The 165,628-nt window shown below is 66.4% G+C and carries 151 protein-coding genes and 1 pseudogene; 85 read left to right on the top strand and 67 right to left on the bottom strand.

What is annotated here, in order from left to right; all coding sequences use genetic code 11:
• Positions 1-40: 40 nt before the first annotated feature.
• Both IE266_RS01875 and hrcA read right to left on the bottom strand, forming a co-directional pair.
• On the bottom strand, positions 41-613 hold the full coding sequence (locus IE266_RS01875) for a nucleotide exchange factor GrpE (protein WP_189678333.1): 573 nt from the start codon (positions 611-613) through the stop codon (positions 41-43).
• A gap of 3 nt (positions 614-616) precedes the next feature.
• Entirely contained in the window at positions 617-1,687 is a 1,071-nt protein-coding gene (gene hrcA / locus IE266_RS01870) for a heat-inducible transcriptional repressor HrcA (RefSeq protein WP_189678332.1), read from the bottom strand.
• 115 nt (positions 1,688-1,802) lie between these two features.
• Here hrcA and rph point away from each other — a divergent pair, with 115 nt between their 5' ends.
• From rph to hemW, 3 genes are read left to right on the top strand one after another with little or no spacing between them, the layout of a single operon-like run.
• Positions 1,803-2,516, top strand: a complete 714-nt coding sequence (gene rph, locus IE266_RS01865) for a ribonuclease PH (protein WP_189678331.1) — start codon at positions 1,803-1,805, stop codon at positions 2,514-2,516.
• Positions 2,513-3,124, top strand: coding sequence for an RdgB/HAM1 family non-canonical purine NTP pyrophosphatase (gene rdgB / locus IE266_RS01860; protein WP_189678330.1), 612 nt, complete (start codon positions 2,513-2,515; stop codon positions 3,122-3,124). Before rph ends, rdgB begins: the two co-directional genes overlap by 4 nt.
• Positions 3,087-4,274, top strand: coding sequence for a radical SAM family heme chaperone HemW (gene hemW / locus IE266_RS01855; RefSeq protein ID WP_189678329.1), 1,188 nt, complete (start codon positions 3,087-3,089; stop codon positions 4,272-4,274). The genes rdgB and hemW overlap by 38 nt, the downstream gene beginning before the upstream one ends.
• On the opposite strand, the gene IE266_RS01850 is transcribed toward hemW, so the two are convergent.
• The 8 genes from IE266_RS01850 to IE266_RS01815 all read right to left on the bottom strand — a co-directional run bounded on the left by IE266_RS01850 (position 4,271) and on the right by IE266_RS01815 (position 11,888).
• Complete coding sequence (locus tag IE266_RS01850; RefSeq protein WP_189678328.1) at positions 4,271-5,161, bottom strand: ParB/RepB/Spo0J family partition protein; 891 nt, start codon at positions 5,159-5,161, stop codon at positions 4,271-4,273. The two genes, hemW and IE266_RS01850, sit on opposite strands and share 4 nt — an antisense overlap.
• Positions 5,162-5,178: 17 nt before the next feature.
• Positions 5,179-5,988, bottom strand: coding sequence for a ParA family protein (locus IE266_RS01845; RefSeq protein WP_189678327.1), 810 nt, complete (start codon positions 5,986-5,988; stop codon positions 5,179-5,181).
• Entirely contained in the window at positions 5,981-6,592 is a 612-nt protein-coding gene (gene rsmG / locus IE266_RS01840; RefSeq protein WP_189678326.1) for a 16S rRNA (guanine(527)-N(7))-methyltransferase RsmG, read from the bottom strand. The genes IE266_RS01845 and rsmG overlap by 8 nt, the downstream gene beginning before the upstream one ends.
• Positions 6,592-8,460, bottom strand: coding sequence for a tRNA uridine-5-carboxymethylaminomethyl(34) synthesis enzyme MnmG (gene mnmG, locus IE266_RS01835; protein WP_189678325.1), 1,869 nt, complete (start codon positions 8,458-8,460; stop codon positions 6,592-6,594). Before mnmG ends, rsmG begins: the two co-directional genes overlap by 1 nt.
• 11 nt (positions 8,461-8,471) lie before the next feature.
• Positions 8,472-9,758 carry a tRNA uridine-5-carboxymethylaminomethyl(34) synthesis GTPase MnmE gene (mnmE, locus tag IE266_RS01830; RefSeq protein ID WP_189678324.1) on the bottom strand — a complete coding sequence of 429 codons (1,287 nt, stop codon included), beginning with the start codon at positions 9,756-9,758 and terminating at the stop codon, positions 8,472-8,474.
• Between the two features lie 28 nt (positions 9,759-9,786).
• Positions 9,787-11,058: a transcription termination factor Rho gene (rho, locus tag IE266_RS01825; RefSeq protein ID WP_189678323.1), complete on the bottom strand. Its 1,272-nt coding sequence runs from the start codon at positions 11,056-11,058 to the stop codon at positions 9,787-9,789.
• Positions 11,059-11,184: 126 nt separating this feature from the next.
• Positions 11,185-11,631, bottom strand: a complete 447-nt coding sequence (gene hemJ, locus IE266_RS01820) for a protoporphyrinogen oxidase HemJ (RefSeq protein WP_189678322.1) — start codon at positions 11,629-11,631, stop codon at positions 11,185-11,187.
• A 26-nt stretch (positions 11,632-11,657) separates the two neighbouring features.
• The gene (locus tag IE266_RS01815; RefSeq protein ID WP_189678321.1) at positions 11,658-11,888 is read right to left on the bottom strand and encodes a hypothetical protein; all 231 of its coding nucleotides are present in this window, start codon (positions 11,886-11,888) and stop codon (positions 11,658-11,660) included.
• Between the two features lie 145 nt (positions 11,889-12,033).
• Between IE266_RS01815 and IE266_RS01810 the strand changes: the two genes are divergently transcribed.
• From IE266_RS01810 to dnaQ, 4 genes are read left to right on the top strand one after another with little or no spacing between them, the layout of a single operon-like run.
• The gene (locus IE266_RS01810) at positions 12,034-12,633 is read left to right on the top strand and encodes a Maf family protein (protein WP_189678320.1); all 600 of its coding nucleotides are present in this window, start codon (positions 12,034-12,036) and stop codon (positions 12,631-12,633) included.
• A complete protein-coding gene (locus IE266_RS01805) occupies positions 12,630-13,463 on the top strand; it encodes a shikimate dehydrogenase (RefSeq protein WP_189678319.1) in 834 nt (277 codons plus the stop codon). The genes IE266_RS01810 and IE266_RS01805 overlap by 4 nt, the downstream gene beginning before the upstream one ends.
• Positions 13,460-14,053, top strand: a complete 594-nt coding sequence (gene coaE, locus IE266_RS01800; RefSeq protein WP_189678318.1) for a dephospho-CoA kinase — start codon at positions 13,460-13,462, stop codon at positions 14,051-14,053. Before IE266_RS01805 ends, coaE begins: the two co-directional genes overlap by 4 nt.
• Positions 14,046-14,729 carry a DNA polymerase III subunit epsilon gene (gene dnaQ, locus IE266_RS01795; protein ID WP_189678317.1) on the top strand — a complete coding sequence of 228 codons (684 nt, stop codon included), beginning with the start codon at positions 14,046-14,048 and terminating at the stop codon, positions 14,727-14,729. Before coaE ends, dnaQ begins: the two co-directional genes overlap by 8 nt.
• A gap of 1 nt (position 14,730) precedes the next feature.
• Here dnaQ and secB read toward each other — a convergent pair whose 3' ends face one another.
• Both secB and IE266_RS01785 read right to left on the bottom strand, forming a co-directional pair.
• Positions 14,731-15,222 carry a protein-export chaperone SecB gene (gene secB / locus IE266_RS01790; RefSeq protein WP_189678316.1) on the bottom strand — a complete coding sequence of 164 codons (492 nt, stop codon included), beginning with the start codon at positions 15,220-15,222 and terminating at the stop codon, positions 14,731-14,733.
• 57 nt (positions 15,223-15,279) lie between these two features.
• Positions 15,280-15,774, bottom strand: a complete 495-nt coding sequence (locus IE266_RS01785) for an FxsA family protein (protein WP_189678315.1) — start codon at positions 15,772-15,774, stop codon at positions 15,280-15,282.
• A 108-nt stretch (positions 15,775-15,882) separates the two neighbouring features.
• Between IE266_RS01785 and IE266_RS01780 the strand changes: the two genes are divergently transcribed.
• The 3 genes from IE266_RS01780 to IE266_RS01770 are packed head-to-tail and all read left to right on the top strand — an operon-like array spanning position 15,883 to position 18,124.
• Positions 15,883-16,539: a Tim44/TimA family putative adaptor protein gene (locus tag IE266_RS01780; RefSeq protein WP_189678314.1), complete on the top strand. Its 657-nt coding sequence runs from the start codon at positions 15,883-15,885 to the stop codon at positions 16,537-16,539.
• On the top strand, positions 16,536-17,579 hold the full coding sequence (mltA, locus tag IE266_RS01775; RefSeq protein WP_189678313.1) for a murein transglycosylase A: 1,044 nt from the start codon (positions 16,536-16,538) through the stop codon (positions 17,577-17,579). Before IE266_RS01780 ends, mltA begins: the two co-directional genes overlap by 4 nt.
• A complete protein-coding gene (locus IE266_RS01770; protein WP_189678312.1) occupies positions 17,576-18,124 on the top strand; it encodes a Smr/MutS family protein in 549 nt (182 codons plus the stop codon). Before mltA ends, IE266_RS01770 begins: the two co-directional genes overlap by 4 nt.
• 116 nt (positions 18,125-18,240) lie before the next feature.
• On the opposite strand, the gene hslU is transcribed toward IE266_RS01770, so the two are convergent.
• The 11 genes from hslU to regB form a co-directional block, all read right to left on the bottom strand.
• Complete coding sequence (gene hslU / locus IE266_RS01765) at positions 18,241-19,548, bottom strand: ATP-dependent protease ATPase subunit HslU (RefSeq protein WP_189678311.1); 1,308 nt, start codon at positions 19,546-19,548, stop codon at positions 18,241-18,243.
• A 9-nt stretch (positions 19,549-19,557) separates the two neighbouring features.
• The gene (locus IE266_RS01760) at positions 19,558-20,649 is read right to left on the bottom strand and encodes a hypothetical protein (protein ID WP_229863861.1); all 1,092 of its coding nucleotides are present in this window, start codon (positions 20,647-20,649) and stop codon (positions 19,558-19,560) included.
• Complete coding sequence (gene hslV / locus IE266_RS01755; RefSeq protein WP_189678310.1) at positions 20,642-21,199, bottom strand: ATP-dependent protease subunit HslV; 558 nt, start codon at positions 21,197-21,199, stop codon at positions 20,642-20,644. The genes IE266_RS01760 and hslV overlap by 8 nt, the downstream gene beginning before the upstream one ends.
• A gap of 138 nt (positions 21,200-21,337) precedes the next feature.
• Complete coding sequence (trxA, locus tag IE266_RS01750) at positions 21,338-21,658, bottom strand: thioredoxin (RefSeq protein ID WP_189678309.1); 321 nt, start codon at positions 21,656-21,658, stop codon at positions 21,338-21,340.
• Positions 21,659-21,695: 37 nt separating this feature from the next.
• Positions 21,696-25,064 (bottom strand): double-strand break repair helicase AddA, encoded by a 3,369-nt coding sequence (gene addA / locus IE266_RS01745; protein ID WP_189678308.1) that lies wholly within the window; start codon positions 25,062-25,064, stop codon positions 21,696-21,698.
• Positions 25,061-27,991, bottom strand: coding sequence for a double-strand break repair protein AddB (gene addB, locus IE266_RS01740; protein ID WP_189678307.1), 2,931 nt, complete (start codon positions 27,989-27,991; stop codon positions 25,061-25,063). The genes addA and addB overlap by 4 nt, the downstream gene beginning before the upstream one ends.
• Positions 27,984-28,667, bottom strand: coding sequence for a nucleotidyltransferase family protein (locus IE266_RS01735; RefSeq protein WP_189678306.1), 684 nt, complete (start codon positions 28,665-28,667; stop codon positions 27,984-27,986). Before IE266_RS01735 ends, addB begins: the two co-directional genes overlap by 8 nt.
• The gene (locus tag IE266_RS01730) at positions 28,664-29,662 is read right to left on the bottom strand and encodes an aminoglycoside phosphotransferase family protein (protein WP_189678305.1); all 999 of its coding nucleotides are present in this window, start codon (positions 29,660-29,662) and stop codon (positions 28,664-28,666) included. The genes IE266_RS01735 and IE266_RS01730 overlap by 4 nt, the downstream gene beginning before the upstream one ends.
• On the bottom strand, positions 29,655-30,134 hold the full coding sequence (tsaE, locus tag IE266_RS01725) for a tRNA (adenosine(37)-N6)-threonylcarbamoyltransferase complex ATPase subunit type 1 TsaE (RefSeq protein WP_189678304.1): 480 nt from the start codon (positions 30,132-30,134) through the stop codon (positions 29,655-29,657). The genes IE266_RS01730 and tsaE overlap by 8 nt, the downstream gene beginning before the upstream one ends.
• 41 nt (positions 30,135-30,175) lie before the next feature.
• Positions 30,176-31,711, bottom strand: coding sequence for a PAS-domain containing protein (locus IE266_RS01720; RefSeq protein ID WP_189678303.1), 1,536 nt, complete (start codon positions 31,709-31,711; stop codon positions 30,176-30,178).
• 84 nt (positions 31,712-31,795) lie between these two features.
• Positions 31,796-33,190, bottom strand: a complete 1,395-nt coding sequence (regB, locus tag IE266_RS01715; protein WP_189678302.1) for a sensor histidine kinase RegB — start codon at positions 33,188-33,190, stop codon at positions 31,796-31,798.
• Positions 33,191-33,281: 91 nt separating this feature from the next.
• On the opposite strand from regB, the gene IE266_RS01710 reads away from it, so the two are divergent.
• The 3 genes from IE266_RS01710 (at position 33,282) to IE266_RS01700 (ending at position 35,720) form a co-directional block, all read left to right on the top strand.
• A complete protein-coding gene (locus tag IE266_RS01710) occupies positions 33,282-33,902 on the top strand; it encodes an SCO family protein (protein ID WP_189678301.1) in 621 nt (206 codons plus the stop codon).
• Between the two features lie 72 nt (positions 33,903-33,974).
• Complete coding sequence (locus tag IE266_RS01705) at positions 33,975-34,529, top strand: ActR/PrrA/RegA family redox response regulator transcription factor (RefSeq protein ID WP_189678300.1); 555 nt, start codon at positions 33,975-33,977, stop codon at positions 34,527-34,529.
• A 3-nt stretch (positions 34,530-34,532) separates the two neighbouring features.
• Positions 34,533-35,720: a glycosyltransferase 61 family protein gene (locus IE266_RS01700; protein ID WP_189678299.1), complete on the top strand. Its 1,188-nt coding sequence runs from the start codon at positions 34,533-34,535 to the stop codon at positions 35,718-35,720.
• Between the two features lie 139 nt (positions 35,721-35,859).
• On the opposite strand, the gene IE266_RS01695 is transcribed toward IE266_RS01700, so the two are convergent.
• The 5 genes from IE266_RS01695 to IE266_RS01675 form a co-directional block, all read right to left on the bottom strand.
• Positions 35,860-36,264 carry a (R)-mandelonitrile lyase gene (locus tag IE266_RS01695; protein ID WP_189678298.1) on the bottom strand — a complete coding sequence of 135 codons (405 nt, stop codon included), beginning with the start codon at positions 36,262-36,264 and terminating at the stop codon, positions 35,860-35,862.
• A 26-nt stretch (positions 36,265-36,290) separates the two neighbouring features.
• The gene (locus IE266_RS01690) at positions 36,291-37,052 is read right to left on the bottom strand and encodes an SDR family NAD(P)-dependent oxidoreductase (RefSeq protein ID WP_189678297.1); all 762 of its coding nucleotides are present in this window, start codon (positions 37,050-37,052) and stop codon (positions 36,291-36,293) included.
• Positions 37,053-37,137: 85 nt separating this feature from the next.
• Entirely contained in the window at positions 37,138-37,692 is a 555-nt protein-coding gene (locus IE266_RS01685) for a carboxymuconolactone decarboxylase family protein (protein ID WP_189678296.1), read from the bottom strand.
• A gap of 73 nt (positions 37,693-37,765) precedes the next feature.
• Entirely contained in the window at positions 37,766-38,863 is a 1,098-nt protein-coding gene (gene ychF / locus IE266_RS01680; RefSeq protein ID WP_189678295.1) for a redox-regulated ATPase YchF, read from the bottom strand.
• Between the two features lie 92 nt (positions 38,864-38,955).
• On the bottom strand, positions 38,956-40,068 hold the full coding sequence (locus tag IE266_RS01675) for an S-(hydroxymethyl)glutathione dehydrogenase/class III alcohol dehydrogenase (RefSeq protein WP_189678294.1): 1,113 nt from the start codon (positions 40,066-40,068) through the stop codon (positions 38,956-38,958).
• 140 nt (positions 40,069-40,208) lie between these two features.
• Between IE266_RS01675 and IE266_RS01670 the strand changes: the two genes are divergently transcribed.
• On the top strand, positions 40,209-40,463 hold the full coding sequence (locus IE266_RS01670; protein ID WP_189678293.1) for a hypothetical protein: 255 nt from the start codon (positions 40,209-40,211) through the stop codon (positions 40,461-40,463).
• A 2-nt stretch (positions 40,464-40,465) separates the two neighbouring features.
• On the opposite strand, the gene argC is transcribed toward IE266_RS01670, so the two are convergent.
• A complete protein-coding gene (gene argC / locus IE266_RS01665) occupies positions 40,466-41,383 on the bottom strand; it encodes an N-acetyl-gamma-glutamyl-phosphate reductase (protein WP_189678292.1) in 918 nt (305 codons plus the stop codon).
• Between the two features lie 74 nt (positions 41,384-41,457).
• Positions 41,458-41,895, bottom strand: a complete 438-nt coding sequence (locus tag IE266_RS01660; protein ID WP_189678291.1) for a MaoC family dehydratase — start codon at positions 41,893-41,895, stop codon at positions 41,458-41,460.
• A gap of 132 nt (positions 41,896-42,027) precedes the next feature.
• Here IE266_RS01660 and IE266_RS01655 point away from each other — a divergent pair, with 132 nt between their 5' ends.
• The 5 genes from IE266_RS01655 (at position 42,028) to IE266_RS01635 (ending at position 46,437) form a co-directional block, all read left to right on the top strand.
• A complete protein-coding gene (locus IE266_RS01655) occupies positions 42,028-43,194 on the top strand; it encodes an alpha-hydroxy acid oxidase (RefSeq protein WP_189678290.1) in 1,167 nt (388 codons plus the stop codon).
• Positions 43,195-43,279: 85 nt separating this feature from the next.
• Entirely contained in the window at positions 43,280-43,900 is a 621-nt protein-coding gene (locus tag IE266_RS01650) for a hypothetical protein (RefSeq protein WP_189678289.1), read from the top strand.
• Between the two features lie 121 nt (positions 43,901-44,021).
• The gene (locus IE266_RS01645) at positions 44,022-44,636 is read left to right on the top strand and encodes a 50S ribosomal protein L25/general stress protein Ctc (protein WP_189678288.1); all 615 of its coding nucleotides are present in this window, start codon (positions 44,022-44,024) and stop codon (positions 44,634-44,636) included.
• A 113-nt stretch (positions 44,637-44,749) separates the two neighbouring features.
• Complete coding sequence (pth, locus tag IE266_RS01640) at positions 44,750-45,421, top strand: aminoacyl-tRNA hydrolase (protein ID WP_189678287.1); 672 nt, start codon at positions 44,750-44,752, stop codon at positions 45,419-45,421.
• Positions 45,418-46,437, top strand: a complete 1,020-nt coding sequence (locus IE266_RS01635) for a DUF2332 domain-containing protein (protein ID WP_189678286.1) — start codon at positions 45,418-45,420, stop codon at positions 46,435-46,437. Before pth ends, IE266_RS01635 begins: the two co-directional genes overlap by 4 nt.
• Before the next feature lie 27 nt (positions 46,438-46,464).
• Here IE266_RS01635 and IE266_RS01630 read toward each other — a convergent pair whose 3' ends face one another.
• Entirely contained in the window at positions 46,465-47,529 is a 1,065-nt protein-coding gene (locus IE266_RS01630) for an OmpA family protein (protein ID WP_189678285.1), read from the bottom strand.
• 226 nt (positions 47,530-47,755) lie between these two features.
• Between IE266_RS01630 and IE266_RS01625 the strand changes: the two genes are divergently transcribed.
• On the top strand, positions 47,756-49,216 hold the full coding sequence (locus IE266_RS01625) for a caspase family protein (protein WP_189678284.1): 1,461 nt from the start codon (positions 47,756-47,758) through the stop codon (positions 49,214-49,216).
• Here the strand turns inward: IE266_RS01625 and IE266_RS01620 are convergent, their stop codons facing one another.
• The 6 genes from IE266_RS01620 to IE266_RS01595 are packed head-to-tail and all read right to left on the bottom strand — an operon-like array spanning position 49,217 to position 54,278.
• Positions 49,217-50,764, bottom strand: a complete 1,548-nt coding sequence (locus IE266_RS01620) for a DUF4384 domain-containing protein (protein WP_189678283.1) — start codon at positions 50,762-50,764, stop codon at positions 49,217-49,219.
• The gene (locus tag IE266_RS01615; protein ID WP_189678282.1) at positions 50,761-51,168 is read right to left on the bottom strand and encodes an ExbD/TolR family protein; all 408 of its coding nucleotides are present in this window, start codon (positions 51,166-51,168) and stop codon (positions 50,761-50,763) included. The genes IE266_RS01620 and IE266_RS01615 overlap by 4 nt, the downstream gene beginning before the upstream one ends.
• Positions 51,165-51,590 carry an ExbD/TolR family protein gene (locus IE266_RS01610; RefSeq protein WP_229863859.1) on the bottom strand — a complete coding sequence of 142 codons (426 nt, stop codon included), beginning with the start codon at positions 51,588-51,590 and terminating at the stop codon, positions 51,165-51,167. The genes IE266_RS01615 and IE266_RS01610 overlap by 4 nt, the downstream gene beginning before the upstream one ends.
• Positions 51,591-51,599: 9 nt before the next feature.
• Complete coding sequence (locus tag IE266_RS01605) at positions 51,600-52,223, bottom strand: MotA/TolQ/ExbB proton channel family protein (protein ID WP_189678281.1); 624 nt, start codon at positions 52,221-52,223, stop codon at positions 51,600-51,602.
• A 3-nt stretch (positions 52,224-52,226) separates the two neighbouring features.
• Positions 52,227-52,652, bottom strand: coding sequence for a hypothetical protein (locus IE266_RS01600; RefSeq protein ID WP_189678280.1), 426 nt, complete (start codon positions 52,650-52,652; stop codon positions 52,227-52,229).
• Between the two features lie 36 nt (positions 52,653-52,688).
• Entirely contained in the window at positions 52,689-54,278 is a 1,590-nt protein-coding gene (locus tag IE266_RS01595; RefSeq protein WP_189678279.1) for a hypothetical protein, read from the bottom strand.
• Positions 54,279-54,471: 193 nt separating this feature from the next.
• Here IE266_RS01595 and tssA point away from each other — a divergent pair, with 193 nt between their 5' ends.
• The 21 genes and pseudogenes from tssA (at position 54,472) to IE266_RS01495 (ending at position 83,551) form a co-directional block, all read left to right on the top strand.
• A complete protein-coding gene (gene tssA / locus IE266_RS01590) occupies positions 54,472-55,530 on the top strand; it encodes a type VI secretion system protein TssA (RefSeq protein WP_189678278.1) in 1,059 nt (352 codons plus the stop codon).
• Between the two features lie 74 nt (positions 55,531-55,604).
• Positions 55,605-56,108, top strand: coding sequence for a type VI secretion system contractile sheath small subunit (tssB, locus tag IE266_RS01585; RefSeq protein WP_189678277.1), 504 nt, complete (start codon positions 55,605-55,607; stop codon positions 56,106-56,108).
• Between the two features lie 12 nt (positions 56,109-56,120).
• Positions 56,121-57,617, top strand: coding sequence for a type VI secretion system contractile sheath large subunit (gene tssC, locus IE266_RS01580; protein WP_189678276.1), 1,497 nt, complete (start codon positions 56,121-56,123; stop codon positions 57,615-57,617).
• A 68-nt stretch (positions 57,618-57,685) separates the two neighbouring features.
• Positions 57,686-58,180 (top strand): Hcp family type VI secretion system effector, encoded by a 495-nt coding sequence (locus tag IE266_RS01575; protein WP_189678275.1) that lies wholly within the window; start codon positions 57,686-57,688, stop codon positions 58,178-58,180.
• 80 nt (positions 58,181-58,260) lie between these two features.
• Complete coding sequence (locus IE266_RS01570; RefSeq protein ID WP_189678274.1) at positions 58,261-59,094, top strand: type VI secretion system accessory protein TagJ; 834 nt, start codon at positions 58,261-58,263, stop codon at positions 59,092-59,094.
• Positions 59,087-59,584, top strand: a complete 498-nt coding sequence (tssE, locus tag IE266_RS01565) for a type VI secretion system baseplate subunit TssE (RefSeq protein WP_189678273.1) — start codon at positions 59,087-59,089, stop codon at positions 59,582-59,584. The genes IE266_RS01570 and tssE overlap by 8 nt, the downstream gene beginning before the upstream one ends.
• 4 nt (positions 59,585-59,588) lie before the next feature.
• A complete protein-coding gene (gene tssF, locus IE266_RS01560; RefSeq protein ID WP_189678272.1) occupies positions 59,589-61,469 on the top strand; it encodes a type VI secretion system baseplate subunit TssF in 1,881 nt (626 codons plus the stop codon).
• On the top strand, positions 61,433-62,512 hold the full coding sequence (gene tssG, locus IE266_RS01555; protein ID WP_189678271.1) for a type VI secretion system baseplate subunit TssG: 1,080 nt from the start codon (positions 61,433-61,435) through the stop codon (positions 62,510-62,512). The genes tssF and tssG overlap by 37 nt, the downstream gene beginning before the upstream one ends.
• Positions 62,509-65,211 carry a type VI secretion system ATPase TssH gene (gene tssH, locus IE266_RS01550; protein ID WP_189678270.1) on the top strand — a complete coding sequence of 901 codons (2,703 nt, stop codon included), beginning with the start codon at positions 62,509-62,511 and terminating at the stop codon, positions 65,209-65,211. Before tssG ends, tssH begins: the two co-directional genes overlap by 4 nt.
• A gap of 81 nt (positions 65,212-65,292) precedes the next feature.
• Positions 65,293-66,141 (top strand): ion transporter, encoded by an 849-nt coding sequence (locus IE266_RS01545; RefSeq protein ID WP_189678269.1) that lies wholly within the window; start codon positions 65,293-65,295, stop codon positions 66,139-66,141.
• Positions 66,134-66,640, top strand: a pseudogene (gene tssB / locus IE266_RS26810) (type VI secretion system contractile sheath small subunit); the annotation flags it as partial. The gene IE266_RS01545 and the pseudogene tssB (IE266_RS26810), both read left to right, overlap by 8 nt.
• A 210-nt stretch (positions 66,641-66,850) precedes the next feature.
• On the top strand, positions 66,851-71,122 hold the full coding sequence (locus IE266_RS27240) for a type VI secretion system contractile sheath domain-containing protein (protein ID WP_308434561.1): 4,272 nt from the start codon (positions 66,851-66,853) through the stop codon (positions 71,120-71,122).
• 63 nt (positions 71,123-71,185) lie between these two features.
• Positions 71,186-73,348: a type VI secretion system Vgr family protein gene (locus tag IE266_RS01535; RefSeq protein ID WP_189678267.1), complete on the top strand. Its 2,163-nt coding sequence runs from the start codon at positions 71,186-71,188 to the stop codon at positions 73,346-73,348.
• An 8-nt stretch (positions 73,349-73,356) separates the two neighbouring features.
• On the top strand, positions 73,357-73,956 hold the full coding sequence (locus tag IE266_RS01530; RefSeq protein WP_189678266.1) for a DUF6931 family protein: 600 nt from the start codon (positions 73,357-73,359) through the stop codon (positions 73,954-73,956).
• A 2-nt stretch (positions 73,957-73,958) separates the two neighbouring features.
• A complete protein-coding gene (locus tag IE266_RS01525) occupies positions 73,959-74,258 on the top strand; it encodes a PAAR domain-containing protein (RefSeq protein WP_189678265.1) in 300 nt (99 codons plus the stop codon).
• 11 nt (positions 74,259-74,269) lie between these two features.
• Positions 74,270-75,775 carry a type VI secretion system-associated FHA domain protein TagH gene (gene tagH / locus IE266_RS01520; RefSeq protein ID WP_189678264.1) on the top strand — a complete coding sequence of 502 codons (1,506 nt, stop codon included), beginning with the start codon at positions 74,270-74,272 and terminating at the stop codon, positions 75,773-75,775.
• 25 nt (positions 75,776-75,800) lie between these two features.
• The gene (gene tssK / locus IE266_RS01515) at positions 75,801-77,141 is read left to right on the top strand and encodes a type VI secretion system baseplate subunit TssK (RefSeq protein ID WP_189678263.1); all 1,341 of its coding nucleotides are present in this window, start codon (positions 75,801-75,803) and stop codon (positions 77,139-77,141) included.
• Between the two features lie 17 nt (positions 77,142-77,158).
• Positions 77,159-78,583 carry a type IVB secretion system protein IcmH/DotU gene (icmH, locus tag IE266_RS01510; RefSeq protein ID WP_189678262.1) on the top strand — a complete coding sequence of 475 codons (1,425 nt, stop codon included), beginning with the start codon at positions 77,159-77,161 and terminating at the stop codon, positions 78,581-78,583.
• On the top strand, positions 78,580-82,149 hold the full coding sequence (gene tssM, locus IE266_RS01505) for a type VI secretion system membrane subunit TssM (protein ID WP_189678261.1): 3,570 nt from the start codon (positions 78,580-78,582) through the stop codon (positions 82,147-82,149). Before icmH ends, tssM begins: the two co-directional genes overlap by 4 nt.
• Positions 82,150-82,151: 2 nt before the next feature.
• Complete coding sequence (gene tagF / locus IE266_RS01500) at positions 82,152-82,832, top strand: type VI secretion system-associated protein TagF (protein ID WP_189678750.1); 681 nt, start codon at positions 82,152-82,154, stop codon at positions 82,830-82,832.
• Entirely contained in the window at positions 82,829-83,551 is a 723-nt protein-coding gene (locus IE266_RS01495) for a PP2C family protein-serine/threonine phosphatase (RefSeq protein WP_189678260.1), read from the top strand. Before tagF ends, IE266_RS01495 begins: the two co-directional genes overlap by 4 nt.
• A 129-nt stretch (positions 83,552-83,680) precedes the next feature.
• Here the strand turns inward: IE266_RS01495 and IE266_RS01490 are convergent, their stop codons facing one another.
• Positions 83,681-85,861: a serine/threonine protein kinase gene (locus IE266_RS01490; RefSeq protein ID WP_189678259.1), complete on the bottom strand. Its 2,181-nt coding sequence runs from the start codon at positions 85,859-85,861 to the stop codon at positions 83,681-83,683.
• Between the two features lie 45 nt (positions 85,862-85,906).
• Positions 85,907-86,386: an OmpA family protein gene (locus IE266_RS01485; protein WP_229863858.1), complete on the bottom strand. Its 480-nt coding sequence runs from the start codon at positions 86,384-86,386 to the stop codon at positions 85,907-85,909.
• A 243-nt stretch (positions 86,387-86,629) separates the two neighbouring features.
• On the opposite strand from IE266_RS01485, the gene IE266_RS01480 reads away from it, so the two are divergent.
• On the top strand, positions 86,630-87,502 hold the full coding sequence (locus IE266_RS01480; protein ID WP_229863857.1) for a M15 family metallopeptidase: 873 nt from the start codon (positions 86,630-86,632) through the stop codon (positions 87,500-87,502).
• A 3-nt stretch (positions 87,503-87,505) separates the two neighbouring features.
• Here the strand turns inward: IE266_RS01480 and IE266_RS01475 are convergent, their stop codons facing one another.
• On the bottom strand, positions 87,506-89,005 hold the full coding sequence (locus tag IE266_RS01475) for a caspase family protein (protein ID WP_189678257.1): 1,500 nt from the start codon (positions 89,003-89,005) through the stop codon (positions 87,506-87,508).
• Between the two features lie 203 nt (positions 89,006-89,208).
• Here IE266_RS01475 and IE266_RS01470 point away from each other — a divergent pair, with 203 nt between their 5' ends.
• Complete coding sequence (locus IE266_RS01470) at positions 89,209-89,880, top strand: hypothetical protein (RefSeq protein ID WP_189678256.1); 672 nt, start codon at positions 89,209-89,211, stop codon at positions 89,878-89,880.
• A gap of 6 nt (positions 89,881-89,886) precedes the next feature.
• Here the strand turns inward: IE266_RS01470 and IE266_RS01465 are convergent, their stop codons facing one another.
• The 3 genes from IE266_RS01465 to IE266_RS01455 form a co-directional block, all read right to left on the bottom strand.
• The gene (locus IE266_RS01465; protein WP_229863856.1) at positions 89,887-90,318 is read right to left on the bottom strand and encodes a MarR family winged helix-turn-helix transcriptional regulator; all 432 of its coding nucleotides are present in this window, start codon (positions 90,316-90,318) and stop codon (positions 89,887-89,889) included.
• Between the two features lie 65 nt (positions 90,319-90,383).
• Complete coding sequence (gene pobA, locus IE266_RS01460) at positions 90,384-91,553, bottom strand: 4-hydroxybenzoate 3-monooxygenase (protein ID WP_189678254.1); 1,170 nt, start codon at positions 91,551-91,553, stop codon at positions 90,384-90,386.
• Positions 91,554-91,624: 71 nt separating this feature from the next.
• Positions 91,625-92,020, bottom strand: coding sequence for a carboxymuconolactone decarboxylase family protein (locus tag IE266_RS01455; protein ID WP_189678253.1), 396 nt, complete (start codon positions 92,018-92,020; stop codon positions 91,625-91,627).
• A 76-nt stretch (positions 92,021-92,096) separates the two neighbouring features.
• Between IE266_RS01455 and IE266_RS01450 the strand changes: the two genes are divergently transcribed.
• Positions 92,097-92,693, top strand: coding sequence for a dimethylsulfonioproprionate lyase family protein (locus IE266_RS01450; RefSeq protein WP_189678252.1), 597 nt, complete (start codon positions 92,097-92,099; stop codon positions 92,691-92,693).
• A gap of 85 nt (positions 92,694-92,778) precedes the next feature.
• Here the strand turns inward: IE266_RS01450 and IE266_RS01445 are convergent, their stop codons facing one another.
• A complete protein-coding gene (locus IE266_RS01445; RefSeq protein WP_189678251.1) occupies positions 92,779-92,997 on the bottom strand; it encodes a DUF1127 domain-containing protein in 219 nt (72 codons plus the stop codon).
• A 218-nt stretch (positions 92,998-93,215) separates the two neighbouring features.
• Between IE266_RS01445 and IE266_RS01440 the strand changes: the two genes are divergently transcribed.
• The 15 genes from IE266_RS01440 (at position 93,216) to IE266_RS01370 (ending at position 109,528) form a co-directional block, all read left to right on the top strand.
• A complete protein-coding gene (locus tag IE266_RS01440) occupies positions 93,216-93,866 on the top strand; it encodes a GntR family transcriptional regulator (RefSeq protein WP_189678250.1) in 651 nt (216 codons plus the stop codon).
• 162 nt (positions 93,867-94,028) lie between these two features.
• Positions 94,029-96,125: a 3-hydroxyacyl-CoA dehydrogenase NAD-binding domain-containing protein gene (locus tag IE266_RS01435; protein WP_189678249.1), complete on the top strand. Its 2,097-nt coding sequence runs from the start codon at positions 94,029-94,031 to the stop codon at positions 96,123-96,125.
• Positions 96,122-97,294 carry an acetyl-CoA C-acyltransferase gene (locus tag IE266_RS01430; protein ID WP_189678248.1) on the top strand — a complete coding sequence of 391 codons (1,173 nt, stop codon included), beginning with the start codon at positions 96,122-96,124 and terminating at the stop codon, positions 97,292-97,294. The genes IE266_RS01435 and IE266_RS01430 overlap by 4 nt, the downstream gene beginning before the upstream one ends.
• 13 nt (positions 97,295-97,307) lie before the next feature.
• Positions 97,308-98,498: an acyl-CoA dehydrogenase family protein gene (locus IE266_RS01425; RefSeq protein WP_189678247.1), complete on the top strand. Its 1,191-nt coding sequence runs from the start codon at positions 97,308-97,310 to the stop codon at positions 98,496-98,498.
• Positions 98,499-98,502: 4 nt separating this feature from the next.
• Positions 98,503-99,636, top strand: a complete 1,134-nt coding sequence (locus IE266_RS01420; protein WP_189678246.1) for an acyl-CoA dehydrogenase family protein — start codon at positions 98,503-98,505, stop codon at positions 99,634-99,636.
• A gap of 4 nt (positions 99,637-99,640) precedes the next feature.
• Positions 99,641-100,054, top strand: coding sequence for a PaaI family thioesterase (locus tag IE266_RS01415; RefSeq protein ID WP_189678245.1), 414 nt, complete (start codon positions 99,641-99,643; stop codon positions 100,052-100,054).
• Positions 100,051-100,827: an oxepin-CoA hydrolase, alternative type gene (locus IE266_RS01410; RefSeq protein ID WP_189678244.1), complete on the top strand. Its 777-nt coding sequence runs from the start codon at positions 100,051-100,053 to the stop codon at positions 100,825-100,827. The genes IE266_RS01415 and IE266_RS01410 overlap by 4 nt, the downstream gene beginning before the upstream one ends.
• Complete coding sequence (locus IE266_RS01405; protein WP_189678243.1) at positions 100,824-102,323, top strand: class I adenylate-forming enzyme family protein; 1,500 nt, start codon at positions 100,824-100,826, stop codon at positions 102,321-102,323. Before IE266_RS01410 ends, IE266_RS01405 begins: the two co-directional genes overlap by 4 nt.
• 121 nt (positions 102,324-102,444) lie before the next feature.
• Positions 102,445-102,648: a hypothetical protein gene (locus tag IE266_RS01400; RefSeq protein ID WP_189678242.1), complete on the top strand. Its 204-nt coding sequence runs from the start codon at positions 102,445-102,447 to the stop codon at positions 102,646-102,648.
• Between the two features lie 76 nt (positions 102,649-102,724).
• Positions 102,725-103,240 carry a DUF2478 domain-containing protein gene (locus IE266_RS01395; protein WP_189678241.1) on the top strand — a complete coding sequence of 172 codons (516 nt, stop codon included), beginning with the start codon at positions 102,725-102,727 and terminating at the stop codon, positions 103,238-103,240.
• Between the two features lie 80 nt (positions 103,241-103,320).
• Entirely contained in the window at positions 103,321-105,720 is a 2,400-nt protein-coding gene (pheT, locus tag IE266_RS01390) for a phenylalanine--tRNA ligase subunit beta (protein ID WP_189678240.1), read from the top strand.
• 267 nt (positions 105,721-105,987) lie between these two features.
• Positions 105,988-107,181: a kynureninase gene (gene kynU / locus IE266_RS01385; protein WP_189678239.1), complete on the top strand. Its 1,194-nt coding sequence runs from the start codon at positions 105,988-105,990 to the stop codon at positions 107,179-107,181.
• Positions 107,182-107,206: 25 nt separating this feature from the next.
• Entirely contained in the window at positions 107,207-108,040 is an 834-nt protein-coding gene (gene kynA, locus IE266_RS01380; RefSeq protein ID WP_189678238.1) for a tryptophan 2,3-dioxygenase, read from the top strand.
• 120 nt (positions 108,041-108,160) lie between these two features.
• Entirely contained in the window at positions 108,161-108,595 is a 435-nt protein-coding gene (locus IE266_RS01375) for an ion channel (RefSeq protein ID WP_189678237.1), read from the top strand.
• 69 nt (positions 108,596-108,664) lie between these two features.
• On the top strand, positions 108,665-109,528 hold the full coding sequence (locus IE266_RS01370; protein WP_189678236.1) for a branched-chain amino acid aminotransferase: 864 nt from the start codon (positions 108,665-108,667) through the stop codon (positions 109,526-109,528).
• A gap of 9 nt (positions 109,529-109,537) precedes the next feature.
• Here the strand turns inward: IE266_RS01370 and IE266_RS01365 are convergent, their stop codons facing one another.
• The 4 genes from IE266_RS01365 to IE266_RS01350 all read right to left on the bottom strand — a co-directional run bounded on the left by IE266_RS01365 (position 109,538) and on the right by IE266_RS01350 (position 113,053).
• Positions 109,538-110,326, bottom strand: coding sequence for an exodeoxyribonuclease III (locus IE266_RS01365; protein ID WP_189678235.1), 789 nt, complete (start codon positions 110,324-110,326; stop codon positions 109,538-109,540).
• A 70-nt stretch (positions 110,327-110,396) separates the two neighbouring features.
• Positions 110,397-111,260, bottom strand: a complete 864-nt coding sequence (locus tag IE266_RS01360) for a DMT family transporter (protein ID WP_189678234.1) — start codon at positions 111,258-111,260, stop codon at positions 110,397-110,399.
• On the bottom strand, positions 111,257-112,219 hold the full coding sequence (locus tag IE266_RS01355) for an alpha/beta fold hydrolase (RefSeq protein WP_189678233.1): 963 nt from the start codon (positions 112,217-112,219) through the stop codon (positions 111,257-111,259). Before IE266_RS01355 ends, IE266_RS01360 begins: the two co-directional genes overlap by 4 nt.
• Before the next feature lie 147 nt (positions 112,220-112,366).
• On the bottom strand, positions 112,367-113,053 hold the full coding sequence (locus IE266_RS01350; RefSeq protein WP_189678232.1) for a response regulator transcription factor: 687 nt from the start codon (positions 113,051-113,053) through the stop codon (positions 112,367-112,369).
• A gap of 162 nt (positions 113,054-113,215) precedes the next feature.
• On the opposite strand from IE266_RS01350, the gene ribA reads away from it, so the two are divergent.
• From ribA to rpiB, 3 genes are all read left to right on the top strand, one after another.
• The gene (ribA, locus tag IE266_RS01345; protein WP_189678231.1) at positions 113,216-114,307 is read left to right on the top strand and encodes a GTP cyclohydrolase II; all 1,092 of its coding nucleotides are present in this window, start codon (positions 113,216-113,218) and stop codon (positions 114,305-114,307) included.
• Between the two features lie 122 nt (positions 114,308-114,429).
• Positions 114,430-114,924: a L,D-transpeptidase family protein gene (locus IE266_RS01340; protein WP_189678230.1), complete on the top strand. Its 495-nt coding sequence runs from the start codon at positions 114,430-114,432 to the stop codon at positions 114,922-114,924.
• Positions 114,925-115,022: 98 nt separating this feature from the next.
• Positions 115,023-115,472 carry a ribose 5-phosphate isomerase B gene (gene rpiB / locus IE266_RS01335; protein WP_189678229.1) on the top strand — a complete coding sequence of 150 codons (450 nt, stop codon included), beginning with the start codon at positions 115,023-115,025 and terminating at the stop codon, positions 115,470-115,472.
• 54 nt (positions 115,473-115,526) lie between these two features.
• Here the strand turns inward: rpiB and IE266_RS01330 are convergent, their stop codons facing one another.
• The 3 genes from IE266_RS01330 to IE266_RS01320 all read right to left on the bottom strand — a co-directional run bounded on the left by IE266_RS01330 (position 115,527) and on the right by IE266_RS01320 (position 118,469).
• Positions 115,527-116,174, bottom strand: a complete 648-nt coding sequence (locus IE266_RS01330) for a YggS family pyridoxal phosphate-dependent enzyme (RefSeq protein ID WP_189678228.1) — start codon at positions 116,172-116,174, stop codon at positions 115,527-115,529.
• Positions 116,175-116,274: 100 nt separating this feature from the next.
• Positions 116,275-117,360: a porin gene (locus IE266_RS01325; protein ID WP_189678227.1), complete on the bottom strand. Its 1,086-nt coding sequence runs from the start codon at positions 117,358-117,360 to the stop codon at positions 116,275-116,277.
• 101 nt (positions 117,361-117,461) lie between these two features.
• A complete protein-coding gene (locus tag IE266_RS01320) occupies positions 117,462-118,469 on the bottom strand; it encodes a porin (protein ID WP_189678226.1) in 1,008 nt (335 codons plus the stop codon).
• A 330-nt stretch (positions 118,470-118,799) separates the two neighbouring features.
• Here IE266_RS01320 and IE266_RS01315 point away from each other — a divergent pair, with 330 nt between their 5' ends.
• The 5 genes from IE266_RS01315 (at position 118,800) to IE266_RS01295 (ending at position 124,134) form a co-directional block, all read left to right on the top strand.
• Entirely contained in the window at positions 118,800-119,324 is a 525-nt protein-coding gene (locus IE266_RS01315) for a DUF3576 domain-containing protein (RefSeq protein ID WP_189678225.1), read from the top strand.
• A gap of 80 nt (positions 119,325-119,404) precedes the next feature.
• A complete protein-coding gene (gene leuS, locus IE266_RS01310) occupies positions 119,405-121,987 on the top strand; it encodes a leucine--tRNA ligase (RefSeq protein WP_189678224.1) in 2,583 nt (860 codons plus the stop codon).
• Positions 121,974-122,459 carry an LPS assembly lipoprotein LptE gene (lptE, locus tag IE266_RS01305; protein WP_189678223.1) on the top strand — a complete coding sequence of 162 codons (486 nt, stop codon included), beginning with the start codon at positions 121,974-121,976 and terminating at the stop codon, positions 122,457-122,459. Before leuS ends, lptE begins: the two co-directional genes overlap by 14 nt.
• Complete coding sequence (gene holA / locus IE266_RS01300) at positions 122,456-123,484, top strand: DNA polymerase III subunit delta (RefSeq protein ID WP_189678222.1); 1,029 nt, start codon at positions 122,456-122,458, stop codon at positions 123,482-123,484. Before lptE ends, holA begins: the two co-directional genes overlap by 4 nt.
• Positions 123,485-123,543: 59 nt before the next feature.
• A complete protein-coding gene (locus IE266_RS01295; RefSeq protein ID WP_189678221.1) occupies positions 123,544-124,134 on the top strand; it encodes a glutathione S-transferase family protein in 591 nt (196 codons plus the stop codon).
• Positions 124,135-124,211: 77 nt separating this feature from the next.
• Here IE266_RS01295 and IE266_RS01290 read toward each other — a convergent pair whose 3' ends face one another.
• Positions 124,212-125,543 carry an ammonium transporter gene (locus IE266_RS01290; RefSeq protein WP_189678220.1) on the bottom strand — a complete coding sequence of 444 codons (1,332 nt, stop codon included), beginning with the start codon at positions 125,541-125,543 and terminating at the stop codon, positions 124,212-124,214.
• Positions 125,544-125,571: 28 nt separating this feature from the next.
• Positions 125,572-125,910: a P-II family nitrogen regulator gene (locus tag IE266_RS01285; protein WP_189678219.1), complete on the bottom strand. Its 339-nt coding sequence runs from the start codon at positions 125,908-125,910 to the stop codon at positions 125,572-125,574.
• Between the two features lie 254 nt (positions 125,911-126,164).
• Here IE266_RS01285 and IE266_RS01280 point away from each other — a divergent pair, with 254 nt between their 5' ends.
• Positions 126,165-128,390, top strand: a complete 2,226-nt coding sequence (locus IE266_RS01280) for a transglycosylase domain-containing protein (RefSeq protein ID WP_189678218.1) — start codon at positions 126,165-126,167, stop codon at positions 128,388-128,390.
• A gap of 199 nt (positions 128,391-128,589) precedes the next feature.
• Here IE266_RS01280 and IE266_RS01275 read toward each other — a convergent pair whose 3' ends face one another.
• Positions 128,590-129,198: an MlaC/ttg2D family ABC transporter substrate-binding protein gene (locus tag IE266_RS01275; RefSeq protein ID WP_189678217.1), complete on the bottom strand. Its 609-nt coding sequence runs from the start codon at positions 129,196-129,198 to the stop codon at positions 128,590-128,592.
• Complete coding sequence (locus IE266_RS01270) at positions 129,188-129,973, bottom strand: MlaA family lipoprotein (RefSeq protein WP_189678216.1); 786 nt, start codon at positions 129,971-129,973, stop codon at positions 129,188-129,190. The genes IE266_RS01275 and IE266_RS01270 overlap by 11 nt, the downstream gene beginning before the upstream one ends.
• 231 nt (positions 129,974-130,204) lie before the next feature.
• Between IE266_RS01270 and IE266_RS01265 the strand changes: the two genes are divergently transcribed.
• From IE266_RS01265 to IE266_RS01240, 6 genes are all read left to right on the top strand, one after another.
• Positions 130,205-131,902: a type I secretion system permease/ATPase gene (locus IE266_RS01265; RefSeq protein ID WP_373310474.1), complete on the top strand. Its 1,698-nt coding sequence runs from the start codon at positions 130,205-130,207 to the stop codon at positions 131,900-131,902.
• On the top strand, positions 131,899-133,197 hold the full coding sequence (locus tag IE266_RS01260) for an HlyD family type I secretion periplasmic adaptor subunit (protein WP_189678214.1): 1,299 nt from the start codon (positions 131,899-131,901) through the stop codon (positions 133,195-133,197). Before IE266_RS01265 ends, IE266_RS01260 begins: the two co-directional genes overlap by 4 nt.
• 72 nt (positions 133,198-133,269) lie before the next feature.
• A complete protein-coding gene (locus tag IE266_RS01255) occupies positions 133,270-133,728 on the top strand; it encodes a RidA family protein (protein WP_189678213.1) in 459 nt (152 codons plus the stop codon).
• Positions 133,725-134,492: a glycerophosphodiester phosphodiesterase family protein gene (locus IE266_RS01250; protein WP_189678212.1), complete on the top strand. Its 768-nt coding sequence runs from the start codon at positions 133,725-133,727 to the stop codon at positions 134,490-134,492. The genes IE266_RS01255 and IE266_RS01250 overlap by 4 nt, the downstream gene beginning before the upstream one ends.
• A 47-nt stretch (positions 134,493-134,539) precedes the next feature.
• Complete coding sequence (locus IE266_RS01245) at positions 134,540-135,727, top strand: GNAT family N-acetyltransferase (RefSeq protein ID WP_189678211.1); 1,188 nt, start codon at positions 134,540-134,542, stop codon at positions 135,725-135,727.
• Positions 135,727-136,044 (top strand): 4a-hydroxytetrahydrobiopterin dehydratase, encoded by a 318-nt coding sequence (locus tag IE266_RS01240; protein WP_189678210.1) that lies wholly within the window; start codon positions 135,727-135,729, stop codon positions 136,042-136,044. The genes IE266_RS01245 and IE266_RS01240 overlap by 1 nt, the downstream gene beginning before the upstream one ends.
• 180 nt (positions 136,045-136,224) lie before the next feature.
• On the opposite strand, the gene IE266_RS01235 is transcribed toward IE266_RS01240, so the two are convergent.
• Positions 136,225-136,713, bottom strand: a complete 489-nt coding sequence (locus IE266_RS01235) for a peroxiredoxin (RefSeq protein WP_189678209.1) — start codon at positions 136,711-136,713, stop codon at positions 136,225-136,227.
• A gap of 85 nt (positions 136,714-136,798) precedes the next feature.
• Between IE266_RS01235 and IE266_RS01230 the strand changes: the two genes are divergently transcribed.
• Positions 136,799-138,004 (top strand): NAD(P)/FAD-dependent oxidoreductase, encoded by a 1,206-nt coding sequence (locus tag IE266_RS01230; protein ID WP_189678208.1) that lies wholly within the window; start codon positions 136,799-136,801, stop codon positions 138,002-138,004.
• Positions 138,001-138,558, top strand: a complete 558-nt coding sequence (gene rsmD / locus IE266_RS01225) for a 16S rRNA (guanine(966)-N(2))-methyltransferase RsmD (RefSeq protein WP_189678207.1) — start codon at positions 138,001-138,003, stop codon at positions 138,556-138,558. Before IE266_RS01230 ends, rsmD begins: the two co-directional genes overlap by 4 nt.
• A gap of 91 nt (positions 138,559-138,649) precedes the next feature.
• Here rsmD and IE266_RS01220 read toward each other — a convergent pair whose 3' ends face one another.
• From IE266_RS01220 to IE266_RS01205, 4 genes are all read right to left on the bottom strand, one after another.
• Positions 138,650-139,849: a cytochrome P450 gene (locus IE266_RS01220; protein ID WP_189678206.1), complete on the bottom strand. Its 1,200-nt coding sequence runs from the start codon at positions 139,847-139,849 to the stop codon at positions 138,650-138,652.
• A 135-nt stretch (positions 139,850-139,984) separates the two neighbouring features.
• A complete protein-coding gene (locus IE266_RS01215) occupies positions 139,985-141,958 on the bottom strand; it encodes a vWA domain-containing protein (protein ID WP_189678205.1) in 1,974 nt (657 codons plus the stop codon).
• On the bottom strand, positions 141,955-142,491 hold the full coding sequence (locus tag IE266_RS01210; RefSeq protein WP_189678204.1) for an RNA polymerase sigma factor: 537 nt from the start codon (positions 142,489-142,491) through the stop codon (positions 141,955-141,957). The genes IE266_RS01215 and IE266_RS01210 overlap by 4 nt, the downstream gene beginning before the upstream one ends.
• A 135-nt stretch (positions 142,492-142,626) precedes the next feature.
• Positions 142,627-145,584 carry an ABC transporter transmembrane domain-containing protein gene (locus tag IE266_RS01205; RefSeq protein WP_189678748.1) on the bottom strand — a complete coding sequence of 986 codons (2,958 nt, stop codon included), beginning with the start codon at positions 145,582-145,584 and terminating at the stop codon, positions 142,627-142,629.
• 228 nt (positions 145,585-145,812) lie between these two features.
• On the opposite strand from IE266_RS01205, the gene IE266_RS01200 reads away from it, so the two are divergent.
• A complete protein-coding gene (locus tag IE266_RS01200; RefSeq protein WP_229863854.1) occupies positions 145,813-146,199 on the top strand; it encodes a DUF3307 domain-containing protein in 387 nt (128 codons plus the stop codon).
• Positions 146,200-146,260: 61 nt separating this feature from the next.
• On the opposite strand, the gene IE266_RS01195 is transcribed toward IE266_RS01200, so the two are convergent.
• Positions 146,261-147,481, bottom strand: a complete 1,221-nt coding sequence (locus IE266_RS01195) for a phenylacetate--CoA ligase family protein (RefSeq protein WP_189678202.1) — start codon at positions 147,479-147,481, stop codon at positions 146,261-146,263.
• 116 nt (positions 147,482-147,597) lie between these two features.
• Here IE266_RS01195 and IE266_RS01190 point away from each other — a divergent pair, with 116 nt between their 5' ends.
• The gene (locus IE266_RS01190) at positions 147,598-148,428 is read left to right on the top strand and encodes a hypothetical protein (protein WP_189678201.1); all 831 of its coding nucleotides are present in this window, start codon (positions 147,598-147,600) and stop codon (positions 148,426-148,428) included.
• On the opposite strand, the gene IE266_RS01185 is transcribed toward IE266_RS01190, so the two are convergent.
• The 6 genes from IE266_RS01185 to IE266_RS01160 form a co-directional block, all read right to left on the bottom strand.
• On the bottom strand, positions 148,425-149,255 hold the full coding sequence (locus IE266_RS01185) for an ABC transporter ATP-binding protein (RefSeq protein ID WP_189678200.1): 831 nt from the start codon (positions 149,253-149,255) through the stop codon (positions 148,425-148,427). The genes IE266_RS01190 and IE266_RS01185 overlap by 4 nt on opposite strands.
• A gap of 65 nt (positions 149,256-149,320) precedes the next feature.
• Positions 149,321-150,613 carry an ABC transporter substrate-binding protein gene (locus IE266_RS01180; protein ID WP_189678199.1) on the bottom strand — a complete coding sequence of 431 codons (1,293 nt, stop codon included), beginning with the start codon at positions 150,611-150,613 and terminating at the stop codon, positions 149,321-149,323.
• Positions 150,614-150,663: 50 nt separating this feature from the next.
• On the bottom strand, positions 150,664-151,740 hold the full coding sequence (locus IE266_RS01175) for a branched-chain amino acid ABC transporter permease (RefSeq protein WP_189678198.1): 1,077 nt from the start codon (positions 151,738-151,740) through the stop codon (positions 150,664-150,666).
• Positions 151,741-151,835: 95 nt separating this feature from the next.
• A complete protein-coding gene (locus IE266_RS01170) occupies positions 151,836-152,789 on the bottom strand; it encodes a branched-chain amino acid ABC transporter permease (protein WP_189678197.1) in 954 nt (317 codons plus the stop codon).
• Positions 152,790-152,799: 10 nt separating this feature from the next.
• Positions 152,800-153,615 (bottom strand): ABC transporter ATP-binding protein, encoded by an 816-nt coding sequence (locus IE266_RS01165; RefSeq protein WP_189678196.1) that lies wholly within the window; start codon positions 153,613-153,615, stop codon positions 152,800-152,802.
• Between the two features lie 142 nt (positions 153,616-153,757).
• Positions 153,758-155,728, bottom strand: coding sequence for an AMP-binding protein (locus tag IE266_RS01160; protein ID WP_189678195.1), 1,971 nt, complete (start codon positions 155,726-155,728; stop codon positions 153,758-153,760).
• Between the two features lie 248 nt (positions 155,729-155,976).
• On the opposite strand from IE266_RS01160, the gene IE266_RS01155 reads away from it, so the two are divergent.
• The 7 genes from IE266_RS01155 (at position 155,977) to IE266_RS01125 (ending at position 165,489) form a co-directional block, all read left to right on the top strand.
• Positions 155,977-157,848 (top strand): PAS-domain containing protein, encoded by a 1,872-nt coding sequence (locus tag IE266_RS01155; RefSeq protein WP_373310489.1) that lies wholly within the window; start codon positions 155,977-155,979, stop codon positions 157,846-157,848.
• The gene (locus IE266_RS01150; RefSeq protein WP_189678193.1) at positions 157,845-158,546 is read left to right on the top strand and encodes a response regulator transcription factor; all 702 of its coding nucleotides are present in this window, start codon (positions 157,845-157,847) and stop codon (positions 158,544-158,546) included. Before IE266_RS01155 ends, IE266_RS01150 begins: the two co-directional genes overlap by 4 nt.
• A gap of 89 nt (positions 158,547-158,635) precedes the next feature.
• Entirely contained in the window at positions 158,636-159,427 is a 792-nt protein-coding gene (gene trpA / locus IE266_RS01145) for a tryptophan synthase subunit alpha (RefSeq protein ID WP_189678192.1), read from the top strand.
• Positions 159,428-159,587: 160 nt separating this feature from the next.
• The gene (locus tag IE266_RS01140; protein WP_189678191.1) at positions 159,588-161,243 is read left to right on the top strand and encodes a Y-family DNA polymerase; all 1,656 of its coding nucleotides are present in this window, start codon (positions 159,588-159,590) and stop codon (positions 161,241-161,243) included.
• Between the two features lie 245 nt (positions 161,244-161,488).
• Complete coding sequence (gene gpmI, locus IE266_RS01135) at positions 161,489-163,003, top strand: 2,3-bisphosphoglycerate-independent phosphoglycerate mutase (RefSeq protein WP_189678190.1); 1,515 nt, start codon at positions 161,489-161,491, stop codon at positions 163,001-163,003.
• Entirely contained in the window at positions 163,000-164,139 is a 1,140-nt protein-coding gene (locus IE266_RS01130) for a murein hydrolase activator EnvC family protein (RefSeq protein ID WP_189678189.1), read from the top strand. Before gpmI ends, IE266_RS01130 begins: the two co-directional genes overlap by 4 nt.
• Positions 164,140-164,145: 6 nt before the next feature.
• Positions 164,146-165,489 carry a S41 family peptidase gene (locus IE266_RS01125; protein ID WP_189678188.1) on the top strand — a complete coding sequence of 448 codons (1,344 nt, stop codon included), beginning with the start codon at positions 164,146-164,148 and terminating at the stop codon, positions 165,487-165,489.
• Positions 165,490-165,628: the final 139 nt, after the last annotated feature.

Below are 165,628 nucleotides of genomic sequence, written 5' to 3'. Positions count from 1 at the left end.
CCGGACAACCGGCGGGCGTTTTCATTCAATGCGGGTAAACTCAGGACGCCGGGGTCGACGAAACGCCAACCTGCGCCGGGCGCAGCAGGCGGTCGTGCAGCAGGAAGCCCTCGGCCGCCACCTGGATGATGTCGCCGGCACGGGTGCCCGGCAGCGGCGCTTCGAACATCGCCTGATGCAGCTTGGGGTCGAAGCGGTCACCGACAGCCGGCGAAATGATCTCGATCCCGTGCTTCGAGAACACGTTGAGCAGCTCGCGCATGGTCAGCTCGATCCCCTCGAACAGCGCGGCATTCGCCGCCCGCTGCTCTTCGTTCGCCGCTTCGATCGCACGCTTCATGTTGTCGAACACCGGCAGCATGTCGCGCGCCAGCTTCGACCCGCCATATTGTTCGGCCTCGCGCCGATCCTTTTCCCAGCGTTTGCGGGCATTCTCGGTCTCGGCCAGCGAACGGATGAACCGGTCGCGGTAATCGTCGCGTTCGGCGCGCACCTGGTCGAGTTCCGAAACCTCGGGTTCGTCGGTTGCCAGGCCCGCGAGTTCCTGGGCCAGCTGCTGCGCCTCGGCCTCGGTCATCGGTTCATCCGGCTCTGTCTTCTTTGGCTCTGCCATTCTTCACCTCTCGCTGCGGTCGGCCACCATGCGTCCCAGCAACTGCGCCGTGTAATCGACGATGGGCACGATCCGCCCATAGTTCAGTCGCGTGGGGCCGATGACACCGACGGCACCAATGATCTTACGGTCCGCGTTCATATAGGGAGACACCACCAAAGAGGAACCCGAAAGTGAGAAAAGTTTGTTCTCCGAGCCGATAAATATGCGTACCCCATCACCCTGTTCCGTCAGGTCCAGAAAGGCGGCAATATCTCGCTTGCGCTCGAGATCGTCGAACAGCGTCCGGATGCGTTCCAGCTCGTCCGCATGGTCCCCGCCCGAGAGCAGATTCGCCCTGCCCCGCACGATCAGACGGCTGGTATCGTCGCCCTGCGTTTCCCAGGCGGCCAGCCCGCTTTCCACCATGACCGCGGCCAGCGAATCAAGCTCCTGCCGCCGCGCCGCAATCTCGCGCTGGATCAGCCCGCGCGCTTCGGACAACGTCCGGCCGTCGATCAGCGCGTTGAGGAAATTCGCCGCCTCGCGCATCGAACTCGGCGTCTGCCCCGGCGGCGGCGTGAACAGCCGGTTCTCGACATGCCCGTCCGAGAACACCAGCACCACCAGCGCCCGCGTCGGGTTGAGCGCCACGAACTCGATATGCTTCAACGCCGCCTCGTGTTTCGGCGTCAGCACCAGCGAGGCGCTGTGCGTCACCCCCGACAGCGCCGCGCCGACCCGGTCCAGCACGCTCTGCACATCAGGCGCGCCTTCGGACACGGTGGATTCGATCTTCTGCCGGTCGTCCTCGGCCAGATCGCCGATCTCCAGCAGCCCGTCAACGAACATCCGCAGCCCCAGCTGCGTCGGCACCCGCCCGGCGCTGACATGCGGACTGTCGAGCAGCCCGAGGTATTCCAGGTCCTGCATCACGTTACGGATCGTCGCCGCGCTCACCTTCTCGTTCAGCGAACGGGTCAGCGTGCGGCTCCCCACCGGGTCGCCGCTGGCAAGATAGGACTCGACGACAAGGCGGAACACCTCGCGCGAGCGGTCGTTCATCTGCTGCAGAAGTTTCGAGGCATCGGGCATCGTCAATTTTCCTTGGCCGGCGGGTAATAGACCGGCTTGGCGGGCAAAGGTCAATCGGGCTTGCATCCCGGGCCGTGCCGGGGATATCCCGGCGCAGACAAGCGAGGACCGACCGATGCGACCTTCCGGAAGAGATTTAAGCGAAATGCGCAAGATTTCCATCGAGACGGGTGTCACCCGTCACGCGGAAGGCTCTTGCCTCATCAAGGTCGGCGACACGCATGTGCTCTGCACCGCGACGCTGGAAGAGCGCGTGCCGCCCTTCATCAAGGGCACCGGCCTCGGCTGGGTCACCGCCGAATACGGGATGCTGCCCCGCGCCACCAACACCCGGATGCGCCGTGAAGCAGCCGCCGGCAAGCAGGGCGGCCGCACCGTCGAGATCCAGCGCCTGATCGGCCGCGCCCTGCGCGCCGGCGTCGACCGTGTCGCCCTGGGCGAACGCCAGATCACCATCGACTGCGACGTGCTCCAGGCCGACGGCGGCACCCGCTGCGCCTCGATCACCGGCGGCTGGGTTGCGCTCCGCCTCGCGGTCGACAAGCTGATGAAGGCCGGCAGCGTGATCAGCGACCCGCTCACCGACCACGTCGCCGCCGTCAGCTGCGGCATCTACGCGGGCCAGCCGGTGCTCGACCTCGACTACCCCGAGGACAGCGAAGCCGGCGTCGACGGCAACTTCATCCTGACCGGCGCGGGCCACCTCGTCGAAGTGCAGATGTCCGCCGAAGGCTCGGTCTTCTCGCGCACGCAGATGAACACGCTGCTGGATCTGGCGGAAAAAGGCGTCGGCGAACTGGTCGCGGCACAGAAGGCGGCCACGAGGTGAGCAGACGTTTCACGGGGGACCGGCTTCTGGTCGCCACGCATAACGCGGGCAAGCTGGAAGAAATGCGGGCCCTCTTCGCCCCCTACGGTGTCTCCGTGGTCGGCGCCGCCGAAATGGGCCTCGCCGAACCGGCCGAGACCGAGTCGACCTTTATCGGCAACGCCCGGATCAAGGCCCATGCCGCGGTCAAGGCCACCGGCCTGCCAGCCCTGGCCGATGACTCGGGCATCGAGATCGACGCCCTCGGCGGCGCGCCCGGTGTCTATACCGCCGATTGGGCCGAAACGCCCAACGGGCGCGACTTCGTGATGGCGATGGAGCGCACCCACCGCGAACTCGAAGCGATCAACGCGCCCCACCCGCGCCATGCCCGCTTCTGCTGCACGCTGGTGCTGGCCTGGCCCGATGGCCACGACGAGGTTTTCCCCGGCGTGATGCCCGGCCGCGTGGTCTGGCCGATGCGCGGGACCAACGGCCACGGATACGACCCGATCTTCATCCCGGCCGGTCACGACATCACCTTTGCCGAGATGGAAACCGCCCAGAAAAACCGCATCAGCCACCGCGCCGATGCCGTGGCGAAACTGGTCAAGGGCTGCTTTGGCTGAGGATTGGCGCAACGGGGGCTTTGGCCTCTACGTGCATTGGCCGTTTTGCGAGGCCAAATGCCCCTATTGCGACTTCAATTCCCATGTCTCGCGTTCGATCGACCAAGGGCATTGGCGCACCGCCTATCTCTCCGAACTCGACCGCGTTGCCACCGAAACCCCGGATCGGGTTCTGAACTCCATCTTCTTCGGCGGCGGCACACCCAGCCTGATGGACCCGGCGACCACCGCCGCGGTAATAGATGCCGCCGCGAAACACTGGCGCATCGCCAATGACATCGAGATCACGCTCGAAGCCAACCCGGGTTCGGTCGAAGCCACCCGTTTCGCCGGCTACCGCGATGCCGGCGTCAATCGGATTTCCATGGGCATACAGGCCCTGAACGACACCGATCTGCGCCGCCTGGGGCGGATTCACACGCTGGCCGAAGCCCGGGCCGCCTTCGACACCGCCCGCAGCCTCTTCGACCGGGTCAGTTTCGACCTGATCTATGCCCGCCAGGACCAATCCCTCGCCGATTGGGAGCGCGAATTGACCGAGGCGCTGAACATGGCGGTCGATCACCTCTCGCTCTACCAGCTGACCATCGAACCCGGCACCGCCTTTGGCGACCGTTTCGACAGGGGCGGGCTTCGCGGCCTCCCCGACGAAGACCTCGGCGCGGCGATGTATGACCTGACGCAGGAGATCTGCGAAGCCGCCGGAATGCCGCGCTACGAGGTCTCGAACCACGCCCGCGAGGGCGCGCAGTCGCGGCACAACCTGATTTACTGGCGCTACGGCGATTACGCCGGAATCGGCCCCGGGGCGCATGGCCGGATGACCGTTGGCGGCCAGCGTTTCGCAACCGAAGCGCACCGGATGCCGCAGGCCTGGCTCGACGCCGTGTCGAAAGGCACCGGCGAAAGCGCCCGCGACAGGCTCAGCGGCATCGATCAGGCCGAAGAATACCTGCTCATGGGCCTGCGTATCTCGGAAGGGATCGACCGCGACCGCTATGCCGCGCTGGCAAGCACCGCCATCCCCGAAGCGGCCGTGCAAGAGCTTGTGGAACTGGGCATGATCCGCACCAGAGGATCACGTATTTCCGTTACATATCAAGGGTTTAACCTGCTAAACCGGGTGATTGCCCGACTTGCGGGCGCCTAGTTTCCACCCAGCATCTGGCACAAGCGGTCAAGCTGCTCCAGGTTCTCGTACTGGATCATCATCTGGCCCCGCTCTCCGCCCGGCTCATGCTTGAGCAAAACGCGCATGCTGAGTGCGGCCGACAGATCGCCCTCCAGCGCCCGGGTGTCGGCATCCTTTTCGGCATCGGGCCGCGCCTTCTTGGTGGCCTCTTTCAACGCCCCCTGCTGCGCCCTGCGCACCAGTTCCTCGGTCGCACGAACCGAAAGCCCTTTGGCGATGATCTCGCGCGCCAATTCCAGCGGGTTCGGCGCCGTGACCAGCGCCCGGGCGTGACCGGCCGACAGCTTGCCCTGACGCAGCATGTCCTGCACCTCATCCGGCAGGTTCAGCAGGCGCAGCAGGTTCGCAATATGGCTGCGGCTCTTGCCAAGCGCCTCGGCCATCCGCTCCTGCGTATGGCCGAACTTGTCCATCAGCTGCCGATAACCCGCCGCCTCTTCGACCGCATTCAGGTCGGCGCGCTGGATATTCTCGATGATCGCAACCTCGAGAACCTCGGTATCGTCGAAATCACGCACCAGCACCGGCACTTCATGCAACTGCGCAAGCTGCGCGGCACGCCAGCGGCGCTCGCCCGCGACGATCTCGAACTTGTCGCCGGCAACCGGGCGCACGATCAGCGGCTGCAGAATCCCCTTCTCGCGGATCGAGTTCGACAGGTCATTCAGCGCCTCGGGCTCGAAATCCCGGCGCGGCTGGTTCGGGTTGGCAACAACACGCTCGATGGGAACTAGCCGATCCGGCCGTGCCGGCGCACCGGGGGTCGACGAATCGACCGGTGCGTTGATATCGCCCATAAGCGCCGAAAGACCACGGCCCAGGCCGCGCGGTTTCTTGTCCACCATCGTGGTTCCTCCTCTGCTCAGGCCGCCGCGGCGCTGCGTTTGCTCATCAGCTCTGACGCCAGTTCGCGATAGGCCATCGCCCCTTGTGACCGGGGATCGTAAGTCAGCACCGGCATCGCAAAGGACGGCGCCTCGCTGACCCGGACATTGCGCGGGATCACCGTCTGGAACACCAGATCGCCCAGGTTGGTGCGGGCATCCATCTCGACCTGCTGCGACAGATTGTTGCGGCGGTCATACATGGTCAGCACGATCCCCTCGATCCGCAGGTTGGGGTTCGCGGTCTGCCGCACCTCGCGCACCGTCAGCATCAGCTGCGACAGGCCTTCGAGCGCAAAGAACTCGCTTTGCAGCGGCACCAGCACCGAATGCGCCGCCACCATCGCGTTCACCGTCAGGATGTTCAGCGAGGGCGGACAGTCGATCAGGATGTAATCAAGCGCAAAGTCGTCCATCGCCACCTGGCGCAGCGCGTCATGCAACAGGAAACTGCGTTTCTCGTTTGAAATCAGCTCGATATCAGCAGAGCTCAGGTCCACCGTCGCCGGCACGATGCTCAGGCCGGGGATATTCGTCTCGCGGATCACCTCGTTCAGCGGAGCATCATCCAGCAGGAGGTCATAGGTCGTATGCGCCCGGTCGCCCTGCTCCACCCCCAACCCGGTCGAGGCATTGCCCTGCGGGTCGAGGTCGATCACCAGCACGCGCCGCCCAAGCTCCACCAGCGCCGCCGACAGGTTGATCGCCGTCGTGGTCTTCCCGACCCCGCCCTTCTGGTTGGCAACAGCGATGATTCGCGGCCCGGAAGGGCGTGAGGGGTCAGACACGTGACACTCCCTTGATGGACAGGATCGCGGCGGCGGGTTCGGTTTCACTTGTAATCGGCTGGCAATCGAAAGACCATTCCCGCCGCGCGTTATCCACTTCTTTTTTCCAGCTGGCCCCCTTCGGGAACAGCGCCAGCCCTTCTGGCGCCAAGTGCCGCTCGGCAAATCCCAGCAGAACGCTCAGTTCGGCCAGCGCACGGGCCGACAGGACCTGCGCATTCTGCGGCTCGGCCAGTTCGATCCGTTCCGAAAGCACCTTGCAGGCAACGCCCATCTCGCGGGCGGCGGTGCGAAGGAAAGCCGCCTTGCGCTGGTCGCTCTCGATCAGCGTGACCGGGCGCGGGTTCGGCGCTTCAGCGGCCCGGATCGCCACGATCAAACCAGGGAACCCCCCACCGCTGCCAAGATCACACCAATGACCCTCCGGCGGCGCAAGGTCGTATATCTGCAGGGAATCCGCGAAATGACGGCTGCGCAGCTCGGCCAGGCTATTGCGCGACACCAGGTTGATCTTCGGATTCCACTTGATCAGCAGCGATTCGTAGATATCCAGCCGCTCGGACGTTTCACGTGAAACATTCCTCGGCGCGCCATCCCCCACCATCAGGCCGACCGCTGCGCCGCACCGCGCCGCAGATGCGCCAGCAGCAAGGCCAGCGCCGCCGGCGTCATCCCGTCGATCTTCGCCGCCTGCGCCAGGTTCGCCGGCCGCTGCGCCGTGAGCTTGGTCTTCAGCTCGTTCGACAGGCCGGGAATGGCCGCAAAGCTGAAATCCCCAGGAATCTCATGCGCTTCGTCACGCTTGATCGCTTCGCTGTCCTTCTTCTGCCGCTCGATATAGCTGGCATAGATCGCATCCCGCTCCACCTGCTGCCGGATGTCGGCATCGACCTCGGCCAGCCCCGGAACCAAGGGCTCCAAGTCCGCGCAGGTCAGATCCGGGAAGGCCAGAACCTCAAGCCCTGTCCGCCGGTTGCCATCGTTGTTGACGCTGATCCCGGCCGCAAGGATTTGCTTCGGCGTATAGGCCTCGGCCGTCAGCAGCCCCCGCGCATGGGTCAGCCGGCGCGCCTTGTCCTCAAAGTGCTCGCGCCGATCGGAACTCACGCAGCCCAGGTCAATCGCCAGCGGCGTCAACCTTTGGTCAGCATTGTCCGCCCGGAGCGAAAGCCGGAATTCCGCTCGTGAGGTGAACATGCGATAGGGTTCCGCAACACCACGGGTAGTAAGATCGTCGATCATAACCCCAATATAGCTGCTCGACCGGCTGAACGTCACCACCGGCCGCCCCTGCGCCAACAACGCCGCATTCAGCCCCGCGACCATGCCCTGGGCCGCGGCTTCCTCGTATCCCGTCGTGCCGTTGATCTGGCCGGCAAGATACAGCCCCGGCACCGTTTTGACCGCCAGTTCCGCCGTCAGCGCCCGCGGGTCTACGTAATCATACTCGATCGCATACCCCGGCTGCAGGATCTCGACCTGCTCCAGCCCCCGGATCGACCGCACATAGTCGTGTTGCACGTCCTCCGGAAGCGAGGTCGAAATCCCGTTCGGATAGATCGTGTGATCGTCCAGCCCCTCGGGCTCGAGGAAAACCTGGTGCGAGTTCTTGTCCGCGAACCGCACCACCTTATCCTCGATGGAAGGGCAATACCGCGGGCCAATCCCATCGATATGCCCACCATACATCGCCGACCGGCCGAGGTTCTCGCTGATGATCCGATGGGTTTTCTCGTTGGTATGGGTAATCCCGCAAGAGATCTGCCGTGCCTCCACCCTGCTCGAGAGGAAGGAGAACAGCACGGGATCCTCGTCACCCGGCTGCATCTCCAGTCCCGTCCAGTCGATGGTTCGGCCATCCAGCCTCGGCGGGGTGCCGGTTTTCAACCGCCCAAGAGGCAGGCCAAAGCTCGACATCCGTTCCGCCAGCTTGACCGAAGGTTTGTCGCCCATCCGCCCGCCCGGCCGTTTGACATCACCGATGTGGATGATCCCGCGCAGGAACGTTCCCGTGGTCAGGATAACAGCCGCCGAACTGATCTCGCGCCCGTCGTCCAGAACCACACCGCCCACCCGGCCATCCTCGACCAGCAGATCGGTGACCTCGCCCTCGGTAATCGTCAGGTTTTCCTGGGCCGACAGCTCCGCCAGCATCGATTCGCGATAGATCTTGCGGTCGGCCTGCGCCCGCGGGCCCTGCACCGCCGGGCCTTTGCGACGGTTCAGCAGGCGGAACTGGATGCCGGCCTTGTCGGCGATCCGCCCCATGACTCCATCCATGGCATCGACTTCGCGCACGAGGTGGCCCTTGCCCAACCCGCCGATGGCCGGGTTGCAGGACATCACGCCAATTCCGTCGCGCCGCAGCGTGACAAGCAACGTGGCCGAGCCCATCCGGGCCGCCGCACTGGCAGCCTCGGCCCCGGCATGGCCGCCGCCAATCACCACAACGTCGAAGTCACGATGTTTCACGTGGAACACTCCTACTTTCCCAGACAGAAGCTGGCAAAAATTTCGTCCAGAAGATCTTCCACATCGACGCGGCCCACAAGCGATTCCAGCGCTCGCACGCCGGTGCGGATTTCCTCTGCCACGATATCATAGCGCTCCGGCCCCTCGGACAAAAGCGTCAGGGCACGGGCCAGCGCATCCTGCGCGCGGACCATCGCGATACGATGGCGTTCCCGCGTCGCCAAACCGGCCGAGGCCGACCGTTTACCCAGTTCCTCGCCGATCCGCGCCACCAGGGCATCCAGCCCCTGTCCGGTCTTGCCGGACACCGCATCCTGTTGATCCGTCAGCAGATCGGCCTTCGGGCGCAGCAGGATATCGCCCGGACAAACCGCAACCGGCAACTCCTCACTGGGTTCCGCCAGGAACACCCGAAGATCCGCCGCCTCGGCCCGTTCCCGCGCCAGCGCTATCCCCATGCGCTCCACCTGATCCTCTGCCTCGCGCAGCCCGGCGGTGTCGAGCAGCGTGACGGCAAGGCCGCCGATATCCATCCGGACCTCGATCACATCGCGCGTCGTCCCCGCAATATCCGAGGTCAAGGCCGCCTTCCGCCCCGCCAGTGCGTTCAGCAAAGTCGACTTCCCGACATTCGGGGCCCCGATGATCGCCACCTCGAACCCGACCCGGATGCGCTCCGCCGCCGAAACCCCTTCGGCCGAGCGCGTCAGATCAACGAGAACGCCTTCCAGCAGCCCCGAAACCTCCGGCGAAACGTCCTCGGGCACATCCTCATCGGCAAAATCGATCACCGCCTCGACCAGCGCTGCCGCTCGGATCAGCCTGCCCCGCCAGCCTTCGGCCACGCGCCCCAGGTCGCCCGCCAGAACCCGCAGCGCCTGCCGCCGCTGCGCCTCGGTTTCTGCGTCGATCAGGTCCGCCAGCCCTTCGACCTGCGCCAGGTCCAGACGCCCGTTCTCCAGCGCCCGCCGGGTGAACTCGCCCGGCTCCGCCATCCGCAGCCCTTCGGCCGCCCCCAGCTCGGCCAGCACCGCCGCGATCACCGCCGGGCTGCCATGCAGGTGCAGTTCGACCACCTCCTCGCCGGTGAAACTCGCCGGACCGGCAAAGGTCAGCACCAGGGCCTGGTCCAACCGAACCCCGTCCCGCCCCCGCAGGATACACAGCTTGCGGCCGGCCTCCGGCAGCGGATGTCCCGCCATCTCCGTGGCAGCCGAAATCGCCCGTGGCCCGGAAATGCGGACCACGGCGACACCGGCTTTCCCCGGCGCGCTCGCCAGCGCAAAGATCGTATCCATGCCCGCTCCGGTGGCCCCGAACCGGGGCTCAGGTGTTCATCGAGTCGAAGAATTCGCCGTTGGTCTTCGTCTGCTTCAGCTTCGAGATCAGGAACTCGATGGCATCCGTCGTCCCCATCGGGTTCAGGATGCGGCGCAGCACGAAGGTTTTCTGCAGGTCGTTCTTGTCGACCAGCAGGTCTTCCTTCCGGGTGCCCGACTTGAGGATGTCGATGGCCGGGAACACCCGCTTGTCGGCGATCTTCCGGTCAAGCACCAGTTCCGAGTTACCGGTGCCCTTGAACTCTTCGAAGATCACCTCGTCCATCCGGCTGCCGGTATCGATCAGCGCGGTCGCGATGATCGTCAGCGAACCGCCCTCCTCGATATTCCGCGCCGCACCGAAGAACCGCTTCGGCCGCTGCAGCGCGTTCGCATCCACACCGCCGGTCAGAACCTTACCCGAAGACGGCACCACGGTGTTGAAGGCCCTACCAAGTCTTGTGATCGAATCCAGAAGGATCACAACATCTCGCTTATGCTCGACCAGCCGCTTGGCCTTCTCGATCACCATCTCGGCCACCGCAACGTGCCGCGTCGCCGGTTCGTCAAAGGTCGAGGACACCACCTCGCCCTTCACCGACCGCTGCATGTCCGTGACTTCCTCCGGCCGTTCGTCGATCAGCAGGACGATCAGGTAGCACTCCGGATGGTTCTTCTCGATCGAATGCGCGATGTTCTGCAGGATCACCGTCTTACCGGTCCGCGGTGGCGCCACGATGAGCGAACGCTGCCCCTTCCCGATCGGCGCCACCAGGTCGATGATACGCGCCGTGCGGTCCTTGATCGTCGGATCGGCGATCTCCATCGTCAGCCGCTCGTCCGGGTAGAGCGGCGTCAGGTTGTCGAAGGCGATCTTGTGCCGTGCCCGCTCCGGATCCTCGAAGTTGATCCGGGTCACGTCGACCAGCGCGAAATAGCGCTCGTTGTCGTCCGGCGCGCGGATCACGCCCTCGATGGTGTCACCGGTGCGCAGCGAATACTGCCGGATCATGTCGGGCGAGACATAGATGTCGTCCGGCCCCGGCAGATAGTTCGCCTCGGGCGAGCGCAGAAAGCCGAAACCGTCCTGCAGCACTTCCAGCACGCCGTCGCCCGAGACTTCCCAGCCCTCGTCCGCCCGCTCCCGCAGGATCTGGAACATCATCTCGCCCTTGCGCATGGTCGAGGCGTTCTCGATCTCCAGCTCCTCCGCCATGGCCAGCAGGTCGGCGGGGGTCTTGGCCTTCAGATCGGACAGGTTGAGCTTTTCGACGGTCATCTCGGTAAATACCTTTCGGCGCTCCGGGGGATTCCGGGGCAGGGTCGCAAACATGGGAAGATCGGCCACCCGGACGGGCGCGTCGGCGACTAGATAGTGATTTCCGGCCCTCGAGTCAAACCCGGGCTAGAACTTCACCACGACCGAGATCACGATCACCACCAGCAGCAGCGTCGGCACCTCGTTCATCATCCGGAAACTGCGCCCCGTCGTGCGGTTCTGCCCGGCCGCGAAATCCTTGCGCCGACGTGCCAGCCAGTGATGAAACCATGTCATCCCCAGCACGGACGCGGCCTTGGTCCAGGGCCAGACCTCCGACCAGTCGACAATCCCCGGCGTGAACACCAGCATCAGGCCAAAGATCCAGGTGGCGATCATCGCGGGGTTCATGATCGCGCGCAGCAGGCGGCGCTCCATGGTCTCGAACACCGGGCCCAGCCCGGCCACCCCGTCCTGCTCCACATGGTAGACGAAAAGCCTGGGCAGATAGAAAAGCCCGGCCATCCAGGCGACGACCGAGATGATGTGCAGCGCCTTGGTCCAGGGGTAAAGCGAGGCAAGAATATCGGTCATGTCGGTCCTCCGGGCATGGGGTTCTCCTAATAAAGAAAAAAAGAAGAAGAAAGGATGATGATTTTGAAGGCACGTCCAGAGTCGTGGATCCTGCCACTTGTCCCTTCTTCTCCCCAGGTGGACAGTTTTTGCCCGCGAGTCACGTATAACCCGGGCGATTCAATAAAACTCAATGAAAACAATAAATTGATTTGAGAACGAATCGAGAGAGGCTGGGGATAAAACAGGGAGTTTTGGCGGGTATCCTGCTTCTTCACAGTGCAGTCTTATCCTTTTCCAGCCCGGGCAGTGTGTGCCTTTCATCCACAGGACGACCCTGAATTCGGGGCAAGGTTGCCAAGTCGGGCCAAAATGCCCAAAACCATCCCGTCAGATTCACGCTGTTGCCCCCGAGTTTTCCACATGGCTGTCCCGATCATCCTCGCCTCAGGCTCCGAGACCCGCGCAGACATGCTGCGCCGGGCCAGGGTCCCGTTCGAGATCGCGATACCGCGCATCGACGAAGAGGCAGTGCGCCGCGCGCTCGAGGCCGAAGGCGCCAAGCCGCGCGATGTCGCCGATGCCCTGGCCGAGCTGAAGGCCCGCCGTATCGCCGAAAAGCGCCCCGAGGCCGTGGTGATCGGCAGCGACCAGGTGCTCGACCTGAACGGCGAGGTGCTCTCCAAGCCCGAAACACCGGAAGAGGCGGTAATCCAGCTCGCCCGGATGCAGGGCAAGCGGCACATGCTGCTCTCGGCTGCGGTGGTCATCGAGAATGGGCAGGTGGTATGGCGTCACGTCGGCCAGGTTCGTATCCGGATGCGCGATCTTACGCCCGCCTTCATCGAATCCTACGTGAACCGCAACTGGGAGAGCATCCGCTACTCGGTCGGAGGCTACAAGATCGAGGAAGAAGGCGTGCGGCTCTTCAGCTCGATCGAAGGAGACCTCTTTACAATCCTCGGAATGCCGCTGATCGAACTTCTTAACTACTTCGTCCTGAGAGGACTGACGGAAACATGACCGACCAGCGCATCCCACTGGCCGGCGTGATCGGGTCGCCGGTCGCGCAATCACGCTTGCCCCGCATCTTCGGACATTGGCTGAAGGCGATGCACCTTCCGGGCGTCTACGTCCCGATGGACATCGTCCAGGCCGACCTGGCGCAAGTGATCCGCACCCTGCCCAAGATGGGCTTTGTCGGCGTCAATATCGCCGCGCCCTACAAGGAGACGGTGATGTCCATCGCCGATCTCATCACCGACCGCGCCACGCTGATCGGTGCCGCCAATACGCTGATCTTCCGCAAGGACGGCAAGATCCACGCCGACAATACAGAAGGCTACGGGTTCATCGAAAGCATCCGCCGCGCCGCGCCGGATTGGTCCGCCCGCAACGGCACCGCCGTCGTGCTCGGCGCCGGGGCGGCGGCGCGTTCGGTGATCGCATCGCTTTCCGACGCCGGCGTGCCCGAGATCCTGCTGACCAACCGCACCCGCGTGCGCGCCGAAAAGCTCAAGGAAGACTTCGGCCAGCGTGTTCGCGTGGTCGACTGGGTCCAGGCCGGCAATGCCATCGACGGCGCGGCCCTGGTGGTCAACGCGACCGTGCTCGGCGGTGTCGGCAAACCCGAGCTGCGCGTGCCGCTCGACGGGCTGCGTCCGGGCACCGTGGTGGTCGATCTCGTCTATACGCCCCTGCGCACGCATATGCTGCAGGAAGCCGAGCAATTCGGCTGCATCACAGTTGACGGCCTCGGCATGACCATCTGCCAGGCGGTTCCGGCCTTCGAACGCTGGTTCGGCGAGCGTCCCACGATGGACGAACCCACCCGCGCGGCGGTGCTGGCATGAGCTTTCTCCTCGGCCTCACCGGCTCCATTGGCATGGGCAAGAGCACCACGGCGAAACTCTTCACCGAGATGGGCTGCGCGCTCTGGGATGCCGATGCCGCCGTCCATCGCCTCTATGCCCCCGGCGGGGCAGCCGTTGCGCCCCTGGCCGCGGTCTTTCCCACCGCGATCGTCCACGGGGCGGTGGACCGGAACGTGCTGAAACAGATCATCGCCGCCGATCCCGGTGCACTTAAGCAGATCGAAGCCATCGTCCACCCGCTGGTCGGCGCCGACCGCGAGGCGTTCAAGCAGGCGGCGACGGCCGATATCATCGTGCTCGACATCCCGCTGCTGCTCGAAACCGGCGGCGAAGCCCGTGTCGACGCGGTTGCCGTGGTCTCGGTCGATGCCGAAACCCAGGAACGCCGGGTGCTGGAGCGCGGCACCATGACCCGCGAGCAGTTTCTGCTCATCAAGTCCAAGCAGATGCCCGACGCCGACAAACGCGCCCGCGCCGATTACGTGATCGTCACCGACACCCTCGACCATGCGCGCCAGCAGGTGCAGGATGTGGTGGCCGACATCAGGAGGAAGATCGCCCATGCGTGAGATCGTGCTCGACACCGAAACCACCGGTTTCGACCCCGAAAGCGGCGACCGCATCGTCGAGATCGGCGCCGTCGAGCTCTGGAACCACGTCGCCACCGGCCAGACATACCACCAGTACATCAACCCCGAACGCGACATGCCGCAGGAGGCTTTCGAGGTGCACGGTCTCTCGGCCGAGTTCCTGTCGGACAAGCCCAGGTTCGCCGAGATCGCCCAGGCCTTCCTCGATTTCGTCGGCGACGCCAAACTGGTGATCCATAACGCCAGCTTCGACATGAAGTTCATCAACGCCGAGCTGAAGTGGCTGAACCGCCCCGCGATCCCCTTCGACCGCGCCGTCGATACCCTGCTGATCGCCCGCAAGCGCTTCCCCGGCGCGCCCGCTTCGCTCGACGCGCTCTGCCGCCGCTTCGGCATCGACAACTCGGCCCGCACCCTGCACGGAGCCCTGCTCGACTCCGAGATCCTGGCCGAGGTCTATCTGGAACTGACCGGCGGCCGTCAGCCCGACTTCGCGCTTTCGACCGAACCCTCGGGCACGGCGCGGGGCGAGAGCGAACTCTGGCGGCCGCAGCCCCGCCCCAAAAAGCTTCCGCCCCGGATCACCGAGGCGGAGCGTGAAGCGCATGAGGCCTTTGTCGCCAAGCTGGGCGAAGAGGCCCTCTGGCGGGCCTGACTCAGGCCTGCGCCGGCTGGGCGGCCGCCTGGCGGCGGGCCACTTCGGCACGGTAGATCTGCACGAAGTCGATGTTCTCCAGGTTCAGCGGCGGGAAGCCACCGTCGCGGGTCACGTCGCTCACGATGCGGCGCAGGAAGGGGAACAGCATCCGCGGGCATTCGATCAGCAGGAACGGATGCAGCTGCTCTTCCGGCACGCCGGCGATGGCGAAGACGCCGACATAGTCCACTTCCATCAGGAACAGCTTGTCGCCGGTCGGCTTCGACTTCGACTCGATCTTCAGCTTGATGTTGACCTCGAACTGCCCTTCCGCCGGGCGCTTCTTGGCGTCGAGGTTCACCTGCACGCTGATATCGGGCTGGACCTCGCCGGTCGCACCCTTCTGCGCCATGATGTTTTCAAACGACAGGTCGCGGACGAACTGTCCCAGGATATTCATCTGCACCTGGGGCGGCTGGGCCCCGTTCGTGGCAGCGCCGTTCTCGGACATCGCAATTCTCCTCATGAAACCGAATTTGGCGCTGCTTATCAGCTTGCGGGCGTCATCTCAATGACGGTCCGGCCCCTTGACCCAGCCCGAAGGGCCCTTGTCCGCACCCTGACGCCGGGTCACTTCCTCGTATTCGCCCTCGACCACATCGCCGCCCCGATCCTGGAACCCGGGGCGCGGCCCCGGACCCATCTGGAAGCGCTGCACCTTGATGCGGGTCGAGAGGTACCGCATCACCGCCAGTCGCACCGGCGGGATCAGCAGCGCGAAGCCCACCGCATCGGTGAAGAACCCGGGCGTAAGCAGCAGAACGCCCGCCAGCAGGATCATCGCCCCATGCGCCAGCGGCTCGGTCGGATCGCGCAATTCCGAGAACGACTGGCTCAGCTGCGCCAGCGCCAGCTTCCCCTGAACGCGCATCAGCCAGCTGCCCAGAACCGCCGTCGCCACGACGATGGCAAGCGTCGGCCAAAGCCCGATCAGACCACCAACCTGGATGAACAGGGCAATCTCGATGATCGGAACCAGCAGAAAAGCCAGAAACAGATGCATAAACAGGTCCTTTTCAGCATGGCAGGGCGGTGGACTTGGCCCGGCACAGCACCTACATAAGGTGTCTAAGCCGCGCTTACAAAGATTGCCGCGTGACATGAGGTGCATATGAACTCGCCCCTGATCCAGCTCCTGGTACTGGCTGGCATCGCCATCTTCCTGATCCTGCGCCTTAAAAGCGTTCTGGGAACCCGGGATGGTTTCGAAAAACCACCGTTGCCGAACCCGGCGCCGACACCGGCCCGCCGTGGCTTCGAGGTGATCGAGGGTGGCCCGGATCACGATATTGCCGACCACGTCGAGAAGGACAGCGACAACGCGCGCGCCCTCGCGGCGATGAAGCGGATCGAGCCGGAATTCTCCGTGACCGAATTCATCCAGGGCGCCCGCAGTGCCTATGAAATGATCCTGATGGGCTTCGAACGTGGTCATCTCGACGACATCAAGCCCTTCCTGTCGGAAGACGTCTTCCAGGCCTTCGTAGACGGCGTCGCCGCGCGCGAGGACAAGGGCCTGACGGTCGAGGCCGAATTCATCGGCGTGCGCGAGGTCAAGGTGCAGGAAGTGACCTTCGACAAGGACACCAACCGCGCCGAGATCACCATGCGCTTTGTCGCCGAGATGACTTCGGTTGTCCGCGACAAGGGCGGCGACGTGATCGAAGGCAGCCCGACCGCGATCAAGCGGCAAAAGGACAGCTGGACCTTCTCCCGCGTGATGGGGTCGACCGATCCGAACTGGCTGCTGGTTGCAACCGACGCATGATCGGGGCGCTCCGGGCGGTCTGTCTTGTTGGGGCGCTGATGACCGCCACGGGCGCAAATGCCGAAACGACCTACACGGTCCTTTCCTTTGCCGATCTTGAAGGCTGGCCCCGCGACGATCACGCCGCGGCGCTGGCCGTTTTCCGCAATACCTGCGCCGACATGCCGGGCCAGGAATGGGAGGCGCTCTGCGCCGTCGCCTATTCCCAGAAACCCGAGGGCGCCCGCGCCTTCTTCGAGCTGTTCTTCCGCCCGGTCCTGATCCGCGACGGCTCCCCCGCCCTCTTCACCGGCTATTTCGAGCCTGAACTCGAAGGTTCGCGCTTTCCCAGCGAACGCTACCGCTACCCGATCTACCGGATGCCGGACGAAGCCAAGGCCACCACCCCCTGGCTGACCCGGCGCGAGATCCTCGGCGGCGATATCATGAAGAACCGCGGGCTCGAAATCGCCTGGGTCGACGATCCGGTCGAGCTCTTCTTCCTTCAGATCCAGGGCTCGGGCCGGATCCGCCTGCCCGACGGCAAGATGCTGCGCGTGGGCTACGGCGGCGCCAATGGTCAGCCCTACCGCTCGATCGGGGTGGAACTCGTCCGTCGCGGGATCTATGCCGCGCATCAGGTCAGCGCCGAGGTCATCAAGAACTGGGTGCGGCGCAACCCGGCCGAGGGCGAAGAACTGCTGAACCACAACGATTCATATGTCTTCTTCCGCGAAGTCAGCAAGGTTCCGGCCAAGGATGGCCCGCTTGGCGCGATGAACCGTTCGGTGACCGCGCTGCGCTCGATCGCCGTCGACCCGGCCTATGTGCCGCTCGGCGCGCCGGTCTGGATCGAAAAGGCCGGCGAAGGACCGATGCACCGGCTGATGATCGCGCAAGATACCGGCGCGGCGATCAAGGGCGCGCAGCGCGCTGATATCTTCTTCGGCACCGGCGATGCGGCCGGTTCGGCGGCAGGCACGCTCAAGGATCCGGGCCGCATGGTGGTGTTGATGCCGATCCAGACCGCCTACGCCCTCGCCCCGGACGCCGAGGGATGACGCGCCGCCGTCTCACCGCCGAAGAGATCGAGCTTTGGCACAAGGTCGTCGAGCGGGCCGAGCGGATGCACCCCGAACGCTCCACTGCGCCGGTCGCGCGTCCCAAGCCCAAGCCGACCAAGACCCCCCAGCCGCGCGCCGCGCAATCGCCGGTGGCCAAGCCCGAACCGCCGCCCCGCCCCACGCCGGCCCCGGCGCTGCGCATGGATCACGGCAACTTCGGGCGGATGAAACGCGGCCGTCTCGTCCCCGAGGCGCGGATCGACCTGCACGGCATGACGCTCGACGCCGCGCACCCGGCGCTGATCCGCTTCATCCTGCGCGCCCAGGCGGACGGCAAGCGGCTGGTGCTGGTCATCACCGGCAAGGGCCGCGCCGAGGATCATGGCATCCTCTACCCCACCCCGCGCGGCATCCTGCGCCGCCAGGTGCCGCACTGGCTCGAGATCCCGCCGCTGGCCCAGGCCGTCCTGCAAGTCACCTCGGCCCATATCCGCCACGGCGGCGAAGGTGCCTTCTACGTCTACCTCAAACGCGGTCGCTAGGCTCCGCCAGGTCGGATTTCAGCCCGTCCTGGCAATGTCCTGGATTCACTCCCGAGGTATATATAGGGAAATCAATGGCTTGACCCCCCGTCCTAGCTGGGACACCTGAAAACGCCCTACAGGACGTAGCGGCTGAGGTCCGATTTCGCGACCAGCTCGCCCAGGTTCTTGTCCACGAAAGCCGCATCCACGACCACCGTCTCGCCCGACCGATCCGGCGCCGAGAAGGACAGCTCCTCGAAGACCCGCTCCATCACCGTGTAAAGCCGCCGAGCCCCGATATTCTCCACCGACCGGTTCACCTCCGCCGCAATCCGCGCCAGCGCCGCGATCCCGTCCTCGGTAAAGCTGACCGTGACCTCCTCGGTCCCCATCAGCGCCGTATACTGCCGGGTCAGCGCGTTATCCGTCTCGGTCAGGATCCGCACGAAATCCTCCTCCGTCAGCGCCCGCAGCTCCACCCGGATCGGCAGCCGCCCCTGAAGTTCCGGCAAAAGGTCCGACGGCTTGGCGATATGAAACGCGCCGCTTGCGATGAACAGGATATGATCCGTCTTCACCGGCCCATGCTTGGTTGAAACGGTCGTGCCCTCGATCAGCGGAAGCAGGTCGCGCTGCACCCCCTCGCGGCTCACATCCGCCCCCCGCGTCTCGGCCCGCGCGCAGACCTTGTCGATCTCGTCCAGGAAGACGATCCCGTTCTGCTCCACCGCCTCCAGTGCACTCTTCGTCACCGTCTCGTCGTCGAGCAGCTTGTCCGCCTCTTCCCCCATCAGCAAGTCATAGCTCTCGGCCACCGTCATCCGCCGCCGCATCTTGCGCCCGCCCATCGCCTTGCCCAGCAGGTCGCCGAGGTTCATCATCCCCATGTTGCCGCCCGGCTGGCCCGGGATGTCGAACATCGCCATCGGGTTCGACGTATCGGCCAGGTCCAGCTCGATCACCGTATCGTCCAGCTCGCCCGCCATCAGCTTCTTGCGGAACATCTCGCGCGTGCCCTCGCGCGCGTCCTCGCCCGCAATCGCGGTGATCACCCGCTCTTCCGCCGCCTTGCGCGCCGCCGCCTTCACGTCCTCGCGCATGTGCTCGCGGGTCTGGACGATGGCGCTGTCGACGAGGTCGCGCACGATCTGCTCGACGTCCCGCCCGACATAGCCCACCTCGGTGAACTTGGTCGCCTCGACCTTGATGAAGGGCGCCCGCGCCAGCTTGGCCAGGCGGCGGCTGATCTCGGTCTTGCCGACGCCGGTGGGCCCGATCATCAGGATGTTCTTCGGGTAGACCTCGTCGCGCAGGTCATCCGCCAGCTGCTTGCGCCGCCAGCGGTTGCGCAGCGCCACGGCCACGGCGCGCTTGGCGTCCTTCTGGCCGATGATGTAGCGGTCGAGTTCGCTCACGATTTCACGGGGGGTCAGATCGGTCATGGGAAACCTCTAGTGAATGGGGGGAAGGCGGCGGCGCAGCCCGCCCAGCGGCAGGACGGCGACCAGCGCGCCACGAATGCGGGCCCAGAAGGCACCGAGAAGGACAAGGAACAGCCCGAGCGCCAGGATCAGCGCGGCAAAGGCGATATCCTCGGTCAGCGGGTTCAGCGCCACGATGACCGAAACGACATAGCTGATCGCCGCCAGCAGGAACGAGCGGCGGTCGATCACCACCGCGACCACGGCGAACAGCACCATCATTGCCAGGATCTGCCATTGAGCCGCCACCGTGCCGCGATCGAGCAGCGAGAGCGCCACCGTGTTGATGATCATCGGCGCCGCGACGAGGTGCAGCCAGAACCCCTGCGCCGCCCGCCGCGTCACCCGATGCGGATCGCTGCCGTCAAACAGCATTGCCACCACGAAGGTTGCAAGACCAAGCGCCAGCGTCACCCAGGCGAAGCCGCCTTGGCCGGACAGCACGAAGAGTTCGGTGACCGATTGCGGTTTGCCCGCACTGGTCGCGGCAATCAGCAAAGCGGTTGCGAACAGCCCCAGCGCGATCAGCGCCATCGCAAAGGGCACCTTGAAGCGCAGCCAGAAAACACCTGTCGCCGCCACGGCAAGGAATCCTGGCAGGATCAGGCTGGAATAATCCTCCTGCGCCAGCATGAAGACCTGAGCGTGCCACTGCGCCAGCCCGAAGACGGCATTGGCGGCAAAGAAGATGGTCAGCAGGATCGCCGGCCCGACCATCCGCCGGATGCGGATGAAATACTCGGATAGCAGCCAGATCAACGCGGCGGTGATCGAACAGATCGTTACCAGCGAGGACTTCCACACGGTCAGGTCGTCGTAGACCCACCAGGCCGCGATCCCGATCCAGCCGGCCGCCAGGATCGACAGGCCCACCATGATGAAGATCTCGTTGAACCCGCGAAACAGCTCGAAGGGTTCGTCGCCCGCCGCCAGATCCTCGCGCGCGCCGCGGCGGCTGTGCGCCAGCGCGGTCAGCGCCGCCGCCTGCCGTTCGCTCAGCAGCCCGCTGGCCACCGCGGCGCGGATATCGTCGGTGCCGATCTCCGCCGGTGGCTCAGCCACGGATCGTTTCCACCGTCAGTTTGCCGTTGGTATAGACGCAGATATCGGCCGCGATCGCCATTGCCTTGCGGGCGATCTCCTCGGCGCTCTTGTCGCTGTCCATCAGTGCCCGGGCTGCCGCCAGGGCGTAATTTCCTCCCGAGCCGATGGCGGTGACGTCATGTTCCGGCTCCAGCACGTCGCCGGCACCGGTGATCACCAGCAGGTCGCGCCCGTCCGACACGATCAGCATCGCCTCGAGCTTTTGCAGGTATTTGTCCGTGCGCCAGTCCTTCGCCAGCTCGACGCAGGCACGCTGCAGCTGGCCCGGTGTCGCCTCGAGCTTCTTCTCCAGCCGTTCCAGCAGCGTGAAGGCGTCGGCGGTCGACCCGGCAAAGCCGCAAACAACATCCTGCCCGCCCGGCGTCAGCCGGCGAACCTTGCGGGCGGTGCCCTTGATCACGGTCTGGCCCAGCGAGACCTGGCCATCGCCGGCAATCACCACCTCGCCGCCCTTGCGGACTCCGATGATCGTGGTGCCGTGCCAGCCGGGAAAGTCCTGCGTGCTCATGCATCCTCCGCGTTTTGCTTCAAGGGTATATGGCCAACCGCCGTGCGCGGCACAAGGGCGGGCTCTTACGCGGTGGCATGGAGGGCAAATGGAAACGGCGCCCCGTAGGAGCGCCGTAACCCAGGGTTGCCGTCCGGATCAGATCGACGAGTCGATCCAGTTCTGCAGGGCCGCTTTCGGCGCGGCGCCGGCGCGGTTGCTCACAACCTGCCCGTCCTTGAAGATGAAAAGCGCCGGAATGCCGCGCACGCCCATGGCGGCGGCCGAGTTCGGGTTGCTGTCGACGTCGACCTTGGCAACCTTGATCTTGCCTTCGTATTCCTTGGCAAGCTCCTCCAGCGCGGGGCCGATCTGCTTGCAGGGGCCGCACCATTCGGCCCAGAAATCCACCACGACGGGGATATCGGAATTCTTCACTTCGGCATCGAAGGTGGCGTCGGTCACGGCAACGGTCGACATGCGGGGTCTCCTGGAGGGATGTGTCAGGTTCGGAAACCTAGGTAGCAGAAGCCCCGAGGTCAAGATCTTGGGTGCGCCCCAGGGTTTCTGTCACAAGATCGTGCGGAAGGGGCATCAAGGAAGCGGCGCGGGTCCAGAGCACCGCCGTCTCGATCCTGCGCCGCGGCCAGATCTGCGCCAGCGCCGCCGCATAGGCGCCCATCTGCCGCAGGATCGCTTCCGGGCAGTCCTCGGCGCGAGCCGGGACGGTTCCGTTGGTCTTGATGTCGACCGCCAGGATCGAATCCTCGCCGATCAGCAGCCTGTCGATCACGCCGTGGATGCGCCGGTTGCCTATGCTCGCGGTCACCGGCACCTCGACCAGCACCTCCGCGCCCCAGAGATGGGAGAGTTCGGGATGATCGAGCGCCGCCGTGGCCTCGGCCAGAGCAAAGGCGCGTTCGTCATCCGTCGCGCAGGCGAGCAGCACTTCGGCCAGGGCCCCGCGTTCCGCCGCATCGACCGTCGGAAGATGCTCCAGCAGCCGGTGAATGCGCGTGCCGCGCAGCTTTGCCGCCTCGGTCTCGTCACCATCCGCCCCGGGCAGCGCCTTGGCCCCGCCCAGGTCAGAGGGGCTCAGCGTTTCGGGCAGCGCCGCCGGGACTGCTGCCGGGCGCTCGAACACCTCCGGTAGGGCGACCTTCGCGCGTTCCACCCGCTCGGGTTCGCGCAGCGGCAGATCCCACCAGTCATCCTCGACGAGCGAGAGGCCCAGGCCGAAGGGTTGCTCCGCCTCGACCGCTCCCGAGGCGCGCATTCCGGCCTCGACCAGGTCGTACCAGCTTGCCCCGGTCTCGCCCGCCGCGCAGACGATCAGCCACTTTTCGGCCCGTGTCAGAGCCACATAGAGCAGCCGCAGCCGTTCTTCCGCCTCGCGCTCCACCAACGCGGCGCGGGCCTCGGCCATCGCCGGGGGCATCGCATCGGCGGGCACGCGCCAGAGCGGCATGCCATCGACCTCGACCAGGTCGCCGCGCGGATCGATCTTGCGGTTGGCGGTGTCCGGCAGGATCACGATGGGCGCCTCAAGCCCCTTCGAGCCATGCACCGTCATCACCCGGATCATGTCGCCCGCCGATCCCAGCTGGCGCTTGATCTCGAGATCGTCGGTTTCCATCCAGACCAGGAAGCCGGTCAGGCTGGGCACCGAGGAGGACTCATAGGCCAGCGCCTGCGCCAGCAACGCGTTGATCCCGTCCTCGGCCTCGCTGCCCAGTCGGCCCAGCAAAGCCTTGCGCCCGCCGTGCCGGGTCAGGATCCGTTCGATCAGGTCGAAGGGGCGCAAGAAGTCGGCATTGCCGCGCAGGTCGGTCAGAATGGCGACCGTCGTCTCGAACTCGGCCCTGCGGTCGTAAAGCGCGTTCCACAGGAACCGCCCCGGCCCGCGCCGGTGCGCGAGGTCGAAGAGCTGCTGTTCGCTCCAGCCGAACAGCGGCGAGCGCAGCGCAGCCGCCAGCGAGAGGTCGTCCTCGGGCGTGGCGAGGAAACGGAGCAGCGCGGCGAGATCCTTGACCGCCAGCTCGGCCCCCACCTTGAGCCGGTCGGCCCCGGCAATCGGCAGCCCCGCCGCCTTGCAGGCCCTTATGATCTCGGCAAACAGGGTCGAACGGCGCTGCACCAGCACCAGCACGTCGCCGGGGCGCACCGGACGTCGGAACAGCCCGCCCTTGTCGCGGTCGGGTATGGTGTCATTGCCGTCGATCATCCCGCGGATCGCTTGGGCCACCTGCCGCGCCAGCACCACCTCGTGATGCTGCGCACCGGGCCGATCGACGGGATCGGTCCAGTCGGGCCGTTCCTCCTCGTCTGTCTTGGCGATCACCGGCCAGAGGTCCACCCGCCCCGGCAGGTCGGAATGGAAGGCCCGGTGCCGCCCGCCCGCCGGGAAACCGGCCTGTTCCTTGCCGGCAAAAACGTTGTCCACCAGCCGCAGGATCGCCTCGGCAGACCGGAAGGAATATTCTAGCGTCAGGTCGAACAGGGTTTCGCCGGTCGCCTGCAGCCGCCGCCCGAACTCGGCCTGCATCCGGTCGAAGGCGCCGGGGTCGGCACCCTGGAAGGAATAGATCGACTGCTTCTTGTCGCCGACCACGAAGATCGTGCGCCTTACATCCGCCCTTGCCCCCTCGCCCGTGGTGAATTCCTGCGCCAGTTTCTCGACCACGTCCCATTGGTCGGGGCTGGTGTCCTGCGCCTCGTCCACCAGGATATGGTCGATGCCGCCGTCAAGCCGGTAGAGCACCCAGGCAGCCACCGAGCGGTCGTTGAGCAACTGCCGCGCCTTCAGGATCAGGTCGTCGAAGTCGAGCAGCCCGCGCAGCTGTTTCTGGCGTTCATATTCTGGCAGGAAGGCGGCGGCGAAGGCGTGCAGCGCCTGTGCCTTGCGCAGGGCGGCAAGCGCGGCGCGCAGCGGGCGCGCGGCCTCGACGCGCAGCATCAGCGGTTCGATATCGGCCACCAGCGCGGCATGGGCCTTGGCCGTCGCCTTGGTAGGAACAGAGCCTATCTTGGCCGAAAACGGCTCTTTTGCCTTCGCGCCGGTCAGGAAGACGCCTTCGAGCAGCTCCAGAGCGGCAAGGTCCGCCGTCTTGACCAGCGCGAGCTTTGCGGCATTCTTCTGGTCGGTCGATGACCCCGCCGCCATCGCCTGCGCCAGCGCTGCGATGCTGCGCAGATCGTCACGGTCGAAGACCTCGGCCAGCAGCGTTGCCTCGTCCATGCCAGGCTCCAACCCGAAGAGACGGCACAAAGCGGCCTCGTCGCGGGGGCGCGACAGTTCGAGCCGGTGCTTCAGCACCGCGCCCAGCAACTCCTCCAGCCGCGCGTCCGAGACATGCGCGGCAAGCGCGTCAAGCAGCGGGCGTTGCGGCCCATCGGCCATGGCCTCGACGATCTGCCCGACCAGCAGCTTTGCCGCGCGGTCTTCCATCTCGGCGAATTGCGGGCTGACCCCGGCCTCGAGCGGGAAGCGCCGCAGCAGCGAGGAGCAGAACGAGTGGATGGTCTGGATCTTCAGCCCACCCGGCGCCTCGATGGCGCGGGCAAACAGCGTGCGGGCATGGCGCATCCGGTCGGGTGTCAGCGCACCCTCCACGCCCAGGACGTCCAATTCTTGAGCCAGCCCGGCATCGTCGAGCATGGTCCACTGCCCCAGCCGCCGGAACAGTCGGTTCTGCATCTCGCTCGCAGCCGCCTTGGTATAGGTCAGGCAGAGGATGTTCTGCGGCTCGACCCCGTCAAGCAGCAGCCGCGCCACCCGGTCGGTCAGCACGCGGGTCTTCCCCGACCCCGCATTCGCCGCCAGCCAGGTCGAGGCATCGGGCCGCGCCGCGCGCACCTGCGCTTCGGTTGCCGCGTCACGCTTCATTTCAGCACCTCCGGCGCTGCCTCGTCGCTGGCGTCCCATTCCCCGAAGCGCGCGAGGTGGTCATAGTTCCCCCGGTCGCTGTCTTTGAACAGCATCCGCCGCGCGGTGAACCCCTGCTCGGCCCGGTGATACTGGCGGATCAGCAGCACCAGCTTGGCCAGCACCTCGGTCGCGCTCTCTTCGTCCAATGGCGCGGGTTGTTCCGACAGGCTGCTGCCGATGCCGAGGAACAGCGCCGCTGCCACCGGGGCAGCCGGGATCTCGGGGAACAGCCCGCGTTCGGCCAGCGCCGCCTCGATCAGCAATTGCTTGTCGAAATGCTTCTGTTCCTTCGCGGTGGGCACATGCCCCGTCTTGTAGTCGTAGATCAGCAGATTGCCCTCGGCGTCGACGTCGATCCGGTCGGCGCGCCCGGTAAGCATAAAATCCACCCCCGGCAGCGGCACGCGCACCTTGATCTCCAGATGTTCGGGTCGCGCCAGAGCTTGCCGCCCCTGTTCCGCCGCGACGAAATCACCGGCAATCCGCCGCAACCGGGCCAGCCACAGCCGCCGCGCGGCGGGCCAGGGCACATCGGACTCGAGCACCCGCGCGCAATGGTCGAGCAACCGCTCGGCCGTCAGCAGGCCAGCATCATCGCGCACTTCCTTGATGAAGGCCTCGAGGATGTCATGCACCACGTTCCCCCGCAGTGCCGCGTCGGGTTCCATTGCCAGCGGGTCGAGCGGGTTCAGCCGCAGGACGTGGCGGGCATAGATGGCATAGGGGTCGCGGATCAGCGTCTTGATCTCGGTGATCGACAACCGCCTCGGCCGCGCCTCGACCGGCGGGCGCGGCGACGGGCGCCGCGCGCCCTCGATCCGGGGCGCCTCTTCCGCCGCCTCGGCGAGGTCGAGCCAGTGCTTGCCGCGCTGCCGCATCCCGGCCAGCGCCTCTTTCCCGGTACCCGGCAGCCCGTCGAGCAGGTTGGTCAGCCGGTTCAGCCAGCGCGAGGGCACGGTTTCGGCGTCGTCCGACCGGATCGCCCGCGTCAGCCAGACCTCGGGCGCGGCGATGGCCTGCTGGAAGTCATGCGCCGAAAGCCCGATCCGCCGCTCCGGCAGCAACAGCCCGGCTTGCAGGCGCAGCGCCCGGTTCAGCCAGGGGTCGGGCCGTGCCACCTCGGGCCAGGAACCATCGTTCAGCCCACCGAGGATCAGCAGCTCGGCGCCCTGCACCCGGGCCTCCAGCGTGCCCCAAATCAGGATGCCGGGATGCGGCTTGTCGCGGTCGCGGACCTCTTCGCCCGCTTGCAGCAGCGCCCCCAGCAGGTCGGAGAAGTCGCGCGCCGCCATTGCGCCGCCGTGCGCCGCTTCGGTTTCCAAAGCAGTCAGCGTCTTCAGCACCTCGCGCCCGGCGGCCTGTTCCCAGAGCCCGCCCGAGCCGGGGCCGGAGCTGCCTGCCGCCAGCAGTTCGGCCAGTTGCCGCAGCCGCGCAACCCAGTCGGTCAGCGCCAGTTCGCCGGAAACCGGCTGTGTGAAGAAACCGGCCGCAAGCCAGTCGAGCCAGGCAGCGGGCGGTGTCTCCAGCGTGTGGGCATAGGCCGCCAGGCTCGGCCCATCGGGAAACGCCGGGCCATGACGGCGCAGGTGAAGTTCCAGATTCCGGCTGTTCACCAAGTGCTGGTTCCGTTCCGGCCCCGAATGGCATAGCGGATGCTTCAGCAGGGTGATCAGCGCCTCGGCCGTCAGGCGTTCGCAGAACAGTGCCGCGACATGGCGCAGGAAGCGGCCCGGCGGCGAGAGGTGCAGCGGCATCCCGGCGCTGTCGTCGGGCACGATCCCCCAGCGGTCGAGCGCGGCTGTGACCCGCCGCGTCAGCATCCGGTCCGGGGTTATCAGCGCCGCCGTCTGCCCGGTTTCCGCCGCTTCACGCAGTCGCAGGGCGATGGCCAACGCCTCGCTCCTCGGGTCCGGCGCCTCGACCAGCGTCATCGCCCCGGTCGCCGCGCCCAGATCGCCAAGCCGTGGGCCTTCGTCCAGCCAGGCATCGGTGAAGGGCGCGGGCCGCAGCGCAAGCGAGACCAGCCGGTTGCGCGCCGGCGCAGGCGGCGGTGTATCGGTCCAGCCGGCGATATCGCCGGGGGTCAGGTCCAGCCGGTCCATCAGGTGCGCGAAACGGTATTGCGGGTGATCCTCGGCCCCGCTGGTGCGCAACAGGTCGGCCCAGACGGTGCCCGGCTGGTCAATGTCAAAGCCCGGCAGGATCACCGCGCCCTGCGGCAGCCGCGCGACGGCCTCCATCAACATCAGCGTCGTGCCCCGCGACCCGGTCGAACCGGCAATCACCACCGGATGCCGCGGCGGATCAACCGCCCAGCGTTCGATCAGCGCCTCGACCGCCTGCCGCTGCACCCGCGCCGGATCGAGCGCGCCATCCGCTTCGGCATAGCCCTCGGCGATTCCGATGAAGGTCAGCGCCCGCGCCCAATGGCCCGACATGTCGGCCACGTCGAGCCCGTGCAACGTGCCCGGCGCGACGCCCTCCTCGGCCATCTCGTCCATCAGCCCGGCGAGGCTGTCGGCGAGGTCATAGATCGAGGCCCGCGCCGCCAGATCCGGCTGCCGGTCGAGCAGCAGCGAGACCAGTTGCGCCAGTTGCAGCCGGCGGCGCAGGCCGGAATTGGCTTCGGGCACCGGCATGGTCGGGGCCAGCGCCGAGAGGTCGGTGATGAGCGACAGCAGCGGCAACAGCCTCGGCGGACCGGCGTCCTGCAGCGCCCTTATCCGCCGCGCCATCCGCTGGGTGTTGACGATCAGGTGAACCCGGGCAGCCGCTTCGGGCGGCTGCCCGGCCAGCCGCGCGTCGAGCCCCGCCAACAGCTCTGCCGGAAAGTCGGCGCCCGAGGGCAGCGCGAAGACGCGCGGTTTGTCGGTCGGTTCAAACATCAGGCTCTGACAACAGGTTTTCGGCGATCCGGATGCCCTCGGGATGCCCAACGTCGCACCAACGCCCCGAGTAGACGGCACCGAACAACCGCCCACGCGCCGCGATCCTGTCCCAGACCTCGTTCATCGAGAATACCCGCCCCTCATGCCCCGCCACCTCGGCGGTCGCGATCACCTGCGCGCCGCCATAGACGTAGTCGCCACTGCGCGAGATCCGGCCTTCTGCATCGAGACAGAAGTCGCCCCCCTTCTCGCGCCCCACCGTCCGCGCCACCGGCACGCAGATCAGCAGCGCGTCCATCCGCGCCGGGTCCCATTGCGCCAGCAGCTGCGCCAGCGGGTTCGGCCCCTTCCAGATCGCGTCGGTGTTGAGCGTTATCACCGTGTCGTCACCCAGCAACGGCAGCGCCGCCTTCAACCCGCCGCCGGTTTCGAGGATATCGGGCACCTCCTGCGAGATCGCCACACCCCTTGGTTCCAGGTGAGCCGCCAGCATCCCGGCCTTGTAATGCGCGTTCGCCACGATCTGCGTGGCCCCGATACCCTGCACGAGGTCCAGCGCGTGGTCGATCAGCGGCCGCCCGGCGACCTCGATCAGCGGCTTGGGCCGTTCGCGGGTCAGCGCGCCCATGCGCGTCCCGAAGCCCGCGGCGAACATCAGCACCGGCAGGGTCATGCGCGCTTCAACTTTGCCAGCACCTCGGGCGTCGGCGCGGGCAGGCTGGCCCGCAGCAGATCGGCGACCGGCTCCAGCGCCGAATGGTCGAGGTCGCGCATCACATGGGCCCAGACCTTGGGGATCATGTCGACGTAATGCGGTTTGCCGTAATCGAGCCCCAGCCGCCCGAACACGCCCAGGATCCTCAGATTGCGCTGGGCACCCAGCACCATGTAGGCGGTGCGGAAGGCGGTTTCGTCCGCTCCGGTGCGGGCGATGTAATGCGCCAGCATCTCGGCCTCGACCTCCGGCGAAACATCGCGCCGCACGTCCTGCAAAAGCGAGACAAGGTCATAGGCCGGATGCCCCGCCATCGCGTCCTGGAAGTCGAGCAGCCCGACCCGCGCCGCGCCCTCCCGTTCGGGCAGCCATAGCAGGTTGTCGGCGTGGTAATCGCGCTGCGCCAGCACGGGCTTGCCGCCCGTCGTCCGCTCCATGATCTCGCGGAACCGCGCCGCGAATTCCGACTGCGCCGTCGCGTCCTGCCCCACCACCGGGTCGCGATACTTGCTGAAGGCCAGGCAGGCCATCTCGGTCATCCGCTCGGGCCCATAGGGCGCAAGCGCGGGCATCGGTGCATCGGCCAGTACTACCAGAACCTCGGTCGCGGCGCGGTAAAGCTCCGCCTCGACCGACGGATCGCGCGGGATCACCCGCGAGTAGAGGTCGTCGCCAAGGTCCTCGATCAGCAGGAAGCCGTTGGTGGGATCCTCGGCCAGAATCTCCGGTGCGCTCAACCCCAGCCCGTGCAGGTGCCGCGCGATGCGCACGAAGGGGCGCACGTCCTCGCCCTTCTCCGGCGGCGCGTCCATCAATACCGCTGTTCGCCCCGTGCCATCGCGCAACCGTTCGTAGCGGCGGTTCGATGCATCGCCGGCCAGCGGTCCCCGGTTGGCCCCGGCCATGACGGTGGTGGAAAGGAAGGCGTCGGCCAGGGTCTTTCGGTCAGTCATCTTGCAGGAATTCCAGTCGTGCGGCCCATTTCGGATCGCTCCAGGTGAAGGTGATGCGCCGGGTGTCCTCCAGCATCGCGTCGGGCGCAAGGCTGATCGTCAACGCCGAGAGCGGCGTCATCACGCCCAGCCGGTCGGGCCATTCCACCAGGCAGATCGCGGTCTCGAAAGCCTCGTCCAAACCCAGCTCGACCAGCTCGCTCACGTCTCCCAGCCGGTAAAGGTCGGCGTGCCAGATCTCGCCCGCCGGGCTGTCATAGCTCTGCACCAGCGTGAAGGTTGGCGAGGGGATGTCCTCGTCATGCTCCAGCAAGGCACGGATCAGGTGGCGGCAGAAATGCGTCTTGCCGGCGCCGATCGGCCCCTCGAACAGCAGCGTATCGCCCGGATGCAGGCGCACGCCGAGCCGTTCGGCAAGGCGCCCGGTGGCCTCGGGCGAGGGAAGTGCAAGGGTAAGCGGGGCATCGACCATCCGGCTACAATGGCCTCGCCCCGAACCCGCCGCAAGCGGGATCAGCCGTGTGCGCCCGCGGCGGTGGCCCGGTCGTTGCGCAGCGGTGTCGAGGCCCGCGCCAGCCGCTGGAACGACACCATCGTCGCGCCCTTCTGCAGCGGAATGATCCGGCAGGAGACCGGTTCGCCGCTGGTCAACTGGACATCTGCCCACCAGTCCGTGCGGTTCTCGCGAAGGCCGACAAAATCGCGGATCTCGCCCCAGAGCGGGCTGGCCTTGCACTGCTTCTGCCAGGTCCGTGTCGCCTCGATCACCGAGATCTGCGCAAAGCTGTTATCGGGGTCCACCGACCAGAGCTCGCGATAGGCAGCGTTGGTGACGGTCAGGCTGCCGTCGGCGGCAAAGACGGCAATGGCATGGTCCAGCCTGTCGAGAATGCACTGGCCCATTTCCAGGTCGGACCTGAAGCGCCGGGTCAGCGTGATCTCGGCGGTGATATCCTCGAAGAGAAAGGCAATTGCCCCGTCGGGATGCGGTCGCCCGCTCACCGAGTAGACAGAACCCGAGGGCAGCGACCAGGTCTCGTGGTAGCGCCCGTCCGAGGCGGCGGCGACGAGGTCGGCCATCCGGTGCCGCCAGCTGCTGTAGTTCTTCGGCTCGGGCATCATCTTGCGGTCACGCAGGTGGTCGAAGAACGACAGCATGTTGGGCCGCAGGGTCAGGAACTCGGGCGAAAGCCCGGTCAGGTCGACAAGGGCCGGGTTGAAGAGGGCAAGCTGCCGGTTTCTATCGAAGATCGCCAGACCGATCGACAGCTGCGCGAAGGTCTTCGCCAGCGTCTGCACGAACTGGCGCTGGGCGTCCTCGGCTTCGACCATGGCGTCGGCGTCGATGGCATAGCACAGCGCGCCTGCGCCCTCGGTCACCACCGACACGTCGAACCAGCGCTTGGCGCCATCCTCGGGCGTCACCACCGGCAGCCGCCGCTTGCCCGACCCGGCCGCGACGAGCAGGGGAAACAGCGGGCGGCTCTGATCCGGCCCCTTTTGCCGGTCGAGACGGGCATAGGCCGGGTTTGTCCAGCGCACCTGCCCTTCCTCGGTCACCTGCCAGATCGGAAAGGGAGAATGCTCCACCGCACCGCGCAGGGTCGCCAGTTCCTGCCGCTGGGCGAGCAGTAACCCATTGCCGCCCGGCGCTGCACCGCCTTCGCTGAGTTCGACCCGGATGATGCCGTTCAGCCATTCGCAGATCAGTTCGGTGTCATCGTCCGGTCCGACCGAGGGCACGCTGATCCGCATGGCGTTGCGGATCAGGGTCTGTTCACTGGGAACACCGGGAAACTGCCGCCGCAGCCAGTTGCAGAGGCTGGCCCAGTCGGGGCGCTGGGCATCGCCGTCGAACAGGATCCGCGCACGGTCGGACAGGTCGAGCAGGTCGTTGCCGTCGAACAGCCAGACTGCGGTATCTCCCAGCGGGCCAGGCCCTCGGTTGCGCCGCGCAAGTCCGGGCATGAGAACACAGACCGCGATCAACGCCGCCAGCAGGCTTGCCCCCCCGATCAGGACCCAGTCCTGCAACTGCGCTGCCATCATCACCCGAATATCCCTCGTTGCCGGATCATGCCGGCATATTTTCGGACATTGGTTAATGCAGGCTTAACGTCCGCGAGGGGCCGGTCAGATTCGGATCGGCTGGTTTGCCCCCAGCGGCACGGCGTTGTCCTTGTGCTGGGCATCGATCTTGGCGCGCGGCCATGAGACCTCGACCACCGCACCGATCCGGGGGCCGGCGTCGGTGTCAAGCTCGGTTCGGTCGGGTCCGTTGGCAAAGCTTAGTTCTGCCCCGGTGCGCTCCAGCAGCGTCTTGGCGATGAACAGGCCGAGTCCCATGCCTTCGTATTCTGGCCGCGAGCGCCGGTCGCTCTCGCTGCGGCGGCGACGCACGAAGGGATCGCCGATCCGTCCGATCAGATGCGGCGGAAAGCCGCGCCCGTCATCGAGGATCCGCACCGAGATCCGCTCGTCTGTCCATGCCGACTCGATCCAGACATTGGCCCGCGCGAAGTCCACCGCGTTCTGCACCAGGTTGCGCAGCCCGTGGATCACCTCGGGCTTGCGCAGGATCGAAGGCACCGCCGACGCCTCCCTGTCCGGCATCTCGGCGAAATGGATCGCCTTGCCGCGCCCCAGGTGCGGCTCGGCGGCCTCGGCCAGAACCGCGCTCAGCGGCGCCTGGCGCAGGTGCAGGTCGTCCTTTCCGGCGCGCCCCATGTCGCGCAGGATGTCGCGGCAGCGGTCGGCCTGCTGCCTGATCAGCGCAGCGTCCTCCTGGAGTTCGGGCCGGTCCTCCAGCTCTTCGTAAAGCTCGGCGCTGGTCAACTTGATCGTCGCCAGCGGCGTGCCCAGCTCGTGCGCTGCCGCCGCCACCACGCCACCGAGGTCGGTCAGCTTCTGCTCGCGCGCCAGTGCCATCTGTGTCGCCGCCAGCGCCTCGGTCATCGACTGGATTTCCGAGCTCACGCGCCGCGAATAGGCTCCCATGAACAGCACGGCGATGGTAATCGCCACCCAGTTCCCGAAGACGAAGAGCTGCGGCAGCTTGAGGATCGTGCCGTCTTCCAGCATCAGCGGCATATGGTTGCTCGCCAGCACCGTCACCAGCAGGATCGCCGCCCCGCCCACCAGCAGGGTCGAACGCAGCCCCAGCACGTTGGCAGAGATCGTCACCGGCGCCAGCAGCAGCATGGCAAAGGGATTGTGTAGCCCGCCGGTCAGATACAGCAGGAAACCCAGCTGCAGCAGGTCGAACATCACCATGAGCAGGTTCTCGGATTCCGTCAGCCGCTTGTTCTGCGGAAACACGAAGATCGCGATGAGATTGCCGATCACCGAGGCGCCAACCGCGAGATAGCACAGCCCCACCTCCAGCCGAAGCCCGTAAACCACCTGCGCCACCGCAAGCGCCGCGAGCTGCCCGGCGATGGCCACCCAGCGCAGCAGGATAAGCGTGCGCAGACGGATCCAGGTGCTGCGTTCCTGCCCGTAGGGGTTGAAGGTGCCAGACGACAACATTGTGACCTTTCGCGCCTTGCGCCTGATGAAACTCTTGATAGGTCTGCGCGCAGATCCGATCAACCGCATAGAAGAACAGGGGGACTGGCCGATGCGCCCGCTCTATGTCTACCTCGCCTCGGGAGCCCTGACCGTGCTCGTAGTCGTGCTTTGGCTGCTCACGGTGTTCAAGTCCGACGATGACCGCTATGCCCAGTGCCGCACCAGCCAGATCGCCGGCGGTGCCGGCCAGATCGGCGGGCCCTTCGAGCTGCTCAATGCCAAGGGCGAGACGGTGACCGACAAGCAGGTCATCACCGAGCCTTCGCTGATCTACTTCGGCTATACCTTCTGCCCGGATGTCTGCCCGCTCGACATGTCGCGCAACGCCGATGCGGTCGACCTGCTTGCCGAACAGGGCAAGTCGGTGACCCCGGTCTTCATCTCGATCGATCCGGAGCGCGACACGCCCGAGGTGGTCGGCGATTTTGCCGCCAACATCCATGACAAGGCGATCGGCCTCACCGGTTCGCCCGAGCAGGTCAAGGCCGCCAGCCAGGCCTACCGCACCTATTACAAGGCGCATCCCGAACAGGGTGAGTTCTATGCCGTCGACCACTCGACCTTCAGCTATCTCGTGCTGCCGGGCTACGGGTTCGTCGACTACTTCCGCCACGAGGAAAGCGCCGAGGCCGTGGCCAAGCGCGCTGCCTGCTTCCTCGACAAAAGCTGAAGGTGCAACGGCGTTTGACCTTTCAGGCGCCGCTGGCCATACTTGACACAACTCGGGACAGGAGGAACGGGAATGGCGGACGGGTCACAGGCCGACTTGGGGCCAGACAAGTCGCTCTTGTTGGTAGACGATGACGAGCCCTTCCTGCGCCGTCTCGCCAAGGCCATGGAAAAGCGTGGTTTCGAGATCGAGATGGCCGGTTCGGTCGCCGCCGGGCGCGCGGTCGCCACGGCCCGCCCGCCGGCCTATGCGGTGGTCGACTTGCGGCTCGAGGACGGCAACGGTCTCGACGTGGTCGAGGTGCTGCGCGAGAAGCGGCCCGACTGCCGTATCGTGGTGCTGACCGGCTATGGCGCCATCGCCACGGCGGTGGCGGCGGTCAAGGTCGGCGCGACCGACTACCTGTCCAAGCCCGCGGATGCGACCGACATCACCAACGCCCTGCTGGCCCGCACCGATGCCCTGCCGCCCCCGCCCGAGAACCCGATGAGCGCCGACCGGGTCCGCTGGGAGCATATCCAGCGGGTCTACGAGCTTTGCGACCGCAACGTGAGCGAGACGGCGCGGCGGCTGAACATGCACCGCCGCACGCTGCAACGCATCCTCGCCAAGCGCAGCCCGCGCTAGGCCTTGGCGCGCGCCGACTCCCCTGGTCCGGAGGGCCAACCCCTGCCCGAGGGCGGCTGGTCGGAAGAGATCGTCACCCTGCGCGAGGCGGTGGTGGTACCCCCCGATGCGCCGGGTTTCGTCCAGCCGGCCGGGGTTCTGGCGGCCGATGGCAGCTATTGCGCCCATGGCGTGCTCTGGCGAAAGTACCGCCCGCTGAACTCTGCCCCCGCCATGCCGGGCGAGGTCACGGATCGGCTGCCGGGCCGCTGGCTCTGGGGTGGTGTCCTGTGGTCGCATTTCGGGCATTTCCTGGTGGAAAGCACCGCGAGGCTCTGGGCGCTCGACCGTGACACCGGGCATTTCGACGGCATCCTCTTCATGCCGCGCCGCGCCAAGGTCGGCGAGACGGTGCGCAAGTATCATCAAGAGTTCATCGGATTGATGGCGCGCGACCTGCCGATCCGCATCGCCGCCGAACCGCTGCGGGTCGAGGAACTGGTGGTACCCGGCCAGGGCTTTGGCCTCGGCCGCATCACCGCGGGGACGCAGAGCTACCGCGATGCTATCCACCGCCGCTTTGCCACGTCCATCGCGCCGGAGGGGCCGGAGCGGCTCTACATCTCGCGTTCTGCGCTGGGCCTGCGCAAGGGCGGGCTGCTGGGCGAAGAGCGGCTGGAAGAGCTGTTGGCCGCCGAGGGCTACGTGACCTTCCACCCCCAGCAACACAGTATTTCGGTGCAGATCGCTCGCTACAAGGCGGCGAAGCGGATCATCGCGGCGGATGGGTCGGCGGTGCATCTCTTCGCCATCGTCGGCCGCGCCGATCAGCCGCTGGCCATCGTGATGCGGCGGCAGTCGACGGCGAACAACCTGCTGGTGTCGAACGTGACCCATTTCTGCGGCGCGCCGCCGCTGGAGATCAACGCGCTGCGCACCGAATGGATCAGTGCCCGTGGCAAGCAGGCCTCGAACCGGCTGTCCTTCGGGGAACTCGATCACCCTGCCATCGGTCGCGCGCTGGCCGAAGCGGGATTCATCGGTGCAACCGACTGGCCGGAAACCACCGAGGAGGAACGCCAGGAGATGTTCCGGGCCAAGGGGCTTGGCCGCAAGGGCCGCTTCACCGAGGCACCGCACCACGTCCGCCGCCGCGTCCAGGCCATGCGCGCCGCCCGTCGCGCGCGCAAGGCGGCGCAGGCGGAGAGCTGAGGCCCCGCTTCCACGCCTGGTGGCCAGCGTCAGTTTGGGGGCGCTGCCCCCACCGCCCTTCGGGCGGCCCCCCGGAGATATTTTTGAAGAAGAGAAGTTGGGGGTGCGGCGCCCTTGTCCGCGAGATCTCTGGCCAGCTTCAGGCGGGCGGGCGCGCGTAATCTGCGTCGCTGACCTGTTCGAGCCAGTCGGCAGCCTTGCCGTCGACTGCTTCCTGGATCGCCAGATGCACCATCCCCGTGGTCGGGCCGGCGCCGTGCCAATGCTCTTCGCCTGGCGGGATCCAGATGGTGTCGCCGGCGCGGATCACCCGCGGCGGCGCGTTGCGCAGGCCGAAGAGGCCCGCGCCGGAGAGTACATGCAGCGTCTGTCCCAGCGGGTGGGTGTGCCAGGCCGTGCGCGCGCCGGGATCGAAGGCGACCCGCAGGGCCCGCACCCTTGCGGGGGCGGGCGCTTCGACGATCGGGTCCTGCCAGACCGTGCCGGTGAAATAGTCGGAACTCGCCCTGAGCGTCGGACGCGATCCTGCGGCAAAGAAGTCCATCTGCAGCCCTCCCGTTTGCTATCGCCTTATTTGGGCGCCATCCGGATCGCGCCGTCAAGCCGGATGACCTCGCCGTTCAGCATCGGGTTGTCGATGATGGCGGCCACCATCTTGGCATATTCCGACGGATCGCCGAGGCGGCTCGGGAAGGGCACTTGTGCACCGAGCGACTCCTGTGCCTCCTTCGGCAGCGAGGCGAGCAGCGGGGTCAGGAACAGGCCCGGCGCGATGGTCATCACGCGGATGCCCCAGCGGGCGAATTCGCGGGCGATCGGCAGGGTCATGCCCACCACGCCGCCCTTCGAGGCCGCATAGGCCGCCTGGCCGATCTGACCGTCGAAGGCGGCGACCGAGGCGGTGTTGATGATGACGCCGCGCTCTTCGCCGACCGGTTCTTCCTTGTGCAGGGCGGCGGCGAACTTGGAGAGCACGTTGAAGCTGCCGAGCAGGTTCACGTTGATGACGGTGGCGAAGTCCTTCAGCGGCAGGGCCGAGCCGTCGCGGCCGATCACCTTGGCCGGCGGGCCGATGCCGGCGCAGTTGACCAGGATGCGGGCCTTGCCATGCAGCCCCTCGGCGGCGGCGATGGCCTCTTCGACGGCGCTCTCGTCGGTGACGTTCACCTTCTGGAAGGCGCCGCCGATCTCCTTGGCCTTGGCCGCGCCCAGGTCGGCGTTCATGTCGAAGATCGTGACCTTGGCGCCGGCCTTCGCCAGCATCTCGGCGGTTGCCCCGCCCAGCCCCGATGCGCCGCCGGTAACGATGGCGGCCTGTCCGTCGATGATCATGCTTGTGGTCTCCCCTTGATGGCCGCAAACGGCCGTTCGGTTTCTGAATGCCCGGAAAGCCGGCCGTCGGCAACCCGACGCGACGTCACGTCGCGTTCAGTGGACGCGCGGCCAGTTCCGCCGCGACGTCGTCGTCGAGCGGGGTGCCGCAACTGTTCAGGATGTATCCGAGGGTGGAATAGAAGCCGACCGTCGCCAGGACGTCGAACATTCCCTCGCGCCCGACCAGGTTGACCAGTCCCTCCTGCGTGGCGGGCGAGAGGCGTTTCGCGGTGAACAGCTCGTCGACCGCGCTGGCCAGTATCGCGTCCTCCGGGGCCATCCCGGCCAGCGCGCCCTTGATCGAGGCGATGCGTGCATCGCTCATGCCGCAGGCGCGCCCGCGCGAGACGTGGTGGTTCCACTCGTAGTCCGAGCCGAGGTTCACCCCGGTGCGCAGGATCACCACCTCGCTGAACTGCTTGCCGAGCACGTTGTCGATGACGACATGGCCGCGCAGCGGTGCCCAGGCCCGCAGCAGCGCGGGATGATGCGCCATCGTGCGGTAGACGTTCAGCCGGCCCGCGAAGCCATCGCGCAGTTCGGCCGCGGCCTCGGGCCAGTCGGTATCGGTGATCGGGGGAAAGGCGGTATCGGCCATGGCGGTGCTCCATATGCGCTGTCTGCCCCGGCCTAGCGCATGGCGCGGGCCGAGGCAAAGGGAACCGCCGGGATCAGGTGTTGAACAGGAAGTGCATCACGTCGCCGTCCTTGACGACATAGCTCTTGCCCTCGGAGCGCATCTTGCCGGCTTCCTTGGCGCCCTGTTCGCCGCCCAGGGCGACGTAATCGTCATAGGCGATGGTCTCGGCGCGGATGAAACCCTTTTCGAAGTCGCCATGTATCACCCCGGCGGCCTGGGGCGCCAGCGTGCCCTGGCGGATCGTCCAGGCGCGGGCTTCCTTGGGGCCGACGGTGAAATAGGTCTCGAGGTGGAGCAGCGCATAACCGGCGCGGATCAGACGGTCGAGACCGGCCTCGGTGAGGCCCATCTCGCCGAGGAACATCTGTGCCTCCTCGTCGTCGAGCTGGCTGATCTCCTCCTCGATGCGGGCCGAGATCACGACATGCGAATTGCCCTCGGCGGCGGCCATCTCGGCCACTTTCTGCGACAGGGCGTTGCCCTCGGCGGCATCGGCCTCGGCGACGTTGCAGACGTAGAGCACCGGCTTGGTGGTCAGCAGCTGCAGCAGTTTCCAGGCGCGGGCGTCCTCTGCATCGACCTTGACGGTGCGGGCCGGCTTGCCACTCTCGAGCGCGGCCTGGGCGGCGGCGAGGAGGCGGTCCTGCTGCTGGGCTTCCTTGTCGTTGCCCTTGAGCTTGCGCACCAGGTTGGCGCGGCGTTTCTCGATGCTCTCGAGGTCAGCCAGCATCAGCTCTGTCTCGATGGTTTCGGCATCGGCGACCGGGTCGACGCGGCCTTCGACATGGGTGATGTCGCCATCCTCGAAGCAGCGCAGCACATGGGCGATGGCGTCGCATTCGCGGATGTTGGCGAGGAACTGGTTGCCGAGGCCCTCGCCCTTGGAGGCGCCCTTCACCAGGCCGGCGATGTCGACGAAGGTCATCCGGGTGGGGATGATCTGCTTGGAACCGGCGATGCTCGCCAGCTTGTCGAGCCGCGCGTCGGGCACCGCCACGTCGCCGACGTTCGGCTCGATGGTGCAGAACGGGAAGTTGGCGGCCTGGGCCGCGGCGGTGCGCGTCAGCGCGTTGAACAGGGTCGACTTGCCGACGTTGGGCAGGCCGACGATCCCCATCTTGAAGCCCATGTGCGCATCTCCGGATAAGATTTCGCGCCGCTTCTAGTCATGCGGGGCTTCGGGCGCAAGCGGATGGCCGGGACCATCCGCTTGCGTGACGATCAATAGACCACGACCGAGCGGATCGACTTGCCCGCGTGCATGAGGTCGAATCCCTTGTTGATCTCGTTGAGAGTCAGCTGGTGGGTGATCATCGGGTCAATCTCGATCTTGCCGTCCATGTACCAGTCGACGATCTTCGGCACGTCGGTGCGCCCGCGCGCGCCGCCGAAGGCGGTGCCGCGCCAGGAGCGGCCCGTCACCAGCTGGAACGGACGGGTCGAGATCTCGGCCCCCGCCGGCGCCACGCCGATGATGATGCTTTCGCCCCAGCCCTTGTGGGCCGATTCCAGCGCCGTGCGCATGACCTTGACGTTGCCGGTGGCATCGAAGGTGTAATCGGCGCCGCCCTTGGTCAGGTTCACGAGATAGGCGACCAGGTCACCGTCGACCTCGGTCGGGTTGACGAAATCGGTCATGCCGAAGCGGGTGGCCATCGGCACCTTGTCGGGGTTCAGGTCGACGCCGACGATCTGGTCGGCGCCCGCCAGTCGCAGGCCCTGGATCACGTTCAGCCCGATGCCGCCCAGCCCGAAGACGATGGCGCGCGAACCGATCTCGACCTTGGCGGTGTTGATCACAGCGCCGATGCCTGTCGTGACGCCGCAGCCGATGTAGCAGATCTTGTCGAAGGGCGCGTCGGGGCGCACCTTGGCCAGCGCGATCTCGGGCAGCACGGTGTGGTTCGAGAAGGTCGAGCAGCCCATGTAGTGCAGAATCGGGTCGCCATCGAGCGTCGAGAAGCGCGAGGTGCCGTCCGGCATCAGCCCCTGCCCCTGCGTCGAGCGGATCGACTGGCAGAGGTTGGTCTTGGGATTGAGGCAGTATTCACACTCGCGGCATTCCGGCGTGTAGAGCGGGATCACGTGGTCGCCCGGCTTCAGCGAGGTGACGCCGGGGCCGACCTCGAGAACCACGCCCGCGCCCTCATGGCCAAGGATAGCCGGGAACAGACCCTCCGGGTCGGCGCCCGAGAGGGTGAATTCGTCGGTGTGGCAGATGCCCGTGGCCTTGATCTCGACCAGAACCTCGCCAGCACGCGGGCCTTCGAGGTTCACCTCCATGATTTCAAGCGGTTTTCCGGCCTGAACGGCCACTGCGGCTTTGGTGCGCATGACGGCATCTCCTGATTTTGTTGGCCGAGACCCTGTGGCAACGGCCCGTCCAATGCAACCCCGCGTCCACCTTGCCGGGCATGGTTTTCACTCCATCTTTGCTGCAAGTGCCCCTCGGGGCGATCCCAAGGGGAGCATCGATGATGAAACGGCTTGGACTTCTGCTGCTGCTCGCCGCCTGCAGCGAGATGCCGGCGAGCGATGATAACATGGCCTGCCTCTCGCCGCGGGAAAAGGCGCTGGTCGGCCAGCCACTCGCGATTGCTCAGGCGGTGATGCCCGCCGGAACGCGGTTCATTCCGCCCGGAGGAGTGATCACGATGGATTACCGGCAGGACCGCCACAACGCTGATTACGACGCAAAAAGGATCGTAACCCGCGTCTGGTGCGGCTGAAGTCAGACCAGCCCGGTCGCCTCGTCGAGGCCCAGCATCAGGTTCAAATTTTGAACAGCGGCGCCCGAGGCGCCCTTCCCGAGGTTGTCGAGCCGTGCCAGCAGCACGGCGCGCTTGCCGTCGGCCGAGGTCTGCACCCGCAGTTCCAGATTGTTGGTGCCGTTCAGCGCCTGCGGGTCCATCTGCGCCGAGGCCGGTTCCGCAGGCAGCACCTGGACGAAGCGCTGGCCCTCGTAATGCGCCCGCAGTGCCGGCTCCAGCGCGGCGGCATCGCCCTCGGGGCGGTGCAGGGGGATCTGCACGATCATGCCCTGAGCGAACTGGCCGACACTGGGAATGAAGATCGGCGTGGTCTCCAGCGCCGAATGCTTGACCGTTTCGGGCAGGTGCTTGTGCGCCATGCCCAGGCCGTAGACGAAGAAGGCGGGCGCCTTGCCTGCCTCGAAATCGGCGATCATCGCCTTGCCGCCGCCGCTGTAGCCCGAGACCGCGTTGATGGTGATGCCGGCATCGGCCTCCACCAGCCCCGCCGCAACCAGCGGCGCCAGCAGCGCGATTGCGCCGGTGGCATAGCAGCCGGGGTTCGAGACCCGTGCAGCACTGGCGATCTTCTCGCGCTGCCCCGCCTTCAGCTCGGCAAAGCCATAGGCCCAATCGGGATCTACCCGGTGCGCGGTCGAGGCGTCGATCAGACGGGCCTTGTTGCCGGCGGCCAGTTCCACCGCCTCGCGCGCGGCGTCGTCGGGCAGGCAGAGAATGCTCACATCCGCCTCGGCCAGCGCCTCTGCACGGGCGCCGCGGTCCTTGCGCCGCTCGGGGTCGAGTCGGATCAGCTCGATGTCGCTGCGCCCGTCCAGCCGCTCGCGGATCTGCAGACCCGTCGTGCCGGCCTCGCCGTCGATGAACACCTTGTGCGCCATGATCGCCTTCCTCTCGTTGTCGGGGTTGACCTAGGGCCGCGCGCCTGTTCTGGCAAGCGTCTGTTGCGGTCGGCTCAGCCTCTGGTCTTGATAATCCAGGTCGAGCGATAGTCGCAGACCATTTCGCCCTTCTGGTCGAAGACGCGGTTGTGCACGTCGACAAACCCCCGGTCCGGTTTCGACCGCGAGGCCCGCGCGCCGGTCACTTCGACTTCGACCCGGAGGGTATCGCCGGCGTAAACCGGCTTCAGCCAGCGGATCTCGGCCATGCCGGGCGAGCCCATCGAGCTTTCCGAGAAACGCCCCGTCGCCAGGATCAGGTTGAAGGCCACCAGGATTGTCTGAAAGCCGCTCGCCACGAGCCCGCCGAAATGTGATTGCTTCGCCGCCTCGGGATCGGTGTGGAACGGTTGCGGATCCCATTGCCGGGCAAAGGCGATGATCTCTTCCGCCGACAACGTCCTGCTGCCTGTCTCGTAACGGTCGCCGACGGCGATATCCTCGAAAAACATCCCTGCTCCTTCCTCGAACGCGTGGCGACTATGCACAGGCGGGGCAACAACCGCCAGTGCGCGAGGATTGCCGCCTTGAGAAAGGTCCGGGGCATTGGTAACAGGACTTTACCAATTTGCCGGGAGAAACCTATGCCCGTGATCACCAATATCGCCGACCTCAAGCGCCTGCACGAACGTCGCACGCCGCGGATGTTCTACGACTATGCCGAAAGCGGCAGCTGGACCGAGCAGACCTTCCGCGAGAACACCACCGATTTCGAGAAGATCCGCCTGCGCCAGCGCGTCGCCGTGGACATGAGCGGGCGCAGCACCGCCAGCACGATGATCGGCCAGGAGGTGGCGATGCCTGTGGCGCTGGCCCCGGTCGGGCTGACCGGGATGCAGCACGCCGATGGTGAGATCAAGGCCGCCCGCGCGGCCCAGGCCTTCGGGGTGCCCTTCACGCTGTCGACGATGTCGATCAACTCGATCGAAGACGTGGCCGAGGCGACGGGCAAGCCGTTCTGGTTCCAGCTCTACACGATGAAGGACACCGACTATACCAGCCGGCTGATCCAGCGGGCCAAGGACGCCAAGTGTTCGGCGCTGGTCATCACGCTCGACCTGCAACTGCTGGGCCAGCGGCACAAGGACCTCAAGAACGGGCTTTCCGCGCCGCCCAAGCTGACGCCGAAGACGATTGCAAACCTGATGACCAAATGGGCCTGGGGGATCGAGATGCTCTCGGCCAAGCGGCGGCATTTCGGCAACATCGTCGGCCATGTCCACGGCATCTCGGACACCGCCTCGCTGGGGGCCTGGACGGCCGAGCAGTTCGACCCGACGCTCGACTGGTCCAAGATCGCCCGGCTGATGGAGCAATGGGGCGGCAAGGTGATTCTGAAGGGCATCCTCGACCCGGAAGACGCCAAGATGGCTGCAAAGCTGGGTGCCGACGCCATCGTGGTGTCGAACCACGGCGGGCGGCAGCTTGACGGCGCGCTCTCGTCGATCCGGATGCTGCGGCCGATCCTGGATGCGGTGCAGGGCGATACCGAGGTGCATCTCGACAGCGGCATCCGCTCGGGCCAGGACGTGCTCAAGGCGCTGGCCATGGGGGCGAAGGGCACGATGATCGGCCGCGCCTTCGTCTACGGTCTGGGTGCGATGGGCGAGAAGGGTGTTTCGACTGCTCTGGAGGTCATCCGCAAGGAGCTCGACATGACCATGGCGCTCTGCGGAGAGACCAAGGTGCAGAACCTTGGCCGGCACAACCTGCTGATCCCCGAGGACTTCGAAGGCCGCTGGCAGCCGTGAGTGCAAACCGCCCCGCCCGTGGGCAGGGCCTTGTGAGGGGCCCCGCCATGCCGCTGTCAGGCGGCTTGGGTGCGCGGGGGCGGAGATGTTGATCTTCTCGGCGCAGAACTTGGCGTTCATCGCCGTGCCGAAAACCGGCACCACGGCGATAGAGATGGCGCTCAAGCCGCGGGCCGACATCATCTTCACCAAGCGGCGAAAGCACATCACCGCCCAGCGGTTCCACAACCGTGTCGCGCCCTTCCTCAAGGAGGAATTCGGCGTCGAACCCGAACGCTTCGCGGTGATCCGCGAGCCCGAAGAGCAGATCCGCTCCTGGTATCGCTACCGCGCCCGCGAGGCCAAGGCCGGCAGCGATTTCTCGACCGAAGGCATCAGTTTCGACCAGTTCGTGCGCGATGTGATCTCGGACAGCCCGCCGCCCCATGCCGCCATCGGCAGCCAGCATTCCTTCCTGACCTCGGGCAAGGGCGAGCTGCTGGTCCACCACCTCTTCGCCCACGAGATGCCGGGCCGGCTCTGGGCTTTTCTCGACGACCGCTTCGGCGGGCCGGTCGAGCTCAAGCAGAAGAACGTCTCGCCTCCGGTTCCGGCGGAACTGGAACCGGCCACGCGGAAACTGTTGCAGCAGGCGCGCGCGGCCGAGTTCGAGCTTTACGCGCGCGTGATCGAGGCGGGGGGGGTTCTCACCAGCAAGCTGCCATGACCGGGCAGGGAGAAACGGTGCGGAAAGACCCTTTCCAAGCGGGTCTATCTGGTCTATAGGCGCGGCTTCACGCGGGGACTACAGCCTTGGAGGAGCCCCGCCCTTACATTGGAGAATCAACATGGCTGGAGAGATCCCTGATCTCATCGCCCTGGAACGGACGGGGACAGGCAAGGGCGCCGCTCGTCAAGCACGCCGCGATGGCATGGTTCCGGGTGTCGTTTTCGGTGGCGAGCAAGAACCGCTGGCGATCAACATCCCCTTCAACGCGCTGCTGAAGCGTCTGAAAGCGGGTCACTTCAAGTCGACCCTGTGGAACCTCAAGGTCGAGGGCCACGAGGACGTCCGCGTGATCTGCCGCGATGTCCAGCGCGACGTCGTCAAGGATCTGCCGACCCACGTCGACTTCATGCGCCTGCGCCGCACCTCGAAGATCAACCTGCGTATCCCCGTCGAAGTGGCTGGCGAAGAAGCCTGCCCCGGCCTGCGCAAGGGCGGCACGCTGACCATGGTCCGCGCCGAGGTCGAACTGCTGGTGACCGCGGGTGACATCCCCGACCACATCACCATCGACATCTCGAACGCGCAGATCGGCGACGTGATCCACATTTCGGATGTCAAGCTGCCGGAAGGCGTCAAGCCGACCATCGCACGCGACTTCGTGATCGCCAACATCGCGGCCCCGTCGGGCCTGCGTTCGGCAGAGAACGAAGAAGACGGCGAAGCCGAGGAATAATCCCGGCCGCATACGGTTACGCGCGGGGCCCTTCGGGGCCCCGTTTCGTTTGTGGCGTCTGGAAAAATGGCCCGGTTCCGGGCATGAGAGGCAAAGCACGGAAGGAAGCGCGCATGAAGCTGATCGTTGGCCTTGGCAACCCGGGCGCGAAATACGCGCGCAACCGGCATAACATCGGGTTCATGGCGGTGGACCGGATCGCCGCGGACCACGGATTCACCCCCTGGAAGTCGCGCTTTCAGGGTCAGCTCTCGGAAGGCCGGCTTGGCACCGAGAAGGTGATGCTGCTCAAGCCGGAAACCTTCATGAACCTTTCCGGCCAGTCGGTGGGCGAAGCGATGCGCTTCTACCGGCTGGAACCGGCGGATGTCATCGTCATCCACGACGAGATCGACCTGGCGCCCGGCAAGCTGCGGGTGAAATCGGGCGGCGGCCATGCCGGCCACAACGGCCTGCGCTCGATCCATGCCCATATCGGCGAGGCCTATGACCGGGTGCGGCTGGGCGTCGGCCACCCCGGCCGCAAGGAGGCGGTTCCGGGCTATGTTCTGCACGACTTTGCCAAGGCCGACGACGACTGGCTTGACGACCTGCTGCGCGGCATCTCGGACGGCGCGGCGAGCCTTGCCGCCGGTGACAGCGCGCGATTCATGAACGCCGTCGCCCTTCGCGTCGCGCCGCCGCGGTCTTCGACCGGGACCAAACCCGAGGCGAAACCGGCGAAGCCGGAGCCGGAGCCGGATACCCGCTCCCCGCTCGAAAAGCTGCTGAACCGGTTCAAGTGAGGCTGACCGAAGCCTTCGCCGCGCAATCGCGCGCCTGCTCCGCGCTGGGTTCGCCCTTCATGGGCCGGTTGATGGCGCTGCTGGGTGCGAATTGGCCCGGCACGCGGCTGGGGCGCATCTGCGCCGACTGGCCGGGCGATCTCGGCCCCTCGGCGGTGTCCATGCCGCTGCGCCTGGCTGGCGGGTTGCACGCTCTGGTGCTGGGCGGCGATGCAGAGCTGGCGGCGGTCTATCCGCCGCACCAGGTGTCGGACATGGCGCTGCTGCATGGCGTTCTCGCGGCGATGCAACGGCATGAAGAGACTCTGCTGCGCTGGATCGAAAGCGCTCCGCAGACCAACGAGGTGCGCCGAAGCGCAGTGATCGTCGCGGCGGCGCATTGGATCGCCGCGCGGTTCGCCCTGCCCTTCATGACCTCCGAACTTGGCGCCAGCGCCGGGCTCAACCTCGGTTGGGACCGCTTCGCCGTGCAGGCTGGCCCTGTGCGGCTTGGCCCCCCTGACGCCGCGCTGGAATTGACTCCCGACTGGAGTGGCGCCACGCCGCAACCTGCGCGGGTCGAGGTGCAGGAACGCGCGGGGGTCGACCTCAATCCGCTCGACCTGGCCGATCCGGATCAGGCGCGCCGGCTCTTCGCCTACCTCTGGCCCGATCAGCCGCACCGCATGGAGCTGACGCGCGCGGCGATGGCCGCGCAGCGGACGGCGGTGAACAGGGGAGATGCCATCGACTGGCTCGCCCCTCGCCTCGCTGCGCAGCCCGAAGGCACCGTGCACCTGATCTATCACACCATCGCCTGGCAATATTTCCCTGCCGAAAAGCAAGCCGAAGGCACCGCTCTCATCGAGGCTGCCGGCGCCGGGGCAACCGCATCGCGGCCGCTGGCCTGGCTGGGACTCGAAGCTGACGGAGGCACCGAGGGTGCCGCGATCACCCTGCGGCTCTGGCCGGGGGATCTGCGAATTGCGCTGGGCCGCGCCGATTTTCACGGCCGCTGGGTGCGCTGGGCGGGGTGAGGCCCGCTCTGGGCCTCACTGCCAACTTCAGTTCAGAACGACGAACTCGATCCGGCGATTGCGCGCCTTGTTCGCGGCGCTGTCGTTTGGACGCAGCGGCCGACTCTCGCCATAGCCGACGACGCGCATCCGGCCCTGGCTGATCCCCTTCGCGGCCAGATAGGCGCTGACCGATCCGGCACGGCGTTCGCTCAGCGCCTGGTTGGTCGCGTCGGACCCGTCCGAGTCGGTATGTCCAGCGATCTCGATGTTCAGGCTCGGGCAGCGGTTCACGATGTCATAGAGGTTGTCGAGCAACGGATATGACGAGGGATCGAGCCGCGCGCTGGCGGGCGAGAAGTTGATGTTGCCGGTGTGCGACAGGATCTCGAACCGCCCGACACAGGCTTCGCGGTCCATCTCGCCCTTGGTCTCCAGCGCGGCCGAGGCGCCTGCCGGAGCTGCGGTCAGCTGGGCCGAGCTCGGCGGCGTTCCCGGCGCGGCGCGGTCGAAGACAAAGTCGAAGCTGACCACGCCAACCGGCACGATCTCGACGCTGGCCGCTTCTTGCAGCTTTTCGCGCCCGCCTTCGAGGTTGAACTCGTCGAGCTTGATGGCGATCGGCGCGGTTGAGGTGATGGCGACACGGTCATTCGAGATCAACGTGACCGCCACATCTGCAGTCTTCTCAAGCGTCACGCCATGCAGCGAGAGCGTATAGGCAACCTCGACGAACTTGCGCCGCACGTCGTGCAGGTCACGCAGCTGCGCCGGATCCAGCTGCACCGAGATGGTGGCCTCGGGGTAGTTGAAGGCTTCGAAGAACAGGAAGCGCATCCGCACGTTGCGCAGGTCGATATTGGTGTCGACCGAGTCTAGCAGCACCCGGATCTGAGCCTTGCCCTGCTCGGTGATGAGGCCCGAAAGTGTGGCGAACTTGCTGGTCTCGGCGACATTGCCCTTCTTGACCGACATGAAGCGCAGCTTCGACGCCTCGGCGTCGAGGACCCAGCCGTGCTCGAACGGGTCGATGGTCTGGGCGTCGGCCGAGGGGGAATATCCGGTCAGCAATGCGGCACAGAGAAGGAGGGCTCGGAAGGCGTTCGTCAGCATGACAATCTCTCTTTTCCGGGTGCCGCCAGGCCGGCGGCAAGTGACTCGAAGCGTATAACGCACTATCAGGAAACTTGCGGCTATGAGCAAGAATAGCGATAAGCTGTACTGAAATGGCCTAATTTAAGTCGGATTTTCGCAATAGGCGGATCGAAAGCCCAGGCGCCGGTCGTTCATTCCGGGTGACATGGGGTGCAAGCGAGAGCAGGATGAACACGTGCGAGTCATGTTGAGAACCCTTCTGTGCTGGCTGGTCCTTATGGCCGGCGTCGCACATGCCGAACCCCGGATCGCTCTGGTTCTGGGCAATTCGAATTACGGCTCTGTCACCCCACTCGACAATCCCGCGCATGACGCCAAGCTGATCGCCGACACGCTGACCGACCTCGGTTTCGATGTTACCGTGCTGATCGACGCCAGCCAGTCCGAGATGAAGCGCGGTATTTCGCAGTTCGGGCGCGCCCTGCGCGACGCCGGATCGGATGCCACGGGCCTGTTCTACTACGCCGGCCACGGGGTCCAGTCCTTCGGCAACAACTACCTGTTGCCGGTCGACATCGCCCTGAACGACGCTGCCGACCTCGACCTGATGGCGATCGAGGCGCAGACCGTGCTGCGGCAGATGTATTCGGCGCGCAACAAGACGAACATCGTGATCCTGGACGCCTGCCGCAACAACCCGTTCAGCGAGATTCCCCAGTTCAACGACAACGGCCTGGCCGAAATGCAGGCGCCCACCGGCACCTTCCTTTCCTATGCCACTGCGCCTGGTTCGGTCGCGCTCGACGGGTTGCAGGGCAACAGCCCCTTCACCCACGCGTTGGCCAAGCTGCTGCCGACGCCCGGAATGCCGATCGAACAGATGTTCAAGCAGGTGCGCGTCGAGGTCATCCAGGAAACCGGCGGGCGGCAGACGCCCTGGGATTCCTCTTCGCTGACCAACGATTTCACCTTCGCCCAGGCAACGCCGCAGTCTGCGGCCGATCTCGAGGCCGAGCAGTTCTGGAACTCGGTCAGGCAGACCCGGGACCCGGTGCAGATCATGCTCTTCCTGCGTGGCTACGGGAACAGCAAGTTTGCCGAGGATGCCCGCAGCCTGCTCGCCCAGGTGATCGAGGAAGAACTCGCCGGCAAGAAGCCTGCGCAGCCCAAGGCTGCCGCTGCTGGCCCGACGGCGGATGAGCAGAAGATGTTCGAAGCGGCACAGGCCGACCCGAGCGAAGCCTCCTGGGGTGCCTACCTGCAGAGCTACCCGAACGGCACCTTTGCCGAGTTCGCCCAACAGGAACTTGCCGCGCTGCGCGAGAAGAACGGCAACGACCCGGTCGGTCCCGGTGGCGGGCCGATGGACAAGCCCCTGCCCGCCCCCGCGACCGAAGAGGTCAGCACGCCCGGCATCGTTACCTTCGACACCCCGCTGCTGTCCGAAGTGCCCGAGGTCAATGGCAAGTCTATCGCCCAGCTGATCGACGGCTCGCCGATCTTCCCGCCGATCGAAGGGCTGCCGGAGTCCTACTGGAAGGGTCAGCACTGCTCTAACTGCCACGAGTGGACCCGCGAACGCATCTGCACCCAGGCGAACACCTACCTGAGCCTGAACATGCAGCGTTCGCTTACCAAGGCGCACCCCTTCGGCGGCACGCTCAAGCGCAACCTCAAGGCCTGGGCGGCCGGCGGTTGCATGTGATCACCGCTCGGCGGTTGTCACGAAGAAATAGACCCACTCACCCTTGAACTCCGGGTTCGCCGCGCGCGCCTCGGCGACCCGCGCCTTGAGATAGGCAAGATAGGGCGCCGCCGGCTCGATCAGCGGACGCAGCCCGTCGTAAAGCTGCTCCGAGGCGGCAAAGGCCACTGCGATTTCCTGACCATAGGGCGGGCCGATCACGATTTTGAGCCCCGGATCGGCGTCGGTCTTGGTGCCGACGCGCAGGGCGCTGTCGCGGGTGGCGAGGTTGACCGGCACCTGGTCATTCGGCGCCAGGTGGATCACGTTGCCGCCGGAATCGAAGTAATCGACGTAGACATAGGCGTCATACTCTGGCGCGGTCAGTTCGAACCACAGCCGCTGGTCCTTGACGAAATCGAGGTTCCGCGCCTGCGACGCCTCGCCAATCAGCAGCGGGTTGGTCGACTGGTCGTTGGACTGCGGCAGGCCGACGTCGGCAATCCCCGAGAGCGCGCCGCACTGTGGGCGCGGCAGGATCAGGATGTTGTCCGAAACACGGATATCCTCGCCCATCTGCGCCTGCAGCGCAGCCAGGACAGGCGCCCGTAGGTCGTTCTCGGGCACATGCCCGTTGATCTGGAGCGTGGCCGTATCCGGGTCGAAGGCGACCTGGAGGCGCGAGCAGGGCACCTGCGACAGCAGCGCCGAAACACCGTCGCGCAGCGGGTCGCCCTGCACGGCAAGGTCGCCGGGCTGCATGAAACTCTGGAAAGCGGCAAGCGAGACCGGATCGACATCGCCCTCCCCCGAAGGGAAGGCAAGCGTCGCCTTGAGTGCTTTCGCCGGTGGCTCGGTCGCAGCGGTCGGGGTGGCATTTGCCACTGCTTGCGCCAGCGGTTCGGTGGCTGCTGGCGTGTCGGGCAACGCTGCGGCATCGGGCGTCGCCTGTGGGGCGGCCTGCGCCTCCGGGGCGTTCTCGGGCAACGCGACTGGGGCAGGTGCGGCGGCGGGCAGGGCAGGGGCAGCCTGCGAGCTCGGTTGCAGGGAAACCAGCTCGGCAGCCTCGGGCCGCAATGCGGCGGGCAGCGCAAGTGCCGCCGCCAGTGGGCGGGCGGCGGCGATAGCTGCGGACACGGCAGTTGGTGTCGCACTGGCCGGCCGGGCGACCAAAGGCGCCGCCTGTGCCGCCGCCAAGGCCGCCGCCGGAGGCCGCGCCGCTTCAAGCTGCGGCGGAGGCGTAGCGCTGGCAATCAGCGTATCGGGTTCGGGGCGTTCCGGCGCAAGCGGCTCGGCCGGCGCTTCGGCTGGCCGGGCCTGCGACTGCGGGATCACTCCCTGCGCGACGGCGGCGCCCTGGGCCTGTTCTTCCGGCGCGGCTTCGGTCTCGGGCCGGGCCTGTTGCGCCTCGGTCCGGTCAAGCTGGTAGGCCTGAACGTCAAGCTTGCTTGGCGGCAGCGGCTGGTCTTCGACCGGCTCCGGCCTCACCGCAAGCGCCAGCGCGCCATAGCCGCCGGCATGGAGCAGCGCCGAAACGGCGAGTCCGGCGGTCCAGCGCGCGGTGCTCATGGGGCAGGGGCTGGCGTCACCACCAGCACCACGTCGCGGAACCCCATCGCCTCGGCCGCGCCGACCAGCGGCAGGACGTGGCGCAGCTCGGCATCACGATGGGCGTTGACGCGCAACCGCAAGGCCGGGTCCCCGGCAAGACGCTCCGAAAGCGCGGCTTCCAACACGGCGCGCTCGACCCCCGCACCGTCCAGCGCCAGCGCGCCATCGGCGGCAATCGAGAGCGTGGCGCCGCCGGCGGGCATGTCGCTGCCCGAGGCGGCAACGGGTGGGATCACGTCGAAGGGAGCGGTGGCGTCCATCCGGCCGATCAGCATGAAGAAGATCAGCAGGAAGAAAACCACGTCGATAAGGGCGACAATGGTCTCGCCATGCTGGGCCGGGGCGCGGCGCGTCAGCTTCATGGCCGCGCCTCCAGCCGCACGACCCGCAGCCGCACCGCTCCGGCGCGCGCGGCTTCGTCCATCACCGAGATCAGTGCCTGCGTGGTCGCCCCGCCCGAAGGGAGCACCAGCACCTGCAGCAACGGGTCATCAGCCAACCTGCCCGCCAGCAGCGCGGAAAGCACGCCAGCCGGCACCGCCGCCCCCTGCACCACCGGGATACCATCCGAACCGAGGCGGATCATCAGCGTGCCGCCAGCATCGCTTGGCGCCGCAGCCTGCGCGGGACTGTCCTGTTGGTGCACGGCCGGGATCATGTCGAGGTTGAGATAGGTCGATGTGACCATGAAGAAGACCAGCATGATCAGCATGACGTCGATCATCGGCACCAGCGAAATCAGCCGGGCGGGCCGTGTCGGACGTCTGAGGCCAGTGCCGGCCATGAGCCCCTCTCAGAGGTTCGGGTTCTGGTCGGCGAGCATCAGCTGGCCGACCGCGCTTTCGATGTTCTGCGCAGCATTCTCGATCCGCGCGGCCAGCAGGCTGGCGGCAACAGCCGCGGGAATGGCGACCAGAAGACCGGCGGCGGTGGTCAGCAGCGCCTGCCAGATGCCGCCCGCCAGCAGCGAGGCATTGGCGGCGCCCTCGGCCAGCGCAAGCTCCTGGAACGACTGGATCATGCCCAGCACGGTGCCAAGCAGCCCCAGCAGCGGCGAGATCATCGCGATCAGCTCCAGCAACCGGATCATCCGGTTCATCGACGCCAGTTCCTCGTTGCCGCGCCGTGTCAGCTCGGCTTCGAGCGCTGCACCTTTCAGCCCCGCGGTCATCGCGCGCATGGCATAGGCGGTCACCCGGTCGGCCGGCGACTTGCCCGCTTCCAGCGCCTTTTGCGCGCCGTGCCGGTCACCCGATTTCCAGGTCTCGAGCGCGGCAGCGCGGGCCGCCTTGCCGCTGGTCACCGGCCAGAGCTGGATCGCCTTGACCACGATCACCGTCAGCGAAACCAGCGAGAGCACCAGCAGCACCGCGATGATCGGGCCGCCGCTCACCAGCATGTCGAGCGTGCCGGTCATCGCTTACTTGACCAGCGCGGCTGAGGTTTTGCTGTTCAGGGTGAGGATCGGAAAGCAGTCCATTTCCTCGGCGTTCTGCGGGCGGCACGAGGTCAGTTCGTGCAGCAGGATCTCGGAGATGTTCGCGCAGCTCGTCTCCGGGATCTCGAAGAGCTTGAGCGTGGTGCGCGCCACCGGCAGCGGCGCGGCGTCGATCGACAGGAGCCGGTCGATCACGCCGTTCTTGTCGAGGATGGCCAGGCTCATCTCGAAGCCGTCGAAGCCGGTCTTGGTCGCGTTCCTGAACAGGAAGAAGGCGCGGCAGCCGCCGCCATCGATTTCCTCGAACTTGTTCAGCTCGACAGTCAGCCCGCCGTCCTGCGCATGGGCAGCGGGTGCAAGGGCAAGACCGGCCGCAAGGCAGCCGGCGAGGATAGTCAGGTAACGCATCTCGTCCTCCGTAGCGGCACCCGGCGGGCGCGGCGGTTATGAAGCCAGCGCCGCGCTGACCTTGCTGAGCGAATCCAGGGCAGAGCCGCGGATGTTTGTCGCGACAAAGCCGTTGTCATCGACGGCCTGGAAGAACGGCGTATCGAGCACGCCCTGATAGGTCGCGATGATGCCACGCGCCTGCTCCTTGAGGGCGGTGCGGGCATCGCCCTCGGGGGTCTCGACCAGCTTCTCGAGCGTGTCCTCAAGGTCGGTGTCGATATCGTTGAGATAGTCGAACAGCTTGCCCGACCGCGACGGGATATCCTCGAGCCCTTCGACATCGGAGGTCGTCGAGTCGATGGCCGACTTGAGGCCCGAGATCTGCTGGTGCAGCGCCTTGCGGGTGTTGATCCAGGCCAGGCGCGACTGCACGAAGGGTACCACGTTGTCGGGGATCGCGTCCTGCGCTTCCTGCGCGGCGGCACTGGTGGTGGCCGAGGCCGCCTCCTTCAGCAGCTGCGCCACCTTGCCGGCAGCGGCCAGCGCCCGGTCATAGGCGCCGTCGGCCGCCAGCTCGCGGGCATAGTTGAAGGCGCGGTTGATGCCGTCGAGATCGCCCTTCTTCTCCTGCATCGCCTTCTCGACCAGCGGCGCGAGCTTGCCCTCGGCGGCAAACCACTTGGCGGCCTCCGGCGGCAGGGCGTCTCTGGCAGCGGTTTCCTGCGAGGCGGTGCCGGCGGTCTTGGCGACGGCGGCCTCGATCTTGGTCAGCAGCGCGTCGGCCCCTGCGAGGTCGCCCGACTTGATAAGCTGCGCGGCATTGGTCAGCGCCGCGATCAGCTTGTCACGCGCCGCGCCCTGCACCGCGCCGATCGGCTGCTTGAGCGCATTGGCCCGGGCGATCAGCGCCTTGGTGTCTGGCTTGCCGTCGTTGTCGTTGCTGGCGGCCGGGGCCGGCTCGGGCGGCGGCGCCGCTGGCGCATTGCCCAGCTTGGCGACGGCCCCCTCCAGCGCGGTCACGGTCTGGTCGGCCTTGACCAGGTCGCCCGCCTTGATGAGCTGGACGGCCATGCCCATGACCTTCTTCAGCTTCTCGCCGGCCTCTCCCGGCGCCGCCATGATGGCAGGCTGAACGGCCTTGAGGCGCTGGGCGAGCTGGCCCGCGTCGGGGCCGACGGCCTGGGCTTGCTCTTCCTCTTCCTCTTCCTGGCTGTCCTGTTGCGGCTCCTGGCCGTCGTCCTCGGCCTCATCCTCGGCGGCGAGCGCGTCGAACTCGGGATCGTCGGGCAGATCCTCGACGTCGCTCTCGATCTCCTGGCCATCCTCGCTGAAGATGATGACGTTCAGCTGCACCTTGTTGGCGCGCAGGAACTTCTTGCACTGCTTCGCCAGCTGGCCGAAGTGGCGCCCGCAGGTCAGCTCGGCGACCTTGCCGTTGATCTTGATCGTCCCGAAGGCGAACTTCGGGCTGTCACCCTCGGCCTTGGCCTCCTTGCCCAGCAGCGAAGGGTTTTTCTTCTTGTGAAGCATGAGGATAGAGTCCTCCGGCTTCTTCCCGGGGACAAAGGCGAAGGACAGCGGCGCTTTCTTGGCCTTGCTGATCTTCTTCTTGAGTAACGGCCCGCTGAGAGCTTCGGTCGCCATGTCACACACCTCCTGAAAACGCTTAGAAATCCAATTGCTCCAATTGACTTTGAGAAAACGATAAGGCTGACTTGGGGTCAAGGTATACTTGCATTGTACTGATTGAAGTTGAACGCGGCGCGAACCGGAATGGGGGCAAGACGGTGCGCGCTGATTTGGGCCTGTGGACAGCAGGCCGTCGAAGGGAGGCCGGATGGACCCGGAAGTCCTGCTGGAACCGATTAGCGAGGATTCTCCAAGTGGCGAGAACCTCGAATACGATCCTGTTTTTGTCGAAATGGAGCAGGCCGCCCAGCCTGGCGAAGAAACCCAGTTCGACGACCCCGAGGACGGGGGCAAGGTACCCGACTACGGCGAAGTCGCGGTCAAGGCGCTCGAGATCATGGGGCAGAGCCATGATCTGCGCGCGGCCGTATACATGGCCGACGCCGCGCTGAACACCGAGGGGCTTTCGGGATTCGCCAACGCGACCCAGGTGATCCGCGGCTATCTCGAGAAATACTGGGAGACCTGTTTTCCCGAGCTGGACGCCGACGACGACAACGACCCGACCATGCGGATAAATGCTGTACAGGGTCTGTGTGGCCAGCCCGGCGGCATGGGCGGTCCCTCGGCGGTCTACAAGTCGCTGCGCAAGGTTCCGTTGACCGACAGCCGCAGTTTCGGTGGTTTCTCGATGCGCGACATCGAGATCGCCGAAGGCCAGTCGCCGGTCCCCGAAGGGATGGAGAACCCGCCGGATTCGGCCCAGGTCAGCGCGGCATTCCGCGACACGGATCCCGGCACGCTGTCGATGCTGCTCGACGATGCCAAGCGTGCGACCGACAACCTCAAGGCCATTTCGGCCGTCTTCGACGATCAGACGCCGGGGCAGGGGCCCGATCTCGACCCGGCCGTGCGTCTGCTGTTCCAGATCAGCAAGACACTGGCCAAATACGCCGGCAGCGATGCGGCGGACGCCCCCGAGGACGACGCTTCGCCGCAAGCGGCCGGCGATGACACTCCGCGTGGCGCACCGGCAGCCGGAGGCGGCGGTGCCGCTGTCGGCGCGATTCGCACGCCCTCCGACGTGGGTAACGCGCTCGACCGCATTATCGAGTATTATGCCCGCTACGAACCTTCGAGCCCGATTCCGCTGTTGCTGAAGCGGGCCAAGCGTCTGGTCAGCGCCGATTTCCTGACCATCATGCGCGATATCGCCCCTGACGGCATCGACAACGTGAATGTCATCGGCGGTCTGAGCGACGAATAATTTTCGGCCTGTGATGTTGTTCACAGACCACGACAGACTCACCAGGATATTGAAGGCACATCAAGGAGCACGACATGAGCGGAAGTTCACAGAAATTCATCGCCCGTAACCGGGCACCGCGGGTCCAGATCGAGTATGATGTGGAACTCTACGGCGCCGAGAAGAAGGTGCAGCTGCCCTTCGTGATGGGGGTGATGAGCGACCTTTCCGGCAAGTCCGAAGTGGAGCAGCCGGCGGTTGCCGACCGGAAGTTCCTGGAGATCGACGTCGACAACTTCGACGACCGGATGAAGTCGATGGCCCCGCGCGCCGCCTTCACCGTGCCGAACACGCTGACCGGCGAAGGCAACCTCGCTGTCGACATCACCTTCGAGAGCATGGATGACTTCTCGCCCGCCGCCATCGCCCGCAAGGTCGAGCCGCTGCGCGAGCTGCTGGAAGCCCGCACCCAGCTGTCGAACCTGATGACCTACATGGATGGCAAGACCGGAGCCGAGAACCTGATCGCCAAGATCATTCAGGATCCGAGCCTGCTGAAAACCCTGGCGGCGCAGCCTGCGCCCAAGGCCGAAGAATAAGGAGGCGGAGAGATGGCTGAAGAACAAGCACAAGTCGCACCCGCCGCCGGCGCAACCGCATTCGGTTCCTCCGAATTCGAAGCGCTGCTGAGCAAGGAATTCCGGCCTAAGTCGGACCAGGCCAAGTCGGCCGTCCAGAACGCGGTCAAGACGCTCGCCCAGCAGGCGCTCGCCAATACCGCGCTGATTTCCGACGACGCGCTGCGTTCGATCGAGAGCATCGTCGCCGAGATCGACAAGAAGCTGACCGAGCAGGTCAACCTGATCCTGCACAACTCCGAGTTCCAGACGCTGGAAAGCGCGTGGCGCGGTCTGCACTATCTGGTGAACAACACCGAAACCGACGAGATGCTCAAGATCCGCGTGATGAACATCTCGAAGAAGGACATGCACAAGACCCTGCGCAAGTTCAAAGGCACCGCCTGGGACCAGTCGCCGATCTTCAAGAAGCTCTACGAAGAGGAATTCGGCCAGTTCGGCGGCGAGCCCTACGGCACGCTGGTGGCGGACTACCACTTCGACCACAGCCCGCCGGATGTCGAGCTGCTGGGCGAGATGTCCAAGATCGCTGCAGCGGCCCACGCCCCGCTGATCGTGGGCGCCAAGCCGACGCTGTTCCAGATGGACAGCTGGTCCGAACTCGCCAACCCGCGCGATCTGACCAAGATCTTCCAGACGCCGGAATATGCAAGCTGGCGTTCCCTGCGCGAAAGCGAGGACTCCAAGTATGTCGGCCTCGCAATGCCGCGCTTCCTGGGCCGTCTGCCCTATGGCTCCAAGACCGACCCGGTCGAGGCCTTCGCCTTCGAGGAAGACACCGAGGGTGCGGACAGCGAAAAGTACTCCTGGGTCAACGCGGCCTACGGCATGGCGGTCAACATCAACCGCTCGTTCAAGGAGTTCGGCTGGTGCTCGCGTATTCGCGGGGTGGAGAGCGGTGGCGCGGTGATGAACCTGCCCAGCCACACCTTCCCGACCGATGACGGCGGCGTGGACCAGAAGTGCCCGACCGAGATCGCGATCTCGGACCGGCGCGAGGCGGAACTTGCCAAGAACGGCATGATGCCGCTGATCCACCGCAAGAATTCCGACATCGCGGCTTTCATCGGCGCCCAGTCGCTGCACAAGCCGGCCGAATACGACGATCCCGACGCAACCGCCAACGCCAACCTGGCAGCACGCCTGCCCTACCTCTTCGCGACCTGCCGCTTCGCCCACTACCTGAAGTGCATGGTCCGCGACAAGATCGGCTCGTTCAAGAGCCGGAACGACATGGAAAGCTGGCTGCAGAACTGGATCAACCAATACGTCGACTTCAACGCGGACGTGTCGTCTGAACGCGAAAAGGCCCGCAAGCCGCTCGCCGCCGCCGAAGTCGTCGTGGAAGAAGTGGAGGGCAACCCCGGATACTACTCGTCCAAGTTCTACCTCCGCCCCCACTACCAGCTCGAAGGGCTGTCCGTCTCCCTTCGTCTGGTATCGAAACTGCCCTCGGAGAAAGGCGCGTAATTACCTGGCGTCTCGAAGGCGGAACCTTAATTGGCGAATAACGCCGCACTCAGAAAGGATACTTCAAAATGGAAAACACCTTCGTAAAAATCGGCGACATCCCCGGCGAGAGCATGGAGCGCAACCACAAGGACTGGATCCCGGTCAAGACCATCTCGTGGGAAGTCACCCGCACCCTGGACATGGATGACCTCGGCACCACCCAGCGCGGCTACGCCAACTCGAGCCTCGGCAAGGTTTCCCTGACCTCCGAACTCAGCATCGCCTCGCCGAAGATCATGCTCTCGGTCGCTGACGGCACGCCCCGCAAGGAGATCACCATCGAGATGTGCCGGTCGGCAGACACGGGCGGCAAGGGCATGGAACCCTACCTGACCTGGAAGCTCTTCGACTCGATCATCGACAAATACGAAGTGTCGGGCGGCGAAGAGCAGATCCCGGAAGAAAGCTGGGATCTCTGCTACCGCCGGATCGAGATCGTCTACAAGAAGGCCGACCCGAAAACCGGCGCGCTGGGCACCGGCGGCACCTTCACCTGGGACGTCCTCGCCGGCGAGATGTAATCTCTCCCATCGCGAAATCGTCCGGGCCCTCGTGGCCCGGACTTTGCCGTTTCTGAAATACCCCTTGGATCAGGTTGCACATGACCCCAGAAGAGCATTTGAAATCCGGCGATCTGGATGCCACGCTGGCGACGCTTCAGGACAAGATCCGCAAGGATCCCTCGAACGCCAAGCTGCGCATCTTCCTGTTTCAGCTCCTCTGCGTCTTGGGCGACTGGAAACGCGCGATCACGCAGCTCAAGCTGTCGGCGGAGATGGACCCGCTGGCAACTATGATGGCCAAGACCTACCGCGAGGCCATCATCTGCGAGGTCTACCGCGAGAAGGTCTTTGCCGGAGAGAAATCGCCGCTGGTGTTCGGCGAGCCTCAGGAATGGCTGGCGCTTCTGATCGAGGCGCAGAAACTGCTGGGTGCGGGCAAGGCGACGGAGGCGGCGGCGTTGCGGAGCCGCGCCTTCGACGCGGCGCCGGCGACTTCGGGCGAGGCCGATGGCGTACGGTTCGAATGGATCGCTGATGCCGACATGCGCCTCGGCCCGGTGCTCGAGGTGATTGTGAACGGCCGGTATTTCTGGTTGCCGTTCAACGCCATAGCCAAGCTCGAGATGGAGGCGCCGAGCGATCTGCGCGATGCGGTCTGGACTGCCGCAACGCTGACGCTGGCCAATGGCGGCGAAGTGCCGGCGCTGATCCCGACGCGCTATGTCGGCACCACCGCCAGTTCCGATGCCGCGGCCAAGCTGGCCCGCGCGACCGAATGGACGGACCTCGGCGCCGAGACCTTCGCCGGCATCGGCCAGCGGCTGCTGGCGACGGACGCCGCCGATATCGCGCTGCTTGACCTCCGGCTTCTGAAGATGGACGGTGTCGAGGGGGCCGATGCCGACGTGAAGGACGCAGGCCAGGATGGCTGACAAGACCCTGACAGACCGGCTCCAGCCATCGTTGCTGGACCGTCTGACCGATCACGAGCCGGGGCAGTTGAAGGAGACCCGCGACGAGCGCGTCATCGACATCTCGCGCCTGCGAGAAATCATCCAGCGCGACCTGACCTGGCTGCTGAACACCAACAACATCGAAAGCTCGATGGACGGCGAGAAATACCCGAACGTCCGCCGCTCGGTGCTGAACTACGGGATGCGCGAGGTCGCGGGCGAATATTCGACCGAGGAACGCGCGCAGCTGATCCGCAAGGCGATCGAGAAGGCCATCACCGAACACGAGCCCCGCATCATCAAGGGTTCGGTCGACGTGTCGCTCAGCCCCGACGAAAAGGGCAGCAACATGACCGTCGCGCTAAACATCCGTGCCGACATGTGGGCGCAACCGCTGCCGATGGAGCTCTACCTGCGCTCCAAGGTGGACGTCACCACCGGCGAAGTCCTCGTGGAACGGAGGAGCTGACGCGATGGACACGCGGTTGATGAAGCATTACGAGAACGAGCTTCTCTTCCTGCGCGACATGGGCGCGGAATTCGCCGAGGCCTATCCCAAGATCGCCTCGCGGCTTGGGATGGAAGGCACTGAGGTGCTCGACCCCTATGTCGAGCGTCTGCTGGAAGGGGTGGCCTTCCTTTCGGCACGGGTTCAGCTGGAACTCGAACTGCAATACCCGGCCTTCACCAGCCACCTGCTCGAAATCGTCTACCCGCATTACCTCGCCCCGACGCCAGCGATGATGATCGCCGCCTTCGAACCGGACGTCACCAATTCGGCGGTCAAGAACGGCTATGTCCTGCCCCGTCATACCCTGCTGCGCAGCCGCCTGCAGGAAGGCGAGCAGACGCCCTGTGAATTCCGCACCGCCGCCGACCTGACGCTCTGGCCGGTCGAGATTTCCGAGGCCCAGTATATCGACGGGCGAGGCGAACTGGTGGCGGCGGGTGTCGCCGGCAATACCGATGCCCGCGCCGGTATCCGGCTGCGGCTGAAGCGCAAGGACGGCGGCAAGCTTTCCGACCTGCCGATGGACAGCCTGACAATGCATCTGAAGGGTGGCGGCGGCAACAACTGGGCGATGCTCGAATTGCTCTGCACCCAGACCCGCGCGCTCTGCGGCCGCTCGATCGACCGCCGGGCCGACTGGGCGCAGCCGCTGCCCGGCAGCGGCGTCAAGGCGCGCGGTTTCGAGCGGGACGAAGCACTGCTGCCCTTGCCGCGAAGGTCCTTCGACGGCTACCGCCTGCTGCAGGAATACTTTGCCATGCCCGAGCGGTTCCTCTTCGTGGAATTGCACGGCCTGCGCCCCGCGATCCAGAGGGCCGTCGGGCCCGAGGTCGATATTTACATCCTGCTCGGCGAAGGCCGGCGCGAGCTTTCGGCCAGCGTGGTCCCCGACGCCTTCATCCTGAATGCGGTGCCAGCGATCAACCTCTTCCCCAAGCGTTGCGACCGCATCCATGTGAGCTCGCGCGATACCGAGTTGCACGTCATCCCGAACCGCACCGCGGCGATGGATTTCGAGATTTTCAGTATCGATAGCGTCACCGGCATCAGCAGCGAGGGCGAGGACGATCTGGAGTTCCGCCCGTTCTACTCGGCCACCGACTTCACCTCGGCGGGCGAGGTTCACCCGGCCTATTACACGGTCAAACGCCGGATGCGGCAGCGTTCCGAGAAGGAACGCCTGCGCGGCGTGCGCACCAGCTATCTCGGGTCCGAGGTCTATCTCACCCTGGTCGACCGCAAGCAGGCCCCCTATTCGGCAAGCCTCGATCAGCTGGCGGTGCGCGCGCTCTGCTCCAACCGCGACCTGCCTATGCTGCTGGCAACCGGCGACATCGACGTGTTCCAGCTGCCCGAGGGCGGCCCGGTCAGCTCGATCCGGCTCCCGGTCTCGCCGACGCGCCCGCATCCGACGCTGTCGCAGGGCGATACCGCCTGGCGGCTGATCAGCCACCTCAGCCTCAACTATCTCTCGATCATCGACACTGACGGCGAAGGCAGCGGCGCCGAGGCGCTGCGCGAACTGGTCGGCATCTACGCGCCGCTCGGGGACCGGGTGACCGAGAAGCAGCTGGAAGGCATCTCCTCCATTTCGAGCCGCCCGATTGTCAGGCGGATGAGCGACGAAGTCCTGTCCACTGCCGTGCGCGGGCTGGAAATTACCATCGGCTTCGACGAAAGCTTTTTCGAGGGAACCAGCGTTTACGTGCTCGGCGCTGTGCTCGAACGCTTCATGCGAAAATACGTTACGATCAACAGCTTTACTGAAACCGTTCTTAAAACGCAGAAACGCGGGGAAATTGCCAGATGGCGACCGGAAAAGGGTCTGGGCCGGATCATCTGAGCCACCTGGATCGGTTGATCGCCGCGCCCGAGGAACACCACTTGTTCCAGGCGCTTCGCATCATCGAGGCGGCCTATCCGGACAGTCCGCGGCTCGGCGAAAGCCGGCGCCCGCGCGAGGACCGCATTCGCCTCGGGCAAGAGGCCGAGCTGGCCTTCCCGCCCTCGACCATCGCCGGTTTCATGCCCCCGGGCGAGAAGAAGCCGGGCAGGCTGACCAACCGTTTCTTCGGACTGTTCGGCCCGCAGGGGCCGCTGCCGTTGCACATGACCGAATATGTGCGCGACCGATATCGCAACCACCGCGACCGCACCATCGTCGCCTTTGTCGACATGCTGATCCACCGCATGACCGGGCTGCTCTACCGCGCCTGGAACAGCGGCAACCCGGCGGTCAGCCATGACCGCGCCGACGACCCAATGTCGCGCAAGGTGGCGGCGATTGCCGGTTTCCACGGCGATCACCTGCTCGGCCGCGACCAATTGCCCGACGACACGCGGCTGCACTTCGCCGGCTTCTTCAGCCAGGGCGCGCGCAATGCCGAGGGGTTGGTGGCGATTCTGTCCTCCTTCTTCGAGGCGCCGGTGACGCTCGAACAATTCGTCGGTTCCTGGCTGGAACTGGAGCCGGACGACCAGTGGCAGCTGGGTGGAATGGGCGGCCTCGGCCAGTCGACCAGCATCGGCCAGAAGGTCTGGACCCGCGCCGACAAGTTCCGCATCCGCATCGGCCCGCTGCCGCTCGAGAAATACGAACGCCTGCTGCCGGGCGGAGAGTCCCTTGACCGGTTGCGGGCGGCCGTGCGCAACTATGTGGGTGACGCGCTGGACTGGGACGTCAACCTGGTGCTGGCGGGCGACGACGTTCCGCGTGCCAGCCTGGGCGGCAAGACGCGGCTGGGACATACCAGCTGGATCGCGTCGCGACGCGACGCCGACGAGACAAGGCCGGATGCCGAGGACCTGTTCCTCTACCCCGGCGCGATTGCAACAGGAGAGCGGCACGGCAAGGCCGCCGCAGGGAACGGGAAGGGTATGCAATGACCGAAATCAGCCGTGTGTCGTTGTTCGGGAAGCTGAACAAACTCGGGTACCAGGCAGTCGAGAGCGCGACGGTGTTCTGCAAGATACGGGGCAACCCCTATGTCGAGCTGGTCCACTGGATGCACCAGCTGCTGAACATGCAGGACAGCGACCTGCACCGCATCATCCAGCACTACAACCTCGACCCCGGCAAGATCGCGACCGAGATGACCCGCGCGCTCGACATGCTGCCGCGCGGGGCCTCGGCGATCTCCGATCTCTCCGACCACCTGACCGATGCGATGGAACGCGGCTGGGTCTGGGGCTCGCTGCTCTACTCGTCCAGCCAGGTGCGCACCGGCCACCTGCTGCTCGGGATGCTGAAGACGCCGTCGCTGCGCAACATCCTCAAGGCAATGTCGCCCGAACTCGGCAAGATCGGCCCCGACGACCTCGCCGACAACTTCGCCAAGGCGACCGAGGGCTCGCCCGAGGAGCGCCTGCGCCCGCAGGATGGCAGCCAGACCGGCGGCGGGGTGGAACCCGGCGAGGCCAGCGGCGCACGGCAGGCGGCACTCGGGAGCACCGAAGCGCTCGACCAGTTCTGCACCGACCTCACCGAACAGGCCCGCAACGGCGAGATCGACCCCATCGTCGGCCGTGACGAGGAGATCCGCCAGTTGGTCGACGTTCTGATGCGCCGCCGCCAGAACAACCCGATACTCACCGGCGAGGCCGGGGTGGGCAAGACCGCCGTGGTCGAGGGCTTTGCTCTGCGCATCGCCCGCGGCGACGTGCCCCCCGCGCTGCAGAACGTGCGCCTCCTGGCGCTCGACGTCGGCCTGTTGCAGGCCGGGGCCAGCATGAAGGGCGAATTCGAGAACCGCCTGCGTTCCGTCATCGACGAGGTGCAGGCCAGCCCGACCCCGATCGTAATGTTCGTCGACGAAACCCACACGCTGGTCGGCGCCGGCGGCGCGGCGGGCACCGGCGATGCGGCGAACCTGCTCAAGCCCGCGCTGGCGCGTGGCACGCTGCGCACCATCGGCGCGACGACCTGGGCGGAATACAAGAAATACATCGAGAAGGACCCGGCCCTCACCCGCCGCTTCCAGGTGGTGCAGGTTGACGAGCCCGACATCCCGAAAGCCATCCTGATGATGCGCGGTATCGCCTCGATGCTCGAAAAGCACCACCAGGTGCAGGTGCTGGACGAAGGTATCGAAGCCGCCGTCTCCCTGTCCGCCCGCTACATCCCGGCGCGCCAGTTGCCGGACAAGTCCGTCAGCCTGCTCGACACCGCCTGCGCCCGCGTGGCGGTCAGCCAGCACGCCGTGCCGGCCGAGGTCGATGACAGCCGTCGCCGGATCGAGGCGCTGGGCACAGAGCTCGAGATCATCGGCCGCGATGAGACTGCCGGCTATGACGTGGCCGACCGGCGCGAGGCGGTGACAGCTGCCAAGACCGCCGAGGAAGAGCGGCTCGCAGGTCTGACCGAGCGTTGGGAGGCCGAGAAGGCGGTGGTCGAAAAGATCCTCGACCTGCGCGCCAAGCTGCGCGAAGGCGGCGCGCCGGTTGACCAGGCACCGACCGAGGGCGAGGCCGAGGCCAGCCCGCTCTCTGACGAGGCCCGCGCCCAGCTGATGGCCGACCTCAAGGCCGCCAACAAGGAGCTGACCGACCTGCAGGGCGAAAGCCCGCTGATCCTGCCCATCGTCGATCACCAGGCCGTGGCCAGCGTCGTCGGCGACTGGACCGGCATCCCCGTGGGCCGCATGGTCAAGGACGAGATCGACACCGTTCTGCACCTGGAAGAGCACCTCGCCAAGCGGGTGATCGGCCAGGACCACGCGATGAAGATGATCGCCAAGCGAATCCAGACCTCGCGCGCCGGCCTCGACAACCCATCCAAGCCCATCGGCGTCTTCCTTCTGGCCGGCACCTCGGGCGTCGGCAAGACCGAGACCGCGCTGGCGCTGGCCGAGGTGCTCTACGGCGGCGAGCAGAACGTCATCACCATCAACATGAGCGAATACCAGGAGGCGCATACCGTCTCCTCGCTCAAGGGAGCGCCTCCGGGCTATGTCGGCTATGGCGAAGGCGGCGTGCTGACCGAGGCAGTGAGGCGCAAGCCCTACTCGGTCGTCCTGTTGGACGAGGTGGAAAAGGCCCACCCCGACGTCCACGAGATCTTCTTCCAGGTCTTCGACAAGGGAGTGATGGAGGACGGCGAGGGCCGCGTGATCGACTTCAAGAACACGCTGATCCTGCTGACCTCGAACGCGGGTTCGGACCTCATCATGGACATGTGTTCCGACCCCGACCTGATGCCCGAACCCGAGGGCATCGCCAAGGCGCTGCGCGATCCACTGCTCAAGATCTTCCCCGCAGCCCTGCTGGGCCGCCTGGTGACGATCCCCTACTATCCGCTCTCGCCGACGATGATCGCCGAGATCACCAAGCTGCAGCTCAATCGCATCAAGAAGCGGGTGAACGAGGCCCACGGCGTGCCCTTCGAATACAGCCAGCAGGTGGTCGACGAGATCGTCGAGCGCTGCCAGGAACTCGAAAGCGGCGGCCGCATGATCGACGCCATCGTGACCAACACCATGCTGCCCGAGATCTCGGCCGAGTTCCTGCGCCGCATGATGGAAGGCGGCGAGATCAAGAAGGTCGCCATCGACGTCAAGGACAAGGACTTCACCTACAGCTTCGAATAAACGGCGCAGGCCGGCGACATGTCGCCGGCCCGGCACCCGGGCTTTGGGTGTGACAGCAACGACAGGTAAAAGTAGGCAGATATGACCGACGCCGTACAGAACGACACCCGCGAGCGCCTGCGCGCCCTGGTCGAATCCGACCGGTTCAAGAATACAATCATGACGGTGATCATCGTCAACGCGCTGACCCTGGGTCTCTCCACCTCGGACAGGGCAGTCGCGGCGGTCGGCCCGCTGCTGTCGCTGATAGACACGCTGGCGCTGACGGTCTTCGTGATCGAGCTGCTGATCAAGTTCTTCGTCTACCGCTTCGCCTTCTTCAACAGCGCCTGGAACATCTTCGATTTCATCGTCGTCGCCATCGGCCTTATGCCCTCCGGCGGCGGCCTCTCCGCCCTGCGCGGCCTGCGGGTGATCCGGACGCTGCGCCTGCTCTCGGTGGTGCCGCAGATGCGCGCGGTGGTGCAGGCGCTGCTCGACGCGCTGCCCGGCATGGGCGCCGTCATCATCATGCTCTCGATCGTCTATTACGTCTTCGGCGTGATGGCGACGCTGCTCTTCGGCAATGTCTTCGACGAATGGTTCGGCACGCTCGGCCGGTCGATCTACTCGCTGTTCCAGATCATGACGCTGGAAAGCTGGTCGATGGGTATCGTGCGCCCGGTGATGAAGGAATTCCCCTATGCCTGGGCCTTCTTCGTGCCCTTCATCATGGCGACAACCTTCTCGGTCCTGAACCTCTTCATCGGTCTGATGGTCAACACCATGCAATCCGCGGTTGAGGACGAGACCGAGGCCGAGTTCGAAGGCCTGCGCGACCTGGTCAAGGTCGAGACCGATATCGTCGGCGAACAGGTCGCCGCGATGCACGAGGAGCTGAAGGCCATGCGCGCCGAGCTCGCGGCCCTGAGGAACGCCCGCGATGGCTGACAGCTCGCAGAAGTTCATCGCTCGCAACCGGGCGCCGCGGGTCCAGATCGAATACGATGTGGAGCTCTACGGCGCCGAGAAGAAGGTGCAGCTGCCCTTCGTCATGGGAGTGATGAGCGATCTTGCAGGCAAGTCCAACGTCGCCCAACCGGCCGTCGCCGACCGCAAGTTCCTCGAGATCGACGTCGACAATTTCGACGAGCGGATGAAGGCGATGGCCCCGAGGGTTGAATTCAGCGTGCCCAACACGCTGACCGGCGAGGGTAACCTCGCCGTCGACCTGGTGTTCGAGAAGATGTCCGATTTCTCGCCCGGCGCGATCGCGGCGAAGATCGAACCCCTGCGCGCCCTGCTCGAAGCGCGCACCCAACTGACCACGCTGCTCGCCTACATGGACGGCAAGTCAGGTGCCGAGGCGCTGATCGAGAAGATCCTGACCGATCCGACGCTGCTCGGCGCCATCTCCGCCCTGCCGGCCGGTGACGCTTCGGACACCGAGAGCGCCCTTGACAGCCTGCGGGCCGTCGAGGTGGCCGAACCGGAGGCCGATGCTTCCGAGGCGGCGCTGACCTCGCTGCGCAGCATCGAGGTAGACGAAGCCGCACCGGTGGACAGTTCCTCGGCCTTGGACAGCCTGCGCGGCGTCGAGATCAACGAACCAGAGGCCGACACCTCCGAAGACGCCCTATCTTCGCTGCGCAGCATTGAGATGGAGGAAGCTCCCTCGGAGGACAATTCCTCTGCCCTGGACAGCCTGCGTGATGTCGAGGTCGGCGAACCGGAGCCCGACACCTCCGAAGATGCCCTGTTTTCGCTTCGCAGCGTCGAGGTGGAGGAAGCTCCGCCGGAGGACAATACCTCCGCTCTGGAGAGCCTGCGTGATGTTGAGGTCGGTGAACCGGAGCCCGACACCTCAGAAGACGCCCTGTCTTCGCTGCGCAGCATCGAGGTTGAGGAACCCCCGCCGGAGGACAATACCTCCGCTCTGGAGAGCCTGCGTGATGTTGAGGTCGGTGAACCGGAGCCTGACACCTCCGAAGACGCCTTGTCTTCGCTGCGCAGCGCCGAGGTGGAGAAAGCTCCGCCGGAGGACGACTCCTCCGCCTTGGAGAGCCTTCGCGAAGTCGGCGTTTCCGAGCCGGAGCTTGACACCTCCGAGGAAGCTCTCACTTCGCTGCGCAGTGTGGAGATTGAAGAGACGCCCAAGGACGACGGCAGTGCCGCCCTCGACTCGCTGCTCGACGTGGCGGTCGAAGAGCCCGAGGAAGACACCTCTGCCGCGACCCTCGACGACCTGCGCAGCGTGGAGATCAAGGAGACGCCCGAGGACGACGACACTGCCGCGCTCGACTCGCTGCTCGACGTGACGGTCGAGGAGCCGGAGGAAGACACCTCCGCCGCGACCCTCGACAACCTGCGCAGCATCGAGGTGGAGGATACCCTCGAAGACGACGGCACCGCCGCGCTCGACTCCCTGCTCGAGGTGGCGGTCGAGGAGCCCGAGGAAGACACCTCCGCGACCACCCTCGACAGTCTGCGCAGTGTGGAGATTGAAGAGACCCCCGAAGACGACGGCACCGCCGCGCTCGACTCCCTGCTCGACGTGACGGTCGAGGAGCCCGAAGAAGACACCTCCGCCACCACCCTAGACAGCTTGCGCAGCGTGGAGATTGAAGAGACGCCCAAGGACGACGGCAGTGCCGCCCTCGACTCGCTGCTCGACGTGGCGGTCGAAGAGCCCGAGGAAGACACCTCTGCCGCGACCCTCGACGACCTGCGCAGCGTGGAGATCAAGGAGACGCCCGAGGACGACGACACTGCCGCGCTCGACTCGCTGCTCGACGTGACGGTCGAGGAGCCGGAGGAAGACACCTCCGCCGCGACCCTCGACAACCTGCGCAGCATCGAGGTGGAGGATACCCCCGAAGACGACGGCACCGCCGCGCTCGACTCCCTGCTCGACGTGGCGGTCGAGGAGCCCGAGGAAGACACCTCCGCCACCACCCTCGACAGCCTGCGCAGCGTGGAGATTGAAGAGACTCCCGAAGACGACGGCACCGCCGCGCTCGACTCCCTGCTCGACGTGACGGTCGAAGAGCCCGAGGAAGACACCTCCGCCGCGACCCTCGACGACCTGCGCAGCGTGGAGATCAAGGAGACCCCCGAAGACGACGACACTGCCGCGCTCGACTCCCTGCTCGACGTGACGGTCGAGGAGCCCGAGGAAGACACCTCCGCCGCGACCCTCGACGACCTGCGCAGCGTGGAGATTGAAGAGACGCCCGAAGACGACGGCACCGCCGCGCTCGACTCGCTACTCGACGTGGCGGTCGAGGAGCCGGAGGACGACACCTCCGCCACCACTCTAGACAGCCTGCGCAGCGTGGAGATTGAAGAGAGCCCCGAGGACGACGGCAGTGCCGCCCTCGACTCGCTGCTCGACGTCACGGCCCAGGAGCCGAAGGAGCGGTCGGACGATCTCGACGACCTCCTCGGCGCGCTTGACGAACCTGCGGTCGAAGAGCCCGTCGTCGCGGAGCCGGCGGCGGACGACCTCGACGACCTCCTGGGCGCGCTTGATGAACCTGTGGTCGAAGAGCCCGTCACCGCGGAACCTGCGGCGGACGATCTCGAGGACCTTCTCGGCGCGCTTGATGAACCTGTGGTCGAAGAGCCCGTCGCTGCAGAGCCGGCGGCGGACGATCTCGACGACCTCCTCGGCGCGCTTGACGAACCTGCGGTTGAAGAGCCCGTCGTCGCGGAGCCGGCGGCGGACGACCTCGACGACCTCCTCGGCGCGCTTGATGAACCTATGGTCGAAGAGCCCGTCGCTGCAGAGCCGGCGGCGGACGACCTCGACGACCTTCTCGGCGCGCTTGATGAACCTGTGGTCGAAGAGCCCGTCGCTGCTGAGCCGGCGGCGGACGATCTCGACGACCTGCTCGGCGCGCTTGACGAACCTGCGGTCGAAGAGCCCGTCGTCGCGGAGCCGGCGGCGGACGACCTCGACGACCTCCTCGGCGCGGTTGATGAACCTGTGGTCGAAGAGCCCGTCACCGCGGAACCTGCGGCGGACGACCTCGACGACCTTCTCGGCGCACTAGACGAACCTGTGGTCGAAGAGCCCGTCGCTGCAGCGCCGGCGGCGGACGATCTCGACGACCTGCTCGGCACACTTGGCGAACCTGCGGTCGAAGAGCCCGTCGTCGCGGGGCCAGCGGCGGATGCCCTCGACGACCTGCTCGGCGATCTGGGCGCGGGCACGGAAGACAGCGGCGAAGCGGCAACGGGAGGTGCGGAGATGATCGACGACCTGGACTTCGACTTCGGCGTGCTCTCGGCCGCGCGGCCTGACCCGCAGCAGTTGAAACGCAAGCGGTTCCGGATGGCGATCTTCGGCGATTTCTCGGGCCGCTCGGCACGGGGCATCCTCGAAACCGGCGATGCGCTGGCCGCGCGCCGGCCGATCCTGCTGGACCCGGACACCGCCGAGGAGGTGATCGAGAGCTTTGGCACCACGCTGGTCCTGCCCGTCGGCAAGGACGGGGCCGGGGTCGAGGTGAAGCTCAAGGGTCTCGACGACATGCACCCCGACGAGCTCTACGAAAACGTCGGCCTCTTCGCCGAACTCGTCGGGTTGAAGCAGCAGCTCGGCATGGGTGCCACGGCCCAGAAGGCGGCGGCCCGGCTGAAGGAGTGGAGCGAGAAGCACGGCACCTATGCCGCGCCCGCCAAGCTGCGCTCGGGCGGCAATGCGGTGCCGGCGGACCTGCGGCTGACCGACTTCCAGAAGCTGATCGGCGATACCGGCAACAAGCTGGTGCAGGCCTCGCCGATCGAGGAGCTGATGGCGCGCATCGTCGGCCCGCATATCCGGGCGGTGCCCAATGCCGATCAGAAGGCGATGCAGAAGGCGGTGGATGAATCGCTCTCAGCGGCGATGCGGCTGGTGCTGCACCACCCCGAGTTCCAGTCGCTCGAGGCGCAGTGGCGCAGCATCGACCTGATCGCCCGCAGCGTCGAGACGGACGACACGCTCGACGTCATCCTTTACGATGTCTCTGCCGAGGAGATCGCGGCCGACCTCGCCTCGGTCAGCGACCTTTCGGAAAGCGGGCTGGTGAAACTGCTGACCGGCGAGCCGCTCGACGAGGAGAACGGGCGCGGCGGCTATTCGGCGTTGCTCGGCCTCTATACCTTCGAGGAAACGCCGCCCCATGCCGAGCTGCTGAGCCTGGTGGCGCGGGCGGCAGCGCATGTCGATGCGCCCTTCTTTGCGGCGATGTCGCCGGGGTTCATGGAGGTTGCCAGGGAAGACCGCCACCCGCTGACCGCCAAGGCCTGGGACGACCTGCGCGCGATGAGCGAGGCGCAGTATCTGGGTCTCGTCACGCCGCGCTTCCTGCTGCGACGGCCCTATGGCGCGAAGACCGAGCCCTGCTACGAGTTCGACTTCGAGGAGTTCACCATGTCCGAGGGTCTGAGCGGAATGCTCTGGGCAAACCCGGTGGTCCTTGTGGCAATCCTGCTGGCGCGTAGCTTCAAGCAGTTCGGCAAGTCGATGCAGCTTGGCAAGGTGATGTCCCTCGGTGGGATACCCTATCACTTCGTCAAAGACCGCCACGGCGACCAGGTCGCGCTGCCCTGCACCGAGCGCAACCTGACGCTCTCGACGGTCGAGACGGTGATGACCCGCGGCTTCATGCCGGTGGTCTCGGTCAAGGGCCGCGACGAGGTGCGGCTGGCCTCGTTCCAGGCCGTGGGCGGCGGCGAGATCCGCGGCCCCTGGACCGGCGAACCGCCGCCGCCCGCGACCGCGCCGAAACGGATGACCATGCCGGCACCGCAGAAGAAGGAAGAGGCCGCCGCCGCACCCGACGACGATCTCGACGCGCTGTTGGCCGGCTTTGGCGATACCGCCGCCGCGCCGCCGGCGGGTGACATCGACGCGGATCTTGCCGCACTGCTGGACGGACTGTGATCCAGTTCATTGAAGATATGCCCGCGGCGGTATTTGCTGCCGTAGAATTTGAAAGGACAGCCCATGGCCAATGTCAAAATTGAATTGAAGGGCAAGATTACCGATCTCAAGTCCGAGGAGAAACTCTGGCTGACCGGTGCGATCATCCGCGAGTCCTTCGGCACGTTGACCGAGATGACGGTTGAATTCGTCACTCAGGACCCGATCACCATGAAGGACCTCGTCGGCCAGGCCATCGGGGTCGAGCTGGTTCTCAACGAGAACAAGAAGCGCCGCTTCGAGGGCTTCGTCGTCTCGGTCGAGCGTCTGTCCGAGAAGGTGGGCAGCAAGGGGGCCGAGGTGCAGTATCTCGCCACCGTGCGGCACTGGGCCTGGATGCTGACGCGCACGTCCGACAACAAGATCTTCCAGGACAAGACCGCCGTGGAGATCATCGAAGAGGTCTTCGGCGAACACGGCTTCATCGACTATACCAAGAAGCTCAGCGCCACCTACGAAAAGCGCGAATACTGCGTGCAGTACCGCGAGACGGACTATGATTTCGTCACCCGCCTGATGCAGGAAGAGGGGATCTACTTCTTCTTCGACAACGCGCCGGACAGCGGCGAGAAGAACAAGATGATCCTCTGCGACGACAAGACCGGCTCGCACAAGCCGACCCCAGGCATGGCCGAGCTTGAATTCTCCGGCTCCGGCGGCAAGGGCCAGGAGCAGGGCAACAAGGTCACCGACTGGGCCAGTGGCGAAAGCGTGATTTCCGGCAAGGTGACGCTCAACGATTTCGACATGCTGACGCCGCGTGCAGACCTGAAGACGGTCAAGCCGACGACGACCCAAGCCTCGCATTCGCACAAGAGCTACGAGTTGTATCACTATCCCGGCCACTACCGGAAGGACACCGGCCGCGGGAACCGGCTGACGCAGGTCCGGATGGAGGCCGAAGAGGTCGAATACAAGCTGCGCCGGGGCGTCACCAACTCGCGCAACCTTGCCATCGGCTATACTTTCAAGCTGACCGAAGGGCCGACGGGCGAGAACAACACCTATCTCGTCACCGAGGCCGTGCACTACATCCGCCCCTCCGAGTCGCACCGGCTGGAGCCGAACCGGCAAGACCGGGACCGCCCGGAACTGACCTACCCCGAAGAGATGGAGAGCATGGACTATGCCTGCTACTTCGTCGCGCTCGGCTCCGACATCCAGTTCCGCAACAAGCTGATGACCCCCTGGCCCGAGATCGCGGGCCTGCATACGGCCACCGTGGTCGGCAAGGCCGGCGAAGAGATCTGGACCGACGAACACGGCCGCATCAAGGTGCAGTTCCACTGGGACCGGCTGGGCCAGAACAACGAGAATTCCTCCTGCTGGATCCGCGTGGCGACCCCCTGGTCGGGCAAGGACTGGGGGATGGTTGCCATCCCGCGCATGGGCCAGGAAGTGGTGATCCAGTTCGAGGAGGGCAACCCCGACAGGCCGATCTGCACCGGCATGCTGTGGAACGCCGACACCAAGCCCGCCTGGGCCTATCCCGACAACGCCGCCCAGTTCGGCATGCGGTCGCGCTCGACCAAGGGCGGCGGCGCGGACGAGTACAACGAGGTGATGTTCGAGGACAAGAAGGGCGAGGAACTGATGCGCATGCAGGCGCAGAAGGACCACCAGTGGCTGATCAAGAACAAGTCCGTCACCACCATCGGCTACGACGAACTCGATGCCGGGGCGCATGATGCCGACGGCTGCCTGTCCGAGGTCATCAAGAAAGACGTCACCCGCACGATCAAGGAAGGTAACCACTACCACACGATCAGCAAGGGCGATGAAGAGTTCAAGATCGAGACCGGCAGCCAGACCATCGAGATCAAGACCGACAAGACCCAGACGGTCGAGGGCAAGTATACCGAGACAATCACCGGCAACATGACTACCGAGGTCAAGCAGGGCAACCAGACCAACACCATCAAGATGGGCAACCAGACCACGGCGGTGAAGATGGGCAACATCGACACCAAGGCGGATCTGGGCAAGATTACGATGGAGGCGATGCAGAGCATCGAGCTCAAGGTAATGGGATCCTCGATCAAGATCGACCCCTCGGGGGTCACCATCAAGGGGCCGATGATCAACATCGAAGGCACCGGTATGGCCACGCTGAAATCGCCGCTGACCCAGGTCAAGGGCGAACCCCTGATGATCGTCAAGGGCGGCCCCCTGACGCTGATCAACTAGGTGCAGCCATGAGCGAGCGATTCTCCAACCTGACCAAGATCCCCGACGTTCCTGCGGCCAAGATGCTGGCCGACGCGAATATCCGTCTCAAGACACCGCTCGATGCCCCGGCCAGCGCGAAGGCCAGCGTCGTGCTGGCCGAACTCGACGCGAAGGACGCCTGGGTCGACATGCTGATCCTGCTGGGCGTGATCCTTCCAGGGCGCGAGCGTGTGTGGTGGGCCTGCCTCGCCGCGCGCGATTATATCGGCCCCAAGTCCGATGCCGACCCGCTCCCGCTGACTGTTGCCGAAACCTGGGTCTTCAAGCCCAACGAAGACAACCGCGACCCCCTTCGCGAGGCGATGGACCATGCCCTGCCAGATGACGATACGGTGCATTGCGCCCGCGCGGCCCTATTCGCAGACGGCACTCTGGGGACGGGCGACGCAAAGGAACATCCCGCTCCCCCCGGCGCGGCCGCACTCTCGGCCTATGCCATGAATATGGTGGCGCTGGGCAAACTCTCTGATAAGTTTGAACAACATAAGACGGTTCTGATCGACCGGGCGCTCGACATTGCAAGGGGCGGAAACGGGCGTATCGCCCCCAAGGCGAAGGAGGCCTGAACATGTGTATGCCACAGCACAGATTGGGTGACTCGGTGCTATGCGCGCTTTGCGTGCCCACACCGGCGGGCCCGGTTCCGGGCCCTTCGGCAACGACGTTCGTCTGCGCGGTCACAACGCTTGTCGCGGGCAAACCGGCTGCCCGCATCCTCGACAACCACATCGGCGTCGGCCCGCATCCGCTGGTCAAGGGCTCGTCTTCGGTGATTATCCAAAGCATGCCGGCGTCGCGCATTCTCGACAATTGCGGTTGCGGCGGCATGGCCGTATTGGGTGAATTCACGGTCTTGACGGGAGGTTAAGCAACCAAGGCATGACGGTCACGCTGAAGTTCCAGAGTTCCGGGACAGTTCCCGGAAACGCCCGGCCTGTCACCATGCAGGGCGGTAGCCTGACCGTGGGGCGTGGCCCCGCGAATGATATGGTTCTGCCCGACCCCGACCGGCTGCTGTCGAAGAACCATTTCGTGATCGAGGATCACAACGGCAATGTCGTGGTGGTCGACCTGTCGACCAACGGCACCTTCCTCAACTACTCCAAGATCCCCCTCGGCCGCACGCCGACGCCGCTCAACAATGGCGACGTGCTCGGCCTCGGCAGCTACGAGCTGGTGGTGCAGATCAGCAGCGAGGTGCCCGACTTCGACGACCTGATCGCCCCGCCCAGTGCGATGGGCGGCATCTCGCATGGCGACGCCAGCCGCGCGCCCGATCCGCTCGACCTGCTCGACGCGCCCGGCCCCGGCGGCGACTTCCTCGACGACCTGCTCGGCCCCGAGAGCAAACCGACCGGCCCCAGCCAGTTCAACCCGGTCGATCCCATCGACGACTTGCTGCCGCCGATGGGCGAGGACGAAGACCCGTTCTTCCACAAGCCCAGCGACGGGCGCGAGGGGACCGGGGCCAGCCTGCCCTCGCACAGCGCCGGGATCCACGACAGCTATCGCCCGCAGTCAGGCGGCGGGCAAAGCATCATCCCCGACGACTGGGACGACCTGCTCGAAGGCACCGGCACGCCCGAACCGCCGCCCGTTGCGCCACCGCCGCCCAGTCCGCCCCCGGTGGTCCCGACTCCGCCGCGGCGCACGCCTCCGACGGTTCCTCCGGTGGCCACCACGCCGCCGCCCGAAGCCGACGAAGACCCCGATTTCGAAACCACCGCGCCGCCGGCCCGCCCGGCGCAACCTGCCCCTGTTGCAACGCCGACGCCCGCCCCCGTGGCCGACAGCGCCGGCAACGCCGAGCTGATCCAGGCCTTCCTCAAGGGTGCCGGCGCTGAAGACCTCGCGCTCGATCCCGCCGATCATGCCAATACGCTCGCCCGCATGGGCCGGGTGATGCGGATGCTCGTCACCGGCCTGCGCGAGATCCTGATGACCCGGACCTCGATCAAGTCCGAGTTCCGCATCGAGCAGACGATGATTTCCGCCGGGGGCAACAACCCGCTGAAATTCTCGATCAGCCCGGAACAGGCCGTCGAGGCGATGATCAAGCCCGCCACCCGCGGCTACCTCAGCCCCGAGAGCGCGGCCGAGCAGGCCCTGCAGGACATCAAGGCGCATGAAATCGCCATGGTGACGGGAATGGAGGCGGCGCTGAAAGGCGTGCTCAAGCGGCTCGACCCCAAGGTGCTCGAAGGCCAGATCGAGGTCTCGGGCGCCTTCGGCAGCCTGCTGAAGGGCAAGAAGGCCCGTTATTGGGAAGTTTACGAAAAGATCTATGCCGAAGTATCCGATCAGGCCGAGAATGATTTCCACGACCTGTTCAGCCGAGAATTTGCCCGGGCCTACAAGGATCAGCTCGACAAGCTGAAGCAATAAGGCCCGTTAAGATAGGGAGAACCACGTGTCCTGGGACAGCAAGGTGCTTTGGACCGAAGGTCTGTTCTTGCAGCCGCATCATTTCCAGCAGGCCGATCGCTATATGGAAGCGATGGTCGGCGGGCTGGCACGGCGCGTGCGGCCCTATGCCTGGGGTGTGAGCCAGCTTGAAATCGACGACGAGGTTCTCAAGGTCGGCCAGTTCGCCCTCAAGAGCATCGCCGGGCTGACCCATGACGGCACCGTCTTCCGCGTACCGATGACCGAGGACCACCCGCCGGCGCTGGAAGTGCCGACGACGATCAAGGATTGCGTCGTGCTCCTCACCGTGCCGCAGCGCCGCCAGGGCGCGGCCGAGGTCGACCTCTCCGGTGCCGAGATGTCGGCCAGCCGCCTGCGCCCGTCCGAGCTAGAAGTTACCGACACCATGGGTCAGCAGCGCAAGCCGGTGACCATCGGCGTCGGCAAGCTGCGGCTTCAGTTCGCGCTGGCGGTCGACGACCTGGCCGACAAGCTGGCGATCCCGATTGCCCGCATCATCGAGGTGCGGCCCGACAAGTCGATCATCCTCGACCAGTCGTTTATCCCCTCGGCGGTGGACGTGCGCGCGGCCAACCCGCTCAGCGGCTTCCTGCGCGAGCTGGAAGGCCTGCTCTCGCACCGCATGACGGCACTGGCTGGCCGGCTCTCGGAAGGGGCGGGATCGCGCGGGGCGGCGGAAATCTCCGACTTCCTCCTGCTCGGCGTCGTCAACCGCACCCTGCCGCTGGTCCGTCACCTCAGCCAGATCGAGAACCTGCACCCCGAAGACCTCTACCGCACCTTTGTCTCGCTGGCGGGCGAGCTTTCGGTCTTCATGAGCGCCGACAAGGAGCCGCCGCGCTTTCCGGCCTATACCCATGACAACCTCACCGCGACCTTCACGCCGGTGATCCGCACGCTGCGCCAGTATCTCAGCTCGGTGCTGGAACAGACCGCCATCCCGATCGCGCTCGAGCCGCGCAAATACGGCATCAGCGTCGGGGTCATCGCCGACCGCAAGCTGCTCGGCAATGCCGGTTTCGTGCTCGCCGTCAGCGCCGATATCCCGGCCGAGGACGTGCGCCGCCACTTTGCCGGCCAGGCCAAGATCGGCCCGGTGGAAGAGATCCGCCAGCTGGTCAACTCGGCCCTGCCCGGCATCACCATCCGGCCGTTGCCAGTGGCGCCGCGCCAGATCCCCTATCATTCGGGCGTAGTCTATTTCGAACTCGAGGCGGCCAGCCCCTATTGGGGCAAGATGACCACTTCGGGCGGTATCGCCGTGCACGTTTCGGGCCAGTATCCGGGTCTGAAGATGGAGCTTTGGGCGATCCGCAATGCGTGATCTGAAGGGGACGAAACATGTCTGACGAAGACCCGTTTGCAGAACCCGATGACACCGACAAGACGGTGATCCGCCCCAATCCGGGCGGGCGGCGCTCGGCCGGCGGTATGGCCGCGCCACAGCCGCGCGCCGTCGATCCGCTGGACGTGCCCGTACAGGGCGGCGGTGGCGGGCTCGATGCCTTCGGTGTGCCGCAGTCCTCGGCGCCCCGGCGCGACGCCGCGCGCGCGGCGCCCAATGCCAAGATGGCGATGACGGGCATGAACTCCCTGATCGCCTGCGCCAGCACGCTCTTCTCGCTGATCAGCCGCATCCGCAACCGGGCCCAGCACATGGACCCCGACAAGCTGCGCCACAGCGTGGTGAGCGAGGTGCGCGAGTTCGAGAACCGAGCGCTGCAGGCCGGTATCCCGGCGCAGACCGTCAAGGTCGCCCGCTACGCGCTTTGCGCGACGCTCGACGACGTGGTGCTGAACACCCCCTGGGGCGGGCAATCCTCCTGGGGCCTGCAATCCATGGTCGGCACGTTCCACCGCGAGACGGTGGGCGGCGACCGCTTCTACGACCTGCTGGCGCGGCTCGAGAAAGAGCCGGGCGCCAATATCGACATGCTCGAATTCCTCTACATGTGCATGTCGCTGGGCTTCGAGGGCCGCCTGCGGGTGGAACAGAACGGGCTCGAGAAACACACCCAGATCCGTGCCGCGCTGGCCCGGATCATCCGCGCGCAGCGCGGACCGCTGGAACACGACCTTTCCCCGCGCTGGCAGGGGATCATGAAGCCGTTCAAGGCGCTTTCCGCCTGGCGGCTGCTGTGGATCACCATGGGCGTCACCGCCTTCCTGCTCACCGCGCAGTTCATGGGCCTGTCCTGGCTGCTGTCCCGCTCGACCGAGCGGGTCATCGGGCAGCTCTCGATCATCGACACCGGCCCCGTCGCGCAACTCCTGCGCCGCGCGCCGCCGCCGCCGCCTCCGCCACCCGCGCCCACCGCGCTGGACCAGCAGAAGAAGGTCGAGGGCTTCCTCAAGCAGGAAATCGAGGAGGGCCTGATCGAAGTCTTCCCGCGCGTGAACACGCTGGTGATCCGCATCGAGGGCTCGGGCATGTTCGGCTCGGGCTCCGACCAGCTCGAACCGCGTTTCGTCGACCCGATCCACCGCCTGGCCGAGGCTCTGAACGACGAGAAGGGCGCGGTGATCATCGTCGGCCACTCCGACAACGTGCCAATCAAGTCGTCGCGCTTCCCGTCCAACATGCACCTATCGCTCGCTCGGGCGAAATCGGTGATGGCGGGAATCGCCGAGGTCTTTGACGACCCCTCGCGGCTCACCGCCGAGGGTCGGGCCGACAAGGAACCGATCGCCGATAACAAGACGAAGGAAGGCCGGGCCAAGAACCGGCGCATTGAAGTGGTGTTGGTGCGGGAGGTCAGCGAATGATCCGCTGGGTAATCCGGGGGTTCCGGTCGATCTATTTCGCGCTGACCTTCGTCGCATTGGCGCTGTCGCTTGCCGTCTGGTTCCTCGGGCCGCTGATCGGCAGCGACGAATGGCATCCCTTCGCCGGCTTGATCGCGCGCATCGTCACGATCTGCATTGTCTGGCTGATCTTCCTGCTCATCATGCTGCTGGTGCTCTGGCTGCGCTGGCGCAAGAACCGCAAGATGACCGAAGAGATCGTCGAGGCCACCGAGACCTCTGATGACGATGTCATCTCGGAAGAGATCGGCGAGCTGCGGTCCAAGTTCAAGCTGGCCATTGCCGAGTTGAAGAAATCGAAGAACGGCAAGAAGCACCTGAACGAACTGCCGTGGTACGTGATGATCGGCCCGCCGGGCGCGGGCAAGACCACGGCCATCGTCAATTCGGGGCTGCAGTTCCCGCTGGCCGACAAGCTGGGCAAAGAGGCCATCGGCGGCATCGGCGGCACCCGCAACTGCGACTGGTGGTTCACCAACGAGGCGGTGCTGATCGACACCGCGGGCCGCTATACCACGCAGGAAAGCGACGCCGACGCCGATAACGCCGCCTGGCTCGGCTTCCTCGGGCTGCTCAAGAAGTATCGCAAGCGCCAGCCGATCAATGGCGCGATGATCGCCATCTCGCTCTCGGACCTGTCGCTGCAGGACGAGATGACACAGAAGGCCCATGCCGCCGCCGTCCGCCGCCGCCTGAACGAGCTGCGCGAAAAGCTCGGCGTGCGCTTCCCGGTCTATGTGCTCTTCACCAAGGCCGACCTGATCGCCGGCTTTACCGAGTATTTCGACGATCTCGGAAAGGAAGAGCGTGAACAGGTCTGGGGCTTTACCCTGCCGCTGGAGAAGACCAAGGGCGAGGCCTCGCCGGTTGCTGCCTTCGACGAGGAATTCGGCGCGCTGCTGGGGCAGCTGAACGCTCAGTCGCTCGAGAAGATGCAGCGCGAGACCGACCACCAGCGCCGCGCGCTGATCGCCGGCTTCCCCAGCCAGGTCGCCTCGGTGCGCCAAGTCGCGCGCGATTTCCTGAACGAGGTGTTCCAGGACAACCGCTTTGAAAACCGCCATATGCTGCGCGGGATCTACTTCACTTCCGGCACGCAGGAAGGCACGCCTATCGACCGGCTGATGCTGGGCATGGCCCAGACCTTCGGCATCGGACGGCAGGCCATCGGCACCGGCCACGGCACCGGGCGGTCCTTCTTCCTCACCCGGCTGTTCGAGAAGGTGATCTTCAACGAGGCCGGTCTCGTCTCAGCTGACGACAAGGTGGAACGCCGCTATCGCTGGACCCAGCGCGCCGCCATCGCCGCAACCGTCCTGATCGCGCTCGGCATGGGCGCACTCTGGGTGCGCAGCTATCTCGGCAATACCGAGCTGATCGGCGCGGCCGAGGCCAAGGCGACCGCCTACCAGGAGGCCGCCGGCCTGCTGCCGCCCAGCCCGGTCGGCGACACCGACCTGCCCCCCGTCGTCGTGGCGCTGAACCAACTGCGCGACCTGCCGGGCAACCCGGTGCTGGACGAACCCGAACCGGAAGGACGGGTACGTTACGGCCTCTACCAGGGCGAAGTGATCGGTACCCAGGCCGCGCAGACCTATCGCTCGGCGCTGAACAAGCGGTTCCTGCCCCGGCTCCTGCTGCGTCTCGAAGAGCAGATGACCGGCAACATGAACAACCACGAGCAGCTCTACGAGGCGCTCAAGATCTACCTCATGCTCGGCCTGCAGGGGCCGATGAACCCCGAGATGGTGACCGAGTTCATGGAGGCCGACTGGGCCGTCGCCTATCCCGGCGTGGTGCGCGAGGAACTGCGCGGCGACCTGTCGCTGCACCTCAAGGCGCTGCTGTCGCAACCGATGGAAGAGATCGCCCTGAACGGCCCGCTGGTCGAACAGGTGCGCGGCATCCTGACCGAGCTGCCGCTGGCGCAGCGCGTCTACAACGGCATCATCAACAGCACCAAGGCCACCGCCCTGCCGAAATGGCGGATCACCGACGCTGGCGGCCCGAACGTCGCGCGGGCGATGGTGCGCTCTTCCGGCAAGCCGCTGAACGAAGGCGTCGAGGGGATCTTCACCTACAAGGGCTTCAACGAGGTCTTCCTGCCCGAGGCGGTCAGCGTCTCGGAGCGGGTGCAGAACGAATCCTGGGTGCTGGGCGCAAGGGGCGAGGCGCTGCAAAGCGAACAGGCCATGCTGGCGCTGGCCCGCGACGTGCTCGACCTCTACTACAACGACTACATCTCGCGCTATGACGGCATCCTCGGCGATCTAGACATCATCCCGATGGAAAGCGTGAGTCACGCGGTCGAAGTGACCAACGTGCTGTCGGGGCCCACCTCGCCCATCGTCAACATCCTGACCGAAGTGGCGCGCGAGACGCGGTTGACCGAAAACCGCTCGGTGCTGCCCAACGGCGCGGTGGCCGATGCGACCAACCGCCTGGTCGGGGTCGAAACCCGCTCCAACCTGTCGGTGCAGGGCCTCATCATCTTCGAGGCGCTGACCACGGCGGCGATCAACTCCAACGGCGAGCCGCCCAAGCAGCCGGGCGCCTATGTCGAGGAACGCTTCGCTTGGCTGCAGGAACTCGTCGCGCGCCCCGAAGGCCAGCCCTCGCAGCTCGACCAGCTTATGGTCGTGCTGACCGAGGTCTACCAGGCGCTCAACAAGATGAGCTTCAGCGGCGTCACCAGCGGCGGCGAAAGCGGTGAGGCGATTGCCAACTTCCAGCAGGCGGCGGGCCGGTTCGACGGACCGCTGCAGCGCTGGGCATCGCAGATCACCACCGGCTCGACCGGGGCCGCGGGCGAAACCACGCGCGCCTCGATCAACGCCAAGTGGCAGTCCTCGGTGCTGCCCTTCTGCGAGCAGGTGCTGAACAACCGCTATCCGTTCAACCGCCGCGCCGGCGCCGACGTGGCCATGGGCGACTTCGCCAAGCTCTTCGGGCCGACCGGGCTGATCGACAGTTTCTTCAACGACAACCTTCTACCCCATGTCGATACCCGGACACGTCCCTGGACCTGGAAGCCGGTGAACAACGTCGATCTGGGCATCTCGCAACAGGTGCTCGAACAGTTGCAGTTCGCCGCCGAGATCAAGGACGCCTTCTTCGCCACCGGCGCGCCCAACCCCTCGGTCAGCTTCCAGATGACGCCCGAGGCGCTGGACCCCAAGGCCAAGGGCGTGGTGCTTGAGATCGACGGCCAGCAGGTCGCCTTCGAACATCGCGGCGGCCAGCCGAACCCGGTGGCGGTGACCTGGCCGGGCGGCGTGGGCTTTGCCCGCGTCAGCTTCCTGCCCGAGGAGAGGAACACCGAAAGCACGCTGCGGCGAGACGGCCCCTGGGGCTGGTTCCGGCTGCTGGACGCGGCCGAGGTGCGCCGCACCAACGTCTCCGACCGCAAGCGGGTGATCTTCAACGTCGGCGGCCGCATCGCGATCTTCCAGATGCAGTCCGGATCGGTCCTGAACCCCTTCGCCCTGCCGGCGCTGACCAAGTTCAGCTGCCCGAAGTCGATGTGACCATGACAGCCGGGTTCGGAGCCTTCGGCAAGATGCCCTCGGTGGGTGACTTCTTCCGGGTCAACCTGCCGGGCGGTTTCGTTACCGCCTGGGACACTTGGATCCAGACCGCGATGCTGACCGCTCAGCGCGCATTGGGCGCCGACTGGGACGCCCACTACATGACCGCGCCGATCTGGCGGTTTTCCCTCTCGGCGGGCCTGGGCGGGTCGAGCAAGATGCTCGGCGTGCTGATGCCCTCGGTCGACCGGGTCGGCCGCCGCTTTCCGTTGACGCTGGCAACCGTGGTGACGACGCCGGGGCCGGCGCAGCTCGACCATTTCAGCGAGGAACCCCTGTTCATGCGGCTCGAGGACCTGGCGCTCGACGCGCTCGAAGACGGCATGACGCGTGAGATGCTCGAGACACGGCTGGCCGAGATCCCGGCGCCCGAGTTCCGTCGCGCCGCGCCATTGCGCGCCGCAGGACGCAACCTGGTGCTGACCCCGGCGGCACCGGCCAGCCCGCTGCCGGAACTGGCCGCCGCGCTGCTGGCCAAGCGTTACGAGGCGCCCAGCATCTGGAGCGCGGTGGTAAATGGTATTCCCAGGGTAATGGTCTGCGAGGGCCTGCCGGATGAAACGACCGTCGAGGGCTTGTTCCACCTCAATGCCCCGGTCTGGAGCGAGGCGCGACCGATATGAGTGATTTGCGGCAGTTCCGCTTCAACGCCAAGACCCACGTGGGCCTCAAGCGCAAGGTGAACGAAGATTCGATCCTGGCGCTACCCGACCATGACATCTGGGTGGTCTCCGACGGAATGGGCGGGCACGAGGCCGGCGATTATGCCAGCCGCCTGATCGCCGACAGCATCGCCACGATCCCGCTGGGTCTCGACCCGACCGAACGGATGTACGCCCTGCGCGACGCGATCCAGGCGGCGCACCGCATCATCCTGGCAGAAGCGGAAGACCGTGGCCGCGGGGTGATCGGCGCCACCGTGGCGGCGCTGATGCTGGCCAACGGCCATTTCGCCGGCATCTGGGCCGGCGACAGCCGGATCTACCGCCTGCGCGACCACCGGATCGAAATGCTGACAACCGACCATTCGGCGGTGGCCGAATTCGTCGCCGCCGGCAAGATGACCTGGGACGAGGCCGAACAGCACCCGCATTCCAACGCGATCACCCGTGCGGTGGGCGTGGGCGAGACACTGGAACTCGACAAGGTGCGCGGCGAAACGCTGCCCGGCGACCGCTTCCTGATCTGTTCGGACGGGCTGACCAAATACGCCACCTTCCGCATCCTGCAGAGCGCGCTCGACCGCTATCCGCTGGAAACCGTCTCCGACGAGCTGATCCACATCGCGCTCGCCGGCGGCGGCGGCGACAACATCTCGGTCATCGTCGTCGACATCCTCTAGGGCGGCGAAATCCGTCGCGGATTTCGCTCCGTTTTCCCGCGAGGAAAACGGAGCCACACGGACCCATGTCGCCTCAATCCCGAATTCCTCGCAGGAATGCGGACGTTTTCCGCGCCGGAAAACGCCTCCTCAGGGCTTTGCAGTCGTCAGGATCCGGCTGTCGATCGACTGGATCACCGCTTCGTTCTGGGTGGCGAATTTCTGCAGCGCCTCGGCATAGCTCTTGGCCGATTCCGAACTCGGCAGCTGGCCCTCGAACAGCGGCGCGGTCGAGTGGATCGCAATCACCTTGCTCTTGCCAAGCGTGCTGTCATCGACCCGGAAGGCGAGCTTGCCGGTGCCAGCGGCCTCGGACAGCGGGAAGGCCACGCGCACGCGTACCTGCCCGGTCCGCCCGTCGCGCAAAGCGGTCACCGAGTTGTCGAGCTGGCTCAGGATCGGCAGCATGTGCAGCACGTTGCCCGACACGTCGATCACCGAGACGGTGAGATAGCCATCGGTCACATCGGCGGGCAGAACCACGTCGATCACCGGGTTCTCGCCCACGAAGAAGCGGCCCGATGGGTTCGGCTCGTTCCGGTCGCCAACGGTAAAGGCGATGTCGATGCCGCTTGACGGTGCCTTGGGCAGGTGGCTCTCGATCAGGCAGAGCGTCTCGTTCAGCACCTCGACGTCCAGTACCACCTGCCGGCCATTGGCCACGGCGCTCAGCCCGTCGAACAGCTTGACCCGCGTCGCGGTACCGGCCACCCGGCCCGTGACGGTGATCTTGCTGTCGGGCCCGTATCCCACATTCGGCGCGCCCGGCGTTTCTAGTGGGCCGCAATCGGCAAGCTTGGCCAGCACGCCGGTCACCTCGGAGACAGGCAGGAACAGCGGCTGGTAGGCGATGTCGGCGTTGCCATCCAGCGCGCCCGGCAGGTCGTTGCCCAGGGCCGCCATCAGCCGCTTGTGCACCGCCTCATCCGTGGTCTTGCCAGTAACATGGCCCCGGTTGCCGCTGATCGTCAGCCGCCACTCGGGCAGGTCGTCGATCTGCTTGATGGTCTCGAGCACGTCATCGGCCCAGGTTCCGGCAATATCGCCGCGCGCCAGGGTCAACTGCGCCTGTCCGGCACGCTCCTGCATCAGCTTGGTCAGCGCCTGCATCATCGCTTCGTTCGGCACATTGCCGACGGCGCTGGGGGCGCCACCCTCGGGGCGGGCGATCAGCAGGGTATAGGGATCGGCCAGCGGTCGGTTGTCCCCGATCACGCCGTCCAGCGCGCCGGTGAACCAGGCCCCTCCGCCCGCCGCGGCGACCAGCAGCAAGAGCAGGCCAACGATCAGCCCGGCCCCCGATTTCTTCCGCGTTGGCGGCTCCGGCGGAGCGGGTTTGGCAGGCTCCTTCGGCGGCTCGGTCCGGCGGGCAGGGGGCACGGTGGCCGTCTCGTTGCGCGCCCGCGCCACCGGCACAACCACCGTGGCGTCGCTGTCTGCCCCGGTGGACGGGTTGTCGAGGAAGGCCAGCACCTCGGCCGCGCTCTGAAAGCGGTCGTTCGGGTCCGGCGCGGTCATCTTGTCGAGCAGCGCCTTCAGGGGCTCGGGAACGCCCGAGGTGTCGAGCGGCTCGCTCTTCTTCTGCACCACTTCCATCGGGTTGCGGCCCACGTCCGGCGGCCTGCCGCGGAAGTTGGCCAGCAGCAGCGCGCCCAGCGAATAGATGTCGGTGCGCGGGTCGGTCTGCCCGCTCAGCTGTTCCGGCGCGGCATAGGCGTATTTCCCGGCGAACTCGTTGCCGACGATCGTCTCGGCGCCGGGATTGGTATCCTTGGCGATGCCGAAGTCGATGATCACCGCCTGCGCCGGATCGCCGCCCTTGAGGATGATGTTATCCGGCGACAGGTCGCGGTGAACGATGTTGCGCTTGTGCGCCGCGTTCAGCCCCTCGGTCACCCGCCGCGCGACGGTCAGCAGTTCGTCCGCCGGCATCGGCCCCTGCTTCAGCCGCTTGTCGAGGCCGGGCCCCTCGACATAATCCATCAGCAGGTAGACCTGCCCGCTCTGCGTGCGCGAGCATTCCGAGTAGCGAACCACCGCGTCATGGCGGATATCGCGGATCTCCTCCTCGCGCGTCAGCAGCACGAGGTAATCGTCATTCCCGGTGAATTCGGATTTCAACACCTTCAATGCCATCAAGCGCCCGGAAATCTCCGAGCGCGCCTTGTAGACGTCAGAGGTGCCGCCACGCCCCAGCAGGGCCTCGATCCGGTAGGTGTTGTTCAGCAGTTCGCCAGGTTGAAAGGCATCTCCGGGACGCGATTCAACCATGACGACGGCTCCACCGATTGTTGCTTGCCAAGGCTTTCAGAGTGCTTATCCCAGTGCCTGGAACTCGACGCGGCGGTTCACGTCGGCCTTGGGATCGGCCTGATCGAACGGTGCGGATTCACCCAGGCCGACCGCTTCGAGCCGGTTCTCGGGGATGCCGCATTCGCTGACCATGTGGCGCTTCACTTCCTGCGCCCGCAGCAGCGAGAGACGCTGGTTGTAGGCGGCCGAACCCGAGCTGTCGGTGTGACCGATGATCTGGTACAGAGCCGCATCGACCGACTTCATCGCCTGGCACAGCGCGGCCAGCTTCGGCTTCTGATCGGCGCGCAGCGAGGCGCTGTCGAAGTCGAAGGAGATCTGCACGTTGACCTGATCCTCGCGTGCAACCTCGTTGTACGAGGCCGGCGCGGCGGCGGCGACGCTGGTGCTGTCGGTGCTGGTGGCCTGCTGGCCGGTCGGCACGATGACAAGACCGCGGGTTTTCTGCTTCTGCAGCTTTTCGGTGATCTGTTCTGCGGTCATTTCGGTGCTCGACTGGGCCATGGTGGCCGCGGGCAGTCCGAGGGCAATGCCGGAAATCAGAGAAATTGCGAGAAGGTTGCTAAAACGGACCATGGTTCGCTTTCCCTTTTGTAGCCGTTTGGGTTACGTAATGACTTTATACCGTGAAGGGGTATCCCACAACGGTCTATTAGATCAGTGAACTTGGTCACGTTGGTGGAAAAAAAGCGAAATTTCGAACAAAATGTGGCAGGGCAAAGAACGATGAGTGCTCCGGAAGACCAGTTCATGCGTTTCGTTCCGGCGGCGATCATCCTCGCTATCGCCATCATTCTCGTGCCGATCATCTGGGTGCTGCTTAGCGTCGTGCTGCAGCAGGAAGACGAGGCCGGTGGGCCGGCGCTCGACTCGGGCGCGCGGATCGAGATCGAACAGCTGCGCCAGCAGATCGAGGATCTGCAAGAGCGCTTCGTCCAGTTGCAGACCGAGGTCGCGCAGATCCCGCGCGGTATTACCGGCGGCGGACCCTACGAGCCCAACCAGGACGAGGAAGATGCCATCCTGCGCGGCACCGGGCCGAACGACATCCTGAATTCCTATGCCCAGGTCGTGCTGATCGCCAACCGCACCGATGTGAACAAGGGGTTGGAAGTGGCCTCGCCCAACTACCTCGAAGAAAAGCTCGGCCGCCCGCGCGAAGTGCTGAGCGACACCTGCGAGGCTATGACCAACGAGGCGCTCAAGGCCAAGCTGGTGCTGGAAGAGGTTGGCCCGATCAAGGTGCGTATGCTGATGCCGGCGGTCGAGTCCCTGCGCCGCGTCTTTGCCAATGTCGAACGCGCCGACCCAGACCTATACGCCCGCATCAACACCTCGGGTTCGCTCTGCGTGCGTCGGATCCGGGGCACCCAGGACCGGCTCTCGACCCATAGCTACGGGCTGGCGGTCGATCTCAACATCGACGGCCAACTCGACCTCTTCACCGACGGCAAGACGCAGTTGGGCCTGACCATCCTCGCCGATTTCTTCCATCAGGAAGGCTGGGTCTGGGGCGCCGGCTTCAACCGCGAGGACTCGATGCATTTCGAGATCAGCCGCAAGCAGCTCGACGAATGGCTGGCCGACGGCCAGCTCTAGCACTTACTCGCTGAGGCCATAGGCCAGCCGGATCGATTTCTTAGTGCCGGCGCCGAACTCGCCATCAAGGCCGCCGGCATAGAAGCCATGCTCCTTCAGCTTGCCCTGCAGGGCGCGACGGGTCTGGCGGGTGAACATGTTGGGCCGCTCGCTCAGCAGGTTCAGCACGTCGGAGCTGCCCGACCGCAGCGCCTCGTAGAGATAGCCGGCGGCATCCTCCGGCCCCTTGGTCGGGATCAGCCCGTCATCGATCAGCGCCGCGAAGTTGAACTGCGCCTGCGGGTGGCGCAGGTCGGCGGCGCGCTCGAAGTATTCCAGCGCGCGTTTCGGGTCGGCCGGCAGGCCAAGGCCGCCCTGGTAGTGCAGGAAGCCCAGGTCGTTGATCGCATCGGCAAAGTCCTGGTCCGCCGCTTCCTGGTAGAGCTCCAGCGCCCGCGCCTCGTCGCGCTCCACCCCGGTGCCGCGCTCGTAAAGCTTGGCCAGCTCGAACTGCGCCTCGGGCGACCCCGCCTTGGCGGCGCGTTCCAGGAAAGAGACAGCTTCTTTCGGGTTGAAGCGCCCTTCGTTCGGGTTCAGCCGCATATAGGCCAGGCCCAGCATCGACCGGGTGTCGCCCAATTCGGCCAAGGCCAGAAGCTGCTGCTCCTGGTCCGGCTTGATCTTGGTCCAGGCGCTCAGCGCATCGCCGTTGTCGACATCGGCCTGCCCCTTGGCCGGCCCGGCCATGTAGAAGGGCACACCCGAGAGCGAGCCATAGGTATGCGGCTCCTGCAGGTTGTGGGTGATCTCCAGCACGCGGTCGCGCACCTGGCGGAACATCAGGCTGATCTCCAGCCCCGGCACCACCATCTTCTCCATCAGCGCCATGGCATAGGGGCTGTTGTCGCCCGAACCGTCCAGCGCGACCTGTCCGTCCTTGGCGGCGAAGGCCACCAGCGTGCCGCGGTCGGGGTCAGCGGGCGCAAGCCCACCCACACCGCGCGTCGCATCCTCGGTCGGTTGCAGCTTGGTATCGGTGTCATTCAGGTCGATCAGGTCGCCCAGCGGGTTGTTGCGGCAGGAGTCGAGGATCACCACCCGCATCTTGCGGGCGCGTTCCACCGCCGAGAGCAGTTGTTTCAGCGACACCGACTGCCGCTGCACGTCGCGGTTCGAGGCCACGTTGGCGTCGACCGGGATCAGGAAGTTCTCGCCCTGCACCTCGACCCCGTGACCCGCGTAGTAGATCAGGGCGAGATCGGCGGTCTCGGCCCGGAAGGCGAATTCGTCGAGCAGTTCGAAGGTCTGGGTGGAGGTGGCGTCCAACGCCAGCGTTACGTCAAAACCGATGCTCGACAGCGTGTTCGCCATCGCCTGCGCATCGTTTCGGGTGTTGCTGAGCGGTTCGATGGTCTGATAGGCGCCGTTGCCCAGCACCAAGGCCACCCGGTCGGGAGCAGCGCTTGCCAGGGTCGCGTTCAGACAGAGGATCCAGGCGGCGACGATCCTGATCGCCAGACTCATCATGTTGGTCCTGCTCGCAAAATACTTTTCTTAACGGCCACCACTCTAGCGCCGACCCAAGCGAAACAAAACACCGGAATTCCTGCCTTGACGAAGATCGCCGACCCTGCATCCAATCCTCCTGAGATTGTGATCCGGCGTGTTTCATGCTAGGGTCCCCTCGTTTCAGTAAAGATTGTTTTCCTTGTTGCGAGGTTGCCCATATGGCCCGCCTTCACCTGGTCCTGATCGGACTTTCCGCCTTGTCCTCGACAGCTTTGCTAAGTTCGGGTGCTCCGTCGCACGACGGGGCGCAGCTCCTTGCCGGCGGCGGCAGTGACCGCCTCATCGGGCAGAGCACCAATGGCCGCGGTGGAGACTCGGTGGGCGGTGGTGCGGATTCGGGCGTTGGGGGATACGATGCGGCCGGCTTGCCGGTGAGCGAGACCGAAGCGCTGTCGATCCCGGTGCCGGTGCAGGTCGCGGGTGTGCTGAACCGCAGTGCCCAGGTCTGCGGGAAGCTGCCCGACGAATACGCCATCGACTGTCTGATCGTGCACCTGCGCCAGGCCATCTCCGTCACCCCCCAGGGCGGCAAATATTCCGATGTCCACAAGGTCCTCAGCGACACCGTGCGCAAGCTCGACAAGATCGTTGCCGCGAACCTCGACGACAGCATGGACCGGATTCGTCTGAAGGCCGGCGGCGCGACGACCGAGCGGATGCGCGCCATTCGCCCCGAGACGGTGCGCCGCGCCAATGCCGAGGCGGCCAAGATCGTGGCCGAGGCGGAAACCATCCTGCTGCGGTCGGCTTCGCAACACGCCGGCGCGCGGTTGGACTACGTCCGCATCGCCGAGGCAGTAGGCTCTAACAAGCTGCTTCTGCGCTCGTAACTGGGGTCAGAGCGTTTCGACGTTCTTGCGAAGAATCCGCATCACCCGCAGCCAGGCTTCCAGATCCTCGGGGTCCACCCCGGCGATCAGCCGGGCCTCGCGCGCCAGCGCGGTCTCAAGAATGCGGTCGTGCAGATCCTGCCCGGCAGCGTTCAGGCGCAAGGTCTTGCGGCGCGGGTCGCTCTCGGAACTGGCGACATCCAGCAACCCCAGCCCGACAAGACGCGCCACCGACCGGCTCACCGCAGACTTGTCGAGCATGATCACCTCGCAGATCCGCGCCGCGGGAATGTCCGGCTCGGTCGCGATCCAGGACAGCACCCGCCACTCGGTGACACCGATGCCGAACTCCTGAAGGTAAATCGCCGAGGCGCCCCGCGACAGCGAGGTGTTCACTGCGGTCAGGAAATAGGGCGCGTAGGTGTCGATATCGATCACCCGGCGACCCTCTTGCGTCAGTCGGACCGGCTGCGACAGCCGGCCCTCCGGACAGGGTTCATGCGTCAATACGGAAGCCCCACATAGTTCTTCGCCAGCGTCTCCTGGGCCGCGCGCACGTCTTGCAGGTGCGCGATCTCGGCCTGCTGCATCCGGATATCGAAATCCGAACGATCAGGGAAGCGGTGGAGAAGGTTCGTCATCCACCAGCTGAAACGCTGCGTCTTCCAGACCCGCGCCAGCGCCTTCTGCGAATAGCCGTCGATGCCGGCACTGTCGCGCTCCTGGTAATAGCTGGTGAGCCCCCGGTGCAGGTAGAACACGTCCGATGCCGCCGAGTTCAGCCCCTTGGCCCCCGTCGGCGGCACGATATGCGCCGCGTCACCGCACAGGAACAGCCTGCCCCAGCGCATAGGTTCGCTGACGAAGGAGCGCAGCGGCGCGATCGACTTCTCGATCGACGGCCCCGTCACCAGCGCCTCGGCCGTCTCCGCCGGGATGCGGCGGCGCAGCTCGTCCCAGAAGGCCTGGTCCGACCAGGCCTCGACCTTGTCCGAGAGGTCACACTGAACGTAATAGCGGCTCAGATGCGCATTGCGCATCGAGCAGAGGGCAAAGCCCCGCTCCGAGCTGGCATAGATCAACTCGTGGTGCACCGGCGGCGTTTCAGAGAGGATGCCGAGCCACCCGAACGGATAGACCTTCTCGAAATCGCGCCGCACCGTGTCGGGAATGGTCTTGCGGCTGACCCCGTGGAACCCGTCGCACCCGGCGATGAAGTCGCAATCGATGCGCGCCTCCTGCCCGTTTTTGCGATAGGTCACATAGGGCTTGTCGGTCTCCACATCGTGCAGAACGACATTCTCGACTTCGAAGATCGTGGTGCCGCCTGTCTTGTCACGGGCGTCATACAGGTCGCGCGTCACCTCGGTCTGGCCGTAGACCGTCACCGGGCGCCCGGCCAGTTCAGTAAAGTCGATCCGCACCTGCTCGTTGTCGAAGGACAGGACCGTCCCGTCGTGGATGAAGCCCTCGCGGTCCAGCCGCTCGGCAACTCCCGCTTCGCGCATCAGGTCGACGAAACCCATTTCCAGCACGCCGGCCCGGATGCGGCCCAGGACATGCTCCCTTGTCTGGCGTTCGAGGACGACAGCCTCGATGCCCTCCTTCATCAGAAGCTGCGAAAGCAGCAGGCCCGAAGGCCCGCCGCCGATGATGGCGACCTGTGTGCGCATGGCGGAACTCCTCTCTCCCGCCCATTGCATCACTCAATGAGTTGCGGTGTCAACTCATTTCGCAGTGCCGCTCACAACAGACCGGCCTCGCCCAGCACCTTGCGCGCGGCGCGGAAGCATTCGAGCCCCTGCGGAACGCCGCAATAGATCGCCACCACATGGATGATCGCGCGGATCTCCTCGACGCTGACCCCGTTGTTCAGCGCCCCCCGGCAGTGCAGCTCCCACTCGTGCATCTTGCCCAGGGCGCCGATCATGGCGAGGTTCATCATGCTGCGCGTCTTGGGGTCGATCACGTCGTCGCCCCAGCCGAAACCCCAGCACCAGGCAGTCATCGCTTCCTGGAATGGCCGCGTAAAGGAATCGGCCGCGGCCAGGTTCTTGTCCACGTATTCCGCGCCCAGCGTGCCGCGCCGCTGTTCCAGGCCCTTCAGGAAGAGGTTTTCGTCGAAAATATCGGTCGTCATGTCGCCTCCGGTGCTGAATGTCACCGCAAATTGGGATGGAACGGCGACAGACGCAACTCGGGCCGAGGGTGATACCATGCAGCAGGCTTTCGACGCGGCCCTGGCCGCGCTCTACCAGACCTTCGCCACGGCGGCCGCGCTGCGGGAATTTGCGCTGCTCCCCGACAAGCCACGCTTCGTGCCTCTGCAGGTGCAGGCCAACCCGGTGGCTCAGCTGATGGGGGCCTGCGCCCTGCTGCCCGGACCGGAATCCGCCGCACTCTTCGCGGCGGCGCGGATGCTGGCGCCCTTCGGCAACTGGCGATCCAGCTACACCGAGGAACAGGTCGGCCGGCATTTCCTCGACAATTTCGCCTATGTCGAACTGGTCGGCCCCGAAGGCCATTTCGAAAGTCCCGAGATGTCGGCCTACCTGCTCTACATGGGCCCGAACATGCATTACCGCCGCCACTGGCACGAGGCGGAAGAGCTTTATTACATCATCGCGGGAGAGGCCGAATTCCAGGTGGATGGCGAAGCGCCGGCGCTGCTGGGGGCCGGGGACTCGCGTCTCCACATGTCCAACCAGCCGCATCAGACATGGACGCGGGACAGCGCGGTGGTCTGTCTCGTGCTGTGGCGTGGCGAAGGTGTCGGGGAAGGGGTCGAGATGGAGGCCGCGCCGAACGCCTGAGGCGGCGTGGGGCGCGGCAGTCTCGTGAGCGCCGGGCGTTGCAGCCTGGCTCCGGGGGCGCGGCAGCTGCGCCCCTCGTTTTCAATTAGACGTAGTAGGTGCCGCCCAGGACTTCGCGGGCGATCTGGTCACGGCGCAGGCCGCGCTTGGCGAGGTCTTCGTCGGTCATGGCAGCAAGAACCGAGAGCTTCTTGAAGCGCGGGTCGTTTTCGGCGATGCGAACCATCAGGTCGAAGAAGCCGTGGAAGAAACGCGAAACCGCGTTGCCGCCGACATGTGCGGGGGAAGTAGATACGTAAGCCATTGGATACCATCCATGAGTCGGTTGTTGTCTTTCGAGGACGAAAGTAGTTGCTGCGGTGCAGCATAACCAGACCCGAACTCGGAATGTCCGCCTTGCATCTTTTGCAACGCTCCAACTGACGCTATTCTGCGCCGGCAGGGCGGGGGCCTGACACGGATGCGATCATTTCGCGCAGCCGTCGCCAAGCCGTGCCACATGGCGACGGGTGGACCAAACGCATGGCCGGACAGACCGAACAGGTTCTGAGCGCGATCCTTGACAGCATTGATGTTGGCCGTCTCAACCCTGGCGACCTCATCGAGGAAGCCGCGCTGATGAAGGCGCATAACGTCTCGCGCACGCCGGTGCGCGAAGCCCTGCTCCAGCTCGAAACCGCCGGGCTGATTCAGCGCCTGCCGCGCAAGGGGGCGGTGCTGTTCAAGCCGACGCTCGAGGAATTCCTCTCGATACTCGAGGTCAACCGCCGCCTCGAAGGCATGGCGGCCGGTCTCGCCGCACGGCGCCTGACCCCATCCAACGCCGTCGAAATCGAAGCGGCCACCCGCGCCTGCGAGAACCACGCGGCGAAGCATGGCGATGACGGGCCGGACGCCTACTACGGCCTGAACCTGCGCTTTCACGGCGCCGTCGCCGCCAGCAGCGGCAACCCCTACCTGCTCGAGATGATCAAGACCCACGGACGCAAGCTCCTCGCTTACTACCGCGTCGCCTACCGCCACCCGGGTGCCATTGCGCATTCCGCCAGCGAACACCGACAGCTCGCCGACCTCATCGCTGGACGCAAGGCGGACGAAGCCGAGGCGCTGATGACCCAGCACGTCGGCTTCGATACCGTGACGGTGATGGACCTGCTCGCCGCTCAGGGCTGAGTGCCGTCAGCCCCTGTTGCACTGTGCAAAGTTCTGTGGAATAGCATTCCGCACTATGGAAAGGCGTGCGCAAGGACGCTCTTGTATTGCCGGGTTGCCCCGCTACGCTTGCGGCCAGGGCGTCCGGGGGGAGTCTCAGCGCCGGGATTGGAGGATTTTCGCGTGACTGACGCTATTGGATACGAACGCATTGGCGATATCGCCGTTCTGGCGGCCCAGAACCCGCCGGTCAACGCGCTGGGCTATGACGTCCGCGTCGGGCTGGTTCAGGGCATCGAACGGGCCGAGGCTGACGCCGGCGTCCGTGCGGTTCTGATCTATGGCGAAGGGGCGACCTACTTTGCCGGCGCCGATATCCGCGAATTCGGCAAGCCTCCGCGCGAACCTTTCCTGCCCGATGTCTGCAACCGCATCGAATCCAGCCCGCTGATCGTGGTCTCGGCCATGCATGGCACCGCGCTGGGCGGTGGGCTCGAAATCGCGCTCTCCTCGCATTACCGGGTGGCGGTGCCCAAGGCCCGCATGGGCCTGCCCGAGGTGAACCTCGGCCTGATCCCCGGCGCCACCGGCACCCAGCGCCTGCCCCGCCTCACCGGCGTCGAGGCGGCGATCGACCTGGTGACCTCGGGCCGCCAGATCGGCGCGAAAGAGGCGCTGGACCTCGGCGTGATCGACAAGATCGCCGAGGGCGACCCGCGCGAGATCGGCCTGGCCTATGTCCGCGAGCTGCTCGACAGCGGCGCGCCCCGCCGCGCGGTCAGCGAATTGCCGGCCCCCGCGCCGATCGATTTTGATGCCGCCTACGAGGCGACGCTCAAGAAGGGCCGCGGCCAGCTATCCCCGGCCTATGGCGTGCGCGCGGTGCAAGCGGCCTGCGAAAGGCCCTTCGCCGAGGGCGTGGCCGAAGAGCGCCGGCTGTTCACCGAGCTGATGGGCACCAAGCAGCGCCAGGGCATGATCCACGCCTTCTTCGCCGAGCGTGCCGTCGGCAAGCTCCCCGAACTCGACGGCGTGACCCCGCGCGAGGTCAAGTCGGTCGGCGTGATCGGCGGCGGCACCATGGGCGCCGGCATCGCCACCGCGGCGCTGGGCGCGGGCCTGTCGGTCGTGCTCCTCGAAATGAGTGCCGAAGCCGCCGAAGCCGCCCGCAAGCGGATCGAGGGCAACCTCTCGGGCGCGCTGAAACGTGGCAGTCTCGGCCAGGACGCCTTCGACGCGATGATGACCAGGGCGCTGACCCTGGCCACCGACTACGAGGCGCTGTCCGACGTCGATCTGGTGATCGAGGCCGTGTTCGAGCAGATGGACGTCAAGAAGCAGGTCTTCACCCGGCTCGACGCCGTCTGCAAGCCGGGCGCGGTGCTGGCGACCAATACCTCCTACCTCGACATCGACGAGATCGCGGCGGTGACCAAGCGGCCGCAGGACGTGATAGGCCTGCACTTCTTCTCGCCCGCGCATATCATGAAGCTGCTGGAAGTGGTCGTGGCCGACAAGACCGCGCCCGAAGTGGTCGCCACCGGCTTTGCCCTCGGCAAGCGGCTCGGCAAGATCTCGGTGCGCGCCGGCGTCTGCGACGGTTTCATCGGCAACCGCATCCTCAAGACCTACCGCACCGCGGCCGAGCACATGGTGCTGGACGGTGCCAGCCCCTTCCAGATCGACAAGGCGCTGACCGATTTCGGCTTTGCCATGGGCCCCTACGCGGTCTCCGACCTCGCCGGCCTCGATATCGGCTGGATGACCCGCAAGCGCCTCGCCCCCACGCGCCACCCGCGCGAACGGGTGCCGACCTATGCCGACAAGCTCTGCGAGGCGGGCCACTACGGCCAGAAGACCGGACGGGGCTACTACATCTACGAGGCGGGCCGCCGCGCCGGCATCCCCAACCCCGAGGTGATGGAGTTGATCGAGGCCGAACGCGCCGAACTCGGCCTTGCCTCGCGCGACTTCTCCGACGACGAGATCGTGCGCCGCTACATGGCGGCGATGGTCAACGAGGGCGCCAAGGTGCTGGAAGAGGGCATCGCCCGCCGCCCGCTCGACATCGACATGGTGTTCCTGTCCGGCTACGGCTTCCCGCGTTACCACGGCGGGCCGATGAAATGGGCCGACATGCAGGGTCTGGACAAGGTGCTCGAGGATATCCGCACCTTCGCTCGGGAAGACGATTACTTCTGGCAGCCCGCGCCGCTGCTCGAGCGTCTGGTGGAGGAAGGGCGCACTTTCGATGACATGAACAGGGAGGCAGCGTCTTGAAACAGGCGGTAATCGTATCGGCGGCCCGCACCGGTCTCGCTAAGTCGTTCCGGGGCTCGTTCAACATGACCCATGGGGCGACGATGGGCGGCCATGTCGTCCGCGAGGTCATCAAGCGCGCCGGCATCGACGGCGGCGAGATCGAGGATTGCATCTTCGGCTGTGGCACCCCCGAAGGCGAGACCGGCGGCAACATCGCCCGCCAAATCGCCCTGCGCGGCGGCCTGCCGGTGACGGCGGCGGGCATGACGGTCAACCGTTTCTGCTCGTCGGGCCTCAACGCCATCGCGCTGGCCGCGCAGCAAATCACCTCCGAAGGCGCCGGCCCGATGGTCGCCGGCGGCATCGAGAGCATTTCGATGGTCCAGCCCAAGGCACGCCGCGTCCCCGAGGACTGGCTGCTGGAACACAAGCCCGCCGTCTACATGACCATGATCGAGACCGCCGACATCGTCGCCCAGCGGTACGGCATCAGCCGCGAGGCCCAGGACGAATACGGCCTGCGCAGCCAGCAGCGCATCGCCTTCGCGCAGCAGGCCGGCAAGTTCGCCGACGAGATCGCGCCGATGGAAACCGTCATGGCGGTGCAGGACAAGGCCACCAGAGAAGTCTCTAAAAAGGCAGTTGTCGTCGATCGCGACGAATGCAACCGCCCGACCACTACGCTTGAAGGCCTGGCAAGCCTCGCGCCCGTGCGCGAAGGCGGCTTCGTCACCGCCGGCAACGCTAGCCAGCTCTCCGACGGTGCGGCGGCGGTCGTGCTGATGGAGGCCGAAGACGCCGCGCGGCGCGGGCTGGAACCGATGGGCGCCTTCAAGGGCTTTGCCGTCGCCGGCTGCGAACCCGACGAAATGGGCATCGGCCCGGTCTTCGCGGTGCCCCGCCTGCTCGAACGTCACGGCCTCACGGTCGATGACATCGGCATCTGGGAGCTGAACGAAGCCTTTGCCAGCCAGGCGCTGTATTGCCGCGACCGGCTGGGCATCGACGACGAGAAATGCAACGTCAACGGCGGCTCGATCGCCATCGGCCACCCCTTCGGCATGACCGGGGCGCGGATGGTCGGACATATCCTGCGCGAAGGCCGCGCACGCGGCGCGAAATATGGCGTCGTCACCATGTGCGTCGGCGGTGGCATGGGTGCCGCCGGCCTCTTCGAGATCTTCTGAACGGAGCGAAATCATGGACCTGAACTGGAACCCCGAAGACATCGCCTTCCGCGAGGAAGTGCGTGCCTTCCTCGACGAGAAACTGCCAAAGGAGATCGCCGCCAAGGTCAAGCGCCGCGGCGACCTGACCAAGGCCGACATGGAACGCTGGCACGCGATCCTGAACGAGAAGGGCTGGCTCGCCCCCAACTGGCCGAAGAAATTCGGCGGGGCCGAGTGGAACGCCGTGCAGAAGCACATCTTCGAAGAGGAATGCGCCCGCGCCGGCGCGCCGCGCATCGTGCCCTTCGGCCTCGCGATGCTCGCGCCCGTGCTCCAGAAATTCGGCTCGAAAGAGCAGCAGGACTATTACCTGCCGCGCATCCTCAACGGTGACGACTGGTGGTGCCAGGGTTACTCGGAACCCGGTGCAGGCTCTGACCTCGCCTCGCTCAAGACCCGCGCGGTCCGCGATGGCGACCACTACATCGTCAACGGCCAGAAGACCTGGACCACGCTGGGCCAGCACGCCAATATGATCTTCTGCCTGGTCCGCACCGACCCGGATGCCAAGCAGCAGGAAGGCATCTCTTTCCTCCTGATCGACATGAACACCCCCGGCATCGAAGTGCGCCCGATCATCCTGCTGGATGGCGTGCACGAGGTGAACGAGGTCTGGTTCACCGATGTGAAGGTCCCGGTCGAGAACCTGGTGGGCGAAGAGAACAAGGGCTGGACTTACGCCAAGTATCTGCTGACGCATGAACGCACCGGCATCGCCGGGGTGGGCTTCAGCCAGGCCGGGCTCGAGTCGGTCAAGCGCATCGCCAAGGCCGAACAGGCCAGTGGCAAGCCGCTGATCCAGAACCCGCATTTCGCCGCGCGTCTCGCCAAGGTCGAGATCGACCTGATGGCGATGGCGACCTCGAACATGCGCATCATCTCGCGCGCGCAGGCCGGGCAGGCGCCGGGCGTCGAAAGTTCGATGCTGAAGGTCAAGGGCACGATCATCCGTCAGGAGATCAACGATCTCGCCCGCCGCGCGGTCGGTCCCTATGCGATGCCCTTCCCCTCCGAAGCGGTCGAGGGCGACAACGATCCGATCGGGCCGGATTACGCGGGGCCGGTATCGTCGGCCTATTTCAACAATCGCAAGCTGTCGATCTTCGGCGGCTCGAACGAGATCCAGCGCGGGATCATCGCCAAGGTAAAGATGGGGGGCTAAGCCTGTGAACTTCAATCTGACTGAAGAGCGGCAGATGCTGCAGGACACCCTGCGGCGCTATCTCTCCGACAAATACGACACCAAGACCCGCAACACGATCATCGACTCTGACAAGGGCTTTTCGCCCGAAATCTGGGCCGAACTGGCCGAACTCGGCGTGATCGGCGCGCTCTTCACCGAAGAACAGGGCGGCTTCGGTGGCAAGGGCTTCGACCTCTCGACCGTGTTCGAGGAACTGGGCCGCGCCGGCGTGGTCGAACCCTTCCTCGACACCGCTGTCCTTGGCGGCGGCCTGATCGCGGCGCTGGGCAACGACGAACAGCAGGCGCTGATCGAAGACCTCATCGGCGGCGGTCTGCAACTGGCGCTGGCCCATGGCGAGCCGGTGGCCCGCTACGATCTCTCGCGGGTCGAGACCACGGCCAAAGAGTCCGGCGGCCAGATCGTGCTGAACGGCCGCAAGTCGGTCGTGGTCAACGCCGAGGCGGCCGATCACCTGATCGTCTCCGCCCGCGAAAGCGGCGATGTAGCCGATGCCGACGGCATCTCGCTCTTCCTCGTGCCCGCGGGCACCTCGGGCCTGACCCTGCGCGGCTACCCGATGTTCGCGGGCGGCCATGCGGCCGAGGTGACGCTCGACAACGTGACCCTCCCCGCCAGCGCCCGCCTGGGCACCGCCGGCAAGGGCCTCGCCGCCCTCACCGACGTCATCGCCCGCGCCAACGTCGCGCTGGCCGCCGAGTCGCTGGGCGCGATGGAGACGGCCGTGGAACTCACCCGCGACTACCTGATGACCCGCAAGCAGTTCGGCCGCCCAATCGGCACCTTCCAGGCGCTGGCGCACCGCTATTCCGACCTGCTGATCGAGATGGAACAGGCCCGTTCCGCGGTCATCAACGGCGCCGGCCACCTCGAGGACGACCCCGCCGAGCGCGACCTGCACGGCGCCTCGATGCGCAACCTGATCGGCCGTGTCGGCCGCCTGGTGGCCGAGGAGTCGATCCAGATGCATGGCGGCATCGCCATGACCAAGGAATACGAGCTCGCCCATATCGCCAAGCGGATCGTGATGACCGACCACCGTTTCGGCGACACCGACTATCACCTGGAGCGGTTCATTGAGCTCAGCGCAGCCTGAAGCCGTGACGAATACACTGCGGATCGGTGAAACCGGCACCCAGCGGCTCATCGGCTGGGTGTCGGACACCGGCCACCCGGACGGTCGGGCCCGCATCTGGCTCGATGTGACCGACGACCACACCAACCGGCACGACGTGCTGCACGGCGGCATCATCGCAACGCTGCTCGACAGTGTCTGCGGAATAACAGGCTCTATGCGGTTCGATCCCGTGCTTCTGCCCCCCATGCTCAGCGTCAGTTTCACGGTCCAATTCATGGCGCCGATGACGCGCGGGCGGATTACCGGCGTTGGCACCGTGACCGGCGGCGGCAAGCGCACCATGTTCATTTCGGGCGAACTGCATGACGAGCAGGGCCGCCTGATCGCCACCAGCACCGGCGTCTACAAGCCGGTCCGCCAGGAGACCAAACCATGACTCTGGCCCGTATCGACGACCGGGGCGACCGGCTCGTCGTTGTCAACATGAACCCCACGCGGCGCGGCGCGCTCTCGCCTGACCTTTACGCCGCGATCAACGAGGCGACCTGGCAGGCCACCGAAAAGCGCATCCGCGGGGTGATCCTGACCTCCGAGGGCGGCTTCTTCTGCGCCGGCGGCGATCTCAACACCCTGATCGAGCGCCGCAAGCTGACCGAGCCGGAACGCCGCGACAAGATCGACGGGTTGCACGGGATAATCCGCGCGATCCGCGCCTGCCCGGTGCCGGTGATCGCCGCAGTCGAGGGCGGGGCCGCTGGGGCAGGGGTCTCGGTCGCGCTGGCCTGCGACATGATCGTCGCTGCAGCAGGGTCCAAGTTCACCGCCTCCTACGTCAAGGCGGGCCTCGTGCCCGATGGCGGCCTCACCGCCACCTTCGCCCGCACCCTGCCGCGCCCGCTGGCGATGGAGATGTGCCTGCTGGCCCGTCCCGTCACCGCAGAACGCATGGCGCAACTGGGCGTGGTCAACGCGGTTGTCCCCGAGGGCGAGACCGAGGCCGAGGCCAATGCCCTCGCCGACGCGCTCTCCGCCGGCCCGCGCGAGGCGCAGTCGGTGATCCGCACCCTCGTCAGCGAGGCCTACGACACCGAGGAAGCTGCCCAGCTCGACCGCGAACGCGACGCGATGGCCCGCGCCCAGGGCGGGGCCGAAGCGGGCGAGGGCATCAGCGCCTTCCTCGAAAAACGCAAACCCGATTTCAACCTATGACCGCGCGCTGGCACGACTACCTCGCCGCCCAGATCGCGGTGCGCCCGCAGGCGCGGGCCGTCAGCGACGCCGGCGGCGCCGATTGGACCTATGCCCAACTCGAAGCCGCCTGCGATGCGCTGAGCGCCGAACTCCGCGACGCCGGCGTGCAGGCAGGTGACCGCGTCGCCGTCCTGCTCGAGAACTCGGCCGCCGGCGTGGCCGGGCTCTTTGCCGCCTCGCGCATGGGTGCCATTGCCTTGCCCGTCAACGCACGCCAGACCGCGGGCGAGATCGAGCGCATTCTCGGCCATGCCCAGCCGGCTGCGGTGCTCTTCACCTCCTCCATCTCGCCCGACGCGACGGCCCACGCCGACCGCATGGGGGCCAGGTCGATCAGCGGCGCCTTCGGCGCGATGCACATCGCGACGCCCTACCCGAGCACTCCCGACGACCTGCCCGATGTCGCGGTGCTGCTCTACACCACCGGCACGACGGGGATGCCCAAGGGCGTCATGCTGACCCACGGCAACCTGCTCTTCGGCGGCCGCACTTCGGCCAGCCAGCGCCAGATGACCGAAGATGACCGGATCTACGGCGTCCTGCCGGTCAGCCATGTCTTCGGCCTGACCTCGATCACCACTGCCGGCCTTTGCGCCGGCGCGCATATCCACTTCGAGCCGCGCTTCTCCCCCTCCCGCCTGTATCAGGCTCTAAAAGGCGGAATCACCTTGTTCTCTGGCGTCCCGCAGATGCACGCCATGCTGATGCAATATGCCAAGGAGCAAGGGCACCAGGAACTGCCGAACAGCCGGCTGCGCTATGTGTCCTCCGGCGCCGCCCCGCTCGACCCGGCGTGGAAGCGCAAGGCCGAGGCCTTCTACGGCGTGCCCCTGCAGAACGGCTACGGCATGACCGAGACGACAGCAGGCGCGACACTGACGCAAAGCACGCTCGGCGATCCCGACACCTCCTGCGGACCGGCCTTGCCCGGAACCGAACTGGCCATCGACGAATCCGTGACCGGCGGCGGCGAGGGGGTCGGCGAGGTTCTCGCCCGCGGCCCGCATATCATGAAGGGCTACTACGAGAACCCCGAAGCCACCTCCGCGGCGCTCTCGCCCGAAGGCTGGCTGCGCACCGGCGACCTTGGCCGCATCGACGAGCAGGGCCGCCTGCACATCGTCGGCCGCTCGAAGGAACTCATCATCCACGGCGGCTTCAACGTCTACCCGCCCGAGGTCGAAGCGGCGCTGAACGATCACCCGCAGGTGATCCAATGCGCGGTGATCGGCCGCCGCCAGGGGGGCGACGAAGAGGTGCTCGCCTTCGTGCAGGCCGCACCCGACGACCTGCCCGAGGTGGAAGACCTGCGTGCCTTCGCCGCCCAGCGGCTTGCCGGCTACAAGCGCCCCGCGCGGATCATCGTGGCCACCACCCTGCCCGCCGCGCCAACGGGCAAGATCCTCAAGAACAAGCTGCTCGACGCCTTTGCAGACCAGCTCGACGCCGACTGAGACATTGTGAACGGGGTTACAGAGTTGGTAACCCCGTTGCGCTATGGTGATCGGGAAAGGCCGCCGGACGGCCCAGCACATCAGGCCCCCGGCGACCGCCCCGCTTCTTCGGAGCCCCGCCATGTCGCACCAACCCCTCCCCCGCCTCATGTTGGCCGAGGCCGTGCCCGCCGGTTGCGAACCGCTCTACGAATACCGCCTCGCCGCGCGCCACACCTGTCCCCGCCGGTCAGTCCAGCCGGCTGACCCGCGCCCGGTGCAATACCTGACCGACCTCTTCGACATCATCCTCGAAGGCGGGCTGGACGCCTCGCGCCCCGCCTGACCGCCCCCATCGCTCTTGCCCGGCATCGGCAAAACCCGCTACATTCGCGCGGTTCGCGAAGCGGAGGCGCAGAGGCATGAGCATCGGATACACCATGGCAGGCAAACGCGGCGGCACCGACCTGCTGCTCGCCGGTCTGGCCGAACGCCTCGCCGCCACCGGCCTCAAGGTCATCGGCGTCGTGCAGATCAACTCCGACTGCGGCCCCGACCGCCCCTGCGACATGGACGTCCGCGTGTTGCCCGCCGGCCCCGACCTGCGCATCTCGCAATCGCTCGGACCCGGCGCGCGCGGTTGCCGTCTCGACCCCGAGGCGCTGGAAACCGCAGTCGGCCTGGTGCAGGCCGCGCTGGACGAGGGCGCCGACCTGCTGCTGGTCAACAAGTTCGGCAAGCACGAATGCGAGGGGCGCGGCTTCCGCCCGGTGATCGGCGAGGCCGCGGCGCTCGGCATCCCGGTACTGGTCGGCCTGAACCCGACCAACCTCCCCGCCTTCCTCGACTTCGCCGGCGATCTGGCCGAGGAAGTCGCCCCCGACGAGGCCGCCCTCACCAACTGGCTCGCGCGCACCCGCGCCGCCGTTTTGGCCTGAAAATCGGCTATACCTTGCGCTGACGGCCATTCTTTGCCATTCCCAGCGCGACCGGAAATTGCCCTGCGAAAGCCGAACCGATGAAATTCACCCTCTCCTGGCTGAAGACGCATCTCGATACCAACGCGAGCGTCGACGAGATTGCCGAAACGCTGACCGATCTCGGCCTCGAGGTCGAGGAAGTGACCAATCCGGGGGACCGGCTCAAGGACTTCACCATCGGCAAGGTGCTGCACGCCGAACAGCACCCCGACGCCGACCGGCTGCGGGTCTGCAAGGTGGCCACCGACGAGGGTGAACTTCAGATCATCTGCGGCGCCCCGAACGCGCGTGCCGGGATCACCGTGGTCGTCGCCAAGCCGGGCGTCTACGTGCCGGGCATCGACACCACCATCGGAGTCGGCAAGATCCGCGGCATCGAGAGCTTCGGCATGATGGCCTCCGAGCGCGAGCTGGAGCTGTCGGACGAGCATGACGGCATCATCGAGCTGCCCTCGGGCGAGGTCGGCGACCGTTTCGTCGACTGGCTGGCCGAGAACGACCCCTCCAAGGTCGACCCGGTGATCGAGATCGCGATCACCCCCAACCGCCCCGACGCGCTGGGCGTTCAGGGCATCGCCCGCGACCTCGCCGCCCGCGGCATTGGCCAGCTCAAGCAGCGCCCGATCGAGCCGGTGCCGGGCGAATTCCCCTGCCCGATCGCCGTCACCATCGACGAGGATACGCTCGACGGCTGCCCGGTCTTCACCGGCCGCCTGATCCGTGGTGTCCGCAACGGCCCCTCGCCGCAATGGCTTCAGGACCAGCTGCGCGCCATCGGCCTGCGCCCGATCTCGGCCCTGGTCGATATCACCAACTTCTTCACCTACGACCGCAACCGCCCACTGCACGTCTTTGACGCCGACAAAGTCGCCGGCGGCACCCTGCGCGTCCACCGCGCCAAGGGCGGCGAGAGCCTCGTGGCGCTCGACGACAAGACCTATACCTTCGAGCCGGGCATGATCGTGATCTCCGACGCCAACGAACCCGAGAGCATCGCCGGCGTCATGGGCGGCGCCGCCTCGGGCGTGAGCGAGGAGACGGTCAACGTCTTCCTCGAGTCGGCCTTCTGGGACAACGTCCAGATCGCCCTCACCGGCCGCGCGCTCAAGATCAACTCCGACGCCCGCTACCGCTTCGAACGCGGCATCGACCCGGAATTCACCCTGCCGGGCCTCGAACTGGCGACGCAAATGATCCTCGACCTCTGCGGCGGCGAGGCTTCCAGCGTGGTGATCGCCGGCGCCGTGCCCGACCACCGCCGCGCCTACCGGCTCGACACCGCGCGTGTGCAAAGCCTCGTCGGCATGGACATCCCCGAAAGCGAACAGCGCCAGACCTTGACCCGCCTCGGCTTCAAGCTCGAGGGCAACATGGCCCAGGTGCCCAGCTGGCGGCCCGACGTCTTGGGCGAGGCGGACCTCGTCGAGGAAGTCGCCCGCGTCGCCTCGCTGACCAAGCTCGAAGGCCGCCCCCTGCCGCGCCTGACCGAGGGCGTGCCGCGCCCGGTGATGACGCCGATGCAGCGCCGCGAACAGGCGGCACGCCGGACCGCGGCCGCGCTCGGCTACAACGAATGTGTCAGCTACTCCTTCATCGACAAGGCCAGCGCGGCGCTCTTCGACGGCGGCGACGATGCCTCGATGCTCGAGAACCCGATCTCCTCCGAGATGAGCCACATGCGCCCCGACCTGCTGCCGGGCCTGCTGCAGGCCGCCGCCCGCAACCAGGCGCGCGGCTTCATGGACCTCTCCCTCTTCGAGATCGGCCCCGCCTTCAGCGGCGGCGAGCCGGGCGAACAGCAGGTCCAGGTCTCCGGCCTGCTGGTCGGACGGACGGCGGCCAAGGACGTCCACAAGAGCGCGCGCGCGGTCGATGTCTTCGACGTCAAGGCCGACGCCGAGGCGATCCTGGCGGCCATGGGCGCCCCGGCCAAGGTGCAGATCCTGCGCGGCGGCGCCGGCTGGTGGCATCCGGGCCGGCACGGGCGGATTTGCCTCGGCCCCAAGAAGGTGCTCGGCGTCTTCGGAGAGCTGCACCCCCGCGTGCTGGCCGCGATGGACGTCAAGGGCCCGGCGATGGCCTTCACCCTCTGGCCCGAAGAGGTGCCGCAGGCCCGCAAGGGTACCGCGACGCGGGCGGCGCTGGAGCTGCGCGACCTGCAGGCGGTGGAGCGCGACTTCGCCTTCGTGGTCGACGCCCAGGTCGAGGCGCTGGTGCTGGTCAATGCCGCGGCTGGCGCCGACAAGGCGCTGATCGAGGACGTGCGCGTCTTCGACGAATTCGCCGGCGGCTCGCTTGGCGAGGGCAAGAAATCTCTGGCGGTGACTGTCCGGCTCCAGCCCACCGGCAAGACCCTGACCGAGGCCGAGATCGAGGCGGTATCGGCCAAGATCGTCGAAAAAGTGACCAAGGCCACCGGCGGCACCCTGCGCGGCTGAAGGCGTCCCAGCTAGGACGGGGGGTCAAGTAACTGGAATATATACATATTCCGGGGGAGTGAATCCGGGACAGGGCTCAACCGCCCACTGCACCCCCCCTTTTTCTTCTTTCCTGATACCAGTCTGTTGAAGATGTGGGATATGGGGGCGGCGCCCCCAAGGCGACAGCAGCCACCGAGCGTGGACCGCTGGACAGGGCGCTGGACAGGGTGTAGAGGGGATTTACTTTATGCTTAAAGTATCTATCGCGCGCCGCCGGAGATCCCGATGACCGATTTCGCCGCCACCAAGTCCATGTTCCACCTGCCCGAGGGGGTGCTCTACCTCGACGGCAATTCGCTTGGCCCGCTGCCCAAGGCCGCGCCGGGGCGCGTGGCCGAGATGCTGGGCGCGCAATGGGGCGAGATGCTGATCACCGGCTGGAACCTCGGCGGATGGATGGCGATGCCGATGGAGCTGGGCGACCGGATCGGGCGGCTGATCGGGGCAGAGCCGGGCCATGTCACCGTCGGCGACACGCTCTCGATCAAGGTCTACCAGGCGCTCGCCGCCGCGCTGGCGCTGAACCCGGACCGCCGGGTGATCCTCTCGGACAGCGGTAACTTCCCCTCCGATCTCTACATGGCCTCGGGCCTGGTCAGGCTGCTGGGCGAGGGGTTCGAGCTGCGCGTCGTCGCGCCGGAAGAAGTGGCCGCGGCAATCACCGACGAGATCGCGGTGCTGATGCTGACCGAGGTCGACTATCGCACCGGGCGCAAGCACGACATGGCGGCGCTGACCGCGCAGGCCCATGCCGCCGGCGTGGTGACGGTCTGGGATCTGGCCCATTCCGCCGGGGCGCTGCCAGTGGATCTGGCGGGCGCGGGGGCAGATTTCGCGGTGGGCTGCACCTACAAGTTCCTCAACGGCGGCCCCGGCGCGCCGGCCTTCATCTACGTCGCGCCCCGCCATGCCGGCAACGCCCTGCCGGCGCTCTCGGGCTGGCTCGGCCATGCCGCGCCCTTCGCTTTCGACCTCGACTATCGCCCCGGCACAGGGGTCGAACGGATGCGCGTCGGCACCCCGCCGGTGATCCAGATGACCGCGCTGGCCGCGGCGCTGGACATCTGGGAGGGGGTCGACATGCAGGCCCTGAGGCGGCGTTGCATCGAGCTGTCGGACCTCTTCATCGCCGAGGTCGAGGCCGCCTGCCCGCAGTTGACGCTCGCCAGCCCGCGCGATGGTTCGGCACGCGGCAGCCAGGTCTCCTTCCGCTTCGAGCAGGGTTATGCCGCGATGCAGGCCCTGATTGCGCGCGGCGTGATCGGCGATTTCCGCGCCCCCGACATCATGCGTTTCGGCATCACCCCGCTCTATCTCGACGAGGGCGACATCCGCGCCGCCGCCCGCATCATCGCCGAGGTCTTCGAGACCCGCGCCTATGACCGTCCCGAGTTCCAGGTGCGCCAGGCGGTGACGTGACCCCATTTTTCCAGGACCTGATCCCATGAGCGACCCCTACGACCCGGCCCGCGAGGGCGCGCAGATGGCCTTCGACGGCCGCATGTCCTATGGCGACTACCTGCAGATCGACCGGGTGCTTGGTGCCCAGTCGCCGCTCTCGGACGCACATGACGAGATGCTCTTCATCATCCAGCACCAGACCTCGGAACTCTGGATGCGGTTGGCGATCCACGAGCTTTCGGCGGCGCGCGTCGCGCTGGCGCAGCCCGATGTGCGCCCGGCCTTCAAGATGCTGGCGCGGGTCAGCCGGATCTTCGAGCAGCTCAACAGCGCCTGGGACGTGCTGCGCACGATGACGCCATCGGATTACTCGACCTTCCGCGCGGCACTGGGGCAGTCCTCGGGGTTCCAGTCGTTCCAGTATCGCCAGATCGAGTTCATCCTGGGCAACCGCAACGCCGCCATGCTGCGCCCCCATGCGCATCGGCCCGAGATCCTGGCCATGCTGGAGGCCGAGCTGGCGCAGCCCTCGATCTATGACGTGGCGCTCCGGGCGCTGAACGCCGCGATCCCGCTGCCCGCCGAGGTGCTGAGCCGTGACCTTGCCGCGCCCCATGCCGAGAACGAGGCTGTGATGGCCGCCTGGAGCAAGGTCTACCACGCGCCGCAGACCTACTGGACGCTCTACGAGCTGGCCGAGAAGCTGGTGGACCTCGAAGACTACTTCCGCCGCTGGCGCTTCAACCACGTGACCACGGTCGAACGGGTGATCGGCTTCAAGCGCGGCACCGGCGGCACCGGCGGGGTGAGCTATCTCAAGCGGATGCTCGAGGTCGAACTCTTCCCCGAGCTCTGGCACCTGCGCACCGGCCTTTAACCGGCGTTAGCGAAAACATTCCAAAATTCGCAGGAATTCACCCGCGGCGGACTGGACGGCGAATACCCCGCCATCCTAGTCTTTGTGGCCAACGGAGAAGCGGGCGAACATGGTGACGCAATGCTGATCCAGCTTGTGCTGGGAAGCGGTCTGATCGGGGTGACGTCGCTGGCCGCGGCGCTCAGCTGGTGGGGGCTGGAGATCTTCCTGGTGAAAACGCACCAGTGGGTCGTCCGCCGCCCGCACGGGCCGCGGCTGATCGCGGTAATCTCGGCCGTCATGCTCTGGACGCTGCTGGTGATGACCGCCTCGGTCTGGATCTGGGCCCTTGCGCTCTGGGCGCTCGACATGTTCATCACGCTCGAGGCCTCGGTCTATTTCGCGATGGTCGCCTTCACCACCCTGGGTTTCGGCGACATCCTCTTGCCGGTCGAATGGCGGCTGCTCGGCGGGATGGCGGCGGCCAATGGCCTGCTGATCTTCGGCCTGTTGACTGCAATGCTGGTCGAGACCCTGCGCGAAACCCGGCTGCGGCAGCGCGGACGTTACGACTGAGGCCGCTTCCGGTCTGGACCTCGGCGCCGCATCCGCCCTAGGGTCGGCGCGCTGAACAGGGAGGCGACCATGGCGACCGGCAAGAACATCCGCACCTATTTCGAAGGCAGCTGGCACGAGGGCGACACGCCGATCATGCGGGCCGCCGACCACGGCGCATGGCTCGGCTCGGGCGTGTTCGACGGGGCGCGCTATGTCAACGGCCTGGCGCCGGACCTGGAGGCGCATTGTGCCCGGGTCAACCGTTCGGCCCAGGCGCTGATGCTGACGCCGACCGTTTCGGCCGAGGACATGGTCGCCATCGTGCGCGAGGGGCTGGCGGGTTATGACAAGGGCTCGGCGGTCTATATCCGTCCGATGTACTGGGGCATCGACGGCGACGTCACCGCCATCGTGCCGAACAGCGATACCACCGGTTTTGCCATCTGCCTGGAGGAGATCCCCATGGCCGCGCCCGAGGCCTCGGCGACGCTGACCCGCACCCGCTTCCGCCGCCCGGTGCTGGAGGACGCGGTGGTCAATGCCAAGGCCGGCTGCCTTTATCCCAACAACGCCCGGATGCTGGTCGAGGCGCGCTCGAAGGGCTTCACCAACGCCCTGGTGGCCGACGCCATGGGCAATGTCGCCGAAAGCGCCACCGCCAACGTCTTCATGGTCAAGGACGGCGAGGTCTTTACCCCCATCGCCAACGGCACCTTCCTGGCCGGCATCACCCGCGCCCGCCACATGGGCAACATGCGCGCCGACGGGATGGCGGTGCATGAAACCGTGCTGAGCTTTGCCGATTTCGAGGCGGCGGACGAGGTGTTCCTGTCGGGCAACATGAACAAGGTCACGCCGGTCACCGCCTTCGAGGACCGGCAGTACCAGGTCGGCCCGGTCACCCGCCGGGTGCGCGAGATGTATTGGGACTGGGCGGCCAGCGCCGGCTGACCGCCTCCCTCACAGGTCGAAGGTCGCGAAGACCGGCGCGTGGTCCGAGGGTTGCTCCCAGCCGCGCGCTGCCCGCAGGATGCGGCTCGAATGCGCGGCGTTCGAGATGTCGGGCGTGGCCCAGATGTGGTCCAGCCGCCGTCCCTTGTCGGCCGCGTCCCAATCGGCCGCGCGATAGGACCACCAGGAATAGAGCCGCCCGTCGGGGATGTCCTGCCGGGTCACGTCGACCCAGCGCCCGGCGTCCTGCGTCTGGGCCAGGTGCTCCACCTCGATCGGGGTATGGCTGACGATCTTGAGCAGCTTCTTGTGATCCCACACATCGTCCTCGCGCGGGGCGATGTTCAGGTCGCCCACCAGGATCGCCTTCTCGGGCCGCTCGCCGTGGAAGGCGTCGCGCATCTCGGTCAGATAGTCGAGCTTCTGGCCGAACTTCACGTTCACCTCACGGTCGGGCACGTCGCCCCCGGCGGGCACATAGTAGTTGTGGATGATGACGCCGTTCTCCAGCCGCCCCGCGATATGGCGCGCATGACCCAGGCTCGCATGATCCGCCGCGCTCACCTCGGTGATCGGCATGCGCGAGAAGATGGCCACCCCGTTATAGCCCTTCTGCCCCCGGCCAACCATGTGGGTATAGCCCAGCGCCCGCATCCCCTCGAGCGGGATCTTCTCGACCGGCGACTTGCACTCCTGCAGGCAGAGCACGTCGGGCTTCTCCTCGGCCAGCAGCTTCAGCACCAGCGGTTCGCGCAGGCGGACCGAGTTGATGTTCCAGGTGGCGAGCGTGAAGGTCATGGGTCAGTCTCCGCAAGGTGTCGCGGCGGACCTTATGGTCTTTGCGGGAGAGGTTAAACCCGCATCCCGCTCAAAGCACCAGCAGCGCCACGACGCCGACTACCGTCAGCCCGATCCCGAGCATGCCCCGTGCGGTCACGTCGCGCTGCTGCAGGACCAGGCGGTTGATCGCATAGGTGATCAGCGGATAGCAGGCAAAGACCGGGGCCACCAGGCTCACCGCACCCATCGACAGCGCGACGTAGAGCAGCAACAGCGACATGCCGTTTGCGGTGCCGATGGCGACGAACCACAGCACCCCCGGCAGGGTCCGTGCCGGCCCGTTGCGGCCCAGCACGAGGTAGGCCAGCAGGATCAGGCTGGCCGAGACCACATAGGCCAGCGTGGCGGCGGCGAAGGCATTCGGCCATCCGGCCAGCCCTGCCTTCACCAGCGGTTGCGCTCCGCCCCGCAGCACCGCCGCCGCCAGCGGGATGCCGAGCAGCCAGAGCGTTGCCGTCGGATGGCTGCGCACCCGGTCGGCGGCGATCACCGCCAGCCCGGCGAACAGCACCGCGATGCCGCCCACCTGCGCCCAGCGCAGGCTCTCGCCCAGGAAGACCATCGCCAGCCCGATGGCGAAAAGCGGTGTCACGTTGCCCACCGCCGCCGTCAGGTTCGGCCCCAGCCGCCGGTTGCCGGCAAAGTTCAGCAGGGTGACGCCGGCGGGATAGAACAACCCGCCCGCCGCGAAGATCGCCGCGCTGTGGTTGTCCCAGTTCCCCCAATCCACCGTCACTGGCGAGACCGCCAGCAAGAGCAGCGCGCTGGTCGGCACCGAGATCGCCCCACCCGACAGCGCGCTGACATGGCGCAGCCCGAAAGGGGCCATCACGATCCCCAGCGCATAGAAACTGGCCGCCGCCACCGCGATCAGGAAAAGCTCTGCCGTCACCGCGCGACGATCCTGTCCAAGGCCGCCAGCAGTGCCGCCCGGAAGGGTTCCGGCGCCTCGATCTGCGGGATATGGCCAACGCCCTCCAGCACCTGCAGATGCGCCTCCGGGGCCAGCGCCGCCAGCGCCTCGCCCTGCGCCAGCGGGGTCACGCTGTCCCTGTCGCCCCAGATCAGTTCCGCGCCCGCCGGCAGCGCCGCCCAGCCCTCGGGCCGCGCGCTCCGGGCGTCCGGATCCGGCACAAGCAGCGACGGCAGCCACTCGGCGAAGGCCCGGGTACTGCCCCGTCGCACCATCGGCCGCTGCAGCAACTCCGCGATGTCCGGCGTCGCCGCCGCCTTGACGTGCAGCAGGCTTGCCAGCAGCTGCCGCGTCAGCAGCGGGTTGGTCGCGGTCAGCGAGAGCGCCGCCTCGCGCAGCCACATCGGCTGCAGCAGCGCCGGCAGCCCGCGCGCCGGGGCGTCCAGCCCCACCGCGCCGTCGACGACCACCAGCCCCGCAAAGGCGGCCGGCTCGGCCATCACCGCCTCGACCCCCGGCGCCGCGCCAAAGCTATGCGCCACCAGCACCGGCCGCACCTCCAGCGCCTGTACCAGCGCAAGGATCCGCGCGGCCTGACTGCGCCGCGCGTAATCGCCATCCGTCGCCCGCTCGGAAAAGCCGAACGGCGGCAGGTCGAAGGCAATCGCCCGATAGCCCCGCGCCGCCACGGCCTCCAGCGTCGGGCGCCACAGCCCCGACCAGGCCGCCGTCCCATGCACGAAGAGCACCGCCGGCCCCTCGCCCGCCTCCATCACGAAGATACGCCCCGCCCCGGTCTCGACCAGCCGCCCGCCCTCGGGCAGGACCGCCTCGGCTTCCTGCCGCTCGCGCAGGCTGGCGGCGATGCGGAACCCCGCCGCCGCGACCACGGCCGCAAGCAGCAGAACCAGCACTCCACGGACCAGCCATCGGATCATGCGCCTCTCCCTTGCCGCAGGTCTGCGAGAAAAAAAGGCCGGGCACAAGGCCCGGCCAGTCCAACAGGGAGGAGCATATCATTACCCGGATATGCGACGGGATGCGTTTACCCTAGGTCAAAACCGAATCGGCGTCTGTGATCCGGATCACGCCACCAGCCGATAGCCGCCGCTTTCGGTCACCAGCAGCCGGGCGTTCGACGGGTCCGGCTCGATCTTCTGGCGCAGCCGGTAGATATGGGTTTCCAGCGTATGGGTCGTGACGCCGGCGTTGTAGCCCCAGACCTCGTGCAGCAGCACGTCGCGGGCCACCACGCCGTCGCTCGACCGGTAGAGATACTTGAGGATGTTGGTTTCCTTCTCGGTCAGCCGGATCTTCTTGTCGTCTGCCGTGATCAGCATCTTCATCGCCGGCTTGAAGGTATAGGGGCCGAGCTGGAACACCGCGTCCTCGCTCTGCTCGTGCTGGCGCAGCTGCGCGCGGATGCGCGCCAGCAGCACCGGGAACTTGAACGGCTTGGTGACGTAATCGTTGGCCCCGGCATCGAGCCCCAGGATGGTGTCGGCATCGCTGTCATGGCCGGTCAGCATCAGCACCGGCGCCTTCACGCCCTGCTTGCGCATCAGCTTGCACAGCTCGCGCCCGTCGGTGTCGGGCAGGCCCACGTCGAGGATGATGAGGTCGTACAAGGCCTCGCGCACCCGCTCGAGCGCTTTCGCCCCGCTGCCGGCCTCGAAGACGTCGAAATCCTCGGTCATCACCAGCTGCTCGCTCAGCGCCTCGCGCAGATCGTCATCGTCGTCGACCAGCAGAATCTTCTTCAGTTGCGCCATGTTGCGGCCTCCTGTTCTTGCTTAACACATGATTTGTCGGGACCGCCCGGACAAGATTTGCTGCAATTCGTTCACGCTGACGTGTCCACTTCGGGGGAAATGTTTCACATTGCTGCGAATTGCGCGTAACCAGAGGCCTAACCCGCGATAAAGACCGCCGCCATGACCCTGCTGCCCGACATCACCGAACTCCTCGCGCGCGCCCGCGCCGACCTGCGCATGGGCCTGCCGGTGGTGCTGCAGGACGGCCCTGACGCCCTGCTCGCCGCCTCTGCCGAAACGCTCGACGCCCGCCGCCTCGCCGCCATGCGCGCCCTCTCGCCCGAGCTGACCGTGGCGATCACCGCGCGCCGTGCCGAGACGCTCAAGGCCCGCGCCTATGACGGCGACCTCGCCCGCATCAACGTGCCCGCCGAGGCCGGCCTGACCTGGATCTCGGCGTTGGCCGATCCCGAGGACGACCTCGCCACGCCGATGAAAGGTCCGCTCGCCAGCCGCCGCGAGGGCGGCGCCGCGCTGCACCGCCTCGGCATCCAGCTTGCCAAGTCGGCGCGCCTGCTTCCGGCGATGGTCACGGTCCCGCTGGCCGACGCGACGGCCTTTGCCCGCGACAACGGTCTTACCCGCATCTCGCTTGCCGCCGCGCAGGATCACCTGACCGACCGAAGCCCGTTGCACCCGGTGGTCAACGCCCGGCTGCCGCTCTCTGTTTCCGAGGCCGGCCGGTTGCACATCTTCCGCCCCGAGGACGGCGGCGAGGAGCATTACGCCGTCGAGATCGGCCGCCCCGACCGCGCCAAGCCGGTGCTCGCCCGCCTGCATTCCGCCTGTTTCACCGGCGACCTGCTCGGCTCGCTGAAATGCGACTGCGGCCCGCAGCTGCGCGCCGCGCTCCAGCACATGGGAGATGAAGGCGCGGGCGTGCTGCTCTACCTCAACCAGGAAGGGCGCGGCATCGGCCTGGCCAACAAGATGCGCGCCTATGCGCTGCAGGACCAGGGCTTCGACACTGTCGAAGCCAATCACCGGCTGGGTTTCGAGGACGACGAGCGCGACTTCCGCCTCGGCGCCGATATCCTCAAGTCGATGGGCTTCTCCTCGGTCCGCCTGCTGACCAACAACCCTGCCAAGGTGGCGATGATGGAGAAGACCGGGATCAAGGTGGCCGAACGCGTGCCGCTCAAGGTCGGCCTCAACCCGCTGAACGCCAAATACCTCGACACCAAGGCGAAGAAATCCGGCCACATCCTCTGACTCCGCCCTTCGGGTGCGGCGCTTCCCTCTCCCCGAGGGGGAGAGGGAAAGGGTGAGGGGTTCCAGCGCGGTCCGATTTCCGCTCTAGTGCCCAGGATCTCCACACCAGGACCGCGACCCCGATGAGTACCGCCGACATGATCCTCACCCCCATGGGCCTGCGCTATCTTGGCAGGCTCTGGCCCTGCACCATCGGCCGCGGCGGCCTGTCCGCGGACAAGCGCGAGGGCGACGGCGCCACGCCGCGCGGGGTGCACGAGATCGTCGGCATGTTCTACCGCCCTGACCGCCTCGCCAGCCCCGCACCCTGGGCCGTGCCGATCGGCCCGCGTGATCTCTGGTCCGACGACATCCGCGATCCGGCCTACAACCATCTGGTGACCGCCCCGCACGGCTTCAGCCACGAGGCCATGCGCCGGGCCGATCCGATGTATGACCTCGTGCTGATAACCGACTGGAACTGGCCCGAGGCCGAACCGGGGCGCGGTTCGGCGATCTTCATCCACCAGTGGCGGCGCCGCTGCTTCCCCACCGCCGGCTGTGTCGCGCTCTCGCGCGCCGACCTTCATCGCATTGCCCCATACGCGGTGCCGGGCACGCGGCTTCTGGTGCCCTAGACCCCGCCCGAAGGGCGGGATGTTTCGTCGCAGCGCGTCCTCAGTCGACGGCTTTCGGTTGCTCCCGCCGCGCGTTGGTGATTACGCTTGTTGCCATCATGACCCATCCCAAACGCATCGTCCTCTCCAGCGACCACGCCGCCATCGACCTCCGCCAGGCCATTGCCCGCCATCTTGCCGGGCAGGGCTGGGACGTGGTCGACATCGGGCCCACGACGCCCGAAAGCACCCACTATCCCAAGCACGGCGAAGCCGCCGCGCGCCAGGTCGCCTCGGGCGATTGCCCGCTCGGCATCATCCTCTGCGGCACCGGCCAGGGCATCATGATGGCCGCGAACAAGGTCAAGGGCATCCGCTGCGGCGTCTGCTCCGACACCTTCTCGGCGCGCATGATCCGCCAGCACAATGACGCCAACATGCTCTCGCTGGGCGCACGGGTGATCGGCGAGGGCCTCGCGCTCGACATCGTCGACGCTTTCGTCAACGCCGAGTTCGAAGGCGGGCGCCACGCCACCCGCGTCGACATGATCACCGCCATCGAAGGCTGAAACCCTGGGCCGGTGCGTCATGCCCCGCCGGGCATGACCGCCGGTCCGGCAGGCTCAGTGCCTCTCGCCGAAGATCGCCGAGCCGACCCGCACATGGGTCGCCCCCAGAGCAATCGCGGTCTCGAAATCCCCGCTCATCCCCATCGACAGCCCCGCCAGCCCGTTGCGCGCCGCGATCTTCGCCAGCAGCGCGAAGTGCAGCGCCGGCTCCTCGTCCACCGGCGGGATGCACATCAGCCCCTTCACCGGCAGGTCCAGCCCCCGGCACTCGGCGACGAAGGCATCGGCTTCGCGCGGCAGCACGCCGGCCTTCTGCTCCTCCTCGCCGGTATTCACCTGGATGAACAGGTCCGGGCAGCTGCCGATCTCCTGCGCCAGCCGTGCCAGCGTGGTGGCGAGCTTGGGGCGGTCGACCGAGTGGATCGCCTGCGCCAGTTCCATCGCCTGCCGCGCCTTGTTGGTCTGCAGCGGGCCGATGATGTGCAGCTCGATGCCCTCGTATTTCTCGCGGAAGGCGGGCCATTTGCCGGCCGCCTCCTGCACCCGGTTCTCGCCAAAGACCCGCTGGCCGGCCTTCAGCACCGCTTCGACCCGCTCGTCGGGCTGCATCTTCGACACCGCGATCAACGTCACCGACCCGGCGGCCCGCCCGGCCCCGGCCTCGGCTGCGGCGATGCGGTCCCTGATATCCTCGAGTGCCATGCGCGTCTCCTTTTCCTGCACCGGCAGAAAAACACCGGATCCGCGCAAAAGAAAAGGGCAGGTCCGAAGACCTGCCCCGTCTTGCCTCTGGTCGCGTTGTTCAGAACCTGAAGAACACACCCGCCTGGACCTGGGTCTGGTCGTTCGACGACCGGACCGCCCCCGCCTCCACCGAGGCGCCGCCGCCCAGGTCGTAGGAATAATGCACGCCGTAGGATTCGCCCTCGCCGCCGGTATCGGCCAGCGCGCCGACCCTTGGCCCGACGTTGTCCCGGTTGTCCCGGCCTTGGGCGATCGCGCCGGCATCCGCCGCTTCTTCCGAGGTCACGAAGACCAGGACGTTCGAGGCGGTTCCAACGTCCATGTCACCGTAGATGCCGTATTTCCTGATACCCTCGTTGTCCGCATAGGCGAAACGCAGGCCGACAGGGCCGACCTGGCCCATGACGGCGAGGATCAGCTTGTCCTCGCCCGCCGTGTCCGAGGCCTGGCCGCCCAGGACCGCCGTCCAGTCGCCGAAGGTGTAAGCGAGGTTCATCGCGATACGTGTCCGGTTGGACGGCGAGGCATTCCCCGGAATGCCGTCGCCGACGGGGGCGATATCGGTGTTCGTGCGGCTATAGGAAAGGTGGCCCGAGAACGCGCCGGACTTGTACAGAATTTCCAGGCCGTTCGGCCCCGCAGCGGTCGAGGAATAGGCGTCCCAGTTGCCGAACTGGCCGGCGACATTCGCGGCAACGTTCGCCACCTCGTCGTGGAAACCTGCCCCATCGATGCCGATACCCGTGGCCGGGTTGTTGATCTTGAACCCCGGCATCGCGTCGATGGCGCCCAGGATATTGCCCACGCCAACGGTCATCCCACCGTAGCGCGCGAAGAAATAGGCTCCATTGAAACCTGGGGTGACCGCGACATTGTCCCGGCTCTCCGCCTCCACCCTTAGACGGCTGCCCAGCGTCACGGCGCCATCGGTCTCGGTGGAAAAGTCGAACTGCAGCCGCAAACGGCTGGTGATGGTCGTCGATGAAACACCATTGGCAGGTGCGCCGATGCCATTCACACCCGACGATGCGTTTCGGTCGTTGTAGTCCAGGCCGAACCGGCCATAGCCGCTGATCTTGACCTCTGCCGCCGCGGCAGTCGCGGTGGCGAACAGCAGTGCAAGACTCAGAGATCTTTTCATCATGTTCAGCCTCCGATTGCCGGAACCTTGGCGTGAATGCGGTCAAAAGAAAAGGGCAGGTCCGAAGACCTGCCCTCTCTTACGCGTCAAGCGTGTGGATCAAGTTAGAACTTGAAGAACACACCGGCCTGAACTTGGGTCTGGTCGTTCGACGAACGGACAGCACCGGCTTCGAACGAAGCACCGCCACCGAGGTCGTAGGTGTAGTGGATGCCGTACGATTCGCCTTCGCCGCCGGTGTCGCCGGGGTTCAGGAGGGTGTTGTCGCGGTTGTCACGGCCTTGGGCCAGAGCGCCAGCGTCAGCTGCGTCTTCCGAGGTCACGAACAGCAGGATGTTCGACGCGGTGCCGATATCCATGTTGCCGTAGATGCCGTACTTCTTGATGCCGTCGTTGTCGGCAGCTGCGAAGCGCAGACCGATGTTGCCCAGCTTGCCGGCAACGGTCAGGACGGTCTTGTCTTCACCGATGATGTCGGAGTCCTGAACGCCGAGAGCGGCGGTCCAGTCACCGAAGGTGTAGGCAACGTGCAGGGCAGCGCGGTCAACGGCAACTGCGCCGTTGTCGGTGCTGTACGACAGGTGGGCAGCGAATGCGCCCGACTTGTAGATGACTTCCATGCCGTTGGCGCCGACGTTGTCGGACGAGTAGGCATCCCAGTTGAAGAACTCGCCGCCGGTGACGTTGACGTTGGTCACGAGGCTGTGGAAGCCTGCGCCGTCGATGCCGATGCCAGCCGAGTTGGTTTCCAGGTACAGGCCCGGCATGCCTTCGATGGCGCCGATGATGTTGCCGACACCCAGGGTGAAGCTGCCATACGATGCATAGAAGCGTGCGCCGTTGAACACTGCGCCGCCGGGAACGTTGTCACGGCTTTCGGCCTGTGCACGGAAGCGGGCACCCAGGGTCACGCCGCCATCGGTCTGGGTCGACATGTCGAACTGCAGGCGCAGACGGCTGGTGATGGTGGTCGACGGACGGCCGTTGACGGCGCGGTCGTTGGCATCGTTGTAGTCCAGACCGAAACGGCCGTAACCGCTGATCTTAACTTCGGCGGCTGCCATGCTCGCGGTAGCGATCAGCGCCGTCGTAGCGAAGAGAACCTTTTTCATCGTTTTTCCCTCGGTTTCAAATCATACGCCCAAACCAGAGAATCTGGTGTGGGTATAGGCAGCGGTTTCGCTCTTTCCCCCCCGTTTTGGCAAGGCTCGCGGCCGGGATTGGGGCAAAGTCGTGGCGGATGGTGCAGCTTTGCCACAGTAAACCCAACGCACCGGCAGCAAAGGGCCTTTTCCCGTGAACAATGGGGCGCCCGGCCACATCGAGGGCCGCCGGCGGTCCGCCTCTCACGCGGACGCGGGATTCGCTCAATGGCACATTGCGCTTGCCCCCTCAAGCCGCCTTGGGTAGGACATTTCCAAGCAAAACGACCGGAATCCGTCATGACTCTTGATCGGCCCTTGCGGGTGACCCTGATTCTCGCTCTCTGCCTTGCGGTGGCCGCCTGCGGCGCACGGCGGGACGGCGCACCGCGCAACGGCGGCTTCTTCGGGCCGGTGGTCGTCGGAGATCCCTCCGTCGGCGAGGCCGAGCCCGGCCGCGAAGGCTATGCCGGCAAATACTCCAAGTCCTCGCTCTGGGCCGCTTTCGGCCCGAACAAGACCGACCAGACCGTCAACGTGAACCGCTATATCTGGGCGGCGACGCTGGACGTGCTGAACTTCCTGCCGGTGCAATCGGTCGATCCCTTCACCGGCGTCATCGTCACCGGCTACGGCAACCCGCCCGGCGGCGGCCGCGCCTATCGCGCCACCGTCCACGTCCGCGATCCGGCGCTCGACGCGCGTTCGCTGAACGTCTCGCTGCACAGCCAGGGCGGCACGGTCAGCCCGGCCACGGTCCGCGCCGTCGAGGACGCGATCCTCGCCCGCGCGCGTCAGCTACGTATCCAGGACCGGAAACTCTAGTCGGGGAACCGCCCCCCGCAAGGCCCTCAATTCGGCGCCGGGCCTCCGCCCGGCGCGTTCATTTCAAGGAACCGAACCGCATGTCGCGTTACTCCGCCGCGGAAATCGAAACCAAGTGGCAGGAAGCCTGGGACAAGGCCGGCCTGTTCCAGGCCAAGCTCGACCGCTCAAAGCCGAAATACTACGTGCTCGAGATGTTCCCCTATCCGTCGGGGCGCATCCACATGGGCCACGTGCGCAACTACACGATGGGCGACGTGATCGCGCGCTACAAGCTGTCCACGGGGCACAACGTGCTGCACCCGATGGGCTGGGACGCCTTCGGGATGCCGGCCGAGAACGCCGCAATGGCCATCGGCGGCCATCCCAAGGACTGGACCTACTCGAACATTGCCGACATGCGCGCGCAGATGAAGCCGCTGGGCCTGTCGATCGACTGGTCCCGCGAATTCGCCACCTGCGACCCCGAGTATTACGGCCAGCAGCAGGCGCTGTTCATCGACATGCTCGACGCCGGTCTCGTCGCCCGCAAGAACGCCGTGGTGAACTGGGACCCGGTCGACATGACCGTTCTGGCCAACGAACAGGTGATCGACGGCAAGGGCTGGCGCTCGGGGGCCGAGGTCGAACGCCGCGAGCTGACGCAGTGGTTCTTCAAGATCTCCGACATGGCCGACGAGCTGCTTTCCGCGCTCGATACGCTCGACAACTGGCCCGCCAAGGTGCGCCTGATGCAGGAGAACTGGATCGGCAAGTCGCGCGGATTGCAGATGGCCTTCCAGCCGGTGCAGGACTTCGACCCGATCGAGGTCTATACCACCCGTCCCGACACGCTGATGGGCGCCGCCTTCGTCGGCATCTCGCCCGACCACCCGCTGGCCAAGACACTGGCCGAGACCCGCCCCGAGGTCGAGGAGTTCCGCGCCCTCTGCCGCAAGGGCGGCACCACCGAAGAGGCGCTCGAGACCGCCGAGAAGCTGGGCTTCGACACCGGCCTGACCGTGCGCCACCCGCTGAACCCCGACTGGCACCTGCCGGTCTGGATCGCGAATTTCATCCTGATGGACTATGGCACCGGCGCGATCTTTGGCTGCCCGGCGCATGACCAGCGCGACCTCGACTTCGTGCGCAAGTATGACCTGCCGGTGATTTCGACCTTTGAATCGCTGTCCGATCCGCAGCCGGTCGAGGCCACCGCCTATGTCCCGCCGAAAGAAGAAAAGGTGAAGTGGATCAACCACTTCGCCGGGCTTGACGTGGCCACCGGGCAAGAGGCGATCGACGCCACCATCGACTTTGCCGAGGCCCAGGGCTGGGGCAAGGGCGTCACCAAGTTCCGCCTGCGCGACTGGGGCCTGTCCCGCCAGCGCTACTGGGGCTGCCCGATTCCGGTGGTGCATTGCGCGGACTGCGGCGTGGTGCCCGAGAAGAAGGAAAACCTGCCGGTCAAATTGCCCGATGACGTCACCTTCGATGTCCCCGGCAACCCGCTCGACCGGCACCCGACCTGGCGCGATGTGCCCTGTCCGGTCTGCGCCAAGCCGGCGCGGCGCGAGACCGACACGATGGATACCTTCGTCGACTCGTCATGGTATTTCGCCCGCTTCACCGCGCCCCGTGCCGAAACGCCGACGGTGATGGAAGATGCCGATTACTGGATGAACGTCGACCAGTATATCGGCGGGATCGAGCACGCGATCCTGCACCTGCTCTATTCCCGCTTCTTCGCCCGCGCGATGCACATCACCGGCCACCTGCCGGCGAAATGCGCCGAACCCTTCGACGCGCTGTTCACGCAGGGCATGGTGACCCACGAGATCTACCAGACCCGCGACGACAAGGGCCGCCCGGTCTATCACCTCCCCGAGGACGTGGTGGACGGCAAGCTCAAGGACGGCACCCCGGTCGAGGTCATCCCCTCGGCCAAGATGTCGAAGTCGAAGAAGAACGTGGTCGACCCCGTCAACATCATCCGCGATTTCGGCGCCGATACGGCCCGCTGGTTCGTGCTTTCCGACAGCCCGCCGGAACGGGACGTCGAGTGGACCGCCTCCGGCGCCGAGGCGGCCGCCAAGTTCCTCGCCCGCGTCTGGCGCATGGCCAACGACCTCGGCGAGCAGCGCGACAGCGGTATCGCCGCCTCGCTGGACGAGGTGATGGCCAGCCACGCCTTCGGCCAGAACGCCGCCGACGACGAGCTGCTGCGCACCACGCACAAGATGATCGACGAGGTGACCAAGGGCATCGAGAGCTTCGGCTTCAACGCCGCCATTGCCCGCATCTACGCCTTCACCAACGCGCTCAACCGCTCGCAGGCCTCGGCCCGCATCAAGTGGGCCGCGACCCGCGTGCTGGCGCAGTTGATGTCGCCGATGACCCCGCACCTCGCCGAAGAGGTCTGGGCCATCCTCGGCGGCGAAGGGCTGGTGGCCGCCGCTGCGTGGCCCAAGGCCGATCCGGCGATGCTGGTCGACGATTCCGTCACCCTGCCGATCCAGATCAACGGCAAGCGCCGCGCGGAAATCAGCGTTCCCGCCGACATGGCCGCCGCCGAGGTTGAAAAACTCATCCTGGAAGTGGATGCTGTGCAGAAGGCGCTGGAAGGGGCCACGCCGCGCAAGATCATCGTTGTCCCCGGCCGGATCGTGAATGTCGTCGTATAACCGCCGTTTCGTGATCGCCCTGCCGCTGGCGCTTGCCGCCTGCGGCTTCCAGCCTGTCTACGGACCGGGCGGAGCCGGGCGCGCATTGAACGGCAAGGTCGGCTTCGAGCCGCCCGCGACGGAAGACGCCTACCTGCTGGTGCGCGCGCTCGAAGACAGGCTCGGGCGCGCCGGCACGCCGGACTATATCCTGACCTTCAAGACCACTATCGCGCCGGAAGGCCAGGCCGTCACCGCCACCGGCGCTATCACCCGCTTCAGCCTGGTGGGCCGCGCCTCCTATGTCCTCACCCGCGCCGGCAGCGACGTGAAGCTGGCCGAGGGCGACGTGCGCAACTTCGCCGGCTACTCGGCCACCGGCTCGACCGTCGAGGCCCTCGCCGCCGAGACCGACGCCCGCCAGCGGCTGATGGTCATCCTGGCCGACCAGATCGTCACCCGGCTCTACGCGACGCCGGGCCTGGGCGCATGAAACTCGCCACCCGCGACGCCGACGGTTATTTCGCCCGCCCCGAACCCGACCGGACCGGCCTGCTGATCTACGGCGCCGACGCCATGCGCGTCTCGCTCAAGCGCCAGCAGGTGCTGGCCGCCCTGCTCGGCCCCGGTGCCGACGAAGAGATGCGCCTGACCCGTATGCCCGGCGGCGAGCTGCGCAAGGAGGCCGCTCCGCTGATCGACGCGATCAAGGCGCAGGGCTTCTTCCCCGGTGCCCGCGCGGTCTTTGTCGAGGACGCCAACGACACCGCCTTCGCCTCGATCGAGGCGGCGCTGACCGACTGGCGCCCCGGCGACGCGCAGATCGTGGTGACCGCCGGCGCGCTCAAGGCCACCTCGAAGCTGCGCAAGCTCTTCGAAGGCCACCGCAACGCCTATGCCGTCGGCCTCTACGATGACCCGCCCGGCCGCGCCGAGATCGAGCGGATGCTCGCCACCGCCGGCCTGCGCGATGTTCCGAACGACGCGATGGGCGTGCTCACTGCCCTGGCAAGCGAGATCGGCCCCGGCGACTTTGCCCAGACGCTGGAAAAGCTCTCGCTCTACAAGCTGGGCGACAGCAGCCCCGTCACCCTGGCCGAGATCGCCGCCTGCGCCCCCCGCTCGACCGAGGCCGCGCTTGACGACGTGCTGAACGTGGTGGCCGAGGGCAAGGACGGCGAGGTCGGCCCGCTGATCCGCCGCCTGACCGCGCAGGGCACCACTGCCGTCTCGCTCTGCATCGGCGCGGCCCGGCACTTCCGGCTGCTCTATACTATGGCCTCCGATCCCGGCGGCGCCGCCTCCGGCGCGGGCCGGGTCCGCCCGCCGCTCTTCGGTGCCCGCCGCGACCGGCTGGTGCGCCAGGCGCAGAGCTGGGGTGCGGAACGGCTCGAGATGGCGCTGTCCCACCTGATCGACACCGACCTGCAGCTGCGCTCGGCCGGGCAACGCGCCCCTGCGATGGCGCTGGTCGAGCGCACCCTGATCCGCCTCGCCCGGCTCGCCGGACGCGGCTGAATCGGGCTTGACCCTTTCGCGGTGGATGGATTCAGTCGCCGCGAAAGGGAGATCGATACATGTACAAAGTCTATGGCGTTCTGGCGAGCCGGGCCTTCCGCGTGATGTGGCTGCTCGACGAGTTGGGCGAGCCCTACGAGCTGATCCGCGCCGCCGCGCACAGCCCCGACATCCAGGGCGTGAACCCCGGCGGCAAGATCCCGGCGTTGCAGGACGGCGATGACATCATCACCGATTCCACCGCCATCATGACCTACCTCGCCGACAAGCACGGCAAGTTCACCTTCCCCGCCGGCACCATCGCCCGCGCCCGGCAGGACGCGCTGACCAACCTGCTGCTCGACGAGTTCGACTCGGTGCTCTGGACGGCCTCGCGGATGACCGGCCTGCTGCCCGAGGAATACCGCGTGCCGACCGTCGTGCCTGCGCTGCACTATGAATTCGAGCGCAACCTCAACAAGCTGGCCGACCGCTTCGAGGGGCCCTTCCTGATGGGCGAGACGATGACCATCGCCGACATCCTCGCGGTGCATTGCCTCAACTGGGCCACCATCGCCAAGTTCCCGGTCACCAACGAGACGCTGCGCGCCTACGCCCGTGAGCTGAGCCAGCGCCCGGCCTATATCCGGGCCCGCCAGACCGGCATGTGACGGCCCGCCCTGACCGGCAAACGAAAAAGGCCCCGGCAAAACCGGGGCCTTTCCCATTACTGTCCCTGTCGGACCGATCAGGCCGTGTAGGCGCTTTCGCCGTGGCTGGTCTGGTCGAGACCCTGGCGCTGGTCTTCTTCGGTGACCTTCAGCCCCATGATCATGTCGACGATCTTGAAGAGGATGAACGAGGCGACGCCGCACCAGACGATGGTCACGAGCACGGCTTTGATCTGGATCCAGGTCTGAGCCATCATCACGTAGTCTTCGCCGCCGGTCCCGCCGAGGCCGGGAGCGGTGAAGATGCCGGTGCCGACAGCGCCGATGATGCCGCCGATGCCGTGGATGCCGAAGACGTCGAGGCTGTCGTCATACTTGAACTTGTTCTTGATGACCGCGACGAAGAAGTAGCAGACCACCGAGGCAAGCGCGCCGAGGACGATGGCGCCAACCGGGCCGACGGTGCCACAGGCCGGGGTGATCGCGACGAGGCCCGAGATCATGCCCGAAGCGGCGCCCAGCATCGACGAATGGCCGCGGGTGAACTTCTCGATGATGTTCCAGGCCAGGATCGCGCCGGCGGTTGCCACGAAGGTGTTGATCATGGCGAGCGTTGCGCCACCGTTGGCTTCGAGGTTCGAACCGACGTTGAAGCCGAACCAGCCGACCCACAGCATGGCCGCGCCGACCAGGGTGAGCGTCATCGAGTGCGGCGCCATGTTCTCCTTGCCGAAGCCGACACGCGGGCCGATCACGATGCAGCCGACGAGGGCGGCGATACCCGCGTTGATGTGAACCACGGTGCCGCCGGCAAAGTCGATGGCGCCCCAGTTGAAGATCAGGCCATTCGCATCCCAGACCATGTGGGCAACCGGGAAGTAGACGACGGTGACCCAGAGGGCGCAGAACAGCATGACCGAGCCGAACTTGATGCGCTCGGCGAAGGCGCCGATGATCAGGGCCGGGGTGATCGCCGCGAAGGTCATCTGGAAGGTGATGAACAGGTATTCCGGGATCACCACGCCATCGGTGAAGGTCGCCGCCATCGAGTCAGTGGTCACGCCTGCGAGGAAGAGCTTGCCCATGCCGCCCCAGAACGGGCCCTCGCCGCCGCCGAAGGCGAAGGAGTAGCCGTAGACCACCCAGATCACCATCATCAGCGCGCCGATCGAGGTACATTGCATCAGCACCGACAGCATGTTCTTCGAGCGGACGAGGCCGCCGTAGAACAGCGCGAGGCCGGGGATCAGCATGAACAGGACCAGCACGGTCGAGGTCATCATCCAGGCGACGTCGCCCTTGTCCATGGTTTCGGTAACCGCGGGGGTCGCGGCGGCGTCCTGCGCCATCGCGACGACCGGCGTCAAAGCCGCAAGCGCCGCAAGCGAAAGTGTCTTCACGTTTTTCATGTTGAGTTCCTTGTTCTTGCGGTGTCGCTTACAGCGCGTCTTCGCCGGTCTCGCCGGTGCGCACGCGAATGGCCTGTTCCACGTCGAGCACGAAGATCTTGCCGTCACCGATCTTGCCGGTGCGCGCCGTGTTGCTGATCGTCTCGACCACGGAATCCGCCATGCTGGCGGCAACGATGATCTCCAGCTTGATCTTCGGAACGAAATTCACGGCATATTCGGCGCCGCGGTAGATTTCAGTGTGACCTGATTGCGAACCAAAGCCCTTGATCTCGGTAACCATCATGCCGCGCACGCCGGCTGCGGTCAGCGCCTCGCGGACCTCTTCCAGCTTGAACGGCTTGATTGTCGCTATGATGAGTTTCACCTCTGTCCCCTTCTTTGTCGCAGGCCCCACCTGCACTCGGTGGCCTCAACAAGCGCTGCACCGCCGCAAAAAGGAACATTTTGCGCTAAAGCTTTCGGCTCGGAGTCCGAGAAGTTGCACAATTTTTGCACAAATTTGTAAACTTGCCTAAATTTTGTGCTGAAAACGAATCCCGCTTTTGTCAAACGACCCTCAACAAAGCTTCGGTTAAGGAGTAGTCTGCCGCAAAACCTTCAAGGCCGGGCAGGGCTGCAATGAGTGAAAAATCGAGGCGCACGCCGCCGCTGGTGGCCGACAAGCGCTATGGAGCCACGCGGTCGGTGCAGCCCGCCGCGGCCAGCAAGTCCAAGGCGCCGCCCAAGCCGGGCACTGCCAAGCCCGCCAAATCGAAGACCTCGACCAGCCGACGCGCGAAACCCCGCAAACGCAGCTCCGGCGGCGGCATCGGTGGCTTTTTCCGCAGGGTCTTCGGCTGGATCCTCGGGCTGATCTGGCGGATCACCTGGCGCATCGGCTTCGTCTGCCTGCTGATCCTCGGTCTCGCGGTTTCCTATTTCTACACCACCCTGCCCGAGGCCTCGGCCCTGCTCGATGGCCGCGCACGCGGCTCGGTGACGCTGCAGGATTACGAGGGCAATACCTTCGCCTGGCGCGGCGACCAGTTCGGCGGTGTCGTCACTGTCGATTCGGTCTCGCCCCACCTCAAGCACGCGGTCATCGCCACCGAGGACAAGCGCTTCTACTACCACATTGGCATCAGCCCGCGCGGCATCGCCAGTGCGGTGCGCATCAACCTCTCCGAAGGCCGCGGGCCGCTTTCCGGCCACGGCGGCTCGACCATCACCCAGCAGACCGCCAAGCTGCTCTGCCTCGGCGTCGAATACGTGCCTTCGGAGTGGAAGAGCCAGGCCGAATACGAGGCCGATTGCCGCCGCGGTTCGCTTTTGCGCAAGGCCAAGGAAGCGGTCTTCGCCCTGGCGATGGAAGTGAAATACACCAAGGACGAGATCCTCGGCATCTACCTCAACCGCGCCTACATGGGCGGCGGCGCCTATGGCGCCGAGGCCGCCGCCAAGCGGTTCTTCGACAAGTCCGCCGCCGACCTGACCCCCGCGGAAAGCGCGATGATCGCCGGTCTGCTGACCGCGCCCACCTCGCTCTCGCCGACCAACAACCTCGAGAAGTCGCAGAACCGCGCCGCCGTGGTGATCGGCCTGATGCGCGACCAGGGCTACCTCACCGAGGCCGAGGCCCGCGACGCACTGACCCATCCCGCCCGCCTGTCCGAGGCCGCCGAGGCCCGCGCCGGCGGTTATTTCGCCGACTGGGTGATGTCCGACGGGCCCGAGTATTTCACCCGCAACACCACCGAAGACGTGATCATCCGCACCACGCTCGACCCGCGCCTGCAAAGGGCCGCCGAGGACGCGATGCGCTACATCTTCACCGAGAAGGTCAAGGAAGGCTCCAAGGCTCAGGCCGCCATCGTGGTGATGTCCGCCGACGGCGCCGTCCGCGCCATGGTCGGCGGCCGCGACACCCGCGTGACCGGCGCCTTCAACCGGGCGATTCAGGCCAAGCGCCAGACCGGCTCGTCGTTCAAGCCCTTCGTCTACGCCACCGCGCTCGACCTCGGCCGCTCGCCGCTCGACACGGTGATGGACGAACCATTCTGCATGAACATCCCCGGTTCGGGCCAATGGTGTCCGGACAACTACACCCGGCAGCACTACGGCCGCATCACGCTTGCCCAGGCGTTGCGCGACTCGCTGAACGTGCCGGCGGTGAAGGTCTCGGAATCGGTCGGCCGCGAGAATGTGCGCAAGGTCGCCGAGGGCTTTGGCATCAAGAGCGACCTCGCCCTTGGCCCGGCCCTGGCGCTTGGTGCCTCGGAAAGCACGCTGCTTGAGATGACCGGCGCCTATGCCGGCATCCTGAACGGCGGCTCGGCGGTAACGCCCTACGGGCTTACCGAACTGCGCCTGCTCGGTGAGAACGAACCGCTGATCGGCGCCGCCGGCGGTATCGGCGAGCGCGTGATCCGCACCGAGGCCGCGCAGGAGCTAATCTGGATGATGGAGAAGGTGGTGAGCGAAGGCACCGGCCGCCGCGCCGCCATCCCCGGTTGGCAGGTCGCGGGCAAGACCGGCACGACCCAGGCCGCGCGCGACGCCTGGTTCATCGGTTTCACCGCCGACTATGTCACAGGCGTCTGGATGGGCTATGACGACAACACGCCGCTTTCGGGGGTTACCGGCGCCGGCCTGCCCGCCGAGATCTTCCGCGAGACGATGGTGCGCGTGCACGAGGGGCTGACCCCGAAACCGCTGCCGATGCTTGCTCCGGCGGGCGCCTCCGAGGCGCTCGACCCATCGGCAAACCGGGATCCGGTCGGCTCGGGCGTCGAGCGCTTCCTGCAGAACCTGCTCGGCGGTGGCGGCGAAGGCAGCCAGAACATCGTCAGGAACCCCGAGCGATAAGCGCAGCCTGCGCGCGTCACCCCTGGCGCAACCGCCTCTCCCCATGTGCCGCGCAAACCCCTCCCCCTGCAGGGGGAGGTTCGGGGAGGGGGCAAAATGGGCAATGGACAGGGCGGCAGCTCCGAAGCCACCGGCCCCCCAAAGCAAAAGGGGCGCCCCATGGACGCCCCCATATTCTGTCAGGCCGGAAACCTCTGACTCAGCCGACCTTCGCCAAGTCCGCGATCAGCTGGTCGATGTTGCCCTTGCGCCGGTCCAGCATCGCGCCGATCTCGGTGCGTTCGGTCTGCAGAAGGCTCACGCCCTCGATGAACATGTTGAAGAACCGGTCCCGTCCCGATTTGTCGGAGACCAGGAAGATGACCTCGAACGGCGCTTCGCCGCTCAGATAGGCGGTGGTGCGGATCTCGTAGCCGGCCTTGATCGGGCGCGCGGTCTTGACCTCGATCTTGCCGCCGATGAATTCGCGGAACCGTTTGCCGTATTTCTTCGAGATATAGCCCTGGAACACCTTGGTGAACGCTCCGAGCTGCGCATTCGAGGCGCGCCGGGCATCCACGCCAAGGGCGTAACGGGCGATCGTGGGCACATCGGCGTAGTGCGCAAAGATGCCCTCGAAGTCGCGGATCATCGCCGCCTCGGACTTGCCCGAGGCGATCACGCGGTTGATCTCGGCGACAACGGTGTCGACCAGCTTGCGGGCGCCGGCCTCGGACAGCGCCAGCACGGGCGCGGGCAGCATCGCGAGGCCAAGCGCGCTCAGCGCGGTCGCCGTGAAGGAGCGTCGGGTGAAAGAATTACTCGGCATAGGGGTCCTCGTAGGTGTCGTCCGGGAACGTATCGTCATAGGGATCAGCATAGGTCTCCGACCCCGCCCCGACCAGTTCGAAGCGCCGGTTCTGCAGGTAGATCACCCGCGCCTGCGCGTAACTGTCTTCACTTTCATAGAGAATCGAGTCGATCGTATCGGCGAATTTCCCCCGGTCGCCCATCCGCTGCACGATTTCGGCATAGGCCGTGATGTTGTCGGCCGGGTTGTTCCTGGCATAGCCGATCGGGTTCAGGAAGAAATCGACCAGGGTGCCGGCCGCGTCGCGCTCGGTCGAGGGGCCCAGTATCGGAAGCTCGACATAGGCGCCTTCGCGCGCGCCCCAGACATAGAGCGTCTCGCCGAAATCGGTCTGCGCCGGCGGCAGGCCGAACTCGGTCGCCGGGTCGGCAAGTCCGGCAAAGCCGATGGTGGTGTTCATCAGGAACCGGGCCAGCGCCTGTCCGAACAGCTTCGGATTGCCCTGCAGCAGCGCGTTCACCATGTTCTTGGGCATCGAGAGGTTGTCGGCGAAGTTCGAGAAGCTCTCGACCATCGGGTCGGGCACGACGGTGACATAGCCCTTTGACGCAGGACGGAACGCCGCCCGGTCCAGTGCGATGTTGAAGGCGTGGATCTTGCGGTTGGTTTTCTCGTAGGGGTCGAAGTAGTCGCCCGAGCTGGTCATAGGCCTGTCAGGCTTTGAACATCCCGCGACCAACAGGGCAAGAAGCGCGACGATTGCTATCCTGGCAGGTTGAATCTTGAGATGCATGCTATCACTTTTCCACTCGACCGAATCCACGCCGGCACCACCCGCCTATTTAGGTCAAACTGACGCGGTTCACAGGCATTGCTGTCTCCCTTAATGAATTTGTGGCGGGAATGAAACATACAGAGGCTGCCATCGGCGGGTTCATCCTGATAGAGTCGCCGAAACAGGCACCGAACGCACAAGAACAGAAGGGCAGAGTAGGTGGTTAAGCACAGTCCCGGACGGGAGGAATTGCGCAAGGTCCGCAGGGAGAGCCGCTCGCTCTACTGGTTTGTCGGAATTTTCAGCTTTGTTGCCAACATGCTGATGCTGACCGGACCGCTCTACATGCTCCAGGTCTATGACCGGGTGCTCGGCAGCCGGTCCGAGGCGACGCTGGTGGCGCTCTCGCTGCTGGTGGTCTTTCTCTACGGGATCATGGGCATCCTCGACCACACCCGCGGGCGAATCATGGCCCGCGCCGGCGCCCGCTTCCAGGCGGCGCTCGACAAGCGGGTGTTCGATGCGATGATCCGCCGCTCGGCCGTCGCGCAGGATCCGGTGGCCCAGACCGGCCTTGCCGACCTCGAGTCGGTGCAGCGGCTGATCGGCTCGCCCGTGCTGATGGCCGCCTTCGACCTGCCCTGGACGCCGATCTTCCTCGCCGGGATCATGCTGTTCCATCCCTGGCTCGGCTTCCTCGCCCTCGGCGGCGGCGCGACGCTGGTGCTGATAACCCTGCTCAACCAGCTGTTCTCGCGCACGCCGATGCTCCAGGCCAACGTGACCTCGCACAAGGCCTCGCTGATGTCGGACGAGATCCGCAACGAGGCCGAGATGATCCAGTCCATGGGCATGCGCGGCGCGGCCTTCCGCCGCTGGAAGGTGGCGCGCGACACCTCGCTGGGCCAGACCGTGCTGGCCAACGACGTCTCCGGCTCCTTCTCGTCTATGACCAAGACGCTGCGCCTGTTCCTGCAGTCGGCCATGCTCGGCCTCGGCGCCTACCTGGTGCTCCAGGAGGAAATGACCGCCGGTGCGATGATCGCCGGTTCCATCCTGATGGGCCGCGCGCTTGCCCCGATCGAGATGGCGATCGGCCAGTGGGCCATGGTGCAGCGCGCGGTCAAGGGCTGGCACAGCCTCGTCGACCTGCTCGACAAGGTGCCCGCCGAACAGCCCCGCACTGCCCTGCCAAAGCCCAAGGCGCTGCTCGACGTCCAGTCGCTCACCATCGTGCCGCCGGGCGAGAACCGCGCTTCGCTCAAGACTGTCACCTTCCGCGTCGAGCCCGGCCAGGCCGTCGGCGTCATCGGCCCCTCGGGCGCCGGCAAGTCGACCCTGGCGCGCGCCCTTACCGGCGTCTGGCGTCCCGCCGGCGGCATGGTCCGCCTCGACGGTGCCGCGCTCGACCAATATGCGCCCGACGTGCTGGGCACCCATATCGGCTATTTGCCGCAGCGCGTGACCCTGTTCGACGGCACCGTGGCCGAGAACATCGCCCGCCTGAGCCCCGAGCCCGACCCCGAGAAGGTTGTCGCCGCCGCCAAGAAGGCCGCCGCGCATGACATGATCCTGCGGCTGCCCGATGGCTATGACACCAAGGTCACCGCCGGCGGCGGTCGCCTCTCCGGCGGCCAGATGCAGCGCATCGCGCTGGCCCGCGCCCTCTATGACGACCCGGTGATCGTGATCCTCGACGAACCCAACTCCAACCTCGACAACGAGGGCTCGCAGGCGCTCAACCACGCCATCCGCTCGCTCAAGGCCGAGGGACGCTCGTGCCTCATCATGGCGCACCGCCCCGCCGCGATCCAGGAATGCGACACGCTGCTGATGCTCGACCAGGGCACCCGCGCCGCCTTCGGACCCAAGGAGAAGGTTCTGCGCGAAATGGTCGCGAACCACGAGGAACTGCAGCGTTCCGCCGCCATGGGAGGCGTGCGATGAGCGAATCCGCCTGGTCGGCCAAACGCCACATCACCGTCGGCCTGATCGCCCTTGTCGCCCTGCTGGGCGGCTTCGGCACATGGGCCGTCGTCTCGCAGATCTCCGGCGCCATCATCGCCTCGGGCCGGATCGAGGTCGACCGCAACCGCCAGGTGGTGCAGCACCCCGACGGCGGCGTCGTCGCCGAGATCCTGGTGAACGAAGGTGACACTGTCGAAGCCGGCCAACCCCTCATCCGCCTCGATTCCGCCCTCCTGCACTCCGAGCTGCTGATCGCCGAGAACCAGCTCTTCGAACTGCGCGCCCGCCGTGGCCGGCTCGAAGCCGAGCGCGACGGCGCCGAAACCATCACCTACGACAAGGAACTGATGGAAGCCGCCGCCAAGAGCCCGGATGTCGCCGAACTGGTCGACGGCCAGCAGCGGCTCTTCGTCGCCCGGCGCGAGTCGATCCAGAAGGAGGTCGAGCAGCTGGACAAGCGGCGCGGCCAGATCCGCAACCAGATCAACGGCATCGGCGCCCAGCAGACCTCGATGCGCAAGCAGCTCGAACTGATCGACGTCGAGCTGAACAACCAGGAATCCCTGCTCAAGCGCGGTCTCGCCCAGGCCGGCACCGTGCTCAACCTCCAGCGCAACGCCGCCAACCTCGAAGGCTCGCTCGGCGAACTCGTCGCCTCGCAAGCCCAGGCCGAGGGGCGCATCACCGAGATCGACATCGAGGTGCTGAAGCTCGGCACACGCCAGCGCGAGGATGCCATTTCGCAGATCCGCGACCTGCAATACCGCGAGCTGGAACTGGCCGAAAAGCGCCGCTCGCTGCAGGAGCGTCTGAACCGGCTCGACATCACCGCGCCGGTTTCGGGCATCGTCTACGGTCTCCAGGTCCACACCCTGCGCGCGGTCATCCGTGCCGCCGAGCCGGTGCTCTACATCGTGCCGCAGGACCGCCCGCTGGTCATCGCCGCCCGGATCGAGGTCATCCACATCGACCGCATCTTCGTCGGCCAGGAGGTTGCCCTGCGCTTCTCCGCCTTCGACCAACGCGAAACACCCGAGCTTTTCGGCACCGTCACCCAGGTCTCGGCCGACGCCTTCGAGGACCAGAACCGAGGCATCTCCTTCTACAGGGCCGAGATCAAGCTGAACGAAGGCGAGGCCGACCGCCTGCCCAAGGGGTCGACGCTGATCCCCGGTATGCCGGTCGAGGCCTTCATCAAGACCGAGGACCGCTCGCCGCTCGGCTATCTGGTCAAACCGATGGCGGACTACTTCACCAAGGCGTTCCGGGAATAGGTTTCGGCCTTTTCCCGGCCGCCCGGCCCCGCTAGGTTTCGGCCGAAACCAGCGTGAAAAGGAGCCGTCCCCATGAGCATCGCCAGCAAACTCGCCGAACTTGGCGTCACCCTGCCCGACGCGCCTGCCCCGGCCGCGAACTACGTGCCCTACGTGCGCACCGGCGACATCCTCTACGTCTCGGGCCAGGTCTCCAGCGGGCCCGGCGGCTTCATCACCGGCAAGCTGGGCGACGACATGGATGTCGCGGCAGGCGCGGCGGCGGCGAAGCAATGCGCCATCAGCCTGCTGGCCCAGGTCAAGGCGGCCTGCGGCGGCGACATCGACCGCCTGGTGCGCGTGGTCAAACTGACCGGCTTCGTCAACTCGACCGCCAATTTCACCGAACAGCCCAAGGTCATCAACGGCGCCTCCGACTTCCTGGTCGAGGCGCTGGGCGATGCCGGCCGGCACGCCCGATCTGCCGTCTCGGCCGCCGCCCTGCCGCTGGGCGTCGCGGTCGAGATCGAAGGGATCTTCCAGATCAAATGAGCACTCTGCCCGAGGTCTTCCGCCGCCTGCCCATCGCCCATCGGGCGCTGCACGACAAGGCCGACAGGCGGCCCGAGAACAGCCGCGCGGCGATCCGCGCGGCGATGGCCGCCGGCTACGGGATCGAGATCGACCTGCAGCTCTCGGCAGACGGCCAGGCCATGGTCTTCCACGACTACGACCTCGAGCGGCTGACCGGTCAGAAGGGCGCCCTGCGTCAGCGCAGTGCCGCCGACCTCGGGCAGATCGCACTGCTCCACGGCGATGGTGAAGGCATCCCGACCCTGGCCGAGGTGCTGGCGCTGGTGGCGGGACGCGCGCCCCTGCTGATCGAGCTCAAGGACCAGGATGGGGCCATGGGCACCAACCTCGGCGGGCTCGGCGCCGCGACGGCGGCCGCGCTCAAGGGTTACAACGGCCCGGTCGCGCTGATGTCCTTCAACCCCAACGCGGTGGCCGAGATGGCGACGCTTCTCCCCGAGCTGCCGCGTGGAATCACCACCTCGGACTATGACACAGCCGACTGGCCGCTCAGCCAGGATACCTGTGACCGCCTGCGCGAAATCCCCGATTTCGACCGCACCGGATCGAGCTTCATCAGCCACGAGGCGCGCGACCTCGGCCGCCCCCGCGTGGCCGAACTGAAAGCGCGCGGCGTGCCGATCCTCTGCTGGACGATCTGCTCGCCCGAAGCCGAGGCAGAGGCGCGCAAAATCGCCGACAATATCACTTTCGAGCGCTACCTCGCCGCCATTCCGGCTTGATCGCCGCGCCCGAAGGCACAGATTAGGAGGGGCGCGACGGGGAAGGCATGGACCAGGCTCAGATCGAAATCCGGGTGTTCGGCTCGCTCTCCCAGATCGCCGCGGAAGAGTGGGACGCCTGCGCTTGCCCCGAAGCCGCCGAGGGCGGCCGCCCCATCGACCCCTTCACCACGCATCGTTTCCTGAAGGCGCTGGAAGACAGCGGCTCGGTCGGCCGCGGCACCGGCTGGCAGCCGCAGTATCTGGTCGCCACCGCCGACGGCATGACCATCGCCTGCGCGCCGATGTATGCCAAGAGCCATAGCCAGGGCGAGTATATCTTCGACCACTCCTGGGCCCATGCTTTCGAACGCGCCGGCCGCCGCTACTACCCCAAGCTCCAGATCGCCGTGCCCTTCACCCCGGCCACCGGTCGCCGCTTCCTGGTGCGGCCCGGATATGAAGAGATCGGGATGCCCGCGCTGATGGAAGGCGCCGTCCGCGTGGCCGACGCCCATAACATCGAGACCGTCCACGTCACCTTCTGCACCGAGGCGGAGGCCGAGGCCGGCGCCTCGATGGCCCTGCTCGTGCGCGCCTCGCAGCAGTTCCACTGGGAAGACGACGGCTACAAGACCTTCGAGGGCTTCCTCGCCAGCCTGTCGTCGCGCAAGCGCAAGAACATCCGCAAGGAACGCGAGGCCGCCCAGGCCTTTGGCGGCACCATCCGCACGCTTACCGGCGACCAGATTGAACCGCGGCACTGGGACGCCTTCTGGCAGTTCTACCAGGACACCGGCAGCCGCAAATGGGGCTCGCCCTACCTCACCCGCGCCTTTTTCGACATCGCCCACCAGACCCTGCGCAACGACATCGCGCTGGTCCTGGCCGAACGCGACGGCCGCCCCGTCGCCGGCGCGCTCAACTTCATCGGCCGCGACACGCTTTTCGGACGTTACTGGGGCTGCATCGAGCATCACCCCTTCCTGCACTTCGAACTGTGCTATTATCGGGCCATCGACTTTGCTCTCGCCAATGGCATGACCCGAGTCGAGGCCGGCGCCCAGGGCGAGCACAAGCTGGCGCGCGGCTACCTGCCGACGCAGACCCACTCGCTGCACTGGATCGGTGATCCGGGCTTTGCCGAGGCGGTGTCGCGCTTCCTCGAGGCCGAACGCGCCGCCGTCGAGGAAGAGATCGAAGTGCTGACGAGTTACGGGCCGTTCAGGCGCATCGACGTGGAGGAACAGGAATAATGACCGAGAAACTGTCGGAAGAGACGCGCGGCACGTTGCTCAAGCCGCTCTTCCAGTCAGGCTGGAAGATGGTGGATGGCCGCGACGCGATCACCAGGACCTATCACTTCGCCGATTTCGTCGATGCCTTCGGCTGGATGACCCGCGTGGCCTTCTGGGCCGAGAAATGGAACCACCACCCCGAATGGTTCAACGTCTACAAGTCGGTCAAGGTGGTGCTGATGACCCATGACGTGAACGGCCTCTCGGCGCTCGACGTCAAGCTGGCGCGCAAGATGGACGCGCTGGCGCCGCAGGTCGAGCCGGTCGGAGATTGAACGAGATCGAGGCGCCGTGCGGCGCCACGCCTCCTGTCTCGTCTCCGGCCTGCGGCCTCCGCCTCGGGCGCCAGGCCTTCGGCCTGACGCGTGCCTCCGGCGGGAGGTATTTGGAAAGAGAAGAAACTGGATGCGGGGGGCAGCGCCCCCCGACCTGTTCAAGGCAGGAATAGCCCCGGTTCAGAGCGCCGCGAGCATCGATTCGCCGCCCGAGATATCGCACTGGCCCGCGGCCGGCTCCTCGTTCAGGATGCTGACCTTGCCGTCTTCGACCAGCATGGCATAGCGCTTGGACCGCCCCAGCAGCCCGGCGGGCGGCGCGTCGAAGTCCATCCCGATCGCCTTGGTGAAGGCGCTGGTCGGATCGCCCAGCATGGTGATCCCGGCGGCGGTCGCGCCGGTTGCCTCGCCCCAGGCCTTCATCACGAAGGGATCGTTGACCGAAACGCAGATCACCTCGTCGACGCCCTTGGCCGCCAACTGGTCCTTGGTGCGGATGAAGCTCGGCACATGGGCCATCGAGCAGGTCGGCGTATAGGCGCCCGGCACCGCGAAGATCACGACCTTGCGGCCCTTGACCTTGTCGGCCAGGGCAACCGCTTCCGGCCCCTTTTCCCCGATCTGAACGAGAGTTGCTTCCGGCAGTGTGTCGCCCTTGGAAATAGGCATGCTGTTCCCCCTTGTTGGAATTGCCGTCCGTGTTGTGGCGCATATAGGGTGCGTTCACAAGAAGACGAGGAAGAAGGAGCAAGGGATGAGCGGAACAATCGTGATCGGCGCCGGGCAGGCGGGATCGTCGCTGGTGATGAAACTTCGCAAGGAAGGCTATGCCGGCCCCATCACCCTGATCGGGGCCGAGCCGGTCGTCCCCTACCAGCGCCCGCCGCTGTCCAAGGCCTACCTGCTGGGTGACATGGCGCTCGAGCGGCTGTTCCTGCGGCCTGAACAGGTCTATGCCGAACAGGACATCGCCCTGCGCCTCGGCACGCCCGTCACCGCGATCGACCCCGCCGCGAAGACGGTGCGCCTGGGCGGTGAGACGCTGGCCTATGACATGCTGGCGCTGACCACCGGATCGGACCCACGCCGCCTGCCGGCGGCCATCGGCGGCGACCTGGGCGGCGTTTTCGTGGTGCGCACCCTGGCCGATGTCGATGCCATGGCCCCCCATGTGGTCGAGGGCAAACGCACGCTGATCGTCGGCGGCGGCTATATCGGGCTCGAGGCGGCGGCGGTGGCCGCCAAGCGCGGCGTGCAGGTCACCCTGGTCGAGATGGCCGACCGCATCCTGCAACGCGTCGCCGCGCCCGAGACCTCGGACTATTTCCGCGCGCTGCACCGCGCGCATGGCGTCGACATCCGCGAAGGCACCGGCCTCAGGCGCCTGATCGGCGAGAACGGCCAGGTCAGCGGCGCCGAACTGGGCGACGGCAGCACGCTCGCGGTCGATTTCGTCGTGGTCGGCGTCGGCATCGCGCCCGCCACCGCGCTGGCCGAGGCGGCCGGCCTCGTCCTCGACAACGGCATCGCGGTCGACGGGCTGGGCCGCACCTCGGATCCGTCGATCTGGGCGGCGGGCGACTGCGCCTCCTTCCCCTATCGCGGCGGCCGGCTGCGGCTGGAAAGCGTGCCCAATGCCATCGATCACGCCGAATGCGTGGCCGCCAACATGCTGGGCGCAGCCTGCGACTATGTGCCGAAACCCTGGTTCTGGTCCGACCAATACGACGTCAAGCTCCAGATCGCCGGGCTGAACGCCGGCTATGACCGCATCGTCACCCGCCGGGGCGAGGGTGCCACCGCCTCGTTCTGGTATTACCGGGGCGAAACCCTGCTGGCGGTCGACGCGATGAACGATCCGCGTGGCTACATGATCGGGAAGCGGCTGATCGAGGCGGGCAAGTCGCCCGACCCCGCCGCCGTCGCCGACCCGGCCACCGACCTGAAGTCGCTGATGTGAGGATCATCGCCGGAGAGTTCCGCGGCCGCGCGCTGGCCTCGGTTGGCAAGGGCGATGCGGCGGCGCATCTGCGCCCCACCGCCGACCGGGTGCGCGAGAGCCTGTTCAGCGTGCTGACCCATCTCGACGTGATCGAGGGGGCGCAGGTGCTCGACCTCTTTGCCGGTACCGGCGCGCTGGGGCTCGAGGCGCTGTCGCGCGGCGCGGCGAAGGCCACCTTCGTCGACAGCGGGCGGGTGGCGCAGGGGCTGATCGCCAAGAACATCGCCCTGACCGGAACCGCCGCCCGCGCATCCCTGCTGAAGCGAGAGGCCGCTCGCATCGGCCCCAACCCCGGCTTGCCCTGCACGCTGGTCTTCCTCGACCCGCCCTACGGCCTCGACATGGGCGGCCCGGCCTTGCAGGCCGCCGCGCGCGAGGGCTGGATCGCGCCGGGCGCGCTGATCGTCTGGGAGGAGAAATCGGCCCAGCACGCCCCCGAAAGCTATGACCTTCAGGACGCGCGGCGCTATGGCGACACCTGGGTGACGCTTCTGTGGAAGGTCGACGCCTGAGACGGCCGGCGCATCGGGGGCGCTGCCCCCGTCTCCCTGCGGTCGACTCCCCTGGAGGTATTTATCAAGAAGAGAAGCGAGGGCGGGGCGCCTAGCAGCGGATGTGCATCTGGGATACCGCCCGCACCGCGCCGTAGCCGCGCAGCACCGGGGGCGGGCCGTCGAGGGCCATGTGGGGCAGGTGGCGGGCGAGGGATTTCAACGCCTCTTCCAGTTCGATCCGGGCCAGGGCCTCGCCCAGGCAGCGGTGCGGGCCGCCGCCGAAGACCGGGTGAAGGCGGGGGTGGTCGGTGCGGGTGATGTCGAAGCGGTCGGGGTCGGCATAGACCGCCGGGTCGCGCAGCGCGGTCAGCATCGAGACAGCGATCAGTGACTGCGGCGGGAAGAGCACGCCCTCGATCTCGCGGGGCTCAGTCGTGAAGCGGACCAATGCGCCTATCACGGGATCGAAGCGCAGCCCTTCGGCGACGGCAGGGGCGGCCCAGGTCTCGGGGTCCTCGACCACCATCGCCCATTGTTCGGGGTGTTGCAGCAACTGAGAGACTGTGGCGGTCAGCGCGCCGCGCGTGGTGTCGGAGCCAGCGACGATCAGGCCGAGGATCTGGGCGCGCACCTCGTTCTCGTCGAGCGGGCCGCCGCGGACGCGGTCGAGGAAGCCGGTGAGCAGGTCTTCTTCGGGATGATCGCGGCGGCGGGCGATCAGCCTGTCGACGTAGTCCTGCAGCCAGCCCATGTCGTGATCGGAGGCGATGCGCACCTCGTCCGAGCAAAGCGACAGGCCGCGGATCGCCGAATAGACATGGTCGGCGAAGAAGGGGATGTCCTTGTCGGGCGCGCCGACAATGGCGGCGATCATCTGCGCCGGCAGCGGCCCGGCCAGCGCAGTGAGGAAGTCGACCGAACCCGCGCCGGCGAGGGGGGGGACCAGCGCCTCGGTCCGGCGGGCGACCTCGGGGCGCAGTTCGGCGATCAGCTTGTGGGCGAAGCTGCGCACCAGGGGGCCGCGGCGGTGGCGGTGCGTTTCATCGTTGGCGAAGAGCATCACGCCGCGCACGAAATCGAACATCGGGCCCGAGGCGACGCCAGCCGCGCGCATGGTTTCAAGCTCGACCTGGCGGGTCCAGCGGTCGTCCATGATGAGGTTGAGATGCGCCATGGAAAAGGCCGAGACGATGCCGAAACGGTCGCGCGCGAAGGGGCCCTGCGCGCGGGCATTGGCCATGAACTGGTGATCGGTCTGGCCCTGGATATACTCGGGGAACTGCGGGATATCGCGGATCTTCAGGGGCATGGCCTGGCTCCATCGCGGGCTATCGTCCTATCCTAGCAGAAAGTCGGCGGTGTCGTCCCGTGACCCGACGTAAACGCGGGTCGGCCCGGACGGGGACACGTCCGGGCCTGGGGCCTTCCGGTCGGTCGGGGAGGACTACCGCGCCGAAAGGCTTTGGGCGAGGCGCATCAGCTGCACCGCCTCGGCCCTGTAACCGAAGGCATCCTCGCCCTTGTTGGCATTGGCCAGCGCGATGGCGTCGCCCCAGCTCCAGTCGCCGATGTAGGTCGAGCCGCGCAGCAGTTGCCCGAACCCGGCGATGGCGATGGCGAAGCCGGCGTCGGGTTGCGGGGCCAGGTCGGCTGTGATCGGCATTTCAATCAGCTGGCTGGTCTGTTCACCCGGTGCCTTGTAGCGCAGGCGCAGGAAGCCGAGTTCATCTGCATCGCCCTGTGCCACACCGGCAGGCTGGTAGCGCAGCGGTTCGGTCAGTTGGGCGGGCGAACCGACCGGCGTGATCTCGTAGAGCGCGGTGACGGACGTGCCCGCGCCGATATCGCCGGCATCGACCTTGTCGTTGTTGAAATCCTCGCGGTTCAGCGCGCGGGTTTCGTAGCCGATCAGCCGGTATTCGGCGACGGTGGCGGGGTTGAACTCGACCTGGATCTTCACGTCGTCGGCGATCGGGAAGAGCGCGCCCGACAGCTGGTCGACCAGCACCTTCTGCGCCTCGGAGAGCGTGTCGATATAGGCCGCCGTGCCGTTGCCGTTCTGCGCCAGCGCCTGCATCGTCGCGTCGTCCAGGTTGCCGCGCCCGAAGCCGAGCACGCTCAGGTAGGTGCCGGACTTGCGCTTGCCCTCGATGAAGGTCTTCAGCGCCTCGGGGTCGGAGAGGCCGACGTTGAAATCGCCGTCGGTCGCCAGGATCACCCGGGTCACCTCGCCTTCGGACTTCATGCTCTCGGCCACCGAATAGGCCTGCTGCAGCCCCGCCTGCCCGGCGGTCGAGCCGCCCGCGCCGAGGTTGTTCAGCGCGGCGAGGATCTTGTCGCGCTCGCTGGCCTTGGTGGGGGCCAGCACCTCGCCGGCGCTGCCGGCATAGGCGACGATGGCGATCTGGTCCTCGGGGCGCAGCTGGCCCAGCATCAGCGCGAAGGATTGCTTGAGCAGCGGCAGCTTGTTCTGTGCTTCCATCGATCCCGAGGTGTCGATCAGGAAGACCAGATTCAGCGCCGGGCGGTCGGCGATGGCGGGCAGCGCGCCCTGAATGCCGATCTGCACGATCTGGGTGCCGGGGTTCCAGGGCGTCGGGCTGACCGAGACGGTGGGCCGGAAGGCTTCGCCATTCTCGGGTGCGGGGTAGGCATAGGGGAAGTAGTTCACCATCTCCTCGACCCGCACGGCGTCGGGCGGCGGCAGCATCCCGTTGGTCAGCGAGTTGCGCACTACCGCGTAGGAGGCCGTGTCGACGTCGATCGAGAAGGTCGAGACCGGGTCGTCGGCGGTGATCTTCAGCGGGTTCTGCCTGGCGTTTGCGAAGGCCTCGGTGTTCTCCTCCGGTGCGGCGATCATGTCCTGGGGCATCGGCCGGACGATCCCGCCGATCGGCGTATTGTTCAGCGCGACGCCACGGACCGCGCGGCCGGCTTCCTTGGCGAACATCTGCGGCATCGGGGCAGGGGCCGGCTCGGCGACGGGGGCGGCCGCGACAACAGAGGCGCTGTCGGCCACGGCGTCGTCCTGCTCCATCTTCTGCTCCGCGGCTTCGCGTTCGCGGGTCTCGGTCATGACGGGCTTGGCCGCTTCGCTGCGTGTGGCGATCACCTCGGTCGCGTCACGCGGGGTCAGCAGGCCCTGGCCCAGCGGGGTCAGCGTGACAAAGCCGATGGCAACAAGCGCGGTGGTGGCGGTCAGCCCGCCGCGGGTGGTCATGAAGTTCAACATCTGACGTGCTCCTGTCCAGATGCCCCAACCGGGGCGATCTGACGTGAGACGCGCCTCGTCGCGCGATCCTTGGAGATCGGCGAAATTTTTCTGCGCCAGCGCCAGGTGCGCGGCTTTCTTCGCGGCATCCGGGGCCGGGGTTGCGGCCTTCATCGCCGCCTTCAGGTCGTCGAGATCGTCGCTCATCGCTGATCCTCCGTCGCGCGCAGGGCGCGCAGGTGTTTGCGGGCCTCGGAGACCCGCCAGCTGACCGTGCCTTCGCCGATGCCCAGCACCTCGCCCGCCTCGCGGTGGCTCATGTCGTCGAGCACCAGGGCCAGCGTGTCACGCAGATCGTCGGGCAGGGCGCGCATGGCGGCGGTCAGCCAGTCGACCTGCGCCGCCGTCTCGGCCATCTCGGCCTGGCGCGCCAGTTCCCAGTCGCCCCAGCCCTCGGCGGCCTTGCTGGCCGTCGCCTGCCGACGCCGCCGGTCATGCGCGGCGTTCACCGCGACGCGGTAGAGCCAGGTGCCGAAACGCGCCTCGCCCCGGAAGGCGGCCAGCTTGGCGGGCAGGGCGGCGCAGATGTCCTGGGTCAGGTCCTCGGCCTCGGCGCGGCTGCCGGTGAGGCGGAAGGCCAGGCCGAACAGCGAGTCATAGCGGCGTTCCAGCAGCGCCCCGAAGGCCGCCGCATCGCCGCCCGCCGCCGCGCGGGCCAGGTCTTCTTCGCTGGTGTTCATGCGCATCACGTTCCTTGGACGCGCGACGGGGGTCAATCCTTGGTGCAGGGGGAAAGATTTTTTCAAGGAGCTTGGGGAATCGCTCAAGGACGGCCACAAGCACCATCCCGCCCGGAGCAATGTGGCGAAGCAGTGCTAGTTCGACACGTATTTCGCCACGACCTGGAGCAGCTTGAAGGCCATCGCCGCGTCGTTCTCGACCACGGCGAGGAACTCGGCCGCGCCGATCCGCAGGCAGCGCAGGTCTGTGTCGGCGACCATCGACAGGGCGCGGGGTTCGTTGCGGATCAGGCCCAGTTCGCCCACCAGCTTGCCGGGCCCGGCGGTGGCGATCAGCAGGTCGTCCTCGCCGTCGCGCGGCAGGTAGAGGCCGGCCTCGCCCTCGAGGATCAGGAAGGCGCCATCGGTCGGCGGGTCGTTCTTGAGGAAGACCACCTCGCCCTTCTTGGCGTCGTACCAACGGGCGCCGAAGGCGAGCAGGCGGAGCTGCTTGCGGTTCAGAGTCGAGAACATCTCTGTCTGTTCCAGCGCCCGCATCTTGCGCGCCAGGTCCGCCGTGGCGGCGGTATCGTCTCCGGATGTGCGGCTCATGTCGTCGCTCTGGATCCGTCCCTGCTGCAATTCGAATACCACGTCGAAGGCCCGGTCGTCATCGAAGGATTCCGCAAGGTGCACGATGGTGGTGTCGGGCAGCAGGTCGCGCAGCGTCCTGGCCACCGAGGCGCGGGTCTCGGGCGAGTAGGAGGCCAGCACCTGGTCGAGGATCAGCACATCGGGCCGCTTGATCGCGGCGCGCGACAGCGCCAGCGGCTCGGCGACGAGGGCGGGCACGTTCGCGCCGCCCAGGGCGACGGGCAGGTCATAGATCAGCTGCACCACGCCTTCCTGCGCGCCGCCGTCGATCAGGACCGGCGCGACCTGGCGCTGGATCTCTTCGGCGCGGCCGCCGGCATCCTTGGAGATGATGCCGAAGAGCGCGTTTTCGAGCACGGTCAGGCCGGGCGCGAAGCTGCGCGGATCGAGCGGGGCGAAGAGATCGCCGAAGGTGCTGACCAGCATCCCCGAATGGCTCTTCCGCAGCTCCAGCACGCGCGTCTTGATGCTGTCCGGGAAGGCCGGGCCGATCTGTTCGGCCGAGACGCGGAGTGGCACGGTCAGCAGGGTCGCGAGGTCCTCGTCGCTGAGCGCCTCGGCTGCCGAGTTGCGGGTCTTTTCGACCAGCGCGACGGCGGCCTCATAGCTGCCGGTATCGAGGCCGAGGTTGCGGAACAGCGGGTGTTCGGTGCCGTCCATGCCGAAGATCTGGCGCAGCATGTCGATCACTTCGCGGTTCAGCGTGACCAGCGTTTCCTGAAGGTCGAGCTTGCGCAACTGCTTGAGGAAGGCGGTCTGGCCGGCCAGAAGCTCGGCGGTGATCGGTCGGCGGGCGGTGGCGAACAGCAGGTTCTCGATCACCGGCAGCGCCGGGTTGTAGTGGCGCACGTCGAAGAAATGGACGTGTTTGCCAAGGCCGGCCTCCTCGACCGCGATACGCACGTTCACGCGCTGCTGCACCAGGCGCCGGGCGAGGTCAGGATGGCCTTCTTCGTCGAAAGTCTGGTCGAGCCCGCGGCGGAACAGGGCATTGCCCGGCCCCATCCCCTCGATCAGGTGCAGCCACCAGTCGCGCATCTCGGCGCTGCTGGTGTAGCCGCCCGTCGACGGGTCGAGCCAGTCAGCGTCGAAAGCGTCGCTGCTGTTGCCCGCGCGCAGGGTCTCGGCAAAACGGTCTTCGTCTTCGGACGGGCCCATCGGATGGCTGCGGATCGGCATCATGACGTTGTCGCCGAAGCTGCCCTGGAACAACAGCGGCCGGGACGAGGCCAGGCCGACCCGGGCCGCGACCACCGCGTGATGCAGCGTCCGGAGGTCTGTTTCACCGATGCGCACCGCCCCGGCCGAGGGCACCACTTCGCGGGTCAGCAACTCGCCGAAGGCGCGGCGGTCCTCGTTGCTGGGGGCGATGATGCCGATGGTGCCGCCGCCAGGCAGGGTGGCGTTCAAATCCTCGAGCACGGGGTTGCCGTCCTCGTCGCGCAGGGTAACCCGGTCGAGCACGATGTCGCCGCGCAGGTTGGGGATCGGGTCGGGCTGACTGGTGAAAAGCGCGTCGTCCAGCAGGCCGTCGGGCGCAAACCGTTCGGTGACGACCTCCCAGCGCAGGCTCATGTCCTGGGTCTGGTTGTAGTAGTCGAGCAGTTCCTTCCAGGGGCTCGACAGGTCCTTGTAGGCCGCCAGCGCCGCCACCAGAGCGCCCAGCGAGACGGCGCCCTGCAGTACCAGGTAGCCCCCGATCGAGAAGAAGAAGAAGGGCGTCAGCTGGCCGATGAAGTTGTTGATGAACTTCATGAAGAACTTCTTCTGGTAGATCTCGAAGCGGATCTCGTAGTTGCGTCCCAGAAGTGACGAGATCTCGGCCAGGCGCCAGCGCCAGCCGCCGTTGGCCCGCAGCGCCGAAACGCCCGCCGCGCTTTCGCCGATATTGGCGGCCAGCACGCGCACCTGCTGGATGCGCTTCTTGTTGAGCTGGTTGATCTGGCGTTGCAGCCGCGGGATCAGCCAGGCCTGCAGCGGGATCATCGCGCAGGCGGCGAGGCCGAACCAGAAGCTCTGGAAGAAGAGGAAGCCCAGGATCGTCGCCATCTGCCCGGCCTGCAGCACCGGCTGGCTGATCGCATCGCCCATAAGCCCGCCCATCGGCTCGCTCTCGGCGGTGATCATCGAGACCAGCTCGCCCTGGCTCACCCGTTCGAAGTAGGGCTGGGGAAATCGAAGGATCCGTGCGATCAGCTGGTAGCGAAAGCGCCGCAGCATCCGCTCCGAAAGGATGCCCTTCATCGTGTTGATGCGCATCTTCACCAGGCCATGCGCCAGCACCGAGAGCAGGAAGGCAGCGCAGAGAATGGCCAGGAAGGTGACCTGGCTGACCTCGTATCCATAGACGTCGATGATCGAGGACTTGGCGCCGATGGCGTCGTTGATGATCCGCTTGGGCAGTTCGAGCGTCAGGTAGAGCAGCGGAAAGAGCGTCGCGGTCACGGCCAGCAGGATCAGCTGGTCGCGCTTGGAATATTTCCAGATGAATCGGAATAGCGTCGGTTCTATGGCTCCGCCCCGATGTCTCGCCCGCCGCGCGCGACCGCCGTCGCCGCATTGCGATACATGCTAGCAAGCCCTCCCCGTTGTGCGCAAATGCTAAAACATGCCGGTGTCGAGCCTGTGGATTGCAGGGCGCGGTTTAAGGCCCTAAGCTGACCTGAAGCAACCATGCCGGAGGCCGCATTGGCCGGACACGTGAGCACTGTCCTGATCCTGATCTGCCTTTTGCAGATCAAGCACATGTTTGCCGATTACTTCCTGCAGACTCCGCGCATGTTGGAAGGCCGCAGCAACTACTGGCACCTGGGGCGCGCGGAACATGCCGGGGTGCATGTCCTCGGTTCGATCATCGCCCTGCTGCTGGTCGGCGCGCCTATGCTTTTCATCCTGGTGCTGGTCGTCATTGAATGGGTTGTCCATTTCAACATCGACTGGGCCAAGGCGCGTTACAGCGAGAAGAAGGGCTTTGGACCCTACGAGGCCGGCTACTGGCGCGCCAACGGGTTTGACCAGGCGCTGCACCAGCTGACCTATGTCGCCATGGCCTGGGCCTTCATCGAATTCGCCTGAGCCGTGAACGAAAACAGGGCCCGTCGGGCCCTGCTGCCGTCTCTGCAGAGGTGCTGGCGCCTCAGTCGTAGCGGCGCTGGTCCTCGATCACCAACCCGTCGCGGGGCAGGGATCCGGGGGCGACCACCTCGACTGCGCCCTTGAGCTTGAGCACCTCGGCCACGGTATTGGCATAGGCGGCGCCGTCGTTGCCGGGGGCCTCGACCTGCACGGTCAACGTGTCCATCTCGCCCTCGCGCCGGGCGATCACCCGCGCCTTGACGATCTCGGAGTGGCGCGCCACCAGCGCGGCTACCTGCTCGGGGCGGATGAACATGCCCTTGACCTTGGTGGTCTGGTCGGCCCGGCCCATCCAGCCCTTGATGCGCCGGTTGGTGCGGCCGCAGGGCGACTGCCCCTCCAACACCGCGCTCATGTCGCCGGTGGCGAAGCGGATCAGCGGGTAGTCGGGGTTGAGCGTGGTCACCACCACCTCGCCGACATCGCCGGGCGCAACCGGGGTGCCGGTGCCGGGGGTGACGATCTCGACCACGACGTGTTCGTCCAGGATCATCCCCTCCATCGCCGGGCTTTCGTAGGCGATATTGCCGATATCGGCGGTGGCATAGGATTGCAGGCAGAGGATGCCGCGGTCGCGGTAGTGCTGGCGCAGCGAGGGGAACAGTGCGCCGCCGCCCACGGTCGCCTTGGTGATGCCGAGGCTGATGCCCATCTCCTCGGCCTTGTCGAGGATCACTTTCAGGAAGTCGGGCGTGCCGGCATAGGCCGTGGTGCCGACGTCGCGGGCGGCGATCACCTGCAGCTCGGTCTGACCGGTGCCGGCGGGCAGCACCGCCGCGCCCACCGCGCGGGCGCCGTTCTCGAACAGCATCCCCGCCGGGGTCAGGTGGTAGCCGAAGCAGTTCTGCACGATGTCGCCCGGCCCGATGCCGGCGGCGTGGAGGACACGGCCGAAGCGCCACCAGTCCCGTGCCGCGCCGCCCGGTTCATAGATCGGCCCCGGCGACTGGAAGATATGCGCATAGCCGGAGGTGGGCAGCGCGGCATAGCCGCCGAAGGGCGGATTGGCGGCCTGGGCCTTGCTCAACTCGGACTTGCGCAGCACCGGCAGGGCGGCCAGCGCCTCGGCCGAGGTGATCGTCGCCGGATCGACGTCCTTCAGTGACTCGGCGTAGCCCGGCAATGCCTTGGCGCGGGCGATCTGGGCGGGCAGGTCGCGGGCGAGCGCCGCGGCCCTCTCGTCTGCACTACGGGTTTCGAGCGCGTCGAAATAGCGGGTCATCTTCCCCTCCATCCTGCTGCGGTCCGGCGCATCTGCGCGGGATTTGATCTGGAACAAGGCCGACGCGAATGCGCCGGTGCTAACTGGCGGTGCCACGTGACAGGGGAGGAACCTTCATGCCGCATACCGAACATGACCGCCGGGTCCGTTTCGACGACAGCCATGCCATCATGGAGGTCGACTTCTCGGAGTTCGACTTCGATACCTCGGCCAAAGTCAACGCCTTCTACGACCGCATCGAGGAACGCATCGCCGATACCGGCGAAGAGCAGTGGTTCTTCCTCGTCAATCTGCGCGACATGCGCATCGATCCGAGCGCCTGGCTCGCCTATTCGCGCCGTGGCCGGGCGCTGAACCATGCCCATTCCATGGGTTCGGTGCGCTATGACGGTTCGGACGTCACTCGCGAACAGATCCTGCGCGCCGCGAATACCGATGCCTTCGATCCCAACCTCTTCGCCACCCGCGAAGAGGCGATCGAACGGATCTCGGCCATGCCCAACACGCGCCGCCCCAAGGTGGCCCACGAACGCTCGCACGCCTTCCACGACTATGTCCGCCGGCTGACCTTCGACGAGGCGCGGCGCGTGATGGAGGTCGACTTCTCGCATTTCACCTTCAACAACAGCCGCGACGTCAACGAGTTCTACGACTACATCGAGAACCGCATCCGCGAGACCGAGAAGCGCTGGTATTTCCTCGTCAACCTCAACGGATGCGAGATCCTGCCGGCGGCCTGGGTGCAATATGCCCATCGCGGCAAGAGGCTGAACACCGCCGCCTCGTTGGGCACGGTGCGCTTCGCGGCGGGGTCCGAGACCGAGACCGACATCCGGCTGCGCGCCGAAAGCCAGGGCTTCGATCCGAACATCCGCAACACGCGCGAGGACGCGCTGGCACGGATCGCCGAGATGCATGCGGCAAGGCTGCAAGGCGCGACCTCCTAGCTCAGCCAGCGCTTGCGGCGCCGGTAGGAGCGCACGTCGCGGAACGACTTGCGCCCCTCGTCGGACATGCCGAGGTAGAATTCCTTGACGTCCGGATTCTCGCGCAGGTCGGCGGCGGGGCCGTCCATGACCACGCGGCCGGATTCCAGGATATAGCCGTAATGCGCAAAGCGCAGGGCCACGTTGGTGTTCTGTTCGGCCAGCAGGAAGGAGACGCCTTCCTTCTCGTTCAGATCCTTCACGATGCCGAAGATCTCTTCGACCAGCTGCGGGGCGAGACCCATCGAGGGTTCGTCGAGCAGGATCGTCTCGGGCTTGGCCATCATCGCGCGGCCGATCGCGCACATCTGCTGCTCGCCGCCCGAGGTATAGCCGGCCTGGCTGCGGCGGCGCTCTCTCAGGCGCGGGAAATACTCGTAGACCTTCTCGAGGTCTGCCATCATGTCGGATTTGCTGGCCTTGCGGGTATAGAAGCCGGTCAGAAGGTTCTCTTCGACCGTCAGGTGGCCAAAGCAGTGCCGGCCTTCCATCACCTGGATCACCCCCTTGCGCACGATGGCGGCGGGGTCGGCGTGCTGGATGCTTTCGTCGCGGTAGCGGATCGAACCCTTGGTGACCTCGCCGCGCTCGGAGGCCAGCAGCCCCGAGATCGCCTTGAGCGTCGTCGTCTTGCCGGCGCCATTGCCGCCGAGCAGGGCAGTGATCCCGCCCTTGGGAACCTTCAGGCTGACGCCTTTCAGGACGAGGATCACGTGGTTGTAGATCACCTCGATGTTGTTGACCTCGAGAAGGGTGTCCTGCGTGGTCGAGGCGGTGGAGTCGAGCATGGCGGTTCTTCCCGATGGTGCTGAGGATCCCCCGGCGGTGGGTCCGCCGGGGGAGGGGGCAGTGCTTACTTGCACTCTTCGTTGATCGGCCAGGGCGCATTGGCCGCGGCGTATTCAGCGGCCTTCTCTACCTCGAGCGGCTGGATCGAAGCCGAGTCGGGGGTGAGGTGGTCCGACGCTTCGACGAAGGCCTTGCCGTCCCATTCCAGCACCCAGCCACCCGAGTGGCCGGTGTGGTCGGAGCAGCTGGTCTTGAAGGGCGCGACCATGCCGGTCATGCCCAGCTCGGCCAGGCGCTCTTCGGTCACGTTCAGGTTCTCAAGGCCCCAGCGCAGCTGTTCGGCGTTGATCTCGCCAACCTTGAAGTGGTCCTGCGCCGCCTTGATCCCCTCGGCCAGGATCATCGAGATGACCAGACCGCGGTTGTAGAAGACCCCCGACATTTCCTCGGGGTTCGACTGGCTCTTGCCGGCATCGACCACGTATTTCTTGATATCGGCCTGGATCGCCGCGTCGAGCATCGGACGCGAGAAGCTGATCGACTTGTAGCCCTTGCCGTCCTCGCCGACGATCTTCAGGTCGGCGTCATGACCCGACCACCAGGTACCGATGAAGTTCTCCATCGGGAACTTGGTCTTGACCGCTTCGGTGATGGCGCCGGCGTTCATCGCGCCCCAGCCCCACATGATTACATAGTCCGGACGCTCGCGGCGGATTTGCAGCCACTGCGCCGACTGGTTCTGCATCTCCTTCAGGCCAACCGGAATCGGCAGCAGCTCGAACCCGTGCTGCGCGGCCTTGGCTTCCAGGAAGGGCAGGGGCTCTTTCCCGAAGGGGTGGTCCAGGTGCAGGAAGGCGATCTTCTTGCCCTTCAGGTTGTCGAGATTGTCCTGGCTGATGAACTTCAGGATCATCGAGGCCGCATCCCAGTACGAGCCAGGCGCGTTGAAGGCCCACTGGAAGACCTTGCCGTCGGCCATCGGCGAGAAGCCGTAGCCCGGCGCAAGGATCGGGATCATGTCGACGTTGGTCTTGGGAAGGACCTGCAGGGTGATGCCGGTCGACCAGGGCTGGGTCACGACCGCGCGGCCCTTGGTCTTCTCGTAGCATTCCACGCCCTTCTCGGTGGAATAGCCGGTTTCGCATTCGTCGAATTCGATCTTCACGCCGCCGATGCCGCCATCGCGCTCGTTGATCATGGTGAAATAGTCTTTCTGACCATTCATCAGCGGAATGCCGGTCGCGGCGAAGGGGCCGGTGCGATAGCTGAGGTTCGGCGCGTAAATATCCGCCGCCGCGCTGGTGCAGAGCCCTGCCGCGACCGTCGCGGCGAGTGCCATTTTGGTAAAGTGCTTCATAAGGGTTCCTCCCGTTGGTAGTCTGCTTGCCTTCTGCCGACCGACCCCGCTCAGTGCGGGAACGGCCAGATGACGAGTTTCTCGCGGATCAGCGCCCAGAGCCGGGCGAGGCCGTGCGGTTCGATGATCAGAAAGAAGATGATCAGCGAGCCGACGATCATGATGTTGAGATGTTCGACGGTGGCCGAGTCGATGTGGATGCCCAGCGCCTCGGGCACCGTGTTCAGCATCACCGGCAGGCCGACGATCAGGATCGCACCGAGGTAGTTGCCCATGATCGAGCCGAGCCCGCCGATGATGGCGATGAACAGGATGCGGAAGCTGAGCGGAATGTCGAAGAGGTTCGGCTCGGCCGCACCGCGCCACATGAAGACGAAGAGCGCGCCCGCCACGCCGACGATATAGGACGAGATCGCGAAGGCTGTCAGCTTGGAGCGCATCAGGTTGATGCCGATCAGCTCGGCCGCGAAATCCATGTCGCGGGTGGCCTTCCAGGTCCGGCCCAGGGTTCCGCGCGTCAAGTTGATCGTCACCCAGGTGAGCAGCGAGACCACCACCAGCACCACGTAGTATTGCACGATGGTCGAGGCCTGCGGCCCGGCGACATAGACACCGAACATGGTCAGGTTGGGCACCTGGATCGCGCCGCTCGAATTGTAGTTGTAGAGCCAGCCCCACTTCTCGAAGAGCCAGACCAGAAAGAACTGCGCCGCCAGCGTCGCGATGGCCAGGTAAAAGCCCTTGATGCGCAGGCTGGGGATGCCGAAGGCGACGCCGATGCCGGCGCTGAAGGCGCCCGACAGCAGGATCGCCACCAGCGGATTGAGCCAGGGCATCAGCGTGACCATCTTGTAGCAGGCATAGGCGCCCACGCCCATGAAGGCGGCGGTCCCGAGCGAGAGCTGCCCGGCATAGCCGGTCAGCACGTTAAGTCCCAGCGCCGCCAGCGAATAGATCAGGATCGGGATCAGCAGCGTCTGGAAGGTGAACTCGGAGGCCGTCAGCGGAAAGATCACCCAGGCCAGCAGCAGGATGATTCCCAGCAGGATGGCGTCCTGGCGCACCGGGAACACCGCCTGGTCGCTGGCGTAGGAGGTCTTGTATTGGCCGGCCGTGCGATACAGCATCTGGTCTCTTCCTTCCCGTTGGCGGGCCCTTCCCCGCCGCGATTTCCTGTCGGAGCCCTGTCAGCCCCGGTTCCGGCAGCGCGCCCCGCGCTGCCTCAGACCCGCTCGATGATCTTTTCTCCGAACAGCCCCTGCGGGCGGAACAGCAGCACCAGCAGCGCCAGCACGAAGGCGAACCAGGTCTCGGTATTGCCGCCCATCAGCGGCTGGCCCCAGTAGATCTCGAACAGCTTCTCCAGCAGCCCGATCATCAGACCGCCGATGATCGCGCCGGCGATGCTTTCGAGCCCGCCCAGCATCAGCACCGGCAGAGCCTTGTAGGCGATGACCTCGAGCGCGAAGGAGACACCGGCGCGCGCGCCCCAGGCGATGCCGGTGACCAGCGCGATGATCCCGGCGATGAACCAGACCAGCACCCAGATCGTGTGCAGCGAGATGCCGACCGAGAGCGCGGCCTGGCTGTCGTCGCCCAGCGCGCGGATTGCCCGGCCCATCTGGGTCCGGCTTAGGAAGACCAGCAGCCCGATCACCAGCAGCGCGGCGACAACCACGGCGGTCACGTCCTTCTGCTCGAGGATCAGCAGCCCGCCGAAGGGCTCCAGCGTCCAGGAGCCGGTCGGAATGCCCAGCTCCTCGGTGATCATCACCTTGTTCTCACCGCCGAAGATGATCTCGCCGAAACCGATCAGGAACAGGGTGATGCCGATGGTGGCCATGAACAGGATGATGTCCGGCTGCCCGACCAGCGGGCGCAGCACGACCCGCTCGATCGCCATCGCCAGCACGAACATAACGCCCAGCGTCAGCAGCACGCAGATCCAGGCAGGCACGCCCATCGCGTGCAGGCCCACCAGCGTCAGTGCCGCGAAGACCACCATGATGCCCTGGGCGAAGTTGAAGATCCGCGACGAGCGGAAGATCAACACGAAACCCAGCGCGATCAGCGCGTAGAGGATCCCCGAGACCAGGCCTTCCCAGAGCACCTGCAACAGGAAGTCGGGTGCCGAGAACATGTCCTGGAAAGGGGCGATGAAAATATCGTGGAGCATTGCCTGTCCTCTAGTGCTGGACGCCGAGATAGGCGTCGATCACGTCCTGGTTGTTGCGCACCTCGTCGGGCGAGCCGTCGCCGATCTTCTTGCCGTAATCCATCACGACGACCCGGTCGGAGAGGTCCATGACCACGCCCATGTCATGTTCGATCAGGGCGATGGTGGTGCCGAACTCGTCGTTCACGTCGAGGATGAAGCGGCACATGTCCTCCTTCTCCTCGACGTTCATGCCGGCCATCGGCTCGTCGAGCAGCAGGATCGTCGGCTCGGCCGCCAGGGCGCGCGCCAGTTCGACCCGCTTCTTGAGACCGTAGGGCAGGCGCGCCACCGGGGTCTTGCGGATGTGCTGGATCTCGAGGAAGTCGATCACCCGTTCCGCGATGATGCGGTTCTCGGTCTCCTCGGCCTCGGCGCGGCCCTTCCAGATCATCTGCGGAAGGATGCCCGCCTTCATGTGGGTCAGCCGGCCGGTCATCACGTTGTCGAGCACCGACATGCCCTCGAAGAGGGCGATGTTCTGGAAGGTGCGCGCGACGCCCTGCCGGGCCACCTCGTAGGGCTTCATCGGCGGGCGTTTCGCGCCCTTGTACCAGACCTCGCCCTCGGACGGGGTGTAAAAGCCCGAGATCACGTTCAGCATCGAGGACTTGCCGGCGCCGTTCGGGCCAATGATCGCGCGGATTTCGCCCTCGCGGATGTCGAAGCTGATGTTGTGGATCGCCACCACGCCGCCGAAACGCAGCGTGATGTTCTTCATCTCCATCACCACGCCGCCGATCTTGCGGCCATCGGCGGTGGTGTATCCCTCTGCCTGGTCCGTCATGCCACCCCCCGCTGCTTCTTCTCTTTGAAAATAATCCCGCCGGAGGCTCCGACGTTTGCCACCCGCGCCGCCCCGTCCGGGTGGCGCCATTTCCCTCTCCCCTCGGGGGAGAGGGTCAGGGTGAGGGGCACGCCCGTCGCCCTCATTCCGCTGCCATCCTGCTGGCCACCGGCACCACCTTCGCATCGCGGACGTCCAGCGTCGCGCTGATATAGCCCTTGCGGCCATCCTCGTAGGTGACCTCGGTGCGCGTGCTGACCGTCTTCGAGCCATCGTAGAGCGCCGCGATGATGTCGGCGTATTTCTCCTCGATGATCCGGCGGCGCACCTTGCGGGTGCGGGTCAGTTCGCCGTCGTCGGCGTCGAGTTCCTTGTGCAGCACCACGAAGCGGTGCACCTGGCAGCCTGCCAGCATCGAATCCTCGGCCACCGAGCGGTTGACCTCCTCGACATGGCTCTGGACCATCTCCAGCACCTTCGGGTGCCCGGCCAGTTCCTGGTAGCTGGCATAGGCGATGTTGTTGCGCTCGGCCCAGCTCGACACCGCCGCCAGGTCGATGTTGATGAAGGCGGCGCAGCGGTCGCGGCCATTGCCGAAGACCACGGCCTCGAGGATGTTGGGATAGAACTTCAGCTTGTTCTCGACGTATTTCGGCGCAAACAGGCTGCCGTCGGCCATCTTGCCCACGTCCTTGGCGCGGTCGATGATGCGCAGGTGGCCGCTGCCTTCCTCGATGAAGCCGGCGTCGCCGGTGGCCACCCAGCCCTCGGCATCCTTGGTCGAGGCGGTGCTCTCGGGGTTCTTGTAGTATTCGACGAAAACGCCGGGAGAGCGGTAGAAGACCTCGCCATTCTCGGCGATCTTCAGCTCGACGCCGGGGCTCGGGACGCCCACGGTGTCCGAGCGCACCTCGCCGTCGGGCTGGGCGGTGATGAAGACCGTCGCCTCGGTCTGGCCGTAGAGCTGCTTTAGGTTGATGCCGAGCGAGCGGTAGAATTCGAAGATCTCGGGGCCGATCGCCTCGCCGGCGGTATAGCCGACGCGGACGCGGGAAAAGCCCATGGTGTTCTTCAGCGGACCGTAGACCAGCAGGTTGCCGATGGCATAGCTCAGCCGGTCGCCGAAGCTGACCGGCTTGCCGTCCAGGATCGCCGGACCGACCCGGCGCGCCACGGCCATGTATTTGTCGAACATCCGCTTCTTGAAGCGCCCGGCGTCCTCCATGCGGATCATCACGGTGGTCAGCAGCGTCTCGAACACGCGGGGCGGGGCGAAGAAATAGGTCGGCCCGATCTCGCGCAGGTCCTGCATCATCGTCTCGGGGTTTTCCGGGCAGTTGACGCAGAAACCGGTCCAGTAGGCCTGCCCGATCGAGAAGATGAAGTCGCCGACCCAGGCCATCGGCAGGTAGGCCAGCACGTCGTCGGAGCGCGTCAGGTTGTCGAAGGCGCAGGAGGACTTGGCGCTTTCGATCACGTTGCGGTTTGACAGCACCACGCCCTTGGGTTTGCCGGTGGTGCCAGAGGTGTAGAGCATCACGGCACGGCTGTCATAGTCGAGCTTGGCTTCGCGGGCGCGCAGTTCGGTGATCCATTCGTCGCGCGCGGCGCGGCCCTGGTTCTGCACGTGGCTGTACTGGTGCAGGTGCGAATGGTCGTATTTCCGCAGGCCGCGCGGGTCGAGGTAGATCAGGTGCTCGAACTGGTGCAGGCGGTCCTGCACCTCGATGACCTTGTCGACCTGTTCCTGGTCGCTGACCACGGCAAAGCGCGCGCCGCAATGTTCCAGCACATAGGCCATCTCCTCGGCCACGGCGTCCTGGTACATCGGCACCGGCACCGCGCCGACCATCTGCGCGGCGGTCATGGTCCAGTAGAGATAGGGACGGTTGCGCCCGATGATGGCGATGAAATCGCCTTCCTTCACGCCGAGGTTCAACAGGCCCAGCGCCAGCGCCTCGATCTCGTCGGCCGTCTCGGCCCAGGTCCAGCTCTGCCAGATCCCGAATTCCTTTTCCCGGTAGGCCGGAGCGGTACCGAACTCGGAAGCATTGCGACGAAGAAGTGCCGGAACGGACCGAAGTCCTCCGACGCCAGTTTGCGTCTGAGCCAAGATTGTCTCCTCCCCTACGGGCCTCTCCTGCCCGTCCTTCCGACCGCTGAGCGCGATTCTGGATTCCAAGCGAACCCGACCGCACCATCGGGGTCAACTTTTTCTTCAGCTTTGCGCAAACCTAACGAATTGTTACCGAGGCCGCAGCGGCGCGCGGATCATCGACAATCTCCCGCAAGCGGCCGTATGATCGCCCGCCGGCAGGAGGAGAGGGCGGTTTGGCGATCAGCGAACGGCAGAAGCAGGGGATGATGACCGCGGGGTTGAACCTGATCGCTCAGGCCCTGTCGATCTATGACCGCGACCTGCGCCTGGTGATCTGCAACCAGCGGTTCCGGACCATGTTCAACCTGCCCGACTCGCTGGTGACCCCGGGTGCGCATTTCGAGGATACGATCCGCCACCTGGCGGTGACCGGCGAATACGGCCCGGTCGACGATGTCGAAAGCTTCGTGCGCATCCGGATCGACCAGGCACTCGATTTCGAGCCGCATTACATGGAGCGCACCCGCTCGAACGGGCGCACCATCTCGGTCGAGGGCTCGCCGCTGCCGCAGGGTGGCTGGATCACCGTCTATACCGACATCACCCGAGCCAAGCGGGTGGAGGGATTGCTGCGTGCCCGCTCGGAAGAACTGTCCGACCAGCTGCTGGCCCATACCGAGGAACTCTCGGCCACCAACCGCGAGCTGGCCGCGACGAACACCGCGCTGGAAGAGGCCAAGCGCCATCTGACCGAGCTGGAGGCGCGCGCGCGGATGACCGCCGAGATGATGCCGGCGCATATCTCGCACGTCGATTCCGGCGGGCGCTATCTCTATTCCAACCGGCGCCTGTCCTCGGTGATCCCCGGCGCGCCTTCGGACATCGTCGGGCGGCCGATCGACGAGGTGCTGGGGCCGGTCAACTTCGGCCGTATCGCGCCCTATCTGGACGAAGCCTACAAGGGCGTGGGCGCCACCTTCGAGTTCACAGAGAACACCGACTCGCGCCGGATCCGGGTGGCGCTGACACCGGACCAGTCGGGCGGGGTCTACATCCTGTCGATGGACGTGACCGAAGAGACCCAGGCCCGATCTGCCCTGCAACAGACCCGCCGCCGCGCCATGGCGGCGCAGCTGACCAGCGGGCTGGCGCATGACTTCTCGAACCTGTTGACCATCATCCTCGGGATGCAGTCGAAGCTCGCCAAGATGGACCTCGGATCCGAGGCCGCCGAACTGGTCGAGGCCACGCGCACCACCGCGCGGCGCGGGGGACGCCTGCTGAACCGGATCGCCGACATGACCGGCAACCGCACCCTGCGCCCGCAACGCACCGACGTGCACGCGCTGCTGGCCGACCTGGTCCTGCTCGCCACGCCCAGCCTGCCGCGCGGGGTGGGTCTGTCGATCATCGACACCACGCCCGACGCCGCCCTGATGCTCGACCCCGGCATTCTGCAGGACGCGCTGCTGAACTTGATCCTGAACGCCCGTGACGCCTGCGGCACCACCGGCCAGATCACCGTCAGCGCTCATGCCGTCGGGCAGACCTGGCTCGACCTCACCGTGACCGACACCGGCCCCGGCTTTTCCCAGGACGCGCTGAATCGGGCGACCGAGCCTTTCTTCACCACCAAGGGCGGCGAGGGTTCTGGCCTGGGCCTCACGATGGCCTATGACATGACCAAGCTCGCCGGCGGCGACATGCGCCTGGCCAATACCGGAAGCGGCGCCAGCGTGACCCTGCGCCTGCCCTATCGCGCCGCACCGGCCGGCAGCGGCGGCCTGGCGCTGCTGGTCGAGGACAGCGAGGACCTGCGCCCGCTGTTCCGCGACATGCTGGTGGCGCTGGGCTTCTCGGTGATCGAGGCGACCTCGGCCGACGAGGCGGTCGCGCTGGCCGCCGACATTCCCGACATCGCGCTGGTGCTCTCCGATATCCAGCTTGCCGGCAGCGGCACCGGGCTCGACCTGCTCGACCGGGTGCAGGGCACCGGGCTGCCCTGCGTGCTGATGACCTCGCTGCCCGAAACCGACCCGCTGCACCGCGCCGCCGCTGCGCGGGTGCCGGTGCTCAGAAAACCCTTCGCGGCCGACAAGCTCGCCGCGCTTCTACGTCCGAAGGCCGCCGAATGACCGCACCGCTTGTCACCATCCTCGACGACGAGGCCGAGATCCGCCAGATGCTGACCGAGGTGCTGGAGGAGGCGGGCTTCCGCACCCAGTCCTTCGCCCGCGCCCGCGAGTTCGAGGCGGCGTTGAACCGCGTCGCGCCGGATGTCTGCCTTGTCGACCTCTCGCTGCCCGACACCGATGGGCTGGCGCTGGTACACCGGCTGGCGCTGGAACGCGGCGCGGCGGTCATCATCATCTCGGGCCGCGCCCAGGTGCAGGACCGCGTGACCGGGCTGGAGCTGGGCGCCGACGATTATATCACCAAGCCCTTCGAGCCGGCCGAGGTGGTGGCCCGCATTCGCGCCCGCATCCGCTCCTCCCGCCCGGCCCAGCCCGCCGGCAACACCGCCCATTTCAATGGCTGGACCGCGCATTTCGACCGCTACGCGCTCGAGGACGACAGCGGCGCGGAAACGCCCTTCAGCCATGCCGAGGGCGAGGTGCTGCGGCTGTTCCTGGAAAGCCCCAAGCGGCTCATCAGCCGCCAGCAGATGCAGGAGAGCCTTGGCGGCGCGGCGGGCGAGAGCTTTGACCGGGCGATGGACGTGCGCATCTCGCGGCTGCGCACCAAGCTGCGCGAGGATCCGAAGAACCCGCGCCTCATCAAGACGATCTACGGCGCCGGATACATCTTTCTGGGCGATGTGCGCTGGGGCTGACCGGCGCGCAGCGCTTATCCACACGACGCGCATTGATTTCCGGGGTCACATTTGGCATGGCAGTCCGAACAGCCGGAGGACGCCCCGACATGAGCCGCATCGACGCCCGCTTCAACGAACTCAAGGCGCAGAAGCGCAAGGCCTTCGTGGCCTATGTCATGGCCGGGGATCCCGACTTTGATACCTCGCTCGAACTGGTCAAGGGCCTGCCCGCCGCCGGGGTCGACATCATCGAGCTGGGCCTGCCCTTCACCGACCCGATGGCCGATGGCCCGACCATCCAGCTCGCCGGTCAGCGCGCGCTCGACGGTGGGATGACGCTGGACAAGACCCTGGGCCTGGCCCGCGCCTTCCGCGTGACCGACCAGAAGACGCCGATCGTGATGATGGGCTATTACAACCCGATCTATTCGCGCGGGGTGGACACCTTCCTCGAGCAGGCCAAGGAAGCCGGCATCGACGGGCTGATCGTGGTCGACCTGCCGCCCGAAGAGGACGACGAGCTCTGCATTCCTGCGCAGAAGGCCGGGCTGAACTTCATCCGCCTGGCGACGCCGACGACCGATGACAACCGGCTGCCGCGGGTGATGCAGAACACCTCGGGCTTTGTCTATTACGTTTCGATCACCGGCATCACCGGCGCGGCCGAGGCGCAGGCGGCGGTTGTCGGCCCGGAAGTCGCGCGCATCAAGGCGGTGAGCGACCTGCCGGTGATCGTCGGTTTCGGCGTCCGCACCCCCGAGACCGCCCGTGCGGTTGCGGGTGTGGCCGATGGCACCGTCGTTGGCTCGGCCATCGTTGCCCAGATCGAGGCGGGCAAGCCGGTGCCCGAGATCCTCGAGTTCGTGCGCTCGCTCGCAGACGGCGCCCACGCGGCCTGATCGCTGCTTTCGGATTTTCCTGGACCGGCGGTGCCCCGATGGGTGCCGCCGGTTTGCTTTTGCCTTGTTAGAGCCTGTTTTCGCGCCGTGTGGCCGAGTCTCGACTCGTGCCCCGAGTCGGGTATATTCTGGAACAAACAGCGAACATAACTCCGGAATCATGTCCCGCCGCCGTATCCTTTCCCTATGGTTTCCCTGCCTCGGGGCAGAGCGGGTGATCCGCGCCGAACGCCTGGCCGAGCCGGTGCCGCTGGCGGTGGTGGCCGAGCAGGGGAACATGCAGGTGGTGACCTCGCTGAACGGGGTCGCCTTCGGGGCCGGCCTGCGGCCGGGCCAGCCGCTGCGCGATGCCCATGCGATGTGTGCGGGGCTGATGACCCGTGCGCGCAACCTGCCGGCCGAGCGGGCCTTTCTGGCGGCGCTGCGGCGCTGGGCGGGGCGGTTCAGCCCCTGGGTGGCCGAGGAAGCGCCCGACTCGCTGGTGGTCGACCTCACCGGCTGCGCGCATCTCTTCGGCGGCGAAGAGCGGCTGGTGGCGCAGATCGAGGAGGATTGCGCCGACATGGGGCTGACCGTACGCAGCGGCATCGCCGACACCCTGGGCACGGCCTGGGCGCTGGCGCGGTTTGCCGGGCAGTCGGGCGGGGCGGCGCGCAGCGGCGACGCCATCGACCAGGAGGCGCGGGCGACGCGGGCGCGGGCGGGCAAGCGGCGGCACTGGACCAGGGGCGGGGCGGCGCCGCAGGTGGGGGCCGCGCCCGGAGGCGTGTCGCGGATCGCGCCGCCGGGGCAGGCCTATGGCGCGCTCGCCCCGCTGCCGGTGGCGGCGCTGCGGCTCGATCCCGAGACGGTGGCGCAGCTGTCGCGGCTGGGGCTGCGGCGGATCGGCGACCTGCTGGGCCAGCCGCGCGCGGCGCTGGCGCGGCGCTTCGGGACCGGGCTGGTGCTGCGGCTCGACCAGGCCACCGGCAGCGCGCCCGAGCCGGTCTCGCCGGCGCGGCTGGCGGATCACTTCGCGGTGCGGCTGACCCTGCCCGAGCCGATCGGGCTGCAGGCGGACGTGATGGCGGCGGTCGACCGGATGCTGCCCCGGCTCTGCGCGCTGCTGAAGGAGAAGGGGCGGGGGGTGCGGAGCCTGCGGCTCGAGGCGCATCGGACCGACCAGCAGGCGGAATGCGTGACCATCGGGCTGGCCCGGCCGGGGCATGACGCCGACCGGATCCGGCCGCTGCTGGAGATGAAGACGGGAGAGATCGACGCGGGCTTCGGGATCGACATGCTGCGGCTCGAGGCGGTGGCGACCGAGCCGCTGCACGAGCGGCGGGCGGTGGGGCACCTGGAAGCCGGGCAGGCGGTGCGGGACCGGCTGGCCGGGCAGTCGGCGCTCGACGACCTCATCGGCCGGCTGGGCGCGCGGATCGGGCTGGAGGCGATCACCCGGCGGCATCCGGGGGCGAGCCATATCCCCGAGAAGACGGCGGTGACGCTGGCGGCGGCCTGGTCGGAGCCGGCGAAGGACTGGCCGGCGCCGCCGACGCCGCGGCCGCTGCTGATGTGGCGGCCCGAGGTGGTGATGGCGCCCGACCGGCCGCAGCTGCCGGAGCGGTTCCGCTGGCGGGGGCGGACCTGGCACCTGGGGTCGGCGCGGGGGCCGGAGCGGATCGCCCCGGAGTGGTGGCTGGAGGACCCGGAGTGGCGGAGCGGGTCGCGGGATTACTGGGTGGTGGTCACCGCCGAGGGGGCGCGGCTGTGGTTGTTCTATGCCCATGGCGGGGCCCTGTCGGCGGGGTGGTTCTGCCAGGGCTGTTTCGCCTGATTCAGGGGCTGTTTCAGGTGTCCCAGCTAGGACGGTCAGCAACACACTGGAATCGCTTGATATTTTACGAGTGAGTTTCCGGGACGCTGAAATGCGCCCCTGACGCCGCCCCCGGAGGGACGCCGCGCGGCGCGCCGGACCTGCGGCAACGGCGGGGGTTTCATCGCATCGGGCAAAGGTCTAGAACGCGCCCGAGCGGAGGGCGCGCGCAGACAACGCGACCCCAGAAGGCGGAGACCCGGACCATGAGCGCCCCGAAACCTGTTGTTCTATGCATTCTCGACGGCTGGGGCCTGTCCGAGGAGACCTCGGCCAACGCGCCGCACCTGGCGAAGACGCCCACCTTCGACGCGATCATGCAGGGGCCGCATGCGACGCTCATCACCCATGGCCCCGATGTCGGCTTGCCCAGCGGGCAGATGGGCAATTCGGAAGTCGGCCATACCAATATCGGCGCGGGCCGGGTGGTGGCGATGGACCTGGGCCAGATCGACCTCGCCATCGAGGATGGATCGTTCTTCGCGAACGAGGCTCTGAACGCCTTTGTAGAGACCGTAAAAGCCGCGGGCGGCACCGCGCATCTGATGGGCGTGGTCTCGGACGGCGGGGTGCACGGGCACCTGACGCACATGCTGGCGGCAGCGAAGGCGATCACGGGCAAGGGCGTGCCGGTGGCGATCCACGCGATCACCGACGGGCGCGACGTGGCGCCGAAATCGGCGCTGGGCTATCTCGAGACGCTGGAGGCGGGCCTGCCCGAGGGTGCGCGCATCGCCACCGTCTCGGGGCGTTACTACGCGATGGACCGCGACAATCGCTGGGAGCGGGTCGGCAAGGCCTATGCCGCGATGATCGGCGCCAAGGGCGAGGCGGCCGATACGCCGGCGGCGGCGGTCGAGGCGGCCTATGCCCAGGACGTGAGCGACGAATTCATCCTGCCGACGGTCATCGGGCCCTATACAGGGGCAAAGAATGGCGACGGTTTCTTCTGCCTGAACTTCCGCGCCGACCGCGCGCGCGAGATCCTGCGCGCCATCGGCGAGCCGGGTTTTGCCGAGTTCGATGTGGGCGCGCGCCCGGCTTGGTCGGCGCTGCTGGGCATGGTCGATTACTCGGCCCAGCACGATACCTTCATGACCGCGGCCTATCCCAAGCGCGCGGTGGTCAACACGCTGGGCGAATGGGTGGCGAAACAGGGGCTCACCCAGTTCCACCTCGCCGAGACCGAGAAATACCCCCATGTCACCTTCTTCCTGAACGGCGGCAAGGAAGCGCCCTGGGAGGGCGAGGACCGCTTCATGCCGAAATCGCCCAAGGTGGCGACCTATGACCTGCAGCCCGAGATGTCGGCCGAGGAGGTCACCGACCAGTTCGTCGCCGCCATCGAGAAGGGGTACGACCTGATCGTGACCAATTACGCAAACCCCGACATGGTCGGCCATACCGGCAGCCTGCCGGCGGCCATCGCGGCCTGCGAGGCGGTGGACAGGGGTCTGGCACGGGTGGTCGCCGCGCTGGAGAAGGCGGGGGGCGCGATGATCGTCACCGCCGACCACGGCAATTGCGAGACCATGGTGGACCCGGTGACCGGCGGGCCGCATACCGCCCATACCACAAACCCGGTGCCGGTGGCGCTGGTTGGCGGGCCGGCGGGGGCGAAGCTGAAAAGCGGTCGGCTGGCCGACCTGGCGCCGACGATCCTGGCGCTGATGGGCCTGCCGAAGCCCCCCGAGATGACCGGGGAGAACCTGCTGGCATGATGCGCCGCGCCGCCCTCGCCCTCGTGGTTGCCCTGCTCGCCACCGGCGCGGCGGCGGCGCAGGACGACCCGGCCCATGCAGCGAGCGCGGCGGCCCGGCAGCTGGAGCGCGCGGCGGCCTCGCTGGACGCGGCGACCAGCGCGCGCGACCGGGTGCGGGCGCTGACCGAGACGGTTCAGGCCTACGAGGCCGGGCTGGCGGCGATGCGCGAGGGGATGCGGCGCGTGGCGACCCGCGAGACCACGCTGAGCCGCAAGCTCGCCGCGCGCGAGCAGGAGATTTCCCGGCTGATCGGCGTGTTGCAGGTGATCGAGACCTCGGCCCCGCCGGTGCTGCTGGTGCATCCCTCGGGGCCGATGGGCAGCGCGCGCTCGGCGATGATGCTGGCCGACGTGACGCCGGGGCTGAACGCCCAGGCCGCCGAGCTGCGCCGCGATGTCGAAGAGCTGCGGACGCTGCGCATCCTGCAGGCCAATGCCGCCGAGGGGCTGAAGACCGCGCTGGCCGGGGTGCAGCAGGCGCGCGCCGGGCTGAGCCAGGCGGTGGCCGAGCGCACCGACCTGCCGCGCCGCTTCATCGAGGACCCGGTGCGCACGGCGATCCTGCTGGGTTCGACCGAGACGCTGGACGCCTTTGCCGACGGGCTGGCCGAGATGAGCGATACGCCGATCCCCGAGAGCGATGCCGATATCTCGGCGCAGAAGGGGCATCTACCGCTGCCGGTGCAGGGGGTGATCCTGCACCGCGCCCGCCAGGCCGATGCCGCCGGGGTGCGGCGCGAGGGCATGATCCTCGCCACCCGGCCGCGGGCGCTGGTGACGGCGCCGGTGGCGGCGACGATCCGTTACCGGGGGCCGCTGCTGGACCTGGGCAACGTGGTGATTCTCGAACCGCAGCGCGACACCCTGTTCGTGCTGTCCGGCCTTGCCGAGGTATTCGGCGAGGCGGGCGAGGTCATTCCCGCCGGTTCCCCGGTGGGTCTGATGGGCGGGCAGACGCCCGAAAACGGGGCGATTTTGTCACTAAGCGGTGATGGCACTGGAACTGACCATCCAGAAACGCTCTATATTGAGGTCAGACAGGGTGGCGCCCCGGTGGATCCGGAGACGTGGTTCCAAACCGACAAGGATGGATAGCAGAGCATGAGAAAATTCGTGATGGCCGCGCTGGGCGGATCGCTGGCGGGTATACTCGCCACGACTCAGATTGCCGGTCCGCTGGTGGCCCAGGAGAAGGCGAAGAACGCCAACGTCTACGAGCAGCTCGACCTGTTCGGCGACATCTTCGAACGGATCCGCGCGCAATATGTCGAGGAGGTGGACGCCTCGAAGCTGATCGAGGCGGCGATCGACGGGATGCTGACCTCGCTCGACCCTCATTCGAGCTATCTCTCGCCCGATGACGCGGCGGCGATGCGGGTGCAGACCCGCGGCGAATTCGGCGGGCTGGGGATCGAGGTCACCCAGGAAGAGGGCTTCGTGAAGGTGGTCTCGCCGATCGACGGCACCCCGGCGGACGAGGCCGGGATCGAGGCGGGCGACTTCATCACCCATGTGAACGGCGAGTCGGTGCTGGGGCTGACGCTGGACAAGGCGGTCGAGATGATGCGCGGGCCGGTGGGTTCCGAGATCGTCATCACCGTGGTGCGCAAGGGCGAGGACGAGCCCTTCGACGTCTCGATCATCCGCGACACCATCAAGCTGACCGCCGTGCGCTCGCGCACCGAGGGGCGGGCGGTGGTGCTGCGGGTCACCACCTTCAACGAGCAGACCATGCCGAACCTCGAAGCCGGCCTCAAGGAGCAGATCGAGGCGGCCGGCGGCATGGAGAAGGTCGACGGCATCGTGCTCGACCTGCGCAACAACCCCGGCGGTCTGCTGAACCAGGCGATCAAGGTCTCGGACGCCTTCCTGGAATCGGGCGAGATCGTCTCGACCCGCGGCCGCAACCCCGAGGATGGCGAGCGCTTCAACGCCACGCCGGGCGACCTGGCGGACGGCAAGCCGATCGTGGTGCTGATCAACGGCGGTTCGGCCTCGGCCTCGGAGATCGTCGCCGGCGCGCTGCAGGACCACCGCCGCGCCATCGTGGTGGGCACCAAGTCCTTCGGCAAGGGCTCGGTCCAGACGGTGATGCAGCTGCGCGGTGACGGCGCGATGCGGCTGACCACGGCGCGCTACTACACGCCCTCGGGCCGGTCGATCCAGGCGCTGGGCGTCTCGCCCGACATCGTGGTGGAACAGCCCAAGAAGCCGGTGAACCCGGTGGAAGAGCCTGAAGCCAAGAGTGCGGTCTCGCGTTCGCGTTCGGAAGCCGACCTGCGCGGCCGGCTGAACAACGACAGCCTGACCCCGGACGAGATCCGCCAGATCGAGGAAGACCGCGCCAAGGCCGAGAAATCGGCAGAGCTGCGCGAATCCGACTACCAGCTGGCCTATGCGATCGACATCCTGAAGGGCCTCTCGGCGCTGGCGCCGGCGAAGTAAGCCACCTGAAACGCAAGGAAAAGGGCGCCCCGGTGGCGCCCTTTGTCATTTCCGCGCCACCGCGGAAACCCGCGCGCCGCACCCCTGGTTTCTCTTCTTCAAAAATACTCGGGGGGAGCCGCCCGGCACGGGCGGGGGG

The sequence above is a fragment of the Seohaeicola zhoushanensis genome (assembly GCF_014656415.1).
Taxonomy (GTDB): Bacteria; Pseudomonadota; Alphaproteobacteria; order Rhodobacterales; family Rhodobacteraceae; genus Seohaeicola_A; species Seohaeicola_A zhoushanensis.
This window is presented reverse-complemented; position numbering and strand designations above follow the sequence as displayed.

Excerpts from the sequence above, each read along its gene's own strand:
- IE266_RS01625 (WP_189678284.1), top strand. The coding sequence starts at position 47,756 with ATGTTGAGAACCCTTCTGTGCTGGCTGGTCCTTATGGCCGGCGTCGCA.
- IE266_RS01690 (WP_189678297.1), bottom strand. The coding sequence starts at position 37,052 with ATGATCATCGACGGACAGGCCGCCATCGTTACCGGCGGCGCATCGGGG.
- IE266_RS01610 (WP_229863859.1), bottom strand. The coding sequence starts at position 51,590 with ATGGCCGGCACTGGCCTCAGACGTCCGACACGGCCCGCCCGGCTGATT.
- IE266_RS01340 (WP_189678230.1), top strand. The coding sequence starts at position 114,430 with ATGAGTACCGCCGACATGATCCTCACCCCCATGGGCCTGCGCTATCTT.
- IE266_RS01295 (WP_189678221.1), top strand. The coding sequence starts at position 123,544 with ATGTACAAAGTCTATGGCGTTCTGGCGAGCCGGGCCTTCCGCGTGATG.
- tssG (WP_189678271.1), top strand. The coding sequence starts at position 61,433 with ATGGCGACCGGAAAAGGGTCTGGGCCGGATCATCTGAGCCACCTGGAT.
- IE266_RS01770 (WP_189678312.1), top strand. The coding sequence starts at position 17,576 with ATGACGCGCCGCCGTCTCACCGCCGAAGAGATCGAGCTTTGGCACAAG.
- tssB (WP_189678277.1), top strand. The coding sequence starts at position 55,605 with ATGAGCGGAAGTTCACAGAAATTCATCGCCCGTAACCGGGCACCGCGG.
- IE266_RS01600 (WP_189678280.1), bottom strand. The coding sequence starts at position 52,652 with ATGCGTTACCTGACTATCCTCGCCGGCTGCCTTGCGGCCGGTCTTGCC.
- argC (WP_189678292.1), bottom strand. The coding sequence starts at position 41,383 with ATGGCGCACAAGGTGTTCATCGACGGCGAGGCCGGCACGACGGGTCTG.
- IE266_RS01365 (WP_189678235.1), bottom strand. The coding sequence starts at position 110,326 with ATGACCTTCACGCTCGCCACCTGGAACATCAACTCGGTCCGCCTGCGC.
- IE266_RS01325 (WP_189678227.1), bottom strand. The coding sequence starts at position 117,360 with ATGATGAAAAGATCTCTGAGTCTTGCACTGCTGTTCGCCACCGCGACT.
- dnaQ (WP_189678317.1), top strand. The coding sequence starts at position 14,046 with ATGCGTGAGATCGTGCTCGACACCGAAACCACCGGTTTCGACCCCGAA.
- IE266_RS01675 (WP_189678294.1), bottom strand. The coding sequence starts at position 40,068 with ATGCGCACCAAAGCCGCAGTGGCCGTTCAGGCCGGAAAACCGCTTGAA.
- IE266_RS01805 (WP_189678319.1), top strand. The coding sequence starts at position 12,630 with ATGACCGACCAGCGCATCCCACTGGCCGGCGTGATCGGGTCGCCGGTC.
- IE266_RS01410 (WP_189678244.1), top strand. The coding sequence starts at position 100,051 with ATGACTCTGGCCCGTATCGACGACCGGGGCGACCGGCTCGTCGTTGTC.
- IE266_RS01710 (WP_189678301.1), top strand. The coding sequence starts at position 33,282 with ATGCGCCCGCTCTATGTCTACCTCGCCTCGGGAGCCCTGACCGTGCTC.
- trpA (WP_189678192.1), top strand. The coding sequence starts at position 158,636 with ATGAGCCGCATCGACGCCCGCTTCAACGAACTCAAGGCGCAGAAGCGC.
- IE266_RS01180 (WP_189678199.1), bottom strand. The coding sequence starts at position 150,613 with ATGAAGCACTTTACCAAAATGGCACTCGCCGCGACGGTCGCGGCAGGG.
- addB (WP_189678307.1), bottom strand. The coding sequence starts at position 27,991 with ATGTTTGAACCGACCGACAAACCGCGCGTCTTCGCGCTGCCCTCGGGC.
- IE266_RS27240 (WP_308434561.1), top strand. The coding sequence starts at position 66,851 with ATGGAGGAAGCTCCCTCGGAGGACAATTCCTCTGCCCTGGACAGCCTG.
- IE266_RS01230 (WP_189678208.1), top strand. The coding sequence starts at position 136,799 with ATGAGCGGAACAATCGTGATCGGCGCCGGGCAGGCGGGATCGTCGCTG.
- IE266_RS01630 (WP_189678285.1), bottom strand. The coding sequence starts at position 47,529 with ATGCTGACGAACGCCTTCCGAGCCCTCCTTCTCTGTGCCGCATTGCTG.
- IE266_RS01375 (WP_189678237.1), top strand. The coding sequence starts at position 108,161 with ATGCTGATCCAGCTTGTGCTGGGAAGCGGTCTGATCGGGGTGACGTCG.
- rho (WP_189678323.1), bottom strand. The coding sequence starts at position 11,058 with ATGACCGTCGAAAAGCTCAACCTGTCCGATCTGAAGGCCAAGACCCCC.
- IE266_RS01395 (WP_189678241.1), top strand. The coding sequence starts at position 102,725 with ATGAGCATCGGATACACCATGGCAGGCAAACGCGGCGGCACCGACCTG.
- tsaE (WP_189678304.1), bottom strand. The coding sequence starts at position 30,134 with ATGGTCGATGCCCCGCTTACCCTTGCACTTCCCTCGCCCGAGGCCACC.
- hslU (WP_189678311.1), bottom strand. The coding sequence starts at position 19,548 with ATGACCGATCTGACCCCCCGTGAAATCGTGAGCGAACTCGACCGCTAC.
- leuS (WP_189678224.1), top strand. The coding sequence starts at position 119,405 with ATGTCGCGTTACTCCGCCGCGGAAATCGAAACCAAGTGGCAGGAAGCC.
- IE266_RS01215 (WP_189678205.1), bottom strand. The coding sequence starts at position 141,958 with ATGAGCGACGATCTCGACGACCTGAAGGCGGCGATGAAGGCCGCAACC.
- IE266_RS01150 (WP_189678193.1), top strand. The coding sequence starts at position 157,845 with ATGACCGCACCGCTTGTCACCATCCTCGACGACGAGGCCGAGATCCGC.
- IE266_RS01485 (WP_229863858.1), bottom strand. The coding sequence starts at position 86,386 with ATGACCGCAGAACAGATCACCGAAAAGCTGCAGAAGCAGAAAACCCGC.
- IE266_RS01125 (WP_189678188.1), top strand. The coding sequence starts at position 164,146 with ATGAGAAAATTCGTGATGGCCGCGCTGGGCGGATCGCTGGCGGGTATA.
- IE266_RS01570 (WP_189678274.1), top strand. The coding sequence starts at position 58,261 with ATGACCCCAGAAGAGCATTTGAAATCCGGCGATCTGGATGCCACGCTG.
- tssH (WP_189678270.1), top strand. The coding sequence starts at position 62,509 with ATGACCGAAATCAGCCGTGTGTCGTTGTTCGGGAAGCTGAACAAACTC.
- IE266_RS01650 (WP_189678289.1), top strand. The coding sequence starts at position 43,280 with ATGTTGATCTTCTCGGCGCAGAACTTGGCGTTCATCGCCGTGCCGAAA.
- coaE (WP_189678318.1), top strand. The coding sequence starts at position 13,460 with ATGAGCTTTCTCCTCGGCCTCACCGGCTCCATTGGCATGGGCAAGAGC.
- IE266_RS01235 (WP_189678209.1), bottom strand. The coding sequence starts at position 136,713 with ATGCCTATTTCCAAGGGCGACACACTGCCGGAAGCAACTCTCGTTCAG.
- IE266_RS01810 (WP_189678320.1), top strand. The coding sequence starts at position 12,034 with ATGGCTGTCCCGATCATCCTCGCCTCAGGCTCCGAGACCCGCGCAGAC.
- IE266_RS01645 (WP_189678288.1), top strand. The coding sequence starts at position 44,022 with ATGGCTGGAGAGATCCCTGATCTCATCGCCCTGGAACGGACGGGGACA.
- kynA (WP_189678238.1), top strand. The coding sequence starts at position 107,207 with ATGAGCGACCCCTACGACCCGGCCCGCGAGGGCGCGCAGATGGCCTTC.
- IE266_RS01605 (WP_189678281.1), bottom strand. The coding sequence starts at position 52,223 with ATGACCGGCACGCTCGACATGCTGGTGAGCGGCGGCCCGATCATCGCG.
- IE266_RS01445 (WP_189678251.1), bottom strand. The coding sequence starts at position 92,997 with ATGGCTTACGTATCTACTTCCCCCGCACATGTCGGCGGCAACGCGGTT.
- IE266_RS01185 (WP_189678200.1), bottom strand. The coding sequence starts at position 149,255 with ATGCTCGACTCCACCGCCTCGACCACGCAGGACACCCTTCTCGAGGTC.
- rpiB (WP_189678229.1), top strand. The coding sequence starts at position 115,023 with ATGACCCATCCCAAACGCATCGTCCTCTCCAGCGACCACGCCGCCATC.
- IE266_RS01615 (WP_189678282.1), bottom strand. The coding sequence starts at position 51,168 with ATGAAGCTGACGCGCCGCGCCCCGGCCCAGCATGGCGAGACCATTGTC.
- IE266_RS01620 (WP_189678283.1), bottom strand. The coding sequence starts at position 50,764 with ATGAGCACCGCGCGCTGGACCGCCGGACTCGCCGTTTCGGCGCTGCTC.
- IE266_RS01210 (WP_189678204.1), bottom strand. The coding sequence starts at position 142,491 with ATGAACACCAGCGAAGAAGACCTGGCCCGCGCGGCGGCGGGCGGCGAT.
- IE266_RS01320 (WP_189678226.1), bottom strand. The coding sequence starts at position 118,469 with ATGAAAAAGGTTCTCTTCGCTACGACGGCGCTGATCGCTACCGCGAGC.
- IE266_RS01450 (WP_189678252.1), top strand. The coding sequence starts at position 92,097 with ATGCAGCAGGCTTTCGACGCGGCCCTGGCCGCGCTCTACCAGACCTTC.
- IE266_RS01315 (WP_189678225.1), top strand. The coding sequence starts at position 118,800 with ATGACTCTTGATCGGCCCTTGCGGGTGACCCTGATTCTCGCTCTCTGC.
- mltA (WP_189678313.1), top strand. The coding sequence starts at position 16,536 with ATGATCGGGGCGCTCCGGGCGGTCTGTCTTGTTGGGGCGCTGATGACC.
- IE266_RS01425 (WP_189678247.1), top strand. The coding sequence starts at position 97,308 with ATGGACCTGAACTGGAACCCCGAAGACATCGCCTTCCGCGAGGAAGTG.
- IE266_RS01670 (WP_189678293.1), top strand. The coding sequence starts at position 40,209 with ATGATGAAACGGCTTGGACTTCTGCTGCTGCTCGCCGCCTGCAGCGAG.
- tssA (WP_189678278.1), top strand. The coding sequence starts at position 54,472 with ATGGACCCGGAAGTCCTGCTGGAACCGATTAGCGAGGATTCTCCAAGT.
- IE266_RS01290 (WP_189678220.1), bottom strand. The coding sequence starts at position 125,543 with ATGAAAAACGTGAAGACACTTTCGCTTGCGGCGCTTGCGGCTTTGACG.
- addA (WP_189678308.1), bottom strand. The coding sequence starts at position 25,064 with ATGAAGCGTGACGCGGCAACCGAAGCGCAGGTGCGCGCGGCGCGGCCC.
- IE266_RS01735 (WP_189678306.1), bottom strand. The coding sequence starts at position 28,667 with ATGACCCTGCCGGTGCTGATGTTCGCCGCGGGCTTCGGGACGCGCATG.
- IE266_RS01490 (WP_189678259.1), bottom strand. The coding sequence starts at position 85,861 with ATGGTTGAATCGCGTCCCGGAGATGCCTTTCAACCTGGCGAACTGCTG.
- pobA (WP_189678254.1), bottom strand. The coding sequence starts at position 91,553 with ATGCGCACACAGGTCGCCATCATCGGCGGCGGGCCTTCGGGCCTGCTG.
- IE266_RS01270 (WP_189678216.1), bottom strand. The coding sequence starts at position 129,973 with ATGCATCTCAAGATTCAACCTGCCAGGATAGCAATCGTCGCGCTTCTT.
- IE266_RS01440 (WP_189678250.1), top strand. The coding sequence starts at position 93,216 with ATGGCCGGACAGACCGAACAGGTTCTGAGCGCGATCCTTGACAGCATT.
- IE266_RS01355 (WP_189678233.1), bottom strand. The coding sequence starts at position 112,219 with ATGATCCGATGGCTGGTCCGTGGAGTGCTGGTTCTGCTGCTTGCGGCC.
- lptE (WP_189678223.1), top strand. The coding sequence starts at position 121,974 with ATGTCGTCGTATAACCGCCGTTTCGTGATCGCCCTGCCGCTGGCGCTT.
- IE266_RS01350 (WP_189678232.1), bottom strand. The coding sequence starts at position 113,053 with ATGGCGCAACTGAAGAAGATTCTGCTGGTCGACGACGATGACGATCTG.
- pheT (WP_189678240.1), top strand. The coding sequence starts at position 103,321 with ATGAAATTCACCCTCTCCTGGCTGAAGACGCATCTCGATACCAACGCG.
- kynU (WP_189678239.1), top strand. The coding sequence starts at position 105,988 with ATGACCGATTTCGCCGCCACCAAGTCCATGTTCCACCTGCCCGAGGGG.
- IE266_RS01370 (WP_189678236.1), top strand. The coding sequence starts at position 108,665 with ATGGCGACCGGCAAGAACATCCGCACCTATTTCGAAGGCAGCTGGCAC.
- IE266_RS01780 (WP_189678314.1), top strand. The coding sequence starts at position 15,883 with ATGAACTCGCCCCTGATCCAGCTCCTGGTACTGGCTGGCATCGCCATC.
- IE266_RS01245 (WP_189678211.1), top strand. The coding sequence starts at position 134,540 with ATGGACCAGGCTCAGATCGAAATCCGGGTGTTCGGCTCGCTCTCCCAG.
- icmH (WP_189678262.1), top strand. The coding sequence starts at position 77,159 with ATGTCTGACGAAGACCCGTTTGCAGAACCCGATGACACCGACAAGACG.
- IE266_RS01730 (WP_189678305.1), bottom strand. The coding sequence starts at position 29,662 with ATGACTGACCGAAAGACCCTGGCCGACGCCTTCCTTTCCACCACCGTC.
- IE266_RS01545 (WP_189678269.1), top strand. The coding sequence starts at position 65,293 with ATGACCGACGCCGTACAGAACGACACCCGCGAGCGCCTGCGCGCCCTG.
- IE266_RS01495 (WP_189678260.1), top strand. The coding sequence starts at position 82,829 with ATGAGTGATTTGCGGCAGTTCCGCTTCAACGCCAAGACCCACGTGGGC.
- regB (WP_189678302.1), bottom strand. The coding sequence starts at position 33,190 with ATGTTGTCGTCTGGCACCTTCAACCCCTACGGGCAGGAACGCAGCACC.
- tssM (WP_189678261.1), top strand. The coding sequence starts at position 78,580 with ATGATCCGCTGGGTAATCCGGGGGTTCCGGTCGATCTATTTCGCGCTG.
- tssF (WP_189678272.1), top strand. The coding sequence starts at position 59,589 with ATGGACACGCGGTTGATGAAGCATTACGAGAACGAGCTTCTCTTCCTG.
- IE266_RS01140 (WP_189678191.1), top strand. The coding sequence starts at position 159,588 with ATGTCCCGCCGCCGTATCCTTTCCCTATGGTTTCCCTGCCTCGGGGCA.
- secB (WP_189678316.1), bottom strand. The coding sequence starts at position 15,222 with ATGTCCGAGAACGGCGCTGCCACGAACGGGGCCCAGCCGCCCCAGGTG.
- rph (WP_189678331.1), top strand. The coding sequence starts at position 1,803 with ATGCGACCTTCCGGAAGAGATTTAAGCGAAATGCGCAAGATTTCCATC.
- IE266_RS01595 (WP_189678279.1), bottom strand. The coding sequence starts at position 54,278 with ATGGCGACCGAAGCTCTCAGCGGGCCGTTACTCAAGAAGAAGATCAGC.
- tssC (WP_189678276.1), top strand. The coding sequence starts at position 56,121 with ATGGCTGAAGAACAAGCACAAGTCGCACCCGCCGCCGGCGCAACCGCA.
- IE266_RS01720 (WP_189678303.1), bottom strand. The coding sequence starts at position 31,711 with ATGATGGCAGCGCAGTTGCAGGACTGGGTCCTGATCGGGGGGGCAAGC.
- IE266_RS01685 (WP_189678296.1), bottom strand. The coding sequence starts at position 37,692 with ATGGCCGATACCGCCTTTCCCCCGATCACCGATACCGACTGGCCCGAG.
- tagH (WP_189678264.1), top strand. The coding sequence starts at position 74,270 with ATGACGGTCACGCTGAAGTTCCAGAGTTCCGGGACAGTTCCCGGAAAC.
- IE266_RS01165 (WP_189678196.1), bottom strand. The coding sequence starts at position 153,615 with ATGACGGACCAGGCAGAGGGATACACCACCGCCGATGGCCGCAAGATC.
- IE266_RS01525 (WP_189678265.1), top strand. The coding sequence starts at position 73,959 with ATGTGTATGCCACAGCACAGATTGGGTGACTCGGTGCTATGCGCGCTT.
- IE266_RS01405 (WP_189678243.1), top strand. The coding sequence starts at position 100,824 with ATGACCGCGCGCTGGCACGACTACCTCGCCGCCCAGATCGCGGTGCGC.
- IE266_RS01250 (WP_189678212.1), top strand. The coding sequence starts at position 133,725 with ATGAGCACTCTGCCCGAGGTCTTCCGCCGCCTGCCCATCGCCCATCGG.
- tssE (WP_189678273.1), top strand. The coding sequence starts at position 59,087 with ATGGCTGACAAGACCCTGACAGACCGGCTCCAGCCATCGTTGCTGGAC.
- IE266_RS01875 (WP_189678333.1), bottom strand. The coding sequence starts at position 613 with ATGGCAGAGCCAAAGAAGACAGAGCCGGATGAACCGATGACCGAGGCC.
- gpmI (WP_189678190.1), top strand. The coding sequence starts at position 161,489 with ATGAGCGCCCCGAAACCTGTTGTTCTATGCATTCTCGACGGCTGGGGC.
- ribA (WP_189678231.1), top strand. The coding sequence starts at position 113,216 with ATGACCCTGCTGCCCGACATCACCGAACTCCTCGCGCGCGCCCGCGCC.
- rsmG (WP_189678326.1), bottom strand. The coding sequence starts at position 6,592 with ATGGTGGGGGATGGCGCGCCGAGGAATGTTTCACGTGAAACGTCCGAG.
- IE266_RS01175 (WP_189678198.1), bottom strand. The coding sequence starts at position 151,740 with ATGCTGTATCGCACGGCCGGCCAATACAAGACCTCCTACGCCAGCGAC.
- IE266_RS01475 (WP_189678257.1), bottom strand. The coding sequence starts at position 89,005 with ATGAGTCTGGCGATCAGGATCGTCGCCGCCTGGATCCTCTGTCTGAAC.
- IE266_RS01195 (WP_189678202.1), bottom strand. The coding sequence starts at position 147,481 with ATGACCCGCTATTTCGACGCGCTCGAAACCCGTAGTGCAGACGAGAGG.
- IE266_RS01275 (WP_189678217.1), bottom strand. The coding sequence starts at position 129,198 with ATGCCGAGTAATTCTTTCACCCGACGCTCCTTCACGGCGACCGCGCTG.
- ychF (WP_189678295.1), bottom strand. The coding sequence starts at position 38,863 with ATGGGCTTCAAGATGGGGATCGTCGGCCTGCCCAACGTCGGCAAGTCG.
- IE266_RS01660 (WP_189678291.1), bottom strand. The coding sequence starts at position 41,895 with ATGTTTTTCGAGGATATCGCCGTCGGCGACCGTTACGAGACAGGCAGC.
- IE266_RS01155 (WP_373310489.1), top strand. The coding sequence starts at position 155,977 with ATGATGACCGCGGGGTTGAACCTGATCGCTCAGGCCCTGTCGATCTAT.
- IE266_RS01655 (WP_189678290.1), top strand. The coding sequence starts at position 42,028 with ATGCCCGTGATCACCAATATCGCCGACCTCAAGCGCCTGCACGAACGT.
- trxA (WP_189678309.1), bottom strand. The coding sequence starts at position 21,658 with ATGTCGACCGTTGCCGTGACCGACGCCACCTTCGATGCCGAAGTGAAG.
- IE266_RS01400 (WP_189678242.1), top strand. The coding sequence starts at position 102,445 with ATGTCGCACCAACCCCTCCCCCGCCTCATGTTGGCCGAGGCCGTGCCC.
- IE266_RS01530 (WP_189678266.1), top strand. The coding sequence starts at position 73,357 with ATGAGCGAGCGATTCTCCAACCTGACCAAGATCCCCGACGTTCCTGCG.
- IE266_RS01280 (WP_189678218.1), top strand. The coding sequence starts at position 126,165 with ATGAGTGAAAAATCGAGGCGCACGCCGCCGCTGGTGGCCGACAAGCGC.
- IE266_RS01260 (WP_189678214.1), top strand. The coding sequence starts at position 131,899 with ATGAGCGAATCCGCCTGGTCGGCCAAACGCCACATCACCGTCGGCCTG.
- IE266_RS01330 (WP_189678228.1), bottom strand. The coding sequence starts at position 116,174 with ATGGCACTCGAGGATATCAGGGACCGCATCGCCGCAGCCGAGGCCGGG.
- hemJ (WP_189678322.1), bottom strand. The coding sequence starts at position 11,631 with ATGACCGATATTCTTGCCTCGCTTTACCCCTGGACCAAGGCGCTGCAC.
- hrcA (WP_189678332.1), bottom strand. The coding sequence starts at position 1,687 with ATGCCCGATGCCTCGAAACTTCTGCAGCAGATGAACGACCGCTCGCGC.
- IE266_RS01535 (WP_189678267.1), top strand. The coding sequence starts at position 71,186 with ATGGCCAATGTCAAAATTGAATTGAAGGGCAAGATTACCGATCTCAAG.
- IE266_RS01575 (WP_189678275.1), top strand. The coding sequence starts at position 57,686 with ATGGAAAACACCTTCGTAAAAATCGGCGACATCCCCGGCGAGAGCATG.
- IE266_RS01240 (WP_189678210.1), top strand. The coding sequence starts at position 135,727 with ATGACCGAGAAACTGTCGGAAGAGACGCGCGGCACGTTGCTCAAGCCG.
- IE266_RS01695 (WP_189678298.1), bottom strand. The coding sequence starts at position 36,264 with ATGGACTTCTTTGCCGCAGGATCGCGTCCGACGCTCAGGGCGAGTTCC.
- tagF (WP_189678750.1), top strand. The coding sequence starts at position 82,152 with ATGACAGCCGGGTTCGGAGCCTTCGGCAAGATGCCCTCGGTGGGTGAC.
- holA (WP_189678222.1), top strand. The coding sequence starts at position 122,456 with ATGAAACTCGCCACCCGCGACGCCGACGGTTATTTCGCCCGCCCCGAA.
- pth (WP_189678287.1), top strand. The coding sequence starts at position 44,750 with ATGAAGCTGATCGTTGGCCTTGGCAACCCGGGCGCGAAATACGCGCGC.
- hslV (WP_189678310.1), bottom strand. The coding sequence starts at position 21,199 with ATGAGCACGCAGGACTTTCCCGGCTGGCACGGCACCACGATCATCGGA.
- IE266_RS01470 (WP_189678256.1), top strand. The coding sequence starts at position 89,209 with ATGGCCCGCCTTCACCTGGTCCTGATCGGACTTTCCGCCTTGTCCTCG.
- hemW (WP_189678329.1), top strand. The coding sequence starts at position 3,087 with ATGCCGTGGCGAAACTGGTCAAGGGCTGCTTTGGCTGAGGATTGGCGC.
- IE266_RS01705 (WP_189678300.1), top strand. The coding sequence starts at position 33,975 with ATGGCGGACGGGTCACAGGCCGACTTGGGGCCAGACAAGTCGCTCTTG.
- IE266_RS01130 (WP_189678189.1), top strand. The coding sequence starts at position 163,000 with ATGATGCGCCGCGCCGCCCTCGCCCTCGTGGTTGCCCTGCTCGCCACC.
- IE266_RS01785 (WP_189678315.1), bottom strand. The coding sequence starts at position 15,774 with ATGCATCTGTTTCTGGCTTTTCTGCTGGTTCCGATCATCGAGATTGCC.
- IE266_RS01455 (WP_189678253.1), bottom strand. The coding sequence starts at position 92,020 with ATGACGACCGATATTTTCGACGAAAACCTCTTCCTGAAGGGCCTGGAA.
- IE266_RS01480 (WP_229863857.1), top strand. The coding sequence starts at position 86,630 with ATGAGTGCTCCGGAAGACCAGTTCATGCGTTTCGTTCCGGCGGCGATC.
- mnmE (WP_189678324.1), bottom strand. The coding sequence starts at position 9,758 with ATGGATACGATCTTTGCGCTGGCGAGCGCGCCGGGGAAAGCCGGTGTC.
- IE266_RS01190 (WP_189678201.1), top strand. The coding sequence starts at position 147,598 with ATGCCGCATACCGAACATGACCGCCGGGTCCGTTTCGACGACAGCCAT.
- IE266_RS01220 (WP_189678206.1), bottom strand. The coding sequence starts at position 139,849 with ATGCCCCTGAAGATCCGCGATATCCCGCAGTTCCCCGAGTATATCCAG.
- IE266_RS01170 (WP_189678197.1), bottom strand. The coding sequence starts at position 152,789 with ATGCTCCACGATATTTTCATCGCCCCTTTCCAGGACATGTTCTCGGCA.
- IE266_RS01850 (WP_189678328.1), bottom strand. The coding sequence starts at position 5,161 with ATGGTGGACAAGAAACCGCGCGGCCTGGGCCGTGGTCTTTCGGCGCTT.
- IE266_RS01255 (WP_189678213.1), top strand. The coding sequence starts at position 133,270 with ATGAGCATCGCCAGCAAACTCGCCGAACTTGGCGTCACCCTGCCCGAC.